Source organism: Streptomyces sp. SDr-06 (genome assembly GCF_003324565.1).
In the GTDB taxonomy this organism is placed as follows: Bacteria; Actinomycetota; Actinomycetes; order Streptomycetales; family Streptomycetaceae; genus Streptomyces.
This window is the reverse complement of sequence record NZ_QOLA01000009.1, coordinates 1-230,686: the sequence shown is the minus strand read 5'-3', so window position 1 is coordinate 230,686 and position 230,686 is coordinate 1. Positions and strand designations below refer to the sequence as shown.

Here is a 230,686-nt window from a genome sequence, read left to right as displayed (position 1 = left end):
CCCTGCGAAGGGAGTTCACCATCCGGGCCAATGACAGCATGGCGGTGATCTTCGGGGCGCCGCTGACCGAGCGGGTGATGCGCGAGGCGCCCGGGGTGCGGCTGCGGATGCTGCCCGAGGGCGACGAGGACCCGAGCGATCTGCGGGACCGGATCGACCTGGAGGTCGGCCAGATGGGCGACCTGCCGCACGACGTCCGCAGCAGTCCGCTGGCCGAGTACCGCTACGCGGCGGTGGTGCGCGCCGACGGGCCGTACGCCGCCGAGCGGTTGACCCCCGAGCGGTTCGCCGCGCTCCCGCACATCACGGTCACCCGGCGCGGCCGGGTGCGCAGCGTGGTCGACGAGCGCTTGGCCGAACTCGGCCTGACCCGGGACGTGCTGGCGACCGCTCCGACCTACTCGGCGGCCTGCTTCCTCGCCCTCCGCTCGGACGCGCTGGCGCTGGTGCCGTCGCATTTCGCGGTCGAGGCGGCCCGGGCGATGCCGCTCGCGGTCCTCGACATCCCCCTCGACCTGCCGGCCAACCCCTTCGTGCAGGCCTGGCACATCCGAGTGGACGCGGACCCGGCGCACCGGTGGCTGCGGGGCGCGGTCGCGGAGACCGTGACGGGGATCAACGCGGCAGACCGGCCGGGTGCTGCGCCGTCGGCGGGGCCGGGATCGGGGCCCGGCTCGCCGGGCGGGGGACGGCCGACTGCGGGCGCAGCGCCCGCAGTTCCCTGATCAGTCCGCGGACGGCGACGGAACCGGCGAGTTCGGGCGTGGTCACATAGCCGACGGAGCGCGTCGGGCGCTCCGGTCCGAGATCGGTGATCTCGACCGAGAGCGGCGCTCCGATCAGCGAGAGCTCCGGCATGATGGCCATCCCGAAACCACTGCTCACCATCGAGAGCACCGCTCCGTCGTCCTCGGCCCGCACCGTCGCGGCCGGGATCCACTCCTGCTCGGACCACCAACGGCGGGTGTACGACGTGCAGTTCTCGTCCCAGTCGACCAGCGGAAGCGAGCGCGGCGCGGCATGCCCCGCCGGGTGGACCAGCGCGTACCCCTCCTCCAGGAGTACGTCGCCGACCAGCCCGGGCGGGACGGGCGAGGTGGTGCCGATCGTCGCGATGCCGAGGTCGGCGCGCCCCGCCGCGACCTCCCCGGCCGTGCCCGCGCCGATCTCCCGCACCAGGCGCACCTCCGGCACGATCCCGGGGTGGCGGACGGTGAGCCGTTCCAGGGCCGCGGGCAGCAACCGCAGGGCGGCGCTGCGGAAGGCGGCGATCCGCAGCGGCCCCTCGACGGTGTCGTCGGCCGGGTCGGGAGCGGCGCCGCGTGCCTCCGCCGCCAGGGTGTCGAGCAGCCGCAGCACCCGGCGCGCGTGGGCGACCGCGCGAGCTCCGGCCGGGGTAGGCGTCGCGCCCCGGCGGCCGCGCTCGAACAGCACCGCGCCTATCTTGGCCTCGCTGGAGCGCACCGAGTGCGAGACCGCGGACTGGGCCATGCCGAGTTTCTGCGCGGCGGCGGAGAAGCCGCGCTCGCGCTCCACGGCCACCAGGACGCGCAGTTCGTGCGGGGCGAGGTCGCTGGGCATCGGGGCTCCCACCTGTAGGCATGAGGAGAATTGATGGTTCGGACGGTGCCATCGACGCAACCCCCTGCCACCGGTGCGCATTCCCTCCTAACGTCCTGGCCCATGACGACCTCGATCACCGTTCAGCAGACCGCCCGCCCCGTCGGGCGCCCGGTCCCGGCCGACTTCGCTCTGGTCCGGGCCCAGGTGCCGGACCCGGCCCCCGGCACCGCCCTCGTGGAGAACCTCTACCTCTCCGTGGACCCGTACCACCGCGAGGTGATGGACGCGGGCCCCCTGCACACGCCGCTTGAGGGCCGCGCGCTCGGCCGGGTGCTCGCCTCGCGCGATCCGGGCCTCGCGGAGGGCGATCTGGTCTTCCACCGGCAGGGCTGGCGCACCCACGCGCTGGTCACCCTGGGCGCCGACGGGGTGCGGAAGATCACGGCGTACGACGGCGTCCCGCTCTCCGCGCACCTCGGCATCCTCGGCGGCACCGGGCTCACCGCCTATGTGGCGCTCACCCGGACGCTGCGCCTCCAGCCCGGCGAGGACCTGTTCGTCACGGCGGCGGCCGGGGGCGTCGGCACGGCGGCCGGACGCATCGCGCGGCTGCTCGGGGCGGGCCGGATCATCGGCAGCGCGGGATCGCCGCGCAAGGTCGAGTACCTTACGGAGGACGTCGGTTACGACGCCGCCTTCGACTACCACGACGGCCCGGTCGGCGAGCTGCTGGCCCGGGCGGCCCCGGACGGCGTCGACGCGGTCGTCGAGAACGTGGGCGGCGCCCATCTGGAGGGCGCGATCTCGGGCCTGCGCGCCCACGGCCGGATCGCCTGGGTGGGCGCGGTCGCCCAGTACGACACCCTCGCCGCGCCGCCCGCCGCGCCCCGCAATCTCTACGAGGTGATCAGCAGGAGCCTGCGCCTGGAGGGCGTGCTGGTCCGCAACCACCGTGAGGTACAAGGCGAGTTGGAGGAGTTCCTGGTCCCGCATCTGCGATCGGGGCGGGTGCGTTCGGACGAGACGGTGGTGGACGGGTTCGAGGGGATCGTGGACGGGTTCATCGGGGTGCTGGGTGGAGCCAACACGGGGAAGCTCCTGGTGCGCGTGGCCGACTGAACGCCCGCCCGCCGCGCGCGACGGGCCCCGGGGGTGGCGACATGGCCACCTAGATTGCATTCCTACCTAGGTGGTGGTGGAATACACGCATGGCCGCAGACCGCAGATCCAGCTGGCTCAAGGGCGTCCTCGACCTCCTCGTCCTGTCCTGCCTCACCGACGGTGAGAGCTACGGGTACGAGATCTCCAAGGCGCTCACCGCCGCCGGCCTGGGAGACATCAAGGGCGGGACGCTCTATCCCGTGCTCAACCGCCTCGAAGAGGCGGGCCTCGCCGTGGGCGAGTTCCGGGCCGCCGAGCGCGGGCCGGGCCGCCGTTACTACCGGCTGACCGACGACGGCCGCCGGGCCCTGGCCGAACAGGGCGCGTCCTGGCGGGAGTTCCACGCGGCCGTCACCACCATGCTCACCGGCACAGTTCCAGGGGGACCAGAGTGAACACCGACTACTTCGCCGAGCTCGGCCGACTGCTCGCGGCGCGCGGCATGCCGGAGCGGGAGGTGTCGGCGACGGTCGCCGACCTGACCGGCTACCTCGCGGAGTCCGGATCGGCCGACGCCCGCGAGGAGTTCGGGGCGCCGGACGTCTTCGCGGACCGGCTCACCCAGGAGCGCACCGCCGAGCCGCCGGGGGCGGGGGCCGAGACCTGGAAGTGGACCGCCGACATCTACTCCGACCGGCTCCTCCTCAACCAGTACGGGGCCGAGGGCTGGGAGGTCGAGTCGATCGACTTCGTCGGCCGCTTCGTGTGCCGCCGGCCGGACGCCGCGATGCGCTGGGAGTACCGCCGCGAGACCGCGCACGGCGTGCAGGAGCGCGAGGCGTTGGTCGCCGAGCTGGAACCGGACGGCTGGGAGCCGTGCGGCCGCTGGCTCCACATGACGTACCTCAAGCGCCCGGCCGCCGCGAGCGCGGGCCCGGCCGCCGAACTGGCCGCGACCCCGGCGAGGCCTGGTCGGCACCTGTTCTTCAGCGCCAAGTACCGAGGTCTGCTGGCCGTGTTCGCCATCTCGACGGCGCTGCTGGCGGCCGGCTTCGGCTCCGGTCTGGTCGACCCGTCCCGGCCCGGCTTCTGCCTCGGGATGCTGGGCGCGGTCCCCGTGGGGTCGCTGCTCGGCTGGTACGGGGTCAAGCGGGACATCGCCCGGGGCGTCGAGAGCCGCTGAGGGGTCGGGGCGGCCGGTCCGGATTCTCCCCGCACCTATCATGCCGCCCCTTTTCGGACCTTAAGAATCCCTGCCGTTGACGCAGAGTTCATAAATCTCTCCCTGTAGAGGTCTAGCTTCATACCTTTGGCTGCCGCCACTCTTGCGCTCGATGTGCCGCTGGGGCACAGGGGACCGAAGAGGCGGGCGGATGACACCGATCAGTCGAAGAGGATTCGTGGCGCTCGGCGCGGGTGTGGCAGCCGGAGCCGTGCTGCCCCCGGGGGCGGCCCGGGCCGCCGGTCCGGCGGTCACGAGCACGACGGCCGCCTCGGCGACCGGCACCATCAAGGACGTCAAGCACGTCGTGATCCTGATGCAGGAGAACCGCAGCTTCGACCACTACTTCGGCCGCCTCAAGGGCGTCCGGGGCTTCGGTGACCGCAGCGGCATCCTGCTCCCGGGCGGGCAGCCCGTCTTCAATCAGCCCAACGGCACGGGCCGCCAGTACCCCTGGAAGCTGAGCGCCACCCCGGCGGCGGGCGGCGCCGACGGCGAGACCCTCGCCCAGTGCAACGGCGACCTGCCGCACAGCTGGACCTCGCAGCACGCGGCGTGGAACAGGGGCCGCATGGACAGCTGGGTCTCCGGCGTCGGCAACGTGCGCTCGCTGGGCTACCTCGAACGCGGCGACATCCCGTTCCACTACGCGCTCGCCGACAACTACACCATCTGCGACGCCTACTTCAGCTCCACGCTCAGCGCGACCGGCCCCAACCGCACCTACCTGTGGAGCGGCAAGGTCGACGGCACCAGCTACGACGGCGGCGACGAGTCGGGCCTGACCTGGGAGACGTACGCCGAGGCCCTCCAGCGGGCCGGGGTCAGCTGGAAGGTCTACCAGAACGCCAACGACAACTACGGCGACAACGGCCTGGCCTACTTCGCGAAGTTCGCCGCCGCCGGGCCCGGCGACCCGCTGCACGACCGCGGCATGGGTTCCGTCCCGGCGGTCAAGGGCTCCACCCCCGACGACATCGCCGCCGCCATCAAGGCGGACGCGCTGGGCGGGACGCTCCCCCAGGTCTCCTGGGTGGTCGCCAACCAGGCCTTCTCCGAGCACCCCTACGCGCCGCCCGGCGACGGCGCGCACTTCGTCGACCTGGTCTACCGGGCGCTCGCCGCGGCGCCCGACGTCTTCGACTCGACCGTCCTGTTCCTCAACTACGACGAGAACGACGGCTTCTTCGACCACGTGCCCCCGCCCTCGCCGCCCGCGGGGACGGCGGGCGAATTCCTGAGCGGGGTCCCGTACGGGCTCGGCTTCCGGGTGCCGATGCTGGTCATGTCGCCCTGGACGCGCGGAGGCTGGGTGTCCTCCGAGGTCTTCGACCACACCTCCGTGCTGCGCTTCCTGGAGACGTGGACGGCGGCCCTCGGCATCCCGGCGGCCTGCCCGAACATCAGCGCCTGGCGCCGCAAGGTGACCGGCGACCTGACGGGCGTCTTCGACTTCGCCTCACCGGTGTACGGCATGCCCTCCGGGCTGCCCGCGACCTCGGTCATCGGCATCGGCACCTGCGGCCCGCTGCCCAACCCCGCGCCCCAGACCAACGCGCTGCCCGCGCAGGAGTCCGGCACCCGCCCGGCCCGCGCGCTGCCCTACCAGCCGAACGGCAACCTCGACCGGTTCGAGTTCCAGGCCGGTGGACAGATCCTGGCCTGGTTCGGCATGGCCAACCAGGGCGCCCCCGCCACCAGCGCCGCGCACTTCTCGCTCCACCCCAACGCCTACCGCGACACCACGCCCTGGCAGTACACGGTCGACCCGGGCGGCACCGCCACCGACTTCTTCCAGATCGGTACGGGCGCGGGCGCGGGCAAGTACGACTTCACCATGGTCGGCCCCAACCGCTTCCAGCGCCGCTTCATCGGGGACGCCACGAAGGCGGGCAAGTCCGTCGAGGTGGCGGCGCGCTACGCGGTCGAGTCCGGCACGGGCCAGCTGGCGGTGTGGTTCAAGATGACCAACTCCTCGGCGGCGTCCGTCAAGTTCACCATCACCTCGAACCACTACCGCGGCGACGGCCCCTGGACGTACACGGTCCCGGCGGGCGGCTCGACGGAGGACTTCTTCAACGCGGTGGCGTACCAGAAGGGCTGGTACGACTTCACCATCACGGCCGACTGCGACGCGTCCTGGTCGCGCCGGTACACGGGGCACCTGGAGACGGGGGCGGCATCGGTCAGCGGCTGACAGCGATCAACGACTGACCGTCATTGATGGACTGACAGATCCTGAGGGCCCGCAGCTTACGTCCGGCCCGGGACGCGGGCGTGCTGTAGGCGGCCGCCGCTACAGCACGTCCCCGTCGCGCCAGTCGAAGGTCAAGGGCGCGGTGGCGGGCGGGGCTTGTCCCCACACATAGGTGGTGCCCTCCTCCTCGGGGAGCCGCACCACCCCGGCGGGCCCGAGCACCTCGATCCGTCCGTCCCACAGCCGCCAGCCGCGGGCCCGGTACAGCGGGGCGCCCGTTTCGCTCGCCGCCAGCGCGCCGAAGGCGTACGCGCCCTCGATCATCCGCTCCAGCGACGCCATGACGAGGCCGCCGAGCCCGTGGCGCCGCAGGTCCGCGCGGACGGCGACGCCTTCCACGTACCCGATGCGGTACGAACGCCCGTCATGCAGCACCCGCCGCATGACGACGCTGCCGTGCGCGACGAGTTCGCCGCCCCGGTGGACGAGGGCGTGCATCCCGCCGAGGCCGTGGTCCCAGTCCTCGTCGCTGAAGTCCCCGTCGAAGGCGGCGTCGAGAAGGCCCCGGATCCCGGCCAGCCCGGCGGGGCCCAACCCACTGGTGTGCACGGTGCGCTGCCTCACATCCATGCCCCCATCCTTCCAGGCGCTCGCCTCGACGCCGTTCATGGCGGTTTTCAAGTCACCGACCGAATCAGCCACTTGGGCCACGGCCCACGGGGCGCGAGACTCGGGGCATGTCCTCACCTACCGAACAGCACTGGACCCCCGTGCACGGCGAGCCCTACCGGCCCGTTCCCTATCGGCCGGTCCGGATGGCGAGTGCCGAGACCCTGGCGCGGGCCGCCGAGTTGCGCGCGCGCATGGACGAGCGCCGTACCGTGCGGCGCTTCTCGCCCGACCCCGTGCCCGAGCAGGCCGTCCGGGACGCGGTGGCCTGCGCCGCGACCGCGCCGTCCGGGGCGCACCAGCAGCCGTGGACGTTCGTCCTGGTCAAGGACGCGGACGTACGGCGCCGGATTCGCGAGGCGGCCGAGGAGGAGGAGCGGATCTCCTACGACGGGCGGCTCGGCGAGGAGTGGCTGGCGGCGCTGCGGCCGATCGGCACCGACGCGGTGAAGACCCACCTGACCGACGCCCCCGTGCTGCTCGTGGTCTTCCAGCAGCGGTACTGGCTGGCCGGGGACGGCACCAAGCACAAGCACTACTACGTCGACGAGTCCGTGGGCATCGCGGTGGGTCTGCTGCTGTCCGCCCTCCACCAGAGCGGCCTCGCGGCGCTCGTGCACACGCCGAGCCCGATGCGCTTCCTGTCCGAGGTCCTGGAGCGGCCCGCGAACGAGAAGGCGTTCGCCGTGATCCCGGTCGGCTACCCCGCCGACGACTGCGAGGTCCCCGACCTGGTCCGCAAGTCGCTCGACCAGGTCCTGATCGAGGTCTGAGCCCCGGGCTGCCCGGCGGAATGGAAACCGCCCCCGTCCTCGGTTGGGGGACCAAGGACGGGGGCGGGGTTCGGGTGCGACTACGGGTCAGCCCATGTGGGGGTAGGTGTAGTCGGTCGGCGGGACCAGCGTCTCCTTGATGGCGCGGGTCAGCGTCCAGCGCATCAGGTTCTGCGGGGCGCCCGCCTTGTCGTTGGTGCCGGACGCGCGGCCGCCGCCGAAGGGCTGCTGGCCGACGACGGCGCCGGTCGACTTGTCGTTGATGTAGAAGTTGCCCGCGGCGTAGCGGAGCTTCTCCATCGTGTGGGCGGCCGCGGCGCGGTCGTTGGAGATGACGGCGCCGGTCAGCGCGTAGTCGGAGGCCGACTCCATCTGCTCCAGCATCGCGTCGTACTGGTCGTCCTCGTAGACGTGGATCGCCAGGATCGGGCCGAAGTACTCGGTCGTGAAGACCTCGTTCGCCGGGTCGGTGCACTCGATGACGGTCGGGCGCACGAAGTAGCCCACCGAGTCGTCGTAGGTGCCGCCCGCGACGATCGTGCAGGAGGCGTCGGCCTTCGCACGGTCGATCGCGGCCTTGTTCTTGGCGAAGGAGCGCTCGTCGATGACCGCGCCGATGAAGTTCGACAGGTCGGTGACGTCGCCCATGGAGATGCCCTCGACCTCGGCCGCGAACTCCTCCTTGAAGCCGTCGTTCCAGATGGAGGCCGGGATGTACGCACGCGAGGACGCGGAGCACTTCTGGCCCTGGAACTCGAAGGAGCCACGGGTCAGCGCGGTCTTCAGGACGGCGCGGTCGGCGCTCGGGTGCGCGACCACGAAGTCCTTGCCGCCGGTCTCGCCGACCAGACGCGGGTAGGTGCGGTACTTCTCGATGTTCGTGCCGACGGTCTTCCACAGGTGCTGGAAGGTCTTGGTCGAACCGGTGAAGTGGATGCCCGCCAGGTCGCGGTGGTTCAGGGCGACCTCGGAGACGGCCAGGCCGTCCCCGGTGACGAGGTTGATGACGCCCTTGGGCAGGCCCGCCTCCTCCAGGAGCCGCATGAGCAGCACGGCGGCGTGCGTCTGCGTCGGGGACGGCTTCCACACCACGACGTTGCCCATCAGGGCCGGGGCGGTCGGCAGGTTGCCCGCGATGGCGGTGAAGTTGAACGGCGTGATCGCGTAGACGAAGCCCTCCAGCGGGCGGTGGTCCATGCGGTTCCACACGCCCGGGGAGTTCGCCGGGGGCTGCTCGGCGAGCAGGTTGCGGGCGTAGTGGACGTTGAAGCGCCAGAAGTCGACGAGCTCGCACGGGGTGTCGATCTCGGCCTGCTGGGCGGTCTTCGACTGGCCGAGCATCGTGGAGGCGGCCAGCGTCTCGCGCCAGGGGCCCGCGAGCAGCTCGGCGGCGCGCAGGATGATCGCGGCACGGTCGTCGAAGGACATCGCGCGCCAGGCCGGGGCGGCGGCGAGCGCGGCGTCGATCGCGTCCTGGGCGTCCTGCTCGGTGGCGTTGGCGTAGGTGCCGATGACGGCGCGGTGGTTGTGCGGCTGCACGACGTCGAAGCGCTCGCCGCCGCCCATCCGCTTCTCACCGTTGATGGTCATCGGCAGGTCGACGGGGTTCTCCGCCAGTTCCTTGAGCTTGGCTTCCAGACGGGCGCGCTCCGGGGAACCAGGGGCGTAGCCGTGCACCGGCTCGTTGACCGGGGCGGGGACCTGGGTCACAGCGTCCATGATTCCTTGACTCCTTTGTGAGGGGTGTTCGGTTGAACGGAGGCTCTGGGCCTGTCCGAAAATCTAGTTCTTGGTGATCATCGAGCGGACGAAGAACAGCAGGTTGGCCGGCTTCTCCGCGAGGCGCCGCATGAAGTAGCCGTACCAGTCGGTGCCGTACGCGGTGTAGACGCGCATCCGGTGGCCCTCGGCGGCGAGCCGGAGGTGCTCCTCGCCGCGGATCCCGTACAGCATCTGGAACTCGTACTCGTCCAGCTTGCGCCCGGCGCGCCGGGCGAGCTCCTGCCCGATGGCTATCAGGCGCGGGTCGTGGGACCCGATCATCGGGTAGCCCTCGCCCTCCATCAGGATCCTCAGGATCCGGACGTACGCCTTGTCGATCTCGCGCTTGTCCTGGTACGCGACCTCGGCGGGCTCCTTGTAGGCGCCCTTCACGATACGCACCCGGCTGCCGTTCGCGGCGAGGCGGCGGGCGTCGGCCTCGGTGCGGAACAGGTAGGCCTGGATGACGCAGCCGGTCTGCGGGAAGTCCTTCCGCAGCTCCTCGTGGATGGCGAACATCGAGTCGAGGGTGGTGTGGTCCTCGGCGTCCAGGGTGACCGTGGTGCCGATCGCGGCGGCGGCCTCGACGACCGGGCGCACGTTGGCGAGGGCCAGCTCGTGGCCGCCCTCCAGCGCCTGCCCGAACATGGAGAGCTTCACCGACATCTCGGCCTTGGTGCCGTGGCCGAGCTCCTTGAGGCGCTCGATGAGCTCCAGGTAGGCGTCGCGGGCGTGGGCGGCCTGCTCGGGGGTGGTGATGTCCTCGCCCACCACGTCCAGGGTCAGCTCCAGGCCCTTGCCGACGGTCTCCTCGACGATCGGCACGACCTGGTCGACGGTCTCACCGGGGATGAACCGGTTCACCACGGGCTTGGTCACCGGGGCGGCCGAAACAAGCTTGCGCATCTTGACGCTGCGCGAAGCGGCGAGGATCACGGGACCCAGCACGGGGCACCTCCACGGAAAGAACTAGACGAGGGCCGTGACCTGGGCCGCGAGGACGATGGACGTCTTTCGGGCGAACCGGTAACGGCACGGAGAACCACCGTGAAACCTAAGGATCTCCCCGATCCTCTGCCATCGACAGCTGTCACGCATCCGTGGCCCAGATCTCATACACATGTCTGAAGCGCCTCCCTGGATGAGCGAGAATGGCCGGTGTGAAGGGCGACTACCAGGATCTGGTCGATGAAATCTCGGCGCTGCTCGGCGCCCCGGCGACGCTGGAGAACCGGGACTTCGGGCTCATCGCCTTCGGCGCCCACGACTCCGACGACGACACGGCCATGGACCCGGTGCGCACCCGCTCGATCCTGACCCGCAAGTCGACGCCCGCCGTCCGGGCCTGGTTCGAGGGCTTCGGCATCACCCGCGCCACCGGCCCGGTCCGCATCCCGGCCGCGCCCGACGCGGGGGTCTTCCGTGGCCGGATCTGTCTTCCGGTACGCCACCGGGGCGTCGCCCTCGGATACGTCTGGCTGCTCGACGCCGAGCCCGGCCCGGCCGAGGACAAGCTCGCCGCGGCGATGGAGGTGGCCGCCAGGATCGGGGGGCTGCTCGCGGACGAGGCGCAGGCCGGCGCCGACCTCTCGCGCGAGTTCCGGGCGGCGCTGACCGCCGGGGGCGGCTGGCAGCGCGACACCGCGACCGCCGCGTTGCAGACGGCGCTCGGCCCCGACGCGGAGGGACTGCACGCGCTGGTGTGCGTCGCCCCCTGGCCCGCGAAGGACGCCCCCTCGGCCCGTACGGTGCCGGGCGCGGCGGCGGTGTGCACGGTGCCGTGGGGCCCGGCCGACTCCGGCGCCGAGGGGCTCGCCGCCCTGGTGCGGCTGCGTTCGGCGGAGGCGCTCGCACCGGCCAGGACCGCGGCGGAGCGGCTGCGCGGGGACGCCGGGAGCGGTGCGGCCGCCGGGGTGGCGGTGGCCCGCCGCGGTCTCGGCGACCTCGCCCTGGCCCTGCGGGAGGCGACCGCCGCCGTCCGTGCGGCACTTGCCGAGCCCCGGCTCGGCCCGGTCGCCCAGTGGTCGGACATCGGCCCGTACCGCCTGCTGACCGCCCTGCCGTCGGGGCGTGGTCAAGACCCGTGCGTACGGGCCCTGTTGGTCCCGGCCCACACCGAACTCGCCCGCACCGCCGAGGTGTTCCTCGACCACGCGGGCCAGGCGGGACGCGCGGCGGCGGCCCTCGGCGTGCACCGCCAGACGCTCTACTACCGGCTGTCCCGGGTGGAGCACCTCACCGGCCTCGACCTGGACCGGGGCGAGGACCGGCTGCTGCTGCACATGGCTCTCAAGGCCGCGCGCCTGTGACGGTCAACTCCCGGGTCGGCAGAGGGCTTTGACCGGCCAACCCCGCACCCTTGAGACCCGCCGCCGCAGGGCCCTGTCCCGCTGCCATGCCGACCCGGGCCGAACCGCGGGACCTCACCCCTCAGCCCCGCTCCCCGTCGCTGTCCAGCCCCATGACGATCTTCAGACCCTCCGTCAGGTCCTGCGCCGAGGGCGCGGTCTCCGGGTCGACCATCCACTGCACCATCACTCCGGCCAGCAGCGCCTGGTAGAAGGTTCCGGCGAGCCGGGCCCGCTCCGGGTCGGCCTCCTCGTCGATGCCGAGGAAGCCCTCGGCGAGGCCCTTGCGCCCCTCCAACTGCGGCCCCGCGAGCGCCTTCTGGAGCTCGGGGTCGCTGTCGATGCGGGAGACGATCTCCATCTGGAGCTTCCAGACCGGGCGGCTCTGCTCGTAGGAGTCGATGACCTGGGCCCAGCCCCGCTCGAAGCGTTCCAGCGGGGGGAGCTCCTCGCGCGCGCCGTCGCCCTGCCGCGCCTCGGCGACCGCGTCGCCCCACTCCTCGGTCAGCTTCAGGAAGGCCAGGTTGAGCAGGGCCTCCTTGGAGCCGTAGTGGTAGCCGATGGAGGCCAGATTGGTGCCGGACTCGGCGACGATGTCGCGCGCGGTGGTGCGGGCGTAGCCCTTCTCCAGCAGGCAGCGCTTGGCGCCTTCGAGCAGATCCTCACGGTGTCCCATGACAGCAGCGTACCCGGCATGCAGACATCCGTCTAAGACAAGCGTCTACGGATGTCCGCGGGCCGGGTACGGGAGCCGCGGGACCTCGGGGGCTCGGCCCCGGGGTCAGTCGGTCAGGTTGACCGAGCGGGCCGAGTTGGCGCCGATCTCCTCGGCGACCTCGGTCAGCACGTTCTGCGGGATGGTGTCGTCCACGGTCAGCACGGCGAGCGCCTCGCCGCCCTCCTCCGCGCGGGAGACCTGCATCCCGGCGATGTTGAGCCCGGCCTCGCCGAGGACCCGGCCCACCGCGCCGACCACGCCGGGGCGGTCCTCGTAACGCAGCACGATCATGTGGTCCGCGAGCGCCAGGTCCACGTCGAACTCACCGATCGCGACGACCTTCTGGAGGTGCTTGGGACCGGCCAGGGTGCCCGAGACCGAGACCTCCTCGCCGCCCGACAGGGTGCCGCGCACGGTCACCACGTTGCGGTGGTTGGGCGACTCGCTCGACGTGGTGAGGCGGACCTCGACGCCGCGCTCCTGCGCGAAGAGCGGCGCGTTGACGTAGGACACCGTCTCGTCCACCACGTCCTCGAACACGCCCTTGAGCGCGCTGAGTTCGAGCACCTTGACGTCGTGCTGGGTGAGCTCGCCGTACACCTCGACGTCGAGGCGGACCGCGACCTCGCCCGCGAGCGCCGTGAAGATCCGGCCCAGGCGCTCGGCGAGCGGCAGGCCCGGCTTGACGTCCTCGGCGATCACGCCGCCCTGGACGTTGACCGCGTCCGGCACCAGCTCGCCCGCGAGCGCGAGGCGCACGGACTTGGCGACGGCGATGCCCGCCTTCTCCTGGGCCTCGTCGGTGGAGGCGCCCAGGTGCGGGGTGCAGACGACCTGGTCGAGCTCGAAGAGCGGGGAGTCCGTGCAGGGCTCCTTCGCGTACACGTCCAGACCGGCGCCCGCGACGCGGCCCTCCTTGAGGGCGGAGTACAGCGCGGCCTCGTCCACGATGCCGCCGCGCGCCGCGTTCACGATCCGCACGTGCGGCTGCACCTTGTGCAGCGCCTCGTCGCCGATCAGGCCGAGCGTCTCGGGGGTCTTGGGCAGATGCACGGTGATGAAGTCGGAGACTTCGAGCAGCTCGTCGAGGGAGAGGAGCTTGACGCCCATCTGGGCGGCGCGCGCGGGCTGCACATAGGGGTCGTACGCGACGATCTTCATGCCGAAGGCCGACATGCGCTGCGCGACCAGGACACCGATGCGGCCGAGGCCGACGACGCCGAGGGTCTTCTCGCTGAGCTCGACGCCGGTGTACTTGTTCCGCTTCCACTCGCCGTTCTTGAGCGCGGTGTTGGCCTGCGGGATGTTGCGCGCGGTGGCGACCAGGAGACCGCAGGCGAGCTCGGCCGCGGTGACGATGTTGGAGGTCGGGGCGTTCACGACCATCACGCCGGCCTTGGTGGCGGCGGACACGTCGACGTTGTCGAGGCCGACTCCCGCGCGGGCGACGACCCTCAGCTTCCTCGCGGCGGCGATGGCCTCGGCGTCGACCTTGGTGGCCGAGCGGATCAGGATCGCGTCGACATCGGCGATGGCGGGCAGCAGTTCCGCGCGGTCGGCTCCGTTGCAGTGCCGGATCTCGAAGTCCGGCCCCAGGGCGTCGACGGTGGCGGGCGACAGCTCTTCAGCGATGAGTACGACAGGTTTCGAGCTCACGTGGGTCCTCACTGAATCCTTTGCGGACGGCCGTCCCGACGGCCGCAGGCGGTGGAGGGGCAGCGGCGCCGGGGAATTTCGGGGCGTGCCGGCAATTCCTCGGGGTCGCTGTGCCGCGTGGAAGACGCACGACGCTGTGGGCCTGACGCGTTTGTGTTGCTGAGCAGTGTAGTGCTGCTCCCCCCATGGTTTTCCGCCACGAAGGCAGGATCACCCGATGGGGGTTGGACGTGGTGTCCATGGTCGCGCAGGGGTCGGCGGGGCCGGACACGAAGAGCGTGCCCGGCCCCGCCGACGTACGGCTTACGCCTCGTCGTTCTGCACCCAGCTCATGAGCTTGCGCAGCTCCTTGCCGGTGGTCTCCAGGAGGTGCTCGGAGTCCTGCGTCTTGTACTCGTTGTACTTCTTCAGGCCGCCGTGGTACTCGTCCATCCAGTTCTTGGCGAACGTGCCGTCCTGGATCTCGGCGAGGACCTTCTTCATCTCGGCCTTGGTGTCGGCGGTGATGATGCGCGGACCGGTGACGTAGTCGCCCCACTCCGCGGTCTCCGAGATCGACCAGCGCATCTTCTCCAGACCGCCCTCGTACATGAGGTCCACGATCAGCTTCAGCTCGTGCAGGCACTCGAAGTACGCGATCTCCGGCTGGTAACCGGCCTCGGTCAGCGTCTCGAAGCCCGCCTTGACCAGCGCCGCGGTACCACCGCACAGCACGGCCTGCTCACCGAACAGGTCGGTCTCGGTCTCCTCGGTGAACGTCGTCTTGATGACGCCGGCCCGGGTGCCGCCGATGCCCTTGGCGTACGAGAGCGCCAGCGCCAGGCCGTTGCCCTGCGGGTCCTGCTCGACGGCCACGATGCACGGAACGCCGCGGCCCTCCTCGTACTGACGGCGCACCAGGTGACCGGGGCCCTTGGGCGCGACCATCGCGACGGTCACGTTGGCCGGGGGCTTGATGAAGCCGAAGCGGATGTTCAGGCCGTGGCCGAAGAAGAGCGCGTCGCCGTCCTTCAGGTTGTCCTTGATGGACTCCTCGTAGACCTGGGCCTGGATCGGGTCCGGGACCAGGATCATGATGACGTCGGCCTCGGCCGCGGCCTCGGACGGCGTCACCACGCGCAGGCCCTGCTCCTCGGCCTTCGCCTTGGACTTGGAGCCCTCGTGCAGACCGACGCGGACGTCGACACCCGAGTCACGGAGCGACAGCGCGTGGGCGTGGCCCTGGCTGCCGTAACCGATCACCGCGACCTTGCGGCCCTGGATGATGGACAGGTCGGCATCGTCGTCGTAGAACAGCTCGGCCACTGGGATATCTCCTTGGTGTGCTGGTGTTGCGTCCACCGTATCGGTGGGGGTGAGTGAGGAATGGGTGAGTCTCGCGATACGGGCGGGTCAGGCCCGGGTCGGCGAGGGCTCAGGCGCTGCGGTCCAGGGCGCGCAGCGAGCGGTCCGTGATGGACCGGGCGCCGCGCCCTATGGCGATCGTGCCGGACTGGACGAGCTCCTTGATGCCGAACTGCTCCAGCATCTTCAGCATGGCCTCCAGCTTGTCGGCGCCGCCGGTGGCCTCGATGGTCACGGCCTCGGGCGAGACGTCCACGGTCTTGGCGCGGAACAGCTGGACGATCTCGACGATCTGGGAGCGCGTTTCGTTGTCGGCACGCACCTTCACCAGGACGAGCTCGCGCTGGATCGCAGCGCTGGGCTCGAGTTCGACGATCTTCAGGACGTTGACGAGCTTGTTGAGCTGCTTGGTCACCTGCTCCAGGGGCAGGTCCTCGACATTGACCACGATGGTGATGCGGGAGATGTCGGGGTGCTCGGTGACACCGACCGCGAGCGAGTCGATGTTGAAGCCGCGGCGGGAGAACAGGGCGGCGATCCGGGCGAGGATGCCGGGGGTGTTCTCGACCAGGACCGAGAGCGTGTGCTTGGTGGACATGAGCCTCTTACCTCTTCCTACAGCTCTCAGTCGTCTTCGTTGTCGCCGAAGTCGGGGCGGACGCCGCGGGCGGCCATGACCTCGTCGTTGGAGGTGCCGGCGGCGACCATCGGCCACACCTGCGCGTCCTCGTGGACGATGAAGTCGATCACGACCGGACGGTCGTTGATCGAGTTCGCCTCCTCGATGACCTTGTCCAGGTCCTCGGGACGCTCACAGCGGATCGCGTAGCAGCCCATCGCCTCGGACAGCTTGACGAAGTCCGGGACACGGGTGCCGCCGCTCGGCTTGCCCTCGGCGGCGACGCCGTCCTCCGGACCGGAGTGCAGCACCGTGTTGGAGTAGCGCTGGTTGTAGAACAGGGTCTGCCACTGGCGGACCATCCCGAGCGCACCGTTGTTGATGATGGCGACCTTGATCGGGATGTTGTTCAGCGCGCAGGTGGTCAGTTCCTGGTTGGTCATCTGGAAGCAGCCGTCGCCGTCGATCGCCCAGACCATCCGGTCCGGCTGACCGGCCTTGGCGCCCATCGCGGCCGGGACCGCGTAGCCCATGGTCCCGGCGCCGCCCGAGTTCAGCCAGGTGGCGGGCAGTTCGTAGTTCACGAAGTGCGCGGCCCACATCTGGTGCTGGCCGACCCCGGCCGCGTAGATGGTGTCCGGGTCCGCCAGCTCACCGATGCGCTGGATGACCCGCTGCGGCGACAGCGTGCCGTCGTTCGGCTCGTCGTAGCCCAGCGGGTACGTCTCGCGCCACCGGTTGAGGTCCTTCCACCAGGCGCTGTAGTCGCCCTTGTGGCCCTCGGAGTACTCGGCCTGGACGGCCTGGACCAGGTCGGCGATGACCTCGCGGGCGTCACCCACGATCGGGACGTCGACCTCGCGGTTCTTGCCGATCTCGGCCGGGTCGATGTCCGCGTGGATGACCTTGGCGAATGGCGCGAAGCTGTCCAGCTTGCCGGTGACGCGGTCGTCGAAGCGGGTGCCGAGCGCGATGAGCAGGTCCGACTTCTGCAGCGCGGTGACGGCGGTGACCGCACCGTGCATGCCGGGCATTCCCACGTGCAGCGGGTGGCTGTCGGGGAAGGCGCCGAGCGCCATCAGGGTGGTGGTGACGGGCGCTCCGGTGAGCTCCGCGAGGACCTTCAGCTCGGCGGTCGCGCCGGACTTCAGGACGCCGCCGCCGACGTACAGGACCGGGCGCTTGGCCGCCACGATCAGCTTGGCGGCCTCGCGGATCTGCTTGGCGTGCGGCTTGGTGACCGGCCGGTAGCCCGGCAGGTCGGTCTGCGGCGGCCAGGCGAAGGTGGTCTGCGCCTGGAGGGCGTCCTTGGCGATGTCGACCAGGACCGGGCCCGGACGGCCCGTCGAGGCGATGTGGAACGCCTCGGCGATGGTCCGCGGGATGTCCTCCGCCTTGGTGACCAGGAAGTTGTGCTTGGTGATCGGCATCGTGATGCCGACGATGTCCGCCTCCTGGAAGGCGTCCGTACCGATCGCCTTGGAGGAGACCTGACCGGTGATCGCGACCAGCGGCACCGAATCCATGTGCGCGTCCGCGATCGGCGTCACCAGGTTGGTGGCGCCCGGCCCCGACGTCGCCATGCACACCCCGACCTTGCCGGTGGCCTGGGCATACCCCGTGGCCGCGTGCCCCGCGCCCTGCTCGTGCCGCACCAGCACGTGACGGACCCGGGTGGAGTCCATCATCGGGTCGTACGCCGGCAGGATGGCGCCGCCCGGAATCCCGAACACGACCTCCGCCCCGACTTCCTCGAGAGAACGGATGAGGGACTTCGCGCCCGTGACGTGCTCAACGGTCGCGGACTGGTGTCCGCCGTTACGGGGCCGCGGCTGCGGATGGTGGGCCCCGGTGGCCTGCTCGGTCATCGGCATTCTCTTCTCGAAGCTGAGGGTTTTTGCGGGGGTTTGGTCGAGATCGCTGTGGTGCTTGAGGGGTGCCAGTGCAACAAAAAACCCCTCGTGCCGTGAGGCAAGCGAGGGGAGCGCGTCGGGTGCGGTCTGCGGAGCCTGCATGGGGCTCCGCTTCAGCCGACGCGCTTTCCAAGTACGAGAATTCGGGTGCGCATGGCATTGACCCTCCCCCCGGCGCGCAGGTGGTGTCAAGTAGGTGGGACGGGCGTCTCATTATTTGAGCCGAGCAGCGGTCCCCTTCGGCCACTGAGCACGGGGAGCGCGGCCCCGCCAGGCACCGGGTACTCGCCCCGCAGCAGCGCCCTGCGCAGCCGGTACTCGTCCAGCGGCCCGGAGAACGCCATGCCCTGCCCGTGCGTGCACCCCATGGCGCGCAGCGCCAGGACCTGCTCCGGCACGTCCACCCCGTCGGCCACCGACTGCATGCCGAGATCGCAGGCGATCCGGAGCAGCCCCGCGGTGATCTTGTGCAGACGGGCCGACTCGACGACGCCCTCGACCAGGCCTCTGTCCAGTTTCAGTACGTCGATGGGGAGCCGGCGCAGGGCGTTGATCGCCGCGTAGCCGCTGCCGAAGCCGTCGAGCGCGATCCGTACGCCGAGCCTGCGCAGGCCGACCAGGCGCCGCTCCAGCTCGTCGAAGGAGATCCTGGGGTCGCTGTCGGCGAGCTCGATGATCAGGGCGCCGGAGGGCAGTCCGTGCCTGGTCAGGAGGGCTTCCACGGAGCCGAGCGGCATCGACTTGTCGAGCAGCCGCCGGGCCGGGAGGCGGATCGAGACGGGTGCGTCGTGGCCCGCCCGCATGCGGTCGGCGGCCTGCTCGACGGCCTCTTCGAGCAGCCAGCGGCTCAGCTCCGCGGCACGCTCGCTCTCGTCGGCGACCCGCAGGAATTCGGCCGGGGTGAACAGGATGCCCTGGGCTGATCTCCACCGGGCCTGGGCGGCCACCGCGGAGACCTCGCCGGTGGTGAGGTCGACGACGGGCTCGTGCAGCACCGCGAACTCGCCCTCGTTCAGCGCCGTGCGCAGCCGGGCCGCGAGCTCGGTCTTGCGGACGACCTCGGCCTGCATCTGAGGGGCGTACAGCTCGACCCGGTTCTTGCCGCCCTTCTTGGCCCGGTACATCGCGAGGTCGGCGTTGCGCAGCAGCTCGCCCGCGGTGACGCCGGGCTCGGCGAAGGCCACGCCGATGGAGGCGGCGACCCGGACATCGTTGCCGTCGATCTGGTAGGGCTGCGACAGGGTGAGGCGCAGTCTGTCGGCGATCTCCCTGACGTGGTACTCGCGGGCCGCGCGGTCGCGGGTGCCGTCGCCCAGGATCAGCGCGGCGAACTCGTCGCCGCCGAGCCGGGCCGCGGTGTCGCCGGCCCGTACCGACTCCTGGAGCCTGCGGGCGGCCTGGATGAGCAGTTCGTCGCCCGCCTGGTGGCCGATGGTGTCGTTGACCTGCTTGAAGCCGTCGAGGTCGATGAAGAGCACGGCCGTGCCGGGGTCGGAGTTGCGCCGCCCGCCGAGCGCCTTGCGCACCCGCTTGGTGAACAGGGCGCGGTTGGGCAGGTCGGTGAGCGGGTCGTGTTCGGCGTTGTGCTCCAACTGCGCCTGGAGGCGCACCCGTTCGGTGACGTCGCGGCTGTTGAGAATGAGCCCGCCCTGGTGGCGGTTGACGGTGGACTCCACGTTGAGCCACTCGCCGGTCCCCGACTTGAAGCGGCACTCGATCCGCGTCGTGGGCTCCTCGGCGGGCGGCGCCGCCAGAAACCGGCGCACCTCGTGCACCACCCGGCCCAGGTCCTCGGGGTGGATGAGCGAGGCGAGCTCGGAGCCCACCAGCTCCTCCGCGTCCCGCCCGTAGACGCCGGCCGCGGCCGGGCTCACGTACCGCAGCATCCCGGTGGGCGCGGCGATCATGATGACGTCGCTGGAGCCCTGCACCAGGGAGCGGAAGTGGTTCTCCTTCTGGGCCAGTTCGTGGGTGAGCGCGATGTTGTCGAGCAGCATGATCCCCTGGCGGACGACCAGGGCGAGCACCACGGTGCAGCCGGTGAAGACGACCATGCGGTCGACCCGGTGGCCCTCGATGACGTTGTAGAGGATGCCCAGGGTGCACACGGCGGCCGCGAGGTACGGCGTGAGCGCGGCCAGCGAGCTGGCGAGCGGCCGCGTCACCGGCAGGGCGTGCGAGCGGCCGCGGCCGGGGGCAGGGCGGGCGGCCGGCGGGGCGGCCGCCGGCGGGCGGGGCGGTGCGGCGGGAGACCGGCGGGCCCCCCAGGGGGCGTACGCGAGCAGCAGGGATCCGGCGAACCAGCCGGCGTCCAGGAGCTGGCCCGAGCGGTAGTGCTCGCGCAGCAGCGGCGAGGTGAACAGGGCGTCGCACAGCACGGTGAGGGCGAGCGCCGCGATCGCGGTGTTCACCGCGGACCGGTTGGCCGACGAGCGCCGGAAGTGCAGCGCGAGCACCATGCTGACCAGCACGATGTCGAGCAGCGGATAGGCGAGCGTGAGGGTGGCGTGCGCGACGCCCTCGCCCTCCCCCTCGTGGGCCGTGCGCGCGAGGGCCAGGCTCCAGGACAGGGTGAGCAGCGAGCCGCCGATGAGCCAGGAGTCGAGGGCCAGGCAGACCCAACCGGCCCTGGTGACGGGGCGCTTGGCGAGGACGAGCAGGCCCACGATGGCGGGCGGCGCGAAGCAGAGGAAGAAGAAGTCGGCGGGCGAGGGGGTGGGCACGCCGCGCCGGAGCACGACCTCGTACCAGCCCCAGACTCCGTTGCCGCAGGCGGCCATGGCGGAGGAGAAGGAGAACAGCAGCCAGGCGGGCCGAAAGCTGTTCTCGCTCTCGGTGGCCCCGCTCCGGGCGTACCGGAAGCAGGAGACCGAGGCGACCACCGCCGCGCCGGAGAGGCCGAAGTCACCCATGACAAGAGCGAGTTGCTCGGAACCCCAGCCGAGGAATGCGCCGGTGGCATATCCGGCGCAGATCAGCGCGAGCACCAGCTGGGACACCATGCCGGCTCCGCCCCCCGTGGTCATGGGCGGCCGCGTCAGGATCGCTCCGGGCGCGCTCACCGGACCGCTCCCCGCCACCGGGCCGGCCGCGGGACCCCTCCCGGCCGGCGCCGGGAGCCGGTATCGCCGCGCCGGGAGCCGTGCTCCTGGGCGCGGTTGGTCGTTGTGCCGTTTATCGCCTCGGCGCTCGCCGCTCCACCGCGGCGCATCATTGCGCGATGCGCGCGGGGTTGCCGCAGGCGGCTCCACCGCGTCGGATCGTTCGTCCATTGGCCGTGCATCGCCCGTCGCCCCCCTCGCAGTGATCGCTCCCCCGCGCCGTAGACGCACGGCGCCGGCCCCCGGTCGGGACGATACACCAGTCTCGTCACTCAGGGACATAGCCCTTATACGCTCAGTGACAGCCTGGAGTCATGTGGGCACCGGGTGCACCCGAACCGCTGCGGAGCGTTACTGATCCGTCGTCAGAACCACGTTGGCGAGCGGCTCTTGGGCCGCGAAGCGGGTGAGCTGAGCGGCCAGCAGCCGCTTGGCGCGGGGCAGGAAAGCGGAGCTGGAGCCGCCCACGTGCGGGCTGATGAGGACATTGGGCGCCTGCCACAGCGGGTGCCCCACGGGCAGCGGCTCGGGGTCCGTGACATCCAGTGCCGCATGCAGGCGCCCGGACTCCACCTCGGCGAGCAGCGCCTTCGTGTCGACCACCGGGCCGCGCGCCACGTTCACCAGGAGCGCCCCGTCCCTGAGCCGGGCCAGGAACTCGGCGTCCACCAGGCCCTTCGTGCTCTCGGTGAGCGGCGTGGAGACGATGACGACGTCCGCCTCCGGGAGCAGAGCGGGCAAATCGGTCCATGCGTGCACTTCGCCGCGCTCCGTTGTACGCCAGGAGCGCGCGACGCGCGCCACCCGCGCGCACTCGAAGGGGGCGAGCCGGTCCTCGATGGCGGCGCCGATCGACCCGTACCCGACGATCAGGACCGACTTGTCGGCCAGGGCCGGATAGAACCCCGAGCGCCACTCCTGCCGCTCCTGTCCCTGGACGAAGCCGGGGATCCCGCGCAGCGAGGCGAGGACGAGCGTCAGGGCGAGCTCGGCGGTGGACGCCTCGTGCACCCCGCGGGCGTTGCACAGCCGCACGCCCGGCGGCAGCAGCCCGATGCCGGGCTGTACGTGGTCGATCCCGGCGGTCAGCGTCTGCACGACGCGCAGGCCCGTCATGGCGGCGAGCGGGCGGACCGCGATCTCGGAGGGCTTCATGTACGGGACCACGTAGACGGCGCAGTCGGCCGGGTCGGCCGGGTAGTCGGGGCCGCCGTCCCAGAACCGGTAGGCGAGAGAGGCGGGAAGACCCGGGATCTCGGCCGGGTCGAAGGGGAGCCACACGTCTGCAGTCATGGTCAGGAGGCTATGCGAAGCGTGTCCGGGGCCAGAGGTTAGTTTGGGGAGCGACGAGGGAGGGATCCGGCCAGGTGGAGCGCAGGACAATCGGGGCGGGGGCCCTGCGGGCGGGTGCGATAGGACTCGGCTGCATGCCGATGAGCTGGGGCTACAGCCGCTCGCAGCAGGACCTGGAGCGCTCGCTGCGAGCCGTGCACGCCGCCCTCGACAGCGGCTCGAACCTGCTGGACACCGCCGACATGTACGGCCCGTTCACCAACGAGCTGCTGATCGGTCGGGTGCTGAAGGAGCGCCGGGACGAGGCGTTCGTCACCACCAAGTGCGGGCTGCTCGTGGGCGTCGACCAGCACGTGGTCGCCAACGGCCGCCCGGGATACGTGCGCCGGGCCTGCGACGCCTCGCTCCGCCGGCTCGGGACCGATGTCATCGACCTCTATCTGCTGCACCGCGCCGACCCCGAGGTCCCCGTCGAGGAGACCTGGGGCGCGATGGCGGAGCTGGTGACGGCCGGGAAGGTGCGGGCACTCGGCCTGAGCGCGATGGGCGCGCGGGCGGTGCGCCGGGCGGCGCCGGGGGCCCGGGTGCACGGGCTGGACGTCGGCCGGTACGACCAGACGGTGGGGCTGCTCGACCGCGTGCAGCAGGTGTTCCCGGTGAGCGCCGTGCAGGCGGAGCTGTCCCTCTGGTCGCGGGAGGCGCTGGACGCGCTGCTGCCGTGGTGCGCGGTCCGGGGCGTGGGCCTGCTCGCCGCGATGCCGCTGGGCAACGGGTTCCTGACGGGCACGCTCACCCCGGGGCAGGGCTTCGAGCCGGACGACATCCGGGCCCGCCACCCCCGCTTCACCGCGGAGATGATGGCGGCGAACCAGCCCCTGGTCGTGGGCCTGCGCCGGGTGGGCGCGCGGCACGGGGCGACCCCGGGGCAGGTGGCGCTGGCCTGGCTGCTGCGGCTGGGGCAGCAGGTGATCCCCGTGCCGGGGGCCAAGCGGGAGGAGTGGGTGCGGGAGAACGCCCGCGCGGCGGAGCTGTCCCTGACCGCGCGTGACCTGGCGGAACTGGCCGCGCTGCCGCCCGCCCGGGACTGAGCGCCGGCGCCCTCGGAAGCGGACGGGCGTGCCCCGGCCTGCGAAGGAGCATCCCGCGGCGCGGAGTTGGAGCGGGCGGTCGGCGGTCAAGGGGGCGCTGCCCGCAGAATGAACCCAGCGCATCGACCCCCGTCGAAGGGAACCAGAACCGTGCGACGAACCACCGCGGCCACCGCCCTGGCCACAGCCGCGCTCGTGCTCGCGGCGGGCTGCTCCTCGCCGGGCGCGCAGCCGCGGGGCCAGGGCGCGCCCTCCGCGACCGGGGCCTCCTCGTCCGCCACACCCGGCGCCCAACTCCCGCCCGCCAAGGGCTCGGTGAAGGTGGCCAGGACCGTCGCCACGGACCTGAAGTCGCCCTGGGGCATCGCTCCGCTTCCCGAGGGCGGGCTCCTGATCGGCTCCCGTGACGACGGCTCGGTCGTGCTCGTCGACGCCGCGAGCGGCAGGAGGACGAACGTGGGCAGCGTGCCCGGCGTCGCCCACCAGGGCGAGGGCGGCCTGCTCGGCCTGGCCCTGTCGCCCTCGTACGCCTCGGACCATCTGCTCTACGCGTACTTCACCACCGAGTCCGACAACCGCATCGCCCGGATGATCTACGATCCCCAGCGGCCGGAGGGCCAGCAGCTCGGGGCGCCGGACACCATCCTTCGCGGCATCCCCAAGGGCAACAACCACAACGGCGGCCGGATCGCGTTCGGGCCGGACCGGATGCTCTACGCGGGGACCGGCGAGACCGGCGACCGGGGGCTCGCCCAGGACAAGAAGTCGCTCGGCGGGAAGATCCTGCGGATGACACCGGACGGGCAGCCCGCGTACGGCAATCCGGAGCCGGACTCGCTCGTCTACTCCTTTGGGCACCGCAATGTGCAGGGGCTCGCCTGGGACGTCGAGAACCGGCTGTGGGCCTCGGAGTTCGGCCAGGACACCTGGGACGAGCTCAACCTCATCGAGCCGGGCAGGAACTACGGCTGGCCCGTGGTGGAGGGCCGGGGGGACAAGCCCGGGTACGTCGATCCCGTCGCCCAGTGGAAGCCGTCGGAGGCCTCGCCCAGCGGGATCGCGTTCGCGGGCGGGTGTGTGTGGATCGCCTCGCTCAGGGGCGAGCGGCTGTGGCGCGTCCCGCTCGACGCCACCAAGCCGCTCGCCGCTCCCGAGGCCTTCCTGACCGGGCAGTACGGACGGCTGCGCACCGTCGTGGCGGCCGGGACCGCGGGCAAGCTGTGGCTGCTCACCAACAACACCGACTCGCGCGGCAAGCCGAAGCCCGGCGACGACCGCGTCCTGGAGCTGGACGTCACCTAGCGGTCACGAGGCGGGACGGGCCACCGCCTCGCCCGGGAACAGGTTGATGCGGTGGGCCAGCGCGGCCGCCTCGCCCCGGCCCGAAACCCCCAGCTTGGCCAGGATGTTGGAGACGTGCACGCTCGCCGTCTTCGGGGAGATGTAGAGCTCCTCGGCGATCTGGCGGTTGCTGTGGCCCGCCGCGACCAGGCGGAGGACGTCCCGTTCGCGGCTGGTGAGCCCGAGCGCCTCCGCCGGGTCGACCGGGTCCTCGGGCGCGACGGGGTCCGGCCCGGTCAGCGGCAGGCGGGCCCGGCGGGCCAGCAGCTCCAGCTGTTCGCGCAGAGGGCGGGCGCCCAGGCGTACGGACTCGGCGTGGGCCTGGCGAAGCAGCGAGGCGACCCGCCCCCGGTCGCCGCCCTCGGCGAGGAGGGCCGCGGCCCAGCGGTGGCAGACCACGGCCAGCTCATGCGGGCGTTCGAGGGGCCTGAGCGCGTGGGCGGCCGCTTCCCAGCGGGCCGCCGCGTCGCGGTCCTCCGCCCGGGCCAGTTCGGCGGCGACGACGAGGGCGAACGCCTCGCACACGGCGACGCCGGTCGGGAGCCGCTTGGCCGCGGCGCGGATGAGGTCGAGGGCGGCGGCCCGGCCCGGCTCCGCCGCGGGCAGGCCCCGTACGTCGGCCTCCATCGCGGCGGCGGAGGCGAGCAGCGGCCAGGCGTAGCGCTGGGTGCCGGGCGGGAAGCCGGGCTCCACGGCGCGGGCCAGCTCGGCGCGGGCCTCCTCGATGCGGCCCTGGGCGGCCGCGATGCCGAAGGCGACGCGGGCCAGCGGGATGGCGTGCTGGGCCATCGGGTCGTACTTGCCGAAGGCGCCGTGGGCGTCGGCGAGAGAGGCGGCGGCGAGCTCCAACTCGCCCCGGAGCAGCGCGAGATTGGCGCGCCGCATGAGGACGTTGCCAAGCGGTTTGGTGCTCACGGCGGTGCGCTGGACCCGCTCGATGCAGTCGACGGTCTCCTCCCAGCGCCCGAGGTGGAAGAGGGATTCTGCCCGGTTGGCCTGTACCCAGGCCTCGTTGTCGAGCAGCCCGTACTTCTGGGCGAGGCGAACCCCGGCGTCCGCCAGGAGCACCGCGTCCGCCGAGCGGCCGATGGCCTCCAGGCTGGAGCAGAGGTTCACATGGCCGCGGCCCGCCTCGCCGACCAGGCCCAGTTCGAGCGAGCGGTCGATCACCGCGCGCATGGTGGCCAGGCCGTCCTCGACCGAGCCGGAGTCGACCATGAGGCTGCCGAGGGTGAGCCGTACGTTGAGCTCGATCTCCTCGGTGCGCACCAACCGGGCGTAGGCGACGGCCTGTTCGGCCTCGGCCAGGGACTCGGGGCCCGGCCTGTGCAGCATGCTCCAGTTGGCCGCGGTGGCCATGACCTCGGCGTGCACGGGCGACGGCGGCAGCCCGCGCACCAGGTCCTGGGCGGTGGTGATCTCCTCCCAGCCGTCGCCGCGCCCCAGGTTCTGCACCAGGCGGGAGCGCTGGATCCAGAACCAGGCGGCGCGCAGCGGGTCGGTCCCGGAGGAGGACCGGTCGTTCTCGGCGATGAGCCGCAGGGCCCGCTTGGCCAGCTTCAGGGCGCGTTCGCGTTCGCCGCAGTAGCGGGCGGCCTCGACGGCCTCGGCGAGCAGGTCGAGGTAGCGCAGCGGCGCCGCGCTCTCGGGGGCGCGGCCGCAGGCCGGGTAGGAGCCCGCGTGGTCCAGCGGCCGCAGTCCGTCGCGCACCTCCTCGGGTACGGAGTCCCACAGCTCCATCGCCCGGGACAGGAGGGTGAGCTGCTCGGAGTAGGCGTGCCGGCGGCGGGCCTCGACGGCGGCCCGCAGCACGACGGGCAGCGCCTTGGCCGCGTCGTGCGCGTGGTACCAGTAGGTGGCGAGCCGGGTGGTCTGCTCGTCGGGCCGGACCAGCGCGGGATCGGCCTCCAGCGCTTCGGCGTAGCGGCGGTTCAGGCGCGAGCACTCGCCGGGCAGCAGGTCGTCGCTGACGGCCTCGCGGACCAGGGAGTGGCGGAAGCGGTAGCCGTCGCCGTCCGCCGCGGGCAGCAGGATGTTCGCGCCGACGGCGGCCCGCAGCGCCTCGATGAGCTTGTCCTCGGGGAGCCGGGCGACGGCGGCGAGCAGGGGGTACTCGACGGTGGAGCCGCCCTCGGCGGCGATCCGCACCACCCGCTGGGCGTCCTCGGGCAGGCTCTCGACGCGGACGAGCAGGAGGTCGCGCAACGAGTCGCTGAGGTCGGGGCAGGTGCCGTCGGAGTCGCGGCCGACGACGAGCTCCTCCACGAAGAAGGCGTTGCCGTCGGAGCGCTCGAATATCTCGTCCACCAGACGCTGTTCGGGCTCGGCCGCGAGGATTCCGGTGAGCTGGTGCTGGACCTCGGACCGGGTGAAGCGGGGCAGTTCGATGCGCCGCACGCTGCGCAGCCGGTCGAGCTCGGCGAGCAGCGGGCGCAGCGGGTGGCGGCGGTGGATGTCGTCGGCGCGGTAGGTGGCCACGACGACGAGCCGGCCGCGCCGCAGGGTGCGGAAGAGGTAGGAGAGCAGGTGGCGGGTGGAGGCGTCCGCCCAGTGCAGGTCTTCGAGGACGAGGACGACCGTGCGCTCGGCGGCGATCCGCTCCAGCATCCGGACGGTCAGCTCGAAGAGGCGCGCGGTGCCGTCCTCGCGCGCGACGGGGCTGCCGGGCTGGGCAAGCTCGGGCAGGAGGAGGGCGAGCTCCTGCTCCTGGCCGTCGGCGGCGGCCGCGAGCTCGTCGGGCAGTTGGCGGCGCAGGGCGCGCAGCGCGGCCGAGAAGGGGGCGAACGGCAGCCCGTCGGCGCCGACCTCGACGCAGCCGCCGATGGCGATCACGGCGCCGGCCGCGCGGGCCGCGTCGGTGAACTCCTCGACGAGCCGGCTCTTGCCGACGCCCGCCTCGCCGCCCACGAGCAGCGCCTGCGGCTCTCCCCCGGGCTCCGCGGTGGACGCGGCGCGGGCGAGTGCTTCGTTCAATGCCCGCAACTCGGCGGCGCGGCCGACGAACACGGGGCTGACTGACCTGGTCTCCACGGTGCCGAGCATCGCACAGGCGTCCGGCGACGCGGGACCGGACGGTCCGTCCCCGGCTGGGGAGGCGGCCCCGGAGGAGGTCGGGGCCACGGCCGGGGACGGCGTCCGATCGGTGGGAGCGGAGTGGATCGGAGGGGTTGTCATCGCGGACGGCCGGATCTCAGGCGGCCCGGACGAACCGGCTGCGCGGTGAACTCACCTGCCCCTCCGCTCCGTTGTCGCCACTGCGGCGGCCGAAGCGGCGCGCTGCGCGGCGGGCCTGGCCCACCAGGCGCTCGTGGTCGGCGCGGCGCAGCAGCTCGGCCTCGTGGGTCTTGTGCATCTCGTAGTCGAACATCTCGTACTCCTGGAATCGATGGGGTTGAGGTGGCCGCTCGGCCCCGGTGGTGTTCCGGGTTCCTTGCGATGTCTCAACTCTCGTCTCCCAGGGGCCTCTCCCACATCGGGCGAGTGCCGCATCTGTGGGGAGGTGCTGCCTTAGGCGGCCCGGATACCGGACGTGAGCCGCCTAAGGCAGGGGGGCGGGCGCCTTAGGAGCGCCCCGGGGGGCCTCAGCCCTTGGTGCTGGGCAGCGCCGCGAACAGGTCGAGGTACATGCCCGCGGAGATCAGCAGGCCGATCACGCCGAGGACGACTCCGGCCAGCGCGACGGCCTTGACCCACACCGGCTGCTCGGCGCGGCCCGGCGTGCCGAAGGCGGGCCGGGCGAGCACGACGGCGCCGACGATCAGGGCGAGCAGCGCGAAGACGCCGTTGACCAGGGCGGTGGTGTGCCAGGAGTTGCCGTAGATCTCCTGGATCTGCTGGGCCGCGGTCGCGCTCTGGGAGGTCTTGATCTGTCCGACGAGGGTGGCCCGCTCGGAGAGCGTCTTGCCCATCCAGGTGCCGCTGAGCGACACCGCGCCCAGGGCCGCGGCGACGACGGCGCCGGCGCCGGCGCCGAAGCCCGCGCGGGCGGAGGTCTCGTCCTCGGCGAGCTCGTCGTCCTCGGCGTCCTCGGCGTCCTCGGCGAGACCGTCTTCGGACCCGGCGTCCCGCGGGTCCCCGGCCTCGGGGGTCTTGGGGGTGTCCGTCGCTCCGGCGGCCCCGGGGTCCGGTTCCGCGGCCGCTCCCCCGGTGGCGGACGTGGCCTCGGTCTCGGTCTCGGCGGCCTTCTCGTTCTCGGCGTCGGTCTTGGTCGTGGCGGGGGTGGCGTTCATGCCGGGCACGCTAGGTGCCGTTTCTGAGAGCCCGCTGAGAGCTTCCTTAACGGCCCCGCCCGCGCCCGGCACCGATCGTTCCCCGCGCCGGGCGTGTCGCGTTCAGCGCCCCGCTCGCGCCGCCCGCCAGTCGTCGGCGAGCACCGACCAGACCTCGCTGTCGTGGCGCACCCCGCGGTAGAGGTAGCTCTCCCTGAGCACCCCGTCCCTGACCATGCCGAGCCGCCTGGCCACGTTGATGCTCGCCGTGTTCCCGGCCGAGGCCACCCACTCGACGCGGTGCATGCCCCGCACGTCGACGGCCCAGTCGATCAGCAGCGTGACCGCCCGGGTGACCAGGCCGCGGCCGACCGCCGCCTCCTCCAGCCAGCAGCCGACCTCACAGGTGCCCCGCGCCGCGTCGAAGGTCCGGAACAGCACCCCGCCGACGAGGGTGTCCTCGCGCCAGATGCCGTACAGGCGCCCGGTGTCCGCGGCGCCCTTGTCGGCGTACCCCTGGAGGTAGGCGCGGGCGGAGGCCAGGTCGGTGGCGTGGTCGGGCAGCGCGATGTGGGTGCCGATGAAGGCCCGGCTCCGGTCGATGTGGGCGAGGAACTCCGCGGCCTGCCACGGCTCCAGGGGGCGCAGTTCGGCCCCGTCGTCGCCCAGGGGCACAGCGAACATCGCGGCTCCTCCACCTTCGTACGCCTTGGTCATCACGGCACGAGCTGCCCGGCCGGTTCGGTCTCGGGCTGCTCCGGGATCTTCGCACGGCGGCCTTCGGGCGCTTCGATGCTGATCCGCGGAAGCCGCCGCTCCAGCCAGCCGGGCAGCCACCAGTTGGCGCCGCCGAGCAGGTGCATGAGGGCGGGCACGAGCAGGGTGCGCAGGACGAACGCGTCGAGGGCGACGGCCGCCGCGAGCGCGATGCCGAACATGGCGATCACGCGGTCGCCGCTGAGCACGAAGGCCCCGAAGACCGAAATCATGATCACGGCGGCCGAGTTGATGACCCGGCTGGTCTCGGCGAGGCCGACCCGGACCGCCCGCCGGTTGTCGCCGGTCTCCAGCCACTCCTCGTACATGCGGCTGACCAGGAACACCTGGTAGTCCATGGACAGGCCGAAGAGCACCGAGACCATGATCACGGGCAGGAACGGCTCGATGGGCCCGGAGCGGCCGAGCCCCATGAGCTCGCTGCCCCAGCCCCACTGGAAGACCGCGACGACGATGCCGAACGCGGAGGCCACCGCCGCCACGTTCATCACGGCCGCCTTGAGCGGGATCCCGACCGAGCGGAAGGCGAGCAGCAGCAGGACGCAGCCGAGGGCGATCACCACGCCGACGAACAGCGGGAGTTTGCCGACGATGATCGCCGCGAAGTCGTCGTAGCCGGCCGTCACGCCGCCCACGTACGCCTGGAGCGAGCTGCCCCGCTCGGCCGCCGGGAGCACCTCGTGGCGCAGCCGGTCGACGAGTTCGCTGGTGCGCTGCGACTGCGGGGCCGAGTCCGGCACGACGGTCAGGACGGCGGTGCTGCCGCTGCCGTTGTACGTCACCGGGCTCACCGAGGCGACGCCCCCGGCGGCGCGCAGCACGTCGGGCAGCCGGTCCATCGCGAGCCGGTCGCCGGGGCCCGCCAGTTCGGCGACCACGGTGAGCGGCCCGTTCACGCCGGGCCCGAAGCCGTCGGCGAGGAGGTCGTAGGCCTGGCGCGTGGTCGACTTCGCGGGGTTGTTGCCCTGGTCGGAGGTGCCGAGGTGGAGGGAGAGCGCGGGCAGGGCGAGCACCAGCATCACCACGGCGGCGACCGCTCCGAGCAGCTTGGGGTGGCGCTCCACGAAGGCGGCCCAGCGGGCGGCGAACCCGGGCGGCGGCTCGGGCCGCGGCCCCTGTTCGGCGAGTTGGCGCCGTTCGCGGCGGCTGAGCGCCCGCGTCCCGATGAACGAGAGCAGCGCGGGCAGCAGCGTGACGGACGCGGCCACGGTCAGGACGACGGTGAGGGAGGCGGCGACGGCGACGCCGTTGAGGAAGCCGAGGCGCAGGGTCAGCATGCCGAGCAGGGCGATGCACACGGTGGCGCCCGCGAAGACGACGGCCCGGCCGGTGGTGGCGACGGCGGTGCGGGCCGCCTCCTCGACGCTCAGGCCCCGGCGCAGCCCGCGCCGGTGCCTGGTCACGATGAACAGGGCGTAGTCGATGCCGACGCCGAGCCCGATGAGCATGCCGAGCATGGGCGCGAAGTCGGCGACCGTCATGACGTGGCCGAGCAGTCCGATGCCCGCGTACGCGGTGCCGACGCCGATGAGCGCGGTGGCGATCGGCAGCAGGCTGGCGGCGAACGAGCCGAAGGCGAGGAACAGCACGACGGCCGCGACGACCACGCCGACGACCTCGGACAGGTGCGCGGACGGCGCCTCGGTCAGCCCGACCGCGCTGCCGCCGAGTTCGACGTCGAGGGAGGCGGACGCGGCGGCCCTGGCCGTGTCGACGACCGCCTCGGCCCGCGCCTTGGGGAGGTCGTCGGCCTGTGCGTCGAAGGTGACCGTCGCATAGGCGGTGCGGCCGTCGGCGCTGATCCGCGCCGCCCCGTCGGGCCCGTACGGGCCGGTCACGGAGGCCACGCCGGGGAGCTTCGCGATCTGCCCGAGCGTCGCCTGCATCGTCTTCCGTACGCCGCTGTCGCGGACCGAGCCGGTCGCGGTGTGCCAGACGACGGTGTCGGTGTCGCCGCCCCGGCCGTGGAAGCCCGCGTCGAGCAGGGCGCTCGCGTGGCCGGACTCGGTGCCGGGGACCTCGTAGTCGTTGGAGTAGGCCGAACCCGCGACGGCCGCGGCGGCGGTTGTGGCGCCGAGCGCGAGGAGCCAGAGCAGTACGGCGACGAGGCGGTGCCTGACACACCAGCGCGCGAGGGCGGCCAACAGAGTGCTCCCGGTTGATTGTGTTGCTCTTTGACCGGGAACAGCCCGCAAAGAACGGCGGCGCGCAGGATGCGCGTCAGCCACTCTGGCAGTCAATAGAGATCGTTTGCCCGTTTCGTGGCCTTACTCACAGGGTCCGTCCCCCAGGTGGGGGCCAAGGGCCCGGGCTCAGCGCCGAAGGGCCTCCGCCGGTTCGATGCGGGCGGCGCGCAGCGCGGGGTAGGCACCGGCGAGCAGCCCGGTGAGGGTGCCGATCAGCGGGGCGGGCAGGGTGGTCCAGGGGTCGAGGATGGCGGTCCAGTGGTGGGCGAGGGCCACCCAGAGCGTGACAAGGATGCTGACGGCGGTGCCGAGCAGACCGCCGAGGGTGCCGAGCGCCGCGGACTCGGTGAGGAACTGGGCGGCGATGTGCCGGGGCCGGGCGCCCAGCGAGCGGCGCAGGCCGATCTCCCCGGTGCGTTCCAGGACGGAGACGAGCGTGGTGTTGGCGATGCCGACGGTGCCGATCACCAGGGTGATGCCCGCGAGCAGCAGGAACAGCGAGTCGAGGCTGCCGGTGACGCTGTCCTGGAGCGCGTGGGGCGTGGGTGGCGGCACGGCCTGGAGGTGGTCGGGCCGGTCGGGCCGCAGCGCGAGCGGGGCCTGCCGCGCGATCAGGGGGGCGGCGCCGACCCGGGTCTCGATGAGCATGGTGGCGGCGTAGTCGGGCGCGGGGTCGCCGTAGTCGGCGCGGGCCGTGCGGTCCGGGATGATCACCGAGAGCAGCAGGTTGGGCAGGCGCTCGACGTCCCGCAGGATGCCGACGACGGTGTACGGGGTGCCGTTGACGAAGACGGCGGGCTGGGCGGCGAGGTTGCTGATGCCGAGGTGGCGGGCGACGGCCGAGCCGATGACGGCGACGTGCATGCGCCGGGCGGCGTGGAAGGTGTTGTAGAGCGTGCCGCCGCCGAGGGTGGGGCCGACGGCCCGCAGGAGGCCGGGGCTGGCCGCGTACACCGTGAGCCCCTCGGCGCCCGCGGCCGCCGAGGTGGCGGGTCCTGAGCGGGTGGAGACGGCGGGCGGGGTCTTGAAGACCTGCCAGTACGTTCCGGCGTGGACGGCGCCGCGCAGCCGCTCGATCCGCTGGTCGGCGTCGTCGGGGAAGTCGTAGCGGGTGGCGGTGGCCGCCTGTTGATCGGGGTCGGGCGCGCCGACGTCCTTGACGGTGACCTGGGTGGCGGCGAGCACCGTGAAGTCCGAGCTGATCTGGCCCCGGGCGGTGGCCGTGAGCCCCAGGATCGCCACGAACGCGCCGACGCCGAGCAGGGTGCCGAGCACGGTCAGGGCGGTGCGGGCGGGGCGTTGCAGGATGCCCGCGACGGATTCCGCCGCGAGGTCCCTGAGGACGAGCCGGGTGCGGGGAAGGTCCGGGTGGCGCGGGCGCCGCGCGCGTCGCCTCATACCGGGCCCCACTGCGCCGACGCGGCGCTGTCCTCGGTGAGTTCGCCGTCGCGGATGGTGAGGGTGCGGCGGGCGCGGGCGGCGACGGCGGGGTCGTGGGTGATGACGACCAGCGTGATGCCGCCGCCGTTGAGGGCGTCGAGCGTGTTCATGACCCGCCCGGCGGAGGCGGAGTCCAGGTTGCCGGTGGGCTCGTCGCACAGCAGCAGGCTGGGCCGGTTGACCAGCGCGCGGGCGATGGCCACGCGCTGGCGTTCCCCGCCGGACATCGCCGAGGGCAGCGCGTCGAGCCGGTGCCCGAGCCCGACGGCGAGCAGCGCGTCCACCGCTTCGGCCCGCCGCCGGGCGCGCGGGGTGCCGAGGTAGACCTGGGCGAGCATGACGTTCTCGGTGGCGGTGCGGTAGGGCAGCAGATGGAAGGCCTGGAAGACCAGACCGATGCGGTGCCCGCGCAGGGCGGTGCGCTCGGCCTCGGGCAGGCCGCCGGTGTCGATGCCGTCGAGGCGGTAGTGGCCGCCGGTCGGCCGGTCGACGAGGCCCACGACGTTGAGCAGCGTCGACTTCCCCGACCCCGACGGCCCGACCACGGCGATGTACTCGGCGCGCCGCACCGTGAGGTCGGTGGGCCGCAGCGCGTGCACGGGCGGCGGCCCGGGGTAGGTGCGCGCGGCGCCCGCCAGCTCGATGACGGCGGGCACCCGGACGGTGTCGGCGGGCCCCGGCCCGGCCTCCCCCGCGGCCTCCACGACGGGGCCCGCCGCGCCCCGCGGGCGCCTGAGCGCCCTCACTGGCCCACGACCACGGCGTCCCCGGCCGCGAGCCGGTAACCGGGGGCCGCGGTGACCGCCACATAGCCGTCGGCGTCCATGCCCGCGGTGACCGGAATGCGCTGCTGTGCGCCCGAGGCGGCCCGTACGGACACCGAGGTGTTGCCGTCGGCGCCCGCGCTGACGGCGGTGGCCGGGACGACCAGGACCGGGCCGTCGCTGGACGCCGCGGTCACGGTGACCCGCACATCGAGACCGAGCCAGGGCGCGGGAAGTTCGGTGGCCGGGGTGACGGTCAGCGGGTAGCCGGCGCGTGCCTGCGGGCCGGAGCCGCCACCGTCCTGCCCGCCGCCGGACGCGCCGTTCTGTCCTGCGGAGCCCGAACCCGAGCCGCGCTGGCCGGAGTTGGGAGTACCGGTGGTGTACGCGCCGATCACGGTGATGGCGCCCTTGGCCTCCTGGCCGAGCACCTCGGCGGACAGCTGGACCTTCATGCCTTCGCGCAGGGACGTCTTCTGGTCCTGGGTGAGGACGGTGGTCACCACCGGGCGCCCCGAGTCGATGGTGAGCAGCGGCGCGGTGACGGCCGAGCCCACGCCCGCGTTGACGGCCGAGAGGCGGGCGGGGAAGGCGGGCACGAACGTGAACTCGGCGAGCGGGAGCATCACCCCGGTGTGCGCCACGAGGTCGTCGAGCGCCTTCCGCGCGGTCGCCAAGTCCTGCTCGGCATAACCGAGTTGGGTGGCGGTGGCGGAGATCGCGGCGGCCCCCTTGGCGCCGTCGCGGGCGGTGCGGGCCGCGGTGACGGCCCGCTGCGCGGTGGTGACGGCCTGGCGCGCCCCGGCGAGCGCCTGCTGGTCGGACGCGCCGTGCGGGCCGCCGGTGTCGGGCGGGTCGTAGCCCCGGTCGGCGTACAGCGCGGCGACGGCCGCCTTGGTCGCCGCGCCGAAGGTGCCCGCCGGGTCGCCGTCCGCGTACCCGAGGCGGCGCAGCGCGTCCTGGAGTTCGCCCACGTCCTTGCCGGTGTCGCCCGGCTTGAGGTCCCGGTAGGCGGGGACCGGGCCGGACAGGGCGATGACGGGCCGCCCGGAGACCTCCACCAGGACATCGCCCGGCGCCACGGCACTCCCGGCCTTCTTGCGGATGCCGGTCAGGAGCAGCGCCCCGGCCGCCGCCCCCTGGGACTGCCCCTGGACGGGTGTGAAGGTGACGCTGCCGCCCGCGGTGACGGTGCCGCGCAGGATGACCGACTTGGTGAGGACGCGCTGCTGCACGGCGGCGGTGAGCACGGTGGGCTCGGGGGCCCTGCGCCCGGCCGCGTCCTGGGCGGGGGAACGCACGAAGACGGAGGCCACGAGCCCGCCGATGGACAGCAGCGCCGCGCCCGCGGTGACGACCAGCAGAACCCGCTGACGCCGGATCAAGGACGAGACCTGCAACGGGATTTCCGGCTCCACGGGCTGCGCCGGAAGGTCCCGACGGGCATCCGTCCCGGGCGCTCCGGAGTCCAGGGCAATCGGAATACCCGATTCGGGCCTGGAGCTGTCTGCCATTCGGTCCGCCTGCCAGGTAGCCGCCCGGTCCGATCGCGGGATCGGGCGCCAGCCTTATGTCCCGGCCGGTCCGCGTCAAGAGGGGAATTCCGGGACGCTTGACGCACAGTGTGGCCGAATCACTGCCCGTGTGAACGGACCGCGCAGGAGAGGCACCGGAGAACACGATCTTTACCAACGCTTTTCAACAGGACTTCCCCGGCCTGGAATTGGTTGGTCCGGACCGGCCGTTCACACACGTTGTCACGGAATTCCGGCCAGGATGGCACCTCATCAGGCTTCTCTGGCGTTCCTTCCATCCCATGGAGCCAGGGAGTCCGCAATCTCTCCATTGACCGGACAGAACGGCACCACTTACGGTTCTCCTGCCCTGGGAGACTCCCGGGACTCAGCGGTCTCCGGCCGGAACCGTGCACCAAGAGAGCACGAAAGCTCGGCCTCACGTCATTTCCCAGGAAGCTGAAGGAGATTCGCTGTGAGATCCAGATACGCGTTGGCCGTGGCCGGTGTCACCGTGGCCGCGTTGGCCGGTCTCGCCACGCCCGCCTCGGCCGCCCCGGCCGCCGCCTCGGCCCACCTCGGCCCGGCCGCCACCGTCATCGGCATCGAGTTCGTCGACGCGAACTACCAGGGCGCCACGTACACCGTCACGGGCGGCACCTGCACCGCGACCACCTCGGACGTCGACTACTACATCAACTCCATGCCGAGCGGCTGGAACGACGTCATCTCGTCGTTCCGCAGCTACGCCAACTGCTACACCAAGCTGTATGAGAACAGCAACCGCTGGGGCTCGACCTACGGCTTCGTCGGCGACTCCAGCTACGTCGGGGACGCGATGAACGACCGGGCCAGCTCCATCGAGTGGAGCTGACCGGATCCCACTCGGCTGCCGCCGCGGACCAGGGCACGGTCCGCGGCGGCAGTCGGCCGGCGAACCGGCGGCTCCCCACCCCTCACCGTGCGGGCAGGAAGTGCGAAAGGCGGCCATGACAGCGCGAGTTGCACGAGGAGGGAGCCCGGGTGCGGGAGCCCTCAGGATATCGGGCCCACTGGCCGCCCTGACCGGCGCCGTGGCCCTGCTGGCCGCGGCGGGCTGTTCGGGCTCCTCACAGCAGCCCGCCCAGCCGAAGACCGACGCCGTTCCGAGGATCACCGAAGCCTCCCAGATCAAGCCGCTGCCGCTGGACGCGTACACCCTCAATCAGCAGCAGTACCTGGACACGCTCAACGCCCAGCGCGTTCTCGCCCGGCGTTGCATGACGCAGTACGGAATCGACTGGCACGGCAGCGACGTGGTCGACCCCGCGCCCGTCGGGCAGAAACTCGACACGCTGTTCCTGATCATCGACGAGAACCGCGCCTCCCGGTACGGGTACCACTCGCCCGACGATCATTCGAAGAACGGCGGGAAATCCTCGGCGGGAAACGACCCGACCCCGGTCGAGAAGTCGGTCTTCACCGGCACCTACAAAGGGCCCCAGATCAATGGGCATTCCGTCCCCAAAGGCGGGTGCAGCGCCGTGGTGGAGGCGGAGCTGACCAAAGGCGGCGCCCCCGGAGTGGGGATCTTCGACGCGGCGAACGTCATGCTCGGCCCCTATCAGCAGTCGAAATCGGACAGCCGGGTCCTGGACGCGTTCAGCGCCTGGAGCACCTGCATGAAAGACAAGGGATACACCTACAAAACCCCCGACGACGCGGTCAACGACCCCGCCTGGAGGGCCCCGCAGCCGACGTCCACGGAGATCGCGACCGCCCGCGCGGACGTCGCCTGCAAACAGCGGACCAATGTCGTCGGCACGTGGTGGGCGGTGCTCACGGCGTACGAGAACAAGTACATCGACGAGCACGCCGAGGACCTCACCAAGGTGAAGCGGCAGGTCGACGCCACGCTGCGCAACTCGGCCACGATCCTGGCGACGGGGAGCTGACACAGCGTCAAGCACCGTGCATTCAGGCCTGGTTCGCCGCATGGTTCTCGCCCTCGCGACGCTCGTCGCGCCGGCGGGACTCGCGGGCTGCCACGACGACGCGTCGCCGCAGCCCGCCACGACCACCCAGGGCGCCTCCCCCGGCCGAGCCGGGGCCCGGTCAGCCGGAGACGCTCGGGCGGCCGTTCTCGATGTGGCCCATCAGGCGCCTGCGGAACGCGCCGCCACCGTCCGCGGTCACTTCGAGGTCGTACCAGCCGTGCGCGTCCGCGGCGGAGTGCACCACGGTGCGGCTGCGTCCGGGCTTGACCGTGACGCTGCGCTTCCAGTCCCGCAGGTCGGCCTCGTCGGCGTAGCCGAGCGGCCGGACGACGAAGGTGACGGGGGCGCTGCCGCGGTTGCGGAGCGTCAGATGGACGTCGCGGTCGTGGTGGTCGAGATAGGTGGTCACCTCGGCCGCGTCCACGCCCGCGGCCCCCTCGAACTCCCGCCGGAACCCGTTCGGCCCGATGACGGTGAACCGGTAGGCGCCGTTCGCCCCACCGGTCAGGGGCACGCTCCACTGCGCCTTGCCCCGGACGTCCTTGTGCTGCGGCGCGGCGAACTCCTTGGCGTACGGATAGAGCGCGAAATGGACGCTGGCCTGACCGTTGTTGCTGAGCTGCACCTGGAGCGCGCCGTCGGTGACCCGCGCATGGGCGTCCGGCTGGTACGGAAGCGGCCGGGCGGGCCGGGTGCCCTCTTCCTGTACGGGCATGTGCTGCTGGGCGGGCGGCACGGGACGCCAGCGTCCGCTCAGCGGCGGAATGGGGCCCGGGTGGGCCACGGCGGGCTGGGGCCTGCCCCGCTTGAAGTCGAAGGCGGAGGTCAGATCGCCGGTGACGGTGCGCCGCCAGGCGCTGATGTTGGGCTCGCGCACCCCGGTCCACCGCTCCAGGAAGCGGATCACCGAGGTGTGGTCGAAGACCTCGGAGCAGACGTACCCGCCGACGCTCCACGGCGAGACGACGAGCAGCGGCACCCGCGCGCCGAGCCCGGTGGGCTTGCCCTCCCACTGCTCCTCGGCCACCTCGGGCGGGGCGACGGGCGGCGGGACGTGGTCGAAGAAGCCGTCGTTCTCGTCGTAGTTGATGAGGACGACGGTGTGCCGCCAGACGTCGGGGTGCTTGCCGAGCTCGTCGAGGACCTTGTAGACGATGGTGGCGCTGTGCACCGGCGAGGACACGCTCGGGTGCTCGGAGTCGAGCGCGGAGGGCACCAGGTAGGAGACCTCGGGCAGGGTCCCGGCGGCGACGTCCTTGCCGAAGGCCTCGGCGAGCGTGCCGGTCGGCACCCGCCTCAACCCCCGCTCGAACAGGCTGCGTTCGGCCTTGGTGAGGGTGGCCACGCCCTGGTCGAGCAGGCCGAGGAGCCGCTGGCGCTCGGCGTCGTTCGGGGCGTCGCGCACCACGGAGTAGAAGGACTCCATGAACGTGTGCCCACCGGTCCTGGCGAGCGCCTTGCGGGCGATCGCCTTGAAGGTGGTGAAGAACTCGATCTGGTTGTCGGTGAAGTTCTCCCACTCGGTGTACGTCTTCCAGCTGCGTCCGGCCTTCTCCAGCCGCTCGGCGTAGGTGCCCCAGCCGTACCCGGGGTGGGTGCCCTCGTCGTACGCGTCGTTGCCGACGGCCCGCTTCCCGTTCGCCTCGTACCCCGTCTTGCCGCTCCACAGGTGGTTGCGGTTCGGGCTGGTGGAGCTGTGGATCGAGGAGTGGTAGGCGTCGCAGACGGTGAAGGTGTCGGCGAGCTCGTAGTGCAGCGGGATGTCCTGGCGGTCGTAGTAGGCCATCGTCGCCGAGGTCTTGGCGGACACCCAGTTGTCCATCCAGCCGCCGTTCCAGGCCTGGGCGCCGCCGCTCCAGGAGTGGTCGAGGGCGCCTATGTACTGGAGGTCCTTGTGCTGGGCGGCGGCCGCGCCGCGCACGGGGAAGGGCAGCACGGTGGTGCCGAGCGGGCCGGGCTGCTCGAACACGGGCTTGCCGCCGGGGAGTTGGAGGGCGTTGCGGTCCCCGAAACCGCGCACCCCGCGCAGGCTGCCGAAGTAGTGGTCGAAGGACCGGTTCTCCTGCATCAGGATCACGACATGCTTGACCGCGCCCAGCCCACCGGCGGGAGGGCCCGCGGCCATCGCCGTCTGCAGCGAGGGCGGCAGCAGCGACCCGGCGGCCGCCACGCCGAGTGCGCCGCCGCCGAGCGCGAACAGGCGTCGCCGTGAGATGTCCGTGATCAAGAGGTCCTCCCGAGCCGTGCGTGTGAGGTGCTACGCGGGGAACGGTAGTGACCCCGGGTGTCCGTCAGAAGGCCCCGCCCCGGCCCCGGGGTGAACGTCCAAGCCCCCACCCCCAAAAGTCCAACCCCCTCGCTTGCGGGGGCGCTTGGCATCCAGCCCCGCTCCCCTGCGGGGGCGCTTGTCATCCCGGCCCGCCTCCCCTGCCGGGGGCGCTTGGCGTCTCGGCTGGGGGCCCGTGCGGATGCCCTCGGCTGCGGGCCCGTGCGGATGCCTTCGGCTGCGGGCCGTGCGTGGCTGGTCGCGCAGTTCCCCGCGCCCCTTCACCCCCTTCGATCTGCGGACCGTGCCCGCTTCTCGCGCAGTTCCCCGCGCCCCTAGGCAGTACGGTGCTGGCCAGCAGGGGCAACCTCAGCCCGTCATGGGGGTCCCCCCTGGCCCTTAAGGCCTTGGGGGAGATTGAGGACGAGCGCCCTTTAGGCGCGAACGGGGGTCTGGGGGCGGAGCCCCCAGGGGGTTGCAGGGCGCGGCATGCGGAAGGGGCGGCTCCCGCCGGGCGAATCGCCGGCGGGAACCGCCCCTCGGGGCGGAGGGACTAGCCCTCGACGCCCAGCCGCTCCAGGATCAGCGACTTGACGCGCGCCGCGTCAGCCTGACCCCGCGTGGTCTTCATGACCGCCCCGACCAGCGCCCCGACGGCCGCGACCTTGCCACCCCGGATCTTGTCCGCGATGGCCGCGTTGGAGGCGATCGCCTCGTCCACGGCCGCTCCCAGCGCACCCTCGTCGGAGACGACCTTCAGGCCGCGCTTCTCGACGACCGCGTCCGGGTCGCCCTCGCCCGCGAGGACACCCTCGATGACCTGGCGCGCCAGCTTGTCGTTGAGGTCACCCGCGGCGACGAGCGCCGCGACCCGGGCGACCTGCGCCGGGGTGACGGGCAGCTCGTCGAGCGCGACGCCCTGCTCGTTGGCGTTGCGGGCCAGCTCACCCATCCACCACTTGCGGGCGGCCGCCGCGTCCGCACCGGCCTCGATCGTCGCGACGATCGGGTCGACGGCGCCGGCGTTGAGCATCGACTGCATGTCGTGCTCGGTGACGCCCCACTCCTCGCGAAGGCGGTTGCGCCGCACCCGGGGCATCTCCGGGAGGGCGGCCCGCAGCTCCTCGACCCACGCGCGCGCGGGAGCCACCGGCACCAGGTCCGGCTCGGGGAAGTAGCGGTAGTCCTCGGCGTTGTCCTTGATGCGGCCCGAGGTGGTGGAGCCGTCGTCCTCGTGGAAGTGCCGGGTCTCCTGCACGATCGTGCCGCCCGAGGACAGCACGGCCGCGTGGCGCTGGATCTCGAAGCGGGCGGCCCGCTCGACCGAACGCAGCGAGTTGACGTTCTTGGTCTCCGAACGCGTGCCGAACTTCTCGACGCCGTGCGGACGCAGCGACAGGTTCACGTCGCAGCGCATCTGGCCCTTGTCCATCCGGGCCTCGGAGACGCCGAGCGCCTTGATGACCTCGCGCAGCTCGGCCACGTACGCCTTGGCGACCTCGGGGGCGCGCTCGCCCGCTCCCTCGATCGGCTTGGTGACGATCTCGATGAGCGGGATGCCCGCGCGGTTGTAGTCGAGGAGCGAGTGCGAGGCGCCGTGGATGCGGCCCGTCGCGCCACCGACGTGGGTGGACTTGCCGGTGTCCTCCTCCATGTGGGCGCGCTCGATCTCCACGCGGAAGATCTCGCCGTCCTCCAGCTGGACGTCCAGATAGCCGTTGAAGGCGATCGGCTCGTCGTACTGCGAGGTCTGGAAGTTCTTCGGCATGTCCGGATAGAAGTAGTTCTTCCGGGCGAAGCGGCACCACTCGGCGATCTCGCAGTTCAGCGCGAGGCCGATCTTGACGGCCGACTCGACGCCGATCGCGTTGACGACCGGCAGCGAGCCGGGCAGACCGAGGCAGGTGGGGCAGGTCTGCGAGTTGGGCGCGGCGCCCAGCTCGGTGGAACAGCCGCAGAACATCTTGGTCTTGGTGCCGAGTTCGACATGGACCTCCAGGCCCATGACGGGGTCGTACGACGCGAGGGCGTCCTCGTACGAGACCAGATCAGTAACGGTCACGGTGAAAAACTTCCCTCTCAGCCCAACAGGACGTCGTCGTCCCCGATGCGCTTGAGCTCGCGCAGCAGGATGGCGACACCGGTGGCGATGGCGGCGGCGGAGACGACGGCGTCGAGCAGCTTCAGCGTGTCGTGCTCGGTGCGGGCCTTCTTGGCCTGCTTGACCACGCTGATCGCGCCGAACGCGGTGGTGCCGATGGACAGGTACGTACCGGCCTTGGACTTCTTGAATCCCTTGGCCTTGGTCAGTGCACTCACAGCGACGGAGCCTCCTCAAGCAGCGGGTGACCCCACTTTTCCACGAAGGCGGCCTCGACAGCGGCTCCCACCTTGTACAGGCGGTCGTCCTTCATGGCGGGGGCGATGATCTGCAGCCCGACCGGCAGGCCGTCCTCCGGCGCGAGGCCGCAGGGCAGCGACATGGCGGCGTTGCCCGCCATGTTGGTCGGGATGGTGCACAGGTCCGCGAGGTACATCGCCATCGGGTCGTCGGCACGCTCGCCGATCGGGAAGGCGGTGGTGGGCGTGGTCGGCGAGACGATCACGTCGACCTGCTCGAAGGCCTTCTCGAAGTCGCGCGTGATGAGGGTGCGGACCTTCTGGGCCGAGCCGTAGTACGCGTCGTAGTAGCCGGAGCTCAGCGCGTACGTACCGAGGATGATGCGGCGCTTGACCTCGTCGCCGAAGCCCGCCTCGCGGGTCAGCGCGGTGACGTCCTCGGCGGACTTCGTGCCGTCGTCGCCGACCCGCAGCCCGTAGCGCATGGCGTCGAAGCGGGCCAGGTTGGAGGAGCACTCCGACGGCGCGATCAGGTAGTACGCGGAGAGCGCCAGGTCGAAGGACGGGCAGTCCAGCTCGACGATCTCGGCACCGAGCGACTTGAGCAGCTCGACCGACTCGTTGAAGCGCTGGACGACACCGGCCTGGTAGCCCTCGCCCGCGAACTGCTTGACGACGCCGACGCGCATGCCCGAGACGCTGCCGTTGCGGGCGGCCTCGACGACCGGCGGGACCGGCGCGTCGATGGACGTCGAGTCGAGCGGGTCGTGCCCGGCGATGACTTCGTGCAGGAGCGCCGCGTCCAGGACCGTACGGGCGCAGGGTCCGCCCTGGTCGAGGGAGGACGAGAAGGCGACCATGCCGTAGCGGGAGACGGCGCCGTAGGTCGGCTTGACGCCGACGGTGCCGGTGACGGCGGCGGGCTGGCGGATGGAGCCGCCGGTGTCCGTGCCGATGGCGAGCGGGGCCTCGTAGGAGGCGAGGGCCGCGCTCGAACCGCCGCCGGAGCCGCCCGGGATGCGGGTGAGGTCCCACGGGTTGCCCGTCGGGCCGTACGCGCTGTTCTCGGTGGAGGACCCCATGGCGAACTCGTCCATGTTGGTCTTGCCGAGGATGACGACGTCGGCGTCCTTGAGGCGCTTGGTGAGCGTCGCGTCGTACGGCGGGATCCAGCCTTCGAGGATCTTCGAGCCGACGGTGGTCGGGATGCCCTCGGTGGTGAAGATGTCCTTCAGCGCCAGGGGCACACCGGCCAGCGGGCCGAGCTTCTCGCCGGCCGCGCGCTTGGCGTCGACGGCGCGGGCCTGCGCGAGCGCGCCCTCGCGGTCGACGTGCAGGAAGGCGTGGACCTTCTCGTCCACGGCCTCGATGCGGGCCAGGTGGGCCTCGGTGACCTCGACGGCCGTGAGCTCGCCGGACGCGATCTTCGAGGCGATCTCGGCGGCGGTGAGCTTGATGATGTCCGTCATGTGATTAGTCCTCCCCCAGGATCTGCGGCACCTTGAAACGCTGCTGCTCCTGGGCCGGGGCGCCGGAGAGCGCCTGCGCGGGGGTGAGCGACGGACGGACCTCGTCCGCGCGCATGACGTTGGTCAGCGGCAGCGGGTGGGAGGTCGGGGGTACGTCTTGGTCGGCGACCTCGGAGACGCGGGCGACCGCGCCGATGATGTCGTCGAGCTGACCGGCGAAGTGATCGAGCTCTTCGCCCTTCAGCTCCAGACGTGCCAGCCGGGCGAGGTGGGCGACCTCCTCGCGCGTAATGCCAGGCATGCAGCGATCCTCAGGGGTGAGTGTGTGTGGTGTGGGCCCAATCCTATGGGGCGCACCGCCCTCACCACGAAACGGATATCCCCCTCACCCTCGGTCACCGGCCCGTCATGGGGGTCCCCTGGCCCCCAAGCCCTGGGGAAGCTTGAGGACGAGGGCCGTTCGGGCCCGGACGTCGTGAGCTGCCCCGCCGCTTCCGGGTGCGGACCGTGTGTGGCCGATCGCGCAGTTCCCCGCGCCCCTGACGACCCGGCGCCGGGCGCACCGACAACCCGAGGACGAAGGCCGTTCAGGCCCGGACGGGGCCTTGGGCGGCAGCCTCAGCAGCCCCGCCGCTTCCGGGTGCGGACCGTCCATGGCCGATCGCGCGTTCCCCGCGCCCCTGCCGGTACCGGTGCCGGGCACCTTTTCCTGCCGCCGGAGGGTTTCGGGAAGGGGTGGGGTGGGGCCTCCCGGGGTCTGGGGCGGAGCCCCAGCGGCCCTGGGTAGGGCACCCGGCATGCCAAGCCGCCCGGCGCCGCCCGCTGCGGAGCCGCGCATGGGGGCCCGGCCGGTTACTGGACCGGCTGGCCCGAGGTGCGGCCCGCCTCCGCCTCCGCCCGCGCCGCCGCGGCCGCGGCTATCTCCGCAGGCCGATGCCACCCGGAGTCCCCCCGCGCGAGCAGCCACGCCGTCGCCTCGGCAGGCGGCATCGCCGCGGCCACCAGCCACCCCTGCACGGCGTCGCACCCCAGGTCCCGAAGCCGCTCCCACGTCTCGTCGTCCTCGACACCCTCCGCGACCACCAGCAGGCCCAGCGAATGGGCGAGATCGACGGTGCAGCGGACGATCTCGGCGTCCTCGTTGTCGATGGCCAGCCGCGCCACGAACGACCGGTCGATCTTCAACTCGCTGACCGGCAGCCGCCGCAGGTGCACCAGCGACGAGTACCCCGTACCGAAGTCGTCGAGGGACATCTTCACGCCGTGGCCGGTCAGCCCGGCCAGTGTGTCGGCGGCCCGCTGGGGGTCCTCCAGCAGGACGTGTTCCGTTATCTCCAGCTGGAGCGCGCCGGCCGGCACCCCGTGCCGGGCGAGCCGGGCGGCGACGGCCCCGGCGAAACCGGGGGTGTGCACGTCGCGCGGGGACACGTTGACGGCGACCGGGACCTTCAGGCCCTGGGCCCGCCACCGCGCCACCTGGGCGAGGGCAGTCTCCAGGACGTACTCGGTGAGGTGCGGCATCAGCCCGCTGGACTCGGCGATGGCGATGAACTCGTCCGGCGAGACCCGCCCGCGCTCCGGGTGCACCCAGCGCACCAGCGCCTCAAGTCCCGCCACCTGGCCGTCGAACTGGACCTTCGGCTGATAGTGCAGCTCCACGTCGCCCGCGTCGAGCGCGCGCCGCAGATCGCCCAACAGGCCCAGCCGGTCCGGGGTGTTGGAGTCCCGCTTGGACTCGTAGACCTCCACGCCCGTACGGTCCCGCTTGGCCTGGTACATCGCGACGTCGGCCCGACGCAGCAGGCCTTCGGCGTCCAGCGCGTGGTCGGGGAAGAGAGCGACGCCCGCGCTGGCCTCCAGGACCAGCGTGAGCCCGTCCAGGTCGAGCGGCGAGGACAGCTCGGCGACCAGGCCCCGGGCTATCCGCATGGCGCTCGTCGCGGAGTCGCAGACCGGCAGCAGCACGGCGAACTCGTCGCCGCCGAGCCGGGCCGCCTCCGCGCCGCGCGGCAGAGCGGTCTTGAGCCGTTCGGCTATCTGGAGGAGGAGGCGGTCTCCGGCGAGGTGGCCGAGGGTGTCGTTGACCGAACGGAAGCGGTCGAGGTCGATCAGGACGAGCGCGGCGCGGTTGCCGCTGTTCTCCGCCTCCTCCAGGGCCGACCAGGTGCGCTCCAGGAGCCACTGGCGGTTGGGGAGGCCGGTGAGCGGGTCGCGCAGCTGCTCCTCGGCGCGGGCCCGGGCGATCCACAGCGTCGAGTCGAGGGCGACGAGCGGCACCGCGAACAGCGGGAGCAGGACGGGCACCGACATGGCCACCACACAGATCAGCGGCGCGATGCCGAGCAGCGCGACCGCCACGAGACCCTGTCTGACCAGGGCCGTCCGGGCGACCGTGGGCAGCCCTCCGCCGCGGGGCGCGAGCGCGTACCAGAGCAGCATCCTGGTGAGCAGCAGATAGGTGCCGGCGGCCAGGACGATCTCGGGGACGGTGGTGATGCCCCACTGGCTGGGCCACCACGGATGGGCCACGCCCGGCACGACGTCGAAGGCGGCCATGACCAGGCCCGCGGCGCCTATCCCCAGGACGTCCACCGCGCCGTGCAGCACGCCCTGCCGCCAGCGGTTGCGCCGCGCGGCGCCGACCAGGACGACCACGGCCAGGCTGACCAGCGCGGCCGGCAGCCAGCCGTAGAGGAGCAGCACGGCGATGGTGAGGGCGGCGCCGGAGCCGGTGCCGCCCCACCAGCGCTCACGGCCGAGCGCGACGAGATGGCCGACGATGATGCCAGTGAGGACCGCGACGGACCAGCCCGTGGTCCCGCCGGGGAACAGGGCGTCGCCCGCCTGGACGGCCCGGTAGAAGCCGGTGGCGAGGACCACGCCCGCGAGGCCGGTGACGACGGCCGTCAGCCTGGACGAAAAGCCCGTGAACCCGCGCAGCCTCACGGCCGGGGCGGTGCTCTCGGTCGGTTTCATTCCCGTCCCTCTCACAGCCGGCGGTGCACGTGCACGCGATGGCCCCGATGTCATGCCACCACGACTGGTGTTCCACCCCAACCGCTCCACGAGCAGGGGCCATCAGCCGTGCACGACAGGCGCACATCTCAACAGTAGGCCGCAGAAGGCTCTGTCGGGCAGCGGTCTACAGCTCTTGCCCGAATGCGACCCAGCCACCCACATCGGTCTGCTATGCGCCGAACGGGTGACTCCGCGCAGCCTCCAGGCCCCCTGTTACTACCCTTGTTTGTGTCTCATTCCCCCTCCGGGGCGGTCGGCATCGCGGCTTCTCTCGCGGCGTCGGGCCCTTGTTCCAGCAGGACGGCGAATCCGTCCTCGTCGAGAACCGGAACCTTCAGCTGCATCGCCTTGTCGTATTTGGAACCGGGGCTGTCGCCGACGACAACGAAGGATGTCTTCTTGGAAACGGAACCGGTGACCTTGGCGCCGCGGCTCTGGAGGGCTTCTTTCGCGCCATCTCTGGTGTGCCGCTCAAGAGTTCCGGTCACGACGACGGTGAGCCCCTCCAGCGGGCGCGGCCCCTCGTCCGCGCCGGTGCTCTCGTCCTCCATGCGGACGCCGGCGGCCTTCCACTTGCGCAGGATCTCCTGGTGCCACTCCTCGGCGAACCACTGCTTGAGGGAGGCGGCGATGATCCCGCCCACGCCCTCCACGGCGGCGAGTTCCTCCTCGGTGGCCTGCTGGATGCGGTCGATGGAGCGGAATGCGCGGGCCAGGGCCTCGGCGGCGACCGGGCCGACGTGCCGGATGGAGAGCCCGGTGAGGATGCGGGCGAGCGGGCGCTCCTTGGCCGCGGCGATGTTCTCCAGCATCGACACGGCGTTCTTGCGCGGCTCGCCGTTCATGTTGGCGAAGACCAGGGCGATCTTCTCCTCGCCGGTCTTGGGGTCGCGCTTGGGCAGCCCGCTGTCCTGATCGAGGACGTACGCCTTGATGGGCAGGAGCTGATCCATCGTGAGGTCGAAGAGGCCGCCCTCGTCGAGCAGCGGCGGGGTGGCCGGCTCAAGGGGTTTGGTGAGCGCGGCCGCCGCCACGTATCCGAAGTTCTCGATGTCGAGGCTCTTGCGTCCCGCCAGGTAGAACAGCCGCTCCCTCAACTGGGCCGGGCAGGACCGGGCGTTGGGGCAGCGCAGGTCGATGTCGCCCTCCTTCATCGGACGCAGCGCGGTCCCGCACTCCGGGCACTCCGCGGGCATCTCGAAGGGGTACTCGCTGCCGTCCCGCAGGTCGGCGACGGGGCCGAGGATCTCCGGGATGACGTCGCCCGCCTTGCGCAGCACCACCGTGTCGCCGATGAGGACGCCCTTGGCCTTCACCACGTCCTGGTTGTGGAGGGTGGCGAACTCGACCTCGGACCCGGCTACGGTGACCGGCTCGACCTGTGCGTAGGGGGTGACGCGGCCCGTGCGGCCCACGCCCACGCGGATGTTGACGAGTTTGGTGTTGACCTCCTCGGGGGCGTACTTCCAGGCGATGGCCCAGCGGGGGGCGCGCGCGGTGGAGCCGAGACGGCCCTGGAGCGGGATCTCGTCGAGCTTGACGACGACGCCGTCGATCTCGTGCTCCACCACCGAGTGACGGTTCTCGCCCATGTACGTGATGAACTGCCGCACGTCGTCGAGGGAGTCGACCACCTTGTTGTGCTCGGCGGTCGGCAGGCCCCATTCGCGCAGCAGGCCGTACGCCTGTGAGAGCCGGTCGATGTCGAAGCCCTCGCGGGCGCCGATGCCGTGCACCACCATGTGCAGCGGCCTGGTCGCGGTGACCTTGGGGTCCTTCTGGCGCAGCGAACCCGCCGCCGCGTTGCGCGGGTTGGCGAACGGCTTGTCGCCCGCTTCGACCAGGCGCGCGTTGAGGCCCTCGAAGGCCTCCATCGGGAAGTAGACCTCGCCCCGGATCTCGACCAGCGCGGGGATGCGGTCGCCCTTGAGACGGTCCGGGATGTCGGCGATGGTGCGGACGTTGGGTGTGATGTCCTCGCCGGTGCGGCCGTCGCCGCGGGTGGCGGCGCGGGTCAGCCTGCCGTGCTCGTACGTCAGGTTCACGGCCAGGCCGTCGACCTTCAGCTCGCACAGGAAGTGGTACTCGGCGGTGCCCACGTCCTTGGCGACGCGCTCGGCCCAGGCCGCCAGTTCCTCGTCGTCGAAGGCGTTGTCCAGGGACAGCATCCGCTCGCGGTGCTGGACCGAGGCGAAGTCCGTCTCGTAGGCGCCCGCGACCTTCTGCGTCGGCGAGTCGGGCGTGCGCAGCTCGGGGTACTCGTCCTCCAGTGCCTCCAGCGAGCGGAGCAGCTTGTCGAAGTCGCCGTCGCTGATGACCGGTTGGTCCCTCACGTAGTACCGGAAGCGGTGCTCCTCGATCTGCTCGGCGAGGAGCGCGTGCTTCTCCCGTGCCTCGGCGGGCACCGCTGCGTTCTGTTCGCCAGCCACCGTCATGTCCTCCCGTTTCCCGTCTTCCCCGTCACTCAGGGTTGTCCGCGAGCGATCTCGCCGCCCGGACGCAGTGGGCGAGCGCGGCCCGCGCGTAGGCGGGGGACGCACCGGCCATGCCGCATGTTGGGGTGATCACGACGGACTCGCCCAGAGTCCCCGGATTCAGCCCCAACCTGCGCCACAGCGTCCTGACACCCATGACGCTACCGGCAGGGTCTGACAATGGGCCGTCGGTGGCGGGCACCACTCCGGCGAACAGCTTGACGCCGCTCTCGGCGGCTTCGCCGATCTGCTCGTCATCACGCTCGGTGAGCAGAGAGAAATCGAACGACACCCCGGCGGCCCCGGCCCGCCGCAGCAGGGCGAACGGAACGTCGGGGGCGCAGGAGTGGACGACGACGGGGCCGTCGTGCACGGCGACGACGTCCCGCAGGGCGCCCTCCACGATCTGCCGGTCGACGGCCCGGTGGGTGCGGTATCCGCTGGCGGTCCGGATCTGCCCGCGCAGCACGGCGGTGAGGGAGGGCTCGTCGAGCTGGAGCACGATGTGGGCGCCGGGCACCCGGCGGCGCACCTCGGCGAGGTGGTCGCGCAGGCCCTCGGCGAGCGATCCGGCGAGGTCGCGGCAGGCGCCGGGGTCGCCGAGCGAGAGCTCGCCGCCCCGCAGCTCCAGGGCGGCGGCCAGCGTCCACGGCCCGACGGCCTGCACCTTCAGCGGGCCGGTGTAGCCCTGGGTGAACTCCTCCAGGGCGTCGAGGTCCTCGCCGAGCCAGGACCGGGCCCGGCGGGTGTCCCGGCCGGGCCGGTCGCTGACGCGCCAGCCGCTGGGCTCCACATGTCCGTACATCTCGACAAGGAGCCCGATGGTCCGCCCGATCATGTCGGCGCCGGGGCCGCGCGCGGGCAGCTCCGCGAGGTGCGGGAAGTCGCCGCTCGCCCCCTCGGCGCCGATCAGCGATCCGGTGACGGTCTTGGCGGTCTCCCGCGCGTCGCCGCCCGGCATCGAACCGACCCCGGTGGCGGGCCCCCAGGGGAAATTGCTCTGTTCGCTCACCCCGGAAGCGTACGCAACCGGGCGCGGGGCCCGTTCGGCGCTACTTGCCGGGGCGCACGGTGAGGTCGTTGACCTCGGCGTCGGCCGGCAGGTCGATGGCCATGACGATGGTGGTGGCCACCGACTCGGGGTCGATGAACCTCGCCGGGTTGTACTCCTTGCCCTCCTGCGAGTGCACCTTGGCCTGCATGGGGCTGGCGGTGCGGCCCGGGTAGACCGAGGTCACGCGCACGCCATGGGCGTGCTCCTCGTGGCGCAGCGAGTCGGCGAGCGCCTTGAGGCCGTGCTTGGAGGCGGCGTACGCGCCCCATTCGGCGTGGGCGGCCAGGCCGGCGCCGGAGTTCACGAAGACCACGTGGCCGCGCGAGGCGCGGAGTTGGGGCAGCAGGTGGCGGGTGATCTCGGCGGGCGCGATCAGGTTGACGTTGAGCTGCTGGTGCCAGGTCTTGGGGCGCAGCTCGCCGACCGGGCCGAGGTCGACGATGCCCGCGATGTGCAGCAGCGAGTCGAGCTGGTCCGGCATGGGCTGCTTGTCGAAGGCCCAGGACAGGCGGTCGGGGTCGGCGAGGTCGCCGACGAGGGTGCGGGCGCCCGGGTACCGTCCGGCGAGTTCCTTGGCGCGGCCCGAGTCGCGCGCGAGCAGGATGAGCTCGTCGCCGCGCTCGTGCAGGCGGCGCGCGACGGCCGCGCCGATGCCGGATCCGGCGCCGGTGATCAGGTGAGTAGCCATACCGGCCATGCTCGCACTACCGGACCACTACTGGACGCCGAGGGACTCCTCCAGGTAGGCGAGGGCCGCGACGCCGTCCTCGGCGAAGAAGACCAGGTCGGTGAGGGGGACGGGCAGGAAGCCCTCGTCTTCCATGCGGCGGAACTGCTCCTTGAGGCCGTCGTAGAAGCCCGCGGTGTTCAGCAGGACGACCGGCTTGGTGGTCCTGCCGTGCTTCTTGAGCTCCAGGATCTCGGTCGCCTCGTCCAGGGTGCCGGTCCCGCCCACCATGATCACGACGGCGTCGGACTTGGCGAGCAGCAGCGCCTTGCGCTCGGCGAGGTCCTTGGCGACGACCATCTCGTCGGCGTTCTGCCGCGCCTTGGCCGCCAGGAAGTCGACCGAGACGCCCACGAGCCTGCCGCCCGCCTGCTGCACGCCGTCGGCGACCACCTTCATGAGGCCGCTCTCGGAGCCGCCCCACACCAGGGTGTGACCGCCCTTGCCGAGAAGTTCGGCGAACTCGCGGGCGGGACGCGTGTAGCGCTCGTCGAGGTCGGCGGCGGAGAGGAAGACGCAGATGTTCATGCGGCAACGATACGAGGCGGGGGCGGGGAAGAAGCGCGGCCCGCGAAACGCTGCACCTCGTATGACGACACGGCAGACAGGACACAGCATCACCATCGAGCGGGGCAGCGAGCATGTGCGGGTCGTGCACGGCGGGCAGGTGCTCGCCGAGAGCCGCCGTCCGCTGCTGCTGCGCGAGACCGGGCTCCCCGTCCGCTACTACCTTCCGCCCGAGGACGTCCGCACGGACCTGCTGACCCCGTCCCGGACCCAGACGTAGTGCCCGTTCAAGGGCACGGCCTCCTACTGGTCACTGCCGGACGCGCCCGACCTCGTCTGGTACTACCCGGACCCGAAGCCGGACGTGGCCGAGATCAAGGACCACCTCTGCTTCTACGAGGTGGAGACCGTCACCGAGTAGCTCGGCCGGGCTCAGACCCGCGCGGCGACCTGGAAAGTGCGCCGGTAGGCGACCGGCGAGACGCCGAGCACGGAACGCATGTGCTGGCGCAGCGAGTTGGCGGTGCCGAACCCGGCCCGGTGGGCGACCAGGTCCACCGGCAGGTCGCTGGACTCCAGGAGCTGGCGGGCCACTTCCAGGCGCTGGGCGGTGAGCCAGGTGCCCGGCGTCATGCCCGCCTCCTCGCGGAAGCGGCGGGTGAAGGTGCGCAGGCTCATCCGCGCGTGGGCGGCCATCTCCCCCAGTGAGAGCGGCTCCTGGAGGCGCTCCAGCGCCCAGGCGCGGGTGGCCGCGGTGCTGGCCACGGTCGGCTCGGGGACCGGGCGTTCGATGTACTGGGCCTGGCCGCCGTCGCGATACGGCGGGACGACGCAGTGCCGGGCGGCCCGGTTGGCGACCGCGCTGCCGTGGTCGCGGCGCACGAGGTGCAGGCACAGGTCGATGCCGGCGGCGGCGCCCGCCGAGGTCAGCACGTCCCCGTCGTCGACGAACAGGACGCCCGGGTCCACCTCGATACCCGGGAAGGTGCGCGCGAAGGCGGCCGCGTCGCACCAGTGCGTGGTGGCGGGCCGCCCGTCCAGCAGCCCGGCGGCGGCCAGGACGTAGGACGCCGTGCAGATGGAGACCATGCGGGTGCCGGGCCGGATCCGCGCGAAGGCGCGGGCGAGCGGCTCGGGCAGCGGGCCGCCCTCGGCCATCGCGCCGAGGGTGTGGGTCGGCGGGATCACCACGGTGTCGGCCGCGGCGAGCGCCTCGGGGCCGTGCTCGACGGCGACCGAGAATCCGGCCTCGGTCCGCACCGGCCGCCCGTCGACGGTGCAGACGGTCACCTCGTACAGCTTCTCGCCGCCCGGCCCCCGGGCGCTGTCGAAGATCCGGGACGGGATGCCCAGCTCGAAGGAGACGACTCCATCGAGGGCGAGCACCGCCACCTGGTGCGTTCTCTGTCGTACGGCCATGGCCAGATCCTGTCACATCCTGGCCAAACGGCCAGCACCACAGGAGGAACACGGAGGGCAGTCTGGTGCTTCCACCAGCGGAAACACCCTGAAAAGGATCAGACATGTCCCAGACGATGCGCGCCATCAGCCCCCTTCGATGGGGCGGCCCCGAAGTGCTCGCCGAGATCGAGACCGAGCGGCCCGAACCGGGTCCCGCCGAGATCCTGGTGCGGGTGCACGCGGCAGGCGTCAACCCCGCCGACTGGAAGGTCCGCGCGAGCGGCGGTCTCGCGGTGATGGGCACGCCGCCGATCCTCGGCTGGGACGTCTCCGGCACGGTCGAGGCGGTGGGCTTCGGCGTCACCCTGTACCGGCCCGGCGACGAGGTGTTCGGCATGCCGCGCTTCCCGCACCAGGCGGGCGCGTACGCGGAGTACGTCACCGCCCCGGCCCGGCACTTCGCGCGCAAGCCCGCCGGGATCGACCACATCCAGGCGGCGGCGCTGCCGCTGGCCTCCCTCACCGCGTACCAGTCGCTCGTCGAGACGGCTCGACTGGCCGCCGGGCAGCGGGTGTTGATCCACGCCGCGGCCGGTGGCGTCGGCCACCTCGCGGTGCAGATCGCCAAGGCGCACGGCGCGTACGTCATCGGCACGGCGAGCGCCGCCAAGCACGACTTCGTGCGCGGTCTGGGCGCGGACGAGGTGATCGACTACACCGCGGTCGACTTCACCGGGGCGGTGCGGGACGTGGACGTCGTCCTCGACCCCATCGGCGGCGCCTACGGCAGCCGCTCCCTGAAGGTGCTGCACCGTGGCGGCGTCCTGGTCTCGATCGCGTCCGCGGACGAGGACGGGCTGCTCGACGAGGCCGCCGACCTGGGCGTCCGGGCGGGCTTCACCCTGGTGGAGGCGGACTACGCGGGGATGCTGGCCATCGCGGCGCTGGTCGAGGAGGGCCGACTGCGGGCCGAGATCGACACGGTGTTCGACCTCGCGGACGCGGCCGAGGCACACGAGTACGGCGAGCGCGGCCGCACCCGGGGCAAGATCGTCCTGCGGGTCGCTCAGGCGCGGCCCTCCGTGTGAGGCGCGCTTCCGAGGCGGGAGCCCGCTGGGACCCCCGCCTCGACGCGAGTGCCTCTAGACGCTCGCGGCGGCCCGCTCGGTCGTCGCGATCGTCGCCGAGCCCACCACGCGCGTGCCGTCGTACAGGACGATCGCCTGGCCGGGGGCGACACCGCGGACCGGCTCGGCGAAGCGCACCCGCAGCTCGCCGTCGATCAGCTCGGCAGTGACCTCGGTCTCGCCGCCGTGGGCGCGCAGCTGCGCGGTGTATGTGCCGGGCCTCTCGGGGGCGGTGCCGCACCAGCGGGGCTTGATCGCGCCGAGGGCGGTGACGTCGAGGGCCTCTACGGGCCCGACGGTGACCGTGTTGTTCACCGGGGAGATGTCGAGGACATAGCGGGGCTTGCCGTCGGCGGCCGGGTGGCCGATGCGCAGGCCCTTGCGCTGGCCGATGGTGAAGCCGAAGGCGCCCTCGTGGCTGCCGATCTTCGTGCCGGACTCGTCGACGATGTCGCCCTCGGCCTTGCCGAGGCGCTGGGCGAGGAAGCCCTGGGTGTCGCCGTCGGCGATGAAGCAGATGTCGTGGCTGTCGGGCTTCTTGGCGACCGCCAGGCCCCGGCGCTCGGCCTCGGCGCGGATCTCGTCCTTGGTGGTGAGCGTGTCGCCGAGCGGGAACATCGCGTGGGCGAGCTGGCGCTCGTCGAGCACGCCGAGGACGTACGACTGGTCCTTGGCCATGTCGGAGGCGCGGTGCAGCTCGCGGGTGCCGTCCTCCGTGAGGACGACGGTCGCGTAGTGGCCGGTGCACACGGCGTCGAAGCCGAGCGCGAGCGCCTTGTCGAGCAGCGCCGCGAACTTGATCTTCTCGTTGCAGCGCAGGCACGGGTTGGGCGTACGGCCCGCCTCGTACTCGGCGACGAAGTCCTCCACGACGTCCTCGCGGAAGCGTTCCGCCAGGTCCCAGACGTAGAAGGGGATGCCGATGACGTCCGCGGCGCGGCGCGCGTCCCGGGAGTCCTCGATGGTGCAGCAGCCGCGGGCCCCGGTGCGGAAGGACTGCGGGTTCGCGGAGAGCGCGAGATGCACGCCCGTGACGTCGTGCCCCGCCTCGGCGGCCCGGGCGGCGGCGACGGCGGAGTCCACACCGCCGGACATGGCGGCGAGGACGCGCAGGGGACGCGGGGAGGTCATCGGCGAGGGCTGCGGCGGAGTCTGAGTCATAGCACTCGTAAGGGTACGTGGGATCGGGAACCGGGGGCGCGGGAGTATCCGTTGTGCCTGTCGAAGGGGTCCGATCCAGGATTCCACGGAGCCCGCGGGGAGCGGTACGGGAAGCGACGGGGGCGGGGCGTATGGCGACCAGCCGCAGGGGGCTGCTGATCGGGGGCGCCGTGGTGGTGGTCGGCACCATCGGCTATCTGAAGGCCCCGCAGGCGCGGCCGCACAAGCCGCGCAAGGCCGGAGAGCTGGACTACGCGGGCGCCCAGTGGGTGGCGGCGGACCCGGCGAACTGGCGGATGGCGGACCGGCCGGACGACTACCCGGTGGACCGGGTGGTGATCCATGTCGTGCAGGGCAGCTTCGACAGCGCCCTGAAAACGTTCCAGGACCCGGAGAACAAGGCGGCCGCCCACTACGTGGTGCGCAAGGACGGGCACCTGGCGCAGACCGTGCGGGAGCTGGACGTCGCCTTCCACGCGGGCAACCGGAAGTACAACGAGCGCAGCGTCGGCATAGAGCACGAGGGGTACGTCGAGGAGGCGTCGTCCTTCACGGACGCCATGTACGCGTCGTCGGCGCGGCTGACGGCCACGATATGCGCCCGCTATCGCATACCCGTCGACCGTACGCACATCATCGGGCACGTCGAGGTGCCGGGCACCGACCACACCGATCCGGGGCCGTACTGGGACTGGGCGCGCTATCTCCGGCTGGTCGGCGCGGCCCGCCCGGCCTGAGCGGCTGGGGCCGGCCCGGGGTTTTCGGGGTCAGACGAGCCCCGCGGTGCGGGCCCGCTCGACGGCGGGGCCGATGGCGTCCGCGACCGCCTGGACATCGGCCTCGGTGGAGGTGTGGCCCAGCGAGAAGCGCAGGGTGCCGCGGGCCAGGTCGGGGTCGGTGCCGGTGGCGAGCAGGACGTGGCTGGGCTGGGCGACGCCCGCGGTGCAGGCGGAGCCGGTGGAGCATTCGATGCCCTGCGCGTCGAGCAGCAGCAGGAGGGAGTCGCCTTCACAGCCGGGGAAGGTGAAGTGCGCGTTGGCGGGCAGGCGGCCCGCCGGGTCCGGGTCACCGCCGAGGATCGCGTCGGGCACGGCCTTGAGCACGGCCTCCACGAGCCGGTCGCGCAACCCGCCGACGTCCCGGACGAACGCGCCGCGCCGTTCGGCGGCGAGCCGTCCGGCGACCGCGAAGGAGGCGATGGCGGGGACGTCGAGGGTGCCGGAGCGCACGTGCCGCTCCTGGCCGCCGCCGTGCAGCACGGGGACGGGGGTGTACTCGCGGCCCAGAAGCAGGGCTCCGATGCCGTACGGGCCGCCCACCTTGTGACCGGAGACGGTCATGGCGGCGAGCCCGGAGGCGGCGAAGTCCACGTCGAGCTGGCCGAAGGCCTGGACGGCGTCGGCGTGCAGCGGCACGTCGAACTCCCGGGCCACCGCGGCCAGTTCGGCGACCGGCATGATGGTGCCGATCTCGTTGTTGGCCCACATGACGGTGGCCAGGGCGACGTCGTCGGGGTCGCGCCCGATGGCGTCGCGCAGGGCCTCGGGGCTCACCCTGCCGTAGGGGTCGACGGGCAGGTACTCGACGGTGGCGCCCTCGTGCTCGGCGAGCCAGTCCACCGCGTCGAGCACGGCGTGGTGCTCGACGGGGCTGGCCAGGACGCGGGTCCGGCGCGGATCGGCGTCCCGGCGGGCCCAGTACAGGCCCTTGACGGCGAGGTTGTCGGCCTCGGTGCCGCCGGCCGTGAAGACGACCTCGCTGGGACGGGCGCCGAGCGCTTCGGCGAGTTCCTCGCGGGCCTCCTCGGCGGTGCGGCGGGCCCGCCGCCCGGCGGCGTGCAGCGAGGACGCGTTGCCGGTGGCGGTCAGCTGGGCGGTCATCGCCCGGACCGCCTCCGGAAGCATCGGGGTGGTCGCGGCGTGGTCGAGGTAAGCCATGGTGGGCCCGATTCTACGAGCCGCGCCGGGCGGGCCGTGCCGCAGTTCCGGCCGAGGGCCGGGCGGGGTTTCAGCCGCCGAGGCCCCAGGAGACGGTGTGGTCCGCCATGACGAGGGCCACAAGGACCACGAGGTCGGCCACGCCCAGGGCGAGTCCGAGGAAGGCGCGGCCGCGGCGCTTGGTCCCGTACAGGAGGGAGAGCGAGGACAGCACGATGGCGATCGGGCCGAGGACGACGTTCATCACGAGCAGCCCGAGCAGGCCGAGGACGAAGGCCGCGATGGCCATCCCGTCGGCGTCACGGGATGGGGGTCCCCCCTGCTCCTTCAGAGCGTGGGGGCGGGTGCGGCGTCGGATCGCGGTGAGTTCCATGGTCAGCCCTTTCGGTGCGAGAGGCGTTCGCGGGCGGCGAAGACGAGCAGCCAGACGCCGATGACACCGGCGACGGCCAGGGTGACCGGGAGCGGGAGGTGCGCCGCTGAGCCCAGCACGACCCCCAGCAGGAGGAGGGCTGCGACGAGGAAAAGCATGGGATCCCTTTCTGTGTGCGGCGGAACGGGCGATGCATCCCGCCTGGGTCAACCAGCCTTGGGAGTACGACTGTTCACTGACTGATGAGTCTAGTCTTCCCAACTTCGGCGAACACATGTTTACTGAGTGGTATGAGCCACACTCTCGGAATCCGGCAGGCCCAGAAGCAGAAGACCCGCCAGGCCCTCATGGACTCGGCGCTCCAGCTCCTGGAGCACCAGAGCCTGAGCAGCCTCGGGCTTCGCGAGGTCACCCGGGCCGTGGGGGTCGCGCCGGCCGCGTTCTACCGGCACTTCAAGGACACCGCCGACCTCGGCGTCGCGCTGGTCGAGCAGGCGCTGGGCAGCCTGCACGACACGATCCGCGCGGCCATCGTCACCACCGGGTCGAGCGACGAGCGCATCGACCGGGCGGTCGCGCTCATCGCCGCCCATGTGCGCACGCACCCCGCGCACGTCCGCTTCATCGCCCGCGAACGGCACGGCGGGGTCGCCCCGGTCCGCGAGGCGATCGGCGTACAACTGCGCCGCTTCGCCGACGAGGTGGCCGAGGCGCTGGGCGCCGACCCGCAGTCGACGGGCTGGTCCCGGGAGGACCTGCGCATGCTGGCCGGGGTGTACGTCGACCACATGGTGATGACGGCGTCCGCCCTGCTGGAGGGCGAGGAGGCCCCGGTCCTCGCCACGGCCCGCGCCCAACTCCGCCTGGTGACGCTGGGCCGCCGCCACTGGCTGGACTAGAGGGTCCCTGCGGGACGGGGACTGAGGAGTGCGCCGGACGTGCGGCGCTCCCGCCCGCTCCCTGTCTACGAGGCGTAGAGGCGGCTGATCTCCGACGCCGCTTCGGCGAGGACGTCGCGGGCCGCGCGGGGCTGAAGGATCTCCACGTGGGCGCCGAAGCTCAGGAACTGGCGGACGGCGCGGAGTTCGCTCACCGCGAGTTCCACGGCGGTCCACTCCCCCGCTGCCTCCGCCCGCGGCGCGGCGGTGAGCTGTGCCCCGTGCAGGCGGACGAAGAGGTCGAGCCGGTCGTTGCGCACCCTGGCCTTGACCAGTACGTCCGCCGGACGACGCTCGACCTCGCGGCGCAACCGCTCCCACACGTCGGCGAGTTCGACGCCGGGCCGACGGCGCACCGGCTCGTCGGTGAGCCGGGCGGAGCGGACCCGCTCGGCGCGGAACAGCCGGGGCGCGGCCCGGTGATCGGCGACGAGGTACCAGACCCCGGCCTTCACGACGAGCCCGTACGGGTCGACGGTGTACGTGTTCGGTCGGGCGGCGCCGCTGTGCCGGTAGCTCAACCGGAGTCGGCGGTCGGCGAAGACGGCGGTGTTGAGGACGTCCAGGTCGACGGCGGGGGCGGCCGTGCGCATCCAGCGTTCCGGGTCGACCAGGATGCGGCGGCTGGTCAACTCGGCGGCGGGCCGGTGCGGTTCGGGCAGCGCGGCCATGACCTTGCGCAGGGCTGAGCCGAGCGCGTCGTCGAGACCGAGGGCGGTGTGCGCGCCCTGCGCCGCGAGCACGAACAGGGCGCGGGACTCGTCGGCGGTGAGCCCCGTGACGTCCGTGCGGTATCCGTCGAGCAGGGCGATGCCGCCGTGCCGGCCGCGCTCGGTGTAGACCGGCACGCCGGATGCCGAGAGCGCCTCGACGTCGCGGTAGATGGTCCGCACGGACACGTCGAGCCGCTCGGCGAGGTCGGTGGCGGGGACGAGGCCGCGGGTCTGGAGCAGGAGGAGGATGGAGAGCAGCCGATCGGATTTCACGGCCTCAGAATCCCCCACGCCGCGCCTGGGCAGGCGCCCGCCCGCCTGCGCGGCACTTGGTCGGCTTTGCCTTCGGCTGCGGGCCACACGTGGCTGATCGCGCAGTTCCCCGCGCCCCTTGGGCGGGATGCGGTGCGCCGGGGTCAGGGGCGGGGGGCGCGGGCCAGTTGGCGGGACTGGGCCACCAGGCGGTCCGCCGAGTCCCAGACCTCCGCGTCCTCCTCCAGGAACCCCCCGGCCAGGTTCCGCGTGGTGATGGACACCCGCAGCGGCCCCGGTGCCGGGCGGCAGCGGATGTGGGTGGTGAGCTCGACCGTCGGGGTCCAGCCCTTCAGGCCCAGCTCGAAGGAGGTCGGCGGCAGGGCGTCGACGGTGAGCAGCAGCGAGATGGGGTCCGCGTCGCGCCCGTCCGCGAGCCCGAACCACGCCCGCATCTCGCCCTTCCCGGAGGGCGCGCCCACCGCCCAGCCGAGCGTGGTCGGGTCGAGCTTGAGCATCAGCCGGTCGGTGATCGCCGAACTGCCGGGGATCGGGGGCCGGCTGCCGTCGGGGGCATCCGTCGCGCCGATGCAGTGCGAGAGGGGCGGGATCGCGGGCGGCAGGGCGGTGGTGCGCACCTCGTCGGTGAGCGCGTCGAGGTCCCCGTACGAGGCGAGGACCCGGATGCGTTCGACCTCCGCGCCGTGTTCGTCGTACTGGAAGAGCGAGGCCTGCCCGGTGGAGAGGGTGCGGCCGGTGCGCACGACCTGGGTGCGGATGACCGCAGGCCCGGGCACGGACGGCGTGAGGTAGTGCGCGGAGACGGTGAACGGGTCCGGGTGCGGCAGCGCGTCGCCGAGCGCCCGCCCGAGCAGCGCGAGCAGATAGCCGCCGTTGACGGCGTGGATGATGGTCCAGCCCGCCGAGAGCTCCGCGTCGTAGACCCCCGCTTCCCGCCGGGTGACCGCGGTGTCGCGGTCGAACTCGCTGTCCCCGATCGCGGCGGGGAGTACCTGTGACGATGCCTGTGCCATGCGCAGCACCGTACACCGATAAATTACTGAGCGGTAGCTTTTTGTTATGCCCTCGTCGGACCCGCTCCCGGCCGCCCCCTCATACCTCCTCCAGCGTCGAACTCCGCCGGTTCCACGCCCGCGGCGCCCGCCAGTGGTACTTCAGCGCGGCGATGCGCAGCAGGAACGCGGTGATCACGGCGAGCCCACTGGTCCCCGCGTTGAGCAGGTCGAAGCGGATGAACAGCACGATCATGGTGGCTCCGACGATCGCGGGCACCGCGTACAGGTCGCGGTCCCAACGCAGCAGCGAGGGAACCTCGTTGGCGAGGACGTCGCGCAGCACGCCGCCGCCCACCGCCGTCGCGAGCCCCAGCGCCGCCGAGGAGGTGAGCCCCAGCCCGTAGTCGTACGCCTTCGTCGTGCCCGTGACGCAGAACAGGCCGAGCCCCGCCGCGTCGAAGACGTTGACCGCGGTCTGGGTGCGCTCGACCTCGGGGTGGAGGAAGAAGACGAGGACGGCGGCGAGCAGCGGGGTCACGAAGTACCCGAGGTCGGAGAAGGCAGCCGGCGGGACCGCCCCGATGATGAGGTCGCGGAACAGCCCTCCGCCCAGCGCGGTGACCTCGGCGAGCACCGCGATGCCGAACACGTCGAAGTTCTTGCGCACGGCGAGCAGGGCGCCGGAGATCGCGAAGACGAAGATTCCGACGAGGTCCAGCGCATGCTGGACGGAGGGACTGAACAGTTCGTGAAGCACCCCGCATTTTTACTCATCGCGGGGTGCCCCTCGGCACAGGCCGGGCTCAGAGCGCGGGCTTGCCCGTGTCGTAGATCCACTTCTGGAACAGGCCGTCGAGCGACTGGCCCGAGACCTTCTCGGCGAGCTGGATGAAGTCCTCGGTGTCGGCGTTGTGGTAGCGGTGCGCCTTCGTCCAGGCCGGGAGCAGCTTGAAGAAGGCCTGGTCACCGATGCGCTCGCGCAGCACCTGGAGCATCATCGCGCCGCGCTGGTAGACCGCTGAGGCGAACATCGTGTCGCGCTGCGGGTCGGCCACCTCGATCTTCCAGAAGTCGGCGGAGGCCGGGATCGAGTTGTACCTGTTGAGGAAGGACGTGTGGGCGGTCGCGGTCCCGCGGTGCTCGGCCCACAGCCACTGGGCGTAGGTCGCGAAGCCCTCGTTGAGCCAGATGTCGTTCCAGTGCGCGACCGAGACGGAGTCGCCGAACCACTGGTGCGCGAGTTCGTGCACGATGGTCGTCTCATTGCGTACGGCCGAATAGCTCGGCTTGGTCTGCGTCTCCAGGGAGAACCCGGCCTGCGGCATGTCGTCGACGACCGCGCCGGTCTCCTCGAAGGGGTAGGGGCCGAAGAGCTTGGACCAGTAGTCGGTGGCCTCGGCGGTCACCGCGTACACGTCGACCGTGTTCTGGTTGGCCAGGGCCGGGTCGATGGCCACGTAGATGGGGGTGCCCGCGGGCGTCCGGCCCGTCTTCACGTCGAACTTTCCTATGGACGCGGTGGCGAGGTAGGTCGCCATCGGCTTGGACTCGCGCCAGTGGAAGTACGATCGGCCGCCGCTGTCATGGGAGTCCACGAGGCGGCCGTTGGACACCCCGGTGAGGCCCTTGGGCGCGTCGATGCGGATGTCGTACGTCGCCTTGTCGGAGGGATGGTCGCTGGACGGGAACCAGGTGGAGGCGGCGTTGGGTTCGCAGGCGACGAACACGCCGTCCTTGGTCTTCATCCAGCCGTAGTCGGACCCGAAGACGATGGGCCCGCTCAGCGGCTGGGGCACTCCGCCGTAGACGACCGTGACCTGGAACTCCTCGCCCCTGCGCAGCCGGTGGCGCGGGGTGATCACGATCTCGTCGCCGGTTCTGCGGAAGTCGGCGGGCCTGCCGTTCACCCGGATCGAGTCGACGGTGAGCTTCTGGAGGTCCAGGTCGAAGCTGGAGAGGTTCTGGGTGGCCCGGGCCGTGAGGGTGGTGCGCCCGTCCAGGCGCCCGGAATCGGGGTTGTAGCTGACGCCGAGGTCGTAATGGAGGGCGTCGAAGCCGCCGTTGCCCAGATTGGGGAAGTACGGATCGCCGATGCCCGGGGCCCCGGGCGAGGCCGCGGGCGCGGCGGCGATGGTGAACCCGGCGGCCACCGCGGTGGTGAGGGCGAGCAGCCGGGAGGTACGACGTGCCGAACGGGAGAGTGCCATGAGTCTGCCCTTCGAACGCATGCCGTTGGTACGGACACGCAGACTCTGCACTCTCCCGCTTCGGCATGAACATGACTTTGCCGAACTGTCATGCCCTACTTGTCGGTTGACTCCTGAACGGTGTCGTCCGGTCCGGTTTCTCCGGCCTTGCCGTCCCTACCGGCCTTCGCGGGCTTCTCGGGCTTCTCGCCCTTCGGCGCGGAGGGCGTCGCGGGGGCGCTCTCCGAGGTCGCGTCGGGCGCCTCCCCGGACTCAGACGTCTCGGAGGTCCCGTCCACTTCGGCGGCCTCGGTCGACTCCGCCGCATCCGTGGTTGCAGACGCCTCGGCCGCCTCAGGTACCTCGGTCGTCACCGACGCCTCGGAGACCTCAGCCACCTCGGTCGGCTCGGCCGACTCCGTCGGCTCCGCCTCGCCGATCGTCACGAGGTCGATCGACTCCCTGGCCTCCGGCAGGACCGTCTCGCCCGGGGCCTGGTCCGGCGCGTTCTCCGGGTGGTGGCAGGCCACCCGCTGGCCGGGCTTCAGCTCCACGAGCACCGGCTCCTGCGTCTTGCAGATCTCCGTCGCCTTCCAGCACCGGGTGTGGAACCGGCAGCCGCTGGGCGGCGAGATCGGCGAGGGGACGTCGCCCTTCAGCAGGATCCGCTCGCTCTTCATGCCGCGCCGCTTGGGGTCGGGCACCGGCACCGCCGACATCAGCGCCTTGGTGTACGGGTGCATCGGCGCCGCGTACAGCGACTTGCGGTCGGCCAACTCCACGATCTTGCCCAGGTACATGACCGCGATCCGGTCCGAGACGTGCCGGATCACCGACAGGTCGTGGGCGATGATCACGTAGGTGAGGCCGAGCTCCTGCTGGAGGTCGTCGAGGAGGTTGACCACCTGTGCCTGGATCGACACGTCGAGCGCCGAGACCGGCTCGTCCGCCACGACCAGCTTCGGGTTGAGCGCGAGCGCGCGGGCGATGCCGATGCGCTGGCGCTGGCCGCCGGAGAACTCGTGCGGATAGCGGTTGTAGTGCTCGGGGTTGAGGCCCACGACCTCCAGGAGGCGCTGGACCTCCTTCTTGATCCCGCCCTCCGGGTTGACGCCCTGCAGCTTGAAGGGGGCGGAGATGATGCCGCCGACCGTGTGCCGCGGGTTCAGCGAGGAGTACGGGTCCTGGAAGATCATCTGGACGTCGCGGCGCATCGGCCGCATGCCGCGCACACCGAGGTGGGTGATGTCCCGGCCCTCGAACTCGACCGTGCCGCCGGTCGGTTCGAGCAGCCGGGTGATGAGGCGGCCCATCGTCGACTTGCCGCAGCCGGACTCGCCGACCACGCCGAGCGTCTCGCCGGAGCGCACGTCGAAGTCGATGCCGTCGACGGCCTTGACCGAGCCGGTCTGCCGCTTCAGCACACCGCTGCGGATCGGGAAGTGCTTCTGCAGACCGGTGACCTTGAGCAGGACCTCGCCGGGGGCCGCGTCCTTGGTGGTCGTGACCGCTCCCTTGCTCTGCGCGGGAATCGTCACGTCGTTGTCCGTCACGCCTTTGTCCTCGCTCACAGCTTGGGCGCAATCTCTTCGGTCCAGATGCGCTCCCGCTCGTCCGGCGTCATGTGGCAGGCGGTCCAGTGACCGCTGCCGCCGTCGGCCAGCTCGGGGCGTACGGTCCGGGTGATGTTGTCCTTGGGCACGTCCGCGTACGGGCAGCGCGGGTTGAAGGCGCAGCCGGACGGGATGTTGATCAGGGACGGCGGGGAGCCCTTCACCGGGATGAGGCGCTCGGTCTCCTCCCGGTCGATGCGCGGCATCGAGCCGAGCAGACCCCAGGTGTAGGGGTGGCGGGGCTCGTAGAAGACCTTCTCGGCGGGCCCGCGCTCCACGCACCGGCCGCCGTACATCACCAGGATGTCGTCGGCGAGCTCGGCGACGACGCCCAGGTCGTGGGTGATGATGATGACCGCGGAGCCGAACTCCTTCTGCAGGTCCCGGATCAGGTCGAGGATCTGCGCCTGCACGGTGACGTCCAGGGCGGTGGTCGGCTCGTCCGCGATCAGCAGGTCGGGGTTGTTCACCAGCGACATCGCGATCATCGCGCGCTGGCGCATGCCGCCCGAGAACTCGTGCGGGTAGGAGTCCACGCGCTTGTCGGGCTGGGGGATGCCGACCCGGTCGAGCATCTCGATCGCCCGGGTGCGGGCGGCCTTCTTGTCGACGTCGTGGTGGACCCGGTACGCCTCGATGATCTGCTTGCCGATGGTGAAGTACGGGTGCAGCGCGGACAGCGGGTCCTGGAAGATCATCGCCATGTCGCGGCCGCGCAGCTTGCGCACCTCGTCGGGGTCGGCGGAGAGCAACTCCTTGCCGTTCAGCCAGATCTCGCCGGAGATCTGCGCCTTGCGCTTGCCGTACTGGCCGGCCGTGTGCAGGCCCATGATGCCCATCGAGGTGACGGACTTCCCGGAGCCCGACTCCCCCACGATCCCGAGGGTCTTGCCCTTCTCCAGCGAGAAGCTGAGCCCGTCGACGGACTTGACCAGGCCGTCGTCGGTCGGGAAGTGGACCTTCAGGTCGCGCACGTCGAGGAACGCGTCCGAGGGCCGCTCCGCCGCGACCGGCTCGCCGACCGCGGCTCCGGTCTTGTTCAGGTCGGTCATGCGAGCCTCACTCGGGGGTCGATCACGGCGTACAGGAGGTCCACGACGAGGTTCGCGAAGATCACCGCCGCCGAGGTGATCAGCGTGACGCCGAGGATCACCGGAAGGTCGCGCTCACCGATCGCGCGCAGCACGGCCTGGCCCAGGCCCGGGATGCTGTAGGTGGTCTCGGTGAGGATCGCGCCGCCGATGAGGGCGCCGATGTCCATGCCGAGCACCGTGAGGATCGGCGCCATGGTGGAGCGCATGGCGTGCTTGCCGATGACGGTGGATTCGCTCAGGCCCTTGGCCCGGGCGGTTCTGACGTAGTCCTCGCCCATCACTTCGAGCATGGTCGCTCTGGTGAGGCGGGCGTACATCGCCGCCTGGAGGAAGGCGAGCGTGATCCAGGGCAGGATCAGACCGCTGAACCAGCCGCCCGGCGAGTCGCTGAAGGACACGTACTGTCCGTCGATCCAGTGCAGGCCGTAGGTGAAGATCGCCAGCGAGAGCAGACCGGTGAAGTAGATCGGCAGCGAGACGCCGGCCAGGGCCACGGTCATGGAGAACCGGTCCCACAGCGAGCCGCGCTTGAGGGCGGACACCACGCCGGTGAGCACACCGAAGACGACCCACAGGATGGCCGCGCCGATGACCAGCGACAGCGTGACCGGGAAGCGCTCCTTGAGCACCGGCCAGATGGCCTGCTCGTTGCGGAACGAGTAGCCGAAGCACGGCGCGTCGCAGTGGATCGTGGAGCCGCCGCCGGTGTAGTCGCGGCCGGCCAGGATGCCCTTCACGAAGTCGAAGAGCTGCACGAAGATCGGGTCGCCGAGACCCAGCTTCTCGCGGACCGCTTCGAGCGCGGCGGAGTCGGACTGCTTGCCGACGTACATCGTGGCCGGGTCGACGCCCGTCCACTTGGGGATCAGGAAGAAGATGCCGAACGTCACCAGCATGACGATCAGCAGCATCACGATGGCGGCGAACAGCCGCCTGATGAGATATGCGAGCACTGCTCTCGGCCCGGCGGCGGGCCGGGGGCACCGGATTGCGGTACCCCCGACCCGTCACACGACGGCCTTCACCTGCCCTTCGTGCCTAGCGGCGGGTGCGCCGGCGGAGCGATTGGACGACGGTCACTTCTCGACGCCGAGCGAGGCGTAGTCGTAGAAACCGTTGTTGTTGGTCGTCGTGTAGACGTTGGTGAGCCGGGAGCTGCGCCACTTGACGTTCTTCTCGAAGACGAACGGCAGGTAGACGGCGTGCTCGGAGACCTTCTGGTTGATCTGCTTGTAGATACCGGCCGCCTCTTCGGGGGTGCCGGCCGCGATGGCCTGGTCGAAGAGGGTGTCGATCGCCGGGTCCTTCAGCATCGAGTAGTTGTTGTTGCCGTTGGGCAGGATGAACTTGGAGTCGACCAGCGGGAGCAGGAAGCCCTGGCCGGACGCGAAGTCCGGGCCCCAGCCCATGATGATGATTCCGTAGTTCTTCTTCTTGACGACCTCGGGGTTGCCGATGATGCCGGTCGTCTGCGAGCCGTCGTACTGGTCGATGTCGGCCTTGATGTTGACCTTGGCCAGCGCGGCCTGCATCGACTGGGCGGTGGCGACCTCGGCCGGCTTGTTGTTGCGGACCGCGATGGTGGTCGAGAAGCCGCCGGGCTTGCCGCAGAGGCCGAGCTCTTCCTTGGCCTTGGCGATGTTCTGCGCGCCGTCGTTCTGAGTCACGCCGTACGGGTCGAACTTCGGGTCCGAACCGCTGATGATGGGCGGCAGCATGTTGGTGGCGATGTCACCACCGGCCTGCGGGCCACCGCGGGCGGTCTGCAGCGACTTGTGGTCGGAACCGTAGATGACGGCCTTGCGGCAGTGCTCGTTGTCCATCGGCGCGACCGTCTGCGGGAAGACCGCGTAACGGATGTAGCCGGTGTCCGGGTTGTCGACGTTGCCCTTGTACTGCTGGAGCGCCTTGGTGCGGCCGGCCGGGCTGAGGCCGGTGCCGTTGAGGTCGACGTCGTAGTCACCGTTGATGAGACGGCTGTCCATGTCGTCGGCGCTGGTCAGCAGGGTGAGGCTGATCTTGTCCGGCAGGGCCTTGCGGACGTCGTCCGTCTTCTGGTCCCAGTTCTCGTTGCGGACGAGGACCATCGACTTGTTGGGCTCGTAGGACTGCCACTTGTACGGGCCGAGCGAGAAGGGCTTCAGGCCGTACTTGGACTGGGTGTCCTTGTCCTGGCGGACCGGGCTGCCCGAGGGCATGGCCAGCATCTGCTGGAAGTCGACGTTGGGCGCCGGCAGCTTGAAGACGATGGTCTTGTCGTCCGGCGTCTCGATCGCCTTCAGGCCCAGCTTGTCGGGAGAGGTGTCCTTGTAGGGACCCTTGTACTCGCCGGTCGGGTCGAGGACGTCCTTCAGGTAGACGGGGCCGCCGGAGATGACGTCCTGCGCCCAGATGCGCTCGATGCCGTACTTGACGTCCTTGGAGGTGACGGGCTTGCCGTCCTCCCACTTGACGCCGTCCTTCAGGTGGTACGTGTACGTCTTCTTGTCGGCCGAGACGTCCGCGAGACCCGTCGCGATGTCCGGGACGAGCGTCTCGCTCTCCTTGCCCGGGGCGGGCTTGTAGGTGATCAGCGTGCGCGTGTAGTAGCGCGCGTAGTCCCACATGAAGCCGTAGTAACCGCGCTGCGGGTCCCAGGAGTCGGCGTCCTGGGTGCCGACGAACTTGAGCTCCCCGCCCTTCTTCGTCGACGCGTTCGCGAGCTTGCTGTTGGCCGCGTTGAAGCCGGGGGCCTTGCCGCCCTTGCCGTCGCTGCTGCCGCCTCCGCCGCAGGCCGCGGTGGACAGCAGAGCCGCAACGACGATGGCCGCGCCGGCGGCCGTCTTTCGCCTTGATGAACCTAGGGTTGTCACGATCTCGCTTCCTCCGTAGTGGGCGTCTTGGGTGTCGCGGCCCGTGCGGTGCGCCGGGCCGGAGTCTTCGAATTCCCGCATCAGCGGGTGCCCTTCGGGTCGAAGGCGTCGCGGACGCCGTCGCCGAAGAGGTTGAACGCCATCACGGTGATGAAGATCGCCAGACCCGGGATGATCATGAACATCGGATCGGACTGGTAGGTCGCGATAGCCGTCGACAGCATCTGCCCCCAGGAGGCCGTGGGCGGCTTGACGCCCGCCCCCAGGAAGCTGAGCGCCGCCTCGGTGAGGATGTTCGTCGGGATCATCAGCGTCATGTAGACGGTGATCGGCGCGATCAGGTTGGGCAGCAGTTCCTTGAACAGGATGTAGCCGCGGCCCGCGCCGAGGCTGCGCGCCGCCTCGACGTACTCGCGCTCGCGCAGTGACAGCGTCTGACCGCGCACGATGCGCCCGACGTACGGCCATCCGAAGAAGCCGATGACCAGGATCATCACGAGCAGCCGGACCCCGGTGCCGCTGAGCCCGAAGAGCTGGGTGGGCACCACGGAGATCAGCGCGATGATGAAGAGCAGCTGCGGGAAGGAGAGCAGCATGTCCATCACGCGGCTGATGATGGCGTCGAGCCAGCCGCCGAAGTAGCCGGCGATCACGCCGAGCACGGTGCCGACGAGCACCGCGAAGACCGCCGCGAGGAAGCCGACGAGCAGCGAGATGCGCGCGCCGTAGACGATCCGGCTGAACACGTCGCGGCCGTTGACCGGCTCAACTCCCAGCAGGAAGTGCGAGTTGATGCCACCCCAGCTGCCGATCGGCGTGGAGAGCAGCGGGTCGATCTGGTCCTCGTGGAAGTCGTCCGGCGGGTGGCCGAACGCGTCGACGATCAACGGCGCGAAGATCGCGACGAGGACCAGGAACACGACAACGATGCCACCGGTGAGGGCGAGCTTGTCCTTCTTCAGCCGGTTCCAGGCGATACGGCCCAGCGACCGCCCCTCGACCGCTCTGGTCTCGCCGCTGGGCGTGACACTGATGTCCGCGGTCGGGTCCGCGTCGGCGGGTGTGTCGTGCAATGGTGCCGTCATCGTGGCAAGGACCCCTCTCAACCGGCGGTGACCGGCCCGCACTTGCCGCTGTAGCGGCGCGTTCCCATCAGCAGTGCGAGCGGAGGGCGACACCGGGCAGCGGGTCGAGCTGCTCGCACAAGGGCCCGAACGGCCCTGCATGCCGGGAGTCTTCAATGGCCTCGCGATCACCCGCCAGACCTGGCGGCGAATGTATGCGTAAACGTGATGCGGAGAGAGGGTTTCCGTTATCCGGACGCCTGTGAACCAGGGGCGGACATGGGGAAGTTGGGGCGCAAGTGACGCGGGGCCCTATTGCGGTCTTCGCCCCACCAGAACGGACATTCCCCTTACGCGCTGGGGAAGTTGACGGGTTCTGTCCCGGTTGGTGCGCTGTGCCGGGAGGGAATCAGTACGGGCGCGGGGCGGCCGGCGGGTAGCCGTACCCGGCCGTACCGGGCGCCGGGGCGGCGTGCGCCTCGCGGTCGTAGAACGGACGGGCGCCGGCTTTGAGCCACATGGCGACCGGGTCGTACTCGTCCGACATCGCGACCGTGGACACCGCGAGCCCGTCCGGCACCGCGGCGATGGACTGCTGCATCATCGCCCGCACCGCGTCGACCGACCGCGGGCCGGTGTCGTAGAGGTCGAGCCCGATCGCGAGATACGGGGTGCCGAGCGCGGGCTGCACCCAGGCCCGGCGCAGCGAACGCACCGCGGGGGTGCGGTGCGCGTTCTGCGCGAGCAGGGCGTAGAACTGCGGGATCTCCACGGACGGTTCGGACAGGCGCAGCGGCCCCGCGGGCATCCGGTCGAGGCCGGTGGCGATCCGGCGCAGATCGGTCCACGGGATGCCGACACCGCCGCCGGGGGCGTGCGGATTGAGCCAGATCCCGTACCGGTCGGGGTAGAGGGCGCGGGCCACGTCCAGGGCGCCCGCCACTTCGTGCGCCCGGTTCCAGCCGCTGGCGGCGAGCTCCTGGGCGGAGGTCACACAGGGCGCGTAGGCGGCGCCGTCGACCTCCATGTTTCCGTACTGGGCGTCCGGGGAGCCGGGCCGGCCGTTCCACAGCAGCATCCAGACCTGGCCGGTGGCCGGGTCCGCGAGCGCGTGCAGCAGCGCCTCGTACACGTCGTAGCGCCCGGGCGTCACCTGGCGCAGCATGTGCTCGACCTGCCCGGCCGCCGCGGTGCCTGACGCGCTCACCCTGGGTCCCGCCCCTCTTCGATCCACCGTGCCGACGCCTGCGCCGCCCCGCAGCCCCGGGCACACGCGTGCGGCTGCGGGGGTGCAAGGGTCATGAAACCAGGTTAAGCCGCCGCACAGACACCGCCATGACCCGGCGGGACCTGCCGCGAGGGACCCGGCGGGGTTGCTACTGGGCCCGCGCGTAGAAGGGTCGCACCCGCTCGCGCATCCAGGTCGCGACCGGATCCTGGGTCACGTCGAGCAGGACCAGGTTGACGGGCCAGCCGACCGGGACCCGGCCCAGCGCCCGGCCCAGCGCCTCCATGGGGGCGTTGCGGCCCGCCCCGTCCCAGGTGGAGAACTCCACGGCGATGAAGAGCGTGGGCGACTCGCCCTCGATGGAGGCGAGCGCGCGGCGGGCGCTGAGCACCACGCCGGTCGCCTCGAACTCCTCGGAGGCGGCCGCCAGGAAGTCGACGGGATCCTCCTGCCAGTCCGGCTCGAAGAGACGTACCCGGGCACCGGACGCGGGTCCGTCGAGCGCGGTACGCCCCGTACGGCACAGCTCGGCCACGGCGGGCGGAGGCAGGGGCATCCCGACCGCGCCCTCCGGGTTGACCACGATGCCCAGCTGCGGCGGCAGGCCGCGGGCGAACTCGACGGCGGGGGCCACGGCGAACGACATGTGGGAGCCGACGCACTGCAGGAACTGCTGCTCGGAGCTGTACACCGGGACGTAGGGGGCGCCCCCGAGCTCCATGGTCGGCAGGTCGAGGTCGGCGCTGTCCTGGCTGCCGCCGTTGGGCAGCGGCACCCACACGGCGTTGCGGCCGAGCACCTCTATCAGCCTGGGGCCCGCGTCGGGGTGGCCGAGCGCGGCCGACAGGGCCTCCTCCAGCTCGTTGCCCGGCCAGCCTCCGCCGCCGTGCGGATGCGCGAACGCCTGCTCCGGAAAGTTCATGTGCCGTCCTTCTCCCCCGACTGCTGTCGTGCCCCACGACCCTAGCGCCGCACCCGCGGCCCAGGGAAAGGCGCCGGAAAAGCCCCGGCGCGCGACGGGCCGCTACTCGGCGAAGCCGATCCGGCGCAGCACGTCGGCCGACGCCCGGTCGAGCAGGACCGCCGAGGCGCAGCCGGTCGGCAGCCGCCCGGCCTCCACCTGGGCTATGAGCCGACGGGCGGCGCCGCGGTGCCGGGCGAAGGCGTACTTCGACACCCAGCGGCCCCGGCTGGCCTGGCCCTCCAGGGCGGTGCCGGGCGGCACGTCGAGCACGACGAGCCGCAGCGCGCGTCCCCTGCGCCGCGCGCCGCGCCCCAGCCAGTGCCGCACCCACGCCTGGGTGCCGCAGTCGTGCACGACGAGGCTGTCGCCGGAGCGCAGCGCCCACCAGGTCCTGGCGAAGTGCGCGGTCCGGGTCAGCGGGCGGTACAGGGCGTACGGAACGCCGGGCAGCCGGCGCTGCCAGGCGCGGCGGGTGTCCTGCGAGTCGATCCGGCGGTCCGTGACGGTGCGGCGCATCAGCGTCGTCTTGCCGCTGCCCGGCAGGCCCGACACCACCACGACGTCGCCCGCGTCGAACAGCAGCTCCGGCGGAGTGCTCCCGGGACGGCCGCGCAGGTCGCGCACCGCCTCGGACATCAGCGGCCTGGTGCGCCGCGCGGGCGCCCCGCGGCCCGGCCCCGGTGGCGCGGCCGTCTCCCGCACCTGGCTCGTGTTGTGTCCAACCGTCATGGCACTCCCCCCTGTTCGGGTCCCGCGACCTCTGCCCATGAAGTGTAAAGAGACGGTAATGGGTCCCAACCGATTTGCCGCTTCCGGGATGCGTGCAATGATGTGCGCGCCAACTGCATACCGGCCGTTCGAATCCGCGCGGGAGAGTCCTCAGCAGCTGTGAGCTGGGGCGCCGAAGGAGCAAGTCCCTCCCTTGAATCTCTCAGGCCCCGTACCGCGCGGACGAGGCAGATCTGAAAAGCGGGCCGTCCCCTGCCGGGCGTCCCCACCCAAGGTGCAAGCCGAGCCGCGCAGCGCGCGCCGGTGAACCTCTCAGGTTCCGATGACAGATGGGGAGGATGTCCTCGACCGTCATGCCCCGGGACCTTGGAGCCACATCCATGAGCAACGCCCCCCGCCTCACCGCCCTCGATGCCCTGCATCGTTCGCTGGGCGCCACGATGACCGACTTCGCGGGCTGGGACATGCCGCTGCGGTACGGGAGCGAGCGCGACGAGCACAACGCCGTCCGCACCCGCGCCGGGCTCTTCGACCTGTCCCACATGGGCGAGATCACGGTCACCGGCCCCGAGGCCATGAAGGCGCTGAACCACGCGCTCGTCGGCAACATCGCCACCATCGGCCCCGGCCGCGCCCGGTACACGATGATCTGCCAGGAGGACGGCGGGATCCTGGACGACCTGATCGTCTACCGCCTGGGCGAGCCCGAGACCCCCGAGTACCTGGTGGTCGCCAACGCGGGCAACGCGCAGATCGTGCTCGACGCGCTCACCGAGCGCGCCGCCGGGTTCGACGCCGAGGTCCGCGACGACCGCGACGCCTACGCGCTGATCGCCGTCCAGGGCCCCGAGTCCCCCGGCATCCTGAAGTCCGTCACGGACGCCGACCTGGACGGCCTCAAGTACTACGCGGGGCTGCCCGGCACGGTCGCCGGCGTCCCCGCCCTCATCGCCCGCACCGGCTACACCGGCGAGGACGGCTTCGAGCTGTTCGTGGCGCCGGAGCACGCCGAGCAGCTGTGGCGCGCGCTGACCGAGGCCGGTCAGGACGCGGGCCTGGTGCCCTGCGGCCTGTCCTGCCGCGACACGCTGCGCCTGGAGGCGGGCATGCCGCTGTACGGGCACGAGCTGACCACCGCGCTCACCCCGTTCGACGCCGGTCTCGGCCGGGTCGTGAAGTTCGAGAAGGACGGCGACTTCGTGGGCCGTGCGGCGCTGGAGGCCGCCGCCGAGAAGGCGGCCGCGAACCCGCCGCGCAAGCTGGTCGGGCTGATCGCCGAGGGCCGCCGGGTGCCGCGCGCCGGGTTCTCCGTGGTCGCGGACGGCGCGGTCGTGGGCGAGGTCACCTCCGGCGCCCCGTCCCCGACGCTGGGCAGGCCGATCGCCATCGCGTACGTGGACGCCGCGCACGCCGCGCCGGGCACCCCCGGGGTCGGCATCGACATCCGCGGCACGCACGAGGCCTACGAGGTCGTCGCGCTTCCCTTCTACAAGCGCGAGAAGTGACCTTCCCGTCCCCCTCGCACCACCCCTCTCGTCCCACTGTGCGAGACACACGGCGAGACCCCGTCAGCAGCACTCCCCCGCGTACAGGAGAATCCAGGTCATGAGCAACCCGCAGCAGCTGCGCTACAGCAAGGAGCACGAGTGGCTGTCGGCCGCCGAGGACGGTGTGTCGACGGTCGGCATCACGGAGCACGCGGCCAACGCGCTCGGTGACGTCGTGTACGTACAGCTTCCGGAGGTGGGTGACACGGTGACCGCGGGCGAGACCTGCGGCGAACTGGAGTCCACCAAGTCGGTCAGCGACCTGTACTCCCCGGTCACCGGCGAGGTCGTCGCCGCCAACCAGGACGTCGTGGACGACCCTTCTCTCGTCAACTCGGCCCCGTTCGAGGGCGGTTGGCTGTTCAAGGTGAAGGTCACGGACGAGCCGGGCGACCTGCTCTCCGCCGACGAGTACACCGACTTCGCCAGCTGACCTAGAGACCACAGGGATACAGGGATCGTCTGATGTCGCTTCTGAACCAGCCCCTCCACGAGCTGGACCCGGACGTCGCCGCCGCCGTCGACGCCGAGCTCCACCGTCAGCAGTCCACCCTCGAGATGATCGCCTCGGAGAACTTCGCTCCGGTCGCGGTCATGGAGGCCCAGGGCTCGGTCCTCACCAACAAGTACGCCGAGGGCTACCCGGGCCGCCGCTACTACGGCGGCTGCGAGCACGTCGACGTGGTCGAGCAGATCGCGATCGACCGCATCAAGGCGCTCTTCGGCGCCGAGGCCGCCAACGTGCAGCCGCACTCGGGCGCCCAGGCGAACGCGGCCGCGATGTTCGCGCTGCTCAAGCCGGGCGACACGATCATGGGTCTGAACCTGGCCCACGGCGGTCACCTGACCCACGGCATGAAGATCAACTTCTCCGGCAAGCTCTACAACGTGGTCCCGTACCACGTCGACGAGACCGGCGAGGTCGACATGGCCGAGGTCGAGCGCCTGGCCAAGGAGTCCAAGCCGCAGCTGATCGTGGCCGGCTGGTCCGCCTACCCGCGGCAGCTCGACTTCGCCGCGTTCCGCCGGATCGCGGACGAGGTCGGCGCCTACCTGATGGTCGACATGGCCCACTTCGCGGGCCTGGTCGCCGCGGGTCTGCACCCCAACCCGGTGCCGCACGCCCACGTCGTGACCACCACCACGCACAAGACCCTCGGCGGCCCGCGCGGCGGTGTCATCCTGTCGACGCAGGAGCTCGCCAAGAAGATCAACTCGGCGGTCTTCCCCGGTCAGCAGGGCGGCCCCCTGGAGCACGTGATCGCGGCCAAGGCGGTCTCGTTCAAGGTCGCGGCCTCGCCGGAGTTCAAGGAGCGCCAGCAGCGCACCCTGGACGGCGCCCGGATCCTGGCCGAGCGCCTGGTCCAGGACGACGTGAAGGCCGTCGGCGTCGACGTCCTGACCGGCGGCACCGACGTGCACCTGGTCCTGGTGGACCTGCGCAACTCGGAGCTCGACGGCCAGCAGGCGGAGGACCGCCTCCACGAGGTCGGCATCACGGTCAACCGCAACGCCATCCCGAACGACCCGCGGCCGCCGATGGTCACCTCGGGCCTGCGGATCGGCACCCCGGCGCTCGCCACCCGCGGCTTCGGCGACGACGACTTCCGCGAGGTCGCCGACATCATCGCCGAGACCCTGAAGCCGGACTTCGACAAGGACGCCCTGGCCGCCCGGGTGTCCGCTCTGGCCGCCAAGCACCCGCTGTACCCCGGCCTGAAGTAGTTTCGTACGCTTTAGTTCTCGGTTCATTCCGTACGAAGCCCCGGGGCACCGCGCACACTGGGAAGTGAGCGCGGTGCCCCATCCCATGCTGTGCCGGCTTTGCTCTGCACCACCCCGGCAGACAACGGCGTCTACCAGACCCCCCAAGGAGTCCCCGTGGCCATCTCGGTCTTCGACCTGTTCTCGATCGGCATCGGCCCGTCCAGCTCCCACACCGTCGGTCCGATGCGGGCGGCCCGGATGTTCGCGGCCCGGCTGAAGAACGAGGGCCTGATCGCGCACACCGCGCGGATACGCGCGGAGCTGTACGGCTCGCTCGGCGCCACCGGCCACGGCCACGGCACGCCGAAGGCGGTGCTGCTCGGCCTGGAGGGCGCCTCCCCGCGCACGGTCGACGTGGAGACCGCCGACGACCGGGTGGAGCAGATCAAGGACGCGGGGCGGCTCAACGTGCTGGGCATGCACGAGATCGACTTCGCCTACGACGACGACCTCGTCCTGCACCGCCGCAAGGCGCTGCCCTACCACGCCAACGGCATGACGGTCTTCGCCTACGACCTCGACGGCGCGCTGATCCTGGAGAAGACGTACTACTCGGTGGGTGGCGGCTTCGTCGTCGACGAGGACGCGGTGGCGGGCGACAACCCGATCGTGCCGGACGACACCGTACTCAAGCACCCCTTCCGCACCGGCGACGAGCTGCTTCGGCTGGCCCGGGACACCGGTCTGTCGATCTCCGCGCTGATGCTGGAGAACGAGAAGGCCTGGCGCACCGAGGACGAGATCCGCTCCGGGCTGCTCGACATCTGGCGGGTCATGCAGGCCTGTGTCTCGCGCGGCATGTCCCGCGAGGGCATCCTGCCCGGCGGCCTCAAGGTCCGCCGCCGCGCCGCCACCACCGCCCGCCAGCTGCGCGCGGAGGGCAATCCCGAGGCGCACGCCATGGAGTGGGCGACGCTGTACGCGATGGCCGTCAACGAGGAGAACGCGGCGGGCGGCCGGGTCGTGACCGCCCCCACCAACGGCGCGGCGGGCATCATCCCGGCGGTGCTGCACTACTACACGAACTTCGTGCCCGGCGCGGACGAGGACGGCATCGTGCGCTTCCTGCTCTCGGCGGGTGCGATCGGCATGCTGTTCAAGGAGAACGCCTCGATCTCCGGCGCCGAGGTCGGCTGCCAGGGCGAGGTCGGCTCCGCCTGCTCGATGGCGGCGGGCGCGCTCGCCGAGGTGCTCGGCGGCACCCCGGAGCAGGTGGAGAACGCGGCCGAGATCGGCATGGAGCACAACCTGGGTCTGACCTGCGACCCGGTCGGCGGTCTGGTCCAGATCCCGTGCATCGAGCGCAACGGCATGGCCGCCGTGAAGGCCGTCACCGCCGCCAAGATGGCGATGCGCGGTGACGGCAGCCACAAGGTGTCCCTGGACAAGGTCATCAAGACGATGAAGGAGACGGGGGCCGACATGAGCGTCAAGTACAAGGAGACCGCCCGCGGCGGCCTCGCCGTCAACATCATCGAGTGCTGAGCACCGCTCAGAAGCTGTGCGCCGCGGGGCGCTCCCTGGGCGCCGCCGCGAGCGCCTCGGTGACCTCCGCGACGCCGCCGCGCAGCCCGTAGACGGGGGTGGCGGGCTGCTGGCGCCAGGAGTCGTCGATGCCGCCCGCGTCCACGGTGTCGAAGCCCAGCTCGTCGACGAGCTCGCGGACCAGCTGCTTGGCCGCCGCGTCGTCGCCCGCCACCGGCACCGCGATCCGCTCGGGGTCGCCCTTGGGGCGCGGGCGCTCCAGCAGGTCCTGCGCGTAGGTGCCGTTGAAGACCTTGATCACCGGGTGGCCGATGTGCTGCTCGGTCCAGCGGCTCTCGGGCAGGCCCTCCTCGATCGCGTCGATCCGGCCGTCGCGCTCCTTGGGGTAGTAGTTCCCGGTGTCGATGACGGCGAGGCCGTCGGCCGCGCCGTCGAGGAAGCCCTTGGGCAGGTCGGGTACGTGCTTGAGCGGGATGGTGACCACGACGACCTGCGCGCCGTCGGCCGCCTCGGCGACGGTGACCGGCGTGGCGCCGGTCTCCTCGGCGAGGGCGGAAAGCGTGTGCGGGCCGCGGGAGTTGGCGACCGATACGTCGTGGCCGAGCGCGGTGAGGCGGCGGGTGAGGTTGCCGCCGATGTTGCCCGCGCCGATGATGCCGATCTTCATGAGCTGGCCTTCCGGAGTTGGTGCGTTGGCACGCTCCGGCAACCGGCGGGCCCGGGGTGTTATTCCGGCCCGGCCCCGGTGGCGTGTCCGCGCGAGCGGGCGTACGCCACCGGGCCGATCGGGGTCACTTGTTCAGCGAGGCCCAGAACTCCTCGAAGGAGAGCTTGCCGTCGCCGTTGGCGTCCTTGGCCTTGATGATGGCCTGGGCCACCGTCTCGGTGACGTGGAAGTCGCCCAGCTGCGCCATGACCGCCTTGTACTCGCTCGCGGTGACGCGTCCGTCGCCGTCGATGTCGAGCTTCGCGAACGCCTTGCGCGCCTCTTCGATGTCCGCCACTGGGTCCACCCCTTTGTTGGTGCTACTGCTTGGTGCGTTTCTGACGCGGGTCAGATTAGCTGCCGACGCGGGCGCACGGTGCGGCGGCCAGGGGTTGGAGGGCGGCGTCCGCGCCGGGGGCGGACATCGCCGATCATGGAGTCGAGTGGCCGGTTTCCTCCGGGTGGAGACCCCGGGCCGCTCGGCGCACTGCATCAGGAACACAGGAACACAGGAACACGGGAAGAACGGAAACGGGGACATGGCGCATCGCACGGCCGGGGGGCTCGGCGACATCCTGGCGGCCGCCGCACGGGGACAGTTCCCGCCGGCAAACGGCGGGACGACGGTGGTGGCACAGCCGGGTCACCGGGACGCGGGCGTGCTCGCGTTCACCGCGCACTCGGTGATCTTCCTGGACGAGGACGAGGAGTGGCTCAGGGCCGCCCTGGCGCGGACGGACGCCGACCCCCTGGGCGCCTCGATGAACCCGGGGTTCCTGGCCGCGCTGATGGCCCGCACGGGCCGCTCGATGAACTGCGTCGACCTCCTGACCTGCGCGACCGCGCTGCCGGGCGAGCCCGACGTGGCGCTGACCGAGATCGAGGACCCGGAGCATCCCCGGGTCGCCCGGGCCCTGAAGTTCCGCGACGACGTGCGGGTGTGGGCGGCGGACGGCGGCGTCCTGATCCTCGGCCGGGGAGTCGCGGGCCGCTGGGAGGTCGCGGTCGAGCTGGACGCGTCCGCACGCGGCCGGGGCCTGGGTGTCCAACTGGCCACCGCTGCCCGGCACTTGGTGCCTGACCAGGTGCTGTGGGCGCAGCAGTCGCCGGGGAACGCGCGCAGCGTGCGCACCTTCCAGGCCGCGGGCTTCCGGCCGGTCGGCTCGGAGGCGCTGCTGATCGCGCACTGATAACGGGTCCGGACCCGAGCCCCTGGGACCCTGACTGTTAGAAACACGGAAAGAACGGTTTTCCGCCGCACGAAGAGGAGTTCGCGCCAACTTCATCCTGCCGCTTCCTCACGCTCCGCCACTGCCGGATAACTTCTTGCTGTCGCCGCCACACCGGGAGCACAGGGCACCCAGGGACTAGCGGCGCTGGGGCGTTTACAGCTGTGACCATCACAACTGAAGCATTCACCGTGCAGCCCTTCACGCGAAGTTGCCACCACATATGGGACGAGGGCGCTCACGTCCTCATCGGTGTGAGTCCGGGAAACAGCTACTTCAACGCCGGCCGCATCACCGAACTCGTCCGCTGGGCTTCCGCACGGTTCTCCCGCATCGACATCGTGTACGCCGACCTCCACGTGGCCGAGCTGTTCAGCGCGCTCGGCTACGAGGAGGACCACGCGGCACGCCGCGCCTCGAAGGAACTCAAGGCGGTACGCCGCAGAATCCTGCGCGGCGTCGAGGAGGCCGGGCCGGTTGTCCCGGCCGGGGTGCACGGCCTCTCGGAATTCGCCGGGAACCCGGTGTACGCGCTACTGCACCGCAGGGTGCGGCACTTCCTCGCGACCGACCCGGTCTTCCGCGCGGGCTGCGAGGGCATGGCCGCGCACTTCCTCTCCACGAAGGTCGGCGAACCGGCGGCGGACGCGCGCCAGCTCGCCGCCTGCCTCGACTACATCGCCGCGGAACTCCCCTTCTTCCTGGACACCCCGGGCATTCTCGGCGTCCCCTCCTCGGTCTCGGCCTACCACGCGCCGATCCCGCTGACCGAGCTCCTCTACGCGAAGGGCGGCGGACTGCGCGCCTCCCGCAATCAGGCCTACGCCGTGGTGCGCCCGGAAGGAATCGCCGCATGACTCCCGAGCCCGTACTCGACTTCCCGCTCTCGCGCCGCGCGGACGTGCTGCCCGAGGAGTGCGCCTGGCTGCGCGAGAAGCAGCCGGTGGCCCGGGTGCGCACGCTCACCGGCGACCACGCCTGGCTGGTGAGCAGCCACGCGCTGGCCAAACAGGTCCTGGAGGACGCCCGGTTCAGCCTCAAGGACACCGCTGGCGCCGGGGTCCCCCGCCAGTACGCGCTGACGATCCCGCCCGAGGTCGTCAACAACATGGGCAACATCAACAGTGCGGGCCTTCGCTCCGCCGTGATGAAGTCCCTCAGCCCCCGCGCGGACGGCCTCGCCGATCAACTGCGTACGCGTGCGGGCGAGTTCGTGGAGGCGCTGCTCGCCGAGGGGCCGCCGGCCGATCTCCGGGCGGGGTTCGCCGACCCCTTCTCGGCGGCGCTGCACTGCCGGGTCATCGGGGTGCCGTTCGCCGACTGGCGCCGGCTCATGTCGGGCCTCGACACCGCCTTCATGACGAGCGCGCACACCTTCGAGGGCGCGGGGCTCAACTGGTACAAGGACCTCGGCTACATGGTGGAGCGCCTGAACGCGCCCGACGTGCCGGCGGACAGCCTGCTCGGCCGGCTCGGGGCGCTGCGCGAGGACAGCGAGTCCGCCCATCTGACCGACGAGATGCTGGCCACGGTGGCGGTCTCGATGTTCGGCGCGGGGGCGGTCTCCACCTCCTCGTTCCTGGTGCTCGCGGTCCTCGCGCTGCTCCAGCACCCGGAGCTCATCGGCTACCTGCGCGAGCATCCGGAGCGCATGGGCCGGGCCGTGGACGAGCTGCTGCGCTGGAACCTGTCGATCGGCGACGGGCTGCCGCGGCTCGCCCTGGAGGACGTACGGCTGGGCGACGTGCTCGTCGCGAAGGGCGAGCTGGTGCTCGTCCTGGTGGAGGGCGCCAACTTCGACCCGGCGGTCTTCACCGACCCCGAGCGCCTCGACCTCGACCGGGAGCACAACCCGCACCTGTCGTTCGGTGCCGGGCGGCACTTCTGCCCGGCCACCGGGCTCGCCCGACTGCACGCCGAGACGGCCCTGTCGGTCCTGGCGGACCGGATGCCGGGGCTGCGCCTGGCGGTCCCGGCCGAACAGCTGGTCTGGCGCACGGGGTTCATCAAGCGCCTGCCGGAGCGGCTGCCGGTGCTGTGGTGACGCCGAGGTGCCCCGGGGCCGATGGCCTGCGGGGCACCTCGGCCGCTCAGCGGAAGATGCCGGTGTGGCCGAGCGAGTACCGGCCCGGCTGCGGGTAGACGGCGAGTCCGTGCGGGCCCGAGCCGACCGGGATGCGGGCCAGCTCCTTGCCGGTGGCGGTGTCGATGGCGTACACCTCGGAGTTGTAGCGGCCGGACAGCCAGAGCACCTTGCCGTCGGCGGAGACGCCGCCCATGTCGGGGCTGCCGCCGTCGGGCAGCTCCCACTTCTTGGTCAGCTTGTTCTGGGTGAAGTCGAAGATGGAGATGGTGCCCTCGCCGCGGTTGGAGATGTACATCTCCTTGGAGTCGCGGCTGATGTAGAGGCCGTGGCAGCCCTTGCCGGTGGGCAGCAGGGTCGGCTTGCTGAACCTGTCGCCGTCCAGGACCCACATGCCGTGCGCCATCATGTCCGCGATGTAGAAGGTCTTGCCGTCCGGGGACATCTTCACGTCCTGCGGCATCGCCCCGTCGAAGGGGATCTTCTGCTGGCCGACGACCTGCATCTTCTCGGTGTCGACCTTGAGCAGCTCACCGGAGAACTCGCAGGAGACGATGAAGTAGCGGCCGTCCATGGAGAAGTCGGCGTGGTTGACGCCCGCGCAGGTCACCGGCACCGTCTTGACCCGGTTCATGGTGACCGGGTCGCGGAAGACGAGCTCGCGGTCCATCGAGGCCATCACGATGGCGTACTTGCCGTTCGGGGTGAAGTAGAGGTTGTACGGGTCCGAGACCTGGACGGTGCGCCCGGTCTTGCCGGTCGCCGGGTCGATGGCGGTGAGCGAGTCGCCGAGGTCGTTGTTGACCCAGAGCGTCTTCATGTCCCAGGACGGCACGACGTGCTGCGGCTGGTGGCCGACCGGGATGGTCTCGATGACCTTGTAGGTGGCCGGGTCGATCACGGAGACCGTGTTGGAGTTGGTGTTGGGCACGTAGACGCGCGGCAGGAAGTTCTTGACCGCGGGCTGGAGGGCGTTCGGCCGGTCGGCCGCGTAGGCGTCCTTGGGGTCGAGGACGGGCGGCATCCCGGGCAGGCCCTGCGGCACGGCCTTCTTCGCGGCGGCGGGCGGCGGGGCGGCCTTGGTGCCGAGTGCCTCGTCCTCCTTCTTGTGCTCGGCGCCCGATCCGCAGCCGGCAAGGGCCGCGAGCAGGGCAGCCGCGAGCAGGACGGTGGTCCTCTTCGTTACGGTCGGCATCAGATCAACAGCTCCGTGGTCGTGACCGCGCGCAGTCGGCGGCGTTCCAGTTCGGCGAGTAGGGCGGGCAGCGCGGCGACCGTGTCCGCATAGCCGAAGTGCAGGCTCACCACCGATCCGTTGCGGATCTGCCCGGTGACGTTGCGGGTCACGGCCGAGGCGCCGGGCGAGGTGAAGTCGAGGGAGTCGACGTCGTAGGACAGGACGTGCGGGTACCCCGCGCGCCGGGCCAGTCTCTGCACGAGCGGCGTCGCGTCCTGGGCGCGGGAGGGCCTGAACCAGGTCCCGATGGAGCCGGTGAGCCGGCGCAGCCGGTCCGCGCAGCCGGTGATCTCGGCGTACGCCTCCGACTCGTCCAGGGCGGAGATGTCGATGTGGTTCTGGGTGTGGTTGCCGAGCTCGTGGCCGCCGTCCAGGATGCGGCGGGCCATGGCGGGCTGCTCGTCGAGCCAGCTGCCGACGGCGAGGACGGTGACCCGGGCACCGGCCTTCTCGGCTTCGGTGAGCAGGGACGTGGCGATCTTCGGGTCGCCCTGGCCGTGGAAGGTGAGCGCGACCTGGGGCCGGGCCCGGGGTCCGCTGCTGATCTGGACCGGCTGCCCGGGGAAGGACCGGGGGGCCGGTGCTGGGCGGGGTGTGTGGGGGCGGGCGGGGGCAGCGGCCGCCGCGGAGGCGGACGACGACGGTGTCGGGGAGTCGGACGGCTGCTCGCCGGCCTTGTCATCCGAACAGCCTGCCGTGAACGCCCCCGCGATGGCCGCGCCCGCCCCGGCCCGCAGGGCGCTGCGGCGGTCGACCGCACGGGGTGATGGATTCAACACATGGACATTTAAGTACTCCGGAGGGCGCTAGGTAACGATTGACCCATTTCAGGACCCCTGCGGGTCGCGGCCCCACCGGGCGCCCGAAAAGGCGATCGGATCGCCTATTCACTCAGCCGCGTCGATATTTATTCATGCTTTGAAAGGTGCGTGCTCTAGCTCACCTACGATTCACAGCTAAACTGTAATACTTCATCCCGCTATGTCCGACTAAGGACTTTTGATGATGGGCCGCCCATCTGTCATAGTCGGAGTCACGACCCCCATTGACCCGGGCCAGGTCGTCTTCAGTCGCCGTGGATCACACCCCCCCAGACCCACGGCGCCCCACAGAAGCCCCCGCGGCGCCGCACCCGGCAGCCAGGGGGCTTCTGTGATGCACGGGGTGCTCAGCGATCGGCGACCCGCATCTCGAACCAGGTGGTCTTGCCGCGCGGCAGCAGATCCACGCCCCAGCGGTCGGAGAGCTTGTCGACCAGGAACAGGCCGCGGCCGCTGATGTCGAGCTCGTGCACCGGCATCAGACAGGGCAGCCCGCGCGACGGATCGCGGACCTCGATGCGGATCCAGCCCCGGCGGCGCAGCATGCGCAAACCGAAGACGCGGGCCCCGGTGTGCCGGACCGCGTTGCCGACCAGCTCGGAGACGAGGAGCACGGCGTGCTCGGCGAGCGTCGGCGAGAGCGCCCACTGGCGCAGCACGACGGACTGGGTGATCCGGCGCGCGGTGGCGGCGGACTCCGGACGCGAGGGCAGCCGCACCTCCTCCTCCGTCGGATTACCGAACAACTCCAGCGCCTTCAGCGCCAGTTCGTCGTCGGCGGACGGCATCCACCGTGCCGCGGTCGCACTCACGCGCTGCGCCGGTTGTTCCACACCCTCCAACCCCGCCATGCCACCATCATGGCGGCCCGGGGCGGCCTCCGGGGCCGTTCCCCAGGAATCAGGACTCCGGAACCTGACGTTCCGGAGTCCTGATTTGGCATATGACGGGGGCAGTCGATGATGCATCGCACCCGTCCCGACCTGCAATGACGTGCTGCGTTTGCTTGATCACCAAGCGTTCCGAAAGGGTTCTGCTTAAGGTCGGCTTAAGCCTGTGCTAATCCCCCCACAGGGTGTACACACGGCCCTCACATGTACAGCGCACCGTTGACCCCGCCTCAACTCCGCTGCCGTCAGAGGAACTTGGCCTTCCCGGGGCCCTCCTCCACGAAGCTGCGCATGCCGCGCTCGCGGTCCTCGGTGGCGAACAGACCCGCGAACCAGTTGCGTTCGACGGCGAGCCCCGTGTCGATGTCGGTCTCCAGACCGGCGTCGATGGACTCCTTGGCGGCACGCAGCGCGATGGCCGGGCCCTGCGCGAGCCGCGCGGCCCAGGCCACGGCCCGCTCGTACACCTCGGCCGCCGGCACCACCTGGTCGACCAGGCCGATGGCGAGCGCCTCGTCCGCCTTCACCTGGCGGCCCGTGAAGATGAGGTCCTTGGCCTTGGACGGGCCCACGAGCCGTGCCAGCCGCTGGGTGCCGCCGGCGCCCGGGATGAGGCCGAGCAGGATCTCGGGCTGGCCCAGCTTGGCGTTGTCACCCGCGATGCGGAAGTCGGCGCAGAGCGCCAACTCGCAGCCGCCGCCCAGCGCGTAGCCGGTGACGGCCGCCACGACCGGCTTGGGGATCTTGGCGACGGCGGTGAAGGAGTCCTGCAGCGCCCGGCCGCGTACGACCATCGCCGCGTGGTCCATGGCCTGCATCTCCTTGATGTCCGCGCCCGCCGCGAACAGCTTCTCCCCGCCGTACAGGACCACGGCCCGCACGTCCGTGCGCCGGGCCGCCTCCTCGGCCAGCTCGCGCAGCCGGTCCTGGGTCGCGACGTCGAGGGCGTTCATCGGGGGGCGGTCCAGGCGGATGGTGCCGACGCCTTCGGAAACTTCGAGGTTCACAGTCATGAAGGCAGGTTAACGGTCACTAACGACAACGGACCCGGTGCTGTCGCTCACAGCCCGGGTCCGTCGGTCGGTCTCGTACGAGGAGTTACTTGGTCCACTCCGACCAGGAGAGGTTCCAGCCGTTGAGGCCGTTGTCGGGCTGGATGACCTTGTCCTTGGAGTTCTTCACGACGACCACGTCACCGATGAGTGAGTTGTTGTAGAACCAGGCCGCCGGCGTGGACGGGTCGCCCGCGCCGCGCGCGTCGCGCAGACCGACGCAGCCGTGGCTGGTGTTGGCCGAGCCGAACACCGACGGGTCGCCCCAGTAGTTGCCGTGGATGAAGGTGCCCGAGCTGGACAGGCGCATCGCGTGCGGCACGTCCTTGATGTCGTACTCGCCGCCGAAGCCGACCGTGGCCCCGTTCATCCGGGTCACCTCGTACTTCTCGCTGATGACCATCTGCCCGTTGTACGTGGTGTTCGCCGGGGAGCCCGCGCTGATCGGGATGGTCTTCAGGGGCTTGCCGTCGCGCTCCACCTTCATGGTGTGGGCGCTCGCGTCGACGGTGGAGACCTGGGAGCGGCCGATGGTGAAGTGGATGGTGCGGGTCTGCTTGCCGTAGACACCGGGGCGGCCCTCGACGCCGTCGAGGTTGAACTTGACGGTGACCTTGGTGCCGGGAGCCCAGTACTGCTCGGGCCGGAAGTCGAGGCGGTCGTTGCCGAACCAGTGGCCCTCGACCGGGACGGACGGCTCGGCCGTCACGGTGATCGCCTTCTTCACCGCGTCCGGGTTGGTGATCCCGCGGCTGAAGTTGATGGAGACCGGCATGCCCACGCCGACGGTCTCGCCGTCCTCGGGCACGTACTGGCCGATGAAGGTGTTGGTCGGCACGAGGGTGGTGAAGGTGGTGTCCTTGGCGGACTCGCGGCCCTTGGCGTCCTTGGCGACCGCGTGGACCTTGTACTGCGTCGCGGAGGCGAGGTGCTGGTCCGGGGCCCAGCCGAGGCCGTCCGCGGATATCTTGCCCGCGACCGCGTTGCCCTTGCTGTCGGCCACGGTGACGGCGGACAGCTTGCCCTTGTCGGCGGATATCTTCAGCGCGCCGTTCGTGGCCACGTCCTTGGCGTTGTCCGCCGGCAGGATGGTGACGACGGCTTCGGAGGCCTTGGTGTCCTCGCCGCCGCCGCTGCCCGCCTTGGCCTTGGAGCTGGAGCCGTCGCCCCCGCCGCACGCGGTGACCAGCAGCAGCATCGCGCCGAACAGCAGGGCCAGCAGTGCGCCGCCCCGGCTCCCGCGCCGCCCGGCCCCGGCCGAAGCCCCCGAAATTGGCTGCCCGTTCAAGACTTTTTCTCCCCTCGCACGGCGTGGCCCCGCCACCGCCCGCACTCACTCACCCCCGCGCACGTCCTCGCGCACGCACGGCGCTAGATAATCACACCGGAAGGGCCCCGATCTCCCCTCCCATGTCACCGTTCAGTCCCAACTTGTCCGGGAACCCTCAGGTAAAACACAGGAACCGTTCCCGGTTCGTTAACCGGGAACGGTCAGGGGCCGTGCGTTCGAGGGGTGAGCCCGAATCAGGAGATCGCGGAGCCCGCCTTCCACTTCGCCCAGTCCAGGTTCCAGCCACTGAGCCCGTTGTCGGGCGCGACCTGACGGTCGTGGGAGTTGACGACCTCGACCACGTCGCCGATGAGGGTGCGGTCGAAGAACCAGCCCGCCGGGGTGTCCGAGCTGCCGCCCTTCACATCCCGCAGACCGACACACCCATGGCTGGTGTTGGAGTTGCCGAAGGTGCTGGAGGGGGCCCAGTAGTTGCCGTGCAGGAAGGTGCCGGTGTTGGTCAGCCGGATGGCGTGCGGAACGTCCGGGATGTCGTACTCCCCTCCGAAGCCGACGGTCTGGCTGTTCATCCGCGTCACGTCGTACATCTCGGTGACGACCATCTTCCCGTTGTACGTGGTGTTCTTCGGCGAGCCCGCCGAGATCGGCAGCGTGGACACCAGCTCGCCGCCCCGCCGCACCTCCATGGTGTGCGCCTCCGCGTCCACGAGGGACTCCTGGGCGCGCCCCACGGTGAAGCCCACCGTCTTGTCCTGGATGCCGTACACGCCGGGGGCCGCGACCACGTCGCGCAGATGCATGTCGACGGTGACCTTGGTGCCGGGCGCCCAGTACTTCTCGGGCCGGAAGTCGAGCCGGTCCTTGCCGAACCAGTGGCCCCGCACGTCCACCGGGGGCTGCGAGGTGATCCTGATGGCGCGCTCGACGGCCGCCCGGTCCTTGATCGCCTGGTTGAAGTTGAACGAGACGATCATGCCGACGCCCACCGTCGAACGGTTCTCCGGCTTGAAGTAGCCGATGAACCGGTGCTCGGGCACATACGTGGTGAAGGTCGTGTGGCGGGCCTGGCGCCTGCCGTGGCCGTCCAGGGCGACGGTGTCCACCGTGTACAGCGCGGCCAGTTGCAGCGAGCCCGCGCTCGGTGTCCAGGTGAGCCCGTCCGCGGAGATCCTGCCCGGCACCTCCTCGGGCTGGGCGTCCTCCGTCTTCATCATCCTGACCCGCTCAAGGCGCCCGCCCGGCACCCGCACCTCCACCTTCCCGTCCGCCTTGACCCCCTTGGCCCCGTCGTCCGGAGTCACCAGGATGGCCTCCTTCGGCGTCAACGGCTTGCCCCCGATGTCGCCGATGTCCAGGGTGCCGCCCGAGCACCCGGTCAGCGCGGTCACCAGGACCGCCGTCAGTCCTGCCCATGCCAGGGCGGCGGCCGCGCCCGCCCCTGCCCGCTTCAGTACGTCTCTCACGCCCCGCCCAACGACCGGGCCCCGCCCAGGGAAACGTGAGTACGAGGGCTGTTGCGGGAAGAACAGGTGCAGGGACACGCATGGGGAGCCGCGGCCGGGACGCCGCGCGCTGCCCTGCGCCGAGCCGCGGGAGGCCGTCAGGTGTCGAGCGCAGCCGAGCAGGAGGCAGTGCGGGGTGCCGCGGGGCGCGCGCCCGGCCCGCGGGGGCACCGCGAGGTGAACGGCCACCGGGGCGAACCGGGGGCCCTGCGCCCCCCTGTCTGGCCGGGCGCGCCCACCCCGCTGGGCGCCCGCTTCCGGGTCGGCCCGGACGGCGTCGCGGGCACCAACTTCGCGCTGTGGGCGGGCGGCGCCGAATCGGTCGAGCTCTGCCTCTTCGACGCGGCGGGCACCGAGACCCGGCTCGCGCTCACCGAACTGACCCACGAGATCTGGCACGGCTTCGTGCCGGGAGTGCACCCCGGGCAGCGCTACGGATTTAGGGTGCACGGGCGCTGGGACCCGTGGACGGGCGCCCGCTGGAACCCGGCGAAGCTGCTCCTCGACCCGTACGCGCGGGCCGTGGACGGGGACTTCGCGCTGCCGCCCGAGGTGTACGGGCACGTGCGGGACTGGCCGCAGCAGCAGGTCGCCGACACCGTCCGCGACGACCGGGACTCGGCGCCGCACGTCCCCAAGGGCGTGGTGGTGCAGGACGACGACGACTGGTCGGACGACCGGCGCCCGAAGACGCCCTGGTCCGACTCGGTCATCTACGAGCTGCACGTACGCGGCTTCACCCGGCTGCACCCGGAGATCCCCGAGCGGCTGCGCGGCACCTACGCGGGGCTCGCGCATCCGGCGGCCGTGGACCATCTGGTGCGGCTCGGCGTGACGGCCGTCGAGCTGCTCCCCGTCCACCAGTTCGCGCACGAGGACCACCTGCTGCGGCGCGGGCTGCGGAACTACTGGGGCTACAACTCGATCGGCTACTTCGCCCCGCACGCCGCCTATTCCGCGTCCGGGACGGCCGGACAGCAGGTCGGCGAGTTCAAGCGGATGGTGCGGGCGCTGCACGCGGCCGGCATCGAGGTCATCCTCGACGTGGTGTACAACCACACCGCCGAGGCCGGGGAGCTGGGGCCGACGCTGTCCCTGCGCGGCATCGACAACCGCGGCTACTACCGCCTCCAGTCCGACGCGCGCCGCTACGCCGACTACACGGGCTGCGGAAACACCCTTCATGTGGTCCAGCCCCATGTGCTGCGCCTCATCACGGACTCGCTGCGCTACTGGGTGACCGAGATGGGGGTGGACGGCTTCCGGTTCGACCTGGCGGCGGCGCTGGCCCGCTCGATGCACGACGTGGACATGCTGTCGCCCTTTCTCGCCGTGATCGCCCAGGACCCGGTGCTGCGCCGCGTGAAACTGATCGCGGAACCGTGGGACGTGGGCAACGGCGGCTACCAGGTGGGCTCCTTCCCGCCGCTGTGGACCGAGTGGAACGACCGCTACCGCGACGCCGTACGGGACTTCTGGCGGGGCGCGCTGCCGGACGTGCGCGACCTCGGCTACCGGCTCTCGGGCTCCAGCGACCTGTACGCCTGGGGCGGCCGGCGCCCGTACGCCTCCATCAACTTCGTGACCGCGCACGACGGTTTCACCCTGCGGGACCTGGTGTCGTACGAGCGCAAGCACAACGAGGCGAACGGGGAGGGCAACCGGGACGGCACCCAGGACAACCGGGCCTGGAACTGCGGGGTGGAGGGCGAGACCGACGACCCGCGGATCAACGCGCTGCGCCGCCGCCAGCTGCGGAACCTGCTCACCACCCTGCTGGTGTCGACCGGGGTGCCGATGCTGGTCGCGGGCGACGAGATGGGCCGCACGCAGGGCGGCAACAACAACGCCTACTGCCAGGACGGCGAGGTGAGCTGGGTCGACTGGTCGCTCCTGGAGAAGCCAGGACCGCGCGGGCTGCTCGAACTGGCCACCCGGCTCGTGGAGTTGAGACACCGCCATCCGGTGCTGCGCCGCCGCGCCTTCTTCTCCGGCCGGGCGCAGGGCGCGGACGGGCTGCGGGACCTGGCCTGGTTCACGGCGCGGGGCGAGGAGATGACGGAGCAGGACTGGTACGCGCCGACCGCGACGCTGGGCCTCTATCTGTCCGGCCGCGACATCCCGGGCCGCGACGCGCGGGGCGCCCCGGTGACCGACGACAGCTTCCTGATCCTGCTGCACTCGGCGGACCGCCCGGCGAGCTGCGTGCTGCCGGGGCCGCCGTGGGCCGCGTCCTACGAGCTGGTCGTGGACACCTCGGAGGAGGAACAGGCGACGGCGCCGGGGCGGGAGCACCGCGGCGGCGAGACCGTGACGCTTCCGGCCCGGTCGGTGCTGGTGCTGAAGGTGGCGGGGTAGGCGCGGGCCCGGTCGGGACGGGACGGCATGGCAGCAGGGAGCGGCCCGGGTGGACGGCGGGTGGAGGCGGGGCGGCGAAAGCTCCACCTCGCGGTCCACCCCCGGGCCGATCCGCTCCACCCGCCCCGGCTGCGATCGTCGAACGTGCCGGAGCCATCGGCGCGCGACGAAGGAGTGGTGCGGCATGAGCGGCGACCTCGGTCTGGCGATCCAGATCACCCTCTACGCCTGGCTGGCCTGTGAACTCATTCTTCAGGTCCGCCAGTTGACCAACAGCGCGCCCACCGAGCGCACCGAGTGGCGCAGCCTGCTGGTCCTGGTGGCGGCGGCCGTCGCGATCTCGTGGGCGGTCCACCCGGTGGCCCGCGCGACGCCGGCGCTCGACTACTCGACGTCCTCGGCCGCCGCACGGCTCGTGGTGCTGCTCGTCGCGTGGGCCGGGGCAGGCCTGCGGCTGTGGGCCATCGTCACCCTGGGCCGCTTCTTCCGCGGCACGGTCCATGTCCAGCAGGACCACCGCGTGGTGCGGTCGGGTCCCTACCGCTGGGTGCGCCATCCCGCGTACAGCGGCATCGCGCTGGCGGGTCTCGCGCTCGGGGTGACCCTGGACAACGCGGCCGCGCTCCTCGTGCTCGCGGCGGGCGGCGCGCTGGCGCTCGGCTACCGCATCCGCGTCGAGGAGAAGCTCCTGTCGGAGGCGCTGGGCACCGCCTACCGGGAGTACGCGGCCGGGACCCGAAGGCTGATACCCGGACTCTGGTGAGAACGGCGCGAGGGGCGGCGGCTAGCCGAGGATCTTGCGGTCGTACGCCACCGCCACGGCGGCCGCGCGGTCCTTGACGCCCAACTTGCCGTAGATGTGCGTCAGATGGGTCTTCACCGTGGCCTCGCTGATGAACAGGGCCCGGGCGATCTCCCGGTTGGAGGTGCCCTTGGAGACCAGTTCCAGGACCTCGCGCTCACGGCCCGAGAGCGGCTCACCGGCGGGGACCGCGGGCGTGCGCACCGCCGTGACCAGCCGGGAGGCGACGGCCGGGGAGAGCACGGTGCGGCCCGCGGCGGCGGCGCGCACCGCGGTGAACAACTCCTCGCGCGGCGCGTCCTTGAGGAGGTAGCCGGTGGCGCCCGCCTCGATCGCGGGGAGGGTGTCCGAGTCGGTGTCGTACGTGGTGAGCACGAGGACCTTGGAGCGCAGCCCGCGCCGGGTGAGTTCGGCGATGGCCGCCACTCCCCCGCCGCCGGGCATCCGCAGGTCCATCAGGACGACGTCCGGGTCGAGCCGCTGGGCGAGGTCGACGCCCTCGACTCCGTCGGCGGCCTCGCCGAGGACCTCGAAGCCGTCGGCCGAGGCGAACATGCCGCGCAGACCGTCCCGCACTACGGGGTGGTCGTCGCAGATCAGGAGGGTGATGGTGGCGTCAGTGCTCATGGGGGACCAACGGTACGCGGGCGGAGACCGCGGTGCCATGGCCGGGCTCCGATTCCACGGTGACGCTGCCCGCGATGCGTTCGGCGCGGGCGCGCATGCCGTCGAGGCCGAAGCCCCCGGCGCCGGTGCGGGCCGGGAGGCCCAGCGGGTCGAAGCCCCGGCCGTCGTCGCGGACGTCGAGGGAGACCTCGTCGCCCATGAAGGAGAGCGTGACGCCGACGCGGGAGGCGTGGGCGTGGCGGCCCGCGTTGGCGAGGGCCTCCTGGGCGATGCGGAGCAGCGTGGCCTCGATCTCGTCGTGGAGCTGCACGGCGGTGCCGGTCACCAGGAAGTCGGCGCGGACGCCGTGCCGGGCGCCCCACTCGGCGACGGTCTTCTTCAACGCCTCGTGCAGCGGGTCGTGTTCGAGGTCGAGGGGGCTGAGGTTCTGCACCGAGCGGCGGGCCTCGCCGAGGCTGTGCCGGGCCAGCGCCTGGGCGCTGGAGAGGTGTTCGCGTACGAGGTCGGGGTCGGTGCTGCTCGTGACCACCTGGAGCTGGGCGATGATCCCGGCCAGGCCCTGGGCGATGGTGTCGTGGATCTCGGCGGCGAGCCGGCGGCGCTCGTCGGCGACGCCCGCCTCGCGCGCCTGGAGCAGGAGTTGGGCGTGCAGGGCGGCGTTCTCGTCGAGGGCCTGCTGGAGCCGCGCGTTGGTGAGCTCCAGTTCGGTGATGGTCGCGGTCTGCACCCGGGCCCGCTCGTCCTCCTGGGCGGCGAGATGGCTGAACACGGTGAGGAGGACGACGTTGACGGCGAGCACCGCGCCGAACACCACCCACCCCGTGGGTCCCTTCGGCGGCAGCCCGCCGGACTGGGAGCCGGCCATGGTGACCGCGGTCATGAACAGGCCGATCTTCAGCACCCGCCGGCGCAGCAGCGCCTGGGCGCCGAAGTAACCGCAGACGGCGTAGAACGCGAAGAACGGGTTGAGCCAGGTCAGCGCGAAGGCGAGACCCCAGCGCGAGAAGTAGTAGACGGCCCCCGCGGTGCTCGGGCCCGGCCGGGAGCGGCGCAACCGGCCCCAGCAGAGCTGGAGCAGCAGGGCGCCGCCGACCAGGGCGGCGGCGGCCCAGCGGTCGGCGGTGCTCATGATCAGGTCCGCGGTGACGGCGGAGGCGAGGCAGCCGATGAGGAGGAGTCCATAGGGGCCCCAGTGGTGGAACGTCTCCCACCGTTCCTCCACCGGATCCCGCTTCGCCGTGCTCGCCCCGTCGCTCATGGCCCCAGTCTCGTCCACGCGCGGTCCGGCATCGGGACCGGCCCAGGAGGACACGGCTGTCATTCCCACCGGAACCAGCGGGTGGCGGCCGCCGAGAGGAGCACGGTCCACAGGGCGAGGACACCGAGGTGGTCCCAGCCGGGCCAGCCGCCGGCCGCGGCCTCGTTGAGGGCCTGGGCGGCCGCGCCGAAGGGCAGCAGCTCGACGATGCGGCCCAGGGTGTCGGGCATCGCCTGGACGGGCAGCCACACACCCGCGCTGAACATCATCGGGAAGAACACCGCGGAGCCGATGGCGTTGGCGACCTTCGAGGTGCGGGAGAGGGCGGAGACCAGGGCGCCGAGGGCGAGCGCGCTCAGCACGGCGAGCAGCAGGGCGAAGGCGTATCCGAAGAGCTGGTGCGGCAGCGCCACATGGAAGGCGAGGCGGCCCAGCGCGATGGACAGGGCGGCCGAGATCACGGCGGCCACTCCGTGCAGCCCCATCTGGGCGCCGAGCAGGGCGGAGGGGCGGACGGGGGTGGCCGACATGCGGCGCAGGATGCCGCGCTCGCGGTATCCGGTGATGACCGGCGGCATGGCCTGGAGGCCCGCCATGATCATGGAGAGGAGCACGGCGACGGGGACATAGGCGTCGACGAAGCGGATGCCGCCGAGCGCCTTGTCGGGGTCGCGGAAGCCGGGGATCGAGCCGAGGACGACCAGCAGGACGGTCGGGAACACCATGATCCAGAACAGTCCGGCGGGCTCGCGGCGGAACAGCTTGGCCTCCGTCCTCAGTACGGCGACGGCGGCCGGACGGGAGGTGCGGGTGGCGCGGGCGGGGCGCTGCGAGGTGAGGGTGGTGGTCATGCCGAGGCCTCCGTCAGGTCCAGGAACGCGTCGTCCAAGGTGGCCTCGGAGACGCGGAGTTGGTGGGCGGTGATGTGATGCCGGGCGAGCAGGGTGATCACGGCGTTGACGGTCTCGTCGGTGCCGTGGATGGTCACCCGGCCGTGCTTCTCCTCCACGGCGGCGGCCTGCGGCAGCGCGTCCAGGGCGAGGCCGTCGAGCGGTGCCGAGGGGGTGAAGGAGATGACGGTCGAGCCGGCCGCCCGCCGGATCAGTCCGGAGGGGGTGTCCAGGGCGGCGATCCGCCCCTTGTCGATGACGGCGACCCGGTCGCAGAGGCGCTGGGCCTCCTCCATGAAGTGCGTGACGAGCAGGACGGTGACACCGCCGCGGCGTACGTCCTCGATCAGCTCCCAGGTGTCGCGCCGGGCCCGCGGGTCGAGGCCGGTGGTGAGTTCGTCGAGCACCACGACGCGGGGGTTGCCGATGAGGGCGAGCGCGATGAACAGGCGCTGCTTCTGGCCGCCGGACAGCTTGGCGAAGCGGGTGTTCAGCTTCTCCGCGAGGCCGAGGCGGTCGGCGAGCGGACGCCAGTCGGCCGGGTTCGGGTAGAAGGCGGCGTACAGTTCGAGCGCCTCGCGCACGGTGAGCTTGGGCTGGAGTTCGCTCTCCTGGAGCTGGGCGCCGAGGATGCGGGTCACCTCGTCGTGGTCGGCGACGGGGTCGTGGCCGGCCACCCGGATCGTCCCGGCGTCCGGGACCCGCAGCCCCTCGATGCACTCGACGGTGGTGGTCTTGCCGGCGCCGTTGGGCCCGAGGATCCCGAAGATCTCCCCCTCCTCGACGGCGAAGCTGACGCCGTCGACGGCGGGCCTGCGGCCGTATGTCTTGCGCACTGAGTTGACCTCGATGATGGGCATGGATTGAGAATCCCGTCCGGCGGGGGTCCGCCACATCGCCCATCGCGCTCGACCCCGGATCAACCGATCGGTTGATGGGCGGTACGACCCCTGCGCGCTGCGACCAGGGCGGGATCCTCTTCGCCCGGCTCCCGGGCGTGCTCTCTCGCCCCCACCGGGGCCCGACCGGTCCTAGGACCAGCGGACCAGCGGGACCCGTCCGAAACTCACTGGGCACTGTCAGTGCCCGTCCGTAGGCTCGGCCCTGATGTCCGAAACAGATGCAGCTACCAAGGACCAGTCGGCCACGCGCTCGCTCCTGAGGCTCTGGCCGTATGTACGCCCCGTACGAACTCGCCTGTTCAGCGCGGCCGGTGTGGCGATCGTCGCCTCCTGCCTCGGTCTGGTGATCCCGCTCGTACTGAAGTGGATCGTGGACGGCCCGGTCGCCGACCGCGACCCGGGCGGGGTGTGGCTCGGCGCGCTGTACCTGCTGCTGCTCGGGCTGGCGGAGGCGGCGCTCTTCGGGTTCCGGCGGTGGCTCGTGGCGCGCCCGCTCGCGAGCGTCGAGGCGGACATGCGGGCCGATCTGTACCGGCATGTGCAGCGGCTTCCGGTGGCGTTCCACGACCGCTGGGCCTCGGGCCAGCTCCTGTCGCGCGGCACCACGGATCTCATGCTGCTGCGGATGTTCCTGGCGTTCCCGCTGACCTTCCTCGTCGTCAACGGGGTGACGATCCTGGCCGGGTTCGCCATCCTGCTGTCGCAGCAGTGGAGCCTCGGGCTGGTGCTGCTCGTGCCGGTGATCCCGCTGGTGGTCCTGTGCTCGCTCTTCGAGACCCGCTACTCGCTGGTCGCCCGCCAGGCGCAGGACCAGGTGGGCGATCTGACGACCGTCGTCGAGGAGAGCGTGCTCGGCATCCGGATCATCAAGGGGTTCGGTCAGCACCGCAGCCAGGCGCTGGCCTTCCGCGAACTCTCCGGGCGGCTGCGCGGCACCGAGCTCGCCAAGGCGCGGCTGCTCGCCGGGCTCTGGGGCCTGATCACCACGATCCCCGAACTCGCCATCGGCGCGGCGCTCGTGCTCGGCACGGTGCAGGTGGCCGACGGGGACCTCTCGGCCGGCACGCTGGTGGCGTTCCTTTCCACGGCGCTTGCCCTGCGGTGGCCGGTGGAGTCGATCGGGTTCCTGCTCGCGATGAGCCAGGAGTCCGCGACGGCGACGGCGCGGTTCTTCGAGGTCATGGACGCGGAGGAGGAAGTGGAGGCGCCGGGTGCCTCCACGGGCCACCCCTCGGGGGCGCTGCCCCCGGGCCACCCCCAGGGGGCCGCGCCCCTGGACGCCGCTCGGGGCTCCGCCCCGGTCCCCGGCGAGGGCCACGCCCTCGGGACCGCTCCCGCGAGCACGTCGTCCGCGAACCGCGCACCGGGGGCGCTGCCCCCGGACCCCCGCTCCTCGAACGCCGGAGGGGCTGAAGTGGCCCCCCAGCCCACCGGGGCCGACATCGCACCCGCCGACGCCCGAGACGGTGAGGCGGCAGCCCCCGTCGCGCCACACCGCGCCGCAGGCGCTGAACCGGCCGACGCCCGAGAGGCTGACCGGCTCGGGGCGGCAGGGGTCCTAGAGGCTGACGCGGTCTCCGGGATCGCGGCAACAGGCGTCCAGAGGGACGGGGGTGTTACGTCTCCTGATGAGCTCGCGGGTCGCAGGGGGCTCGTGGCGGAGGGGGGCTCCGGGGATCGGGGTGGGATTCGGTTCGAGGGGGTGGTCTTTCGGTATCCCGATGCGGGGGACGGGGGCCCGCCCGTGCTCGCGGGGGTCGATCTGCACATTCGGGCCGGGGAGACGATGGCTCTGGTCGGCGGGACCGGGTCCGGGAAGACCACGCTCACCGCGCTCGTACCGCGGCTGCACGAGCTGAGCGGGGGCCGGATCACCCTGGACGGGGAGGACATCGCGGCGATGTCCCGGGACCGGCTGCGCGGTCTCGTCTCGGTCGCGTTCGAGGAGCCCACCCTGTTCTCGGCCTCCGTCGGGGACAACGTGCTGATGGGCGGCGGGAGTTCGGCCGATCTGGAGCGGGCGCTCGACATCGCGCAGGCCCAGTTCGTACGGCAGTTGCCGCAGGGCGTGGACACCCAGGTCGGTGAGCAGGGGCTGAGTCTGTCGGGCGGGCAGCGGCAGCGGCTCGCGCTGGCGCGGGCGGTGGTGGGGCAGCCGAGGTTCCTGATCCTCGACGACCCGCTGTCGGCCCTGGACGTCCACACGGAGGCGCTGGTCGAGGCGGCGCTGCGGCGGGTGCTGCGGGAGACCACCGCGCTGGTCGTGGCGCACCGCCCGTCCACGGTGATGCTCGCCGACCGGGTGGCACTCCTGTCGGACGGCAGGATCGCGGCCGTCGGCACACACCAGGAACTGCTGCGCGACAACGCCGAGTACGCCTGGCTGATGTCGGGCGCGGGCGAGCACGACCACGAGGGCGACCAGGGCGACGGGGAGGACGGGCGATGACCACGACGGTCGGGGCCGAGCAGGCCACCAGCGAAGAGGAGCTGCCGCCCGGCGGCGCGGGCCGTGACGGCGACCCCTTCGACCGGGACGAACTGCCCGCTCCCCCGGGCGCGACCGGCGCGCTGCTCAGGTCACTGCTGCGGCCGCTGCGCCGCCGCGTGGTGATCGCGACGCTCATGCTCGTGGTGCAGCAGGCCGCCGCACAGGCGGGGCCGCTGCTCGTCGCGTACGCCATCGACCGGGGTGTCCCGGCGTTCCGCGCGCACGACTACGGGCCGCTGATCGCCATCGGCGCGGGATACCTGCTGTGCGCGCTGGCCTCCGGGTTCTTCCAGTACGCGTTCGTCCGGACCTCCGCGCGGGTCAACCAGGACGTGCTGCTCGACCTGCGCGGGCGGATCTTCCGGCACGCCCAGGCGCTGAGCGTGGACTTCCACGAGCGGTACACCTCGGGCCGGTTGATCTCGCGCTCCACCACGGACGTCGAGTCGCTGCGGGAGCTGCTCAGTGAGGGGCTGCAGGAACTGATCGGGGTGATCCTCTCCTCGGTCTACATCTGCGCGATGCTGCTCTGGCTCGACTGGGGCATCGGCGCGCTCGCCGTCGCCTCCTATGTGCCGCTGCACTTCCTGATCCGGCTCTACCAGCGCCGGGCGGGAGCGGTGTACGCGGCGCGGTCCACGGCGATCGCGGCGGTGATCGTCAAGTTCGCCGAGACCCTGAACGGCATCCGGCCGGTGCGGGCGTTCCGGCGGGAGCGGGCCAACGACGCCGAGTTCCAGGAGCTGAACCGCAGGCACGAGCGCAAGAACGGCGACGCGCTCCTGGAGATGGCCCGCTATGTGGTGGGCTCCCGGCTGGTCGCCAACACGGCCGTCGCCGCCATGGTGCTGTGGGGCGCCACCCGGGTCGCGGACGGCGACCTGGAGCTGGGCGTGCTCGCGGCCGCGGTGCTGTACCTGCGCCGCCTGTACGACCCCATCGACCGGCTCGGCATGTTCCTCAACTCCTACCAGTCGGCCGCCGCGTCCCTGGAGAAGGTCGCCGGGCTGCTCGCCCAGACCCCGTCCGTGCCGGAGCCGGTCCGGCCGTCCGAGCTGCCTGGGCGCGCGGGTGAACTCCCGGGCCGCCGCGTCGACTTCGAGCAGGTCGGCTTCGGCTACCGGACCGGCGGCGAGGTGCTGCCGCGGTTCGACCTGACCATCCCGGCGGGCCAGACCGTGGCCGTGGTCGGCTCGACGGGCGCGGGCAAGTCCACCCTCGCCAAGCTCCTGGCCCGCTTCTACGATCCGACCGAGGGCCGCGTCCTGCTGGACGGGACGGATCTGCGCGAGCTGTCCGTACGGGACCTGCGGCGCGGGGTCGTCATGGTCACCCAGGAGGCGTTCCTGTTCTCCGGCACGGTCGCGGAGAACATCGCGATCGGCCGGCCGGACGCCACCCGGGAGGAGATCGAGCAGGCCGCGAAGGCGATCGGCGCGCACGACTTCATCGCGGGTCTGCCCGACGGCTACGACACGGACGTACGCAAGCGGGGCGGCCGCATCTCGGCGGGGCAGCGCCAACTCGTCGCCTTCGCGCGGGCGTTGCTCGCCGACCCGGCGGTCCTGATCCTCGACGAGGCGACCAGCTCTCTGGACATCCCGGGCGAGCGGGCGGTGCAGCGCGCCATGCACACGGTCCTCCACGGCCGTACGGCGGTGGTGATCGCCCACCGGCTGTCCACGGTCGAGGTCGCGGACCGGGTCCTGGTCATGGAGCGGGGCCGCATCGTCGAGGACGGCTCTCCCGCCGACCTGATCGCGGGCACGGGCCGCTTCGCGGGCCTGCACCGCGCCTGGCGCGACAGCCTGGCCTGAGCGGCGCCGGAGACGTTGCACGGGACCGGCGGCGCTCGGGGGCTGCCGGTCCCGCGCCTAGTCGCCGGGCGGGCCGTCGTGCAGGATGCGCTGGAACAGGCGGTGGTCGCGCCACTGCCCGTTGATGTGCAGATAGCGCGGCGCCACCCCGATGGACTCGAAGCCGCTCTTCGCCAGGACGCGCTGCGAGGCGGTGTTGTCGAGCAACGTGCCGGCCTCGACGCGGTGCAGGCCGAACAGGTCGCTGGCCGCTGCGCAGACCCGCGTCACCCCGGCTCCGGCCAGGCCCCGTCCGCGCCGGTCGGCTGCCACCCAGTAGCCCAGACTGGCGCTGCGGAACGGGCCGAGCACCAGCCCGGAGAGCGTGATGGTGCCCACGACGGCGCCGTCGTCCTCGAACACCCAGGGCACCCCGCGCCCTTCCGCGAACTCCTTGAGCCGCTCGGCGATGCGCTCGGCCTGCCCCCCGACGGTGAAGAAGTCGTCCGGCCGGCGGGGCTCCCAGGGCGCCAGGTACTCCCGGTTCGCCAGATAGGCGCGGTGCAGGGCCTCGGCGTCGTCGGGGGACACCAGCCTCAACACGACGCCACCGGGCAGCACTTCACGGGGAGGGATCATCCGCGGACTGTAACGCGCGGGCGCACGCCGCCACGAGGTCCCGGCGCCTTTGGTCCGCTCCCGCTCGTCCGCGGCGAGGCGCGCGCCCACCCCGACCTGCGACTTTCCCCCACCTGCCGCGCCGGGCCCGGGGAGGGGTTCGTAGGATCGGGGCGTGGCAACGGGGACGGAAACCAACTGGGCGGCGCCGACCGAGACGGAGTGGCTGCTCCACACGGCCGGGCTGCGCGGTGACGTGGAGGCGCAGCTGCGCGTCCTCGCCCGCGAGGAGCTGTACATCGGCGCACCGAAGACCCAGGTCGACGCGCGGCCCGACCTGGTGCACTGGCCCTCCTACCGGGACCCGTCGGGCTGGCTGTGCAAGCCGGTGCTGACCCGGGGGATGCTCCCGCAGTGGCATCCGGACTGGGTGTTCCACGACGTGTCCCTGAAGTGGGCCGCCGACTTCGGCTGGCGCGAGCCGAACCAGCTGCTCGCGGTCAACCCGGGCACCCCGGCCCAGCTCTTCCTGCCCGCATCGCCCGAGCACCGTGCCGTCTGGCGCCGCGTCCACGAGGAGGCCGAGCGCCCGGGCGTCCGGCTGACCGCGCTGCGGCACGGCGCGCTGCACGGCCCGCTCGCCTACGGCCTGGCCTGCGGCGCGCATCTGGCGGTCGTGAACGACGTGCCGTGGAACGAGGTCGGCACCGTCCACCAGGGCTACGCCCGCCAGCTCGCGTCGCTGCGCGCGTCCTGGGGCATCACCGAACCCGCGGGATTCAAGCGGCAGTTGGACGCCCTTCTGGACGCGCGCAACAGCCCGCCGGAACCCGACTTCGTCCTCGGGGTGCGCGAGGAGCTGCGGTCCGGGCTCGGCGAGCCGCCACCGGCCGAGCTGTGGCGCGAGACGGCCGCCGGGCACGCCCAGGACATCGGGATCGACCAGGGCTCCGTCAAGGAGATCGAGGCGCTGGTGCGGCGCATCATCCGGTACGAGGCCCGGTTCCGCGCCGACGGGCTGCTCGCTCCGGACGGCCGGGTCCTCACCACGGTCGCCTACGACTACGGGCGGGCGGTGAACCTGGCGCGCTGGGGCCTCGAAGCGCGCTTCTGCACCCCGCACGAGGCGGAGCAGGCGATCGTCTACGCGGGCGCCCTCAGCAAGTCGGCCTACCGGTCCTGGGAGGACTTCTCGGCGGCGTACGCCCTCGGCCGGGTGCTGCGCTTCGACGAGGAGTCGTACGGGCGCTACTACCAGCAGAACGTCGAGGCGCACCGGGTCCTCACCGAGCACGAGGGCAGCCCCTGGCGGAACATCCCCTGGCGCTGAGCCCTCGGACTCAGGCGCCCACCGTTCCGTCGACGCCCTCGCGCAGCAGGTCGGCGTGGCCGTTGTGGCGGGCGTACTCGTGGATCATGTGCAGCATCACCATGCGCAGCGACACGTCCTCGCCCCAGCGCGGCTGGTGACCCGCGAGGTCGAGGGACTCGGCTTCGCGCTCGATCCGCCGGGAGTGCTCGACCTCGGCCTCCCAGGCCGCGAACGCCTCGGCCCCGGTGGCCTCGCTCACGTCGTACGCCGCCTGGAAGTCGATCTTGTCCGACCAGACCATCGGGATGTCCTGGTCCTCGAACACCCTGCGGAACCAGGTCCGTTCGACCTCGGCCATGTGCCGCACGAGCCCGAGCAGCGTGAGCGTGGAGGGCGGCATGGACCTTCGCCGCAGCTCCTCGTCGCCGAGCCCCGCGCACTTCATGGCCAGCGTGGCGCGGTGGTAGTCGAGAAAGGCCCGCACCATCTCCCGCTCGCTGCCGAAGTGGGGCGGCCCGGTACGAAGGTCGGTCATGGCGGTACTCCTCGCGACGTTCTGATCAGACGCCCGACAGTACCCCCCGGCCCAACCCCCTCAGGGGCGCGGGCAACCATCCGTCCAACCCCCCAAGGGGCGCGGGGAACTGCGCGAAAGCCCCGGTCCGCCCCGCATCAACAACCCCCGGAGGGCCCCCTCACCTCCCCGAGGGAGCAGAACCCCGCCGACCCCTGAGCAGCGTCAGGGAGAGAACGGCCGCCCCACCCATGAGCCCCACCGCCCCGAACGCCGCGAAGTCCAGCCCCCGGGTGAAGGCGGAGAACGCCGTCGACAGGTCGCGCCCGTGCACGCTCGCCAGCGCCCCGCCCAGCGTCTCGCGGGCCGCGGTCGGCGCATCGGTCATGCCGTGCCGGTAGACCGCCGCGCCCACCGAGCCGAGGATCGCCATGCCCAGGGCCCCGCCCAGCTCCTGGCCCGATTCCAGGACCGCGGCCGCCGATCCTGCCCGCTCGGGCGGGGCCGCGCCCAGGGCGAGCTCGTTGGCGAGGGCCATCGCCGCGACGAGGCCCGAGGAGTAGACGGCGCAGGCGGTGAGGGTGAACCAGAGCGGCGAGTCGGTGTGGACCTGGGTCAGCGCGAGGAAGCCGCAGCCGGACACGGCGAAGCCGCCCGCCATGACGCTCCCCCGGTCGAAGCGCCGCGCGAGGACGGCCCCGGTGGGGGCGCCCACGAACGCGCCGCTCGCGGGCACCAGGCTCCACAGCGCCGCCTGGAACGGGCTCTTGCCCAGCACGGACTGGAGGTACTGCGTGAGGAACACCGCCATCCCGATGGTCGCCGCGATGGCGAAGATGTTGGCGAGCACGGCCCCGCCATAGGTGCGTCGGCGCAGCAGCTCCAGGTCGACCAGGGGGTGGGCGATCCTGGACTGCCGCCGGACGAAGACGGACAGCAGGACGAGCCCGGCCACGACGGACAGGACCGGCACCAACGCCATGCCGTCCCGGGCGAGTTGCTTGATCCCCTGGATCACGGGGAGCAGCCCGGCCGGCGAGAGCACGGCGCTCGGCCAGTCGAAGCGGCCGGGGGCCCGTCGGCGCACCTCGGGCAGCAGCAGCGGGGCCAGGATCAGCAGGAGGAGCATCGCGGGCAGGTTGATGAGGAACACCGAGCCCCACCAGAAGTGTTCGAGCAGGGCCCCGCTGACGACGGGGCCGAAGGAGATGCCCGCGGTCATGACGGCGGTCCAGGCGGTGACCGCCTGCGCGCGCTGCTTCTCGTCGTGGAAGAGGTTGCGGATCAGGGCCAGCGTGGAGGGCATGAGCGCGGCGCCGCCGACGCCGAGCAACGCCCGTACCGCGATCAGGAGTTGGGGCGAGCCGGCGTAGGCCGCCGCGCACGAGGCCAGGCCGAAGACGGCCGCCCCGGCGATCACGAGGCGGCGGCGCCCGATCCGGTCGCCGAGCGCGCCCATGGTGATGAGGAGCCCGGCGAGCACGAAGCCGTACATGTCGAGGATCCACAGCTGCTCGGTGGAGCTGGGCGCCAGGTCCTCGCTGATGAACGGGATGGCGAAGTAGAGGACGGAGACGTCCATCGAGACGAGCAGGAGCGGCAGCATGAGGACGGCGAGCGCGGTCCATTCCCGGCGCCCGGCGCGCGGCGGGGCGGGGTCCGTGCGGCCCGCGAGGGGGCCGGTGGTGGTGTCCATGGCGGTAGCGAAACAGCGTCGGGCGTACGCTGCCACCGGCGGGCTAGTGCACCTCGTCAACTCCCCTGTTTGCAGGGGTGGGACACCGTCGGGCGCACTAGTACACTGCCCGCCGTGACCGAGCAGCCGCCCTACCTCACCATCGCCGCCGGGATCCGCCGCCGCATCGCCTCGGGGGAGCTCGCGCCGGGCGACCGGGTGCCGTCCACGCGGGCCATCGTGCGCGAGTCGGGGGTGGCGATGGCGACCGCGACCAAGGCGCTGGCCGCCCTCGCGCGGGAGGGCCTGGTGCGGGCGGTGCCGGGGGTGGGCACGGTGGTCGCCGAGGCCGGTCCCCCGCACACGGCGGGCGGTGCGGCCGCGTTGAGCCGGGAGACCGTCGTGGCCGCCGCGGTCCGCATCGCGGACACCGAGGGCCCGGCCGGGGTCTCGATGCGGAGGATCGCGGGCGACCTCGGCACCTCCACGATGGCGCTCTACCGGCACGTGCCGAACAAGGGCGAACTCGTACGCCTCATGACGGACGTGGGGTTCGGCGAGATGGACCTCGGGCGCCCGACCGGTGACTGGCGGGCCCAACTGACGCACGCGGCACGGCTGCTGTGGGCCGCGTACCGCAGGCACCCGTGGATGGCGCGGGCCATGGCGTCCTTCATCCGGCCGGACCCGATGCCGGAGGCGATGCGGTACACCGAGTGGGTGCTGCGGGCGCTGCGCGGCACGAGCCTGGACGTGCACCAGGTCATGCACGCCCACCTGGTGCTGATCGCGTTCCTCCAGGGTCTCGGCGTGGCCATGGAGTTGGAGGGCGACGCCCTCCGGGACACCGGGGTCTCCAGCGACGAGTGGATGGACCGCAACGGGCGTCGGTTTGCGGCCATCGTGTCGAGCGGCGCCTACCCCGTCCTGAGCACCATCTTCGAACACGAGCCGTTCACACTCGACTTGGACTCGCTCTTCGGTTTCGGGCTCGAACGACTTCTGGACGGGCTCGCCGTCATCATTGCCGAAACGTCCGGTTAACGAACGGCGTCCTTCGGTCAACGGACGTGTTTCGGCCAACTTTTTGACGCGCTCCTGACACCAGTTCTCATCTGCTGGCACTCTCTCCCCGTTCCACGCACACAGTTTTCCCGCAGCACGCTCAGGTGCCGCACCCGCTCCGCTTTGCTCTGCCCGGCCGACCCCACCCAGTCGGCCGGAACCCCCTCGCAGAAGGAGTTCGCGTGAGATCCACGCACCGTCGTCGTGCCACCGCCACCGGCGCCCTGATCGCCGCAGCCGCCATGATCAGTGTCGGCGTCCAGGCAGGTAGCGCCAGCGCACGCCCCGACGACTCCGCGGCCACCGCGGCCCTCAAGGCCCAGGCGGTACGCAACCCGGGCGCCCTGCCCGCGAGTCTCAGCCCCTCCCAGCGCGCCGAGCTCATACGCCAGGCGAACGCCACCACCGCGGCCACCGCCAAGGAACTCGGCCTCGGCGCGCAGGAGAAGCTCGTCGTCCACGATGTGTCCAAGGACCAGGACGGCACCACGCACACCCGCTACGAGCGCACGTACGAGGGTCTGCCCGTGCTCGGCGGCGACCTGATGGTCGACACCGTGGCCGGCAAGACGAAGAACGTCGCCAAGGCCAACAGCGCCCAGCTGAAGGGCGTCTCCACCGCGGCCCCCGCCAACGCCCCGGCCACCGCCGAGGGCCAGGCGCTCAAGGCCGCCAAGGCCGCGGGTTCCAAGGCGGACAAGGCGGACAGCGCCCGCAAGGTCATCTGGATGGTCAAGGGCGCTCCGACCCTCGCGTACGAGACGATCGTGGGCGGCGTCCAGGACGACGGCACCCCGAACAAGCTGCACGTCATCACGGACGCCCGGACGGGCGCCAAGCTGCACCAGTGGCAGGGCATCGAGACCGGTGTCGGCAACACCCACTACAGCGGACAGGTCAGCCTCAACTCGACGCAGTCCGGGTCGAGTTACACCCTGACGGACAGCCCGCGCGGCGGCCACAAGACGTACAACCTGAACCACGGCACGTCCGGCACCGGCTCGCTGTTCACGCAGAACAACGACACCTGGGGCGACGGCACCAACTCCAACGCCGCGACCGCCGGCGCGGACGCCGCCTACGGCGCCGGGGTGACCTGGGACTTCTACAAGAACGTCTTCGGCCGCAGCGGCATCCGCGGCGACGGCGTCGGCGCGTACTCCCGCGTCCACTACGGCAACGCGTATGTGAACGCGTTCTGGGACGACAGCTGCTTCTGCATGACGTACGGCGACGGCGCGGGCAACAACGACCCGCTGACCTCGCTCGACGTGGCGGGCCACGAGATGTCGCACGGCGTCACGGCGGCCACCGCGGGCCTCAACTACGCCGACGAGTCGGGCGGCCTCAACGAGGCCACCTCCGACATCATGGGCACCTCCGTGGAGTTCTACGCGAACAACCCCTCGGACCCGGGTGACTACCTCATCGGCGAGAAGATCAACATCAACGGTGACGGCACCCCGCTGCGCTACATGGACAAGCCGAGCAAGGACGGCGGCTCCGCGGACAGCTGGTACTCCGGCGTCGGCAACCTCGACGTCCACTACTCCTCGGGCCCGGCGAACCACTGGTTCTACCTGGCCTCCGAGGGCAGCGGCGCCAAGGTCATCAACGGCGTGAGCTACGACTCGCCGACCTCCGACGGCCTGCCCGTGACCGCCATCGGCCGCGACAAGGCCCAGCTGATCTGGTACAAGGCGCTCACCACCAAGTTCAACTCCAGCACGGACTACGCGGGTGCCCGCGCGGGCACCATCGCCGCGGCGACCGAGCTGTACGGGGCGAACAGCGCCGAGGTCACCAACGTCACCAACGCCTGGGCGGCCATCAACGTCGGCGCCCGCGCCGGCGGCGGCAACCCCGGTGGCAAGGTGTTCGAGAGCACGGCCCGGGTGGCCATCCCGGACTACCCGGGCGCCGCGGTCACCGACCCGGTCACCGTCTCGGGCATCACCGGCAACGCGCCGTCCGCCCTCCAGGTCGGGGTCAAGATCACCCACACCTACATCGGTGACCTCCAGATCGACCTCGTGGCCCCGAACGGCACCTCGTTCCGGCTGAAGAACTCCTCTTCGGACTCCACGCAGAACCTGGACAAGACGTACACCGTGAACGCCTCCAGCGTCCCGGCGAACGGCACCTGGAAGCTCAAGGTCCAGGACAAGGCCCAGTACGACGTCGGCACCATCACCGACTTCAAGCTGTCCTTCTGAGCCACCCGCCTTCCACGGACCCGGACCCGCGCACGCCGTGAGGTCCCCCTGGAAGCTCACCTTCTGACCAGGCGGCTGGCCGGAAAGTGAAGGTGCCCGGAGCCCATGAGGCTCCGGGCACCGCCCATGTCCGCGGCCGTACGCGCCGTCCGGCCGCGCCCCGGGCTCAGCGCATGAGCACGCCCGCGCCCTCCCCCGTCGCCTCGGTCGGGCCCGCCACCAGGCCCAGCTCCGCGTACGTCGCCAGATGGCGGTGGGCCGGCAGCACCCGGACGGTGTAGCCGAACGGTCCCGTGCGGTCGAGCGCGAGCGGCCCCTCGTACATCCAGCGGCCCTCCAGATCGGGGCCGCCCGCCGGTTTCAGCGGGAAGGTCGCCGCGTCCGCGATGGCGTCGGCCGCGTCCACCCGGCCGGCCACCGCCTGCACCTCGACGTCGTCGGGCCCGAGGTCGCCGAGCGCGACCCGCACCCGCAGCGCGAGCGTGGAGCCGAGCTCGGCGGTGCCGTTGGGCGCCGCGGCCGCGGGCGCCAGCGCCTCGACATGGTCGACGGCGACTTTCGGCCAGGCACCGCGCACCCGCGCCTTCCAGTGCGCCAGCTCCCCCGCCGTGACCGGGTCGAGGGCCCGGTGCGCCGCGGCGGCGGGCGCGTACAGCCGGGTCACATACTCCCGCACCATCCGTCCCGCGAGCACCTTCGGCCCCAGGGTGGTGAGGGTCTGGCGGACCATCTCGATCCAGCGGTCCGGCAGCCCGGTGGGGCCCCGGTCGTAGAAACGCGGCGCGACCCGGTCCTCGATGAGGTCGTACAGCGCGTTGGCCTCCAGCTCGTCGCGGCGGTCCTCGTCGGTCGCGGCGCCGTCGGCGGTGGGGATGGCCCAGCCGAAGTCGGGCTCGAACCACTCGTCCCACCAGCCGTCCAGGACCGAGAGGTTGAGGCAGCCGTTGAGGGCCGCCTTCATGCCGCTGGTACCGCAGGCCTCCAGCGGGCGCAGCGGGTTGTTGAGCCACACGTCGCAGCCCGGATAGAGCTTCTGCGCCATGGCCATGCCGTAGTCGGGCAGGAACACGATCCGGTGGCGCACCCGCGGATCGTCGGCGAACTTCACCAGCTCCCGCACCAGCCGCTTGCCGCCGTCGTCGGCGGGGTGCGCCTTGCCCGCGACGACGATCTGCACCGGCCGGGTCGGATGCAGCAGCAGCTCCATCAGCCGGTCCCGGTCGCGCAGCATCAGCGTGAGCCGCTTGTAGGAGGGCACCCGCCGGGCGAAGCCGATGGTGAGGATGTCCGGGTTCAACACCCCGTCGATCCAGCCGAGTTCGGCCGTTCCGGCGCCGCGCTGGCGCCACGAGGCGCGCAGCCGCTCGCGGGCCTCGGTGACCAGTTGCTCGCGCAGCTCCCGGCGCAGCTCCCAGATCTCGGCGTCCGGGATGTCGGCGACCGCGTCCCAGCGGTCCGAGCCGCCCACGGTCAGCGCGTCCTCGGTACGGCCCGGGCCGATCTGCCGGGCGCCGAGCCGGAAGACCTCGGGCGCGACCCAGGTCGGGGCGTGCACGCCGTTGGTGACGGAGGTGATGGGCACCTCCTGGGCGTCGAACCCCGGCCACAGGCCCGCGAACATCTCCCGGCTGACCGCGCCGTGCAGGGTGGAGACGCCGTTGGCCCGCTGGGCGAGCCGCAGCCCCATCACGGCCATGTTGAAGAGGTTCGGCTCGCCGCCGGGGTAGGTCTCCATGCCGAGCTGGAGGATCTTCTCGACGGGCACCCCGGGCAGCTCGCCGTCGTCGCCGAGGTGGCGGGCGATCAGCTCGCGGTCGAAGCGGTCGATTCCGGCCGGCACCGGGGTGTGGGTGGTGAACACGGTTCCGGCGCGCACGGCTTCGAGCGCGGCGTCGAATTCCAGTCCCTCGCCCGCGAGTTCGCGGATCCTTTCGAGTCCGAGGAAGCCGGCGTGGCCCTCGTTGGTGTGGAACACCTCGGGGGCCGGGTGGCCGGTGAGGCGGCAGTACGCGCGTACCGCCCGTACGCCGCCGATGCCGAGCAGCATCTCCTGGAGCAGCCGGTGCTCGCTGCCGCCGCCGTACAGCCGGTCGGTGACGTCGCGCTCGCCGGGGGCGTTCTCCTCGACGTCCGAGTCGAGCATGAGCAGGGGGACCCGGCCGACCCGGGCCTGCCAGACGGTGGCGTGCAGGGCCCGGCCGCCGGGCAGCGCGAGCGAGACCCTGACCGGGGTGCCGTCCTCCTCCCGCAGGAGCGAGACGGGCAGCTCATTGGGGTCGAGCAGCGGGTAGTGCTCCTGCTGCCAGCCGTCCCGCGACAGGGACTGGCGGAAGTAGCCGTGCCGGTAGAGGAGGCCGACCCCGATGAGCGGTACGCCGAGGTCGCTGGCGGATTTGAGATGGTCCCCGGCGAGGATGCCGAGGCCGCCGGAGTACTGCGGCAGGGCCGCGGTGATGCCGAACTCCGGCGAGAAGTAGCCGATGGCGGACGGGAGTTCACCGCTCTGCTCCTGGTACCAGCGGCGGCCGTGCAGATAGTCGTCGAGGTCGTCGGCGGCGGCGGTGAGTCTGCGCAGGAAGCGGCGGTCCTGGGCGAGCGAGTCGAGCCGGGCGGCGCTGACGGCGCCGAGCAGTCGCACGGGGTCCTCACCCGCCGCCCGCCAGCCCTCGGGATCCACGGCCTGGAAGAGTTCTCGGGTCTCCGTGTGCCAGGACCAGCGCAGATTGCGCGCGAGGTCGCTCAGCGGCCGGAGGGCGTCGGGCAGGACAGGGCGCACGGTGAATCGACGGATTGCCTTCACGCTTCCACCTTCGCAGGGGAGATACGTACCGGGGTGGGCACACCGCGATGTGCGCCCCTCCTTCACTCCCGAAGGTAGTGCCGACGCGCCCCGTCAACCACAGCGCCTCGCGGCGCCGCCCGCGGATTCCGCTTCCGGGCCCGGCGCGCGTCCTGACGCCGCCTCACCTGACCTACGGGTAGGCAAAGTTTGCGCCGCTGTCCACGAAAGGCGCGGCTGTTTCCTTGTCTGAACCGTTACGCGCAGGTAGTTAACAAGCTGCCGGAATGCCCACCCGTACACCGTGGAAGGCTCACTCGGTAACGCAGTCCCGCAGTCCCTCCCGCACGCCATTCGAGTGAACGCGGACAGGAGCGGCCATGCCCGCAGCCGGTCAGCCGTCAACGGAGCAGTTAAAAAGGACAGATTCCCGCAAACGCGGCAAACCCTACCAATCACCCGCAGGTGAGCCCGTGAACCCGAACCCGTCAATCGGCCGCATCCCCGTGCTCGACGTACGACCCGCCGTCGAGTGCGGCACCCGGCCCGCCAAGGCGGTGGCCGGCGAGAGCTTCCAGGTCACCGCCACCGTCTTCCGCGAGGGCCACGACGCCGTCGCGGCCAATGTCGTGCTGCGCGACCCGGGAGGCCGGGCCGGACCCTTCACCCCGATGCGCGAGCTCGCCCCCGGCACCGACCGCTGGGGCGCCGAGGTCACCCCGGACGCCGAGGGCAGATGGACCTACACCGTGGAGGCCTGGGGCGACCCGGTCGCCACCTGGCTCCACCACGCCCACATCAAGATCCCGGCCGGCATCGACACCGAGCTGGTCCTGGCCGAGGGCGCCGCGCTGTACGAGCGGGCCGCGGCCGGGGTGCCCAAGGCCAAGGGGCGGCGCGAGGCGGTGCTGGCCGTGGCGGACGCCCTGCGGGACACGGGCCGCGCCCCCGCGGAGCGGCTCGCCGCGGCCCACGCCCCGGAGGCGGAGGCCGCCCTCGCGGACCACCCGTTGCGCGAGCTCGTCACGGCCTCGCCCCCGATGCCCCTGCTCGTCGAGCGCGAGCGCGCCCTGTTCGGCTCCTGGTACGAGATGTTCCCGCGCTCGGAGGGCGCCGTCCTCAAGAAGCGCGGCAAGCCGGTCTCCGGCACCTTCCGCACCGCGGCCGAACGGCTCCCCGCCATCGCCGCGATGGGCTTCGACGTGGTCTATCTGCCCCCCATCCATCCCATTGGCACCACGTACCGCAAGGGCCCCAACAACAGCCTGAAGGCGGGGCGTTGGGATGTCGGGGTGCCCTGGGCGATCGGCTCGCCCGACGGCGGGCACGACGCCGTCCACCCCGACCTCGGCACCCTCGACGACTTCGACGACTTCGTGGCCGCCGCCCGCGAGCTGCGCCTGGAGGTCGCGCTCGACTTCGCCCTCCAGTGCTCCCCGGACCACCCCTGGGTCGACAAGCACCCCGAGTGGTTCCACCACCGGGCCGACGGCACGATCGCGTACGCCGAGAACCCGCCCAAGAAGTACCAGGACATCTACCCGATCGCCTTCGACCGGGACATGCCCGGCCTGATCGAGGAGACGGTGCGGCTGCTGCGGTTCTGGATGGGGCACGGCGTACGGATCTTCCGCGTCGACAACCCCCACACCAAGCCGGTCGTCTTCTGGGAAAGGGTCATCGCCGAGATCAACGGCACCGACCCGGACGTGATCTTCCTGGCCGAGGCCTTCACCCGGCCCGCGATGATGCAGACCCTGGCAAAGATCGGCTTCCAGCAGTCGTACACCTACTTCACCTGGCGCAACACCCGGCACGAGCTCACCGAGTACGTCACCGAACTGGCGGGCGAGTCCGCGCCGTACATGCGGCCCAATTTCTTCGTGAACACCCCCGACATCCTGCACGCCTACCTCCAGGAGGGCGGCCGTCCCGCCTTCGAGGTGCGGGCGGTGCTCGCCGCCACGCTCTCCCCGTCGTGGGGTGTCTACGCCGGATACGAACTGTGCGAGAACACCCCGGCCAAGCCAGGCAGCGAGGAGTACCTGGACTCGGAGAAGTACCAACTGCGGCCCCGCGACTGGGAGTCGGCCGAGCGCGAGGGCCGCTCGATCGCCCCGCTGATCACCGCGCTCAACCGCATCAGGCGCCGCCATCCGGCGCTGCGGCAGCTGCGCTCGGTCCACTTCCACGACACCGGGAACGACGCGCTGATCGCCTACAGCAAACGGGCGGGGTCGAACACCATTGTGGTGGTCGCCAACCTCGACCCCCACCACACCCAGGAGGCAACGGTCTCGTTGGACATGCCGGCACTCGGCCTCGCGTGGGACGAGTCCGTCCCGGTGCGCGACGAGCTCACCGGTGAGACCTACCACTGGGGCAGGGCCAATTACGTGCGTCTGGAGCCGGGCCGAGCGCCCGCGCACATCCTGGTCCTGCGACCGTCCCCGCCGATCGGAGGGTCACCCACACCATGATCGTCAACGAGCCCGTCCACGACACCTTCGAGGACACCCCCGCCAAGGATCGCGACCCCGAGTGGTTCAAGCGCGCGGTGTTCTACGAGGTGCTCGTGCGGTCCTTCCAGGACAGCAACGGCGATGGCGTAGGGGATCTCAAGGGCATCACCGCCAAGCTGGACTATCTGCAATGGCTGGGTGTCGACTGCCTCTGGCTGCCGCCGTTCTTCAAATCCCCGCTGCGGGACGGCGGCTACGACGTCTCGGACTACACCGCCGTCCTGCCCGAGTTCGGCGACCTCGCCGACTTCGTGGAGTTCGTGGACGCCGCCCACCAGCGCGGCATGCGCGTGATCATCGACTTCGTGATGAACCACACCAGCGACCAGCACGAGTGGTTCCAGGAGTCGCGCAAGGACCCGCAGGGTCCCTACGGCGACTACTACGTCTGGGCCGACGACGACAAGCAGTTCCAGGACGCCCGGATCATCTTCGTCGACACCGAGACCTCCAACTGGACCTTCGACCCGGTCCGCAAGCAGTACTACTGGCACCGCTTCTTCTCCCACCAGCCCGACCTCAACTACGAGAACCCGGCCGTGCAGGAGGAGATCGTCTCCGCGCTGCGCTTCTGGCTCGACCTGGGCATCGACGGCTTCCGCCTCGACGCGGTGCCCTATCTGTACCAGGAGGAGGGAACCAACTGCGAAAACCTTCCGGCAACGCATGAGTTCCTCAAGCGGGTGCGCGCCGAGATCGACGCCAGCTACCCGGACACGGTGCTGCTCGCCGAGGCCAACCAGTGGCCCGAGGACGTCGTCGACTACTTCGGCGACTACGCGAAGGGCGGCGACGAGTGCCACATGGCGTTCCACTTCCCGGTGATGCCGCGCATCTTCATGGCGGTGCGGCGCGAGTCGCGCTACCCCGTATCCGAAATCCTCGCCAAGACCCCGGCCATCCCGCGCAACGCCCAGTGGGGCATCTTCCTGCGCAACCACGACGAGCTCACCCTCGAAATGGTCACGGACGAAGAGCGCGACTACATGTACGCCGAGTACGCCAAGGATCCCCGGATGCGGGCCAACATCGGCATCCGGCGCCGGCTCGCCCCGCTGCTCGACAACGACCGCAACCAGATCGAGCTGTTCACCGCGCTGCTGCTCTCGCTGCCCGGCTCGCCGATCCTCTACTACGGCGACGAGATCGGGATGGGCGACAACATCTGGCTCGGCGACCGCGACGCGGTGCGGACGCCGATGCAGTGGACCCCGGACCGCAACGCGGGCTTCTCCTCCTGCGACCCGGGCCGGCTCTACCTGCCCACGATCATGGACCCGGTCTACGGCTACCAGGTGACCAACGTCGAGGCGGCCATGGCCTCGCCGTCCTCGCTGCTCCACTGGACCCGGCGGATGATCGAGATCCGCAAGCAGAACCCCGCCTTCGGGCTCGGCTCGTACACCGAGCTGATGTCGTCGAACCCGGCCGTCCTCGCGTTCCTGCGCGAGCGCCGGGACGACCTGGTGCTGTGCGTGCACAACTTCTCGCGCTTCCCGCAGCCCACCGAGCTGGACCTGAGGGCGTTCAACGGGATGCATCCGGTCGAGCTGATCGGCGGGGTGCGCTTCCCGGCGATCGGCGAATGGCCGTATCTGCTCACCCTGGCCGGCCACGGCTTCTACTGGTTCCGGTTGCGGAAGGACCCCGCCACCGCCTGACCCGCCGCCCGGGGCGAGGCGGTTTCGGCCGCTTCGCCCGGGGCACTCTGAACCCCGAACCCCGCGCGCCGCCGGACAGCTTCTGTTGCAATCCGGGACACTCTGCGCAACTCGATGTGTGCCCGGGGAAAGGATGCGCCGCCATGCCCAAGGCCGCACCGCCCCGTACCACCGGCCTTCCCCTCACCCGGCTGCTGACCTCGCTCGCCCCGCTCCTGCACGAATGGCTGCCCCGGCAGCGCTGGTTCGCGGGCAAGGGCCGTCCCGTCACGGACTTCGCGCTGCTCACCGCGACCGAGCTGCTGCCCGGCTTCCTGCACCTGCTTGTCCGCACCGAACACGCACCGCCGCCGGTCCCCGCCGAGGCCGCGGCGGCGCCCGCCGACTGCTACCAGCTCCTGCTCGGGGTGCGCGACCAGCTGCCGCCCCGGCTCGCCCCCGCCCTGATCGGCCGCGCGCACCACGGCCCGCTGGCCGGGCGCACGGTCTACGACGCCCTCCAGGACCCGCAGTCCGCGGCGCTGCTCCTGGAGCGGCTGCGCACCCCCGGCTCGGTGGGCCCGCTGAGCTTCGAGCACGCCCCGGACGTGCGGGTCCCGCCGGGCCTGGCACCGCGGCTACTGGGGGTGGAACAGTCCAACTCCTCGCTGGTGTACGGGGATTCGTACATCCTGAAGGTGTTCCGCCGGGTGCAGCCGGGTGTCAATCCGGATCTGGAACTGCCGTGGGCGCTGGCCCGCCAGGGCTGCGACCGGGTGCCCGCCCCGGCCGCCTGGTTCCGCACCTCCGAGCCCCAGGACGCGACCCTCGGCGTGCTCCAGCCGTTCCTGCGCGGCGCCGAGGACGGCTGGACCCTGGCGCTCGCCTCGCTCGCCGAGAAACGCCCCTTCACGGAGGAGGCGTACGAACTCGGGCGGGCCACCGCCGAGGTGCACCTCGCCCTCGCGGAGGCCTTCGCGCCGATCACCCTCGGCCGCCCGCAGACGGCGCTGATCGCGGCCGCGATGACCGAGCGCCTGGACTCCACCGCCCAGGCGGTGCCCGCCCTCGCACCTCATGTGCCGGGCCTGCGCGCGGCGTTCGAGGCGGTCGCGGCCCTCGATTCGGCGGGCACGGCGCAGCGCGTGCACGGCGATCTCCACCTGGGCCAGGCCCTGCGGCCCGCCGACGGCCCCTGGTCGGTGATCGACTTCGAGGGCGAGCCGGCCCGCCCGCTCGCCGAGCGCCGCCGCCCCCAGCCCCCCGTCCGCGACGTCGCGGGCATGCTGCGCTCCTTCGACTACGCGTCGTGCTCCGCGCGCCCGCCCGACCCGCACTGGGCCACCGACTGCCGGGACGCGTACTGCGCGGGCTACGCGGCGCGGTCGGGCTCCGACCCCCGCGAGTCGCCCGAGCTGCTGCGCGCGTACGAGACCGACAAGGCGGTGTACGAGGTGCTCTACGAGGCCCGGCACCGCCCCGACTGGCTGCCCGTGCCCATGGCGGCGATCCGCCGCCTGGCCGGGTCCTGAACTCACCCGTGCACGACCTCACTTGAGGAGGCCCACCCCGTGACCCCGCGCCCCGCCCGCAACTCCTCCGAACCCGCCCCCCGCGCCGCCAAGGCCGCGGCGCCGGCGGAGAAGCCCGCCAAGGCGCCGCCCGCGCCGCGCCGGGCGGCGAGTCGTGGCGTACGCCCCGCGCCCGCCCTCGCCGCCGCGGACCGGGCCCGCCTGCTCGCCGGCGGCCACCACGATCCGCACGCCCTGCTCGGCGCGCATCCGGTGCGCGGCGGGGTGGCGTTCCGGGCGCTGCGCCCGTACGCGCAGGCCGTGACCGTGCTCGGCAAGGGCCTGCGGGCCGAGCTGCACGACGACGGCGACGGCCTGTTCTCCGGGGTGCTGCCGCTGCGCGAGATCCCGGACTACACCCTCCTGGTCACCTACGAGGACACCGAGATCGAGGTGCAGGACCCGTACCGCTTCCTGCCGTCGCTCGGCGACCTCGACCTGCATCTGATCGGCGAGGGGCGGCACGAGGAGCTGTGGACGGCGCTCGGCGCCCGCCCGATGGCCCACCAGGGCGTGACGGGGACCCGGTTCACGGTGTGGGCGCCGAACGCCCAGGGCGTCCGGGTCACCGGCGACTTCTGCTACTGGGACGGCACCGCCCACCCCATGCGCTCGCTCGGCTCGACCGGCGTGTGGGAGCTGTTCCTGCCCGGCCTGGGCGACGGGGCACTGTACAAGTTCGACATCATGCGCCCCGACGGGAGCCACACCCTGCGGGCCGACCCGATGGCCCGGCGCACGGAGGTGCCGCCCGCCAACGCCTCGATCGTCACCGAGTCGCACCACGTCTGGCGGGACCAGGACTGGATGGCCCGCAGGACCGCCCGGCCGGTGCACGAGGCCCCGTTCTCGGTCTACGAGGTCCATCTGGCGTCCTGGCGACCGCGCCTGACGTACCGTCAACTCGCCGACCAGCTGCCGACCTACGTCAAGGACCTGGGCTTCACGCACGTCGAGTTCCTGCCGGTGGCGGAGCATCCCTTCGGCGGGTCCTGGGGCTACCAGGTGACGGGCTTCTACGCCCCGACGGCCCGGATGGGGACGCCCGACGACTTCCGCCACCTGGTGGACGCGCTGCACGAGGCGGGCATCGGCGTGATCGTGGACTGGGTGCCGGCCCACTTCCCCAAGGACGACTGGGCGCTCGCGCGGTTCGACGGGCGCACCCTGTACGAGCACGAGGACCCGGCGCGCGCCGAGCACCCCGACTGGGGCACGCTCGAATTCGACTACGGCCGCAAGGAGGTCCGCAACTTCCTGGTGGCCAACGCGACGTACTGGTGCGAGGAGTTCCACGTCGACGGCCTCCGGGTCGACGCGGTGGCCTCCATGCTCTACCTGGACTACTCGCGCGAGGACGGCGAGTGGAGCCCCAACGAGCACGGCGGCCGCGAGAACCTGGACGCGGTGGCCTTCCTCCAGGAGATGAACGCGACGGTCTACCGGCGCTGCCCCGGCGTGGTGACCATCGCCGAGGAGTCGACGGCGTGGGACGGCGTGACCCGCCCCACCGACCACGGCGGCCTGGGCTTCGGCCTGAAGTGGAACATGGGCTGGATGCACGACTCGCTGGGCTACGTCCAGCACGAGCCGGTGCACCGCAAGTACCACCACAGCGAGATGACGTTCTCGATGGTGTACGCCTACAGCGAGAACTACGTGCTGCCGATCTCGCACGACGAGGTGGTCCACGGCAAGCGGGCCCTCGTCTCGAAGATGCCCGGCGACTGGTGGCAGCAGCGCGCCACCCACCGCGCCTACCTGGGCTTCATGTGGTCCCACCCCGGCAAGCAACTCCTCTTCATGGGGCAGGAGTTCGCGCAGGGAGCGGAGTGGTCGGAGGGCCACGGCCCGGACTGGTGGCTGCTCGACCCGTCCTACAGCGCCGAGTCGGACCACCGGGGCGTACGCGATCTGGTCCGCGACCTGAACCGGGTGTACGAGGCGCAGCCCGCCCTGTGGCAGCGCGACACGGATCCGGCGGGCTTCGCCTGGGTGGCGGGCGACGCGGCGGAGGACAACGTGTTCGCCTTCGTCCGCCGTGACGCGGAGGGCGCGCCGCTGCTCTCGGTCTCCAACTTCTCTCCGGTGGTCCGGTCGGAGTACCGCCTGGGCGTGCCCGAGGTGCCCGGGGCGTGGCAGGAGATCCTGAACACGGACGAGTCCCGCTACGGCGGCGGAGGCGTGGGCAACCCCGATCCCCTGAAGCCGGAGCCGACCCCCTCCCACGGCCACCCGGTGTCGCTCTCCCTCACGCTGCCGCCGCTGGCCACGGTGTGGTTCCGGCCGGTGTGAGGGCTCGACAGGCATCAGCGGCCGGGGCGGCCCTCACGGGGTGATCCACGGACAGCCGAAGGCCCGCCCTCGACAAGGGGGCGGGCCACGGCGGCGCGCTCAGGGGGTCAGCCCCTGCTGAAGCGCAGCGTCCGCAGTTCGAAGGGGCGCAGGGCCACCTCCACCAGGCCCTCCGTCGGCTCCGGCTCCCCCAGCGGGCGTTCCAGCAGGTCGGTCGGTGTGAAGGAGACCGTCGCGAAGCCGAGCATCAGCCGGGCCCGCGCCCGTCCGCCGCACGCCTCGTGGAAGCGGACCACGACGTCCCCGCTCCCGTCGTCCGCCAGCTTCACCGCGGTCACCACCACGGCGTCGTTGTCGACCGCCACCAGGGGCTCGACGGGGCCCGCGCCCGGCACGGTCCGCTCGGGCAGGTTCACCCCGTACCCCTCCCGCACCGCGTCGCCGATCGTCGCGCCCGGCACCAGCGCGTGGCGGAACCGGTGCAGGCCCTGGTCGGTCTCGGGGTCGGGGAAGCGCGGGGCGCGCAGCAGGGAGACCCGCAGGGTGGTGGTCGTGCCCGCGTCCTCGGGGCGCACCGTGCGCGTCACGTCGTGGCCGTACGTCGAGTCGGTCACCAGGGCCACGCCCCAGCCCGGCTCCTCCAGGTGCACGAAGCGGTGGTTGCAGGCCTCGAACTTGGCCGCCTCCCAGCTCGTGTTGGTGTGCGCCGCCCGGTAGAAGTGGCCGAACTGGGTCTCCGACGCGTACCGCTCCGCGTGCACGTCCAGCGGGAAGGCCAGCTTCAGGAACTTCTCCGTCTCGTGCCAGTCCACCTCCGTGCGGATGTCCAGGCGCGAGGAGTCCGGCGCCAGCGTCAGGACCTGGGTCACGCGGGACGACCCGAACGAGCGGACCACCCGTACCGACGCGTCCTCCCCCGGCGCCACCTCGTCCGCCTCGACCAGGTCCGTCACCGTGTTGCGGTAGAACGCGTCCACGTCCCACGCGTCCCACATGTTCGGGAAGTCGGGGTGCAGCTGGAGCAGGTTGGCCGGGCGGCCCGGCACGATCGCCTCCCGGCCCGCCGCGATGTCGTACGCCGAGACCACCAGGCCCCGCCCGTCGATCTCGACCCTCAGCAGTCCGTTGGAGAGCACGAAGCCGCCGTCCGGCCGGGCCGACAGCTCTGGCCGGGCCGCCCCCGCGGGTGCCGCCGCACCTCCAGCGGCCACCCCGTGCCGGGTGTGCGGGGTCGCGTTGAAGACCAGCGGCTGCGTCCCCTCCCCCGCCAGCGCGCGCTGGGCCTTCTCGACGAGGCCCGTCAGCTCCGCCGCGACCGCCGCGTACGTCTTCTCCGCCTCCCGGTGCACCCACGCGATCGACGAGCCGGGCAGGATGTCATGGAACTGGTGCAGCAGCACCGTCTTCCAGATGCGGTCCAGGTCGGCGTACGGGTAGGCGAACCCGGCCACCCGCACCGCGGCCGTCGCCGACCACAACTCGGCCTCGCGCAGCAGGTGTTCGCTCCTGCGGTTGCCCTGCTTCGTCCTGGCCTGGCTGGTCAGCGTCGCCCGGTGCAGTTCGAGGTACAGCTCCCCCACCCACACCGGCGGGTTCGCGTACTCCCGCTGTGCCTGGGCGAAGAACTCCGCCGGGGTCTCCCAGACCACCCGCGCGCTGCCCTCCAGGTCCTTGAGCCGGGCCGCCTTCGCGATCATCTCGCGGGTGGTGCCGCCGCCTCCGTCACCCCAGCCGGTCGGCGCCAGCGAGTGCCGGGCGACCCCCTTGTCCTTGAAGTTGCGGGCCGCGTGGGCGATCTCGCTGCCCTTCATGGCGCAGTTGTAGGTGTCGACGGGCGGGAAGTGCGTGAAGATCCGGGTGCCGTCGATGCCCTCCCACTGGAAGGTGTGGTGCGGGAACGTGTTGGTCTGGGACCAGGAGATCTTCTGGGTGAGCAGCCACTTCGACCCGGCCGCCTTGATGATCTGCGGGAGCCCGGCCGCGAAGCCGAAGGTGTCGGGCAGCCACGCCTCGTCGTTCTCCACGCCGAACTCGTCGATGAAGAAGCGCTTCCCGTGCACGAACTGCCGGGCCATCGCCTCCGAGCCCGGCATGTTGGTGTCGGCCTCCACCCACATGCCACCGGCCGGGACGAACCGGCCGTCGGCCACCGCCTTGACGACCTTCGCCCACACCTCGGGCCGGTACTCCTTGATCCACGCCCACTGCTGGGCCTGGGACATCGCGAAGACGAACTCGGGCTCGTCGTCCAGGAGCGCCGTCATGTTGGACGTCGTACGCGCCACCTTGCGCACCGTCTCGCGCAGCGGCCACAGCCACGCCGAGTCGATGTGGGCGTGGCCCACCGCGCTGATCCGGTGCGCCGACGGTTCGGCGGGCGAGGACAGGACCTCCGTCAGCTCCGAACGGGCGGCCTCGGCGGTGCCGTTGATGTCCTGGAGGTCGAGCGCGTCGAGGGACCGGTCGACCGCCCGGAGGATGTCCCAGCGGCGGCCCGATGCGACCGGCAGCTCCGCCATCAGCTCGCCGAGCACCTCCAGGTCGATGACCAGGCGCCACACCGTCTCGTCGAAGACGGCGAGGTCCATGCGGGCCAGCTTGTACAGCGGGTCGCGGTGCGAGGTCTCGATGTCGCCGAGCCGCGTCGGCACGAAGGGGTGGTAGTCGAGCAGGACCGGGTTGGAGGCGGCCTCGATGTGCAGGCGGACCTCTTCGCCGCCGTCGACCGGGGCTCCGACGCGCACCCACTGGTTGCGCGGGTTGAGCCCCTTCACCGGGGTGCCGTCGGGCCGGTAGACCAGGCCCTCGCACTGGAAGCCGGGCATGTTCTCGTCGAAGCCGAGGTCGAGGATCGCCTCCACCGACTTCCCGGCCCACTCCTCGGGCACGGTCCCGGTCACCCGGAACCAGCTCGTACCCCAGGGCGGGCCCCACGGATCGCCGACCGCGATCGGCGTCACCGGGGCGGCCAGGCCCTCCTCCACCGGTACTGGCTCACCCGGCGCGTTCCAGACGGCCACCTCGAGCGGCACCGACTCCGGGTACACGGCGGGACGGACGCGCTCGTCCAGAACGCGCTTGAGGCGGGCTTCGACCAGGCCGCGGTCGTCATGCATGAGGGGTGCTCCGTTTCGGGGTGGGGTGGGTCGGGCCGGTGCGGGCGGGCCCGGGCTACCAGGGGTGCGCGGCCGGGGCCGGGCCGGACGCGGTGTAGAGCTCGCCGACCGCCCGCACCTCGAAGCGGGCCGCCTTCTCGCCCCGCTCGGGTACCGGGCCGGGCACGTAGTACGCGCTCTGGCAGGTGCCGCCGAGGAAGCGCCGGGTGTCGTCGGGCAGCACCCGGTGCAGCTCGTAGTGGCGTACGGGTCCGGGCGCGGGACGCCAGGTGAAGCGCATGCCGTCCGAGCCTGCCACGACCTTCAACCCGCTGGGGGCGGACGGCACTTCGGCTCGGTCGTACACGGCCAGCGCGCCCAGGCGGTAGTTGAGCGCGCCGGGCGCCGTCAGGCGCAGGCCGATCGCGCGGGCGGTGCCGGACGGGCCGGTCAGGGGCAGCTTGGTGGTGGCCCAGGCGGCGCCCGCCTTCAGCGTGCCCGCGGGCAGGTAGCGGTACGGCTGGGGAGCGCCGGGACCGGCGGGTTCGGCGGTGGCGACGGCCAGCTCCACGGTGACGTCGGCATCGGCGCGGTGGGTGAGTTCGACGACGGTACGCGCGCACAGCGGCAGCCGCGTCGCGTACAGGTCGAGGGCGACCGGCGCGCCGGGCGCGCCGGAGACCAGGAGGCTGCTGCCGCCGCGCCAGGCGTCCGCGAAGTCGAAGGCCACGACGGGGTGTTGCCCGGCGGTCCGGGTGATCCAGCGGCGGGACGGCAGGCGGTCCTGGAGGCCGAGGTGGTTCCACGCCGTGGACGAGGTCACCCGGCCCGCCTCGTACCAGCGCAGGCCGTGTCCGGTGTTGAAGGTGGTGGCGAAGGGCAGCGTGCTCACCGTGGAGCGGTCGGCGACGGCCACGGCCGGGGCGCGCCAGGACGCGTCGGTGTCGGGCCGCGACGGGTCGAGGGAGGGGCCGGTCCAGAAGCGGTCGTCGGCGGCGTGGAAGTCGCCGGGCGTGCGGTTCGCGGGCAGGTGGCCCAGGGTCCACTCGGGCCGGTAGAAGCCGTACGAGGTGACGTGCGGTTTCCCGCCGGGGACGATGGCGTCCCAGTCCACCGGGGTGTCCCAGCCGTTGGACTCGACGTCCACCCCGGCCCACAACGCGTAGCGGTCGCGGCCCAGTTCCCGCGCTGTGCTGCCGGAGGAGGCCAGGGTCCCGGGCGACCAGCGGAAGTCGAGGAACATGGTGTCGGCGGCCTCGAAGAACGCCCGGTTCTGGCTGTTCAGGGCGCCCTGCCAGCTCACCGAGCCGTTCACGGTCATCGAGTCGTACCAGGTGACGCGCTGCCCCTTGGCCGCGCCGAGCGCCTTGAGCTCCTTGACGAAGCCGAGCATGGCGGTGGCGAGCGCGGTGTTGCCGCCGCCGGTCTCGGCGTTGATGAACCAGCCGTCGAAGCCGTACGCGGCGGCGACCGCGACGAGCTGGGCGGCCAGCGGGTAGCGGCCCGAGGCGTCCTTCTGGACGAGGTCGCGGGTCCACTGGAGCTGGCCGCCGTACGCGGCCGGCGGCAGGAAGACGTTGCCGAGCACGGGGACCCCGTGCCGGTGGGCGGCGTCCACGATCGGCGCGTTCGGCGCGAGGATAAGCCCCTCGCCGGACGAGCCGCCCCAGAAGACCAGCTCGTCGATGTACGCCCAGTGCGTGAGGGCGTAGTAGTCGGCGGTGGGGGCGCCCTGCGACGGGTTGGACGCGGTGGGGCCGAACGAGACGAGCGACTGGATACGGGCCTGGTCCGCGCGGGCGGACGCGTTCGCGGCGACGGGGGTGAAGCGCGCGGCCAGCGGCACGGAGGCCGCGTTGAACGCCAGGTCGGCGTCGCTTGCCGCGCGCCAGGCCTTCAGGCTGCGCCAGGTGATGCCGGGGCCGGGACTGCCGGAGGGCAGCGAGTCCGGGTACCAGTAGGAGGCGTAGGGCTGAACCGCCTTGGGCCGTACGGGAGTCGAGGCGAGGGCGGGCAGCGCCGGGGTGAGGGCGGCCGCCGCGCCGGCGAGGACCACGGCGCGTCGGGTGGGGTGGTGGTTCACGGGGTGCCTCCTGGCGGGAGCGTTACCGGACCTGGTCGGGGGTGACGATGTCGGTGATGCCGCGGGCGGCGAGGTGTGCCGTGTCGTCGGCGCGGGGCGCGAGGACGGTGGTGGGGCGGGCGCCGTCCGCGGTCAGCCGGAAGAACGCCTCGAAGACGGGGCCGCCGGGGGCGCACGCGGAACGGGCGGCGGGGTCGTCCGGCACGACGAGGGCGGTGGTGCGGGGCGCTGGGGCGTGGGCGCCCTCCCGGAGCGCGGCGGCGGCGCGGGCGAGCACCCGGGCGGTGTCCTTGGGGCGCCGGTCGTTGGTCAACAGGCCGAGCCCGTATTCGAGTTCGGGGAAGTCGGCCAGGTCGCGCGAGACGTCGTGGGAGCACCACCAGGTGATGCCCCACAGGTCGGGGCAGTCCAGGGCGTTCTCGACCGTCGCCCCGGTGAAGGCGGCGGCGTGCGCGGGCGGCACCAGCGGGGCCGGGGCGCCGACCTCCTGGAGCCAGACCGGGCGGTGCGGGTCGGCGGCCCAGGCCTTGGACAGTTCGATGAGATAGGCGGCGTGGTGCTCGGTGGCCACCGACCGGCGGCCGTGGCGTTGCGCGGTGCCGTTGAAGACCCAGGAGTGGACGGCGGTGACGGCGCCGCGCCGGGCCGCCTGGGCCGGGGTGAAGGGCATGTCGTCCTGGTACCAGCACGCGTCGTACTCGGCGTGCAGATGCAGCCTGCCGGGCGCGCCCTCCTCGCAGGCCGCCAGCATCCGCTCCAGCCACCGGTCGACCTCGGCCTCGGTGGCCCGGTCGGGGTCGGGGTGGGGGCCCGCGGAGAACTGGTTGACCTCGTTGCCCAGCGTCATGCCGATGAAGTTGGGCCGGTCGGCGAGGGCGGCGGCCAGGGTGCGCAGATAGGCGGCCTGCCCGTCGAGCACCTCGGGGTCGGTGAACAGGTTGCGGCGGTGCCAGGTGCGGGTCCAGGCGGGCAGGAAGTCGAAGCTCGACAGGTGTCCCTGGAGGCCGTCGACGTTGACGTCGAGCCCGCGTTCGGCGGCGGCGTCCGCGACGTCGACCAGCTGCTCGACCGCGCGGGGCCTGATCAGGGCCCGGTTGGGCTGGAAGTAGGGCCAGAGCGGGAAGACCCGTATGTGGTCGAGGCCGAGTGCGGCGATCGAGTCGAGGTCGGCCCGCACCGCGTCCGGGTCGTAGTCGAGCCAGTGGTGGAACCAGCCTTGGCTGGGCGTGTAGTTGACGCCGAAGCGCGGGGCTGCCATGGGATGAGCTCCAAGGTAGTTCTGCGACGGGGGAGTTGACGTCGGCCGGTTGAATTCGGGCTATCCCTTGATCGCGCCCTCGCCGACCCCGCGGAAGAAGAACCGCTGGAGGCAGGCGAACATCACGATCAGCGGGGCGACGGCGATGATGGTGCCCGCCGCGACCACGCGCTGGTTGTTGGAGAACGTGCCGTGCAGGAAGTTCAGGCCGACGGTGAGCGTGAAGTGGTCGGAGTCGGACAGCACGATCAGGGGCCACAGGAAGTCGTCCCAGGCGCCCATGAAGGAGAAGATCGCGACGACCGCGAGGGTGCCCTTCACGGCGGGCAGCGCGATGCGCGTGAAGCGCTGCCACACGTTGGCGCCGTCCACGATGGCCGCCTCCTCGATCTCGTACGGGATGGTGGCGAAGGCGTTGCGCATCAGGAGCACGTTCATCGCGCCGATGCAGCCGGGCAGCACCACGGCGACCAGGGTGTTGTTGAGCTCCAGCGTGCGCATCGTGGCGAACTGGGCCAGCATGATCGCTTCCATCGGCACCAGCAGGGCGAGCACGAAGACGAGCCCCGCGACGGCGCGGCCCCTGAAGCGGAGCCGGGCGAGCGCGTATCCGGCCATCGCGGCGCCGACGACGTTGGTCGCCACGTTGCTGACCGCGACCTTCAGGGAGTTCAGGATGAAGTCCCAGACCGGGATGATGTCCGCGACGCCCCGGTAGTTGGCGAAGGTGGGGTGCTCGGGCAGCAGCCGGGGAGGCGAGGTGTAGATGTCCTCGGTGGTGCCCTTGAGCGAGGTGGACAGCTGCCACAGGAACGGGCCGATCATGATCAGCAGGACGGCCGTGAGGGTCACGTACCGCAGGGCGGTGCGCCAGCGGGGTGCGCGGCCGCGGCGGGGCCGGGCGGGGGTACGGGTGTCGGCGACGGCGGCCATCAGTCCTTGTCCTTCCGGTCGGCCCGCAGTACGAGGAGCATCAGGACCAGGGTCAGCAGGAACAGCACGATCGACAGGGCCGAGGCGTAGCCGGTGCGGCCCTGGAGGCCGGTGCCAGCCCGCTGGATGAGCATGACGAGCGTGGTGTCGGCTCCGCCGGGTCCGCCGGTCGGCCCGGCGATCATGAAGACCTCGCTGAAGACCTTGAAGGCGGAGACCGCGGAGAGCGCGCCGACCAGGACCATCGTGGAGCGCACGGACGGCATGGTGATGGAGACGAAGCGGCGGACGGGCCCGGCGCCGTCGACCTCGGCGGCCTCGTGCAGTTCCCTGGGCACGTTCGCGAGCGCCGCCAGGTAAATGATCATGTAGTAGCCGAGGCCCTTCCACACGGTCAGGGCCATCGAGCTGAGCAGCAGCAGCCACTGGTCGGACAGGAACGGCACCGGGTCGACGCCCACCATGCGCAGCACGCCGTTGATGAAGCCGCGGTCGTCCAGCATCCACACCCACATCAGCGCGACGACCACCACGGAGGCGACGACGGGCGTGTAGTAGGCGGACCGGAAGAAGGCGATGCCGGGGATGTGCCGCTGCACCAGGAGGGCGAGCAGCAGCGGCAGGAAGACCAGGCAGGGCACGACCAGGACCACGTACAGGGCGCTGTTGCGCAGGGCGACCCAGAACTGGTCGTCGTGCAGGAGCGCGGTGAAGTTGTCGAAGCCGACGAAGCTGCCGGTGGTCAGGGTGCGGGCGTCGGTGAACGACTTCCACACCGTGGCGAGGAACGGGTAGAGGTTGAAGGCGAGGGTGACCAGGAGGGCGGGGGCCAGGAAGAGCCAGGGGCTGAGGGCCCGGTGCGTACGGGCGGCGGCGCGGCCCGCGCGCCGGCCCGGGGCGGCGGTGCGCGGGCGGCTCGCGGCCCCCTTCGCGGCGACGGCCGGGGTGGAGGTGCTCATGTCTCGTTCCGCCGGGTCACTTCTGCTGAAGCAGCTTGGTCATCTGGCTCGCCGCGCTGTCCAGTGCCTCCTTCGGGGACGCCTTGCCCTGGAGGCACTTGGCGATCTCGTTGCGCAGGATCGTCTTCATCTCGTCGCTGAACAGCACCGGCGTGTAGTTGACGGCGGTCGGCAGCATCTTGGCCGAGGCGACCCGGATCCTGCCCTCCTCGGTGCCGTCGGCCTTGGTCCAGTACTCCTTGTCGAGGGAGCCCTTGGTGCTGGGGAAGACGGCGACCTTGTGGCCGAAGTCCTCCTGGTTCTTCTGGTCGGTGACGAAGTGCGCGAAGGCGAGGGCGGTCGCGGCGTTCTTGCTCTGCGAGTTGACCGACAGACCCTGGAGGTACATGTTCTGCTTGCCGGTGTTGGTCGGTACGTCGGTGATGCCGAGGCTGTTGTAGAGCGACGGGGCGTTCTTCTTGAAGGTGTCCAGGTCGTGGGCGCTGCCCGGGTTCATGGCGACCTCCTGCTGGAGGAACTTCTGCCCGGCCGTCTCGGCGGTGAGGGTCAGCGCCTGCTTGTGCAGCCCGCCCTCCTTGAACATCGTCTGGTACTTCGTCAGGAACTCGACGCCCTTGGCGTCGTTGAGGGTGAACTTCGTGCCGTCCTTGCTCATGATCTCGACGCCGTAGCGACCGAAGTCCTCGACGGTCGGCGGCTGGGCGAGGGTCGCCCTGCCCTTGGCGGCCAACCGCGTGGCGTCCGCGAAGAGTTCGTCGAAGGTCTTGGGCGCCTTCTCCGGGTCGAGCCCGGCGTCCTTGAACATCGACTTGTTGTAGAAGAGCGGGCCGGTGTTCAGGTACCAGGGGAAGGCGTACGAGCCGTCGAGTCCCGGCATGTCGAAGCCCTGCCAGGCGCCGTCCAGGTACTCGGGCTTGAACCTGGCGGCGACCTTGTCCTTGTCCAGGTTGAGCAGGGTGCCCGCCTTGGCGAGCGGATAGGCGAGGTCCGGGGAGAGGTTCACGACATCGGGGAGGGTGCCCGCGGTGGCGTCGGCGCTGAGCTTGTCGGCGTAGTTGTCGGCGGGCTGGTCGACCCACTTCACCTTGGCGCCGGGGTTCGCCTTCTCGAAGTCCTTGATGACGCCTTCGAAGTAGTCCTTGAAGTTGGCACGGAGGTTCCAGGTCTGGAACTTGATCTCGCCCTCGATCTTGCCGTCGGTGGACGAACCCGCACCGCCTCCGCCGCCCCCGCACGCGGTGAGCAGGGTGAGCGAGAGGGCCGCGCCGAGCCCGACGGCCGTCCGGATCGCGACACTGCGATGAATGGACATGAGTGGCTGACTCCTTCGCCTCGTCCCGATGACGTTGCCGCACACCATGCAGCGCACATTTATTGGCCGTCAATACCGAATAAACCCACGTAATAACTAAACACGCAGGTCAGTGGCGCTAAAAAGGACTAAAGTCCCGAAAATTCCCCGGTCGCTAACGCGGTTTAGTAGTGGATCACTAAACCGCGTTACCATCTGCGCATGAGCGAGATCGAGAGCGATGCGCCGCCACCGCGCCGTCCGACCATGAAAGACGTGGCCAGAGAGGCCGGGGTGTCCACGAGCGCGGTCTCCTTCGCGCTCAACAACCGCCCCGGCGTGTCCGATTCGACCCGCCGCCGGGTCATACGCGTCGCGGATCGGCTCGGCTGGCGGCCCAGCTCCGCGGCGCGGGCTCTCTCCGGCGAGAACGCGGGCGCGATCGGCATGGTGCTGGCCCGCCCCGCGGACAGCCTGGGCGGGGAGTCGTTCTTCCTCCAGCTCGTCTCGGGCATCCAGGCGAGCCTCGCCCCGCGCGACCAGGCACTGGTGTTCCAGATGGTCGACGACGTCCAGGCGGAGTGCGAGCTGTACCGGCGCTGGTGGGCGCAGCGGCGGGTCGACGGGGTGATCGTGGTCGACCCCCGGGTCTCGGACCCGCGCCCCGAGACCCTCGCGGTGCTCGGCCTGCCCGCCGTGATCATCGGCGGCATGGAGGCGCCGGGCAACCCGGGCGCGCCCCAACTCCCGCGCCAGGCACGCCTTTCCAACATCTGGGCCGACGACTCGGGCGCGATGGACTTGATCGTCCGCCACCTGTACGGGCTCGGCCACCGCCGCATCGGTCACATCGCCGGTACGCCGGGCTTCGCCCACACGGCGCGCCGGATCGCCTCACTGCGGGCGGCGGCGCGGCGCCTCGGCCTGGAGCACGCGGTCTCGGTGACGACGGACTTCACGGACCGCCAGGGCGCCAAGGCGGCCCGCCGCCTGTTCTCTGCGCCCACCCCGCCCACGGCCCTCATCTGCGACAACGAGGTCATGGCGGTGGCGGCGGTCAGCGTGGCCGCCGAGCGGGGGCTGCTCATTCCGCGGGACGTGTCGGTGGTGTCCTGGGAGGACTCCGTCATCTGCCACACGCTGCATCCCCAACTGACCGCGCTGGTACGCAAGGCGGACGAGTTCGGCCACCGGGCGGCGGCCCAACTCCTCGACCTCCTGGACGGCGGCGCCCCCCGTCAGCTGCAGGACCCCCTCCCCCGCCTCCAGCCCCGCGAGAGCACGGCGCCGCCGCCGGGGGCGTGAGAGGGAGGAACGGGGCGGAGAGGACTCAGCCCGTCAAACCCCGCAGCGCCTCCGGCAGTGCGCCCGAATACAGCACCCCCAGCCGCTGCGTCGCCCGGGTCAGCGCGACGTACAGGTCGCTCACCCCGTACTCCCCCGGCTCGACCACCAGCACCGCGTCGAACTCCAGGCCCTTCGCCTGACGCGGGTCGAGCAGCACGACCTCACGGGTCAGGTCGGGCGTCGCGCCGGACTCCGCGTCGGGCAGGGCCGCGAGGAGCGGGGCGTGCAGGGGGCCCGGGGCGATCACCGCGAGGCGGCCGGCGCCCCGCCAGGCCGTCACGGAGTCCGCCACCGCCGGGGCGAGGGCGGCGGCGTCGACCCGCCGGGCCCAGGGCCGCACCCCGGTGGACCGCACCGAGCTGGGCGGCACGAAGGACGGGTCGGCGGCCCGGCACACCTCGGCCGCGACCTCCATGATCTCGGCCGGGGTGCGGTAGTTGACGCCGAGGCGTACGTGGTCCCAGCTGTCGGGTGCCACGTACGGCGCGAGGATCCGCTCCCAGGAGCCGACGCCCGCCGCGTCCGCGGTCTGCGCGGGGTCGCCGACCAGCGTCATCGAACGGGTCGGGCAGCGCCGCATGAGCAGCCGCCAGGCCATCGCCGAGAGCTCCTGCGCCTCGTCGACGATGATGTGGCCGAACGCCCAGGTCCGGTCCGCCGCCGCCCGCTCGGCGGCGCTGCGGTGGTCGGCCTCCTCGTGCCGCTCGGCCATCCGCTCGGCGTCGATGATGTTGTGCGCGGCGAGCACCTCGGACTCCTCGTCCTCGAACTCGTACGACTCGGAGCCGGCCGAGAGGTCGAGCACTCCCTGCGCGTAGGCGATCCGCTCCTGGCGTTCGGACTCGGCGGCGGCCCGGGCCGCGCTGTCGTCCTCGCCGAGCAGCTCGGCCGCCTCGTCGAGCAGCGGCACGTCGCCGGGCGTCCACGCGCCGCCCTCGCGCCGGATCAACTTGGCCTCCGCGTCCGGGAGATGGGTGGGCTCGGCCAGGAAGTCCGCCACGAACCCCTCGGGCGTCAGGGTCGGCCAGAGCTCCTCGATCGCCGCGTGCACCTCGCGGCTGGTGGCGATCTCCTTGCCCAGCTGGGCGGCGTCGTCGGGCCCCAGCAGGTTGGGCCCGCCGAAGGGGTCGGCGCCGATGCGCTCCACGAGCTGCGCGGTGAGGGCGTCGATGATGTGGAAGGCGAAGTGCGGCCGGGCCAGGTTGTGCGGGAGTCCGCTCTCGCGCGCCCGCCACCGGGCGTCCTCCGCCATCGCCCGGTCGAGCTGGAGCGTGCCGTACCCGTCGTGCGGCACCTCGACGGCCCGCTCGGGCACGGTCTGGCGGTCGCGCAGGACCGCCGCGAGCACCTCGGCCATGGCCGCGCGGCCCTTGACCTCGGCCGCCTCGGGGGTGTCGGTGCCGGTCGCGTGCACGCCGGGGAACAGCTCGGACAGGGTCGACAGAAGCACCCCGGTCTCACCCAGCGAGGGCAGCACGTCGCCGATGTAGCCGAGGAACGCCGGGTTGGGCCCGACGACGAGCACGGCGCGCCGGGCGAGCAACTCCCGGTATTCGTAGAGGAGATACGCCGCCCGGTGCAGCGCGACGACGGTCTTGCCGGTGCCGGGTCCGCCCTCGACGACGAGCACCCCGCGGTGCGGGGCCCGGATGATGCGGTCCTGCTCGGCCTGGATGGTCTGGACGATGTCGTGCATCCGGCCGGTGCGGGCGGCGTCGAGCGCGGCGAGCAGCACCTCGTCGGCGTTGGCACCCTCGTGCCCGGTGCGCTCGGCGTCCGTCAGGTCCAGGAGCTCGTCGTGGAGCGCGATGACGGTGCGGCCCTCGGTGGTGATGTGCCGCCTGCGCCGCAATCCCATCGGTGAATGACCGGTGGCGAGATAGAACGGCCGGGCGACTTCCGCCCGCCAGTCGATCACCACGGGGGTGCGTTCCCGGTCATTCCTGCGGATTCCGATGCGCCCGACATGATGCGTCGTGCCGTCCCGGAAATCCAGCCTCCCGAAGCACAGCCCGTTCTCGCCCGCGTTGAGCGCACCGAGCAGCCCGGACTGCTCGGCGACCATCACATCCCGCTCAAGACGGGCCTGAAGACCGGTGCCCACCTGCGACAACGCCGACCGCACCGAGGCCTCGGCCTGATCACGCAGCTCGTCGAGGCGGGTGTAGAGGTCGGTGATGAATTGCTGTTCCTTCCGAAATTCCTCGGTTGACAATTCCACTCCTGACGCGATACAGTGCTTCCATAAGGCTTCTTCGTGACTTCGATACGCGAAGACATGAAACACTCAATATACGCAAGGAAATGCCCCGGATGTCAATTCATCCGGGGCATTTTTCTGTGCGCGGGCCGGGTGGGCTCGCGCCGGGCCGCCGCCTCAGATCACGTCTTCGAGCTCCTGCGACAAGCGCCGCTTGGGGCGCGCGCCCACCATCATCTTCACCGGCTCGCCGTCCACGAACACCATGAGGGTGGGCATCGACAGCACGCCGTACCTCGCGGTCGTCTCCGGGTTCGTGTCCACGTCCACGGCCACGATCTTCAGCCGGTCCGCCTCCTCGGCCGCCAGCGCGCTCAGCACGGGCGCGATCTGCCGGGCCTGGTGGAGTTCACGGCCGACTGGTGCCCGCCGTGGACCCGTCCGTTCGTGGAGTGCCTGCGGGCGGGCCACCCGGCCGTCCGGTAACCGTTCTCCGTGCGTCGCGCGGCCAGCAGGCCGCGCGACTCGTAGTACCGAAGCGTGCGGGTGGTCGTGCCCGCCCGGGCCGCGAGTTCGCCGATGCGCATGACGAGGACCGTAATCCTTGACGCCGACGTCAGGGCAAGGGGCGGCGCGGCGCGTTGTTCAGCCCCGGGCCGGTGGCAGCAGCGGCTTCCCCTCGCGGCCGCCCACGGGCGAGGAGAGCACGATCGACGTGGTGGTGCGGCCGAGCGCCGAGGTCTGCTCCAGGATCTCCTCCAGGTGGATCGTGTCGGCGACGGCCACCTTGATGATCCAGCAGTCCTCGCCCACCACGTGGTGCACCTCGGTGATCTCCGGGCGCTCCATCAGCTCCAGGGTCCTGGGGTGCTTGAGGTTGTAGCCGCCGTGCGGGCTGACCCGGATGAAGGCCTGGATGCCGTAGCCGAGCCGGGCCGGATCGACCCGCGCCGCGTACCCGGTGATCGCCCCGCTGCTCTCCAGGCGCCGCAGCCGTTCGGTCACGGCGGCCGGGCTCAGCCGGACCCGCCGGCCCAGCTCGCTGAGCTTGATCCGGCCCTCCCGCTGGACGACGTCGAGGAGCTGCCGGTCGACCTGATCGAAGCCCCCTGACGAATCGTTGGCGGTGGCGCGCGAATGCCGTGGTTCTTTTGGTACTGCGGCGAGATCTCCCATGTTTCCCCCTTCAGTCCGCGGGCCGTCAACGTAACACTGGTACCCGAGAAACCGCAGGTGGGAAGGGAATTGAGGACATGCGCGAGGTGCTGGTCATCGGAGGGAACCGCTACTTCGGCAAGCGGCTCATCGCACGGCTGCTCGCCGCCGGTGACCGGGTGACCGTGCTGAACCGCGGCTCGTCGCCGCCACCGCCGGGCGTGGTCCAGCTGATCGCCGACCGCGACGACGAGACGTCTCTCGCGGCGGCGCTCGGCGACCGGACCTTCGACGTGGTGGTCGACCAGGTCTGCTACACCCCGCGCCAGGCGGCCATCGCCCGCCGCGTCTTCACCGGCCGCACCGCGCGCTACGTCATGACGTCGACGGTCGAGGTGTACGAGTACGAGGACTCGGCCGAGCCGCTCGGCGAGCACGTCCTCGACCCGCGCTCCGTCATCGTCACGCCCGATCTCCCCTGGCGGGACCCGGAGTTCGTCGCACTGCACTACGGCGAGGGCAAGCGCCAAACGGAGGCGGTGTTCGCCGCCGCCCCGGCCTTCCCGTACGTCGCGGTGCGGGTGGCCCATGTCCTCGGCGGCACCGACGACTTCACCGGGCGGCTCACCCACTACGCGGACCGCCTGCGGGCGGGCGAGCCGGTCGCGGTGGCCGTGCCCAACCGTCCGGCGACGTACATCGACGTCGAGGAGATCGCCGCGTTCCTGTTCTGGGTGACCCGGCAGGACTTCACGGGGCCGGTGAACGCGGCGTCGCACGGGCCGCTGACCACCGAGGACATCGTGGCGGCGGTCGCAAACGCGCTGGGCGGCGACCACCCCCCGGTGCGCTACCAGCCGGTGGAGGTCGGGGCGGTCTCGCCCTTCTCCTTCGCCCGCTCCTACGGGATGGACACCTCCCTCGCCGCCTCGCTCGGCTTCACCTTTTCCCACACCGACGACTGGCTGGCGCGCGCCGTGGCCGAGACGACAGGAGCCGACTGACGTGCGAACGAGGACACTTGGGCCGTACGAGGTCGGAGCGATCGGCTACGGGGCGATGCCGCTGTCGATCGAGGGGCGTCCGGACGAGGCGCGGGGCGTCGCCACGCTGCACGCCGCGCTCGACGCGGGGGTCACGCTCATCGACACCGCCGACTCCTACTACGCGCCTGGCGGAGAGCCGGGCCACAACGAGCTGCTCGTCGCCCGCGCCCTCGCCTCGTACGGCGGCGCCACCGATCACGTCCTGGTCGCCACGAAGGGCGGCCGGGGCCGCACCGACGACGGCGGCTGGACGGTGAACGGCGACCCGGGCCATCTGCGGCGGGCGGCCGAGGCGTCCCTGAAGCGGCTCGGCGTCGAGGCGATCGGCCTCTACCAGCTGCACAAGCCGGATCCTGACGTCCCGCTCGCCGAATCCCTGGGCGTGCTGCGGGAGTTGGCGCAGGAGGGCAAGATCCGCGCGGTCGGCGTCTCGAACACGGACGCCGGGCAGATCCACGAGGCGCGGCGCGTGCTGGGCGACCTCCTGGTCTCCGTGCAGAACCGCTACTCGCCCGCCGTACGCGACGGCGAGCCCGAGCTGCGGCTCTGTGCCGAGCTCGGGCTCGCCCATCTGCCCTGGAGTCCGCTGGGCGGGATCTCGCGCAGCGCGCTCGACGGGCCCGGCGGCCCCGCACCCCGGTCCGCGTTCCACACGGTGGCCGCGGCCCGGGGCGTCAGCCCTCAACAGGTGGCCCTCGCCTGGCTGTTGACGCTGTCGCCGACGCTGATCCCGATCCCTGGGGCCAGCCGCCCCGAGTCGATACGGGACTCGGCGGCCGCGGCCGATCTCGTACTGACCGGGGAGGAACTGGCCCTGCTGCCCTGAGCGGTCAGACCGGGAGGGACGCGCGCTCCGACTCCTTGCCAGCCGGCTCCTGCCCCGCCTCGCCCTTGCCGCGGCGCGGCAGGAGGACGGCGACCAGGACGGTGCCCACACCGAGGATCACCGCGCCGATGAGGCTGGTGTGGGCGACCGCGTCGGAGAAGGCGGAGCCGACCGCGTGGCTCATCTGCGAGGCGCCCGCGCCGAGCTGCTCGGCCTGGGCCTTGAGCTGGGCCGCCTGCTGGGGGGAGCCCGCGTGCAGCGCCTGCGCGCCGAGCTGCTTGGCCTGCTCGCCGATGCCCTGGGCGACGGCGTATCCGGCGCCGACCGAGTCCTGTGCGGTGGCGAGCGCCGAGGCGGGCAGCTTGGAGCCCGCGGTCGCGTCCGCGAGGTGCGAGGAGTACGAGTTCGCGAGCACCGAGCCGAGGATGGCGATGCCGAGCGAGCCGCCGAGTTCGAGGGAGGTGTCGTTGACGGCGCCGCCGACGCCCAGCTCGGCCTCCGGGAAGGCGCCCATGATGGCGTCGGTGCAGGGCGAGAGGGCGAGTCCGATGGCCACGCCGAGGATGATCAGCGGGGCGAGGAAGTCGCCGTAGCCGGAGCCGGAGTCGACCCGGGTGAGCAGGGCGAGCGCGACGGTCCCGGCGACCATGCCGGCCGTGACCGTGACCTTCATGCCGAGCCGCGGGGTCAGGAACCCGGTGAGCGCGGAGCCCACGAAGACCGCGCCGGCCAGCGGCAGCATGCGGACGCCGGTCTCCAGCGGGGTGTAGCCGAGCACGAACTGGAGGTGCTGGGTGAGGTAGTAGAAGGCGCCGAAGACGGCGAGGAAGAACAGCGCGACGGCGAGCAGCGAACCGGAGAACATGCGGTGCGCGAAGCGGCGTACGTCCAGGACGGGCCGCGGGTGGCGCAGCTCCCACAGCACGAAGACCACGAGGCCGAGCCCGGCCACGACGGCGGCGGAGATCGCCTTGGCGTCCCAGCCGAAGTGCGGGCCCTGGATGATCATGTAGACCAGCGCGCCCACCGAGACCACGGAGAGCAGCCCGCCGACGTAGTCGATCCGGTCGTGGTGGGCGGCCTTGGACGGCGGTACGAGGACGAACGCTCCGACGACCGCGAGCAGCGCGATCGGCACGTTGATGAGGAACGTCGAGGCCCAGCCGTGGTTCTCCAGGAGCGCCCCGGCGACCAGCGGGCCCGCGGCGATGGCGATGCCCGCGGTGGCGGTCCACAGCAGGATCGCCTTGGCGCGCTCGGCGCGCGGGAACGTCGAGGCGAGCAGCGACAGGGTCGCGGGCATGATCAGCGCGGCGCCGACGCCCATGACGGCGCGCGAGGCTATGACCCCCGTCGAGCTGTCGACGAGCGAGCCCACCACGGACGCGCCCGCGAAGACCAGCAGGCCGAGCACGAGCGCGCCGCGGCGGCTGTACTTGTCGCCGATCGCGCCGAGCAGCAGCATCAGCGCGGCGTACGGGACGGTGTAGCCGTCGATGACCCACTGGAGGTCGGAGCTGCTGAGCCCGAGGTCCTTGGTCATGTCGGGAGCGGCCACGGTGAGGGCGGTGTTCGCCATCACGATGATCAGCAGACTGAGGCAGAGCACGAGCAGAGCCCACCAGCGCCTGCGGTAGGGCCTCTCCATCGTGTCGACGGGCTGGTTGATGACGAGACCCACGACGTCTCACCCTTTCTGTGCCTTGCTGCGGCTTCCTCGCCCGGAGGTCTGCTGCCTCCGGCCCCTGGTCGTCGGGGAAAGATCTACTTGCACATCGCTGTGCAAATACACACTGCTGTGCAATTTACGCCGCTGCACGGCGCTGTGCAAAATGGGGCTGTGACTGCTACCCCTGCCGCCCCCTCGGGGGGCCGCGCCGACGCGAACCGCCGCCGCATCATGGAGGTGGCCTTCGCCGAGCTGGTCCGCGACCCGGACGCGTCGATGGACCAGATCGCCCGCGCCGCGGGCGTCGTCAGGCGCACGGTGTACGGGCATTTCCCGAGCCGGGACGCGCTGATCGCGGCACTGGTGGACGAGGCGGCGGAGACGGTCGCCGACGCGCACCGCGAGGGGCGCGAGGGTGTCACCGACCCGGCCGAGGCCCTGGCCCGGGCCACCCTCGCGGTGTGGGAGATCGCCGACCGCTACCGCCTCCTGGTCGCCCTGGCCCAGCGCAGCGTCACCATGGCGGGCATCAAGCAGCGCCTCGCCCCGGTCCGCAAGGAGTGCGTGGACCTGCTCCAACTCGGCCTGCGCACGGGGGTGTTCACCTCCCCCCTGCCGCCCGCGGCGCTCGCCTACGTGCACGAGCAGGCCCTGTTCGGCCTGATGGAGGCCGTCAACGAGGGAGCCCTGTCCGCGTCGGCCGCGGGCCCCTCGGCGGCGACCACCCTCCTGCTCTCGGCGGGGGTCCCGGCGGACCGCACGGCCGAGGTGGTGGCGGCGGCCCTGCTCCGCTGACCGCGCCCGCGGATCCGCCCCAACGCCCGCCCGGCGCGAGGGGGGTTGAAGGGTTCCTCTAGCAAGCCGATAGAACGCGTTTATCCCGTGGGACGAGAGTGACGGGACGTCAATCGTCCCCCTCCCCCACGGAGTTGCAGGATGCGCCGTCGTACCGCCCTGAGCATGTCCGCGACCGCGGCCCTCGCGTTCGCCGCCCTCGCCACCGCCCCGGCCCAGGCCGCCCCGGCCGACAAGGCGCAGGTGCTGGCCTCGTTCACCCAGACCGGCGCGAGCAGCTCGAACGCCTTCCAGGCCGCCCGCACCGACCCGTCCCGCTGGTCCGCGTCCGGCTTCGACTGGTCGACGGACTACTGCTCAAAATCCCCCGACAACCCCTTCGGCTTCCCGTTCAAGCTGTCGTGCGCCCGCCACGACTTCGGCTACCGCAACTACAAGGCGGCGGGCCAGTTCCCCGCCAACAAGGCCCGCGTGGACAGCGCCCTGTACGAGGACCTCAAGCGCGTCTGCTCCGCGTACGGCGGCGTGAAGAAGACCTCGTGCGATGCGACGGCATGGACGTACTACCAGGCGGTGAGGAACCTGGGCGGCTGACGCGCGGCACGCGACCGGCCCCCCGGGCTCGCCCCCGCCCGGGCAGGGGCGGCAGCATGGCCTCCGTGACGCACGTACCGCATGACGAGTCCGAGCACGAGCGCGACCCCGCGCACCGGCCGCTGCCCGCCTGGCTGCGGGTCACCCGGGGGGAGTCGCGGTGGGCCTCCACGGGGGCCGTCCTCACCGCGGTCGCCCTGCAGTGGCTGCTGCCCGAGCGGCTCTCGATCCACCCCGAGTGGCTGCTGCCCGCTTTGGAGATCGCGCTCGTGGTCGCGCTGATCGCCGCCAACCCGGTACGCATCGAGCGGGCCTCCCGGCTCTACCGGCCGGCCGGGCTCGTGCTGATCGCCTGCATCAGCGCCGCCAACGGCTGGTCGGCGGTGCGGCTCGTGATCGGGCTGGTCCGGGGCGAGGAAGGCGCCGATGCCGCGGCCCTGCTGGTGACGGGCGGCGGCATCTGGCTGACCAACGTGATCGTCTTCGCGCTCTGGTACTGGGAGTGGGACCGGGGCGGGCCCCTCGCCCGGATGCGGGCGACGCGGGCCTACCCCGACTTCCTCTTCCCGCAGATGCAGAGCCCCGAGCTGGCCCCGCCCCACTGGGAGCCGGCCTTCCCGGACTACCTGTACCTGTCGTTCACCAACGCCACCGCGTTCAGCCCGACGGACGTCATGCCGCTGAACCGGTGGGCGAAGATGCTGATGATGCTCCAGTCCGCGGTGTCGCTGCTGACCGTGGTGCTGGTCGTCGCGCGGGCGGTCAACATCCTCAAGTAGCGACGGGGGACGGCGACTTCTCCTCCTCGCGCCGGTCATGGACGTCGGTCTCCACGGCCGTCAGCATCCGCTCGTCGAAGGGGAGGCGGCCCGCCAGGACCTCGGCGACCCGGGCCTTGTCGATCTCCTTCGTCCAGGTGCCGACGAGCACGCAGGCCACCGCGTTGCCCGCGAAGTTGGTCAGCGCCCGCGCCTCGCTCATGAAGCGGTCGATGCCCACGATCAGGCCGACGCCGTCCACCAGCTCGGGGCGGTGCGACTGGAGCCCGCCCGCGAGGGTGGCCAGGCCCGCACCGGTGACGCCCGCCGCGCCCTTCGAGGCGATGATCATGAAGAGGAGCAGCGAGATCTGCTCGCCCGCGCCCAGCGGCTTGCCCATCGCGTTGGCGATGAAGAGCGAGGACATCGTCAGGTAGATCGCGGTGCCGTCCAGGTTGAACGAGTACCCCGTCGGCACCGTGATGCCGGCCACCGAGCGGCTCACGCCCAGGTGCTCCATCTTGGCGATGAGCCGCGGCAGCGCCGACTCGGAGGAGGACGTGGACAGGATCAGCAGGAACTCCCTGGCCAGGTACTTCAGGAGGCTGAAGATGTTCACGCCGGTCACCAGCCGCAGGATCGCGCCGAGGACGAGGAACACGAAGAGGGCGCAGGTGACGTAGAAGCCGATCATGATGACGGCGAGGGCCTTCAGGGCGTCCACCCCGGTCTCGCCGACCACGCCCGCGATCGCGCCGAACGCGCCGATCGGAGCCACCCACATCACCATCGCCAGCATCCGGAAGACGAGCCGCTGGATGTGCTCGACGCCGCGCAGCACCGGCTGCCCCGCCGAGCCGAGCGCCTGGAGGGCGAAGCCCGCGAGCAGGGCGATCAGGAGGGTCTGGAGCACCTGGCCCTCGGTGAAGGCGGACACCATGGTCTTCGGGATGATCCCGAGCAGGAAGTCGGCCGTCGACTCGCCGGCGCCCGCCGCCTGCTTGGCGCCCGCGTGCCGCGCCGCCTCGGTCAGGTGGAGGCCGGAGCCGGGCTCCAGGACGTTGCCGACCAGCAGGCCGATGCCGAGCGCCACCGTCGACATGAGCAGGAAGTAGCCGAGCGCGAGGCCGCCCACGGCGCCGACCTTGGCCGCCTTGCGCACGGAGCCGACGCCCAGCACGATCGTGCAGAAGATGATGGGCGAGATCATCATCTTGATCAGGTTCACGAACCCGGTGCCGATCGGCTTCAGCTCGACGGCGACCCCCGGCGCCGCGAAGCCCACGATGATGCCGAGCACCACCGCGCCGATCACGGCCAGGTAGAGGTAATGAGTGCGTTCCCGGCGGGCGGCTGGCTCTGCCACGGGGGTTCCTCCTAGATAGCGGCTGCGGCTGCGGTTCGGCCATGTCCCGATGACCGATGCAGCGATCCCCGCGACTATCCAGCAGACTGTGACGCCGGTCACCCTTACGTGCATTTCGTTCATGCAGATCCAGCCAGCACACTTACCGGATGCGTCTCCCCGGGCCCCGCTCCCTCGCCGGCCAGCTCTTCGCCATGCAGGTGGTGCTGGTGGCCGCGGTCGTGGCCGGGTGCGCGCTCTTCGCGTACGTCACCGACCGGCACCAGGCCGAGGAGACCGCGCGGCGCCAGGCCATCGCGACCGCCACGTCGGTGGCCGCGTCGCCCGCGGTGGTGGCCGCCGCCCGCACCCCGGACCCCACGGCCGCGCTCCAGCCGTACACCGAGACGCTGCGCACCACGACCGGCGTCGACTTCGTCGTCGTCATGGCGCCGGACGGCACCCGCTGGACGCATCCGGTGCCGGGCGAGATCGGGCGGAAGTACCTCGGCGACACGGCCCCGGCGCTGCGCGGGAAGACGTTCGCCGAGACGCACATGGGCGTGCTCGGGCCCTCCGTGCGGGTCGTGGCCCCCGTGCGCGACCCGAATGATCATGGCCGGATCATCGCGCTCGTGAGCGCGGGCATCACCGTCGACAGGATCAGCGAGCAGGTGCGCGAGCAGGTGGTGGCGCTGGCCGGGACGGCGGGCGGTGCGCTCGCCCTCGGCGGGCTCGGCACCTACGTGATCAACGCGCGCCTTCGCCGCCACACCCACGGCATGAACGCCACCGAGCTGAGCCGCATGCACGACTACCACCAGGCCACCCTGCATGCCGTGCGCGAGGGGCTCCTGATGCTCGACGGGGAGCGGCGGATCGCGCTGATCAACGACGCCGGGCGCGCGCTGCTCGGCCTCGGCGAGGACGCGGTGGGCCGCCCGGTGGCCGGGCTCGGCCTGCCCCCCTCGCTCGCCGCGGCGCTGCGCGACAGCGAGCCCCGGGTGGACGAGGTCCACATGACGGCCGACCGGATCGTGGTCCTGAACACGCGGCCGGTCTCCTCCGGCGGACGCCACGGCACCGTGGTGACCCTGCGCGACCACACCGAACTCCAGGCGCTGTCGGGCGAGTTGGACTCCGAGCGCGGTTTCACCCAGGCCCTGCGGGCGCAGGCGCACGAGGCCGCGAACCGGCTGCACACGGTCGTCTCGCTCATCGAGCTGGGGCGCGTGGAGGACGCCGTCGAGTTCGCGACGGCCGAGCTGGAGCTGGCCCAGGCGCTCACCGACCAGGTGGTCACGGCCGTCGGCGAGCCGGTGCTCGCCGCACTGCTGCTCGGCAAGGCGGCGCAGGCCAACGAACACGGCGTGGAGCTGGTCCTCACCGAGGGCAGCGCGATCGGCGACGGCCTGCTCCCGGCCACGCTGCCCGCCCGCGATCTGGTGACCGTCCTCGGCAACCTGCTGGACAACGCTGTGGACGCGGCGCAGGGCAGCGCGGCCGCCGAGGTCACCGTTACGCTCACCACCGAGGACGGGCAGCTCGTGGTGCGGGTCGCGGACAGCGGGCCCGGCATCGACCCGGCCGCCGCCGAGGCCGTGTTCGAGCGGGGCTGGTCGACCAAGAGCCCGGGGCGCGGCCTCGGCCTGGCCCTGGTGCGGCTCACCACCGCCCGGCACGGCGGCACCATCGCACTGGACCGGGGTCCTTACGGAGGCGCCGAGTTCACGGTGCGGCTGCCCCTACAGCAGGGAGTACGCGCATGATCAGGGTGCTGGTCGTGGAGGACGACCCGGTCGCCGCCGAGGCGCACCGGCTCTATGTCGGACGGGTGCCCGGCTTCACCGCCGTCGCGGTGGCGCACTCGCGCGCCGAGGCCCTGCGCGCCCTGGAGCGGACCGAGGTGGACCTGCTCCTTCTCGATCTGTACCTGCCGGACGGGCACGGCCTCCAGCTCGTCCGCTCGCTGCGGGCGGCCGGGCACAGCGCCGACGTCGTGGCGGTGACCTCGGCGCGGGATCTGACGATGGTGCGCGAGGGCGTCTCGCTCGGCGTCGTGCAGTACGTACTGAAGCCCTTCACCTTCCCCACGCTGCGCGACCGGCTCGTGCGGTACGCCGAGTTCCGGGCGACGGACGGGGAGGCGAGCGGGCAGGAGGAGGTCGACCGGGCGCTCGCCGCGCTGCGCGCCCCGCAGCCCTCCGCTCTCCCCAAGGGGCTGAGCGCCCCCACCCTGCAAGCGGTCACACGGACGCTGCGCGAGGCGCCGGAGGGGGTGACGGCGGCCGAGGCCGGCCTGGCGGTCGGCATCTCGCGGATCACCGCACGCCGCTATCTGGAGCACCTGGTCACCACCGGGCGTGCCGAGCGCACCCCGCAGTACGGCCAGATCGGCCGCCCCGAGCTGCAGTACCGGTGGCTCAACTCCCCGCGCCGCCCCGGCGGTTGACAAGGTTGTCAGGCGGGGGCCGACGCGGGGTTGACCTTGCCAACGGGCGCCCTTACGTTCACCGGGCAGCCAAGTGCGGCCGTGGCCATGGCCGCACGCCCGGCCCGAGGAGGTCGTGCCCGTGCGCCCCACCGCCCCCGCAGCAGACTCCGTGTCCCGAACCCGACCGGCGAGGCGGGGACACCGGCTCCCCCTGATCCTCGCCGCCGCCCTCGCCGCAGGAACGCTCGCCGGTTGCGGCGGGGGCTCCGGCGGCGACGCGAACACCGTGCGGATCGCCTACAACCGCTCCACCGACAACAAGATCCGCTTCAAGGACGCGTTCCTGGAGGACGTGAAGAAGCAGTTCGAGCGGGAGCACCCCGGCAAGAAGGTGAAGCTGGTGCCGATCCAGGCCGCCGACAACGACTACGCGGCCAAGGTCCAGCAGATGATGCGCTCCCCGAAGACCGCGCCGGACCTGGTGTACGAGGACACGTTCCGCATCAACTCCGACATCGGGGCGGGCTATCTGCGCCCGCTCGACGACCACCTGGCCAGGTGGGACCAGTGGGGCCAGTTCGTCGACACGGCGAAGGCGGCGGCGCGGGCCGAGGACGGCCGGACGTACGGGGTGCCGGACGGCACGGACACCCGGGGCCTGTGGTTCAACAAGGAGGTCTTCGCGAAGGCGGGCCTGCCCGCGAACTGGCAGCCGAGGAACTGGGCGGAGCTCCTGGACGCCGCGCGCGCCGTGAAGCGGAAGGTCCCGGGCGTCATCCCGCTCAACGTCTACACGGGCAAGGCGGCCGGCGAGGCGGCGGCCATGCAGGGCTTCGAGATGCTGCTCTACGGCACCGGCGAGAACCCGCTGTACGACCCCGCCGCGAAGAAGTGGGTGTCCGGCTCGCAGGGCTTCAAGGACGCCCTCGACTTCGTACGGACGGTGTACGCCGAGAAGCTCGGCCCGGACCCCTCCGACGCCCTGGACCCCAACGTGGGCACCCACCTGGCCACGGACTGGATGCCGAACGGCAAGCTGGCGATCGCCCTGGACGGCTCCTGGCTCGGCCAGAACTGGATCAACAAGGGCCCCAAGGAGTGGCCGGCCTGGTCGACCGTGCTCGGCCAGGCCCCGATGCCGACCAAGGACGGGCAGGCGCCCGGCAAGGTCTCCATGTCGGGCGGCTGGACCTGGGCCATCCCGGCCAAGGCGGGCAACCCGGATCTCGCCTTCGCCTTCGTCGAGGCGCTGCAGACGAAGGAGAACGCGGTGAAGTGGGACGTGGCCGACGCCCAGATCGCGGTCCGCAAGGACGTGGCCGCCGATCCGACCTATCTGCACTCCATGCCGGGCATCACCTTCTTCACGGGCCTGGTCCCGTTCACCCACTACCGCCCCGCCCTGCCGGTCTATCCCCAGGTGTCGACCGCGATCGGCGAGGCGATGGAGTCGGTGACGACGGGCGGCTCGGCGGCCTCGGCCGCCAAGGCGTACGACGACCAGCTCAAGTCGATCGCCCAGGGCGCGAGTTGAGCGCGTTCGCGGCGCCGACGGGCAGGCGGCGCACCCGGGTGGCGCGCTGGCTGCCGATCGCGCCCGCCACCCTGCTCCTGCTGCTCTTCCTGGCCGGGCCCATCGGCTACTGCGTGTACATCGCGTTCACCGACATGCAGCTGACCGGCTCCTCGTCGGTCGACTTCGTCGGGTTCGCGAACTTCCGGCGGGCCTTCGCCGACCCGGCCTTCCGCAACGCGGTCTGGCTCACCCTCGTCTTCACCGTGCTGTCCTCGCTGGTCGGCCAGAACACCCTGGGCCTGGCGCTCGCCGCGCTGATGCGGCGGGCCTCGCGCCCGGTGCGGACGGTGACGGGCGCCCTGGTGATCACGGCCTGGGTGCTGCCGGAGATCGTGGCCGCCTTCCTGCTGTACGCCTTCTTCCGCCGCGAGGGCACCCTGAACGCGATCCTCGGCTGGCTCCATCTGCCCACCCAGAACTGGCTGTTCACGCTGCCCATCCTCGCGGTGTCGTTCGCGAACGTGTGGCGCGGCACCGCGTTCTCCCTGCTGATCTACTCGGCCGCGCTCGCCGAGATCCCCCGGGACATCGAGGAGGCCGCGGAGGTCGACGGGGCGGGCGGGGCGCGCCGGTTCTGGCACATCACGCTGCCGATGATCCGCCGCTCGATCGGCACCAACCTCATGCTCAACACCCTCCAGACGCTGTCCGTCTTCGGGCTGATCTGGGCGATGACCCGGGGCGGCCCGGGCGACCGGAGCCAGACGCTGCCCGTGTTCATGTACGACCAGGCGTTCCTGAAGAGCCTGATCGGCTACGGCACGGCGGTCGCCCTGCTGCTGCTCCTGGTGGGCTCCCTGTTCTCGATCGTCTATCTGCGGCTCCTGAAGGTGGAGGTGTGAGGGCCGCCGCGCCCCGCCGGGTGCGCCGCCGCACCCGGCAGCGGCTCGTGGCCGACGCGGCGCTGCTCGCGGTGGCGGCGGCCTTCGCGGTGCCGCTCCTGTGGCTACTGCTCGCCTCCCTCGACACCGGGGCCGATCTGCGGGTACGGCTGCCCGCCTCGGCCACCGCGGAGAACTTCTCGGCGGTGCTGACCCCCGACATCACCTTCACCCCGATGCTCAACAGCCTGCTGCTGTGCGGGAGTTCGACGCTGGTCACGGTGGTCTGCGCGGTCCTCGCGGCATACCCGCTGTCCCGCTACCGCTCCCGCCTGGCCCGCCCGTACCTGCTGACGATCCTGTTCACGACGTGCCTGCCCATCACGGCGGTCATGGTGCCGGTGTACGCGCTCTTCGTGCGGGTCGACCTCATCGACACGATGTACGGCACCTCGCTGTTCCTGGCCGCCTCCCAACTCCCGTTCGCCATCTGGCTGATGAAGAACTTCATGGACGGGGTGCCGGTCGGCCTGGAGGAGGCCGCGTGGACGGACGGGGCCTCCACGCGACAGGCCCTGGTGCGGGTGGTGCTGCCGCTGATGGGCCCCGGGGTGACCGTCGTGACGATCTACACCTTCATCATGCTGTGGGGGAACTTCTTCGTCCCCTTCATGCTGCTGCTCTCCCCCGACCGGCTCCCGGCCTCGGTCTCGATCTTCACGTTCTTCGGGAACTACGGGTCGGTGGTCTACGGCCAGCTCGCCGCGTTCTCGATCCTGTACTCGACGCCGGTGCTCCTGCTGTACGTCCTGATCGCCCGGCGGCTCGGAGGAGGTTTCGCCCTGTCCGGCGCGGTGAAGGGTTAGCGTCGGCGAGCACACGCTTACCCAACCCTTAGGTAACCCGGACGCTCGCAAAACCGTACTTTCCTCCAATTCACCTTCTTTGGTGGAACACACCGTAGGCAGATGTCACTTACCGTCCTACGGTGTGCGCGTGCACCCCACCCCACCCTTCAACGCCCTCGCGGCCCGCCGACTGCGAGAGGCCCTGGGCATGGCCCCCGGCCACGTCGCCTACGGCATGCGCGCCCAGTACGGCCTGCTGGTGTCGCCGGACACCGTGATGGCGTGGGAGCGGGGGCTCGCCGCACCCGAGGCACGGGAGCTGACCGCGCTCGCGGGCGTCCTGTGGTGTTCCCCCGGCGACCTCATGGCGGCCGCCTCCACCCTGCGCGAGCACCGTCTCGCACGCGGTCTGAGCGTCGAGGACATGGCTCGCCGGGTCGGGCTCGACACCCGGGCGTACCGGGCCATGGAGGACGCGGGGCGCTGGCGCGGCAACGAGCGCCAGTCGGCGGCGCTCGCCGACCTGCTCCAGCTGCCGCTGCGCGACTACGTGACGGCCACCGGCCAGAACGAGGACCTCGCGGAGCTGCTGCGCGGCGCGGTGACCACGCGCTGGCAGGCGTACGTGAAGCCGACGGCGAAGCTGCTTCCGCTGTCCAAGCAGCATGTGGAGGGGGTGCTCGACCAGTTGCACACGGAGTACCAGTCGCACATGGTCGCCACGCTGAACTGGGGGGCGGACAACAACACGGGGGACGCGGGGCGCGACTTCCTCGACCGCATCGTGGACCGGTTCTGGGAACTGGCCCACGGCTGACCCGATCCGCTGGGCGCCAGGTCCCCTATAGGGGCGCGGGGACCTTGGGCCTCCGGGATTGAGGACCCAGGTCCCCCGCCCGAGCGGGCTCAGAAGACCGACTCGGCCTCGTACATCCGGTTGTCCGGCACCGTCTTGAGCGTGGTCACCGCGTGCGCGAGCGGGGCCATCACGATGTCCGTGCCGCGCAGCGCCGTCATGTTGCCGAAGTCGCCCCGGTGCACGGCCTCCACGGCGTGCCAGCCGAAGCGGGTCGCGAGCACGCGGTCGTACGCGGTCGGCACGCCGCCGCGCTGGACGTGGCCGAGGATGACCGGGCGGGCCTCCTTGCCCAGGCGCCGCTCCAGCTCGACGGCGAGCCGGTTGCCGATGCCGGCGAAGCGCTCGTGGCCGTACTGGTCGATGGCGCCCTTCTCGTACGGCATCGAGCCCTCGGCGGGGTGCGCGCCCTCGGCGACGCAGACGACCGCGAACTTCTTCCCGCGCGAGAAGCGCTCCTCGACCATCTTGACCAGGTCGTCGACCTGGAAGGGCCGCTCGGGCAGGCAGATGCCGTGGGCGCCGCCGGCCATCCCGGACTCCAGGGCGATCCAGCCCGCGTGCCGCCCCATGACCTCGACGACCATGACGCGCTGGTGGGATTCGGCGGTGGTCTTCAGGCGGTCGATGGCCTCGGTCGCCACCCCCACGGCGGTGTCGAAGCCGAAGGTGCGGTCGGTGGCGGAGATGTCGTTGTCGATCGTCTTGGGCACGCCGACCACGGGCATGCCCGCGTCGGACAGCATGCGGGCCGCGGTAAGCGTGCCTTCGCCGCCGATGGGGATCAGCGCGTCGAGGCCGTAGCGCCTCGCCAACTCGGCGCAGTTCTCGGAGGCTTCGCGCAGCCGGTCGCGCTCCAGGCGGGCGGAGCCGAGGATGGTGCCGCCGCGGGCCAGGATGCCGCTCACCGCGTTGAGGTCGAGCGGACGGAAGTGGCCGTCGAGCAGGCCCTTGAACCCGTCCTCGAACCCGATGACTTCGTCACCGTGGCCGACCACGGCTCGGTGCACGACCGACCGGATCACTGCGTTCAGGCCGGGACAGTCGCCGCCTGCCGTGAGTACTCCGATGCGCATCGTGCTCTGTCTCCTGCTTCGCCGGTCCTGGGAGGTCACGCCCGTATCCCCCGTAACGTGAGCAATTCAGATTGTCCCACGCACCCTGGGGCACCCGCCCATCGTGCTACTCCGACCATGATGGGCGAAGGGTCTTCCGACCCTGCCGCCGGGCCTTTCGTCCGGCGGGCGTCCTATCCATCCGCAGAGGTATTGTCAAGGGGGCAAGACCGCCCTATATGGACAATTTCCTGCGACGCAGAACAGGAGAGCACGCGTGACGCGCAGCGTGTACGTGACCGGGATCGACCGGGGAGACGGCCGCCAGGTCATCGAGCTGGGAGTCATGGAGCTCCTGACCCGTCAGGTGGACCGGGTGGGCGTCTTCCGCCCCCTGGTGCACGACGGACCGGACCGGCTGTTCGACCTGCTCCGCGCCCGCTACCGACTGGCCCAGGACGCGGCCACGGTGTACGGGATGGACTACCACGAGGCGTCCGCGCTCCAGGCGGAGCAGGGTACCGACGAACTCGTCTCCCGGCTCGTCGACAGATTCCACCAGGTGGCCCGCGACTACGAGGTCGTGCTGGTGCTCGGCACCGACTTCGCCGACACCCAGCTCCCCGACGAGCTGGCGCTCAACGCCCGGCTGGCGAACGAGTTCGGCGCCTCGGTGATACCGGTGGTCGGCGGCAAGGGCCAGACCGCCGAGTCCGTACGGGCCGAGGCGCGCAACGCCCACCGGGCCTACGACGGGCTCGGCTGCGACGTGCTCGCCATGGTGGTCAACCGGGTCGCCCCGGCCGACCGGCACGACATCGAGGAGCGGCTCGCGGCCCGGCTGCCGGTGCCCTGCTACGTGCTGCCGGACGAGCCCGCGCTCTCCGCGCCCACCGTCGCCCAGATCGCCGCGGCCCTCGACGGCACGGTGCTGCTCGGCGACGACGCCGGGCTCGCGCGCGACGCCCTCGACTTCGTCTTCGGCGGCGCCATGCTGCCGAACTTCCTGAACGCCCTGACCCCGGGCTGCCTGGTCGTGACGCCTGGGGACCGCGCCGATCTGGTGGTGGGCTCGCTGGCCGCGCACAGCGCCGGCACCCCGCCCATCGCGGGCGTCCTGCTCACCCTCGACGAGCGGCCCGGCGAGGCGATCCTCACCCTCGCCGACCGCCTCGCCCCCGGCACCCCGGTGGTCGCGGTCAGCCACGGCTCCTTCCCCACCGCGCAGGAACTCTTCGCCCTGGAAGGGAAGTTGAACGCGGCCACTCCCCGCAAGGCGGAGACCGCCCTCGGCCTCTTCGAGCGCCATGTGGACACCGCCGACCTGCTGCGCCGCCTCTCCGTGGCCCGCAGCGGCCGGGTCACCCCGATGATGTTCGAGCACGAGCTCCTGGAGCAGGCCCGCTCCGACCGCCGCCGCGTCGTGCTGCCCGAGGGCACCGAGGACCGGGTGCTGCGCGCGGCCGACGTGCTGCTGCGCCGCGACGTGTGCGAGCTGACGCTGCTCGGCGACGTGGAGGCGATCCGCAAGAAGGCCGCCGATCTCGGCATCGACGTCGTCAAGTGCCAGATCATCGACCCGGCCACCTCCGAGCTGCGCCAGCGCTTCGCCGAGCGCTACGCCCAGCTGCGCGCCCACAAGGGCGTCACCGTGGAGCTGGCGTACGACGTGGTGGCGGACGTGAACTACTTCGGCACGCTGATGGTCCAGGAGGGCCTGGCCGACGGCATGGTGTCCGGCTCGGTGCACTCCACCGCCGCCACCATCCGCCCCGCCTTCGAGATCATCAAGACCAAGCCGGAGGCCTCGATCGTCTCCTCGGTCTTCTTCATGTGCCTGGCCGACAAGGTCCTGGTGTACGGCGACTGCGCGGTCAACCCGGACCCGGACGCCGAGCAGCTCGCGGACATCGCGGTGCAGGCGGCCGCCACCGCCCACCGGTTCGGCGTGGACCCGCGGATCGCGATGCTGTCGTACTCGACCGGCACCTCGGGCTCGGGCGCGGACGTCGACAAGGTGCGCGAGGCCACCAAGCTGGTGCGCGAGGCGCGCCCCGACCTGAAGATCGAGGGCCCGATCCAGTACGACGCCGCCGTGGAGCCGTCGGTCGCCGCGACCAAGCTGCCGGATTCGAAGGTGGCCGGGCAGGCCACCGTGCTGATCTTCCCGGACCTCAACACCGGCAACAACACCTACAAGGCCGTGCAGCGCTCGGCCGGAGCCGTGGCCGTGGGCCCGGTGCTCCAGGGTCTGCGCAAGCCGGTCAACGACCTGTCGCGCGGCGCCCTCGTGCAGGACATCGTCAACACCGTCGCCATCACGGCCATCCAGGCCCAGGCGCAGGAGCAGGAGGCCTCCGCATGACCACCGCCAGCCAGGGCACCCGCGTCCTCGTCCTCAACTCCGGGTCCTCGTCGGTGAAGTACCAGCTCCTCGACATGCGGGACGCCTCGCGCCTGGCCGTGGGCCTGGTCGAGCGGATCGGCGAGCAGACCTCGCGGCTCAAGCACACCCCGCTGGCCACCGGCGGCGCGGCGCGCGAGCAGAACGGCCCGATCGCGGACCACGGGGCCGCGCTCAAGGCGGTCGCCGAGGAGCTCAGGGCCGACGGCCTCGGCCTGGACTCACCGGAGTTGGCGGCCATCGGCCACCGGGTGGTGCACGGCGGCCTCAAGTTCAGCGCGCCGACCGTGATCACCGAGGAGGTGCTCGCGGAGATCGAGCGCCTGGTGCCGGTCGCCCCGCTGCACAACCCGGCGAACATCACCGGCATCCGCACCGCCCAGGCGCTGCGCCCCGACCTGCCGCAGGTCGCCGTCTTCGACACGGCCTTCCACACCACGATGCCGGAGTCCGCGGCCCGGTACGCGATCGACGTGGAGACGGCCGACGCGCACCGCATCCGCCGCTACGGCTTCCACGGCACCTCGCACGCGTACGTGTCGCGCGAGACGGCGCGGCTGCTCGGCAAGGCGCCCGAGGACGTCAATGTGATCGTGCTGCACCTGGGCAACGGCGCCTCGGCGTCCGCGGTCCGGGCCGGACGGTGCGTCGACACCTCGATGGGGCTCACCCCGCTCGAAGGCCTGGTCATGGGCACCCGCTCCGGGGACATCGACCCGGCGGTCACCTTCCACCTCAAGCGGGTCGCCGGAATGTCGGCGGACGACATCGACGTGCTGCTCAACAAGAAGAGCGGTCTGGTGGGCCTGTGCGGCGACAATGACATGCGCGAGATCCGCCGCCGCTGCGACGAGGGCGACGAGAAGGCACAACTCGCCTTCGACATCTACATTCACCGGCTGAAGAAGTACATAGGCGCCTATTACGCCGTGCTCGGCAAGGTCGACGCGGTCGCGTTCACGGCGGGCGTGGGCGAGAACGCCGCCCCGGTCCGCGAGGCCGCGATCGCCGGTCTTGAGGAGCTGGGCCTGGCGGTGGACGGCGAGCTCAACGCCGTACGGTCCGACAGCGCGCGGTTGATCTCCCCGGAGTACGCCCGGGTCGCGGTGGCCGTGGTGCCGACGGACGAGGAGCTGGAAATTGCCCAGCAGACGTATGCGCTGGTGGCGCCGGAGCTGAATTCCTGACCGGATTTCCGGTTTGCCTGGTCGACACCTGAGCGTCATCCCGCCCATTTGTACATTCCACCAGACGGAATATTCCGTAGCGAAACAAACCGATAGGATCCGCCTTATGCGCCGTTCCAAAATCGTCTGCACACTGGGCCCCGCCGTCGACTCTCACGAGCAGCTCGTCGCTCTGATCGAGGCCGGCATGAGCGTGGCCCGCTTCAACTTCAGCCACGGCTCCCAGGCCGAGCACCAGGCCCGTTACGACCGGGTCCGCAAGGCCGCCGAGGAGACGGGCCGCGCGGTGGGCGTGCTCGCCGACCTCCAGGGCCCGAAGATCCGCCTCGCGAAGTTCGCCGAGGGGCCGGTCGAGCTGGTGCGCGGTGACGAGTTCACCATCACCGCGGAGGACGTCCCCGGCGACAAGTCGATCTGCGGCACCACCTACAAGGGCCTCCCGGGCGACGTCGCCAAGGGCGACCCGATCCTGATCAACGACGGCAACGTCGAGCTCAAGGTCATCTCCGTCGACGGCCCCCGGGTGAAGACCATCGTCATCGAGGGCGGTGTCATCTCCGACCACAAGGGCATCAACCTGCCCGGCGCGGCGGTCAACGTCCCGGCGCTGTCCGAGAAGGACATCGAGGACCTGCGCTTCGCCCTGCGGATGGGCTGCGACCTGGTCGCGCTCTCCTTCGTCCGCGACGCCGACGACGTCAAGGACGTCCACAAGGTCATGGACGAGGTCGGCCGCCGCGTGCCGGTCATCGCCAAGGTCGAGAAGCCGCAGGCCGTCGCCAACATGGAGGGCGTCGTCGCCGCCTTCGACGGCGTGATGGTGGCCCGTGGCGACCTCGCGGTGGAGTACCCCCTGGAGAAGGTCCCGATGGTGCAGAAGCGCCTCGTGGAGCTCTGCCGCCGCAACGCCAAGCCGGTGATCGTCGCGACCCAGATGATGGAGTCGATGATCACCAACTCGCGGCCGACGCGCGCCGAGGCGTCCGACGTCGCCAACGCGATCCTGGACGGCGCGGACGCGGTCATGCTGTCCGCCGAGTCCTCGGTGGGCGCGTACCCGATCGAGACGGTCAAGACGATGTCGAAGATCGTCGAGGCGGCCGAGGAGGAGCTCCTCTCCAAGGGACTCCAGCCGCTGGTTCCGGGCAAGAAGCCGCGTACGCAGGGCGGTTCGGTCGCCCGCGCCGCCTGCGAGATCGCGGACTTCCTCAACGGCAAGGCGCTGGTGGCGTTCACCAAGTCCGGTGACACGGCGCGCCGCCTGTCCCGCTACCGCACCTGCCAGCCGATCCTCGCGTTCACCACGGACCCGGGCACCCGCAACCAGCTCGCGCTGAGCTGGGGCGTGGAGACCCACGTCGTTCCGCACGTGGACTCAACCGACGCGATGGTCGACCTGGTCGACGCCGAGCTGCTCAAGCTCAACCGCTACAACGAGGGCGACCTCATGGTCATCACCGCCGGTTCGCCCCCCGGCATCCCCGGCACCACCAACATGGTCCGGGTGCACCACCTCGGCGGCGGCGAGCAGGAGTAGCCGTCGGCCGCACACCTGTGGAGGGCGGCTTCCCGTCGCGTACGGGAGCCGCCCTCCGGCGTGCCCGGGGCCGGTCCGCGGGGGCCCGGGACCGGACGGGATGACGCTCTTGTCCGTTCCATGAACAAGGCGTGGCAAATTCCACGGGCGGAGGAGTCAATTCCGTAACACCTCCTGAGGTACGTTCACGTGCATGCGTCTTCCCATATCGCCGCAGGTCCGGCACGCACTCGTGGCACTCACCGCCACCGCGGTCACCGCGGGCGCCGCCGTCGGTCCCGCGGCGGCGAGCGGGCACCCCGCGAAGCCGCCCAGGTCGGCGACGCCCGGAGCGCCCGGTGGCGAGGCGAAGAGGCAGCCGCCGGCGAACATGTCGCAGGCGGGCGGGGCCCAGTTGGGCCAGCCAGGTGATCAAGTGGGCGCGGGCGCACCGGCGTTGCCCCCCGGCCTCTCGGCCCTGTCCTGGGTGGTGGCGGACGCCGACACGGGCCAGGTGCTCGGGGCGAAGAACGCGCACTGGCCGCTGCCCCCGGCCAGCACCCTGAAGATGCTCTTCGCGGACACCGTGCTGCCCGCGGTGCCGCACGACGCGAGCCGCAAGGTCAGCGACGAGGACCTCAAGGGCATGGGCGACGGCAGCAGCGCGGTGGGCATCGTGCCCGGCCAGACGTACGGGGCACCGGACCTGTGGCGCGGCGTGTTCCTTCGCTCGGGCAACGACGCGGTGCATGTGCTCTCGGTGATGAACGGCGGCGTCGAGAAGACCGTGGCCGACATGCAGAAGAAGGCCGAGGGCCTCGGCGCCAAGGACACCCATGTGCTGAGCCCGGACGGCTACGACGCGCCGGGCCAGGTGTCGTCCGCGTACGACCTGGCGCTGTTCCTGCGGTCGGGCCTGAAGAACAAGGACTTCAAGGACTACTGCGGCACGGCCTCCGCCGACTTCCCCGGCGGCCCCAACACCAAGGGCAAGCCGTTCGGGATCTCCAACACCAACCGCATGCTCTCCGGGATCGACGGGGTGGCCAAGTACCCCGGTCTGATCGGCGGCAAGAACGGTTACACCAGCAACGCGGGCAACACCCTGGCCGAGGCCGCCCAGCGCGACGGCCACACCCTCGTGGTGACGGTGATGAACCCGCAGGAGAACAAGCACGACAAGGTGTACACCGAGATGCGCCAGCTCCTGGACTGGGGCTTCTCGGCGGTCGGCAGGACCAAGCCGGTCGGCACCCTCGACCCGGCCTCGCCGGCCGCCGACCCGGGCCGCAGCGGGGTCGAGCCCGGGACGGCGGCGGATTCGTCCGACTCCGGCATGGGCACGCTCGGCTGGGCGGGCATCGGCGCCGCGGTGGTCGTCGTGGGCGGCGCGGGCTTCCTGGTGCTGAGCCGCCGCCGGAAGACGAAGCCCCGGAGCGACGCGGTGGGCTGAGCACGAGGGACTCACCCCACAAGAGGTGACACAACCGTGGCCCGCACTCCCCGAGGGGATGCGGGCCACGGCTGAACTGCGGCTCCCGGATGGGTATGTGGGGTTACGTCGTCGGGTTGCCGTTCGTGACGTAGTTGTGGAGGCCGGGGACGGTCAGGGTGCCGCCGAACTGGCCCGCCTGGCGGACGGTCACGTTGGTGAAGAAGGCGAACGGCACGTTCAGCGGGGGCGGGGTGGCCGGGCTGAAGGTGATCGGGATGAGGCCGAAGAGGTTGCCCTTCAGCTCCTCCGTGTACATCGTCACCGTGCCGTTGCGGATCGTCGAGGTGGAGCCGGAGCGCGCCACGACGTGCGCGGTGGTGGGCGTGCCGCCCACGGACGGCCCGTACACCTGCTGGTCCAGATCCTTGATGTCCACGGACGAGGCCGTGAACTTGAGGACCTTCTTCGTCGTGTCGCCCGCCTTGACCTCGACGATGCCCTCGTAGTTCAGACCGCTCAGGGTCAGCATCGAACTCTTGAGGATCCAGGGCTGGCTGGGCAGCGTCGGTATACCGCTGTCCTGCTTGGCCGCGGCGAGCGCCTTCGGGTCGGCGGTCGGGCACGGGAAGGCGGGCTTGGCACCGTCGGGGATGGCGGTGTCCTTCTTCGGGTCCAACCCCTTTGCCGCGTCCGGGAGTTCGGCGACCTTCTGGCCCGCCTCGTCGGCGGCCTTCTTGATCGCGTCCGTCGTGCTGTCGAGCGGCTTGCCCTCGGTGGCGGCGGGCTTGGAGGGCTTCGTCGACGGCTTGGGCGCGGCCGTGCTCGCGGTGGGCTTCGGCGCGGGGGGCGTCGACGCGGTGGCGGTGGGCGTCGGGCTCGGCGTGTCGTGGATGCCGAACAGGCCCTTGAGCGCGTCACCCAGACCCAGCGGGTCCAGCGGGTTGGTCGTCTTGGCGGGCGGCGGGCTCGCGGGCTGCTGCGCCGGGGTGTCGGCCGCGGACGGCTTGGCCGCGGGCTGGGCCGGCTTCAGGAGCTTGTCGACGGTGTCCCCGGCCGACCCCGTGGCCGTCGGTGTGGGCGTCTTCGTCTTCGGCGCCGTCTTGTCGTCCGCCTTCGACGACGCCGACGGGCTCGGCGACGCCTTGCCCGACGCGCTGCTGGACGGGCTCGGCGAACCCGATGGGCTGTCCGAGCGGGTCACGCAGGGGCCGGGAGCGAACGGGATGTCCGTCTTCTCGTCGGCCATCGCGAGCTTCGGCGTGAGGCTCATGCCGACCAGGACGGCCGTGGGCATCGCGGCGAGAGCCATCGCCTTGCCCGCGGGCATGTGCCACTTGGTCAGCAGTGACTTCCTCGGGGCCGCGTGGCGCGGCCCTCTTCTTTCCCGCGGGTCGCCGCCTCCGGTCGAGTCCAGCTGCGTCTCGTCACCCCGCACTGTTCCTCCCGCCGTTGGCGTCAACTGTCGTGTCGGTTGCGGCGGTTCCGGGCAGCCCTTCACGCGGGCCGGGCACGGTCTGGTCGCCCACCGGGCCCACGGGGTCCCCGGTCGTCGGACCGGCGGCCGGCGCGCCCCCGCGCTTCGCCTTGCTGGGCACCCAGGCCACGGCGAGCGCGCCGCCGAGCATGGACAGCAGGAAGCCGACGACGAAGCCGCCGATGTTGGCCACGGGCAGGGAGATCAGCGCGAGCAGGATGGCCGCGACACCCGCGAACGTCCGCACCACGCTGTGGAACCACATCGTCAGACCGAGCGTGACCAGCAGGACGCCGATGATCAGCGACCCGGCCCCGGCGGTCGTGGACATGGCCAGCGTGATGTTGCCGAGGTGCATGTTGGCGTACGGGAAGTACGCGATGGGCACGCCGCCGGCCATCGTGAACAGGCCCGCCCAGAACGGTCGACTGCCCCGCCAGGCCCGGAAACGAAGCCGCCAGTACTGGAAGTCGCGGGAACCCGTGGTCTCGGCGCTCATGGAAAACAGCTCCCTGGAACCGCTGTTGCTGTGAAAAAGGAGTGGGTCCCGGCGGCCGGGGAGTGCGTGAGGCACCCCCGGCCGTCAGGCGGGGTGCTTAGTAGCACTCCTTGCTGCCCTGGTAGAGCCGCAGACTCAGACCGCTGAGCTTGAAGGTGCCGGCGGTCGTCGCCCACGCCTTCTGCTTGACACCCGTCAGCGTCGCGACCTCCGCGCGCTGGGCGAAGCCGTAGGGGTTCACCTGGGGCTTCGCGTTCGGCTGGATGCCCGTCTTGTTGGACGGGTCACCGGCGGCCACACCGATGTCGATGTTCTTGAACTCGGCGTCGGTGTCGAGCTCGGCGACATCGAGGTAGAGGTTCGTCGCCTCGACGGGCTTGTCAGCCTGCGTACCGGCGTTCAGCTGCAGCGTGATGCTGCCGAAGAACGGCACGTCCGGGGTGACGACCGACTGGCACATGTTGCTGATCGTCGCGTCGCTGAAGCCGGACACCACGACGGGGTGCGCGGCGTCCTTGCCCTTCAGGTCCTTGCCGGTCGCGATCGATCCGTACTGGATCAGGTTGTGACCGACGAGCTTGTCGGCCCGGACCTTGAACTCCTGGCCGGACACGCTGAACGAGGCGGCGAGCGCACCCTGCGCCAGGCCGACGCCTATCGCGGCCGTGGCGGCCACGCTCGGCACCATGACCAGCGCGAACCGCTTCCATCTGGTCCCGCCACGTACTTGGGACTCCATGACTTTCCTCCTTCTCGGACGTACATCTCCGGGACGGACCCTCAAGGGCTGTCACGGGATGGGAGAAGTGCTACGTCCTCGGGAAGGGGAGCGCACGGGAGGTCGACCGCGTACGACTCGCGCACCTCGTCCGACACCGGCGATCACCCCCGAGCGACAACCACTGGCCACGCGTTCGCGCAACCTGCTGGACAGGCCCTGCCGGAGAGCAGAGACCCCCCTGTCCACGGCCGATGCCACTGCCACCGGCCGGCCCGGTGGGGACCCAATGGGCGGCAGCACCGAGTGGCTGTCGGGCTGGTGCGTTATTGGACCGAGCGTGGCCGATCGTGGTGCATTCCGGGCCGGGGCACAAGGGGTGTCGTTACTAGCCAGTAACGGCCTGATAACCGAAGCGCGACCTGCCGGCATCGAGCGGGCACGCAGGGTGCCGCCGAGTGACCGGACAGAAGGGGAAATCGCCGCTGAAATGCGGACGTAAGAAGCGGCTCAACTTACTGCAAGTAACAGCGGCCGCGTTTACCAAGTTTTGGCAAAGCGCGGCCGCCTCTTGTCTCTCTGTCGCCAAATCGTCCGTCGCGCACCGTGCTCGGCACTCATTCGGTGACAGCTCGGTGAACGCCCGAAGGCGTCCACGGGGTGGGTCAGAAGAGCACCCTCGCCAGCGCCGTTCGCGCCGCCGTGACGCGCGGGTCGTCCCCGCCGATCACCTCGAAGAGCTCAAGGAGCCGGACCCGGGCGGCGTCGCGGTCGTCACCGAACGTGCGCCTCACCGTCTCGACGAGCCGGCCGAAGGCGTCCTCCACGTGACCGCCGACCAGATCGAGGTCGGCCGCCGCGATCTGCGCCGCCACGTCGGCGGGCTTCTCGGCGGCGTCCTTGCGGACCTGCTGGGGGTCGAGCGACTGCACCCGCTGGAGCAGTTCGGCCTGGGCGAGGCCGAGCTTGGCCTCGGGGTGACCCGGGTCGTCGCTCAGCACATTCCGGTACGCCTGGACCGCGCCGGCCAGATCGCCCGAGTCGAGGGCGACCACGGCGGCTTCGAGCAGTGCGTCGTACGGGCCGACCGGGGCCTGCGCCTGGGCGGCCGGGGCCGCGGCGTTCGGGTCGACCGCGATGCCGGTCAGGCCGAAGCGCTCCTCGGCGACCTGCACCAGCTGGTCCAGGGTCTCGCGGATCTGCGTCTCCGGGGCCGCGCCCTGGAAGAGCGGCAGCGCCTGGCCGGCGACCACCGCGAAGACGGCCGGGATGCCCTGGATCCCGAACTGCTGCATCAGCATCTGGTTGGCGTCGACGTCGATCTTGGCCAGGAGGAAACGGCCGTTGTACTCGACGGCGAGACGTTCGAGCAAGGGGCCGAGCTGCTTGCAGGGCTCGCACCACTCGGCCCAGAAGTCGATGACGACCGGCACCTCGGCGGAGCGGGTCAGGACATCACGTTCGAAGGAGGCCTCGTCGACATCGATGACGAGGGCGGACGGCGCGACCGCCGGGACCCCGCCCTGGCGGGCCGCTTCGGCGCGCGCCTGCTCCGCCTTGCTCTTGGCCTCACCGGCCGCCTTCACCGCGGCGAGGTCGACGACGCCGCTCATGGACATGTTCCTAGGCTGCATGCGTACATCCTCCCCCTTCCGCGACGGTGCGTGGTGATCCGGTGGCAGGATCCGGGCCCACCCGCCGCCTCCCGCCGGATTGCGAGACATCGGGTGAACACGGACCGGCCGTGGTGTTTCCTGGTGGCACCCGGGTCCCCACCCCGGTGCCGGTGACATGTGGTTGTCGCGGAAGGCCGCTCAAGGCTTTCGCTACGAGCCGTAGCGTAACTGGTGCGGCCCCGGCGCACAGGGTGATCTCGCGCACACCGCACGCCCCCTGGCGCGATTGCTACCGGCCGGTATGGTCGCCGTCATGCCTTCTTCATCCCGAGCCGCGAGACCGTCCTGTGCGGGTCGTACGGGTCGGCCCCGCAGCGCCGAGGCCGATGCCGCGATCCTGCTGGCGACCCGGGAGGCGCTGGTCGACCTGGGCTGGTCGAAGCTGACGATGGGGGACGTGGCGACCCGGGCCGGGGTCGCCAAGACGACGCTCTACCGCCGCTGGGCGGGCAAGAACGAACTCGTCGTGGACGCGGTCGCCGTCCTCTTCGACGAACTCGAACTCCCGGATCTGGGCAGCCTGGTGGCCGACGTGGAGGGCGTGGTCCTCCAGTTCGGGGCGCTCCTGGAGCGCCCCGAGACGAAGAACGCGCTCATGGCGGTGGTGGCCGAATCCACCCGGGACGACGCCCTGCGCGGGCGCATCAGGTCGGCCATCGTCGACCGCCAGAAGCGGCTGGTTCTGGTCGGCCGCGAACGCGCCCAGGCCCGGGGCGAACTCCCCTACGAGCCCGACCCGACGGTCTCCGCCCGCCACACCGACCTCATCTTCGACGTGGTGGCCGGCGCGGTGGTGCACCGGGCACTGGTCAGCGCGGAACCCGTGGACGAGGAGTGGGCCCGCGACTTCACCCTCCTTATCTGCTCAGGACTGGCCGCGACGGCCTGACGACGGGGTCCTCGGACGGCGGGATCCTCACACCTGATACCGCCCCGGCGCGAACAGTGACAGGTTTTCCTCGACCCAGCGCGAGGTCTGCTTCAGGCCTTCCTCCAGGCTCACTTCCGGCTGCCAGCCCGCCCAGGTGCGGGCCCGCGTGTTGTCGGAAAGGAGGCGCTCCACCTCGCTGCCCGAGGGCCGCAGGCGGGCCGGGTCGACCACCACGGAGGCCTCGCGGCCCGACGCGGCGATGAGGGCCTTCGCGAGGTCGCCGATCGCGATCTCGCGGCCCGTGCCCAGGTTCACGACCTCGCCGAGCGCACGGTCGCACTCGGCGACCGCGAGGAAGCCCCGGGCGGTGTCGGTCACGTACGTGAAGTCGCGCGTCGGGGTCAGGGAGCCGAGCTTGATCTCCCGTACGCCCGCGTGCAGTTGGGCCAGGATGGTGGGGATCACGGCGCGGGCGGACTGGCGCGGGCCGTAGGTGTTGAAGGGGCGCACCACCGTCACCGGGAGTTCGAAGGCGTGCCAGTGCGAGAGCGCCATCATGTCCGCGCCGATCTTGGACGCGGAGTACGGCGACTGCGGCTGGAGCGGGTGCCGCTCGCTGATCGGCGCGGTGAGCGCGGTGCCGTACACCTCGCTGGTGGAGGTGTGGACGAGGCGGCGGACCGCGTGGCGGCGGCAGGCCTCGGCGATGTTCTCGGTGCCGACGACGTTCGTCTGCACGTAGGCGCCCGGGGAGTCGTAGCTGTACGGGATGCCGATGAGGGCCGCGAGGTGGAAGACCGTGTCGCAGCCTGCGACCGCGTCCGAGACGCGACCCGCGTCGCGGACGTCCCCGGCGACCATCTCCACCTGGGGGTGGCCGATGAGGTGGGCGAGGAAGCCCTTCTCGGCGTACGGCTTGTAGTGCACGAACGCCCGCACGTTCGCCCCGCGTTCGACGAGCAGGTCGACCAGCGTCGAGCCGATGAAGCCCTCGGCGCCGGTGACGAGGACGGTGCGGTCGTGCCACGTGTTCACAGTGCTCATGCTGCGTACTCCCTGGTGTACGAGGTGGGGTAGGAGGCGAGTTCGAGGACCTTGGCCGCCAGCAGGTCGGCGGCGCGGGCGTGGTTGCCGGGGTCGGCGGCGCAGCTCATCGCGGCGAGCCGGGCCGGGTCGGCGAGCAGCGGCTCGATGAGCCCCGCGAGCCGGAACGCGGTGGTCTCGGCGTCCGGCACGAGCAGCCCCGCGCCCGCGTCCGAGAGGACCCGCGCGTTGTGGGTCTGGTGGTCGCCGGGCGCGTGCGGATAGGGCACGAGGACGGCGGGCACGCCGGTGGCGGCGAGTTCGGCAACGGTCGCGGACCCGGCCCGGCACACCACCAGGTCGGCGGCGGCGTACGCCAGGTCCATCCGGTCGAGGTAGGGGACCGCCCGCGCACCGGGCAGGCCCGCCAACTGGAGTTCGGTGTCGCCCAGTCGGGCCGGTCCCGTCTTGATCAGGAGGTGGACGTCGGTCCGGTCCCGCCAGCGATGGGCGAGGCCGATCGCCGCCGCGGTGAGCCGGGCCGCGCCCAGGCTGCCGCCGTTGACGAGGACGAGGCGCGCCCCGGGCGGCACGCCGAGCGCGCGCCGGGCCCCGGCGCGCATCGTGGGGCGGTCGAGCGCGGCCAGTGAGGCGGCGATCGGCATGCCGGTGGTGACCGCGTCCTGGCCGCCCGACAGATGGGCGCGGCTGCGGTCGAAGGCGACCGCGATGTTCGGGGTGAGCCGGGCGGCGAACTGGTTGGCGCGGCCCGGCACGGCGTTGGACTCGTGGATGAGGCTCGGCAGCCCGGCCATCCTCGCGCCGACGATCACGGGCGCGCTCGGGTAGCCGCCCATGCCGACCGCGACCTGGGCGCCCTGCACCTTGAGGATCGCCCGGCACTGCGCGCCCGACTTCAGCAGGGCTGCGGGCAGGAGGTACCGCTTGGCGCCGAGCGAGGGGTCGAAGGGGGTCATGTCGACGGTGTGCAGGAGGTGCCCGGCGCCGGGTATGAGCTCGCCCTCCAGGCCCCGGGTCGTGCCGACGAAGGAGATCACCGCGTCGGGAACGGCCCGCCGCAGCGCCTCGGCGAGCGCGAGCCCGGGGTAGATGTGCCCGCCGGTACCGCCCGCTCCGATCACTACTGACAATGGTGTGCGCATGGCACCGAGGTTCACGGGGCGCCTTAAGAGGGTTCTAAGAGCCGTGTTTGGCAGGCTTTGACCATGAGCACCACGCGCGCGGTCAGAATCCTCGTCGTCGACGACGAGCCGGAGGTACGGGCGGCCGTCGAGGACGGCCTCGCGGTGGAGGGGTACGAGGTCCGGGGCGCCCCCGACGGGCTCGCGGCGCTCTCCGAGGTGGCGGCCTGGCGGCCGGACGCGATCGTCCTGGACGTGATGATGCCGGTCCTCGACGGCCTCGGGGTGTGCCGCCAGCTGCGCGCGATGGGCGACCGCACCCCCGTCCTGGTCCTGACCGCGCTCGACGCGGTGAGCGAGCGGGTGGACGGCCTGGAGGCGGGCGCGGACGACTATCTGGTCAAGCCCTTCGCCCTGGACGAACTCGTCGCCCGGGTGAGGGCGTTGCTGCGCCGGGCGGCACCCGACCCGGCCGAGCCGCAGGAGCTGCGGTACGCGGACCTCGTCGTCGACCCGGTGGCGCACACCGCGCGCCGCGGCGAGCGCCCGATCGACTTCACGCGCACCGAGTTCGCCCTGCTGGAACTCCTGCTGCGCAACCCGGGGCAGGTGCTGCCGAGGGAACTGATCCACGAGCTGGTCTGGGGCCGTGACTTCGGCCCGGACTCCAACTCCCTCGCGGTGTACGTGGGTTACCTGCGCAGGAAGCTGGAGGCGGCGGGCGAGTCCCGGCTCGTCCACACGGTGCACGGCGTCGGCTACCGGCTGGACGCCTCGTGAGCTCCCGGCGCCGCCTCGGGGCCCGCTGGCGCCGCCACCGCCCGCTGCGCACCCGGCTCGCGACGGCCGCCTCGGCAGCCGTCGCGCTCGTCGCGGTCGGCGTGTGCACGGCCGCCTTCTTCGTCCTGCGCTTCGAGCTGTACCACCAGCTCGACCTGAACCTGGCCCAGTCGGCGACCCTGGCCATCCAGCAGAACCGGGGCGCGGCCCCGGGGGTGCTCGCCGGGGAGTGCCGCTATCTGGCGGCGCCCGCCTGCGCGCAGGTCGTGCCCGCGGATCCGGCGGACGATCCCGCCAAGCCCTATCTGCTGCCGGTGAGCCCGCCCGTGCGCCAGGTCGCCACCGGCGAGCGCAGACCGTACGCGACCAACATCACGCTGCCCGACGGCGAGCCCGCCCGCATGTTCACCACCCCCTTCGGCGGCTCGAAGTCCCTTCAGGTGGCGCTGCGTTCGGACACCGCACGCAAGGGGGTCAGTCAGGCGGCGTGGCTGATGAGCGGGGTCGGGGCGGCCGGGGTGCTGCTCGCCGCGGCCCTCGGGTACGGGGTGTCGCGCACGGGGCTCGCCCCCGTGGCCCGGCTCACCGCGACGGCCGAGCACATCGCTGCCACCCGCGACCCGAGCCACCGCATCGAGCTTCCGCCGGGCCCGCCCGACAAGGAGGACGAGGTGACCCGGCTCGCGGCCTCGTTCAACACGATGCTGGGCGAGCTGGAGCAGTCGGTGACGGCCCAGCGCCGCCTGGTCGCCGACGCCTCGCACGAGCTGCGCACCCCGCTGACGGCGCTGCGCACCAACGCCGAGCTGCTCGCCCGCGCCGACCGCCTGACCAAGACCCAGCGCGACCGGGCGTCGGCGGCGCTCGGGCGCCAGATCCGCGAGGTGTCCGTCCTGGTCAACGACCTCATCGACCTGGCCAGGGACGAGGAGCCGACCCCGCTCCTGGAGGAGGTGCGCCTCGCCCCGCTGCTCGCGCACACGGTGGACACGGCCCGCGCGCACTGGCCCGCGACCCCGTTCCGGCTGGACCTGGCCGACGCGTCGGCCACCCTGCCCGGCGTGCCGGGGCGGCTGGCCCGCCTGATCTCCAACCTCCTGGACAACGCCGCCAAGTTCAGCCCGCCGGGCGCCCCGGTCGACGTCGCGCTGCTGGCGGGCGAGTTGACGGTACGGGACCACGGGCCCGGCATCTCCACGGCCGACCTCCCGCACGTCTTCGACCGCTTCTACCGGGCCGAGCAGGCCCGCGCCCTGCCCGGCTCGGGTCTCGGTCTGGCGATGGCCCGCCAGATCGCCCGCGCCCACGGAGCCGAGCTGACGGCACATCAGGCGCCGGGCGGAGGGGCCCTGTTCCGGCTCACCCTCCCGGCCGGAACGGGGCCGGAGCGGGCGAGCAGAATGGGCTGACCTGCCCTGCGACCGAAAGTCCGCCATGCGCCCCGTCCCCACCTGCGTACTCAGCAGCTTCGAAGAGCCCCGCGCCCAGGACGGCCACGCCCTCGACGCCTATGTGCAGATCGGCTCCCTCACCAAGCCGCTCACCGGCACGATCCTGGTCCGGCTGGCCGCCGCCGGGGTGCTCCGGCCGGACGCGCCGGTCGAGGAGTTCCTGCCCGTGCCCTCCGGCACCGGGATCACCCTGCGCCACCTCGCCGAGCACACCTCGGGCCTCCCCCGCCTCCCGCCGGGCCTTGGCGGGCGGGACCCGTACGCCTCCTTCGACGCGGGCGCCCTGAACACGGTGCTGCGCGGGCTCGACGTGATCGCGGTCAGGGCCCCGGGCACGCAGGAGGAGTACTCCAACCTGGGCTACGCCGTCCTGGGCGCCGCGCTCTCGTCCGCCGCGGGCCTGCCCTACGAGGAGCTCCTGGAGCGGTACGTCCTCGCGCCCCTGGGCATCGACGAGGTGGCCGTGCGTCCGCCCGCGGAGCTGCGGCTGACCGGGCACGGACCGTTCGGGCGGCCGCGCAGGCCCTGGACGATGGACGGCGCGATCCTGCCCGCCGGCGGCCTGTGGGCGACCCCGCGCGCGGCCGCCCGCCTGGTGACCGCGCTGCTCGTGGAGCTGAGGCTCGGCGAGCCCGCGCCGTCCTGGCAGACGAGCGGCCGGTTGCGCTGGCACAACGGGGCCACCCGCGACGCCTCGGTGTTCGCCGCCGTACGGCACGACGGCGCCTGGGTCCTGGTGCACCGCCTCACCGGCGACTCCGACGGGACCGACCTGATGGGCGTGGAACTGCTGAGCGCCGCCCCGGAACACACCAACGGCCGCCCCCGCGAAGGAAGTTGACGCGGAAGCGGCCGTGGTGCGGTACGCGGATCAGAAGCCGGGCGGCTCCGTGTAGGTGCCCCACTCGTCGCGCAGGACGCCGCAGATCTCACCCAGGGTCGCCTCCGCGCGGACCGCGTCCAGCATCGGGGCGATCATGTTCGAGCCGTCGCGGGCCGCGGCCAGCATCGCGTCGAGCGCGCCGCGCACCGCGGCGTCGTCCCGGCGCGACTTGCGATCGGCGAGCGCCCGTACCTGCTCGCGCTCCACCTCGTGGCTGACCCGCAGGATCTCCAGGTCACCGGTGACGGAGCCGTGGTGGCAGTTGACGCCGACGACCCGCTTGTCGCCCTTCTCCAGGGACTGCTGGTAGCGGAAGGCGGACTCGGCGATCTCGCCGGTGAACCAGCCGTCCTCGATGCCGCGCAGGATGCCGGAGGTGATCGGGCCGATCGGGTGCCGGCCGTCGGGGTGCGCCCGGGTGCCGCGCTCCTTGATCTGGTCGAAGATCTTCTCGGCGTCGGCCTCGATGCGGTCGGTGAGCTGCTCGACGTACCAGGAGCCGCCGAGCGGGTCGGCCACGTTGGCGACGCCGGTCTCCTCCATCAGCACCTGCTGGGTGCGCAGCGCGATCTCGGCGGCCTGCTCGCTCGGCAGCGCGAGGGTCTCGTCGAGGGCGTTGGTGTGCAGCGAGTTGGTCCCGCCGAGCACGGCCGCCAGGGCTTCCACGGCGGTCCGTACGACGTTGTTGTACGGCTGCTGCGCGGTCAGCGAGACCCCGGCGGTCTGGGTGTGGAACCGCAGCCACTGCGCCTTGTCGGACTGCGCGCCGTACACCTCCTTCATCCAGCGGGCCCAGATGCGGCGCGCGGCGCGGAACTTGGCGATCTCCTCGAAGAAGTCGACGTGCGCGTCGAAGAAGAAGGAGAGGCCGGGGGCGAAGACGTCGACGTCCAGGCCCCGGCTCAGGCCCAGCTCGACGTAGCCGAACCCGTCGGCCAGGGTGTACGCCAGCTCCTGCGCGGCCGTCGCCCCGGCCTCGCGGATGTGGTAGCCGGAGACCGAGAGCGGCTTGTACGCGGGGATGCCCTTGGCGCAGTGCTCCATCAGGTCGCCGATGAGGCGCAGATGGGGCTCGGGCTGGAAGAGCCACTCCTTCTGCGCGATGTACTCCTTGAAGATGTCGGTCTGGAGCGTGCCGTTGAGGACGCCGGGGTCGACGCCCTGGCGCTCCGCGGCGACCAGGTACATGCAGAAGACGGGGACGGCGGGCCCGCTGATCGTCATGGAGGTGGTGACGTCCCCGAGCGGGATGTCCTGGAACAGCACCTCCATGTCGGCGGCCGAGTCGATGGCGACACCGCAGTGGCCGACCTCGCCGAGCGAGCGGGGGTCGTCGGAGTCGCGCCCCATGAGCGTCGGCATGTCGAACGCGACGCTCAGCCCGCCGCCGCCGGCGGCCAGGATCATCTTGTAGCGCTCGTTGGTCTGCTCGGCGTTGCCGAACCCGGCGAACTGCCGGATGGTCCAGGTGCGGCCGCGGTAGCCGGTCGGGTAGAGGCCGCGGGTGAACGGGTACTCGCCGGGCCACCCGATCCGCTCGAACCCGTCGTAGGTATCGCCGGGCCGGGGCCCGTACGCGGGGTCGACGGGGTCCCCGGAGAGCGTGGTGAAGTCCGCGTCGCGCTTGCGGGCCTTGTCGTAACGGGCCTGCCAGCGACGGCGGCCTTCTTCGATGGCGTCAGCGTCCATGGTTCGAATTTACTTGGACGTCCTAGTAAATGTCGATGGCCGACCGCCACGCATTGCTCGCGTGGCGGTTCGGGCTGGGCGCCGTCAGGCCTTGGCGCCGGCCGGGACCTCGTCCGCGACCTTGGACTCCAGCTCCTTGGAGACCTTGCGCTCGACGAAGAAGGCGGCGGTGGGGATCGTGCCGGCGATCAGCACCCACAGCTGCTTGCCGACCGGCCACTTCGCCTTGGAGCCCAGGTCGAAGGCGAAGACGAGGTAGATCACATACAGCCAGCCGTGGGCGATGCCGATGACCTTCGTGAAGTCCGCGGCGCCGTTCATGTCGAGGATGTACTTGGCGATGACGCCCAGGGTCAGCAGGACCAGCAGGACGCCGGTGACGTACGCCATCACCCGGTAGCGGGTCAGCACGCTCTTTTTCATGCCGCCGAGCCTAACCGGACATGCCGGGCGATCTTCGCCCGGGTACACCTCCCCGCCCCGCCCCTTCCCGAGACCTTCCGGGGGTATTCGTGGGGCTGCGGACCGTGCGTGGCCGCTCGCGCAGTTCCCCGCGCCCCTCCAGCGGCTCAGTCCTCGAAGTCGTGGGCCGCTACGCGCAGGGGGCGCAGCATCGCGAAGATTTCTCCGCACTCCTCCGCGTCGTAGACGCCGAGCCCGAAGTCCATCGCCATCAGGTCGCGCGTGGCCTGCTCCACCACCTCGCGCCCCTTGTCCGTGATGGACGCCAGCGTGCCGCGGCCGTCGTTCGGGTTGGGGCGCTTGTCGACGAGGCCCGACTTGACGAGGCGGTCCACCGTGTTGGTGACCGAGGTCGGGTGGACCATCAGACGCTCGCCGATCTTCGACATCGGCAGCTCGCCCGCCTTGGAGAAGGTCAGCAGGACGAGTGCCTCGTAGCGCGCGAAGGTCAGCCCGTACGGCTTCACCACCGCGTCGACCTCCGCGAGCAGGATCTGGTGCGCCCGCATGATCGAGGTGATCGCCCCCATCGAGGGCACGGGTCCCCATCGCTGCTGCCAGAGTTCGTCGGCTCGGGCGATGGGATCGAAGGGAAGGCTGAGCGGCTTGGGCACCCGTCGACCTTACCCACTGGTCACATGCCGGTCAGCCCTGTCTCGCACTTCGGTACCCGGCGCCCGCGGCCCCGCGCCGCGCGCCGTCCGGCATGGCGCTCCCTCACCCAGCGTGACCGATATGACACCATTGCCCGGTCCTGTGTAGGTACGCGAAGCCCCAGGGGGCTGGATGTTCCGGTACCGAATCCTCCTCGCCGCCGCCCTGCTCACCGCCGTCGCCGGCTGCTCGTCCGGCGCCGAGCCGGAGGCGGCCTCGGTGGCGCGGGCCCGTTCGCAGGCCGAGGCCGCGCCCGCGCCGGCCCCCGGCTCCCCGTTCTGGGTGGACCCCGAGAGCGACGCCGTCCGGCAGATCAGGATCTGGCAGGGGCAGGGCCGGAGCGCCGACGCGCAGGTGCTGCGGCGGATCGCCGACCGGCCGGTCGCGACCTGGCCGTCCGGGGACGACCCGCGGCCCGGCATCCGCAAGGCCGTCGAGGGCGCCGCCAAGGAGAAGCGGACCGCGCTGTTCGTGGCGTACAACATTCCGCACCGGGACTGCGGCAAGTACTCGGCGGGCGGCGCGAGGGGGGTCGAGGACTACCGCGCCTGGTACACGATGTTCGCCGAGGCCATCGGCGACGCCCCGGCGGTCGTCGTCCTGGAGCCGGACGCGGTCGCGCACATGGTCGACGGGTGTACGACGCCCGACCATCACGCCGAGCGCTATCAGCTCCTCGACGAGGCCGTCGAGCATCTGAAGAGGCTGCCCCACACCAAGGTCTACCTCGACGCCGGGAATCCTTCGTGGATCCCCGATCCCCAGAGCCTCATCGAGCCGCTGCGCCGGGCCGGGGTCGACAAGGCCGACGGGTTCGCGCTGAACGTCTCCAACTTCCAGACGGACGCGGCGGTACGGGCGTACGGGGCGAAGGTGTCGCAGGGCCTCGACGGCAAGCACTTCGTCATGGACACCAGCCGCAACGGCGAGGGCCCGCTGCGCGACGACCGCGACCAGGCCTGGTGCAATCCCCCGGGCCGCTCGCTCGGCACCCCGCCGTCGGTCCGCACCGGCGATCCGCTCGTCGACGCGTTCCTGTGGATCAAGCGGCCCGGCGACTCGGACGGGCCCTGCCGCGGGGGCCCGTCCGCCGGCACCTGGTGGCCGGAGTACGCGCTCGGGCTGGCCCGGCGCGCCCGGTACTGACCCGGGTCAGTCCACCCGGAGCCACTTCGCCTCGGACGGAGTGCCCTCCTGGTCGCTCACGAAGACCATGTACCAGCCGGGGGGCACCAGCGCCCGGTCCTTCGGGACGGTGAGTGTGACCGAGTTCCCGTCCTTGGCCAGGCCCAGCTCGACCGAGCGCTGCTCCACGTCCGTCGTGTGGGTCACCGCGCTCGGGCGCAGCAGGCGGGCCTTGACGACGCGCTCGGGGTGGTCCGTCTTGAAGGTCGCCCGGCCGTCGGCCGCCACGGCCTCGGGGCCGTCGCCGAGCGCGGGGCGCTTGTCCTTGTCCCGGTAGAGGTAGGGCGGGGTGTAGACCTCCATGCGCTGCTCGAACTTGCCGGGCTTGGTGTTGTTCCGGTCGCCGAAGAGCGAGTCGGAGCCGAAGGTGGCGACCCGGCCGTCGGGCAGCAGCAGCGCCTCGGAGTGGTAGTTGCGGCCGATGGTGGGGTCCGCGGCCTCGCGGAAGGCGTTCGCCCTGGGGTCGTAGAACTGGGCCTTGAGGATGTTGGAGCCGCCCCGGCCCCGGTAGTCCGAGGAGCCTCCGCTGGTGAAGACGGAGTCGTCCGGCATGATCACGCTGTTCAGGTAGCGCGTTCCCTGCGGGAGTTCGGGTCCCGACTGGAAGACGGGGCTGGCCTGCTTCAGGTCCACCACGGCGGTGCGCGGCGTCGCCTTCTTGGACTCGCCGACCCCGCCGCCGCCGAGCAGCATGAACCGCTGGTCCTGGGCGGGCGGCAGCAGGAGGGAGCTGGCCGTCTCCACCTGGTCGGCGGCGTTGAGGCCGCCGATCTTGGTGAAGGTGTTCTTCTCCACGTCCCACAGCCCCGGCTCACGGCCCTTGTCGGCGGGCCCGTATCCGGCGTTGGCGCCCGAGTAGAAGAGCTTGCCGCCCTTGGTCAGGAACAGCGAGGGGTAGGTCGGGAAGTAGCGGGTGGGGCCCTTGGACCACTGCTTGGTCTTCGGGTCGTAGATCTCGTTGTCCCCCTGGAGGATGGCGCCCACGTCGTCGAGCCCGGAGACCGCGAGCACCCGGCCGTCCTGGAGCGTGGTGAGCGTGGGGTACCAGCGGGCCTCCTTCATCGGGGTGACGGGGACGTACTTCTCGGCCTTCGGGTCGAACTCGTACGCCGCCCGGATCCCCTGGTAGTCCTGCTTGTCCAGGGTGATCTTCTCGGCGAGGCCGTAGACGTTGTCGGCGTCCTTGCCGGTCAGGCCCTCGACCTCGTACTGGGCCTGGTCTGTGGCGACCGACTGGGGGCCCTCGGCGACCGCCTCGACGAAGACCCGCGCCTCGGCGGCGGTGGTCTTGGTCTGCCAGGGCTTCATCTGCCCGCTGGCGTAGTACGAGATCTGGAACTCGCGCTTCGCCTTGGGCACCGTGACGTCGAACTTCGAGACGTACTCCACGCCCGAGGGCGAGCGGAACCTGGTGCCCTTCTTGAGGGTGACGGCCTTGTTGGGGTCCTCGTTCTTGACCCGCATGCCGCCGCCGGCCCGCTTCACCTCGCCGTCCAGGACCTCGTAGCGGGCCGTGCCGCCCGCCACCAGGAGCTTGCCGTCCGGGAGTTGGGCATGGCCGCCGCAGAAGAAGTCCTCGGGGGTGGGGATCTTCTTGAAGGAGTTGTCCTTCGGGTTCCACAGGACGGTGTCGAAGGTGCCCGCGTCGAAGTGGTCCTGCTTGTTGCCGGAGCCCGCGATGATCAGCACCTTGCCGGTGTGCAGCAGCGCCGCGTGGATCGCGTTGGTGCGGTACTCCTTGGGGATGTCGACGCCGTGCCAGGCGCCGTAGCGCGCCATGTACTCGGGCTGGGCTATCTCGTAGGCGTGGTACTGCTCGGTGGCGAAGGAGAGGGCGGCGGGGGCGTTGAGCCCCGCGAGGACCACGATGGCGCCGCCGCCGAACAGGGTCTTCTTCGTCCGCTTCGAGGGCCGGTAGGCCATGGCTCAGTTCCCTCCTGTCGTCGTGGCGATGGCGGGTTCCGCCTCGCCCGCGGCCTTCTGCTGCTGGGGGGCGCCCTTCGCGGCGCCGCGGGCCGCCGCGCGCTCGCGCACCGTCGTCCAGGCCCAGATCACGGCCGGGGCCAGCGCGATGCACAGCGCGAGCAGGGCCCAGGTGCGCATGGCGGCGTGGGTGTGGCGGTAGTGGACGGAGGCGATCAGCGAGGCGGTCAGGACGGCGGCCCAGAACAGGTGGATGCGGAAGGTCCACAGCCGGTCCGGGCTGGTCTGGCCGCCCTTGGGGGTGACCACGAACCGGCCCCGGGTGCGCAGCACCGCCGAGCCGAGCGACTTGAGGTAGATGGGCGCCGAGATCGCCGACATGCCCATTCCGGCGAGCCCGCCCGAGCCCTCGGGTTCGTGCGGCGAGACGTTGTGCCGCCGGTTCCACAGGTACAGGCCGATCTGGAGGGCGGCCGCGTCGCTGTAGAGCATCAGCCAGACCGAGGCGGTGACCTCGGTGCCGGATGCGCCGAACCAGAGGAAGAGGACGCAACTGAGCATGCCCAGAAGCCAGTTGACGGCCGTCATGGGGTAGTAGACGAGCATCAGGGTGTACGAGAGCAGCCGGCCGGGCGGCATGGTGAACGGCGCCTTCCAGTACTGCTTGAACAGCGTCTCGTAGGTGCCGCGCGACCAGCGCATCTGCTGGGTGAAGAAGTCGGTCCAGGAGGCCGGGCCCTCGCCGACGGCCAGCACGTCCGGGGTGTACACGGAGCGCCAGTGGCGGCCGGTCCGCGGGTTCTTGTGCCGGTGCAGTTCGAAGCCGGTGGCCATGTCCTCGGTGATCGAGTCGTACAGGCCGCCGATCTGCCGCAGCGCGGCGATCCGGACGATGTTGTTGGTGCCGACGAACATGGGGGCCCGGTAGCGGTTGCCGGCCCGCTGGATCAGCGCGTGGAAGAGGAACTGCTGGGATTCCGCGGCCTTGGTGACCGGCGAGGTGTAGTTCCCGTACACCTGCGGTCCGACGACGAAGGCGACGTCGGGGTCGCGGAAGTAACCCATCATCCGCTCCAGGAAGTTGGGGAGCGGGGCGTGGTCGGTGTCGACGGAGGCGAAGAAGTCGTAACCGCCGCCGTGCATCGCGATCCAGGCGTTGTAGTTGCCGTGTTTGGTGCGGGCCCGGTGGGCGCCCTTCTTGCGGTTCCACTCCGGGACGCCCTTGCGGGAGAAGTGGCGCACCCCCAGTTCGGCGCAGAGCGCCTTGACCCGCTCGTCGTCGCCCTCGTCCAGGAGCCACACGTCCAGCGGTCCGGTGTGGGTGAGCCGGACGGCCGCCTCCAGGGTGCCGCGCACCATGGATATGGGTTCCTTGCCCGGCACGTACGTGGTGAGGAAGGCGACCCGGGTGCCCTCCTCGGGGGTGACCGGGACGGGGTCGCGGGCGACCATCGTGGCGTGGGCGATGGAGGCGACGTTGGCGACCATGAAGAGCTCGATCAGGCCGATCGACACCAGCATCGCCACGTCGAGGTCCACGAGCCAGCGGTCGCCCCCCTCGCGCTCGACCCAGTGGGTGGGCCAGACGAGGTAGACGAGCAGCAGGCCGGTGAGTATCGGCGCCAGGGTCATCAGCAGGACGGCGCGTATGCGGTGCGGCTCCTGGGAGAGGAGGCTCCGGTACTGCACCCGGTAGGGCGAGGCGCCCGGCTCCGTGAGCGGTCCGGCCAGTCGGCTGTGGGTCTCGTAGTCGTAGCCCTCCGGGCGCACAGTGCCCTCCAGCTGATCGTCGAGCAGGGTCTTCGAACTGGGTTGATATCCCCACAAAAGTGGAGAATGCCCGGCGTGTCGACTGGAGTACTCCGAGTGAGCGGTTCTACGGTGGACCGCCTTTTCACGGGTGCGGGGGCCGCTGGACGCGTGAGAGCCCCCGGCCTGGGCGGCCGGGGGCTCTCACGACGGTGCGGGCGGAGCCCGGTTACTCCGCGGCCAGGTGGCGCTCCACCGTCTCGACCTTGGAGGTCAGGCCGTCGGTGACGCCCGGGCGGATGTCCGCCTTCAGGACGAGCGAGACCCGGTTGGAGCGGGCCTCGACGGCGGCGACGGCGCGCTTGACGACGTCCATCACCTCGTCCCACTCACCCTCGATGGAGGTGAACATGGCGTCGGTGCGGTTGGGCAGGCCGGACTCGCGGACCACGCGGACCGCGTCGGCCACGTACTCCCCCACGTCCTCGCCGACCCCCAGCGGGCTGACCGAGAAGGCGACGATCATGCGTTGACCACGCCTTCCTTGCGGGCCCGCGTGGCGATCACGGCGTCGTCCAGCTCGCGCCGGAGCTTGCGCTCGGCGAAGAAGCCGCCGAACGGCAGCACGGCGAGCACGAAGTAGAGCGCGGCCCTCTTCACCGGCCACTTGGTGCGGTTCCAGGCGTCCAGCCAGAAGAGCACGTACAGCGTGAACAGGATGCCGTGAACCATGCCCATGACCATGACCCCGTCGAACGAGGTGGTGCGCTTGAGCACGGAGCAGACCAGCAGGATCGGGAACGAGATGGCCTCGGGGAGCGAGATCAGTCGGAGTCGATGCAGGGCCGAGGCGGTCTTGATGTCCACGTGTGGGGCACCTTCGCTGGGAGGGAGCGGGCGGCAGTGATCGTTCGGCCGCGATCTTGTGAAAGCGTGCACAAACGTTCCCCATTCTGACATCGCGCCCTCGCCCCTGTCGGGGCGGGTCCCCCGCCCGCTAACGTCGGCCCGTGGCAATGTTCCGACTCCAGGGCAGCAAGGTGCTCGCCGTCGACATGACGGGCGACGCCGTGAAAGCGAAGAACGGCTCGATGGTCGCCTACGACGGCCAGATGGCCTTCAAGAAGATGACCGGCGGCGGTGAGGGTCTGCGCGGCATGGTGACCCGCCGCCTCACCGGCGAACAGATGACGGTGATGGAGGTGAAGGGGCACGGCACGTGCTACTTCGCCGACCGCGCCAGCGAGATCAACCTCGTGAACCTCCAGGGCGACAAGCTCTTCGTCGAGGCGAGCAATCTGCTCGCCACCGACGCCGGGCTGCGCACCGGCACCACCTTCACCGGTCTGCGCGGCGCGAGCCAGGGCAACGGCCTGTTCACCACGACGATCGAGGGCCACGGACAGGCCGCGATCATGTCGGACGGACCGGCCGTGGTGCTGCGGGTCAGCTCGCAGTACCCGTTGTCCGTGGACCCCGGGGCGTACATCGCGCACCAGGGCAACCTCCAGCAGCGCTTCCAGTCCGGGGTGACCTTCCGCACCTTCCTCGGCGAGGGCTCCGGCGAGGCCTTCCAGATCCGGTTCGAGGGCGAGGGCCTGGTGTACGTGCAGCCCAGCGAGCGCAACACGATCGGCGGGGACATCTGATGCCCTTCCGCGAGATCAACTCGAAGATGGTCGAGGCGACGGTGCTGCCCGGCCAGCGGATGTTCAGCCAGCGCGGCGCGATGCTCGCCTACAAGGGCGAGGTGTCCTTCACGCCCAACATCCAGGGCGGCCAGGGCGGCCTGATGTCGATGATCGGCCGCCGGGTCGCGGGCGAGGCGACACCGTTGATGACCGTGGAAGGCAGCGGGACCGTGATGTTCGGCCACGGCGGCCACCACATCCAGGTCATCAACCTCCAGGGCGACACCCTGTACGTGGAGGCCGACCGGCTGCTCGCCTTCGACGGCACCCTCCAGCAGGGCACGATGTTCATGGGCTCGCAGGGCGGCGTCATGGGCATGGTGCGCGGCCAGGTGACCGGCCAGGGCCTGTTCACCACGACCCTCAAGGGACACGGCGCGGTGGCGGTGATGGCCCACGGCGGCGTGATCGAGCTGCCGATCACCCCGCAGCGCCCGGTCCACGTCGACCCGCAGGCCTACGTGGCCCACCACGGCGACGTACGCAACAAGCTCTCGACCGCGCTGGGCTGGCGCGACATGGTGGGCCGGGGCTCCGGCGAGGCCTTCCAGCTCGAACTGTCCGGCCAGGGCGCGGTGTACGTGCAGGCCTCGGAGGAGAAGCTGTGACCGCCCCGGTGATCTTCGATCCCTACTCGCTGCCGACCGACGACAACGTCAACAAGTACACCTTCTGCGTGGAGCTCAAATCGAGCCAGTGGTTCCTGCAGAAGGGCAAGATGATCGCCTACTACGGGCAGATCGAGTTCAACGGCATCGGCCACGGCCGGCTCGACCGGCTGCTGCGCACGAGCTTCCACTCCCCGCTGCACGCCAGCGACTGGGTGGTGGCGGACGGCAGCGGCAAGATGCTGCTCGCCGACCGCGCCTTCGACGTGAACAGCTACGACCTCGACGACGGCGACCTGACCATCCGGTCCGGCAACCTGCTCGCCTACCAGCCCTCGCTCGCGCTCAAGCAGTCGATCGTGCCGGGCTTCTTGACGCTGATCGGCACGGGCAAGTTCGTGGCCGCCTCCAACGGGCCCGTGGTCTTCATGGAGCCGCCGATCCGCGTGGACCCGCAGGCGCTCGTCGGATGGGCGGACTGCCCCTCGCCCTGCCACCACTACGACCACGGCTACATGACCGGCGTCCTGGGCGGAATCCGGTCACTGACCGGACTCGGCGGCACCTCCGGCGAGGAGCACCAGTTCGAGTTCGTGGGAGCCGGTACGGTGCTGCTCCAGTCCACCGAGGTGCTCATGGCGGAGCAGGCGACCGGGCGGGTCGACGCCGAGCCCGGAGTGCCGGGCGGCGGGCCGGGCGGGCACGGCCAGGGGAGCGGATCACCGCGCCTTCCCGGCCAGCTGGGGGACCTCCAGCGTCGCTTCGGCCTGTGAGCGGTAGTCTGCGGAGTGTGACGTCGAACGCCTGAGCCCCTCGGGGCCCGGCGGCCGCGCGGGGATGGCGCGACCGCATCGCGTGCCGGGCGTCACACTCCTACACTTGGTTCAGAATTCAACTTCTTAGGTAGAATCCACATATGGAGACCGAGACGGCCACGAACTGGCTGAGCGACGACGAGCAGTGCGCCTGGCGCACCTATCTGGACGTCAACCGGATGCTGACGTACCAGATGGAGAAGGATCTACAGCCGTTCGGCCTGACGAACAACGACTACGAGATCCTGGTGAACCTCTCGGAGTCGGCCGACAAGCGGATGCGGATGAGCGACCTAGCGGCCGCCACCCTCCAGTCCAAGAGCCGTCTCTCGCACCAGATCACCCGCATGGAGAACGCGGGCCTGGTCCGGCGCGAGAACTGCGAGTCGGACCGGCGCGGGCTCTTCGCCGTCCTCACCGAGCACGGCACGGAGACCATGGAGAAGGTCGCCCCCCACCATGTGGCCTCCGTGCGGCGCCACTTCATCGACCTGCTGTCGTCCGAGGCGCTCGCGGATCTACGCGAGTCACTCACCCCGGTCGCGGAGCACCTGCGCGGCCACCGCGGCAAGATCTGACACCCGGTCGGAGCCGACCGGGCCCTAGGCCCCGGTCAGCCCGGCCACCAGCTCGTCGGCCGCCGCGTACGGGTCGAGCTCGCCGTCGACGATGCGCTGGGCCAGCGTGTCCAGGCGGCGGTCGCCGTGCAGCGAGCCGATGCGCTCGCGCAGGGCGGTGACCGCGATGGTCTCCACCTCACGGGCCGCGCGGGCCCGGCGCCGCTCGGCGAGGACGCCGTGCTCGGCCATCCACGCGTGGTGCTTCTCCAGGGCCTCCACGACCTCGTCGATGCCCTCGCCGCGCGCCGCCACCGTCTTGACGATGGGCGGGCGCCAGTCCCCCGGGCCGCGCGACTCGCCCAGGCCCAGCATGTGGTTGAGCTCGCGGGCCGTGGCGTCGGCGCCGTCCCGGTCGGCCTTGTTGACCACGTACAGGTCGCCGATCTCCAGGATTCCGGCCTTCGCCGCCTGGATGCCGTCGCCCATGCCGGGCGCGAGCAGCACCACGCTGGTGTCGGCCTGCGAGGCGATCTCGACCTCGGACTGACCGACGCCCACCGTCTCCACGAGGATCACCTCGCAGCCCGCCGCGTCCAGCACCCGAATGGCCTGTGGCGCCGCCCAGGCCAGACCGCCCAGGTGGCCCCGGGTCGCCATCGAGCGGATGTAGACGCCCGGGTCGGAGGCGTGCTCGGACATCCGGACCCGGTCGCCGAGCAGGGCCCCGCCGGAGAACGGCGAGGACGGGTCGACGGCCAGGACGCCGACCCGCTTCCCGGCCCTGCGGTAGGCCGTGACCAGCGCCGAGGTGGACGTCGACTTGCCGACACCCGGCGAGCCCGTCAAGCCCACGACGTACGCGTTGCCCGCGAGCGGGGCCAGCGCCGCCATGACCTCGCGCAGCTGCGGGGACGCCCCCTCGACCAGCGAGATCAGCCGGGCGACGGCCCTGGGCCGGCCTTCCCGGGCCTGGGCCACCAGTTCGGGGACGTCCACCATTGCCGCTCCGTTCAGTCGCGTACGCACCGCAGGGATCAGGGAGTTACTTGCCCGGGGTCACTTGCCCGGAACGCGCACGATCAGCGCGTCGCCCTGGCCGCCGCCGCCGCACAGGGCCGCCGCGCCCACGCCGCCGCCGCGGCGCTTCAGTTCGAGGGCGAGGTGCAGCACCACGCGGGCGCCGGACATGCCGATGGGGTGGCCCAGGGCAATGGCGCCACCGTTGACATTCACCTTTTCCGGGGAGACGCCGAGGTCCTTCATTGACTGCACGGCGACCGCCGCGAAGGCCTCGTTGATCTCGATCAGGTCGAGGTCCTCGACCGTGATGCCCTCCTTGCCGACCGCGTGGCGGATGGCGTTCGAGGGCTGCGACTGGAGCGAGTTGTCCGGGCCCGCCACGTTGCCGTGGGCGCCGATCTCGGCGATCCACTCCAGGCCCAGCTCCTCGGCCTTGGCCTTGGACATCACGACGACCGCGGCCGCGCCGTCCGAGATCTGCGAGGAGGTGCCGGCCGTGATCGTGCCGTCCTTGGCGAAGGCGGGGCGCAGCTTCGCGAGGGACTCGACGGTGGTGTCCGCGCGCACGCCCTCGTCCTTGGCGAACAGGACCGGGTCGCCCTTGCGCTGCGGGATCTCGACCGGGGTGATCTCGGCCTCGAAGATGCCGTTCTTCTGGGCGGCGGCGGCCCGCTGGTGCGAGGCGGCCGCGATCTCGTCCTGCTCGGGGCGGGCGATGCCCAGGCGACTGTTGTGCTTCTCGGTCGACTCACCCATGGGAATGTTCTCGAAGGAGTCGGTCAGACCGTCGTACGCCATCGCGTCGAGCATCTCGATCGCGCCGTACTTGAAGCCCTCGCGGGACTTGGGCAGCAGGTGCGGGGCGTTGGTCATCGACTCCTGGCCGCCGGCCACCACGATGTCGAACTCACCGGCGCGGATCAGCTGGTCGGCGAGCGCGATCGCGTCCAGACCCGACAGACACACCTTGTTGATGGTGAGCGCGGGGACGTTCATCGGGATGCCGGCCTTGACGGCCGCCTGGCGCGCGGGGATCTGCCCGGCCCCGGCCTGGAGCACCTGGCCCATGATCACGTACTGCACCTGGTCGCCGCCGATGCCGGCCCGGTCCAGGGCCGCCTTGATGGCGAACCCGCCCAGGTCGGCGCCGGAGAAGGACTTGAGGGAGCCGAGCAGTCGGCCCATGGGCGTACGGGCGCCCGCGACGATCACTGAGGTGGTACCGGTCGTTCCAGACATGAGGCACGGCCCCTAGGGAGGTGAGGTGAACGAGGGTTTACTTCGAATGTACTGAGCGGTACTGCCCACGTCACCGGGCAGCCGGTGTGATCGCGCGCACGTTGCGTAACCACCCCTGCGGGCGCTGCACTGGACCCATGCTGACGCGAATCGACCACATCGGGATCGCCTGTTTCGACCTCGACAAGACTGTCGAGTTCTACCGTGCGACGTACGGCTTCACCGTGTTCCACACCGAGGTCAACGAGGAACAGGGCGTGCGCGAGGCCATGCTCAAGATCAACGAGACCTCCGACGGCGGGGCCTCCTACCTCCAGCTCCTGGAGCCCACACGCGAGGACTCTGCCGTCGGCAAGTGGCTGGCCAAGAACGGCGAGGGCGTCCACCACATCGCCTTCGGCACCGGCGACGTCACCGCCGACTCCGAGGCCATCCGCGACAAGGGCGTCCGGGTCCTCTACGACCAGCCGCGGACCGGTTCGATGGGCTCGCAGATCACCTTCCTGCACCCCAAGGACTGCCACGGCGTGCTCACCGAACTCGTCACTTCCGCACCGGAAGGCACCACCGCCCACTGAGCCCACACAGTGGAGGCCGGACCTCCGGATACTCGGCCCGGTACAGTGGGCGGTTCCGGGCCGGGGTCGGGTCGGGGCCTGGGACCCACGCCCCTGTTTTGATCTGACACCATTCACCGGGGGCCCGTCCGCTGTACTCGCGGTCGGACGGCGCTCGTACGGGCAGAGTTCGCGACCAGGGGACGGATGGGACCGCGCAGTGCGGGGCTACGAACGCCAGGAGAGCCAGAGCCACCGGCCTGACGACCACCTCTCGCGGTTCGAGGCCGAGATGGAGCGGCTGAAGACCGAGCGGGAGAAGGCCGTTCAGCACGCCGAGGATCTCGGCTACCAGGTCGAAGTGCTGCGCGCCAAGCTCCACGAGGCGCGCCGCAATCTCGCGACCCGTCCCGCCTACGACGCCGCGAACGTCGGCTACCAGGCCGAACAGCTGCTCCGCAACGCCCAGATGCAGGCCGAGCAGCTGCGTACGGACGCCGAGCGCGAACTGCGCGACGCCCGCGCCCAGACCCAGCGCATCCTCCAGGAGCACGCCGAGCACCAGGCGCGCCTCCAGGCCGAGCTGCACGCCGAGGCCGTCAATCGCCGTCAGCGCCTCGACCAGGAGCTGGCCGAGCGCCGGGCCACCGTCGAATCGCACGTCAACGAGAACGTGGCGTGGGCCGAACAGCTGCGTGCCCGCACCGAGTCGCAGGCCCGGCGCCTGCTCGAGGAGTCCCGCGCCGAGGCCGAGCAGGCCCTGGCCGCGGCCCGCGCGGAGGCCACCCGCATCGCCGAGGAGGCCCGCCAACGGCTGGGCGCCGAGGCCGAGTCGGCCCGCGCCGAGGCCGAGGCGACGCTGCTGCGCGCACGCAAGGACGCCGAGCGGCTCCTGAACGCCGCGTCCACGCAGGCCCAGGAGGCCACCTCCCACGCCGAGCAGCTGCGCACGACCACCACCGCCGAGTCGGACCAGGCGCGCCAGCAGGCCGCCGAGTTGAGCCGGGCCGCCGAGCAGCGGATGCAGGAGGCGGAGGCCGCGCTGCGCGAGGCGCGCGCCGAGGCCGAACGGGCCGTCACCGAGGCCAGGGAGGCCGCGGCCAAGCAGCTCGCGAGCGCCGAGTCGGCCAACGAGCAGCGCACCAGGACCGCCAAGACCGAGATCGCCCGGCTGGTCGCGGAGGCCACCAAGGAGTCCGAGACCCTCAAGGCCGAGGCCGAGCAGACGCTTCAGGACGCCAAGGCAGAGGCCGAGCGGCTGCGCGCGGAGGCCGCGGAGGCGGCCCGCACGAGCGCCGCCGAGGACGCCGCGGCCCAGCTCGCCAAGGCCGCGCGCACGGCCGAGGAGGTGCTCACCAAGGCGTCCGAGGACGCCCGGGAGACCACCCGCAAGGCCTCCGAGGAGGCCGAGCGGATCCGGCGCGAGGCGGAGGCCGAGGCGGAGCGGCTGCGCGGCGAGGCCGCCGAGCAGGCCGACGAGCTCAAGGGCGCGGCCAAGGACGACACCAAGGAGTACCGGGCCAAGACGGTCGAACTCCAGGAGGAGGCCCGCCGGCTGCGCGGCGAGGCCGAGCAGTTGCGCGCCGAGGCGGTCGCCGAGGGCGAGCGCATCCGCGGCGAGGCGCGCCGCGAGGCCGTCCAGCAGATCGAGGAGGCGGCGCGGACCGCCGAGGAACTCCTGGCCAAGGCGAAGGCGGACGCCGACGAGCTGCGCACGACCGCGGGCAACGAGTCCGAGCGGGTTCGGGGCGAGGCGGTCGAGCGGGCCGGCACGCTGCGCAAGCAGGCCGAGGAGACCCTGGAGCGCACCCGGGCCGAGGCCGAGCGGCTACGCGCCGAGGCCGAGGAGCAGGCCGAGCAGACCTCGACGGCCGCCGAGCAGGCGGCCGCCCGCCTGCGTGAGGAGACCGAGCGGGCGATAGCGGCCCGCCAGGCCGAGGCCGCCGAGGAACTGACCCGGCTGCACACCGAGGCCGAGCAGCGGCACGCCGCCGCCGAGCAGGCCCTCGCCGACGCCCGTGCCGAGGGCGAGCGGATCCGGCGCGAGGCCGCCGAGGAGAGCGAGCGGGTCCGCACCGAGGCCGCCGAGCGCATCCGTACGCTCCAGGCCCAGGCCGAGCAGGAGGCCGAGCGGCTGCGCACCGAGGCCGCCGCCGACGCGTCGACGACCCGTGCCGAGGCGGAGAGCGCGGCGGTACGGCTGCGCACCGAGGCGTCCGCGGAGGCCGAGCGGCTCAAGTCCGAGGCGCAGGAGACCGCCGACCGGATGCGCGCGGAGGCCGCGGCCGCCGCCGAGCGGGTCGCCGCCGAGGCCGCCGAGGCGCTCGCCGCCGCCCAGGAGGAGTCCGCCCGGCGCCGTCGCGAGGCCGAGGAGACCCTCAACTCGGCGCGTACCGAAGCCGATTCGGAGCGCGCCCAGGCCCGCGAGCAGAGCGAGGAGCTGCTCGCCTCCGCCCGCAAGCGGGTCGAGGAGGCGCAGGCCGAGGCGCAGCGGCTCGGCGAGGAGGCCGACCGGCGCGCCACCGAGCTGGTGTCGACGGCCGAGCAGACCGCCAAGGACGTACGCGAGTCGGTGGCCGGGCTCCGCGAGGAGGCCGAGGAGGAGATCGCGGGTCTGCGCAGCGCGGCCGAGCACGCCGCGGAGCGCACCACGACCGAGGCGCAGGAGGAGGCGGACCGGGTCCGCGCCGACGCGCACGCCGAGCGCGAGCGGGCCGGTGAGGACGCGAGCCGGATCCGCGCCCGCGCCCAGGAGGAGTCCGAGGCCGCCAAGGCGCTGGCCGAGCGCACCGTCGCGGACGCCATGGCCGAGGCGGAGAAGGCCCGTTCGGACGCCTCCGAGTACGCGCAGCGCATGCGCACCGAGGCCTCGGACGCGCTCGCCTCGTCCGAGCAGGACGCCGCCCGCACCCGGGCCGAGGCCCGCGAGGACGCCAACCGGATCCGCTCCGACGCCGCGAGCCAGGCCGACCGGCTGGTCACCGAGGCGACGGCGGAGGCCGAGCGGCTGGCCGCCGAGTCGACCGCCGAGGCGGAGCGCCTGGTCACCGAGGCCCAGCAGGTGCGGGTGGAGGGGCAGGCCGAGGCCGACGCGCTGCGCGCCGAGGCGCGCGAGGAGGCCGACCGGGTCACCTCCGCCGCCCTGGCCGAGGCCGAGCAGGTCACGACGGCCGCCCGCGAGCAGGCCGAGCGGGTCACCAGCAAGGCCCAGGCGGACGCCGAGCGCACCACCAACGAGGCCAACGCCTATGCGGAGTTGGTCACCACCGAGGCGCGCGCGGACGCGGGCTCCACGCTGGGCGCGGCCAACGCCGAGGCCGAGCAGACCATAAACGACGCCCGCGCCGAGGCCGAGCGGCTGCTCGACGAGGCGCGCGCGGCCGCCGACAAGCGGCGCGCGGACGCGGCCGCCCAGGCCGACCAGCTCATCACGGAGGCGAGCGGCGAGGCCGAGCGGCTGCGCGCCGAGGCCGCCGACACGGTGGGCTCCGCCCAGCAGGCCGCCGAGCGGATCCGGGCGGAGGCCGAGAAGAACAAGGCCCGCGCCGAAGAGGCCGCCGAGAAGACGCGTACCGAGGCCCGCGAGGAGGCCGACCGGCTGCTCGACGAGGCCCGCACCGCGGCCGCCAAGCGGCGCGCGGACGCGGCCGAGCAGGCCGACCAGCTCATCAACAAGGCCCAGGAGGAGGCGCTGCGCGCCGCGACCGAGGCCGAGGAGCAGGCCGACACGATGGTCGGCGCGGCCCGCAAGGAGGCCGAGCGGATCGTCGCCGAGTCGACGGTCGAGGGCAACTCGCTGGTGGAGAAGGCCCGTACGGACGCCGACGAGCTGCTCGCCGGGGCGCGCGCGGACGCCACCGCCATAAGGGAACGCACCGAGGAGGTGCGCGCCCGTACCGAGGCGGAGATCGAGGAGCTGCACGACCGGGCCCGCCGCGAGAGCGCCGAGCAGATGAAGACGGCGGGCGAGCGCGTCGACAAGCTGGTGAAGGCGGCCACCGAGCAGGCGGCGGAGGCCGAGGCCAAGGCCAAGGAGCTGGTGTCGGACGCCAACTCGGAGGCGGGCAAGGTCCGCATCGCCGCCGTCAAGAAGGCGGAGGCGCTGCTCAAGGAGGCCGAGACCAAGAAGGCCGAGCTGATCCGCGAGGCCACCGCACTGCGCGACGAGGCGGCCGCCGAGGCGCGCCGGACGGTCGAGGAGGGCAAGCGTGAACTGGACGTACTGGTCCGGCGGCGCGCGGACATCAATGCCGAGATCTCCCGTGTCCAGGACGTACTTGAGGCGTTGGAGTCATTCGAGGCGCCGGCCACGGGCGGCAAGTCCGGGTCCGGCGGCGGTTCCTCCGCAGGTGTCAAGGCTGGTGCCGCGGCCGGGGCAACACGTTCGAGTGGCAAGTCGTCCGACGGCTAGCCACTCAAAAGGCTGGACATTCTCCAGATCAAACGGGCATCCGCTCGATGACAAGCCGCTTGGGCCCCTAGGATTCCCCCTATCACCTCACCGGTCTCATTCGACAGGAACCCCATGAGCGACACTTCCTCCCCCTTCGGCTTCGAGCTCGTGCGGCGTGGTTACGACCGCGGTCAGGTGGATGACCGCATTACCAAGCTCGTCGCCGACCGTGACAGTGCTCTGGCACGGATCACTTCTCTGGAAAAGCGCATCGAGGAGCTCCACCTCGAAACGCAGAACGCCCAGGCCCAGGTGAACGACGCGGAGCCGTCGTACGCGGGTCTGGGTGCGCGTGTCGAAAAGATCCTGCGGCTCGCCGAGGAAGAGGCGAAGGACCTGCGCGAGGAGGCCCGCCGGGCCGCCGAACAGCACCGCGAGCTGGCCGAGTCGGCCGCCCAGCAGGTCCGCAACGATGCCGAATCGTTCGCCTCGGAGCGCAAGGCGAAGGCCGAGGACGAAGGCGTACGGATCGTCGAGAAGGCGAAGGGTGACGCCTCTCAGCTCCGTTCCGAGGCGCAGAAGGACGCGCAGTCCAAGCGCGAGGAGGCGGACGCCCTCTTCGAGGAGACCCGCGCCAAGGCCGCCCAGGCCGCCGCGGACTTCGAGACGAACCTCGCCAAGCGCCGCGAGCAGTCCGAGCGCGACCTGGCGTCGCGTCAGGCCAAGGCCGAGAAGCGCCTCGCGGAGATCGAGCACCGCGCCGAGCAGCTCCGCCTGGAGGCCGAGAAGCTGCGCACGGACGCGGAGCGCCGTGCGCGCCAGACGGTGGAGACGGCGCAGCGCCAGGCCGAGGACATCGTGGCGGACGCCAACGCCAAGGCGGACCGGATCCGTTCGGAATCCGAGCGCGAGCTGGCGGCGCTCACCAACCGCCGCGACTCGATCAACGCGCAGCTCACCAACGTCCGCGAGATGCTGGCGACGCTGACCGGTGCGGCCGTGGCCGCCGCCGGTTCCCCGGTCGACGACGAGCCCGTCTCGCGCGGCGTCCCGGCGCAGCAGTCCCGCTAGTCGTCGCAGCCCTTCCCCCGTGGGCTGCGACCGGCACCACGAAGCCCCCTGCCACTCCGGTGGCGGGGGGCTTCTCGCGCATCTAGCGTAGCCGCATGATCGAGCTACAGGGGCTCACCAAGCGCTATGGCACCAAGGTCGCCGTCGACCAGCTGTCCTTCCAGGTCAGACCCGGTGTGGTGACCGGCTTCCTGGGGCCCAACGGGGCCGGCAAGTCGACGACCATGCGCATGCTGCTCGATCTGGACAACCCGACCAGCGGCACCGTACGCATCGACGGCAAGCACTACCGCGAACTGGCCGAGCCGCTGAAGTACATCGGGGCGCTGCTCGACGCCAAGGCCATGCACGGCGGCCGTACCGCCTACAACAACCTGCTGTGTCTCGCCGAGTCCAACCGGATCCCGGCTTCCCGGGTCTCGGAGGTCCTGGACACGGTGGGGCTGACGGCGGTGGCGAAGAAGAAGGCGAAGGGCTTCTCGCTGGGTATGGGGCAGCGGCTCGGAATCGCGGCGGCGCTGCTCGGCGACCCCGAGATCCTGATGTTCGACGAACCCGTCAATGGTCTGGACCCCGAGGGAATTCACTGGATCCGCAATCTCATGAAGCAGCTCGCGGGTGAAGGACGAACGATCTTCGTTTCGTCTCACCTGATGAGCGAAATGGCGCTCACCGCGGATCACTTGATCGTTATCGGGCAGGGCCGACTGCTCGCCGATACATCGATGGCCGATTTCATCCGCGAGAACTCCCGGAGTTTCGTCCGGCTGCGCTCACCGCAGTGGGAGCGCCTCCTGGACGTGCTCCAGCAGGCCGGCGTCCGCTTCGTCCAGACCGGCGACGGAGCCATCGAGGTCGACAACGGCCGGATCGACATGCTGGGCGAACTCGCCGCCCAGCACCAGCTCGTACTGCACGAGCTCTCCGGCCAGCAGGCCTCCCTCGAAGAGGCCTTCATGCAGATGACGGCGGGTTCGGTGGAGTACCACGCGCACGGCGCCACCACCCCGGGCGCACCGCCCGCACCCGACTGGGGCGGCGGCCGCAAACGACCGGGCTGGGGTCCGCGCGATCCGGGCAAGGAGGTCTGAGCGATGGCATCGGTACCCGCGGTCCTCAAGTCCGAGTGGACCAAGATCCGTACGGTCTCCTCCACGACCTGGACGCTGGCCTGCGCTCTGATCGTCACGGTCGCGATCGGCGCGGCCCTGTGCGCGTTGATGAAGTCGCAGTTCGACGAACTCAAGCCGGCCGAGAGGCTGACCTTCGACCCGACGTTCATCAGCTTCTCCGGGATGATCCTGGGCCAGCTGGCGATGGTCGTCTTCGGAGTCCTGGTGGTGGGCACCGAGTACAGCTCGGGCATGATCCGCTCCTCGCTCGCCGCCGTGCCGCAGCGCGCCACCTTCCTGTTCTCCAAGCTCACCGTCGCGACCCTGCTCGCGCTGGTCGTGGGCATGGTGACCAGCTTCCTGTCCTTCTTCATCGGCCAGGCGCTGCTCGGCCCGCACCGCACCACCATCGGCGCGCCCAACGTGCTGCGCGCGGTCGTCGGCGCCGGGCTCTACATGGCGCTGATCGCGCTGTTCTCGATGGGCGTCGCCACGATGCTGCGCAGCTCGATGCTCTCGCTCGGCATCCTGATGCCGTTCTTCTTCCTGATCTCGCAGATCCTCTCGGCCGTACCCGGCGCCAAGGACGTGGCCCGCTACTTCCCCGACCGGGCCGGCTCGCAGATCATGCAGGTGGTCCCGGACGCCATGAACAGCGATCCGGCGCCGTACGGGCCCTGGGGCGGTCTGGGCATCATGGTGCTGTGGGTGGTCGCGGCGCTGGCGGGCGGATATCTCGTCCTGCACAAGCGGGACGCCTGACCGTAGCGAACCGGACACGACGACTTCGCCGGAACCGTCAAGGCCTGGATAAGCTCCTCACTCATACGGGGGCATGCCGGCCGTACGCCGGACACCGCCCCGACGACCCGAAACCGTCGATGGGGCTGGAGAATGATCGAGGCAGTCGGCCTGACGAAGCGCTACGGCGCCAAGACGGCCGTGCACAACCTTTCCTTTCAGGTGCGACCGGGCGCGGTCACCGGTTTCCTGGGGCCCAACGGCTCCGGCAAGTCCACGACGATGCGCATGATCCTCGGCCTGGACCAGCCCACCGCCGGGCACGTCACCATCGGCGGCCACCCCTTCCGCAGCCTCCCCAACGCCCCGCGCCAGGTCGGCGCCCTGCTCGACGCGAAGGCCGTGCACGGGGGCCGCAGCGCCCGCAACCACCTGCTCTCGCTCGCCCAGCTCTCGGGCATCCCGGCCCGCCGGGTGGACGAAGTGCTCGGCGTGGTCGGCCTCCAGGAGGTCGCGGGGCGGCGCTCCAAGGGGTTCTCGCTCGGCATGGGCCAGCGGCTCGGCATCGCGGCCGCGCTGCTCGGCGACCCGCAGGTGCTGCTCTTCGACGAGCCGGTCAACGGCCTCGACCCCGAGGGCATCCTGTGGGTGCGCAACCTGATGAAGCAGCTCGCCGCCGAGGGCCGCACCGTGTTCGTGTCCTCGCACCTGATGAGCGAGATGGCGCTGACCGCCGACCACCTCATCGTGATCGGCCGCGGCCAGCTGCTCGCGGACATGCGGATCGCCGACTTCATCTCGCACAACTCCGCCGACTTCGCCCGGGTGCGGACGCCAGCCACCGAGCCAGCGCAGCGCGAGAAGCTGAGCGCCGCGCTGACCGAGGCGGGCGGCCAGGTGCTGCCCGAGCCGGACGGCGCGCTGCGCGTGACGGGCCTCGCCCTGCCCCGCATCAGCGACGTGGCCCACGAGGCGGACGTACGGCTGTGGGAGCTCTCCCCGCACCAGGCCTCCCTGGAGGAGGCGTACATGCGGATGACGCAGGGGGCCGTCGACTACCGCTCGACGACCGACCAGAAGGCGGGCCTCCAGCCCGCCGTGCCGCCCGGGTACGCGCCGCCGCCGGTGATCCCCGAGGTGCCGCAGCAGGGCTGGTACGCCCCGCCGCCGCCCGGCCAGAACCCGTATGCGGCCGCGCCCCCGCAGGCCCCGGCCCCGTACGCCCCGCAGCCGCCCGCCGCTCCCCCGGTTCCGCAGGCCCCGGCCGCGCCTGCCGCCCCGACCACGCCCGAGGACGCCCGATGACCACCCCCTACCAGCAGCAGCCGCCCCTCCCGCAGGCGCCGGGCGGTCCGCTCGGCACCTACACCTCGCCGATCGCGGTGCGGCGGGCCACCTTCGCCGACGCGCTCGCCTCCGAGTGGACCAAGATCCGGTCGGTGCGTTCCACCATGTGGACGCTGGGTGTGCTGGTCGTGCTCCTGCTCGGCCTCGGGCTGCTCGCTGGCTTCGTGGTGCGCTCCAGCGACGCGCACATGGGCGACCAGTCGGTCCTGGTGCTCGGCTTCTACGGGGTGCTGCTCGGCATGATCTGCGTGATCACGCTCGGCGTGCTGACCATCGCGTCTGAGTACGGCACCGGCATGATCCGTACGACCCTGACGGCCTGCCCGAGCCGGGCGCGGATCCTGGCCGCCAAGTCGGTCGTCTTCTTCCTGCTCTCGTTCGTCATCGTGACGGCCATGACGGCGCTGGTCGCGGCCATCCAGACGGCGATGGTGCCGAGCGCGGCGACGCCGAGCGGCGGCGAGTGGCTGCGGGCCACCGTCGGGGTCGGCCTCTACGTCGCGATGCTCGGGCTGCTCTCGCTCGCGGTGGGCGCGCTCATCCGGCACTCCGCGGGCTCGATCACGATCATGATCGGCTTGGTGCTGCTGCCGCTGGTGCTGGCCCTGTTCATGTTCACCGAGTCACTGCGCGACGTGCGCGACTTCCTCATGGAGTACTCGATCCCGAGCCAGCTGAGCGCCCTGTACGGAGCCTCGGTCTCCAACTCCGGGCCCAGCGGCTGGGACCCGCTGTGGATCATCACCGGGATCACCGCCGTGGCCCTCGGCGGCGCGTTCCTCTCGCTCAACTCCCGGGACGTGTGAGGGCGTTCAGTACCGCGGCGCGTTCCTGGACCGCTGCACCCTCGTGGTGCGGCGGTCCTTCGCGTTCCAGCACGCCTTGTGCCAGTGCCGGCGCTCGTCGACGCCCCCGTACTCGGGCCAGGCCACCAAGTGCGGGGCGCCGGAGGGGATCTCCTGGTCGCACCCGGGGCAGCGGTACCGCTTGCCGGCGGCACTGGCCCCCGCCACATGCCGGACCGACCACTCCTCGCCCTGCCAGGACTCGGTGCCCTGCAGACCGAAGCGGTCGCCGCCCTCCGTCCGGTGCTCGGACTCGGTCGGCTTCTCGCCGCCCTTGGGGCGGTTGCGGCGCGGGGACACGTAGACACCTCACGGGGCGGGGCGGACGTTTCTCTCCAGCCTAGGCCCCCGCCGTCCGGGTACCCGCCCGGGTAGGGCGTGCCAGAGTCACCCTTTAGAGGGACTCTTAGCGGACAATCGCAAGAAGTTGGCGCCTGGCCGTGCCTTTGGCACTTGTCAGACGTTCTTGCCAGTAAGAGGGGGAGAGCCGCGTCGGCCGCAAGGAGGCAGAAGGCGATGCGTGTGGGCACTTTTGTACTGGCAGCCCAGTTTCCGGGCCAGGGGCAGGGAGAAACGCTCCATCGTGCGGTCAGGTCCGCCGAGGTGGCCGAGGAAGCCGGGCTGGACTCGGTGTGGCTGGCCGAACACCACTTCGTACCGTACGGCGTGTGCCCGTCCGCGGTGACGCTGGCCGCGTTGTTGCTCGGGCGTACGCGGCGGATCGGAGTCGGCACCGCGGTCACCGTGCTGCCGACCGCGCACCCGGTGGCGGTCGGCGAACAGGCCGCGCTGCTGCACCTCGCTTCCGGCGGGCGGTTCACGCTCGGCGTCGGGCGGGGCGGACCCTGGGTCGACCTGGAGGTGTTCGGCTCCGGACTGAAGGCGTACGAGCAGGGCTTCCCGGAAGCCCTGGACCTGCTCCTGCGCTGGCTGCGCGAACCCCGCGTGGCCGGTCAGGGGGAACGATTCGCCTTCCGGGAGGTCGCCGTCGTGCCGCGGCCCGACGAGATCCTGGGCGGCGGGCCCGAGGACGCCTGTCCCGAGGTCGTCGTGGCCTGCACCTCGCCGGGCAGCGTCAAGCTGGCCGCGGCGCGCGGGCTGCCGATGCTGCTCGGGATGCACTGCGGCGACGAGGAGAAGGCCGAGATGGTCGGGCTGTGGCGCCGCGAGGCGCTCGCGGCGGGCCACCCGCCGGAGAGGGTCGCGGCCGCGGGCCATGTGTCGGCCGGGGTCGCCCAGATCGCCGACCGCCGGGCCGGCGCCGCGGAGACCCTGCTGAAGTCGATGCCGGGCTGGCTGAAGCAGGGCCTCGAAGCCCATGTGACGGTCGACGGCCGCCATCGCGCGATGCGGGACCCGGTGGCGTACACCGAGCTGCTCTGCGGCCTGCACCCGGTGGGCACCCCGCGCCTGGCCGCGGACCGGCTGGCGGCCACGTCCGAGCGCACCGGCATCACCCGCTTCGCCCTCCTGGTCGAGGGCTCGGGCGACCTGGCCGCGACGGAGGAGAACGTACGCAGGCTGGGCACGGAGGTACTGCCGCTGCTGACGTAGGAAACCCGGCGGACGGGAACGAGCCCCCCGGTGCGCGAGGAGCGGGGCCCGGGGCCGAGCCCGTGCGGGCGCGTACAAGGCCGGAAATCCCTCTGGACACGGCGGACCGGGCAGGGCGGAGGGGCCGGGGCGGAACCCCGTGAAAAGGGGGGCCCGGTGAGTCGGGCCCCCCAAGGTGCCGCCGCCTCGCGTCAGTTGCACCTCCCGCGACACGGCGCGACGGCGAAGACGTCAGCAGTCCCGAAGCTCCGGAGACTGGTTGAGCAGCTGACCCCTGATCGAGGTGAAGCGGGCGAGCCGCTCATCGGATGAGGAGTCCAGAGGGAACACCGCGACACGGTGGCAGTTCTGGAACGCCAGGCGGACACCGAAGTGCCGCTGGAGAGCACCGCGGATGGCGTCACTCGCAAGGGCCCGCAGCAGCTGGCCGCGTGCCTGCTCGTCCGGCGGTGGCGTCTGGTTGTCGGCGAACTCTCCGCCGTCGACCTTCAGCTGGGCCACCAGAGAGCTGATCATCTCCCACGCGTAGGGCAGGGAGGTCCGGACGCAGTCGACGAAGGCGGCTTCGTCGACCTCGCCTCGCTCGGCCTGTTCGAGTAGGGCCGGTGAGACGTCGAGCGACATGGTTTCTCCTCTCGCGACCCCGGGGAGCGGGGCCTTACGGGCAGGGAAAGGGAGCATGACGGCCGTCTCTCCCGACAACGCAGCGTGCGCGGCCGACAACCTCCCGCTTCCACGGTAGGCGCGATGTCCGGCCCGTGGCAGGTACTTGGCACGTAACCGGCCAATAACGAACAGTGCACTCCAGGGCGAATCGCGTTCGGCGGGGGGATTCGAGTAGCGTTGCCCACCATGCGTCTCGTCATCGCCCGCTGCTCCGTCGACTACGCGGGCCGGCTCACCGCCCACCTTCCGTCCGCCCCCCGTCTCATCCTGGTGAAGGCGGACGGCAGCGTCTCCATTCACGCTGACGACCGGGCCTACAAGCCCCTCAACTGGATGTCCCCGCCGTGCACCCTCAAGGAGGGCTCGGGGGACGATGAGGGCGTCTGGACCGTCATCAACAAGGCGGGCGAGAAGCTCATCATCACGATGGAGGAGGTCATCCACGACTCCTCGCACGAACTCGGCGTAGACCCTGGCCTGATCAAGGACGGCGTGGAAGCGCACCTCCAGGAGCTGCTCGCCGATCGGATCGAGACGCTGGGCGACGGTTACACCCTGATCCGCCGCGAATACCCCACGGCCATCGGCCCGGTGGACATCCTGTGCCGCGACGGCGACGGCAGGACGGTCGCGATCGAGATCAAGCGCCGCGGCGAGATCGACGGTGTCGAGCAGCTGACCCGCTATCTGGAGCTGCTCAACCGCGACCCGCACCTCGCCCCGGTCCAGGGCGTCTTCGCGGCCCAGGAGATCAAGCCCCAGGCCCGCGTGCTCGCCACCGACCGCGGCATCGGCTGCGTGGTGCTCGACTACGACGCCCTGCGCGGCATCGAGGACGACAAGCTCCGCCTGTTCTGACCGGCGGCCGTAGCGGTACGTACGAGAAGGGGCCCGCAGAGTGCTGCGGGCCCCTTCTCGTGCTGTACGGGGTCTTACGCGGGCCCGGCGGCGACCGGGGGTTTCGTCGAGGTCACCGGGGCGCTCCTGCTGGGGTTCGACGTCGTGGGCGGCTTGGAGCCGGCCGGCGCGCTGGACGTCGGGGTCTTGGAGGCCGGGCCCGAAGGTGGCGGCGGCTTGGTGGAGGGCGGGGGCGGGCCGCTGCCCCCGCTGCTCGCCGGGGACGACGGCGTGGTCGGCGTCGAGGGAGTCGCGGTCGAGGGGCTCGGCTTCGTCGGCGGCGTGGGCGGTGTCGGGTGCGACGGCTTGCCCGGGTTGGAGGGCTTGCCCGACGGGGACGACTTCGTCGGGCCCGTGGTCGGCCCGGTGGTCGGGTGGCCCGTGGCGCTCGGACTGCCGCTGTCGCCCGGGACCGGCTGCCCGGAGGCGCCGGGCCTGCCGGACGCGGACCTGCTCGGGGTCGAGCCGCCGCCCTTGTGGCCGCCCGGCTTGCCGCTGCTGCCGGGGTTGTTGGGGTCGGCGTCCAGGCCGCCGCTGCCGTCGTCCTCGTTGGCCGACTGCTGCTGCTTGACGTGGTCGCCCTGGCCGTCGCCGTTGTGGTTGGAGGTCGCGCCGAGGGTGACCACCGTGCCGAGCACGGCGGCGAGCAGCGCGCCGGCGCCGGCCGCGACGAGGTTGCGCCGGGCGCCCCCGAACAGCGCGCGCCGCGCCTTGGGCATGGCGCCGCCCACCGGGGTGTCCCGCCGGGTGATCAACGTGGGCCCGGCGTCCGGGAGTTGGGCCGTCACGGCGACTGCGGGAACGCCCCCGGGCGGCGACTGGGACTCCTCGTAGCGGGCCGCGGGCACTTCCTCCCCGGAGGGGGTGCGTCCGCCCGGCAGGAGGCCGCCGGAGCGGTCCTCGACCAGCGCGAGGGCGCGGCGTCCGGCGACGGTGCCGCGCTTGTCGGCGAGCGCGCCGCGCAGCCCGATGGAGGCCTCCAGCTCGGCGCGGGCCCGGTCCAGGCCGCCGTTGCAGAGGGCGAGCACCCCCAACTCGTGGTGGAAGTACGCCTCTTCGGCCACCTCGCCGGTCAGCCGGGCCGCCTCGGAGCCCACCCGCAGCGTCCGCTCCCAGGCGCCCCAGTGCAGCCCCGCGGCGAAGACGGGCGCCGCGGTGCGGGCCAGCTTCACCGCGGTCGCGGGGTGTTCGGTCGCCGCGTCGCCGGGCACGAGCGCGCTCATCGAGGCGAGCACCGCGTCGGCCTCGGCGACGGCCCGCTCGGGGGTGACCGAGGGGTGGCCGGTCCACCAGGTGTAGTGCTGGGCGGCGGTGTGGGCCCGCTCGGCGGCGTCGGTGGCGTACCCGGCGCTCTCCAGCTGGGTCAGGACGCCCGCGGCCAGGCGGTAGCGGGAGCCGACCGGGGACAGCAGCCCGCTGTCGAGGAGTTCACCGAGGGCGGCGTCGGCGTGGGTGTCGCCGATCAGCGCGGGCAGGTGCGCCTGGTGCGGCACCTCGCCGCCGAGCGCGACGGCGAACCGCAGGGTGGCCCGGGCGGACTCGCTCAGCCGGGAGGCGAGCAGGGCCGCGGGGGCCGCGCCCTCGCCGAGCGTGGGCAGCGGTATCTCGCGGCCCTCGCCCGAGAACACCGAGGCCTCGGCGGGCTCGTCCAGCGGAAAGCCGTACGGATCAAGGGAGTTGGGCTCCCCGCGCAGGTGGTCGCGCTGGCGCAGCAGGGCGCCCGCCTGGACGAAGCGCAGGGGCAGGCCCTCGGACTCGAACCAGAGGTCGCCGGCCCAGTTGGCCTCCTCGTCGGTCAGCGCCCGGTCGACCGCCTGCTCCAGGAGTTCGAGCGAGGCGCTGCGGCCGAGGCCGGACAGGAAGACCTCTTCGACGTGCGACTCGGAGTGCGGGGCCTGGACGTCGGGGGTGGCGGCGAGCAGATAGGCGCACTCGGGCGTGGCCATGAGCAGTTCTTCGAGGGTGGCCCCGCCGAATTCGAGATCGTCGAGCACCACGACGGCGCCGATCTCGTGGACCCGCTCCAGGAGCGTGGCCCGATCGGGCCGGTGCAGCGGCGTGTGGAAGACCGTGGCGTACAGCTCGTGCAGGAGCTCGGTGGGGGTGCGGCGGTGGCCCGACAGGCGTACGACGCCGTCGGGTGCGAGCTCGGCGCAGTCACCGGCGACCGCGTCGAGCAGGGCGCTGCGCCCGGACCCCGCGGGGCCGGTGAGCCGCACGGAGCGGCCGCGGCCGAGGAGGCGCACCAGCCGGGCGCGCTCCTCCTGCCGCTCCAGGAGGGCGGGGGTGGACGCCATCAGGCCGGGTGGCAGCGGCGGCCGGGCGGCTCTCTCGTTCTCGGCCCGCTCGGCGGGGCCGCGCCGCACCGCGCGACCGGGTATCTCTCCCGGCGGGCAGTTCTCGATCTCGCTGCCGTCGACCGGATTGACCGTCAGCAGGAAGTCGCCCGCGACGAGCTGGACGGTGCGGGCGAGTCCGGCCGCGCGCTGTCCGAAGTCGGGTGTGCCGGGCTCCCTGTCGCGCGAGGGGCGCTGCGGTCCGGCGCCCGGTTCCGCGTGTGCGCCCGCAACGCCGACCGTGTCGTCGGCATGGTTGAACTCTTCCGGTCCCCGGCTCATCGGGTCCATGGTGAAAGCCCCCCAGATGCGTGGTGCGTAAGGAATGCCCCTCCCGGCCCTTACGCACTTCGCTCTTCGCTGTCGCTTCTGGTCCGGTGCCCGCCTGTGGGTTCGTCGATCGGCGGGAAGCCGAACCCTAGACCTCCGGACAGTATCTACGAACAGGCGGGGTGCCGCCCCGCCCAAGACGTCACAGTCTCGTGAGGATTGCGCGCGGAGTCCGATTCCCGCACTCCTGTCACAACACCTCCCGGGCTTCTACACGCGGGGCAGGGCCTCCGCCGCGATGCCGCCCTCGATCGCGAGGATGCGGTGCAGCCGGGTGGCGACCAGGAGCCGCTGCATCTGGGGCGGCACGCCGCGCAGCACGAGGCGCCGGCCGCACCGCCCGGCCCGGCGGTGGGCCCCCATGATGACGCCGAGTCCGGTGGCGTCCCACGAGTCCAGTTCGGTGAGGTCGAGCACGAGGTCCCCGGCCCCGTCGTCGACCGCCGAGTGCAGGGCCGTACGGGCGTCCGCCGCGCTGCGGACGTCGAGGCGGCCCCCGACGACCAGCTCGACGTGGTCGCCCCTGATGTGCATATGCGCTCCCGAGAGTGCTCTGGCTTTCGACAACCGACTCAACAACTGACTGCCCCACGGCCACAGAAGTTGCCGCCCGTGAGCGAACCGATACCTAATTCACCCCTTGGAGTGAGGCTTCGGGCTGCCGGCGGCTCAGTGCTTGTAGAAGCCCTGCCCGCTCTTGCGGCCGATGTCACCCGCGTCCACCATCCGGCGCATCAGCTCCGGCGGGGCGAACTTCTCGTCCTGGGACTCCGTGTAGATGTTGCTGGTGGCGTGCAGCAGGATGTCGACGCCGGTGAGGTCGGCGGTGGCGAGCGGGCCCATCGCGTGACCGAAGCCCAGCTTGCAGGCGAGGTCGATGTCCTCGGCGGTGGCCACGCCCGACTCGTACAGCTTGGCCGCCTCGACGACGAGCGCCGAGATGAGGCGGGTGGTGACGAAGCCGGCCACGTCGCGGTTGACCACGATGCAGGTCTTGCCGACCGACTCGGCGAACTCCCGCGCGGTGGCGAGGGTTTCGTCGCTGGTCTTGTAGCCGCGCACCAGCTCGCACAGCTGCATCATCGGGACCGGCGAGAAGAAGTGGACGCCGACGACCCGCTCGGGGTTCTCGGTGGCCGCCGCGATCTTGGTGATCGGGATGGCGGAGGTGTTGGAGGCGAGCACGGTGTCCGCGCGCACGATCTTGTCGAGCGTGCGGAAGATCTCGTGCTTGACCTCCAGCTTCTCGAAGACGGCCTCGACGACGATGTCGGCGTCGGCGACCGCGTCCAGATCGGTCGTCGTGGTGATGCGGGCGAGCGCGGTCTCGGCGTCCTCGGCGGCCAGCCTGCCCTTGCTCACGAACCGGTCGTACGAGGCCTTGATGCCGTCGGTGCCCCGGGTGAGGGCCTCGTCGGTGACGTCGCGCAGGACGACGTCCCAGCCCGCCTGGGCCGAGACCTGCGCGATACCGGACCCCATGAGTCCGGCTCCGATGACGGCGAGCTTCCTGGCCACGACACTTCCCTCCAACAGGTTTCCACCCAAGCCTTCTTGGCGGAGGCTATCGGCCGGGCGGCCTTCTGGGAGCGCTTAGAGATGCGCGTCACGCCCACCCGTCTCCCGACCGCCGCCCCTTTACGAGGCTCTTCGAGCCGCCGGCGCCTCTTTTCATGACGGACATCACACGGACGGCGTGAGGTGGGTCTCAGCGGGCGCCTCGTACGGCGTAGTTGAGCACCTTGTCCCCCAGGAGACCCTCCATCTCGTCGATCAGGACGAGGACCTCGCGGGAGACCACCGCGGGGTCGCGGCCGGCCATCATCGCGCGGTCGATGGCGGACATCGCGGTCTGGTGGAGCCAGTTGATCTGCCCGGCGACGAGGGAGGGCAGCGGCTCCTCGGGGGGTGCGCCGACCTCCTCGCGCAGGGTCGCGTCGAGGCTCTCCAGGACCTCCTGGCCCACCGCCCACAGCCGGGCCTTCAGGGCGGGTGAGCCGTGGATGACGGTCATGAACCGGCTGTAGCCCTCCATCAGGCCGACCCGGGGCGAGACCGACTCGACCTCCGCGCGCAGCTCCCGCAGCACCGCCTCGGCGGCCGACTCCCCCTCGTCGCGGCCGCGCACCCAGCGCGAGAGCCGGTCGACGACGCCCCTGCTGCGGTCGAGGAACAGGTCCTCCTTGGCCGGGAAGTAGTTGTAGACGGTGTTCACCGAGACGTCGGCCACCTCGGCGATCTCGGCGATCGTCACCGCCTCGAAGCCGCGCTCCATGAAGAGCCCGGTCGCCAGGTCCGAGATCCGCTGCCTGGTCTCGCGCTTCTTCCGCTCCCTGAGCCCTTCTGCCATGGCGCCAGCCTAGGCGATGCTCTGCACTCCCTTAAAATTTGGAGCCATTGCAAAATTTAAGAGACTCTGTTTTTCTGGGGTCATGGCAATCATCAGCACGGCCGGGCTCACCCGGACCTTCCTGAGCAAGAACGGCCCGGTCGAGGCGGTGCGCGGCATCGACCTGACGGTGCGGGCCGGCGAGATCCTCGGCTTCCTCGGCCCCAACGGCGCGGGCAAGACCACCACGCTGCGGATGCTCACCACCCTGCTCCCGCCGACCGGCGGCGCGGCGACCGTGGCGGGCCACGACCTGCTGCGGGAACCGGCCGCGGTACGGCGGGCCTGCGGTTACGTCGCCCAGTCCGGCGGCGTCGACCCCAACGTCTCCGTACGCGAGGAGCTGGTCACCCAGGGCCGCCTCTACCGGCTCACCAAGGCCCAAGCCTCCCTGCGCGCAAGGGAGTTGGCGAACGAGCTCGGCCTCGGCGAGCTCCTGGAACGCAGGACGGCCACGCTCTCCGGAGGCCAGCGGCGGCGGCTCGACATCGCGATGGGCCTGATGCACCGGCCCGCGGTGCTCTTCCTGGACGAGCCGACCACCGGCCTCGACCCGGGCAGCCGGGCCGACCTGTGGGACCTGGTGCGCCGGATCCGCGCCGACCACGGCACCACCGTCCTGCTCACCACCCACTACCTCGACGAGGCCGACGCCCTCGCCGACCGCCTCGTGATCGTCGACCGGGGCGTGATCGCGGCCGAGGGCACCCCCGCCGACCTCAAGACCCGGTACGCGGGCGGTCCGGACGCCTCGCTCCAGGACGCCTTCCTCGCCATCACCGGGCGCGGCGCCGCGCCGCGGGAAACCGCCCCCGTAGCCGTCTAGGACTCCCCCATGACCATCTCACCGCTGCTCTCCGACACCGCGCTGATCTTCGGCAGGTACGCCCGCCAGACGCTGCGCTCGAAGTTCCAGATCCTCTTCGGCGTCCTGATGCCGCTGCTCTACCTGCTCTTCTTCGGTCCGCTCCTGACCGGCATGCCGCTCGGCTCGCACGGCAGCTCCTGGCAGGTCCTGGTGCCGGGCCTGCTGCTCCAACTCGCCCTGTTCGGGGCCTCGTTCGCGGGCTTCTCGATCATCATCGAGAACGGCTGGGGCGTCGTGGAGCGCATGCGCGTCACCCCCGTCTCCCGCCTGGCCCTGCTGCTCGGCCGGGTCCTGCGGGACGCCGCACTGTTCGTCTTCCAGGCCGTGCTGCTCGTGCTCGCCGCGCTGGTGATGGGTCTGCGCGCGCCGCTCGCGGGGGTCCTGATCGGCTTCGCCTTCGTGGCGCTCCTGACCCTGTCGCTGGCCTCCCTCTCGTACGCGCTCGCCATGAAGGTGCGCACCCCGCAGGCATTCGGCCCGGCGGTCAACACCATGACCATGCCGTCGATGCTGCTGTCCGGGCTGATGCTGCCCATGACACTCGCGCCGGGCTGGCTGAACGTGCTGTCCCACTTCATGCCGTTCCGCTATCTGGTGGACGCGGTGCGGTCGGCGTATCTCGGGGCCTACACCACCTCGACCATGCTGTACGGGGGCCTGGTGGCGGTCGGTTTCGCGGTGCTCGCCGTGACGGTGGGCACACGCGTCTTCCGCACGGCCGGAGCGTAACTACTCTGGCCGCATGGTCAATCTGACGCGCATCTACACCCGCACCGGCGACCAGGGCACGACCGCCCTCGGCGACATGAGCCGGACCGCCAAGACCGATCTGCGGATCTCGGCGTACGCCGACGCCAACGAGGCCAATGCCGTGATCGGTACGGCCATCGCGCTCGGGCAGCTGTCCGAGGAGGTCGTGAAGGTGCTGGTCCGGGTCCAGAACGACCTGTTCGACGTGGGCGCGGACCTCGCCACGCCGGTCGTCGAGAACCCGGAGTACCCGCCGCTGCGGGTCGAGCAGTCCTACGTCGACAAGCTGGAGGCGGACTGCGACCGCTTCCTGGAGGAGCTCGACAAGCTCCGCAGCTTCATCCTGCCGGGCGGCACACCCGGCGCGGCCCTGCTCCACCAGGCGTGCACGGTGGTGCGGCGGGCGGAGCGCTCCACGTGGGCGGCGCTGGAGGTGCACGCGGACGTCATGAACCCCCTGACGGCCACGTACCTCAACCGCCTCTCCGACCTCCTGTTCATCCTGGCCCGAACGGCCAACAAGGAGGTGGGGGATGTGTTGTGGGTGCCTGGGGGTGAGAGGTAGGTCTCGGGGGGGCTGGGGCGGAGCCCCAGGGCGCCTGCGGACCGTGCGTGGCTGATCGCGCAGTTCCCCGCGCCCCTGGCGGTACTGGTGCGGCCCAGTGCTGGCACCCTCAGCCCGTCCGGCGATTGAGGACGAGCGCCGTTCAGGCGCGACACGGGGTCTGGGGCGGAGCCCCAGGAGCGGCTGCGGACCGTGCGGGGTTGCTCGCGCGGTTCCCCGCGCCCCTGGCAGGGTCGGTGCCGGCCAGCATGGGCATCTTCAGCCTGTCCGGCTGCGCTTCTTCGGGAACAGCGTGTAGCTCAGCGCGATGATCACATTGATGCCGATCACCCACACCATCCGCTGCTGCCACATCCGCAGCGACCCGGTCCCGCCGTCCCCGCCGACGTACCAGATCGCGGCCTGGAGCAGGGCGATCGCGAGCACCGCCGCGACGGTGAAGCGGCCCGCCATCCTCCACTCGTACGCGGTCCTCGCACCGCCCTCCTTCGGCGCCCCGGCGGGCTTCGGGCCGCCCGCGAAGCGGTAGGCGACCCAGGCGTCGGCGCGGGTCACCAGGTAGTGGCCCATCCCGGCCGAGAAGCCGAGGTAGACGGCGGCCAGGCCGTGCTTCCAGTCCGGCTGGGCGCCGTTCTTCAGATCGACGACGGTCACCACGAGCAGCACCACCTCCAGGAGCGGCTCGCACAGCAGCACCGCCACGCTCGTCCGGCGCATCCCGGCGAGATAGCGCAGGGCGAGACCCGCGGCCAGCACGACCCAGAACCCGACTTCACAGGCGATGATCAGCGTGACGATCACGGTGGTCTCCTCTCCGACTTCTCAAGGCTCGCCCGCGCCCGGCGCCCCTTCGTCGTCGCCGGTGACGAATCGGGACTGCATCCTTCGATGTAGTGCCACCTCGGCCCGGGCGGGGAGGACCGCGCCGCGACGGGCGTGTTGGATGGGGGCGTGACCCTGTTCTGCCGACCGCACCGCGACGACGTCCTGATCGCCGTCGCCGGGCTGCTCGGCGGCCTCGTCCTGTGGGCCGTCGGGCTGCACACCCAGGGCGACCGCCCACTGTGCGACACCTGGGTGCTGGTGCCGCTGGTCTTGATGGCGGGCCTCGAACCGCTGCGCCGCACCGCCCCGCAGACCGCGCTGGTCGCGGGGACCTGCGTGCTGCTGATGGACCAGTTCACGCCGGGCAGCCTGGCGACCGTCGTGATGTTCACCGACCTCGTGTACGCGGCCGTCCTGTACGGCTCGCCGGCCGCCGCGCGCCGCATCCCGGTCACCACCGGACTGATCACGGTCGGCGCGACCATCGGGTTCTACGCCTGGTTCCAGCAGCCGGAGGCGCTGCTCATCGGCGTGGTGACCGGGCTGATCTCGTTCGCGCCCGCGACCACCGGCGCCCTGGTGCGCAACCATCGCGACGCCGCCGAGAGCGCCCGGCTGCGGGCCGAACAGACCGCGCTGCTCGCCGAGATGGACCGCAACCAGGCCGTCGTCGCCGAGCGCGCCCGGATGGCCCGCGAACTGCACGACATGGTCGCCAACCACCTCTCGGCGATCGCGATCCACTCCACGGCGGCGCTCTCGCTCGACGATCCCGCCACCACGCGCCAGGCGCTCTCGGTGATCCGCGAGAACAGCGTGGACGGGCTCGCCGAGATGCGCCGGCTCATCGGGCTGCTCCGCGACACCGGCGGACGCGACGAACCCGCCGCCGCGCCCACCCTGGCCGGACTCGACGCGCTCGTCGCCCAGGCCCGCACCAACGGGGCCGACAGCGGACTCGGCTTCGTGCTGGACGACCGCCGCGCCGAGGAGGGTCCGCTGCCCGCGCCGGTGGAGCTCGCCGCGTACCGGATCGTCCAGGAGTCCCTCACCAACGCCCTCAAACACGCGGCGCCGGGCACCGTCGAGGTGGCGCTCGCCCGCGTGGACGGGCTGCTCACGGTGTGCGTCACCAGCCCCTACGGTGAGCGGCCCGGGCCGCGCGCGCCGGGCTCCGGGGCCGGGCTCGTGGGGATGCGCGAGCGGACCGAACTGCTCGACGGGACCTTCACCGCGGGCCCCCGAACGGCGCCGGACGGCACCAGCGTCTGGCAGGTGCGGGCCCAACTGCCCGCAGAGGAAAGGATGTTGAGCACATGACGATCCGGGTGCTGGTCGCGGAGGACCAGTCGGCGGTGCGGGCCGGCCTGGTCCTGATCCTCTCCAGCGCCCCGGACATCGAGGTGGTGGGCGAGGCCGCGGACGGCGAGCAGGCGGTCGCGATGGCCCGGGAGCTGCGCCCCGACCTGGTCCTGATGGACGTCCAGATGCCCAGGCTGGACGGTGTCGCGGCGACCGCCGTGGTGACCGGCGAGCGGCTCGCCGACGTGCTGGTCCTGACCACCTTCGACCTGGACGAGTACGTCTTCGGGGCGCTGCGCGCGGGCGCGGCGGGCTTCCTGCTGAAGAACGCGGACGCCAAGGACCTCATCGAGGCGGTGCGGACGGTCGCGCGGGGCGAGGGCCTGATCGCCCCGGCCGTCACCCGCCGCCTGATCGCCGAGTTCGCCTCGGCCCCGGTCCCCGTCGCCCCCCGGCGCCCGGCGGCGCTCGACACCTTGACCCGGCGCGAGGGCGAGGTGCTGTCCTGCCTCGGCCGGGGCCTGTCCAACGCGGAGATCGCGCTGCGCCTCGACATGGCGGAAGCCACCGTGAAGACCCACGTCAGCCGGTTGCTGGGAAAGCTGGAGCTGCGCAGCCGGGCCCAAGCGGCCGTGCTGGCGCAGGAGTTGGGGCTCCAGTAAACCCCGTCGGCGGAGGTCTGGACCTCTTGACGGTTGGTCCAGACCTTTCTACGCTCACCGCACACTGCTGGTGGGCGCGCCATCCCTGAGGCACCCAGGCGCACCCACCGGACGGAGCAGGGTCCCACCCCCACCACCGTCGCACCACTCGGGAGCAGCCTTGAGAACCGCACGTCATCTCCGTACGCGCTTCAGATCAAGAGCCGCAGCGGCCCTGACCGCACTCGCCCTCCCCCTGGCCGCACTCGTGGGTCTGGCCTCCCCCGCCGCAGCCGCCACCTCCGCGACCGCCACCTACGCCAAGTCCTCGGACTGGGGCACGGGATTCGGGGCCGGCTGGACCATCAAGAACACCGGCACCACCACGCTGAGTTCCTGGACCGTGGAGTGGGACTACCCCTCCGGTACGTCCGTGACCTCGGCCTGGGACGCGGACGTCACCAACTCCGGAACCCACTGGACCGCCAAGAACAAGTCGTACAACGGCACCCTCGCACCCGGCGCCAGCATGAGCTTCGGCTTCAACGGCGCGGGGTCGGGCTCGCCCTCGGGCTGCAAGCTCAACGGCGGCTCCTGTGACGGCGGTTCGACGCCGGGCGACAACCCGCCGTCCGCCCCCGGCACTCCGACCGCGAGCAACGTCACCGACACCGGGGTGACGCTGTCCTGGTCGGCCGCGACCGACGACAAGGGCGTCAAGAACTACGACGTCTACCGGGGCTCGGCGAAGATCGCCACGGTCACCGGCACGACGTACACCGACTCCGGTCTGACGGCCGGGACCACCTACACCTACAGCGTGACCGCGCGCGACACCGCCGACCAGACGGGCCCCTCGTCCGGCTCGGTCACCGTCACCACCACCGGCGGGGGCGGCCCCGGTCCCGGCCCCGGCGGCGACAAGGTGCGGCTCGGCTACTTCACCGACTGGGGCATCTACCAGCGCAACTACCAGGTGAAGAACGTCGTGACCTCCGGATCGGCGAGCAAGCTGACCCACATCAACTACGCGTTCGGCAACGTCACCAACGGCCAGTGCGCCATCGGTGACGCCTACGCCGACTACCAGAAGACGTACGACGCGTCCTCCAGCGTCGACGGCACCGCCGACACCTGGGACCAGCCGGTCGCGGGCAACATCAACCAGCTGCGCGAGCTCAAGAAGAAGTACCCCGCCATCAAGATCCTCTGGTCCTTCGGCGGCTGGACCTGGTCCGGCGGCTTCGGCGCGGCGGCGGCGAACCCCGCGGCCTTCGCCGACTCCTGCTACTCGCTGGTCAAGGACCCGCGCTGGGCCGATGTCTTCGACGGCATCGACATCGACTGGGAGTACCCCAACGCCTGCGGGCTCTCCTGCGACACCAGCGGGCCCGCGGCCCTCAAGAACCTGCTGGCCGCGCTGCGTTCGAAGTTCGGCGGCTCGGCGCTGGTCACGGCCGCCGTGACGGCCGACGGCTCGGCGGGCGGCAAGATGGACGCGGCCGACTACGGGGGCGCGGCGCAGTACGTCGACTGGTACAACGTGATGACGTACGACTTCTTCGGCGCCTGGGCGGCGCAGGGCCCCACGGCCCCGCACTCCCCGCTCACCTCCTACAACGGCATCCCCATCGCGGGCTTCAACACGGACGCGGCGATCCAGAAGTACCTCGGCAAGGGCGTCCCGGCGAGCAAGCTCAACCTGGGCATCGGCTTCTACGGCCGCGGCTGGACGGGCGTCACCCAGGACGCGCCCGGCGGCACGGCGACGGGGCCCGCGCCCGGCACCTACGAGCAGGGCATCGAGGACTACAAGGTCCTCAAGTCCAGCTGCCCCGTGACCGGCACGATCGCGGGCACGGCGTACGCCCACTGCGGCTCCAACTGGTGGAGCTACGACACGCCGTCGACGATCACCGGCAAGATGACGTACGTGAAGAACCAGGGGCTTCGGGGTGCGTTCTTCTGGGAGTTCAGCGGTGACACGTCCAACGGGGAGCTGATCTCGGCGATGGCCGGCGGCCTGAGCTGACCCCGTCCCCCCGGGGAGCGGGCCCGTCCCCCGCCCCCGGGGCCTCCCGGCCCCACCGTTGGCCGCGGACCGTACGTGGCTCGTCGCGCAGTTCCCCGCGCCCCTTGACCCTCTTGATCCTGCGGACCGTGCATGGCTGATCGCGCAGTTCCCCGCGCCCCTTAAATGCTCGGTGCTGGCTGGCATAGGCATCTTCAGCGCGTCATGGGGGTCCCCCTGGCCCTTAAGGCCTTGGGGGAGATTGAGGACGAGCGCCCTTGAGGCGCGAAACGGGGTCTGGGGCGGAGCCCCAGGGGCCTAAGCCACGTTGACGCGCTGGCCCGGCGGGGCGGCCTCGAGCCACGCCAGGAAGCCCGTGAGCGCGTCCTCGCTCATCGCCAGCTCAAGCCGCGTACCCCGATGCGTACACCCCAGAATGATCGCGTCGGAGAGGAGCGCGAGTTCCTCCTCGCCCTCGGGGAGGCGACGGGACACCACGTCGATGGCGGACCGCTCAAGCACCCGCCGCGGCCGAGGCGCGTACGAGAAGACGCGGAACCACTCGATCCGGTCGCCGTTGTAGCGGGCCACCCCGTACACCCAGCCCTTGCCGCTGGTGTCCGGCGTCTCCGGAAGGCCCCAGCGCAGACTGCAGTCGAAGGTCCCGCCCGAGCGCTGGATCAGCCGCCGGCGCAGACCGAAGACGAAGAGTCCCACCAGTACCAGCGCGACGACCAGACCACACACAAGCAGAGCGAGAGTCATCTACACCGACCTCCTCGCTCAACCAGTAATCCAGCAACGGAAAAATCTGCCTGCATCGCCTCAGCCGCGACCGGCTCCGGGAAATTCCGGACCGAGCCGCGGCTGAGGGAAAACTCCGGCGGGGTGCTAGCGCACCGCCACCGCACGCAGTCGTACATCGGCGCGCCGCTCGGCGGCGGCGTCCGACGCGGACTTCGCGCTCTCCAGCGCACGCTCGGCACGCTGGACATCGATCTCGTCCGCCAGCTCGGCGATCTCCGCCAGCAGCGACAGCTTGTTGTCGGCGAAGGAGATGAATCCACCGTGCACCGCCGCGACGACGGTGCCGCCCTCGCTCGTACGGATCATCACCGGGCCCGACTCCAGCACACCAAGGAGCGGCTGGTGACCGGGCATGACGCCGATGTCGCCGGACGTGGTGCGCGCGACGACCAGGGTGGCCTCGCCGGACCAGACACTGCGGTCCGCGGCGACGAGCTCGACGTGCAGCTCAGTAGCCATGGTTGGCTCCTCGGGTCACCACCCGGCGGTTCGGCCGGGTGTTGGGACAATTCTAGTCAGTTCTCAAGAGGCGATACGCGGAGGGGCGGGACGCACCCACCCCTCCGCGCGGTCGGGCACGTCAGGAGACGCCCAGCTCCTTGGCGTTGGCCTTGAGGTCCTCGAGGCCACCGCACATGAAGAACGCCTGCTCGGGGAAGTGGTCGTACTCGCCGTCGCAGATCTGGTTGAACGCCGTGATCGACTCGTCCAGCGGAACGTCCGAACCGTCGACGCCGGTGAACTGCTTGGCGACGTGCGTGTTCTGCGACAGGAAGCGCTCCACGCGGCGGGCGCGGTGCACGACCAACTTGTCCTCTTCGCCGAGCTCGTCGATGCCGAGGATGGCGATGATGTCCTGGAGGTCCTTGTACTTCTGCAGGATCGTCTTGACGCGCATGGCGGCGTCGTAGTGCTCCTGCGCGATGTAGCGCGGGTCCAGGATCCGGGACGTGGAGTCCAGTGGGTCCACGGCCGGGTAGATGCCCTTCTCGGAGATCGGACGGGAGAGAACCGTCGTTGCGTCGAGGTGGGCGAAGGTGGTGGCCGGGGCCGGGTCGGTCAGGTCGTCCGCGGGGACGTAGATCGCCTGCATCGAGGTGATCGAGTGACCACGGGTCGAGGTGATGCGCTCCTGGAGGAGACCCATCTCGTCGGCCAGGTTCGGCTGGTAGCCCACCGCGGAGGGCATGCGGCCGAGCAGGGTCGACACCTCGGAACCCGCCTGGGTGTACCGGAAGATGTTGTCGATGAAGAAGAGGACGTCCTGCTTCTGGACGTCACGGAAGTACTCCGCCATCGTCAGACCGGCCAGGGCGACCCGAAGACGCGTGCCCGGCGGCTCGTCCATCTGACCGAAGACCAGGGCGGTCTTGTCGATGACGCCCGAGTCCTGCATCTCCTCGATGAGGTCGTTGCCCTCACGGGTGCGCTCACCGACACCGGCGAACACCGACACACCGTCGTGGTTGTTGGCCACGCGGTAGATCATTTCCTGAATGAGGACGGTCTTGCCGACACCGGCACCACCGAACAGGCCGATCTTTCCACCCTTGACGTACGGGGTGAGAAGGTCGATGACCTTGACGCCGGTCTCGAACATCTCGGTCTTGGACTCGAGCTGGTCGAAGTTCGGGGCCTTGCGGTGGATCGCCCAGCGCTCGCCGATGTTGGCGTTCTCCTCGGGCTTGTTCAGCACCTCGCCGAGGGTGTTGAACACCTTGCCCTTGGTGAAGTCGCCGACCGGCACCGTGATGCCGTCGCCCGTGTCGGTCACCGGGGCCTGGCGGACCAGACCGTCGGTGGGCTGCATCGAGATCGCGCGGACGATGCCGTCACCCAGGTGCTGGGCGACTTCGAGCGTCAGCGTCTTGAGCTTGCCGTCCTCGGCCGGGTCGGCCACCTGGACGTGCAGCGCGTTGTAGATGTCCGGCATCGCGTCGACGGGGAACTCCACGTCGACGACCGGGCCGATGACCCGGGCGACGCGGCCCGTGGCAACGGCCGTCTCAACAGTGGTCGTCATTACTTGTCACTCCCCGCGGTCGCGTCGGCCAGCGCACTGGAGCCACCGACGATCTCGCTGATTTCCTGGGTGATTTCGGCCTGGCGGGCCGCGTTGGCAAGCCGGGAGAGGCTCTTGATGAGCTCTCCGGCGTTGTCGGTCGCCGACTTCATCGCGCGGCGGCGGGCGGCGTGCTCGGAAGCAGCCGACTGAAGCAGCGCGTTGTAGATGCGGCTTTCGACGTAGCGCGGCAGCAGGGCGTCGAGGACGTCCTCCGCCGACGGCTCGAAGTCGAAGAGCGGAAGGATCTGGTCCTTCGCGCCCGTCTCTTCCTGAGCCTTCTCGAGCGACAGCGGCAGCATCCGGTCGTCGACCGGCGTCTGCGTCATCATCGACACGAACTCCGTGAAGACGATGTGCAGTTCGTCCGCACCGCCCTCGGCCGTCTCCGTCTGGATGGCCTCGATCAGCGGCGCGGCCACCCGCTTGGCATCCGCGTACGTGGGGCTGTCGGTGAAGCCCGTCCACGAATCCGAGACCTTGCGCTCACGGAATCCGTAGTAGGCGACACCCTTGCGGCCGACGATGTACGTGTCGACCTCCTTGCCCTCGCCGCGCAGCCGCTCCGAGAGCCTCTCCGCGGCCTTGATGGCGTTGGAGGAGTAGCCGCCGGCCAGACCGCGGTCGCTCGTGATGAGCAGGACCGCGGCGCGGGTCGGGGCCTCGGCCTCGGTGGTGAGCGGGTGCTTGGTGGTGGAGCCGGTCGCCACCGCGGTCACCGCACGGGTGAGCTCGGTCGCGTACGGCGTGGAGGCCGCCACCTGGCGCTGCGCCTTGACGATGCGCGAGGCGGCGATCATCTCCATCGCCTTGGTGATCTTCTTGGTCGCGGTGACGGATCGGATGCGACGCTTGTAGACCCGGAGCTGCGCTCCCATGAGTCAGGTCCCTTCCGTCGTCGTCACTTGCTGGTGCTGACCGGCGCGTCGTCGCCCAGGAGCTTGCCGTCCGAGGTCTCGAACTGCCGCTTGAAGTTGGCGATGGCGTCGGCCACGGACTGCAGGGTGTCGTCCGACATCTTCGCGCCCTCGGCGATCGAGGTGAGGAGCTCCTTGCGCTCGCGGCGCAGGTACTCCAGCAGCTCGGCCTCGAAGCGGCGGATGTCCTCGACCGGGACGTCGTCCATCTTGCCGGTGGTGCCGGCCCAGATGGAGACGACCTGCTCCTCGACCGGGAACGGCGAGTACTGCGGCTGCTTCAGCAGCTCGACCATGCGCTTGCCGCGCTCGAGGGAAGCCTTGGAAGCGGCGTCCAGGTCGGAACCGAAGGCGGCGAACGCCTCCAGCTCGCGGTACTGGGCGAGGTCGACACGCAGTCGGCCGGACACCTGGCGCATGGCCTTGTGCTGCGCGGAACCACCGACTCGGGAGACGGAGATACCGACGTTCAGCGCGGGGCGCTGACCGGCGTTGAACAGGTCCGACTCCAGGAAGCACTGGCCGTCGGTGATGGAGATGACGTTGGTCGGGATGAACGCCGACACGTCGTTCGCCTTGGTCTCGACGATCGGCAGACCCGTCATCGAACCGGCGCCCATGTCGTCCGACAGCTTCGCGCAGCGCTCGAGCAGACGCGAGTGCAGGTAGAAGACGTCGCCCGGGTAGGCCTCGCGGCCCGGCGGACGGCGCAGCAGCAGCGACACGGCGCGGTAGGCGTCGGCCTGCTTCGACAGGTCGTCGAAGATGATGAGGACGTGCTTGCCGTCGTACATCCAGTGCTGGCCGATGGCCGAACCGGTGTACGGGGCGAGGTACTTGAAGCCGGCCGGGTCGGACGCGGGCGCGGCGACGATCGTCGTGTACTCCAGCGCGCCGGCCTCTTCCAGGGCGCCACGCACGGAGGCGATGGTCGAGCCCTTCTGGCCGATGGCGACGTAGATGCAGCGGACCTGCTTCTTCGGGTCGCCCGAGCGCCAGTTGTCGCGCTGGTTGATGATCGTGTCGACGGCCAGAGCGGTCTTGCCGGTCTGACGGTCACCAATGATCAGCTGACGCTGGCCACGGCCGATCGGCACCATCGCGTCGACGGCCTTGTAACCGGTCGCCATCGGCTCGTGCACCGACTTACGGACCATGACGCCCGGAGCCTGCAGCTCCAGGGCGCGGCGGCCGTCGGTCTCGATCTCGCCGAGGCCGTCGATCGGGTTGCCGAGCGGGTCGACGACGCGGCCGAGGTAGCCCTCGCCGACGCCGACCGAGAGCACCTCACCGGTGCGCTGCACCGGCTGGCCCTCTTCGATTCCGCTGAACTCGCCGAGGACGATCGCACCGATCTCGCGCTCCTCGAGGTTGAGGGCGAGACCAAGGGTTCCGTCCTCGAACCGCAGCAGCTCGTTCGCCATGGCCGAGGGAAGACCCTCGACCTTCGCGATGCCGTCGCCGGCAACGCTGACCGTACCGACCTCCTCGCGCGAGGCCGCGTCCGGCTGGTACGACTGGACAAAGGTCTCCAGCGCGTCCCGGATCTCCTCCGGCCGGATCGTGAGCTCCGCCATCTGGGTTCCCTGCTCTCCTTGTTGGGCCCGAAGTTTCTAAGGGGGTCTGGGGGCCGACCCCCAGGAATCTTCTGCAATTTCTGCACGGCCCAACCGGGCCGCTGGTGTTGCTAATTCAGTTGGTGTGCCGACCGCTCGGTCAGCGCGCCAGCCGCCGGTTCGCCTCTTCGAGACGGTCCGCGATGGTGCCTTCGATGACCTCGTCGCCGACGCGCACCGAGATCCCGCCGAGGACCTCGGGGTCCACGTCGAGGTTCAGGTGCATCTGACGGCCGTAGATCTTCGCCAGGGCCGCACCGAGGCGCGACTTCTGGAGGTCGGTCAGCGGGACCGCCGAGGTGACGACGGCGACCATCCGGTCCCGGCGGTGCGCGGCCAGCTTGGAGAGGGACTCGAGTCCCGCTTCCAGGCTACGTCCACGCGGCCGGGTCACAAGACGGCCGACCAGACGCTCGGTGACCGGGTTCGCCCTGCCGCCGAGCAGGCTGCGCAGCAGCTCGACCTTGGCCGCGACCGTGGCGGTGCGGCTGGTGAGCGCGGCGCGCAGCTCGGTGCTGGAGGTGACGATGCGGCCGAACCGGAACAGCTCGTCCTCGACGTCGTCCAGCGCGCCCGACTGCTGCGCGGCGGTGAGGTCGGCGGTGCTCGCCAGTTCCTCGAGCGAGTCCACCAGGTCACGCGACTGCGACCAGCGGGAGCGGACCATGCCGCCCACCAGGTCGGCGGTCTCGCCGCCCACCTGGCCGCCGAACAGACGCGCGGCCAGCTCGGCCCTGGCCTCGCCGGCCTGCGCCGGGTCGGTCAGGACCCGACGCAGCGAGACCTCGCGGTCGAGCAGCGTGGTGACGGCGGCCAGCTCGTCGCCGAGCTTCGCCGCGTCGACGGACGTGTTGTCCATCAGCGCGTCGAGACGCTCACGTGCGGCGGCCAGTGCCTCGCGGCTCGCGCCGTTCATCGGACGGCCTCGGCCTTCTCCTCGAGCTCGCCGAGGAAACGGTCGATGGTGCGGCTCTGGCGGGCGTGGTCCTCGAGGGACTCGCCGACCAGCTTGCCGGCCAGGTCGGTCGCCAGCTTGCCCACGTCCTGACGGAGCGAGTGCGCGGCGGCCTTGCGGTCGGCCTCGATCTGGGCGTGGCCGGCAGCGATGATCTCCTCACGCTGCCGCTGGCCTTCCGCCCTCATCTCCTGGATGAGCGCGGTGCCCTGCTCGGTCGCCTCCTGGCGCAGGCGGGCAGCCTCGTGGCGGGCCTCGGCGAGCTGCGCCTTGTACTGCTCAAGGACGCTCTGGGCCTCGGTCTGAGCGGCCTCGGCCTTCTCCATCCCGCCTTCGATGGCCTCGCGACGCTCGTCCAGAACCTTGTTGATGTTCGGGAGGAGCTTCTTGGCGAGGAAGCCGAAGACGATGACGAAGGCGATGAGGCCGATGACGAGCTCAGGCCACGGCGGAACGAGGGGGTTTTCCTTGCCCTCGGCCGCCAGCTGAACCATGGTGAGGTTCACATCAGTGCCTTTCGTCGGTCGGTCTTGTCGTGGTTCGTCTTAGTAGACGAACGGCATGACGAGGCCGATCAGGGCCAGCGCCTCACAGAACGCGAAACCGAGGATCTGGTTGGCGCGGATCAGGCCGGCCGCTTCGGGCTGACGGGCGAGAGCCTGCGTGCCGTTACCGAAGATGATGCCGACGCCGACGCCGGGGCCGATCGCGGCGAGGCCGTAACCGATGGAGCTGAGCGAGCCGGTGACGCCATCGGAGGCAGCGAGGATCTGGGACATGCCAGTTCTTCCTTCTCTTTCACGGACCGGTGGGGGTTGGCCACCGGACGACTGGGGGTATGGAGGGTGCGGGGCGGTCAGTGGTGCTCGGCGACGGCGCCCTGGATGAAGCTGCACGCCAGGAGCACGAACACGTATGCCTGCACGGCCTGGATGAAGAGTTCGAAGCCGGTCATCACGATGACCATCACGAACGAGACGCCGGAGTACGCGATGCCGATGCCGTTGAGCATGTACCAGCTGGCGATCGTGAACAGGAGCAGCAGGGTGTGACCGGCGAACATGTTCGCGAAGAGTCGCACCGCGTGCGTGAAGGGGCGGACCAGCACGTTCGAGAAGAACTCGATGACCATGACCATCGGCAGAACCGCGCCGAGCGACTTGTCATAGCCGGTGAGGTTCTTGAAGCCACCGACGAAGCCGTGCCGCTTGAAGGTGAGGCTCATCCAGACGACGTAGACGATCCCTGCGAGGACCGCGGGGTACGCGATGATCGACGTCACCGGGAACTGGGCGACGGGGATGATGGACCAGAGGTTCATCATCCAGACGAAGAAGAACAGCGAGACCATGAGGGGAACCCACTTCTCGCCCTCCTTCTTGCCGATCGTCTCGTAGACGATGCCGCGGCGCACGAAGTCGTAGCCGGCCTCGGCGACCATCTGGAACTTGCCGGGGACTACCTTCGGCTTGCGGAAGGCGGCCCAGAAGAAGCCGACGATGACGACCGAGCCCAGCAGGGCCAGCAGCATCGGCTTGTTGAAGTACAGGCCGTTGGTGTCGCCCCAGAGCGGCTCGAAGAGGAACGAGTGCAGGCCGGGACCCTCGAAGCCACAGCCGTTCGACTGGAAGATGTGGCAGCTCGGATCGAAGGCGAGCACCTGCGTCGGGTCAGCACTCACCGCGGGCTCCTTCAGCGTGGCGCATAGGTACGGCAACCTCGTTGTGTCGGCGCGGCGCGCAGCCGCGGTTCGGCACTGGACTGGTGTTACGGATGATGGGGCGGCGGTCGGGCATCAAGCCTCGCGATCGAGCAGGCGTCAGCTCAGATGCCCGCGCCCGCAGTGCCGCAGTTGGCACCGGACGATAGCAGGGTCCTGAACTCGCGTTTATTCCGGCCCTACCGTTCACGACGACGGCCCCGTCTTTTCGGGCTTGTTGCCCTCAGCGGTATCCGGTTCGACGTAAAGGATCTTCGCCTTCATGTGCGCACGCGCCTGCGCGCCGATCCACACGAGGGTCAGCGCGACGAGGGTCGCGGCGAAGCACTTGGGGTTGAACAGCGTCGTGTTCTTGAAGACCGCGACGAAGATGAACAGCAGGAGCAACTGCGCCGTGTACAGCATCAGCCCCATGGCCTGGAACAGATGCGGAAGCGATTTGGCAGTGCGTTCCAGGACGACGAGTCCGATGCCCATGAAGAGGACCACGACCAGCGTCGCGACGATGGCGCCCACCGCTCCCTTGCCGCCCGCGACCACACCGCTGACCACGGCGGCAACAGCGCCCGCGGCAGCGGTGGGTAGGGCGGTCTGGAGAAGAGTGCGTGCGTCGTTGGACGGCATGGCGGCAGCTCCGCTTGCTGGTGGGGGCAAAGTGGTGTCGTCATGGACGAGCGTAAGCCCGGGCCGAGTTGGTCCCTCGGGCCAACGGACCGTCGCACTACGGTCCTTCGGCTCTGGCGCCGGGTCTCGTGAACCGTATCACAAACTATTTGATGAGGTCTTTACCATGGAAGTGTGCTGCCCATCACACTTGAGAGTGGTCCTGCGCGTTTGTGCGCAACGGGCGGCGAGATGTCTGGTATTGGGCGTCGGCGCGGCAATTCGTCAGCGTGACGCACCGGTCTTCCGCCGGTCGGGGAAACGCGAACGGGGGCCGATCGCGGTCGCCCCGTTGACGCCGGAGACCCCGGCGGCCACAGGAGTGCGCTCGCCGCGCACCCCGTCCTCCTCGGCCGGCGCGAGCGAGTGCACGGCCTCCGGCTCGCCCCGTGCGTGCCGGTAGCGCGGCGGCACGAACCGCTCGGCCCACTGCGGGGTGCGCGGCGCGAACCGCGGCAGCAGCAGCAGGACGAGCCCGACCGCGCTGAGCGCGACGATCATCAGCACGATCCACATCGACGCCGAGTGCACCGAGTAGGCGACCGCGCCGAAGGCGATGAGCGCCGACCAGAAGTACATGATCAGCACCGCCCGGCTGTGCGAGTGCCCGATCTCCAGGAGCCGGTGGTGCAGGTGGCCCCGGTCCGCGGCGAACGGCGACTGCCCGTTCCAGGTCCTGCGGACGATGGCGAGCACCAGGTCGGCCATCGGGATCGCGATGATCGACAGCGGCATGAGCAGCGGGATGAAGACCGGCAGCATCGCGTGGGTGGCATCGCGGGTGCCGCCGAAGTTGAGCTTCATCGCGTCGGGGTCCACCTGGCCCGTGATGGAGATGGCGCCGGCCGCGAGCACCAGGCCGATCAGCATCGAGCCCGAGTCGCCCATGAAGATCCGGGCCGGGTGCATGTTGTGCGGCAGGAAGCCCACGCACATGCCCATGAGGATGGCGGCGAACAGGGTGGCGGGGGCCGCCGCCTCGATCCCGTAGCCGTACCAGAGCCGGTAGGCGTACATGAAGAACGCCGCCGAGGCGATGCACACCATGCCGGCGGCCAGGCCGTCGAGGCCGTCCACGAAGTTCACCGCGTTGATGGTGATCACGACGAGCGCGACCGTGAGCAGGGTGCCCTGCCAGGAGGTCAGCGAGACCGAGCCGATGCCGGGGATGGGCAGCCACAGGATCGTCAGACCCTGCATGACCATCACGCCCGCGGCGATCATCTGGCCGCCGAGCTTGACCAGCGCGTCGATCTCGAACTTGTCGTCCAGGACGCCGATAAGCCAGATCAGCGCGGCGCCGGAGAGCAGGGCGCGCGGTTCGTTGGACTGGCTGAAGACGGCGTTGAGGCCGTCGAGGTGGTCGGCGACGAGCAGGCCCGCGCACAGGCCGCCGAACATGGCGATGCCACCGAGCCTCGGCGTCGGTTCCCGGTGCACGTCACGCGCGCGGATCTCCGGCATCGCACCGACGGCGATGGCGAACTTCCGCACCGGCCCGGTGAGCAGATAGGTCACCGCGGCCGTGACGCAGAGCGTCAGCAGGTATTCACGCACGGGCTGCCCCAGAGGTATCGCTGGCCATCTCAGCCCCACACCCTAGCTTCGCGCGCATGTGGTTGAGGACATCCGGATCCGGCAGATGGTTGCAGACACCTCCGTGAAGCGGGGATAAGCCCCGCTTTCTTCCGGTATGCGAACCCTGTGAGAAGGCCCCGGACCACCGGATCAGGACCCTCTTACGGAGGGGGAAACCTTTCCGCCAGTTCCCGTACCCCCGCACGCGCCTTGGGATCCTCTCGCATCGCCATCGCGAACAGCACCGCGATTCTGGCCATTTCCGCCTCTCCCATCCCCTGGGTGGTGACGGCGGCGGTGCCGAGCCGGATGCCGCGGGCGTCCACGTGCGGCAGGGCGCAGCTGTCCAGGACGAGCCCGGCGCCCGCCAGCCGTCCGCGCGCGGTACGGCCGTCGACGCCGAACGGCGCCGGGTCGGCGAGCACCAGATGGGTGTCGGTGCCTCCGGTGACCACCCCGAACCCCTCGGCCAGCAGCCCCTCGGCGAGGATGCGCGCGTTGGCGACCACCTGATGGGCGTACGCCGTGAAGCCCGGAGTGGACGCCTCGCCGAAGGCGACGGCCTTGGCGGCGATCGTGTGCATCTGGGCGCCGCCCTGCGTGAAGGGGAAGACCGCGCGGTCGATGCGGGCGGCCAGCTCGCCGCCGCACAGGATCAGCCCGCCGCGCGGCCCGCGCAGCACCTTGTGGGTGGTGGCGCACACGACGTCGGCGTACGGCACCGGGCTCGGCGCCGCTCCCCCGGCGATCAGGCCCATGGGGTGGGCGGCGTCCGCGATGAGGTAGGCGCCCACGTCGTCGGCGATCTCGCGGAAGGCCCGGTAGTCCGGATGGCGCGGATAGGCGATCGATCCGCACACGATCGCCTTGGGCCGGTGCTCCACCGCCAGGTCCCAGACCTCGCCGTAGTCGATGAGCCCGGTGCCCGGCTCGACGCCGTACCCGACGAAGTCGAACCACCGCCCCGAGAAGTTGGCGGGCGAGCCGTGCGTGAGGTGTCCGCCGAACGGGAGCCCCATCGCCAGAACGGTGTCTCCCGGCTTCAGGAGCGCCGCGTAGGCCGCCAGGATCGCCGAAGTACCCGAATGCGTCTGTACGTTGGCGTGGGCGGCCCCGAAGAGGGCCTTGGCGCGGTCGACGGCGATGCGCTCGGCCACGTCGACGACCTCGCAGCCACCGTGGTGGCGGGCGCCCGGGTATCCCTCGGCGTACTTGTTGCCCAGCTGGGAGCCCAGGGCCGCGCGCACGGCGGGCGAGGTGAAGTTCTCGGCGGCGATCAACTGCAGCGAGGAGGCCTGGCGCTCGGCCTCGCCGAGCAGCACGCCGGCCATTTCGGGGTCCTGCCGCCTGACGGCGTCGAGCCCCGCGAGTTCGGTGCCAACTGCGGAGGTGACGGACATGCACCCAGCGTAGGTCCCGGCCGCCCCGCGCGCCCGGCGTGCCGGGGGCCGGGCAGCGGCGGGGTGCTTCAGTGGTGGGTGGGTACACCGGTCAGGGCGGTGACGACCGGGTCCAGGGCCTGGTTGATCTCGTCGCCGATGGAGCGGAAGAACGTGATCGGGGCGCCGTAGGGGTCGTTGACCTCGTCGGCCTCGGCGCTCGGGGCGAGCAGCCAGCCGCGCAGCGCGGCCGCGGCCCGTACCAGGGCCCTCGCCCGCTCCACCATGCCCTCCTGGAGCGGATCGGGCAGCGTGGCGGGGTCTATGGCCCGTACGAGGCGGGTGAACTCCTTCAGGGTGAAGGTGCGCAGACCCGCCGAGTGGCCCATCGAGATGACCTGGGCGCGGTGGTCGCGGGTGGCGGTCAGCACCAGGTCGGCGGTGATGACGTGCTCGTCGAGCAGCTCGCGCCCGGTGAAGCCGGTGGCGTCCGCGCCGAAGTCGGCCAGGACGGCGGCGGCGTTGGCCTCCATCGGGGCGCCCTCGTGCCCCCAGGTACCCGCGCTCTCCACGATGAGGCCGCCCGTGAACGGGTCCCCGAGCCGGTCGCTCAGGGCATGGCGGGTCAGCCGCTCGGTGATCGGCGAGCGGCAGACGTTGCCGGTGCTGACGTGGAGGATGCGGAACGAGTTCACCGCGGGGTGAACCGTGCCTATGCCACGCCCCTCAGGGGCGGTCAATTGGCCACCTCGAGGTCGGGTACCACCTTGCGCAGCTCGTCCGCGTCGAGGGCGCCCGCGCGCAGCAGCACCGGGACCTTTCCGGTGACGTCGACGATCGACGACGGAACGATGCCCGGGGTGGGGCCGCCGTCCAGGTACACCGAGACGGAGTCGCCCAGCATGCCCTGCGCGGCGTCGCAGTCCTCGGGCGAGGGGTGGCCGGTGAGGTTGGCGGAGGACACGGCCATCGGGCCGACCTCGGTGAGCAGCTCGATGGCGACCGGGTGCAGCGGCATCCGGATCGCGACGGTGCCCCGGGTGTCGCCGAGGTCCCACTGGAGCGACGGCTGGTGGCGCGCGACCAGGGTGAGGGCGCCCGGCCAGAACGCGTCGACGAGCTCCCAGGCCTGCTCGGTGAAGTCGGTGACCAGGCCGTGCAGGGTGTTCGGCGAGCCGATGAGCACGGGGGTGGGCATGTTGCGGCCGCGGCCCTTGGCGTCGAGCAGATCGGTGACGGCCTGCGAGCTGAACGCGTCCGCGCCGATGCCGTACACGGTGTCCGTGGGCAGCACGACGAGTTCGCCGCGGCGTACGGCGGAGGCGGCTTCGCGCAGACCGGTCGCGCGGTCGGTAGCGTCGTTGCAGTCGTATCGCCGAGCCATCAGCGGGCCTCCTCGTACACGTACACGGTCTGGATGATGCGGCGGGTCACGGTGTGGCCTTGCGGGCCGTGGCGAAGCGGGGGCGGTTGTTCAGGTCGGGGTGGTCGGCCGCGTCCGCCCAGCCGGCCTCCTCGTTGAAGATCCACGGCACCTGGCCGCCCTGGGTGTCGGCGTGCTCGATGACGACGAGCCCGCCGGGCCGCAGGAGGCGGTGCGCGGTGCGCTCGATGCCCCGGATGGTGTCGAGCCCGTCCTCACCGGAGAACAGCGCCAGCTCGGGATCGTGGTCGCGGGCCTCGGGGGCGACGTACTCCCACTCGGTGAGCGGGATGTACGGCGGGTTGGAGATGACCAGGTCGACCTGACCGTCGAGCTCGGGCAGCGCGGTGAGCGCGTCGCCCTGGTGGAGAACGACGCGGGACCCCTCGACGTTCTTCCGCGTCCACTCCAGTGCGTCCTCGGACAGCTCCACGGCGTGCACGCGCGAGCGCGGCACCTCCTGCGCCATGGCGAGCGCGATGGCGCCCGAGCCGGTGCACAGGTCCACGATCAGCGGCTCGACGACGTCCATCGCGCGCACGGCGTCTATGGCCCACCCGACCACCGACTCGGTCTCCGGACGTGGCACGAACACCCCCGGCCCGACCTGGAGTTCGAGGTAGCGGAAGAAGGCGCGGCCGGTGATGTGCTGGAGCGGCTCGCGGGCCTCGCGGCGGGCGATGGCCTCCCAGTAGCGGGCGTCGAAGTCGGCGTCCTTGACGTGGTGCAGCTCTCCCCGCTTGACGCCGTGGATGTGCGCGGCGAGCTCCTCCGCGTCGAAGCGCGGAGAGGGCACGCCGGCGTCGGCCAGCCGCTGGGTGGCCTGGGCCACCTCGGCAAGCAGCACGCTTCGGGGGCCTGGGGGTCGCCCCCCAGAGTTTTGCTGCACGCTGGTCCTCCGGCAGTCGTACGGGGGTGGGAATTACTGGGCGGCCGCGAGCTTGGCCGCGGAGTCCGCGTCGACGCAGGCCTGGATCATCGCGTCCAGGTCGCCGTCGAGGACCTGGTCCAAGTTGTACGCCTTGAAGCCGACCCGGTGGTCCGAGATGCGGTTTTCCGGGAAGTTGTACGTCCGGATCTTCTCGGAGCGGTCGACGGTGCGCACCTGGCTGCGGCGGGCGTCGGCGGCCTCCTGCTCGGCGGCCTCCTGGGCGGCAGCGAGCAGCCGCGAGCGCAGGATGCGCATGGCCTGCTCCTTGTTCTGGAGCTGGCTCTTCTCGTTCTGGCAGGAGGCGACCACGCCGGTCGGGATGTGCGTGATGCGCACGGCGGAGTCGGTCGTGTTGACGGACTGGCCGCCGGGGCCCGAGGAGCGGTACACGTCGATGCGGAGGTCGTTCATGTTGATCTCGACGTCGACCTCCTCGGCCTCGGGCGTGACGAGCACGCCGGCGGCGGAGGTGTGGATGCGGCCCTGCGACTCGGTGGCCGGCACACGCTGCACGCGGTGCACGCCGCCCTCGTACTTCAGGCGCGCCCAGACGCCCTGGCCGGGCTCGGTCGCGCCGTTGCCGCCCTTGGTCTTCACGGCGACCTGGACGTCCTTGTAGCCGCCCTGGTCGGACTCGGTGGAGTCGATGATCTCGGTCTTCCAGCCGACCCGCTCGGCGTAGCGCAGGTACATGCGCAGGAGGTCGCCGGCGAACAGGGCCGACTCGTCGCCGCCCGCGCCCGCCTTGATCTCCAGGAGCACGTCCTTGTCGTCGCTCGGGTCGCGCGGGACCAGGAGCAGGCGGAGCTTCTCGGTGAGCTCTTCGCGCTGCGCGGTCAGGTCCTTGACCTCGGCGGCGAAGTCGGGGTCGTCGGCCGCGAACTCGCGGGCCGTCTCGATGTCCTCGCCCGTCTGCTTCCAGGCGCGGTAGGTCCCGACGATCGGCGTCAGCTCGGCGTAGCGCTTGTTCAGCTTGCGCGCGTTGGCCTGATCGGCGTGGACCGAAGGGTCGGCGAGCTTCGTCTCGAGATCGGCGTGCTCGCCGATGAGGTCCTCGACCGCTTCGAACATCGGTGGCTCCTGGGGTTCAAACGAAGAAGTAGGGCTGGACGGCAAAGCGCCGGTCGCGGCGCCCCCGGGAAGGAGGCGCCACGGACCGGCGCAGTTGGCTCGCTACTTCTGGGCGGAGCCGGCAGCGGCCTTGCCGAAGCGGGCCTCGAAGCGGGCCACACGGCCGCCGGTGTCCATGATCTTCTGCTTGCCCGTGTAGAACGGGTGGCACTCGGAGCAGATTTCGGCGCGGATGGAACCGCCCTCGATCGTGCTACGGGTGGTGAAAGCCGCGCCACAGGTGCAGCTGACCTGGGTCTCGACGTACTCGGGGTGGATGTCGCGCTTCAAGGTGTCTCCTAGGTTCGGGAGGGCGCCGGGTCGCAGGCGCGGATTGCGCATACGTGAACCGGGGCCGACGTACCAGTCTGCCAGGACTGGCCGCATCTCCCAAAACCGGGGTGGACGCGCATCTATTCCCCGGCCGTCCGCGAGCCGCCGACGCCCGGCCGCACCCGCCCCGCACCGTCCCGCGGGCCCTACTGCGGGGCTACGTAGCCGCCCGCGGTGCCCTTGTCGCCCGCCGAGTCGGCGGTCGCGGACGCGGGGATCGGCTGGTCCTTGGCGAGGGCGTCCCAGACCTGCCGGGACTGCGCCTCCAGCGGGCTGACGCGGTTGGGGTCCCGCTTGTCGTACTGCACCGGCAGCGTGATCATCTTGACGTTCCCGGCGTCCAGGCCCTTGAGGCCGTTGGCGAAACCGATCAGCGAGTTGATCGAGCTCAGGTCCGAGTCGGTGGTGACCGCCTTGGTCGCGGCGTCGGCGAGCCCGTACAGCTTGGCCGGGTTGCTGAACACGCCCACGCTCTTGACCTGGCCGATCAGCGCCTTGATGAAGGCCTGCTGGAGCTGGATGCGGCCGAGGTCGCTGCCGTCGCCGACCACGCCGTGCCGGGTCCGTACGAGGCCGAGCGCCTGCTCGCCGTTGAGGGTGTGCCGGCCGGCCGGGAGGTCGAGGTGGCTCTTGTCGTCCTTGATCGGCTTGTTCGTGGTGACGGGCACCCCGCCGAGCTGGTCGATGAGCTTCTTGAAGCCGGTGAAGTCGACCTCGAGGTAGTGGTCCATGCGGATGCCGGACATCTGCTCGACCGTCTTGACCGCACACGCCGGGCCGCCGACCTCGTACGCCGTGTTGAACATCTGGCGCTTGGCGCCGGGGTCGGTCTTGCCGTCCGGGGTGGCGCAGGAGGGGCGGGTGATCAGGGTGTCGCGCGGGATGGAGACGACGCTGGCGGTCTTGTGGCCCTGGTAGACGTGGATGACCATCGCCGTGTCGGACCGGGCGCCGCCCTCGTCCGAGCCGTACTCCTTGTTGGCACCGGCCCGCGAGTCCGAGCCGAGGACCAGGATGTCCATCGAGCCGTTGTCGACGTTCTGCGGTCGGTCGGTGCCGAGCTGGGCGTTGATGTCGACGCCCTTGAGGTTGCCGTTGAGCTTGAAGTACACGTAACCGAGGCCGGTCCCGCCGACGAGCACCACACCGGCCGCGCTCCAGGCCGCTATCCGCACCGCGCGACGGCGCGTGCTGGGCTGCTTGCGGCGCTTGCCCGCCCCGCGTATTCGGCTGCTGCGTGTGCCCTGCTCGGTCATGGTCTCCTCAGTTCTCGGTGCTCCTCCGATTACCCCCTGCCCTGGCATACAGGCACGGATTGTCGACACTCGTCAGACGTCGAAGCACCAAGAAGGGTTGCACAGGGTTCTAAGAAGGCCATAAGAGCGCATCGGGCCCGGCCCGCAAGTCGGGGCCGGGCCCACCGCTCCCACCTGCGGATTCGCGGCGGCCACAGGATGTGTCCGCGGCCGCCGCGAGCGTGGCGCGTGTGTCGAATGCCTCAGCCGATGAGGCTGTAGCCGTTCCAGCCCCCGCCGATCTGGTAGCGGTCGCCGAAGGCGCCGCGGCCATTGCCCGGGTAGAGCCAGAGCACGCCCGCGCCGTCCCGCGCGAAGAGGTCGGCCCTGCCGTCCCCGTCCACGTCGCCGGTGGCGGCGTACGCCGGGAACGTCCAGCCCGCCGAGCCCGCGAGCGAGCGGTTGCCGAAGGCGCCGCGGCCGGTGCCCGGGTAGAGCCACAGCTTGCCGGAGGTGTCCTGGGCCAGCAGGTCGGCCTTGCCGTCGCCGGTGTAGTCGCCCTTGCCCACCAGGACCATCGAGCCCCAGCCGCCGCCGAGGGCCGAGCGGTTGCCGAAGGATCCGTCGCCGTTGCCGGGGTAGAGCCACAGCTGCCCGCCGGCGTCGACCGCCAGGAGGTCGGTCAGGGCGTCACCGTTGAGGTCGCCGGGCAGCACGATCGACTTCATCGCGCCCCAGCCGCCGCCCAGGTCCTGGTGGACGAAGGCGTTCGCGGCGGCGCTGTAGTGGTACCAGTCCAGGTGCCCGCCGGTGGTGCGCAGGACGAAGTCCTGGCGCTGGTCCCGGTCGAGGTCGGTCTGGCGGACCAGGTCGTAGCCGCGCCAGTCGCCCAGCGAGTACCGGTTGCCGATGGTGATGCCCTGCGAGTAGTACGCGAAGCCCTCACCGGTGCTGTCGTTGCGCGCGAAGAGGTCGGCGCGCCCGTCGAAGTTCAGGTCGGTGTCGTCGACGCGGGGCCCGACGAGCCCGGCGAAGGTGCTGAGCTTCGAGTAGACGCTGTACGAGCCCGCCGCCACGCAGTCCTCGCGGCCCCACGACACCACGCCCACGATGCGGTTGCCCACGACGAGCGGGCCGCCGGAGTCGCCGTTGCACGGCGAGACGGTGCCCGCGTCGGCCCCGCTCGCCGGGTTCCCCGCGCAGGCCATCTGGCCCGGCACGAAGGAGTTCTCGGGCGCCTGGTTGTAGAACGCGGCGCAGGTGGCGTCGGACTGGACCGGGATCGTCGCCTTGAGCAGCGACATCGAGACGTCCTGGCTGGTGGAGCTGGTGCGGCCCCAGCCGTACACCGTGGCCGGGGTGCCCGGCCGGTAGGCGACGCTCTCGTCGGACGCGGCCGGCTGGAGCGTCTGGTACGGCAGCGGAGCGGCCAGCGTCAGCACCGCCACGTCCCCGGTGAGGGTGCCCGTGTCGAAGGCGGGGTTCGACCACTGGCGCGCCACGTTGACGAGCCGGCCGCCGTGCACGTCGCCGTTGAGCGGGTACTGGACGGTGCCGCCCAGGACGACGCCGTTCTTGGTCCAGTCCCGGCCCGCCACGCAGTGGGCGGCGGTGAGCACCTTGCCGGGGGCCACCAGGGTGCCGCCGCAGAAGACGCCCTGGTTGGTCACCGGGTCGTTGTAGAAGAGCTGGACCATCCAGGGCGCCTCGCCGACCGCGGCGGGCGTACCGCCGATGATCTTCGGGTCCTGGCCGCCCGGCGTCTTGGAGGCGCCGGGCGCGGGGCTCGCCGTGTTCGGCGCGGTGGGCGCCGTAGGGGAAAAATGGCTGGTTGCGCTCTTGAGCCGGGCCTTCAGTTCTGCTTGGGAGGCCGGGGCCGGCGGCGCCTGGACGCCGTGTTTGCCGGGCAGCGGTGGAGCGTCGGATGCCTGGGCCGGTGCGGCCGCGAGGGCCATCGATCCCAGTGCGAGTACGGCGGTCGCCGCAGGGAGGGCATTGCGCACCCTCCGCCTGCCAGATGTCATTCGATCTCCCCATGGGTTGACCCGTAAATGCGCAGGGGAGTCCGTGCGCCAGAAACGCCAGAAAACAGAAAGCCCTGCCCGGCGGTTGCCCAGGGCAGAGCTCAGCGGCTCAGTGGCGCATCAGTAATACGTTCCCCCCACTTACGGCCCGCTGATACTACTGCGCAAAAAACGCCCCCGTCACCGAAATGACGGGGGCGCTCTCAAGTGGCCCCGGTGGAGCCGGAATTGCTAGTCGTTGCCGTTGCCCGGACCCGGAGTCGTCTTCTGGATCTGGAGCAGGAACTCGGCGTTCGACTTCGTCTGCTTCATCTTGTCGAGGAGCAGCTCGATGGCCTGCTGCTGGTCGAGCGCGTGCAGCACCCGGCGCAGCTTCCAGACAACCGCGAGCTCGTCGCTGCCGAGCAGGATCTCTTCCTTGCGGGTGCCGGACGCGTCCACGTCCACCGCCGGGAAGATGCGCTTGTCGGCGAGCTTGCGGTCGAGCTTGAGCTCCATGTTGCCGGTGCCCTTGAACTCCTCGAAGATCACCTCGTCCATGCGCGAGCCGGTCTCCACGAGCGCGGTGGCGAGGATGGTCAGCGAGCCGCCGTCCTCGATGTTGCGCGCCGCACCGAAGAAGCGCTTCGGCGGGTAGAGGGCGGTCGAGTCGACACCACCGGACAGGATGCGGCCGGAGGCCGGGGCCGCCAGGTTGTACGCACGGCCCAGACGGGTGATCGAGTCGAGCAGCACGACCACGTCGTGACCGAGCTCGACGAGACGCTTGGCGCGCTCGATGGCCAGCTCGGCGACGGTGGTGTGGTCCTCGGCGGGACGGTCGAAGGTCGAGGAGATGACCTCGCCCTTCACCGACCGCTGCATGTCGGTGACCTCTTCCGGACGCTCGTCGACCAGGACGACCATCAGGTGGCACTCGGGGTTGTTGTGGGTGATCGCGTTGGCGATCGCCTGCATGATCATGGTCTTGCCGGTCTTCGGCGGGGCCACGATCAGGCCTCGCTGGCCCTTGCCGATCGGCGACACGAGGTCGATGATCCGCGTGGTCAGCACGCCCGGGTCGGTCTCCAGACGGAGCCGGTCCTGGGGGTACAGCGGGGTCAGCTTGTTGAACTCCGGGCGGCCGCGGCCCGAGTCGGCGGCCATGCCGTTGGAGGAGTCCAGGCGCACCAGCGCGTTGAACTTCTCGCGGCGCTCGCCGTCCTTGGGCTGGCGGACGGCGCCGGTGACGTGGTCACCCTTGCGCAGCCCGTTCTTGCGGACCTGGGCGAGCGAGACGTACACGTCGTTCGGGCCCGGCAGGTAGCCGGACGTACGGATGAACGCGTAGTTGTCGAGGATGTCCAGGATGCCCGCGACGGGGATCAGGACGTCGTCGTCGGCGACCTGCGGCTCGGCGCCGAACTCGTCACGGCCACCACGGCGGCCGCGGCGGTCGCGGTAGCGTCCGCGCCGGCCACGGCGGCTGCCGTCGTCGTCGAAGTCGTCCTGCGGGCCGTTGTTCTGCTGCTGGCCCTGCTGCTGGCCGCCCTGGCGCTGCTGGCGCTGGCCGCCCTGCTGGTCGTCGCCCTTGCCTCGGCGGTCGCCACGGTCGCCGCGCTCACCACGGTCGCCCCGCTCACCGCGCTGGCGGTCCCGGCGGTCACCGCGGTCGCCCCGCTCACCGCGGTCACGGCGGTCACGGCGGCCCTCGGCGGTCTCGACGGCCTCGGCCGCCTTCGCCTCGGGCTGGGCGTCGGTCCTGACCTCGGCCTTGGCCTCCGTCTTGGTGGCGGTCTCGACGGCCGCGGCGGCGGTCTCGGGGCTGCCGGACGGGGCGGTGGCACGGCGCCGGCGACGCTCGCCCGCGGGCTGCTCGTCACCGGCCGCCTGGTCGGAGACCTTGGCGGACGGCTGGCCCGGGATGTCGATCTGCTGCTGCGCGGGCTGCTTCTCGGCGGCGGGCGCGGCGGCCTCCTCACCCGTACGGGCCTTGGAGGTGGCGCGGCGCTTCGGCTTGGCCTCGGCGTCGGCGGACGGCGCGGCGCTCTTGCCCGCGGAGCCGCCTCCGGCCTGCGCCTCCTTGATGACCTCGATCAGCTGGCTCTTGCGCATGCGCGCGGTGCCCCTGATGCCGAGGCCGGACGCGACCTGCTGCAGCTCGGCCAGGACCATGCCGTCGAGGCCGGTGCCGGAGCGGCGGCGCCGTGCGGTGGTGCCAGAGGCAGCACCTGCGGCGGGCGCGGCGTTGTCGACAGAGCTGTCGGCAGTCACGCCCATCAGATCGGTGGTGTCGCTCACGAAGGGTCCTTCCCTGGAGCGGACGTCGGCCTGTCTGGCTCGGCGACCGGTTGTGCTGTCCGGCTGCGGCCTGTGATCTTGGCGACCACGGATCGTGCCGGGGCGGTGGTCCGCCGCGTACGGCGGAGAGATAAACGTGCGTGGGTTCCGGCCCGAGGTCCCCCTACTCGGCCCCTGCTGGGAAAAGCGTGGGGTGTCGTGCCGGTTCCGGAGCGTGCTCGAAACTGCTCAGGCAGGCTGCACAGGCAGTTGGGGAGGCTCTCGGAAGAATGGCGGTCCCTGAAGGGGACACGAAGCACCGCGCCACGAAGACGACCGATGCAGACTTGAGGTTAACACTACCGGATCCAACAAACATTCCCCCTCTCGTTCACCGGCAAGCCGTGCTCCCTGCGCCCGCGGCCTAGGACCCGAGCGGCAGGACGCTCGCACCCGCGGCGTCGAGACTGAGCCGATTGGCGGCCCACCCCTCCCCCGCCAGGCGTGCGACCTTGTCGGCCGCACCGTCCTCGACCAGCGCGAGCACCGTGGGCCCCGCGCCGGAGATGACCGCGGGGACGCCGTCCGCGCGCAGCCGGTTGACCAGTGCCACGCTCTCCGGCATCGCCGGCGCGCGGTACTCCTGGTGGAGCCGGTCCTCGGTGCCCGCGAGCAGCAGCTCGGGCCGCCGGGTCAGGGCCTCCACGAGCAGGGCCGCCCGGCCGGCGTTGGCGGCGGCGTCGACGTGCGGGACGGTACGCGGCAGCAGCCCGCGGGCCGTCTCCGTCAGGACCGCCTTGCCGGGCACGAAGACCACCGGAACGATGGAATCCGCGGGGTCCATCCTGATCGCGCGGGCCGCTCCCCCGTCCATCCAGGACAGCGTGAACCCGCCGAGCAGACAGGCGGCCACGTTGTCGGGGTGTCCCTCGATCTCGGTCGCGAGCTCCAGCAGGGCCGCGTCGTCGAGCCGGGCGTCGCCGCCTATCGTCACGGCGCGCGCGGCGACGATGCCGGCGCAGATGGCGGCGGAGGACGAGCCGAGGCCGCGGCCGTGCGGGATGCGGTTGGCGCAGACGATTTCGAGGCCGCGCGGCTGCCCGCCGAGCAGGTCGAACGCGGTGCGCAAGGACCGTACGAGGAGGTGGCTCTCGTCGCGGGGCAGCGTGTCCGCGCCCTCGCCCGCGATGTCGATGCCCAGGCCGGAGTCGGCGACGCGGACGACCACGTCGTCGTAGAGCCCCAGTGACAGGCCCAGGGAGTCGAAGCCCGGGCCGAGGTTGGCACTGGTGGCGGGAACGCGCACCCGTACGGCGGCGGCGCGGAAGGCGGGACCGGCCATCGCTCTGATGACTCTCCTTGTGAGGCTGCGGCTGGAGTCTGCTGCGGGATCTTCGAAGACGTACGGAACACCCGAGGGCCACGTGGGCAACTGCACCACGGCATATGCGGCGGGGCGGGTTGGGTACAGCCTATCGAAGGAAGGTTCTGTGGCGACATAGGGCGCACAGGAGGCGCACGATGCGTGTCGCGAGCCCCCTGTGCCCCTACGTGCGGGCTTGTCCGCCTTTACGTACGCGTCCCGGCGATGCGGGACACGTACGCGACGCCGGACGTGGCGGAACTACGCCAGACCGAGGCGCTCGGCGGCCGCCGCCGCGTCCACCGGGACGGTGACGGGCTGCGGGGCGCCCGCGACGGCCCAGTCGGGGTCCTTGAGGCCGTTTCCGGTCACCGTGCACACGATCTTCTGGCCCGGGTCGACGAGACCGCGCTCGGCGGCCTTGAGCAGCCCGGCCACCGACGCGGCCGAGGCGGGCTCGACGAACACGCCCTCCTGGGAGGCGAGCAGCCGGTACGCGCGCAGGATCTCACGGTCCGTCACTTCGTCGATGAAACCGCCGGATTCGTCCCGCGCGGCCAGGGCGAACTGCCACGAGGCCGGGTTGCCGATGCGGATCGCGGTGGCGATCGTCGAGGGGTCCTTGACGACCTCCCCGCGCACGATCGGCGCCGAACCGGAGGCCTGGAAGCCCCACATGCGCGGAGTGTGCGTGGAGATCGCGTCGGCGGCGTACTCCTTGTAGCCCTTCCAGTACGCCGTGATGTTGCCGGCGTTGCCCACGGGAAGGACGTGGATGTCGGGGGCGTCGCCCAGCGCGTCCACGATCTCGAACGCGGCGGTCTTCTGACCCTCGATGCGCACCGGGTTGACCGAATTGACCAGCGCCACCGGGTAGTTGTCGGACAGCGAGCGGGCCAGCGTCAGGCAGTCGTCGAAGTTGCCGTCGACCTGAAGGATCTTGGCGCCGTGGATGAGCGCCTGGCCCATCTTGCCGAGCGCGATCTTGCCCTGCGGCACGAGCACCGCGCAGACCATCCCGGCGCGGACCGCGTAGGCGGCGGCCGAGGCCGAGGTGTTGCCGGTGGAGGCGCAGATGACCGCCTTGGCGCCCTCCTCCTTCGCCCGGGTGATCGCCATGGTCATCCCGCGGTCCTTGAAGGAACCCGTCGGGTTGGCACCCTCGACCTTGAGGTGCACCTCGCAGCCCGTGCGCTCGGAGAGCACCTGCGCGGGCACGAGCGGCGTGCCGCCCTCGCGGAGGGTGACGACCGGCGTCGAGGCGGAGACGGGGAGCCGGTCCCGGTACTCCTCGATGATTCCGCGCCATTGGTGGGTCATTGCTGATTACTCCCCTTCAACACGCATGATGCTGGCGACACCACGCACGGTGTCGAGCTTGCGCAGGGCGTCCACGGTCCCGGTGAGGGCCGCGTCGGCCGCGCGGTGGGTGACGACGACGAGGGAGGCCTCGCCGTCCTTGCCGGACTGCCGCACGGTGTCGATGGATACCCCGTGCTCGGCGAAGACCGTCGCCACCTGGGCGAGCACGCCCGGCTTGTCTGCCACGTCGAGGCTGATGTGGTAGCGGGTCACGACGTCGCCCATGGGGCTCACGGGCAGCTGCGTGTACGCCGACTCGCCCGGTCCGGTCGACCCGGCGAGCCTGTTGCGGCACACCGCGACCAGGTCCCCGAGGACGGCGGAGGCGGTCGGAGCGCCGCCCGCGCCGGGCCCGTAGAACATGAGCTGCCCGGCGGCCTCGGCCTCGACGAACACCGCGTTGTACGCCCCGCGCACGGAGGCCAGCGGATGGTCGAGCGGGATCATCGCGGGGTGGACGCGGGCGGTCACCGAGCCGCCGTCGGCCGCCCGCTCGCAGATCGCGAGCAGCTTGATGGTGCAGCCCATCTCCTTCGCCGACGCGAAGTCGGCGGCGGTGACCTCGGTCATGCCCTCGCGGTACACGTCGTCGAGGCGGACCCGGGTGTGGAAGGCGATCCCGGCGAGGATGGCGGCCTTGGCGGCGGCGTCGAAGCCCTCGACGTCGGCGGTCGGGTCGGCCTCGGCGTAACCGAGCGCGGTGGCCTCGTCGAGGGCCTCCTGGTAGCCGGCGCCCGTCGAGTCCATCTTGTCGAGGATGAAGTTGGTCGTGCCGTTGACGATGCCGAGCACCCGGTTCACCTTGTCGCCGGCGAGGGACTCGCGCAGCGGACGGATCAGCGGGATCGCGCCGGCGACCGCGGCCTCGTAGTACAGGTCCCGGCCGTGCTCCACGGCGGCGGCGTGCAGGGCCGCGCCGTCCTGGGCGAGCAGCGCCTTGTTGGCGGAGACGACGGAGGCACCGTGCTCGAAGGCGGTGGTGATCAGCGCCCGGGCGGGCTCGATGCCGCCGATGACCTCGACGACCACGTCGATGTCGCCGCGTTTGACGAGGGCGGTGGCGTCGGTGGTGACCAGGGCGGGGTCGATGCCCTCGCGCACCTTGGAGGGCCGGCGGACGGCGACCCCGGCGAGCTCCACGGGAGCGCCGATGCGCGCCGTGAGGTCGTCGGCGTGCGTCGTCATGATGCGCGCCACCTCTGAGCCGACCACTCCACAGCCCAGCAGCGCCACCTTCAGCGGACGCGTACGCATCATCCGACCTCGTTTCCTGTTCAAACCTGGAATGTGAACCAGTCTCACTCACCGGACCGGGGTTTCTGCCCTCGGTCCGGATCCTGAGACAACTATTTCATCTACCCGACGTCGAGACGCAGGAGATCTTCCTCCGTCTCGCGCCGGACGATCACCCGCGCCGATCCGTCGCGCACGGCGACGACGGGCGGGCGCAGCGCGTGGTTGTAATTGCTCGCCATGGAGCGGCAGTACGCGCCCGTGGCCGGCACGGCAATCAGATCACCCGGCGCGAGGTCCGCGGGCAGAAACGCGTCACTAACCACGATGTCACCGCTCTCGCAGTGCTTGCCGACCACCCTGACCAGCATCGGCTCGGCGTCGGAGGTCCGCGAGACGAGCGCCACCGAGTACTCGGCGTCGTAGAGCGCGGTCCGGATGTTGTCGGACATGCCGCCGTCCACGCTCACGTACGTCCGCAGCCCTTCAAGCGGCTTGATCGTGCCGACCTCGTACAGCGTGAACGCGGTCGGGCCGACGATCGCGCGGCCCGGCTCGACCGAGATGCGGGGTGCGCGGAGCCCGGCAGCGTCGCACTCGCGCGTGACGATCTCGCTGAGCGCCTTGGCGATCTCGTGCGGCTCGCGGGGGTCGTCGTCGGAGGTGTACGCGATGCCGAGCCCGCCGCCGAGGTCGATCTCGGGCAGCTCGACGCCGTGCTCGTCGCGCACCTCGGCGAGCAGCTGCACGACGCGGCGGGCGGACACCTCGAAGCCCGCCATGTCGAAGATCTGCGAGCCGATGTGCGAGTGGATGCCGGTCAGTTCGAGCCCGTCGAGCTTGAGGGCGCGCCGCACGGCCTCGGCGGCCTGGCCGCCGGCCAGCGCGATGCCGAACTTCTGGTCCTCGTGCGCGGTGGCGATGAATTCGTGCGTGTGGGCCTCGACGCCGACGGTGACGCGGATGAAGGCCTTCTGCACCTTCCCGAGCTCCCGGGCGATGTGGGCGACGCGCACGATCTCCTGGAAGGAGTCGAGCACGATCCGCCCGACCCCGGCCTCGACGGCCCGCCGGATCTCCGCCTCGCTCTTGTTGTTGCCGTGGAAGGCGATGCGCTCGGCGGGCATGCCCGCGTCGAGGGCGGTGGCGAGCTCGGTGCCGGAGCAGACGTCGAGGTTGAGCCCCTCCTCGTGCAGCCAGCGCACGACGGCCCGCGACAGGAACGCCTTGCCCGCGTAGAACACGTCGGCGTCCCGGCCGAAGGCGTCGGCCCAGGCCCGGCAGCGGGCGCGGAAGTCGGCCTCGTCGAGGAAGTAGGCGGGCGTGCCGAACTCCTCGGCAAGCCGCGACACTTCGATGCCGCCGACGGCGACCTCGCCGTCCTCGGTGCGGGTGACGGTCCGCGACCAGACCTTCTGGTCAAGGGAGTTGAGGTCGGCGGGGGGCGCGGAATAGTGCCCTTCGGTCAGCACGTCGGCGTGGCGGGGACCGGCGGGGTGCGCGGATCGGCTCATGTTCTCTACGTCTCTTCTCTTACACGTCTGCGGTCATGTGCGCGCACGACGGGGCAGGTCCGCGCATGTCACAGAAATTCGGGGGCGTCGACGCCGAGCAGGGACAGGCCGCCGGCCAGCACCGTTCCGGCGGCCTCGGCGAGGGCGAGCCGGTGACGGTGGGCGGCCGAGGGTTTCTCGTCACCGAGCGGCAGCACCGCGGGCTGGAAGCGGAGCAGTTCGTCGGCCACGGCTTCGAGCTGCCGCGCCAGCCGGTCGGGCGCCTGGTGCCGGGCTGCGCTTTCGAGGACTCCCGGGTGGTCCCCGAGCAGCCCGAGCAGGGCCTTCCCCTCGGCAACGGGCCCGGCCTCGGACCGGAAGCCCAGTTCGAGGGCGTTGCGCGTGAGGGCACGACTGCGGGAGTACGCGTACCGCACCCGGAACAGGGAGTTCGTCTCCCGCTGGGCGAGCAGTTCCGCGACGTCGGTACGGGGCCGGTCGTGCCGGGCGGCGCGGAGCATGGCCCAGCGGGCGGCGCCGTCCCCGACGAGCTCGGCGAGCCGCGGCTCGGGGCAGGCGACCACCGAGAGCACCTGCCCTCCTCGGCCGGCGGGCAGGACCCGGGCCACGGCACCCTGCGCCCGAAGCAGCCGCACGACCACGTCGGTGACGACCCGGGCCCGCTCCTCGGCAGCCTCCGCGAAGTCGTACGCCTGCCCGAGAAGCGCTTCGCCGTGTCCGTACGACGTGGCCTCGGCCAGGATCCGCGGGACGATCTCGTGGCGGGCACCGCGATCGAGAGTGATGTTGAGGAACCCCGGCCCGCTGATCTCGACGAGCGCGATCCCGGGCTGCTCGGCGATCCGCCGCCGCAGCACCTCGGCCACCTCGCGGGGCGGCAGCCCGGCCGCGGCGGCGAGCTTGAGGGCGACACCGCTGGCGTAGTCGCCACCGCCCCCGGGCCGGGGCCGCTCGACCTTGACGTTCTCGGGCACGACGCCACCGACGGCTCCCAGGGCACCCTCGTCGATCGCGCTGCGCACGACGCGCACGACGGTACGGGAGAGCTCTGCGGGGGTCACGGGACCAGCGTATGGGAGAAGGGGGGTTCCTCCGCGAACCGGTTTCGCCATACGGGCAGGGCCGCTGCGCGGGGCCGCCGGCCAGGGGGTCAGCCCCGGGTGCTCCCGGCCCGCCCGGGCTCCCTGCTGCCGTCGGCGGACGGCGGAGCCTCCCGATGCAGCAACTGCCGTACGACACGGACCAGTTCGGCGGGCTCGAACGGCTTCGCCAGGAAGGCGTCGACCCCGGCAGCGAGCCCGGTCTCCACCTCGTACTGGGTGCACGCACTGATGATCGCGACGGGCAGCCGGTTCGTCCGCGGATCCGAACGCAGCCGCGCGGCGGTCCGCAGGCCGTCGAGCCGGGGCATCACCACGTCGAGCGTGACCACATCGGGCCTGACCCGGTGCACGACCTCCAGGCATTCGGCACCATCGGCCGCGGTCACGACCTCGAAGCCCTCCAGCTCGAGGTTGACCCTGATCAGCTGCCGGATGACCTTGTTGTCGTCGACAACAAGAACCCGGCCGGAGACGCCTGGCACACCTTGAGGTTAGGTCCGAGGAGGGCACCGCGTCCGGGTTTTCCCCACTTCCACCCCGCCCGGGGGACCCGGCCCGAGGCAGGGACGGAAATACCTGTTCACAGCCACCCCGAGAGAGCTGGTAGGGTTCTACCCGTCGCCGCCGAACGCGGCGGACGCCCCCGTAGCTCAGGGGATAGAGCAACGGCCTCCGGAGCCGTGTGCGCAGGTTCGAATCCTGCCGGGGGCACCTTGAAGAAGGTGCCGAAAGACCCCGCCATCAGCGAAGTTGCTGAGGTCGGGGTCTTTTTTCTTTGTACGGATCATCCTGGTCCTGGTGCAGAGGCGCTGTGCTCCGCCGGGTGGCCAACTCCCGGGCCCGGCCAGCCTGGAGGGGCTTGCCCGGGTGAGCCTGCCTGGACCGCGCCGTGGGGCACCGCGGCAGCCCGAGAGAGTCACCGGAGCCGAAGGCCTGCTCTCCCTGCACGACCCGCCTGCAGGCGTCGGAGGCGGCCTCCGCGGCTTGTACAGCGCCTCTTGCGGCGTCCGTGGCGAAAGCGGTAGCTCCAACTGCCCTGGACGCCTCCGAGGAGGCGTGGGACACCTGTGCTCCTGGGTACTGAGCACGATCGCTGTGCGGAGAAACCCAGACGAACGCGAAAAAGCCCCGCACCGTGACCTGTGTTCCTACAGATCTGGTGCGGGGCTTTCCCCACAATTTGTTCGGCGGCGTCCTACTCTCCCACAGGGTCCCCCCTGCAGTACCATCGGCGCTGAAAGGCTTAGCTTCCGGGTTCGGAATGTAACCGGGCGTTTCCCTAACG

Annotated in this window: 193 protein-coding genes, 1 tRNA gene, 1 rRNA gene, 3 pseudogenes and 1 riboswitch (1 of these 199 cut by a window edge); of the genes and pseudogenes, 74 read left to right on the top strand and 124 right to left on the bottom strand. The window is 71.4% G+C overall.

The annotated features are described in order from the left end of the window. Positions 1-725, top strand: the 3' portion of a protein-coding gene (locus DT019_RS20535) for a LysR family transcriptional regulator (protein WP_114038330.1). Its footprint begins 277 nt before the window's first position; the window shows 725 of its 1,002 coding nt (coding positions 278-1,002); its start codon lies off the left edge, out of view; its stop codon occupies positions 723-725. Here the strand turns inward: DT019_RS20535 and DT019_RS20530 are convergent. Beyond that, on the bottom strand, positions 616-1,581 hold the full coding sequence (locus DT019_RS20530; RefSeq protein ID WP_114038329.1) for a LysR family transcriptional regulator: 966 nt from the start codon (positions 1,579-1,581) through the stop codon (positions 616-618). The two genes, DT019_RS20535 and DT019_RS20530, sit on opposite strands and share 110 nt — an antisense overlap. 102 nt (positions 1,582-1,683) lie before the next feature. Here DT019_RS20530 and DT019_RS20525 point away from each other — a divergent pair, with 102 nt between their 5' ends. The 4 genes from DT019_RS20525 to DT019_RS20510 all read left to right on the top strand — a co-directional run bounded on the left by DT019_RS20525 (position 1,684) and on the right by DT019_RS20510 (position 6,083). Next, positions 1,684-2,682 carry an MDR family NADP-dependent oxidoreductase gene (locus DT019_RS20525; RefSeq protein ID WP_114038328.1) on the top strand — a complete coding sequence of 333 codons (999 nt, stop codon included), beginning with the start codon at positions 1,684-1,686 and terminating at the stop codon, positions 2,680-2,682. 89 nt (positions 2,683-2,771) lie between these two features. Next, a complete protein-coding gene (locus tag DT019_RS20520) occupies positions 2,772-3,119 on the top strand; it encodes a PadR family transcriptional regulator (protein WP_114038327.1) in 348 nt (115 codons plus the stop codon). Beyond that, the gene (locus DT019_RS20515) at positions 3,116-3,847 is read left to right on the top strand and encodes a hypothetical protein (protein WP_114038326.1); all 732 of its coding nucleotides are present in this window, start codon (positions 3,116-3,118) and stop codon (positions 3,845-3,847) included. The genes DT019_RS20520 and DT019_RS20515 overlap by 4 nt, the downstream gene beginning before the upstream one ends. A gap of 190 nt (positions 3,848-4,037) precedes the next feature. Then, positions 4,038-6,083, top strand: coding sequence for a phosphocholine-specific phospholipase C (locus DT019_RS20510; RefSeq protein WP_114038325.1), 2,046 nt, complete (start codon positions 4,038-4,040; stop codon positions 6,081-6,083). Between the two features lie 99 nt (positions 6,084-6,182). Here DT019_RS20510 and DT019_RS20505 read toward each other — a convergent pair whose 3' ends face one another. Next, complete coding sequence (locus tag DT019_RS20505) at positions 6,183-6,713, bottom strand: GNAT family N-acetyltransferase (protein ID WP_114038370.1); 531 nt, start codon at positions 6,711-6,713, stop codon at positions 6,183-6,185. Between the two features lie 107 nt (positions 6,714-6,820). Here DT019_RS20505 and DT019_RS20500 point away from each other — a divergent pair, with 107 nt between their 5' ends. After that, the gene (locus tag DT019_RS20500; protein WP_114038324.1) at positions 6,821-7,525 is read left to right on the top strand and encodes a nitroreductase family protein; all 705 of its coding nucleotides are present in this window, start codon (positions 6,821-6,823) and stop codon (positions 7,523-7,525) included. An 87-nt stretch (positions 7,526-7,612) separates the two neighbouring features. Here the strand turns inward: DT019_RS20500 and pruA are convergent, their stop codons facing one another. Next, entirely contained in the window at positions 7,613-9,244 is a 1,632-nt protein-coding gene (gene pruA, locus DT019_RS20495) for an L-glutamate gamma-semialdehyde dehydrogenase (protein ID WP_114038323.1), read from the bottom strand. Positions 9,245-9,307: 63 nt separating this feature from the next. After that, positions 9,308-10,234, bottom strand: a complete 927-nt coding sequence (locus tag DT019_RS20490) for a proline dehydrogenase family protein (RefSeq protein WP_114038322.1) — start codon at positions 10,232-10,234, stop codon at positions 9,308-9,310. Positions 10,235-10,437: 203 nt separating this feature from the next. Here DT019_RS20490 and DT019_RS20485 point away from each other — a divergent pair, with 203 nt between their 5' ends. Further along, positions 10,438-11,595 carry a PucR family transcriptional regulator gene (locus DT019_RS20485; RefSeq protein WP_114038321.1) on the top strand — a complete coding sequence of 386 codons (1,158 nt, stop codon included), beginning with the start codon at positions 10,438-10,440 and terminating at the stop codon, positions 11,593-11,595. Between the two features lie 121 nt (positions 11,596-11,716). On the opposite strand, the gene DT019_RS20480 is transcribed toward DT019_RS20485, so the two are convergent. From DT019_RS20480 to DT019_RS20450, 7 genes are all read right to left on the bottom strand, one after another. Beyond that, positions 11,717-12,310, bottom strand: a complete 594-nt coding sequence (locus DT019_RS20480; protein WP_114038320.1) for a TetR/AcrR family transcriptional regulator — start codon at positions 12,308-12,310, stop codon at positions 11,717-11,719. Between the two features lie 105 nt (positions 12,311-12,415). Continuing rightward, positions 12,416-14,008, bottom strand: coding sequence for a phosphoglycerate dehydrogenase (gene serA, locus DT019_RS20475; RefSeq protein ID WP_114038319.1), 1,593 nt, complete (start codon positions 14,006-14,008; stop codon positions 12,416-12,418). A gap of 303 nt (positions 14,009-14,311) precedes the next feature. Then, positions 14,312-15,313, bottom strand: coding sequence for a ketol-acid reductoisomerase (gene ilvC / locus DT019_RS20470; protein WP_100577585.1), 1,002 nt, complete (start codon positions 15,311-15,313; stop codon positions 14,312-14,314). A 109-nt stretch (positions 15,314-15,422) separates the two neighbouring features. Then, positions 15,423-15,950 (bottom strand): acetolactate synthase small subunit, encoded by a 528-nt coding sequence (gene ilvN / locus DT019_RS20465; RefSeq protein WP_114038318.1) that lies wholly within the window; start codon positions 15,948-15,950, stop codon positions 15,423-15,425. A 26-nt stretch (positions 15,951-15,976) separates the two neighbouring features. After that, positions 15,977-17,845, bottom strand: a complete 1,869-nt coding sequence (locus DT019_RS20460; protein ID WP_114038317.1) for an acetolactate synthase large subunit — start codon at positions 17,843-17,845, stop codon at positions 15,977-15,979. 227 nt (positions 17,846-18,072) lie between these two features. Further along, positions 18,073-20,946, bottom strand: coding sequence for a putative bifunctional diguanylate cyclase/phosphodiesterase (locus tag DT019_RS20455; protein ID WP_189389755.1), 2,874 nt, complete (start codon positions 20,944-20,946; stop codon positions 18,073-18,075). Between the two features lie 390 nt (positions 20,947-21,336). Further along, positions 21,337-22,278 (bottom strand): 2-hydroxyacid dehydrogenase, encoded by a 942-nt coding sequence (locus DT019_RS20450; protein ID WP_114038315.1) that lies wholly within the window; start codon positions 22,276-22,278, stop codon positions 21,337-21,339. A 74-nt stretch (positions 22,279-22,352) separates the two neighbouring features. Between DT019_RS20450 and DT019_RS20445 the strand changes: the two genes are divergently transcribed. Then, positions 22,353-23,366 (top strand): aldo/keto reductase, encoded by a 1,014-nt coding sequence (locus tag DT019_RS20445; protein WP_114038314.1) that lies wholly within the window; start codon positions 22,353-22,355, stop codon positions 23,364-23,366. 108 nt (positions 23,367-23,474) lie between these two features. Beyond that, positions 23,475-24,668 (top strand): PQQ-dependent sugar dehydrogenase, encoded by a 1,194-nt coding sequence (locus DT019_RS20440; protein WP_114038313.1) that lies wholly within the window; start codon positions 23,475-23,477, stop codon positions 24,666-24,668. Positions 24,669-24,671: 3 nt separating this feature from the next. Here the strand turns inward: DT019_RS20440 and DT019_RS20435 are convergent, their stop codons facing one another. The 8 genes from DT019_RS20435 to DT019_RS20405 form a co-directional block, all read right to left on the bottom strand. Then, entirely contained in the window at positions 24,672-27,749 is a 3,078-nt protein-coding gene (locus DT019_RS20435) for a helix-turn-helix transcriptional regulator (protein WP_114038312.1), read from the bottom strand. A 148-nt stretch (positions 27,750-27,897) separates the two neighbouring features. Then, a complete protein-coding gene (locus DT019_RS39645) occupies positions 27,898-28,074 on the bottom strand; it encodes a hypothetical protein (RefSeq protein ID WP_189389753.1) in 177 nt (58 codons plus the stop codon). A gap of 214 nt (positions 28,075-28,288) precedes the next feature. Then, on the bottom strand, positions 28,289-28,936 hold the full coding sequence (locus DT019_RS20430) for a hypothetical protein (protein WP_114038369.1): 648 nt from the start codon (positions 28,934-28,936) through the stop codon (positions 28,289-28,291). A gap of 102 nt (positions 28,937-29,038) precedes the next feature. Continuing rightward, positions 29,039-29,599 carry a GNAT family N-acetyltransferase gene (locus tag DT019_RS20425; RefSeq protein ID WP_114038311.1) on the bottom strand — a complete coding sequence of 187 codons (561 nt, stop codon included), beginning with the start codon at positions 29,597-29,599 and terminating at the stop codon, positions 29,039-29,041. A gap of 32 nt (positions 29,600-29,631) precedes the next feature. Further along, complete coding sequence (locus DT019_RS20420; protein WP_114038310.1) at positions 29,632-31,836, bottom strand: MMPL family transporter; 2,205 nt, start codon at positions 31,834-31,836, stop codon at positions 29,632-29,634. A gap of 168 nt (positions 31,837-32,004) precedes the next feature. Continuing rightward, the gene (locus DT019_RS20415) at positions 32,005-33,276 is read right to left on the bottom strand and encodes an ABC transporter permease (RefSeq protein WP_114038309.1); all 1,272 of its coding nucleotides are present in this window, start codon (positions 33,274-33,276) and stop codon (positions 32,005-32,007) included. Next, entirely contained in the window at positions 33,273-34,064 is a 792-nt protein-coding gene (locus DT019_RS20410) for an ABC transporter ATP-binding protein (RefSeq protein WP_114038308.1), read from the bottom strand. The genes DT019_RS20415 and DT019_RS20410 overlap by 4 nt, the downstream gene beginning before the upstream one ends. Further along, positions 34,061-35,467, bottom strand: coding sequence for a peptidoglycan-binding protein (locus DT019_RS20405; RefSeq protein ID WP_189389751.1), 1,407 nt, complete (start codon positions 35,465-35,467; stop codon positions 34,061-34,063). The genes DT019_RS20410 and DT019_RS20405 overlap by 4 nt, the downstream gene beginning before the upstream one ends. A 604-nt stretch (positions 35,468-36,071) precedes the next feature. Here DT019_RS20405 and DT019_RS20400 point away from each other — a divergent pair. Both DT019_RS20400 and DT019_RS20395 read left to right on the top strand, forming a co-directional pair. Continuing rightward, the gene (locus tag DT019_RS20400) at positions 36,072-36,470 is read left to right on the top strand and encodes a hypothetical protein (RefSeq protein WP_147267331.1); all 399 of its coding nucleotides are present in this window, start codon (positions 36,072-36,074) and stop codon (positions 36,468-36,470) included. A gap of 115 nt (positions 36,471-36,585) precedes the next feature. Further along, positions 36,586-37,530 (top strand): hypothetical protein, encoded by a 945-nt coding sequence (locus DT019_RS20395; RefSeq protein ID WP_147267330.1) that lies wholly within the window; start codon positions 36,586-36,588, stop codon positions 37,528-37,530. Positions 37,531-37,690: 160 nt separating this feature from the next. On the opposite strand, the gene DT019_RS20390 is transcribed toward DT019_RS20395, so the two are convergent. The 10 genes from DT019_RS20390 to DT019_RS20345 all read right to left on the bottom strand — a co-directional run bounded on the left by DT019_RS20390 (position 37,691) and on the right by DT019_RS20345 (position 51,448). Beyond that, on the bottom strand, positions 37,691-39,799 hold the full coding sequence (locus DT019_RS20390) for a phosphocholine-specific phospholipase C (RefSeq protein WP_114038304.1): 2,109 nt from the start codon (positions 39,797-39,799) through the stop codon (positions 37,691-37,693). Between the two features lie 592 nt (positions 39,800-40,391). Next, positions 40,392-41,900 carry an Asp-tRNA(Asn)/Glu-tRNA(Gln) amidotransferase subunit GatB gene (gatB, locus tag DT019_RS20385; RefSeq protein ID WP_114038303.1) on the bottom strand — a complete coding sequence of 503 codons (1,509 nt, stop codon included), beginning with the start codon at positions 41,898-41,900 and terminating at the stop codon, positions 40,392-40,394. A 17-nt stretch (positions 41,901-41,917) separates the two neighbouring features. Then, positions 41,918-42,157 carry a hypothetical protein gene (locus tag DT019_RS20380; protein WP_114038302.1) on the bottom strand — a complete coding sequence of 80 codons (240 nt, stop codon included), beginning with the start codon at positions 42,155-42,157 and terminating at the stop codon, positions 41,918-41,920. Next, the gene (gene gatA, locus DT019_RS20375; protein WP_114038301.1) at positions 42,154-43,647 is read right to left on the bottom strand and encodes an Asp-tRNA(Asn)/Glu-tRNA(Gln) amidotransferase subunit GatA; all 1,494 of its coding nucleotides are present in this window, start codon (positions 43,645-43,647) and stop codon (positions 42,154-42,156) included. The genes DT019_RS20380 and gatA overlap by 4 nt, the downstream gene beginning before the upstream one ends. Positions 43,648-43,651: 4 nt before the next feature. Further along, the gene (gatC, locus tag DT019_RS20370; protein WP_003966094.1) at positions 43,652-43,948 is read right to left on the bottom strand and encodes an Asp-tRNA(Asn)/Glu-tRNA(Gln) amidotransferase subunit GatC; all 297 of its coding nucleotides are present in this window, start codon (positions 43,946-43,948) and stop codon (positions 43,652-43,654) included. Between the two features lie 551 nt (positions 43,949-44,499). Continuing rightward, entirely contained in the window at positions 44,500-46,623 is a 2,124-nt protein-coding gene (locus tag DT019_RS20365) for a putative bifunctional diguanylate cyclase/phosphodiesterase (protein WP_114038300.1), read from the bottom strand. A 275-nt stretch (positions 46,624-46,898) separates the two neighbouring features. Continuing rightward, complete coding sequence (gene ligA, locus DT019_RS20360) at positions 46,899-49,094, bottom strand: NAD-dependent DNA ligase LigA (RefSeq protein WP_114038368.1); 2,196 nt, start codon at positions 49,092-49,094, stop codon at positions 46,899-46,901. 31 nt (positions 49,095-49,125) lie between these two features. Further along, positions 49,126-50,151, bottom strand: a complete 1,026-nt coding sequence (locus DT019_RS20355; RefSeq protein ID WP_114038299.1) for a methionine synthase — start codon at positions 50,149-50,151, stop codon at positions 49,126-49,128. Positions 50,152-50,191: 40 nt separating this feature from the next. Then, the gene (locus DT019_RS20350; protein ID WP_189389749.1) at positions 50,192-50,881 is read right to left on the bottom strand and encodes an SDR family oxidoreductase; all 690 of its coding nucleotides are present in this window, start codon (positions 50,879-50,881) and stop codon (positions 50,192-50,194) included. A gap of 27 nt (positions 50,882-50,908) precedes the next feature. Further along, complete coding sequence (locus DT019_RS20345; protein ID WP_114038297.1) at positions 50,909-51,448, bottom strand: TIGR00730 family Rossman fold protein; 540 nt, start codon at positions 51,446-51,448, stop codon at positions 50,909-50,911. A gap of 61 nt (positions 51,449-51,509) precedes the next feature. Between DT019_RS20345 and DT019_RS20340 the strand changes: the two are divergent. Beyond that, positions 51,510-51,848 (top strand): annotated as a pseudogene (locus tag DT019_RS20340) (DUF427 domain-containing protein). Positions 51,849-51,859: 11 nt separating this feature from the next. Here DT019_RS20340 and DT019_RS20335 read toward each other — a convergent pair. Beyond that, positions 51,860-52,846 (bottom strand): GlxA family transcriptional regulator, encoded by a 987-nt coding sequence (locus tag DT019_RS20335; protein WP_114038296.1) that lies wholly within the window; start codon positions 52,844-52,846, stop codon positions 51,860-51,862. Positions 52,847-52,950: 104 nt separating this feature from the next. Between DT019_RS20335 and DT019_RS20330 the strand changes: the two genes are divergently transcribed. Next, positions 52,951-53,916: an NADP-dependent oxidoreductase gene (locus DT019_RS20330; RefSeq protein WP_114038295.1), complete on the top strand. Its 966-nt coding sequence runs from the start codon at positions 52,951-52,953 to the stop codon at positions 53,914-53,916. Between the two features lie 54 nt (positions 53,917-53,970). Here DT019_RS20330 and mnmA read toward each other — a convergent pair whose 3' ends face one another. Beyond that, entirely contained in the window at positions 53,971-55,116 is a 1,146-nt protein-coding gene (gene mnmA / locus DT019_RS20325) for a tRNA 2-thiouridine(34) synthase MnmA (RefSeq protein WP_114038294.1), read from the bottom strand. A gap of 131 nt (positions 55,117-55,247) precedes the next feature. On the opposite strand from mnmA, the gene DT019_RS20320 reads away from it, so the two are divergent. Continuing rightward, positions 55,248-55,853, top strand: coding sequence for an N-acetylmuramoyl-L-alanine amidase (locus DT019_RS20320; RefSeq protein ID WP_114038293.1), 606 nt, complete (start codon positions 55,248-55,250; stop codon positions 55,851-55,853). Between the two features lie 30 nt (positions 55,854-55,883). On the opposite strand, the gene DT019_RS20315 is transcribed toward DT019_RS20320, so the two are convergent. The 3 genes from DT019_RS20315 to DT019_RS39640 all read right to left on the bottom strand — a co-directional run bounded on the left by DT019_RS20315 (position 55,884) and on the right by DT019_RS39640 (position 57,584). Then, complete coding sequence (locus tag DT019_RS20315) at positions 55,884-57,053, bottom strand: cysteine desulfurase family protein (RefSeq protein WP_114038292.1); 1,170 nt, start codon at positions 57,051-57,053, stop codon at positions 55,884-55,886. A gap of 70 nt (positions 57,054-57,123) precedes the next feature. Further along, a complete protein-coding gene (locus tag DT019_RS20310; RefSeq protein ID WP_114038291.1) occupies positions 57,124-57,426 on the bottom strand; it encodes a DUF4190 domain-containing protein in 303 nt (100 codons plus the stop codon). Between the two features lie 2 nt (positions 57,427-57,428). Next, positions 57,429-57,584 carry a hypothetical protein gene (locus DT019_RS39640; protein ID WP_162952519.1) on the bottom strand — a complete coding sequence of 52 codons (156 nt, stop codon included), beginning with the start codon at positions 57,582-57,584 and terminating at the stop codon, positions 57,429-57,431. 132 nt (positions 57,585-57,716) lie between these two features. On the opposite strand from DT019_RS39640, the gene DT019_RS20305 reads away from it, so the two are divergent. Further along, positions 57,717-58,325 (top strand): TetR family transcriptional regulator, encoded by a 609-nt coding sequence (locus DT019_RS20305; protein WP_114038290.1) that lies wholly within the window; start codon positions 57,717-57,719, stop codon positions 58,323-58,325. Positions 58,326-58,390: 65 nt separating this feature from the next. Here the strand turns inward: DT019_RS20305 and DT019_RS20300 are convergent, their stop codons facing one another. The 12 genes from DT019_RS20300 to DT019_RS20245 form a co-directional block, all read right to left on the bottom strand. Next, complete coding sequence (locus tag DT019_RS20300) at positions 58,391-59,350, bottom strand: helix-turn-helix transcriptional regulator (RefSeq protein ID WP_114038289.1); 960 nt, start codon at positions 59,348-59,350, stop codon at positions 58,391-58,393. 143 nt (positions 59,351-59,493) lie between these two features. After that, positions 59,494-60,363, bottom strand: a complete 870-nt coding sequence (locus DT019_RS20295; RefSeq protein ID WP_114038288.1) for a thioesterase family protein — start codon at positions 60,361-60,363, stop codon at positions 59,494-59,496. Between the two features lie 79 nt (positions 60,364-60,442). Beyond that, complete coding sequence (locus tag DT019_RS20290) at positions 60,443-61,102, bottom strand: trimeric intracellular cation channel family protein (RefSeq protein ID WP_114038287.1); 660 nt, start codon at positions 61,100-61,102, stop codon at positions 60,443-60,445. Positions 61,103-61,148: 46 nt separating this feature from the next. Further along, on the bottom strand, positions 61,149-62,552 hold the full coding sequence (locus DT019_RS20285) for a M1 family metallopeptidase (protein WP_114038367.1): 1,404 nt from the start codon (positions 62,550-62,552) through the stop codon (positions 61,149-61,151). Positions 62,553-62,647: 95 nt separating this feature from the next. After that, entirely contained in the window at positions 62,648-64,069 is a 1,422-nt protein-coding gene (locus tag DT019_RS20280; RefSeq protein WP_189389766.1) for a dipeptide ABC transporter ATP-binding protein, read from the bottom strand. A gap of 29 nt (positions 64,070-64,098) precedes the next feature. After that, on the bottom strand, positions 64,099-65,196 hold the full coding sequence (locus DT019_RS20275) for an ABC transporter ATP-binding protein (RefSeq protein WP_114038285.1): 1,098 nt from the start codon (positions 65,194-65,196) through the stop codon (positions 64,099-64,101). Continuing rightward, positions 65,193-66,191 carry an ABC transporter permease gene (locus DT019_RS20270; protein WP_114038284.1) on the bottom strand — a complete coding sequence of 333 codons (999 nt, stop codon included), beginning with the start codon at positions 66,189-66,191 and terminating at the stop codon, positions 65,193-65,195. Before DT019_RS20270 ends, DT019_RS20275 begins: the two co-directional genes overlap by 4 nt. 123 nt (positions 66,192-66,314) lie before the next feature. After that, a complete protein-coding gene (locus DT019_RS20265) occupies positions 66,315-68,090 on the bottom strand; it encodes an ABC transporter substrate-binding protein (RefSeq protein WP_223279669.1) in 1,776 nt (591 codons plus the stop codon). 80 nt (positions 68,091-68,170) lie between these two features. Further along, positions 68,171-69,175: an ABC transporter permease gene (locus DT019_RS20260; protein WP_053726220.1), complete on the bottom strand. Its 1,005-nt coding sequence runs from the start codon at positions 69,173-69,175 to the stop codon at positions 68,171-68,173. Positions 69,176-69,563: 388 nt separating this feature from the next. Beyond that, positions 69,564-70,361, bottom strand: coding sequence for an enhanced serine sensitivity protein SseB C-terminal domain-containing protein (locus tag DT019_RS20255; protein ID WP_114038282.1), 798 nt, complete (start codon positions 70,359-70,361; stop codon positions 69,564-69,566). Between the two features lie 169 nt (positions 70,362-70,530). Beyond that, positions 70,531-71,304, bottom strand: a complete 774-nt coding sequence (locus DT019_RS20250) for an enhanced serine sensitivity protein SseB (RefSeq protein WP_114038281.1) — start codon at positions 71,302-71,304, stop codon at positions 70,531-70,533. 102 nt (positions 71,305-71,406) lie between these two features. Further along, complete coding sequence (locus DT019_RS20245; protein ID WP_114038280.1) at positions 71,407-72,075, bottom strand: AAA family ATPase; 669 nt, start codon at positions 72,073-72,075, stop codon at positions 71,407-71,409. A gap of 129 nt (positions 72,076-72,204) precedes the next feature. Further along, positions 72,205-72,302, top strand: a riboswitch (glycine riboswitch). Between the two features lie 153 nt (positions 72,303-72,455). Here DT019_RS20245 and gcvT point away from each other — a divergent pair. The 4 genes from gcvT (at position 72,456) to DT019_RS20225 (ending at position 76,874) form a co-directional block, all read left to right on the top strand. After that, positions 72,456-73,580, top strand: coding sequence for a glycine cleavage system aminomethyltransferase GcvT (gcvT, locus tag DT019_RS20240; protein ID WP_114038279.1), 1,125 nt, complete (start codon positions 72,456-72,458; stop codon positions 73,578-73,580). A gap of 100 nt (positions 73,581-73,680) precedes the next feature. Further along, complete coding sequence (gcvH, locus tag DT019_RS20235) at positions 73,681-74,055, top strand: glycine cleavage system protein GcvH (protein ID WP_114038278.1); 375 nt, start codon at positions 73,681-73,683, stop codon at positions 74,053-74,055. Positions 74,056-74,087: 32 nt separating this feature from the next. Then, on the top strand, positions 74,088-75,347 hold the full coding sequence (gene glyA / locus DT019_RS20230) for a serine hydroxymethyltransferase (protein WP_114038277.1): 1,260 nt from the start codon (positions 74,088-74,090) through the stop codon (positions 75,345-75,347). Positions 75,348-75,503: 156 nt separating this feature from the next. Beyond that, positions 75,504-76,874 carry an L-serine ammonia-lyase gene (locus tag DT019_RS20225; RefSeq protein WP_114038276.1) on the top strand — a complete coding sequence of 457 codons (1,371 nt, stop codon included), beginning with the start codon at positions 75,504-75,506 and terminating at the stop codon, positions 76,872-76,874. A gap of 7 nt (positions 76,875-76,881) precedes the next feature. On the opposite strand, the gene DT019_RS20220 is transcribed toward DT019_RS20225, so the two are convergent. Next, entirely contained in the window at positions 76,882-77,583 is a 702-nt protein-coding gene (locus tag DT019_RS20220) for an NADPH-dependent F420 reductase (protein WP_114038275.1), read from the bottom strand. Positions 77,584-77,665: 82 nt separating this feature from the next. Then, positions 77,666-77,878, bottom strand: a complete 213-nt coding sequence (locus DT019_RS20215) for an EF-hand domain-containing protein (RefSeq protein ID WP_053726211.1) — start codon at positions 77,876-77,878, stop codon at positions 77,666-77,668. Between the two features lie 241 nt (positions 77,879-78,119). On the opposite strand from DT019_RS20215, the gene DT019_RS20210 reads away from it, so the two are divergent. The 3 genes from DT019_RS20210 (at position 78,120) to DT019_RS20200 (ending at position 80,853) form a co-directional block, all read left to right on the top strand. Continuing rightward, positions 78,120-78,770, top strand: a complete 651-nt coding sequence (locus DT019_RS20210; protein ID WP_114038274.1) for a GNAT family N-acetyltransferase — start codon at positions 78,120-78,122, stop codon at positions 78,768-78,770. 203 nt (positions 78,771-78,973) lie between these two features. Continuing rightward, on the top strand, positions 78,974-79,666 hold the full coding sequence (locus DT019_RS20205; RefSeq protein WP_114038273.1) for a tRNA-dependent cyclodipeptide synthase: 693 nt from the start codon (positions 78,974-78,976) through the stop codon (positions 79,664-79,666). Continuing rightward, positions 79,663-80,853 carry a cytochrome P450 gene (locus tag DT019_RS20200; RefSeq protein ID WP_114038272.1) on the top strand — a complete coding sequence of 397 codons (1,191 nt, stop codon included), beginning with the start codon at positions 79,663-79,665 and terminating at the stop codon, positions 80,851-80,853. Before DT019_RS20205 ends, DT019_RS20200 begins: the two co-directional genes overlap by 4 nt. Positions 80,854-80,899: 46 nt before the next feature. Here DT019_RS20200 and DT019_RS20195 read toward each other — a convergent pair whose 3' ends face one another. The 6 genes from DT019_RS20195 to DT019_RS20170 form a co-directional block, all read right to left on the bottom strand. Then, entirely contained in the window at positions 80,900-82,087 is a 1,188-nt protein-coding gene (locus tag DT019_RS20195) for a YncE family protein (protein WP_114038271.1), read from the bottom strand. Then, the gene (locus DT019_RS20190; RefSeq protein WP_388979852.1) at positions 82,087-82,908 is read right to left on the bottom strand and encodes a polysaccharide deacetylase family protein; all 822 of its coding nucleotides are present in this window, start codon (positions 82,906-82,908) and stop codon (positions 82,087-82,089) included. Before DT019_RS20190 ends, DT019_RS20195 begins: the two co-directional genes overlap by 1 nt. A 389-nt stretch (positions 82,909-83,297) precedes the next feature. Then, the gene (locus DT019_RS20185) at positions 83,298-83,801 is read right to left on the bottom strand and encodes an ATP-binding protein (protein ID WP_189963864.1); all 504 of its coding nucleotides are present in this window, start codon (positions 83,799-83,801) and stop codon (positions 83,298-83,300) included. 284 nt (positions 83,802-84,085) lie between these two features. Then, entirely contained in the window at positions 84,086-84,853 is a 768-nt protein-coding gene (locus DT019_RS20180) for an enoyl-CoA hydratase/isomerase family protein (RefSeq protein WP_114038269.1), read from the bottom strand. Between the two features lie 85 nt (positions 84,854-84,938). Beyond that, the gene (locus tag DT019_RS20175; RefSeq protein WP_189389748.1) at positions 84,939-86,180 is read right to left on the bottom strand and encodes an Ig-like domain-containing protein; all 1,242 of its coding nucleotides are present in this window, start codon (positions 86,178-86,180) and stop codon (positions 84,939-84,941) included. A gap of 236 nt (positions 86,181-86,416) precedes the next feature. Then, a complete protein-coding gene (locus DT019_RS20170) occupies positions 86,417-87,646 on the bottom strand; it encodes an Ig-like domain-containing protein (RefSeq protein ID WP_114038268.1) in 1,230 nt (409 codons plus the stop codon). Between the two features lie 141 nt (positions 87,647-87,787). Between DT019_RS20170 and glgX the strand changes: the two genes are divergently transcribed. Together glgX and DT019_RS20160 are read left to right on the top strand one after the other, a co-directional pair. Next, on the top strand, positions 87,788-90,043 hold the full coding sequence (gene glgX, locus DT019_RS20165; protein WP_114038267.1) for a glycogen debranching protein GlgX: 2,256 nt from the start codon (positions 87,788-87,790) through the stop codon (positions 90,041-90,043). Between the two features lie 184 nt (positions 90,044-90,227). Then, entirely contained in the window at positions 90,228-90,806 is a 579-nt protein-coding gene (locus DT019_RS20160; protein ID WP_114038266.1) for a methyltransferase family protein, read from the top strand. A 21-nt stretch (positions 90,807-90,827) separates the two neighbouring features. Here DT019_RS20160 and DT019_RS20155 read toward each other — a convergent pair whose 3' ends face one another. The 4 genes from DT019_RS20155 to DT019_RS20140 are packed head-to-tail and all read right to left on the bottom strand — an operon-like array spanning position 90,828 to position 94,480. Next, entirely contained in the window at positions 90,828-91,472 is a 645-nt protein-coding gene (locus DT019_RS20155; RefSeq protein WP_114038265.1) for a response regulator, read from the bottom strand. Beyond that, positions 91,462-92,730 carry a sensor histidine kinase gene (locus DT019_RS20150; protein ID WP_114038264.1) on the bottom strand — a complete coding sequence of 423 codons (1,269 nt, stop codon included), beginning with the start codon at positions 92,728-92,730 and terminating at the stop codon, positions 91,462-91,464. The genes DT019_RS20155 and DT019_RS20150 overlap by 11 nt, the downstream gene beginning before the upstream one ends. Before the next feature lie 59 nt (positions 92,731-92,789). Beyond that, positions 92,790-93,581 carry an ABC transporter permease gene (locus DT019_RS20145; protein ID WP_114038263.1) on the bottom strand — a complete coding sequence of 264 codons (792 nt, stop codon included), beginning with the start codon at positions 93,579-93,581 and terminating at the stop codon, positions 92,790-92,792. Next, positions 93,578-94,480 carry an ABC transporter ATP-binding protein gene (locus tag DT019_RS20140; protein WP_189389746.1) on the bottom strand — a complete coding sequence of 301 codons (903 nt, stop codon included), beginning with the start codon at positions 94,478-94,480 and terminating at the stop codon, positions 93,578-93,580. Before DT019_RS20140 ends, DT019_RS20145 begins: the two co-directional genes overlap by 4 nt. A gap of 247 nt (positions 94,481-94,727) precedes the next feature. On the opposite strand from DT019_RS20140, the gene DT019_RS20135 reads away from it, so the two are divergent. Beyond that, on the top strand, positions 94,728-96,971 hold the full coding sequence (locus tag DT019_RS20135) for an ABC transporter ATP-binding protein (RefSeq protein ID WP_114038261.1): 2,244 nt from the start codon (positions 94,728-94,730) through the stop codon (positions 96,969-96,971). Then, the gene (locus tag DT019_RS20130) at positions 96,968-98,830 is read left to right on the top strand and encodes an ABC transporter ATP-binding protein (RefSeq protein ID WP_114038260.1); all 1,863 of its coding nucleotides are present in this window, start codon (positions 96,968-96,970) and stop codon (positions 98,828-98,830) included. The genes DT019_RS20135 and DT019_RS20130 overlap by 4 nt, the downstream gene beginning before the upstream one ends. Before the next feature lie 57 nt (positions 98,831-98,887). On the opposite strand, the gene DT019_RS20125 is transcribed toward DT019_RS20130, so the two are convergent. After that, positions 98,888-99,448: a GNAT family N-acetyltransferase gene (locus DT019_RS20125; RefSeq protein ID WP_114038364.1), complete on the bottom strand. Its 561-nt coding sequence runs from the start codon at positions 99,446-99,448 to the stop codon at positions 98,888-98,890. Between the two features lie 154 nt (positions 99,449-99,602). On the opposite strand from DT019_RS20125, the gene DT019_RS20120 reads away from it, so the two are divergent. Continuing rightward, complete coding sequence (locus DT019_RS20120) at positions 99,603-100,757, top strand: DUF1266 domain-containing protein (RefSeq protein ID WP_114038259.1); 1,155 nt, start codon at positions 99,603-99,605, stop codon at positions 100,755-100,757. Between the two features lie 10 nt (positions 100,758-100,767). Here DT019_RS20120 and DT019_RS20115 read toward each other — a convergent pair whose 3' ends face one another. Beyond that, positions 100,768-101,274, bottom strand: coding sequence for a DinB family protein (locus DT019_RS20115; protein ID WP_114038258.1), 507 nt, complete (start codon positions 101,272-101,274; stop codon positions 100,768-100,770). Between the two features lie 160 nt (positions 101,275-101,434). Beyond that, positions 101,435-102,949: an MFS transporter gene (locus tag DT019_RS20110; RefSeq protein ID WP_223279668.1), complete on the bottom strand. Its 1,515-nt coding sequence runs from the start codon at positions 102,947-102,949 to the stop codon at positions 101,435-101,437. A 114-nt stretch (positions 102,950-103,063) separates the two neighbouring features. Here DT019_RS20110 and DT019_RS20105 point away from each other — a divergent pair, with 114 nt between their 5' ends. Together DT019_RS20105 and DT019_RS20100 are read left to right on the top strand one after the other, a co-directional pair. Further along, positions 103,064-103,972: a TetR/AcrR family transcriptional regulator C-terminal domain-containing protein gene (locus DT019_RS20105; protein WP_114038257.1), complete on the top strand. Its 909-nt coding sequence runs from the start codon at positions 103,064-103,066 to the stop codon at positions 103,970-103,972. Between the two features lie 203 nt (positions 103,973-104,175). Next, positions 104,176-106,209 (top strand): M4 family metallopeptidase, encoded by a 2,034-nt coding sequence (locus DT019_RS20100; protein ID WP_114038256.1) that lies wholly within the window; start codon positions 104,176-104,178, stop codon positions 106,207-106,209. 166 nt (positions 106,210-106,375) lie between these two features. Here DT019_RS20100 and glgP read toward each other — a convergent pair whose 3' ends face one another. Further along, complete coding sequence (gene glgP, locus DT019_RS20095) at positions 106,376-109,009, bottom strand: alpha-glucan family phosphorylase (RefSeq protein WP_114038255.1); 2,634 nt, start codon at positions 109,007-109,009, stop codon at positions 106,376-106,378. Positions 109,010-109,368: 359 nt separating this feature from the next. Between glgP and DT019_RS20090 the strand changes: the two genes are divergently transcribed. From DT019_RS20090 to glgB, 4 genes are all read left to right on the top strand, one after another. After that, complete coding sequence (locus tag DT019_RS20090; RefSeq protein WP_114038254.1) at positions 109,369-111,468, top strand: alpha-1,4-glucan--maltose-1-phosphate maltosyltransferase; 2,100 nt, start codon at positions 109,369-109,371, stop codon at positions 111,466-111,468. Beyond that, entirely contained in the window at positions 111,465-113,171 is a 1,707-nt protein-coding gene (treS, locus tag DT019_RS20085; RefSeq protein ID WP_114038253.1) for a maltose alpha-D-glucosyltransferase, read from the top strand. The genes DT019_RS20090 and treS overlap by 4 nt, the downstream gene beginning before the upstream one ends. A gap of 143 nt (positions 113,172-113,314) precedes the next feature. Beyond that, positions 113,315-114,682, top strand: a complete 1,368-nt coding sequence (locus DT019_RS20080; protein ID WP_114038252.1) for a maltokinase N-terminal cap-like domain-containing protein — start codon at positions 113,315-113,317, stop codon at positions 114,680-114,682. Between the two features lie 39 nt (positions 114,683-114,721). Beyond that, positions 114,722-117,016, top strand: a complete 2,295-nt coding sequence (gene glgB / locus DT019_RS20075) for a 1,4-alpha-glucan branching enzyme (RefSeq protein ID WP_114038251.1) — start codon at positions 114,722-114,724, stop codon at positions 117,014-117,016. Positions 117,017-117,123: 107 nt separating this feature from the next. On the opposite strand, the gene DT019_RS20070 is transcribed toward glgB, so the two are convergent. From DT019_RS20070 to DT019_RS20045, 6 genes are read right to left on the bottom strand one after another with little or no spacing between them, the layout of a single operon-like run. After that, a complete protein-coding gene (locus DT019_RS20070; protein WP_114038250.1) occupies positions 117,124-120,132 on the bottom strand; it encodes an alpha-mannosidase in 3,009 nt (1,002 codons plus the stop codon). A 55-nt stretch (positions 120,133-120,187) separates the two neighbouring features. Beyond that, positions 120,188-122,194, bottom strand: coding sequence for an endo-beta-N-acetylglucosaminidase (locus DT019_RS20065; RefSeq protein WP_114038249.1), 2,007 nt, complete (start codon positions 122,192-122,194; stop codon positions 120,188-120,190). A gap of 22 nt (positions 122,195-122,216) precedes the next feature. Beyond that, a complete protein-coding gene (locus tag DT019_RS20060) occupies positions 122,217-123,452 on the bottom strand; it encodes a glycoside hydrolase 5 family protein (protein WP_114038248.1) in 1,236 nt (411 codons plus the stop codon). A 60-nt stretch (positions 123,453-123,512) separates the two neighbouring features. Next, complete coding sequence (locus tag DT019_RS20055) at positions 123,513-124,385, bottom strand: carbohydrate ABC transporter permease (RefSeq protein ID WP_114038247.1); 873 nt, start codon at positions 124,383-124,385, stop codon at positions 123,513-123,515. Beyond that, positions 124,385-125,344, bottom strand: coding sequence for a carbohydrate ABC transporter permease (locus tag DT019_RS20050; RefSeq protein WP_114038246.1), 960 nt, complete (start codon positions 125,342-125,344; stop codon positions 124,385-124,387). The genes DT019_RS20055 and DT019_RS20050 overlap by 1 nt, the downstream gene beginning before the upstream one ends. A 16-nt stretch (positions 125,345-125,360) precedes the next feature. Beyond that, positions 125,361-126,656, bottom strand: coding sequence for an ABC transporter substrate-binding protein (locus DT019_RS20045; protein ID WP_114038245.1), 1,296 nt, complete (start codon positions 126,654-126,656; stop codon positions 125,361-125,363). Positions 126,657-126,866: 210 nt separating this feature from the next. Here DT019_RS20045 and DT019_RS20040 point away from each other — a divergent pair, with 210 nt between their 5' ends. Further along, positions 126,867-127,940, top strand: a complete 1,074-nt coding sequence (locus DT019_RS20040; protein ID WP_388980055.1) for a LacI family DNA-binding transcriptional regulator — start codon at positions 126,867-126,869, stop codon at positions 127,938-127,940. A 25-nt stretch (positions 127,941-127,965) separates the two neighbouring features. Here the strand turns inward: DT019_RS20040 and DT019_RS20035 are convergent, their stop codons facing one another. From DT019_RS20035 to DT019_RS20020, 4 genes and pseudogenes are all read right to left on the bottom strand, one after another. Then, a complete protein-coding gene (locus tag DT019_RS20035; RefSeq protein WP_114038244.1) occupies positions 127,966-130,197 on the bottom strand; it encodes a HelD family protein in 2,232 nt (743 codons plus the stop codon). A gap of 162 nt (positions 130,198-130,359) precedes the next feature. Then, positions 130,360-130,578, bottom strand: a pseudogene (locus DT019_RS20030) (thioredoxin family protein); the annotation flags it as partial. Positions 130,579-130,658: 80 nt separating this feature from the next. Then, positions 130,659-130,784 (bottom strand): annotated as a pseudogene (locus DT019_RS20025) (MerR family DNA-binding transcriptional regulator); the annotation flags it as partial. Between the two features lie 43 nt (positions 130,785-130,827). Next, positions 130,828-131,358 carry an Lrp/AsnC family transcriptional regulator gene (locus DT019_RS20020; RefSeq protein ID WP_114038242.1) on the bottom strand — a complete coding sequence of 177 codons (531 nt, stop codon included), beginning with the start codon at positions 131,356-131,358 and terminating at the stop codon, positions 130,828-130,830. A 77-nt stretch (positions 131,359-131,435) separates the two neighbouring features. On the opposite strand from DT019_RS20020, the gene DT019_RS20015 reads away from it, so the two are divergent. Both DT019_RS20015 and DT019_RS20010 read left to right on the top strand, forming a co-directional pair. Beyond that, positions 131,436-132,341 (top strand): NAD-dependent epimerase/dehydratase family protein, encoded by a 906-nt coding sequence (locus DT019_RS20015; RefSeq protein WP_114038241.1) that lies wholly within the window; start codon positions 131,436-131,438, stop codon positions 132,339-132,341. 1 nt (position 132,342) lies between these two features. After that, complete coding sequence (locus tag DT019_RS20010; protein WP_114038240.1) at positions 132,343-133,209, top strand: aldo/keto reductase; 867 nt, start codon at positions 132,343-132,345, stop codon at positions 133,207-133,209. A 4-nt stretch (positions 133,210-133,213) separates the two neighbouring features. Here DT019_RS20010 and DT019_RS20005 read toward each other — a convergent pair whose 3' ends face one another. Next, positions 133,214-134,857: an MFS transporter gene (locus DT019_RS20005; protein WP_388980058.1), complete on the bottom strand. Its 1,644-nt coding sequence runs from the start codon at positions 134,855-134,857 to the stop codon at positions 133,214-133,216. Between the two features lie 252 nt (positions 134,858-135,109). On the opposite strand from DT019_RS20005, the gene DT019_RS20000 reads away from it, so the two are divergent. The 3 genes from DT019_RS20000 (at position 135,110) to DT019_RS19990 (ending at position 137,046) form a co-directional block, all read left to right on the top strand. Beyond that, entirely contained in the window at positions 135,110-135,673 is a 564-nt protein-coding gene (locus tag DT019_RS20000) for a TetR/AcrR family transcriptional regulator (RefSeq protein ID WP_114038238.1), read from the top strand. A 141-nt stretch (positions 135,674-135,814) separates the two neighbouring features. Then, a complete protein-coding gene (locus DT019_RS19995) occupies positions 135,815-136,267 on the top strand; it encodes a phospholipase (protein ID WP_114038237.1) in 453 nt (150 codons plus the stop codon). 65 nt (positions 136,268-136,332) lie between these two features. Further along, complete coding sequence (locus DT019_RS19990) at positions 136,333-137,046, top strand: hypothetical protein (RefSeq protein WP_223279666.1); 714 nt, start codon at positions 136,333-136,335, stop codon at positions 137,044-137,046. Here the strand turns inward: DT019_RS19990 and DT019_RS19985 are convergent. After that, complete coding sequence (locus DT019_RS19985) at positions 137,039-138,391, bottom strand: cation:dicarboxylate symporter family transporter (protein WP_114038235.1); 1,353 nt, start codon at positions 138,389-138,391, stop codon at positions 137,039-137,041. The two genes, DT019_RS19990 and DT019_RS19985, sit on opposite strands and share 8 nt — an antisense overlap. A gap of 149 nt (positions 138,392-138,540) precedes the next feature. Here DT019_RS19985 and DT019_RS19980 point away from each other — a divergent pair, with 149 nt between their 5' ends. The 6 genes from DT019_RS19980 (at position 138,541) to DT019_RS19955 (ending at position 144,866) form a co-directional block, all read left to right on the top strand. Further along, on the top strand, positions 138,541-140,139 hold the full coding sequence (locus tag DT019_RS19980) for an ATP-binding protein (protein WP_114038234.1): 1,599 nt from the start codon (positions 138,541-138,543) through the stop codon (positions 140,137-140,139). Then, positions 140,136-140,822, top strand: coding sequence for a response regulator (locus DT019_RS19975; RefSeq protein ID WP_114038233.1), 687 nt, complete (start codon positions 140,136-140,138; stop codon positions 140,820-140,822). Before DT019_RS19980 ends, DT019_RS19975 begins: the two co-directional genes overlap by 4 nt. A 151-nt stretch (positions 140,823-140,973) precedes the next feature. Then, complete coding sequence (locus DT019_RS19970; RefSeq protein ID WP_223279665.1) at positions 140,974-142,338, top strand: extracellular solute-binding protein; 1,365 nt, start codon at positions 140,974-140,976, stop codon at positions 142,336-142,338. Continuing rightward, a complete protein-coding gene (locus DT019_RS19965; RefSeq protein WP_189389744.1) occupies positions 142,335-143,222 on the top strand; it encodes a carbohydrate ABC transporter permease in 888 nt (295 codons plus the stop codon). The genes DT019_RS19970 and DT019_RS19965 overlap by 4 nt, the downstream gene beginning before the upstream one ends. Beyond that, positions 143,219-144,067 (top strand): carbohydrate ABC transporter permease, encoded by an 849-nt coding sequence (locus tag DT019_RS19960; RefSeq protein WP_114038230.1) that lies wholly within the window; start codon positions 143,219-143,221, stop codon positions 144,065-144,067. Before DT019_RS19965 ends, DT019_RS19960 begins: the two co-directional genes overlap by 4 nt. A gap of 130 nt (positions 144,068-144,197) precedes the next feature. Beyond that, positions 144,198-144,866, top strand: a complete 669-nt coding sequence (locus DT019_RS19955) for a helix-turn-helix domain-containing protein (RefSeq protein WP_388979933.1) — start codon at positions 144,198-144,200, stop codon at positions 144,864-144,866. Positions 144,867-144,955: 89 nt separating this feature from the next. On the opposite strand, the gene DT019_RS19950 is transcribed toward DT019_RS19955, so the two are convergent. Further along, positions 144,956-145,981 (bottom strand): ATP-dependent 6-phosphofructokinase, encoded by a 1,026-nt coding sequence (locus DT019_RS19950; RefSeq protein WP_114038228.1) that lies wholly within the window; start codon positions 145,979-145,981, stop codon positions 144,956-144,958. 256 nt (positions 145,982-146,237) lie between these two features. On the opposite strand from DT019_RS19950, the gene pta reads away from it, so the two are divergent. The 4 genes from pta (at position 146,238) to DT019_RS19930 (ending at position 152,520) form a co-directional block, all read left to right on the top strand. Next, complete coding sequence (gene pta / locus DT019_RS19945; protein WP_114038227.1) at positions 146,238-148,325, top strand: phosphate acetyltransferase; 2,088 nt, start codon at positions 146,238-146,240, stop codon at positions 148,323-148,325. Then, positions 148,322-149,551 carry an acetate kinase gene (locus DT019_RS19940; protein WP_114038226.1) on the top strand — a complete coding sequence of 410 codons (1,230 nt, stop codon included), beginning with the start codon at positions 148,322-148,324 and terminating at the stop codon, positions 149,549-149,551. Before pta ends, DT019_RS19940 begins: the two co-directional genes overlap by 4 nt. A gap of 106 nt (positions 149,552-149,657) precedes the next feature. Continuing rightward, positions 149,658-151,088 (top strand): pyruvate kinase, encoded by a 1,431-nt coding sequence (gene pyk / locus DT019_RS19935; RefSeq protein WP_114038225.1) that lies wholly within the window; start codon positions 149,658-149,660, stop codon positions 151,086-151,088. A 193-nt stretch (positions 151,089-151,281) separates the two neighbouring features. Continuing rightward, positions 151,282-152,520 (top strand): D-alanyl-D-alanine carboxypeptidase family protein, encoded by a 1,239-nt coding sequence (locus tag DT019_RS19930; protein ID WP_114038224.1) that lies wholly within the window; start codon positions 151,282-151,284, stop codon positions 152,518-152,520. 103 nt (positions 152,521-152,623) lie between these two features. Here DT019_RS19930 and DT019_RS19925 read toward each other — a convergent pair whose 3' ends face one another. The 4 genes from DT019_RS19925 to DT019_RS19910 all read right to left on the bottom strand — a co-directional run bounded on the left by DT019_RS19925 (position 152,624) and on the right by DT019_RS19910 (position 156,827). Continuing rightward, on the bottom strand, positions 152,624-153,937 hold the full coding sequence (locus tag DT019_RS19925) for a hypothetical protein (RefSeq protein WP_114038223.1): 1,314 nt from the start codon (positions 153,935-153,937) through the stop codon (positions 152,624-152,626). Next, on the bottom strand, positions 153,927-154,475 hold the full coding sequence (locus DT019_RS19920; protein ID WP_114038222.1) for a DUF6114 domain-containing protein: 549 nt from the start codon (positions 154,473-154,475) through the stop codon (positions 153,927-153,929). Before DT019_RS19920 ends, DT019_RS19925 begins: the two co-directional genes overlap by 11 nt. Positions 154,476-154,572: 97 nt before the next feature. Then, positions 154,573-155,214 (bottom strand): DUF6230 family protein, encoded by a 642-nt coding sequence (locus DT019_RS19915; RefSeq protein ID WP_114038221.1) that lies wholly within the window; start codon positions 155,212-155,214, stop codon positions 154,573-154,575. Between the two features lie 644 nt (positions 155,215-155,858). Then, a complete protein-coding gene (locus DT019_RS19910) occupies positions 155,859-156,827 on the bottom strand; it encodes a tetratricopeptide repeat protein (protein ID WP_114038220.1) in 969 nt (322 codons plus the stop codon). 295 nt (positions 156,828-157,122) lie between these two features. On the opposite strand from DT019_RS19910, the gene DT019_RS19905 reads away from it, so the two are divergent. After that, positions 157,123-157,758 carry a TetR/AcrR family transcriptional regulator gene (locus DT019_RS19905; RefSeq protein WP_114038361.1) on the top strand — a complete coding sequence of 212 codons (636 nt, stop codon included), beginning with the start codon at positions 157,123-157,125 and terminating at the stop codon, positions 157,756-157,758. A 27-nt stretch (positions 157,759-157,785) separates the two neighbouring features. On the opposite strand, the gene DT019_RS19900 is transcribed toward DT019_RS19905, so the two are convergent. Together DT019_RS19900 and DT019_RS19895 are read right to left on the bottom strand one after the other, a co-directional pair. Then, on the bottom strand, positions 157,786-158,784 hold the full coding sequence (locus DT019_RS19900) for an SDR family NAD(P)-dependent oxidoreductase (protein ID WP_114038219.1): 999 nt from the start codon (positions 158,782-158,784) through the stop codon (positions 157,786-157,788). After that, complete coding sequence (locus DT019_RS19895; protein WP_114038218.1) at positions 158,781-159,926, bottom strand: UDP-N-acetylglucosamine--N-acetylmuramyl-(pentapeptide) pyrophosphoryl-undecaprenol N-acetylglucosamine transferase; 1,146 nt, start codon at positions 159,924-159,926, stop codon at positions 158,781-158,783. Before DT019_RS19895 ends, DT019_RS19900 begins: the two co-directional genes overlap by 4 nt. Positions 159,927-159,989: 63 nt before the next feature. Between DT019_RS19895 and DT019_RS19890 the strand changes: the two genes are divergently transcribed. The 3 genes from DT019_RS19890 to DT019_RS19880 are packed head-to-tail and all read left to right on the top strand — an operon-like array spanning position 159,990 to position 162,977. Continuing rightward, on the top strand, positions 159,990-160,685 hold the full coding sequence (locus DT019_RS19890) for a response regulator transcription factor (RefSeq protein ID WP_114038217.1): 696 nt from the start codon (positions 159,990-159,992) through the stop codon (positions 160,683-160,685). Continuing rightward, entirely contained in the window at positions 160,682-162,094 is a 1,413-nt protein-coding gene (locus tag DT019_RS19885; protein ID WP_114038216.1) for a sensor histidine kinase, read from the top strand. Before DT019_RS19890 ends, DT019_RS19885 begins: the two co-directional genes overlap by 4 nt. 25 nt (positions 162,095-162,119) lie before the next feature. Next, entirely contained in the window at positions 162,120-162,977 is an 858-nt protein-coding gene (locus tag DT019_RS19880) for a serine hydrolase domain-containing protein (RefSeq protein ID WP_114038215.1), read from the top strand. A 30-nt stretch (positions 162,978-163,007) separates the two neighbouring features. On the opposite strand, the gene DT019_RS19875 is transcribed toward DT019_RS19880, so the two are convergent. From DT019_RS19875 to DT019_RS19865, 3 genes are all read right to left on the bottom strand, one after another. After that, positions 163,008-164,708, bottom strand: coding sequence for a methylmalonyl-CoA mutase (locus DT019_RS19875; protein WP_114038214.1), 1,701 nt, complete (start codon positions 164,706-164,708; stop codon positions 163,008-163,010). An 84-nt stretch (positions 164,709-164,792) separates the two neighbouring features. Next, positions 164,793-165,131, bottom strand: coding sequence for a DUF3817 domain-containing protein (locus tag DT019_RS19870; protein WP_114038213.1), 339 nt, complete (start codon positions 165,129-165,131; stop codon positions 164,793-164,795). A 146-nt stretch (positions 165,132-165,277) separates the two neighbouring features. Then, positions 165,278-165,784, bottom strand: a complete 507-nt coding sequence (locus DT019_RS19865) for a MarR family winged helix-turn-helix transcriptional regulator (RefSeq protein WP_114038212.1) — start codon at positions 165,782-165,784, stop codon at positions 165,278-165,280. A 172-nt stretch (positions 165,785-165,956) separates the two neighbouring features. Between DT019_RS19865 and DT019_RS19860 the strand changes: the two genes are divergently transcribed. Next, complete coding sequence (locus DT019_RS19860) at positions 165,957-166,970, top strand: glycoside hydrolase family 6 protein (RefSeq protein ID WP_114038211.1); 1,014 nt, start codon at positions 165,957-165,959, stop codon at positions 166,968-166,970. Positions 166,971-166,976: 6 nt separating this feature from the next. On the opposite strand, the gene DT019_RS19855 is transcribed toward DT019_RS19860, so the two are convergent. From DT019_RS19855 to DT019_RS19840, 4 genes are all read right to left on the bottom strand, one after another. Next, positions 166,977-168,932 carry a kelch motif-containing protein gene (locus DT019_RS19855; protein ID WP_114038210.1) on the bottom strand — a complete coding sequence of 652 codons (1,956 nt, stop codon included), beginning with the start codon at positions 168,930-168,932 and terminating at the stop codon, positions 166,977-166,979. Between the two features lie 3 nt (positions 168,933-168,935). Then, positions 168,936-170,702, bottom strand: coding sequence for a glycosyltransferase family 2 protein (locus DT019_RS19850; RefSeq protein WP_114038209.1), 1,767 nt, complete (start codon positions 170,700-170,702; stop codon positions 168,936-168,938). A gap of 208 nt (positions 170,703-170,910) precedes the next feature. After that, positions 170,911-171,207, bottom strand: coding sequence for an MTH1187 family thiamine-binding protein (locus DT019_RS19845; protein ID WP_114038208.1), 297 nt, complete (start codon positions 171,205-171,207; stop codon positions 170,911-170,913). Further along, positions 171,204-171,548 (bottom strand): DUF3817 domain-containing protein, encoded by a 345-nt coding sequence (locus tag DT019_RS19840; protein WP_114038207.1) that lies wholly within the window; start codon positions 171,546-171,548, stop codon positions 171,204-171,206. The genes DT019_RS19845 and DT019_RS19840 overlap by 4 nt, the downstream gene beginning before the upstream one ends. Positions 171,549-171,697: 149 nt before the next feature. Between DT019_RS19840 and DT019_RS19835 the strand changes: the two genes are divergently transcribed. From DT019_RS19835 to DT019_RS19820, 4 genes are all read left to right on the top strand, one after another. Then, entirely contained in the window at positions 171,698-172,330 is a 633-nt protein-coding gene (locus DT019_RS19835; RefSeq protein WP_114038206.1) for an AIM24 family protein, read from the top strand. Continuing rightward, entirely contained in the window at positions 172,330-172,980 is a 651-nt protein-coding gene (locus tag DT019_RS19830) for an AIM24 family protein (RefSeq protein ID WP_114038205.1), read from the top strand. Before DT019_RS19835 ends, DT019_RS19830 begins: the two co-directional genes overlap by 1 nt. After that, positions 172,977-173,753 carry an AIM24 family protein gene (locus DT019_RS19825; protein WP_114038204.1) on the top strand — a complete coding sequence of 259 codons (777 nt, stop codon included), beginning with the start codon at positions 172,977-172,979 and terminating at the stop codon, positions 173,751-173,753. The genes DT019_RS19830 and DT019_RS19825 overlap by 4 nt, the downstream gene beginning before the upstream one ends. Before the next feature lie 143 nt (positions 173,754-173,896). After that, complete coding sequence (locus tag DT019_RS19820; RefSeq protein ID WP_053727026.1) at positions 173,897-174,373, top strand: MarR family winged helix-turn-helix transcriptional regulator; 477 nt, start codon at positions 173,897-173,899, stop codon at positions 174,371-174,373. Between the two features lie 24 nt (positions 174,374-174,397). Here the strand turns inward: DT019_RS19820 and meaB are convergent, their stop codons facing one another. Together meaB and DT019_RS19810 are read right to left on the bottom strand one after the other, a co-directional pair. Continuing rightward, a complete protein-coding gene (gene meaB / locus DT019_RS19815; protein WP_114038203.1) occupies positions 174,398-175,354 on the bottom strand; it encodes a methylmalonyl Co-A mutase-associated GTPase MeaB in 957 nt (318 codons plus the stop codon). 57 nt (positions 175,355-175,411) lie between these two features. Continuing rightward, the gene (locus DT019_RS19810; RefSeq protein ID WP_114038202.1) at positions 175,412-176,614 is read right to left on the bottom strand and encodes an acetyl-CoA C-acetyltransferase; all 1,203 of its coding nucleotides are present in this window, start codon (positions 176,612-176,614) and stop codon (positions 175,412-175,414) included. Between the two features lie 137 nt (positions 176,615-176,751). On the opposite strand from DT019_RS19810, the gene mce reads away from it, so the two are divergent. The 7 genes from mce to DT019_RS19775 all read left to right on the top strand — a co-directional run bounded on the left by mce (position 176,752) and on the right by DT019_RS19775 (position 186,641). After that, positions 176,752-177,192 carry a methylmalonyl-CoA epimerase gene (gene mce, locus DT019_RS19805; protein WP_114038201.1) on the top strand — a complete coding sequence of 147 codons (441 nt, stop codon included), beginning with the start codon at positions 176,752-176,754 and terminating at the stop codon, positions 177,190-177,192. Between the two features lie 199 nt (positions 177,193-177,391). Beyond that, positions 177,392-181,582, top strand: a complete 4,191-nt coding sequence (scy, locus tag DT019_RS19800; protein ID WP_114038200.1) for a polarized growth protein Scy — start codon at positions 177,392-177,394, stop codon at positions 181,580-181,582. Between the two features lie 114 nt (positions 181,583-181,696). Continuing rightward, positions 181,697-182,635 (top strand): cellulose-binding protein, encoded by a 939-nt coding sequence (locus tag DT019_RS19795; protein ID WP_114038199.1) that lies wholly within the window; start codon positions 181,697-181,699, stop codon positions 182,633-182,635. A 95-nt stretch (positions 182,636-182,730) separates the two neighbouring features. Beyond that, entirely contained in the window at positions 182,731-183,726 is a 996-nt protein-coding gene (locus DT019_RS19790; RefSeq protein WP_114038198.1) for an ABC transporter ATP-binding protein, read from the top strand. A gap of 3 nt (positions 183,727-183,729) precedes the next feature. Then, positions 183,730-184,509: an ABC transporter permease gene (locus tag DT019_RS19785; RefSeq protein WP_114038197.1), complete on the top strand. Its 780-nt coding sequence runs from the start codon at positions 183,730-183,732 to the stop codon at positions 184,507-184,509. Positions 184,510-184,641: 132 nt separating this feature from the next. Then, positions 184,642-185,793 (top strand): ABC transporter ATP-binding protein, encoded by a 1,152-nt coding sequence (locus tag DT019_RS19780; protein WP_114038196.1) that lies wholly within the window; start codon positions 184,642-184,644, stop codon positions 185,791-185,793. Beyond that, positions 185,790-186,641 (top strand): ABC transporter permease, encoded by an 852-nt coding sequence (locus DT019_RS19775; RefSeq protein ID WP_114038195.1) that lies wholly within the window; start codon positions 185,790-185,792, stop codon positions 186,639-186,641. Before DT019_RS19780 ends, DT019_RS19775 begins: the two co-directional genes overlap by 4 nt. A 6-nt stretch (positions 186,642-186,647) precedes the next feature. On the opposite strand, the gene DT019_RS19770 is transcribed toward DT019_RS19775, so the two are convergent. Beyond that, positions 186,648-186,980 (bottom strand): ATP/GTP-binding protein, encoded by a 333-nt coding sequence (locus tag DT019_RS19770; protein WP_114038194.1) that lies wholly within the window; start codon positions 186,978-186,980, stop codon positions 186,648-186,650. A gap of 216 nt (positions 186,981-187,196) precedes the next feature. Between DT019_RS19770 and DT019_RS19765 the strand changes: the two genes are divergently transcribed. Continuing rightward, positions 187,197-188,234, top strand: a complete 1,038-nt coding sequence (locus DT019_RS19765; RefSeq protein ID WP_114038193.1) for an LLM class flavin-dependent oxidoreductase — start codon at positions 187,197-187,199, stop codon at positions 188,232-188,234. Between the two features lie 231 nt (positions 188,235-188,465). On the opposite strand, the gene DT019_RS19760 is transcribed toward DT019_RS19765, so the two are convergent. Further along, positions 188,466-188,858 (bottom strand): SCO5389 family protein, encoded by a 393-nt coding sequence (locus tag DT019_RS19760; RefSeq protein WP_114038192.1) that lies wholly within the window; start codon positions 188,856-188,858, stop codon positions 188,466-188,468. Between the two features lie 228 nt (positions 188,859-189,086). Here DT019_RS19760 and nucS point away from each other — a divergent pair, with 228 nt between their 5' ends. Further along, positions 189,087-189,758, top strand: coding sequence for an endonuclease NucS (gene nucS / locus DT019_RS19755; RefSeq protein ID WP_114038191.1), 672 nt, complete (start codon positions 189,087-189,089; stop codon positions 189,756-189,758). A gap of 74 nt (positions 189,759-189,832) precedes the next feature. Here nucS and DT019_RS19750 read toward each other — a convergent pair whose 3' ends face one another. From DT019_RS19750 to DT019_RS19735, 4 genes are all read right to left on the bottom strand, one after another. Further along, positions 189,833-192,424: an ATP-binding protein gene (locus DT019_RS19750; protein ID WP_114038190.1), complete on the bottom strand. Its 2,592-nt coding sequence runs from the start codon at positions 192,422-192,424 to the stop codon at positions 189,833-189,835. Between the two features lie 249 nt (positions 192,425-192,673). Further along, the gene (locus DT019_RS19745; RefSeq protein WP_114038189.1) at positions 192,674-192,997 is read right to left on the bottom strand and encodes an STAS domain-containing protein; all 324 of its coding nucleotides are present in this window, start codon (positions 192,995-192,997) and stop codon (positions 192,674-192,676) included. A gap of 135 nt (positions 192,998-193,132) precedes the next feature. Next, positions 193,133-193,981 carry a 3-hydroxyacyl-CoA dehydrogenase family protein gene (locus tag DT019_RS19740; protein ID WP_114038188.1) on the bottom strand — a complete coding sequence of 283 codons (849 nt, stop codon included), beginning with the start codon at positions 193,979-193,981 and terminating at the stop codon, positions 193,133-193,135. A 190-nt stretch (positions 193,982-194,171) separates the two neighbouring features. After that, positions 194,172-194,813, bottom strand: a complete 642-nt coding sequence (locus DT019_RS19735) for a TetR/AcrR family transcriptional regulator (RefSeq protein WP_114038187.1) — start codon at positions 194,811-194,813, stop codon at positions 194,172-194,174. A gap of 82 nt (positions 194,814-194,895) precedes the next feature. Here DT019_RS19735 and DT019_RS19730 point away from each other — a divergent pair, with 82 nt between their 5' ends. From DT019_RS19730 to DT019_RS19720, 3 genes are read left to right on the top strand one after another with little or no spacing between them, the layout of a single operon-like run. Then, a complete protein-coding gene (locus tag DT019_RS19730; protein WP_114038186.1) occupies positions 194,896-195,678 on the top strand; it encodes an ABC transporter ATP-binding protein in 783 nt (260 codons plus the stop codon). Positions 195,679-195,687: 9 nt separating this feature from the next. After that, the gene (locus tag DT019_RS19725) at positions 195,688-196,449 is read left to right on the top strand and encodes an ABC transporter permease (protein WP_114038185.1); all 762 of its coding nucleotides are present in this window, start codon (positions 195,688-195,690) and stop codon (positions 196,447-196,449) included. Positions 196,450-196,462: 13 nt separating this feature from the next. Next, complete coding sequence (locus tag DT019_RS19720) at positions 196,463-197,035, top strand: cob(I)yrinic acid a,c-diamide adenosyltransferase (RefSeq protein ID WP_114038184.1); 573 nt, start codon at positions 196,463-196,465, stop codon at positions 197,033-197,035. Between the two features lie 258 nt (positions 197,036-197,293). On the opposite strand, the gene DT019_RS19715 is transcribed toward DT019_RS19720, so the two are convergent. Continuing rightward, positions 197,294-197,836: a hypothetical protein gene (locus tag DT019_RS19715; RefSeq protein ID WP_114038183.1), complete on the bottom strand. Its 543-nt coding sequence runs from the start codon at positions 197,834-197,836 to the stop codon at positions 197,294-197,296. A 150-nt stretch (positions 197,837-197,986) separates the two neighbouring features. On the opposite strand from DT019_RS19715, the gene DT019_RS19710 reads away from it, so the two are divergent. The 3 genes from DT019_RS19710 (at position 197,987) to DT019_RS19700 (ending at position 201,835) form a co-directional block, all read left to right on the top strand. Then, positions 197,987-199,180, top strand: coding sequence for a sensor histidine kinase (locus DT019_RS19710; RefSeq protein ID WP_114038182.1), 1,194 nt, complete (start codon positions 197,987-197,989; stop codon positions 199,178-199,180). Beyond that, entirely contained in the window at positions 199,177-199,824 is a 648-nt protein-coding gene (locus DT019_RS19705; protein ID WP_114038181.1) for a response regulator, read from the top strand. Before DT019_RS19710 ends, DT019_RS19705 begins: the two co-directional genes overlap by 4 nt. 160 nt (positions 199,825-199,984) lie before the next feature. Beyond that, positions 199,985-201,835: a glycoside hydrolase family 18 chitinase gene (locus DT019_RS19700; RefSeq protein WP_114038180.1), complete on the top strand. Its 1,851-nt coding sequence runs from the start codon at positions 199,985-199,987 to the stop codon at positions 201,833-201,835. A 297-nt stretch (positions 201,836-202,132) separates the two neighbouring features. Here DT019_RS19700 and DT019_RS19695 read toward each other — a convergent pair whose 3' ends face one another. The 26 genes from DT019_RS19695 to DT019_RS19570 form a co-directional block, all read right to left on the bottom strand. Beyond that, complete coding sequence (locus DT019_RS19695) at positions 202,133-202,579, bottom strand: DUF2550 domain-containing protein (protein WP_114038179.1); 447 nt, start codon at positions 202,577-202,579, stop codon at positions 202,133-202,135. Positions 202,580-202,705: 126 nt separating this feature from the next. Next, on the bottom strand, positions 202,706-203,080 hold the full coding sequence (locus DT019_RS19690; RefSeq protein WP_114038178.1) for a F0F1 ATP synthase subunit epsilon: 375 nt from the start codon (positions 203,078-203,080) through the stop codon (positions 202,706-202,708). Between the two features lie 121 nt (positions 203,081-203,201). Continuing rightward, positions 203,202-204,644, bottom strand: a complete 1,443-nt coding sequence (gene atpD / locus DT019_RS19685) for a F0F1 ATP synthase subunit beta (protein WP_114038177.1) — start codon at positions 204,642-204,644, stop codon at positions 203,202-203,204. Next, complete coding sequence (locus DT019_RS19680) at positions 204,644-205,561, bottom strand: F0F1 ATP synthase subunit gamma (protein ID WP_114038176.1); 918 nt, start codon at positions 205,559-205,561, stop codon at positions 204,644-204,646. Before DT019_RS19680 ends, atpD begins: the two co-directional genes overlap by 1 nt. A gap of 23 nt (positions 205,562-205,584) precedes the next feature. Next, a complete protein-coding gene (atpA, locus tag DT019_RS19675; protein WP_114038175.1) occupies positions 205,585-207,177 on the bottom strand; it encodes a F0F1 ATP synthase subunit alpha in 1,593 nt (530 codons plus the stop codon). A 139-nt stretch (positions 207,178-207,316) separates the two neighbouring features. Further along, positions 207,317-208,132 carry a F0F1 ATP synthase subunit delta gene (locus DT019_RS19670; RefSeq protein ID WP_114038174.1) on the bottom strand — a complete coding sequence of 272 codons (816 nt, stop codon included), beginning with the start codon at positions 208,130-208,132 and terminating at the stop codon, positions 207,317-207,319. Then, on the bottom strand, positions 208,129-208,665 hold the full coding sequence (locus DT019_RS19665) for a F0F1 ATP synthase subunit B (protein WP_063802014.1): 537 nt from the start codon (positions 208,663-208,665) through the stop codon (positions 208,129-208,131). Before DT019_RS19665 ends, DT019_RS19670 begins: the two co-directional genes overlap by 4 nt. Positions 208,666-208,716: 51 nt before the next feature. Further along, complete coding sequence (atpE, locus tag DT019_RS19660) at positions 208,717-208,950, bottom strand: ATP synthase F0 subunit C (RefSeq protein ID WP_053726990.1); 234 nt, start codon at positions 208,948-208,950, stop codon at positions 208,717-208,719. A 77-nt stretch (positions 208,951-209,027) separates the two neighbouring features. After that, entirely contained in the window at positions 209,028-209,852 is an 825-nt protein-coding gene (gene atpB, locus DT019_RS19655; RefSeq protein ID WP_114038173.1) for a F0F1 ATP synthase subunit A, read from the bottom strand. Between the two features lie 225 nt (positions 209,853-210,077). After that, positions 210,078-210,515, bottom strand: coding sequence for a hypothetical protein (locus tag DT019_RS19650; RefSeq protein WP_114038172.1), 438 nt, complete (start codon positions 210,513-210,515; stop codon positions 210,078-210,080). A gap of 264 nt (positions 210,516-210,779) precedes the next feature. Further along, positions 210,780-212,111 carry an MraY family glycosyltransferase gene (locus DT019_RS19645; protein ID WP_223279664.1) on the bottom strand — a complete coding sequence of 444 codons (1,332 nt, stop codon included), beginning with the start codon at positions 212,109-212,111 and terminating at the stop codon, positions 210,780-210,782. Positions 212,112-212,293: 182 nt separating this feature from the next. Beyond that, the gene (glyA, locus tag DT019_RS19640) at positions 212,294-213,532 is read right to left on the bottom strand and encodes a serine hydroxymethyltransferase (RefSeq protein ID WP_114038170.1); all 1,239 of its coding nucleotides are present in this window, start codon (positions 213,530-213,532) and stop codon (positions 212,294-212,296) included. Positions 213,533-213,600: 68 nt separating this feature from the next. Next, positions 213,601-214,251, bottom strand: coding sequence for a protein-tyrosine-phosphatase (locus DT019_RS19635; RefSeq protein WP_114038169.1), 651 nt, complete (start codon positions 214,249-214,251; stop codon positions 213,601-213,603). Continuing rightward, positions 214,248-214,895: an L-threonylcarbamoyladenylate synthase gene (locus DT019_RS19630; protein ID WP_114038168.1), complete on the bottom strand. Its 648-nt coding sequence runs from the start codon at positions 214,893-214,895 to the stop codon at positions 214,248-214,250. Before DT019_RS19630 ends, DT019_RS19635 begins: the two co-directional genes overlap by 4 nt. A 46-nt stretch (positions 214,896-214,941) precedes the next feature. Further along, positions 214,942-215,823: a peptide chain release factor N(5)-glutamine methyltransferase gene (gene prmC, locus DT019_RS19625; RefSeq protein ID WP_114038167.1), complete on the bottom strand. Its 882-nt coding sequence runs from the start codon at positions 215,821-215,823 to the stop codon at positions 214,942-214,944. 33 nt (positions 215,824-215,856) lie between these two features. Continuing rightward, positions 215,857-216,936 carry a peptide chain release factor 1 gene (gene prfA / locus DT019_RS19620; RefSeq protein ID WP_114038166.1) on the bottom strand — a complete coding sequence of 360 codons (1,080 nt, stop codon included), beginning with the start codon at positions 216,934-216,936 and terminating at the stop codon, positions 215,857-215,859. A gap of 102 nt (positions 216,937-217,038) precedes the next feature. Beyond that, positions 217,039-217,266 carry a 50S ribosomal protein L31 gene (gene rpmE, locus DT019_RS19615; protein WP_114038165.1) on the bottom strand — a complete coding sequence of 76 codons (228 nt, stop codon included), beginning with the start codon at positions 217,264-217,266 and terminating at the stop codon, positions 217,039-217,041. Positions 217,267-217,454: 188 nt separating this feature from the next. Continuing rightward, positions 217,455-218,564, bottom strand: coding sequence for an LCP family protein (locus DT019_RS19610; RefSeq protein WP_114038164.1), 1,110 nt, complete (start codon positions 218,562-218,564; stop codon positions 217,455-217,457). Positions 218,565-218,806: 242 nt separating this feature from the next. Then, positions 218,807-220,567 carry a trypsin-like serine protease gene (locus DT019_RS19605; RefSeq protein ID WP_114038163.1) on the bottom strand — a complete coding sequence of 587 codons (1,761 nt, stop codon included), beginning with the start codon at positions 220,565-220,567 and terminating at the stop codon, positions 218,807-218,809. A gap of 231 nt (positions 220,568-220,798) precedes the next feature. Continuing rightward, positions 220,799-222,847 (bottom strand): transcription termination factor Rho, encoded by a 2,049-nt coding sequence (rho, locus tag DT019_RS19600; protein WP_114038162.1) that lies wholly within the window; start codon positions 222,845-222,847, stop codon positions 220,799-220,801. Between the two features lie 403 nt (positions 222,848-223,250). Then, positions 223,251-224,168: a homoserine kinase gene (thrB, locus tag DT019_RS19595; RefSeq protein ID WP_114038161.1), complete on the bottom strand. Its 918-nt coding sequence runs from the start codon at positions 224,166-224,168 to the stop codon at positions 223,251-223,253. Positions 224,169-224,450: 282 nt separating this feature from the next. Next, entirely contained in the window at positions 224,451-225,509 is a 1,059-nt protein-coding gene (gene thrC / locus DT019_RS19590) for a threonine synthase (RefSeq protein ID WP_114038160.1), read from the bottom strand. Between the two features lie 6 nt (positions 225,510-225,515). Further along, positions 225,516-226,808, bottom strand: coding sequence for a homoserine dehydrogenase (locus tag DT019_RS19585; RefSeq protein WP_189389742.1), 1,293 nt, complete (start codon positions 226,806-226,808; stop codon positions 225,516-225,518). Between the two features lie 98 nt (positions 226,809-226,906). Then, positions 226,907-228,298, bottom strand: coding sequence for a diaminopimelate decarboxylase (lysA, locus tag DT019_RS19580; RefSeq protein WP_114038159.1), 1,392 nt, complete (start codon positions 228,296-228,298; stop codon positions 226,907-226,909). A gap of 68 nt (positions 228,299-228,366) precedes the next feature. Next, positions 228,367-229,359 (bottom strand): ArgS-related anticodon-binding protein NrtL, encoded by a 993-nt coding sequence (gene nrtL, locus DT019_RS19575; protein WP_114038158.1) that lies wholly within the window; start codon positions 229,357-229,359, stop codon positions 228,367-228,369. Positions 229,360-229,448: 89 nt separating this feature from the next. Then, positions 229,449-229,883, bottom strand: a complete 435-nt coding sequence (locus tag DT019_RS19570) for a response regulator (protein WP_114038157.1) — start codon at positions 229,881-229,883, stop codon at positions 229,449-229,451. Positions 229,884-230,040: 157 nt separating this feature from the next. On the opposite strand from DT019_RS19570, the gene DT019_RS19565 reads away from it, so the two are divergent. Then, a tRNA-Arg gene (locus DT019_RS19565) sits at positions 230,041-230,112 on the top strand. A 471-nt stretch (positions 230,113-230,583) separates the two neighbouring features. Here DT019_RS19565 and rrf read toward each other — a convergent pair. Further along, positions 230,584-230,686: ribosomal RNA gene (rrf, locus tag DT019_RS19560) — 5S ribosomal RNA — on the bottom strand; the annotation flags it as partial.

Bases quoted from the DNA above. Each gene is read 5' to 3' on its own strand.
- DT019_RS19690 (WP_114038178.1), bottom strand. From the start codon at position 203,080: ATGGCTACTGAGCTGCACGTCGAGCTCGTCGCCGCGGACCGCAGTGTC.
- DT019_RS20485 (WP_114038321.1), top strand. From the start codon at position 10,438: ATGGCCGGTGTGAAGGGCGACTACCAGGATCTGGTCGATGAAATCTCG.
- DT019_RS19610 (WP_114038164.1), bottom strand. From the start codon at position 218,564: ATGACCGAGCAGGGCACACGCAGCAGCCGAATACGCGGGGCGGGCAAG.
- thrB (WP_114038161.1), bottom strand. From the start codon at position 224,168: ATGGCCGGTCCCGCCTTCCGCGCCGCCGCCGTACGGGTGCGCGTTCCC.
- DT019_RS19820 (WP_053727026.1), top strand. From the start codon at position 173,897: ATGGAGACCGAGACGGCCACGAACTGGCTGAGCGACGACGAGCAGTGC.
- DT019_RS20140 (WP_189389746.1), bottom strand. From the start codon at position 94,480: ATGCCCATCATCGAGGTCAACTCAGTGCGCAAGACATACGGCCGCAGG.
- DT019_RS19905 (WP_114038361.1), top strand. From the start codon at position 157,123: ATGCCTTCTTCATCCCGAGCCGCGAGACCGTCCTGTGCGGGTCGTACG.
- DT019_RS19605 (WP_114038163.1), bottom strand. From the start codon at position 220,567: ATGACATCTGGCAGGCGGAGGGTGCGCAATGCCCTCCCTGCGGCGACC.
- DT019_RS20440 (WP_114038313.1), top strand. From the start codon at position 23,475: ATGAACCCAGCGCATCGACCCCCGTCGAAGGGAACCAGAACCGTGCGA.
- DT019_RS19765 (WP_114038193.1), top strand. From the start codon at position 187,197: ATGCGTGTGGGCACTTTTGTACTGGCAGCCCAGTTTCCGGGCCAGGGG.
- DT019_RS19830 (WP_114038205.1), top strand. From the start codon at position 172,330: ATGCCCTTCCGCGAGATCAACTCGAAGATGGTCGAGGCGACGGTGCTG.
- mce (WP_114038201.1), top strand. From the start codon at position 176,752: ATGCTGACGCGAATCGACCACATCGGGATCGCCTGTTTCGACCTCGAC.
- DT019_RS20460 (WP_114038317.1), bottom strand. From the start codon at position 17,845: ATGCCGATGACCGAGCAGGCCACCGGGGCCCACCATCCGCAGCCGCGG.
- DT019_RS20305 (WP_114038290.1), top strand. From the start codon at position 57,717: ATGAGCCACACTCTCGGAATCCGGCAGGCCCAGAAGCAGAAGACCCGC.
- DT019_RS20000 (WP_114038238.1), top strand. From the start codon at position 135,110: ATGGAGGTGGCCTTCGCCGAGCTGGTCCGCGACCCGGACGCGTCGATG.
- nucS (WP_114038191.1), top strand. From the start codon at position 189,087: ATGCGTCTCGTCATCGCCCGCTGCTCCGTCGACTACGCGGGCCGGCTC.
- DT019_RS19705 (WP_114038181.1), top strand. From the start codon at position 199,177: ATGACGATCCGGGTGCTGGTCGCGGAGGACCAGTCGGCGGTGCGGGCC.
- DT019_RS19920 (WP_114038222.1), bottom strand. From the start codon at position 154,475: ATGAGCGCCGAGACCACGGGTTCCCGCGACTTCCAGTACTGGCGGCTT.
- DT019_RS19895 (WP_114038218.1), bottom strand. From the start codon at position 159,926: ATGCGCACACCATTGTCAGTAGTGATCGGAGCGGGCGGTACCGGCGGG.
- DT019_RS19745 (WP_114038189.1), bottom strand. From the start codon at position 192,997: ATGCACATCAGGGGCGACCACGTCGAGCTGGTCGTCGGGGGCCGCCTC.
- DT019_RS19720 (WP_114038184.1), top strand. From the start codon at position 196,463: ATGGTCAATCTGACGCGCATCTACACCCGCACCGGCGACCAGGGCACG.
- DT019_RS20070 (WP_114038250.1), bottom strand. From the start codon at position 120,132: ATGCATGACGACCGCGGCCTGGTCGAAGCCCGCCTCAAGCGCGTTCTG.
- DT019_RS19855 (WP_114038210.1), bottom strand. From the start codon at position 168,932: ATGGCCTACCGGCCCTCGAAGCGGACGAAGAAGACCCTGTTCGGCGGC.
- DT019_RS20425 (WP_114038311.1), bottom strand. From the start codon at position 29,599: ATGTTCGCTGTGCCCCTGGGCGACGACGGGGCCGAACTGCGCCCCCTG.
- atpD (WP_114038177.1), bottom strand. From the start codon at position 204,644: ATGACGACCACTGTTGAGACGGCCGTTGCCACGGGCCGCGTCGCCCGG.
- DT019_RS20430 (WP_114038369.1), bottom strand. From the start codon at position 28,936: ATGAACGCCACCCCCGCCACGACCAAGACCGACGCCGAGAACGAGAAG.
- DT019_RS19650 (WP_114038172.1), bottom strand. From the start codon at position 210,515: ATGCCGTCCAACGACGCACGCACTCTTCTCCAGACCGCCCTACCCACC.
- DT019_RS20510 (WP_114038325.1), top strand. From the start codon at position 4,038: ATGACACCGATCAGTCGAAGAGGATTCGTGGCGCTCGGCGCGGGTGTG.
- ilvN (WP_114038318.1), bottom strand. From the start codon at position 15,950: ATGTCCACCAAGCACACGCTCTCGGTCCTGGTCGAGAACACCCCCGGC.
- DT019_RS20045 (WP_114038245.1), bottom strand. From the start codon at position 126,656: ATGTCCATTCATCGCAGTGTCGCGATCCGGACGGCCGTCGGGCTCGGC.
- DT019_RS20245 (WP_114038280.1), bottom strand. From the start codon at position 72,075: ATGACGGTTGGACACAACACGAGCCAGGTGCGGGAGACGGCCGCGCCA.
- DT019_RS20275 (WP_114038285.1), bottom strand. From the start codon at position 65,196: ATGACCGACCTGAACAAGACCGGAGCCGCGGTCGGCGAGCCGGTCGCG.
- DT019_RS20395 (WP_147267330.1), top strand. From the start codon at position 36,586: ATGACAGCGCGAGTTGCACGAGGAGGGAGCCCGGGTGCGGGAGCCCTC.
- DT019_RS20050 (WP_114038246.1), bottom strand. From the start codon at position 125,344: ATGAGCACCTCCACCCCGGCCGTCGCCGCGAAGGGGGCCGCGAGCCGC.
- DT019_RS20195 (WP_114038271.1), bottom strand. From the start codon at position 82,087: ATGCCGACCGTAACGAAGAGGACCACCGTCCTGCTCGCGGCTGCCCTG.
- DT019_RS20525 (WP_114038328.1), top strand. From the start codon at position 1,684: ATGACGACCTCGATCACCGTTCAGCAGACCGCCCGCCCCGTCGGGCGC.
- DT019_RS19930 (WP_114038224.1), top strand. From the start codon at position 151,282: ATGCGTCTTCCCATATCGCCGCAGGTCCGGCACGCACTCGTGGCACTC.
- DT019_RS20320 (WP_114038293.1), top strand. From the start codon at position 55,248: ATGGCGACCAGCCGCAGGGGGCTGCTGATCGGGGGCGCCGTGGTGGTG.
- DT019_RS20330 (WP_114038295.1), top strand. From the start codon at position 52,951: ATGTCCCAGACGATGCGCGCCATCAGCCCCCTTCGATGGGGCGGCCCC.
- DT019_RS20130 (WP_114038260.1), top strand. From the start codon at position 96,968: ATGACCACGACGGTCGGGGCCGAGCAGGCCACCAGCGAAGAGGAGCTG.
- DT019_RS20500 (WP_114038324.1), top strand. From the start codon at position 6,821: ATGTCCTCACCTACCGAACAGCACTGGACCCCCGTGCACGGCGAGCCC.
- DT019_RS20310 (WP_114038291.1), bottom strand. From the start codon at position 57,426: ATGGAACTCACCGCGATCCGACGCCGCACCCGCCCCCACGCTCTGAAG.
- prfA (WP_114038166.1), bottom strand. From the start codon at position 216,936: ATGTTCGAAGCGGTCGAGGACCTCATCGGCGAGCACGCCGATCTCGAG.
- DT019_RS19730 (WP_114038186.1), top strand. From the start codon at position 194,896: ATGGCAATCATCAGCACGGCCGGGCTCACCCGGACCTTCCTGAGCAAG.
- DT019_RS20115 (WP_114038258.1), bottom strand. From the start codon at position 101,274: ATGACCGACCTTCGTACCGGGCCGCCCCACTTCGGCAGCGAGCGGGAG.
- DT019_RS19845 (WP_114038208.1), bottom strand. From the start codon at position 171,207: ATGATCGTCGCCTTCTCGGTCAGCCCGCTGGGGGTCGGCGAGGACGTG.
- DT019_RS19940 (WP_114038226.1), top strand. From the start codon at position 148,322: ATGACCACCGCCAGCCAGGGCACCCGCGTCCTCGTCCTCAACTCCGGG.
- DT019_RS19900 (WP_114038219.1), bottom strand. From the start codon at position 158,784: ATGAGCACTGTGAACACGTGGCACGACCGCACCGTCCTCGTCACCGGC.
- DT019_RS19795 (WP_114038199.1), top strand. From the start codon at position 181,697: ATGAGCGACACTTCCTCCCCCTTCGGCTTCGAGCTCGTGCGGCGTGGT.
- DT019_RS20250 (WP_114038281.1), bottom strand. From the start codon at position 71,304: ATGAACTTTCCGGAGCAGGCGTTCGCGCATCCGCACGGCGGCGGAGGC.
- DT019_RS39640 (WP_162952519.1), bottom strand. From the start codon at position 57,584: ATGCTTTTCCTCGTCGCAGCCCTCCTCCTGCTGGGGGTCGTGCTGGGC.
- gatC (WP_003966094.1), bottom strand. From the start codon at position 43,948: ATGCCTGGCATTACGCGCGAGGAGGTCGCCCACCTCGCCCGGCTGGCA.
- DT019_RS20335 (WP_114038296.1), bottom strand. From the start codon at position 52,846: ATGGCCGTACGACAGAGAACGCACCAGGTGGCGGTGCTCGCCCTCGAT.
- DT019_RS20005 (WP_388980058.1), bottom strand. From the start codon at position 134,857: ATGGAGAGGCCCTACCGCAGGCGCTGGTGGGCTCTGCTCGTGCTCTGC.
- DT019_RS19910 (WP_114038220.1), bottom strand. From the start codon at position 156,827: ATGCAGCCTAGGAACATGTCCATGAGCGGCGTCGTCGACCTCGCCGCG.
- DT019_RS19665 (WP_063802014.1), bottom strand. From the start codon at position 208,665: ATGGTTCAGCTGGCGGCCGAGGGCAAGGAAAACCCCCTCGTTCCGCCG.
- meaB (WP_114038203.1), bottom strand. From the start codon at position 175,354: ATGGTGGACGTCCCCGAACTGGTGGCCCAGGCCCGGGAAGGCCGGCCC.
- treS (WP_114038253.1), top strand. From the start codon at position 111,465: ATGATCGTCAACGAGCCCGTCCACGACACCTTCGAGGACACCCCCGCC.
- DT019_RS20090 (WP_114038254.1), top strand. From the start codon at position 109,369: ATGCCCGCAGCCGGTCAGCCGTCAACGGAGCAGTTAAAAAGGACAGAT.
- DT019_RS20350 (WP_189389749.1), bottom strand. From the start codon at position 50,881: ATGGCTACTCACCTGATCACCGGCGCCGGATCCGGCATCGGCGCGGCC.
- DT019_RS19735 (WP_114038187.1), bottom strand. From the start codon at position 194,813: ATGGCAGAAGGGCTCAGGGAGCGGAAGAAGCGCGAGACCAGGCAGCGG.
- DT019_RS20285 (WP_114038367.1), bottom strand. From the start codon at position 62,552: ATGGCACTCTCCCGTTCGGCACGTCGTACCTCCCGGCTGCTCGCCCTC.
- DT019_RS20415 (WP_114038309.1), bottom strand. From the start codon at position 33,276: ATGAGGCGACGCGCGCGGCGCCCGCGCCACCCGGACCTTCCCCGCACC.
- DT019_RS20520 (WP_114038327.1), top strand. From the start codon at position 2,772: ATGGCCGCAGACCGCAGATCCAGCTGGCTCAAGGGCGTCCTCGACCTC.
- DT019_RS19750 (WP_114038190.1), bottom strand. From the start codon at position 192,424: ATGGACCCGATGAGCCGGGGACCGGAAGAGTTCAACCATGCCGACGAC.
- gatA (WP_114038301.1), bottom strand. From the start codon at position 43,647: ATGACGGACATCATCAAGCTCACCGCCGCCGAGATCGCCTCGAAGATC.
- pruA (WP_114038323.1), bottom strand. From the start codon at position 9,244: ATGGACGCTGTGACCCAGGTCCCCGCCCCGGTCAACGAGCCGGTGCAC.
- DT019_RS19950 (WP_114038228.1), bottom strand. From the start codon at position 145,981: ATGCGCATCGGAGTACTCACGGCAGGCGGCGACTGTCCCGGCCTGAAC.
- DT019_RS20260 (WP_053726220.1), bottom strand. From the start codon at position 69,175: ATGACGGCACCATTGCACGACACACCCGCCGACGCGGACCCGACCGCG.
- DT019_RS20315 (WP_114038292.1), bottom strand. From the start codon at position 57,053: ATGGCTTACCTCGACCACGCCGCGACCACCCCGATGCTTCCGGAGGCG.
- DT019_RS20015 (WP_114038241.1), top strand. From the start codon at position 131,436: ATGCGCGAGGTGCTGGTCATCGGAGGGAACCGCTACTTCGGCAAGCGG.
- thrC (WP_114038160.1), bottom strand. From the start codon at position 225,509: ATGACCCACCAATGGCGCGGAATCATCGAGGAGTACCGGGACCGGCTC.
- DT019_RS20295 (WP_114038288.1), bottom strand. From the start codon at position 60,363: ATGGCACAGGCATCGTCACAGGTACTCCCCGCCGCGATCGGGGACAGC.
- DT019_RS19725 (WP_114038185.1), top strand. From the start codon at position 195,688: ATGACCATCTCACCGCTGCTCTCCGACACCGCGCTGATCTTCGGCAGG.
- DT019_RS19890 (WP_114038217.1), top strand. From the start codon at position 159,990: ATGAGCACCACGCGCGCGGTCAGAATCCTCGTCGTCGACGACGAGCCG.
- DT019_RS19975 (WP_114038233.1), top strand. From the start codon at position 140,136: ATGATCAGGGTGCTGGTCGTGGAGGACGACCCGGTCGCCGCCGAGGCG.
- DT019_RS20150 (WP_114038264.1), bottom strand. From the start codon at position 92,730: ATGAGCGACGGGGCGAGCACGGCGAAGCGGGATCCGGTGGAGGAACGG.
- DT019_RS20180 (WP_114038269.1), bottom strand. From the start codon at position 84,853: ATGACTGTGAACCTCGAAGTTTCCGAAGGCGTCGGCACCATCCGCCTG.
- DT019_RS20345 (WP_114038297.1), bottom strand. From the start codon at position 51,448: ATGAACATCTGCGTCTTCCTCTCCGCCGCCGACCTCGACGAGCGCTAC.
- DT019_RS20530 (WP_114038329.1), bottom strand. From the start codon at position 1,581: ATGCCCAGCGACCTCGCCCCGCACGAACTGCGCGTCCTGGTGGCCGTG.
- atpE (WP_053726990.1), bottom strand. From the start codon at position 208,950: ATGTCCCAGATCCTCGCTGCCTCCGATGGCGTCACCGGCTCGCTCAGC.
- pyk (WP_114038225.1), top strand. From the start codon at position 149,658: ATGCGCCGTTCCAAAATCGTCTGCACACTGGGCCCCGCCGTCGACTCT.
- DT019_RS20060 (WP_114038248.1), bottom strand. From the start codon at position 123,452: ATGGCAGCCCCGCGCTTCGGCGTCAACTACACGCCCAGCCAAGGCTGG.
- glyA (WP_114038170.1), bottom strand. From the start codon at position 213,532: ATGTCCGTCACCTCCGCAGTTGGCACCGAACTCGCGGGGCTCGACGCC.
- gcvT (WP_114038279.1), top strand. From the start codon at position 72,456: ATGAGCAACGCCCCCCGCCTCACCGCCCTCGATGCCCTGCATCGTTCG.
- DT019_RS20055 (WP_114038247.1), bottom strand. From the start codon at position 124,385: ATGGCCGCCGTCGCCGACACCCGTACCCCCGCCCGGCCCCGCCGCGGC.
- DT019_RS19980 (WP_114038234.1), top strand. From the start codon at position 138,541: ATGCGTCTCCCCGGGCCCCGCTCCCTCGCCGGCCAGCTCTTCGCCATG.
- DT019_RS20450 (WP_114038315.1), bottom strand. From the start codon at position 22,278: ATGACTGCAGACGTGTGGCTCCCCTTCGACCCGGCCGAGATCCCGGGT.
- DT019_RS20110 (WP_223279668.1), bottom strand. From the start codon at position 102,949: ATGGACACCACCACCGGCCCCCTCGCGGGCCGCACGGACCCCGCCCCG.
- DT019_RS20125 (WP_114038364.1), bottom strand. From the start codon at position 99,448: ATGATCCCTCCCCGTGAAGTGCTGCCCGGTGGCGTCGTGTTGAGGCTG.
- DT019_RS19760 (WP_114038192.1), bottom strand. From the start codon at position 188,858: ATGTCGCTCGACGTCTCACCGGCCCTACTCGAACAGGCCGAGCGAGGC.
- DT019_RS19810 (WP_114038202.1), bottom strand. From the start codon at position 176,614: ATGTCTGGAACGACCGGTACCACCTCAGTGATCGTCGCGGGCGCCCGT.
- DT019_RS20480 (WP_114038320.1), bottom strand. From the start codon at position 12,310: ATGGGACACCGTGAGGATCTGCTCGAAGGCGCCAAGCGCTGCCTGCTG.
- DT019_RS20145 (WP_114038263.1), bottom strand. From the start codon at position 93,581: ATGACCACCACCCTCACCTCGCAGCGCCCCGCCCGCGCCACCCGCACC.
- DT019_RS20505 (WP_114038370.1), bottom strand. From the start codon at position 6,713: ATGGATGTGAGGCAGCGCACCGTGCACACCAGTGGGTTGGGCCCCGCC.
- DT019_RS20020 (WP_114038242.1), bottom strand. From the start codon at position 131,358: ATGGGAGATCTCGCCGCAGTACCAAAAGAACCACGGCATTCGCGCGCC.
- DT019_RS20185 (WP_189963864.1), bottom strand. From the start codon at position 83,801: ATGGCGGGGTTGGAGGGTGTGGAACAACCGGCGCAGCGCGTGAGTGCG.
- DT019_RS19785 (WP_114038197.1), top strand. From the start codon at position 183,730: ATGGCATCGGTACCCGCGGTCCTCAAGTCCGAGTGGACCAAGATCCGT.
- DT019_RS19995 (WP_114038237.1), top strand. From the start codon at position 135,815: ATGCGCCGTCGTACCGCCCTGAGCATGTCCGCGACCGCGGCCCTCGCG.
- glyA (WP_114038277.1), top strand. From the start codon at position 74,088: ATGTCGCTTCTGAACCAGCCCCTCCACGAGCTGGACCCGGACGTCGCC.
- DT019_RS20135 (WP_114038261.1), top strand. From the start codon at position 94,728: ATGTCCGAAACAGATGCAGCTACCAAGGACCAGTCGGCCACGCGCTCG.
- DT019_RS20160 (WP_114038266.1), top strand. From the start codon at position 90,228: ATGAGCGGCGACCTCGGTCTGGCGATCCAGATCACCCTCTACGCCTGG.
- DT019_RS19880 (WP_114038215.1), top strand. From the start codon at position 162,120: ATGCGCCCCGTCCCCACCTGCGTACTCAGCAGCTTCGAAGAGCCCCGC.
- DT019_RS19670 (WP_114038174.1), bottom strand. From the start codon at position 208,132: ATGAACGGCGCGAGCCGCGAGGCACTGGCCGCCGCACGTGAGCGTCTC.
- DT019_RS19585 (WP_189389742.1), bottom strand. From the start codon at position 226,808: ATGATGCGTACGCGTCCGCTGAAGGTGGCGCTGCTGGGCTGTGGAGTG.
- DT019_RS19780 (WP_114038196.1), top strand. From the start codon at position 184,642: ATGATCGAGGCAGTCGGCCTGACGAAGCGCTACGGCGCCAAGACGGCC.
- DT019_RS19870 (WP_114038213.1), bottom strand. From the start codon at position 165,131: ATGAAAAAGAGCGTGCTGACCCGCTACCGGGTGATGGCGTACGTCACC.
- DT019_RS19790 (WP_114038198.1), top strand. From the start codon at position 182,731: ATGATCGAGCTACAGGGGCTCACCAAGCGCTATGGCACCAAGGTCGCC.
- DT019_RS19860 (WP_114038211.1), top strand. From the start codon at position 165,957: ATGTTCCGGTACCGAATCCTCCTCGCCGCCGCCCTGCTCACCGCCGTC.
- DT019_RS20365 (WP_114038300.1), bottom strand. From the start codon at position 46,623: ATGAAACCGACCGAGAGCACCGCCCCGGCCGTGAGGCTGCGCGGGTTC.
- DT019_RS19695 (WP_114038179.1), bottom strand. From the start codon at position 202,579: ATGACTCTCGCTCTGCTTGTGTGTGGTCTGGTCGTCGCGCTGGTACTG.
- DT019_RS19775 (WP_114038195.1), top strand. From the start codon at position 185,790: ATGACCACCCCCTACCAGCAGCAGCCGCCCCTCCCGCAGGCGCCGGGC.
- DT019_RS20200 (WP_114038272.1), top strand. From the start codon at position 79,663: ATGACTCCCGAGCCCGTACTCGACTTCCCGCTCTCGCGCCGCGCGGAC.
- atpA (WP_114038175.1), bottom strand. From the start codon at position 207,177: ATGGCGGAGCTCACGATCCGGCCGGAGGAGATCCGGGACGCGCTGGAG.
- DT019_RS20435 (WP_114038312.1), bottom strand. From the start codon at position 27,749: ATGCTCGGCACCGTGGAGACCAGGTCAGTCAGCCCCGTGTTCGTCGGC.
- mnmA (WP_114038294.1), bottom strand. From the start codon at position 55,116: ATGACTCAGACTCCGCCGCAGCCCTCGCCGATGACCTCCCCGCGTCCC.
- DT019_RS20080 (WP_114038252.1), top strand. From the start codon at position 113,315: ATGCCCAAGGCCGCACCGCCCCGTACCACCGGCCTTCCCCTCACCCGG.
- DT019_RS19875 (WP_114038214.1), bottom strand. From the start codon at position 164,708: ATGGACGCTGACGCCATCGAAGAAGGCCGCCGTCGCTGGCAGGCCCGT.
- DT019_RS19835 (WP_114038206.1), top strand. From the start codon at position 171,698: ATGTTCCGACTCCAGGGCAGCAAGGTGCTCGCCGTCGACATGACGGGC.
- DT019_RS39645 (WP_189389753.1), bottom strand. From the start codon at position 28,074: ATGTTCGACTACGAGATGCACAAGACCCACGAGGCCGAGCTGCTGCGC.
- gcvH (WP_114038278.1), top strand. From the start codon at position 73,681: ATGAGCAACCCGCAGCAGCTGCGCTACAGCAAGGAGCACGAGTGGCTG.
- DT019_RS20155 (WP_114038265.1), bottom strand. From the start codon at position 91,472: ATGAGCACTGACGCCACCATCACCCTCCTGATCTGCGACGACCACCCC.
- DT019_RS19680 (WP_114038176.1), bottom strand. From the start codon at position 205,561: ATGGGAGCGCAGCTCCGGGTCTACAAGCGTCGCATCCGATCCGTCACC.
- lysA (WP_114038159.1), bottom strand. From the start codon at position 228,298: ATGAGCCGATCCGCGCACCCCGCCGGTCCCCGCCACGCCGACGTGCTG.
- DT019_RS19630 (WP_114038168.1), bottom strand. From the start codon at position 214,895: ATGGCTCGGCGATACGACTGCAACGACGCTACCGACCGCGCGACCGGT.
- DT019_RS19915 (WP_114038221.1), bottom strand. From the start codon at position 155,214: ATGGAGTCCCAAGTACGTGGCGGGACCAGATGGAAGCGGTTCGCGCTG.
- DT019_RS20210 (WP_114038274.1), top strand. From the start codon at position 78,120: ATGGCGCATCGCACGGCCGGGGGGCTCGGCGACATCCTGGCGGCCGCC.